At 63.7% G+C, this 216,471-nt stretch carries 246 protein-coding genes and 3 tRNA genes (1 of these 249 only partly in view); 148 read left to right on the top strand and 101 right to left on the bottom strand.

What is annotated here, in order from left to right:
* On the bottom strand, window positions 1-106 hold the start of the coding sequence (locus AAK988_RS02440; RefSeq protein ID WP_369872720.1) for a DUF8462 domain-containing protein. It extends 1,013 nt beyond the left edge of the window; only the first 106 of its 1,119 coding nucleotides appear in the window; its start codon is at window positions 104-106; the stop codon falls past the left edge of the window.
* A gap of 245 nt (window positions 107-351) precedes the next feature.
* On the opposite strand from AAK988_RS02440, the gene hdhA reads away from it, so the two are divergent.
* Together hdhA and AAK988_RS02450 are read left to right on the top strand one after the other, a co-directional pair.
* Window positions 352-1,149 carry a 7alpha-hydroxysteroid dehydrogenase gene (hdhA, locus tag AAK988_RS02445; RefSeq protein ID WP_369872721.1) on the top strand — a complete coding sequence of 266 codons (798 nt, stop codon included), beginning with the start codon at window positions 352-354 and terminating at the stop codon, window positions 1,147-1,149.
* 77 nt (window positions 1,150-1,226) lie between these two features.
* Complete coding sequence (locus AAK988_RS02450; protein WP_151432041.1) at window positions 1,227-1,415, top strand: type II toxin-antitoxin system RelE/ParE family toxin; 189 nt, start codon at window positions 1,227-1,229, stop codon at window positions 1,413-1,415.
* Between the two features lie 319 nt (window positions 1,416-1,734).
* Here AAK988_RS02450 and AAK988_RS02455 read toward each other — a convergent pair whose 3' ends face one another.
* Window positions 1,735-3,504: an FAD-dependent oxidoreductase gene (locus tag AAK988_RS02455; RefSeq protein WP_160346662.1), complete on the bottom strand. Its 1,770-nt coding sequence runs from the start codon at window positions 3,502-3,504 to the stop codon at window positions 1,735-1,737.
* 236 nt (window positions 3,505-3,740) lie between these two features.
* On the opposite strand from AAK988_RS02455, the gene AAK988_RS02460 reads away from it, so the two are divergent.
* The 5 genes from AAK988_RS02460 to AAK988_RS02480 all read left to right on the top strand — a co-directional run bounded on the left by AAK988_RS02460 (window position 3,741) and on the right by AAK988_RS02480 (window position 11,033).
* A complete protein-coding gene (locus AAK988_RS02460; RefSeq protein ID WP_151432045.1) occupies window positions 3,741-5,144 on the top strand; it encodes a response regulator transcription factor in 1,404 nt (467 codons plus the stop codon).
* A gap of 176 nt (window positions 5,145-5,320) precedes the next feature.
* Window positions 5,321-6,841 (top strand): IMP dehydrogenase, encoded by a 1,521-nt coding sequence (locus tag AAK988_RS02465; RefSeq protein WP_369880342.1) that lies wholly within the window; start codon window positions 5,321-5,323, stop codon window positions 6,839-6,841.
* A 197-nt stretch (window positions 6,842-7,038) separates the two neighbouring features.
* Window positions 7,039-9,072, top strand: coding sequence for a hypothetical protein (locus AAK988_RS02470; protein ID WP_369880343.1), 2,034 nt, complete (start codon window positions 7,039-7,041; stop codon window positions 9,070-9,072).
* 3 nt (window positions 9,073-9,075) lie between these two features.
* Window positions 9,076-10,074: a VanW family protein gene (locus AAK988_RS02475; RefSeq protein WP_369880344.1), complete on the top strand. Its 999-nt coding sequence runs from the start codon at window positions 9,076-9,078 to the stop codon at window positions 10,072-10,074.
* 176 nt (window positions 10,075-10,250) lie between these two features.
* The gene (locus tag AAK988_RS02480) at window positions 10,251-11,033 is read left to right on the top strand and encodes a hypothetical protein (RefSeq protein WP_369872726.1); all 783 of its coding nucleotides are present in this window, start codon (window positions 10,251-10,253) and stop codon (window positions 11,031-11,033) included.
* 88 nt (window positions 11,034-11,121) lie between these two features.
* Here AAK988_RS02480 and AAK988_RS02485 read toward each other — a convergent pair whose 3' ends face one another.
* Complete coding sequence (locus AAK988_RS02485; protein WP_369872727.1) at window positions 11,122-12,000, bottom strand: LysR substrate-binding domain-containing protein; 879 nt, start codon at window positions 11,998-12,000, stop codon at window positions 11,122-11,124.
* A gap of 341 nt (window positions 12,001-12,341) precedes the next feature.
* Here AAK988_RS02485 and AAK988_RS02490 point away from each other — a divergent pair, with 341 nt between their 5' ends.
* Complete coding sequence (locus AAK988_RS02490; RefSeq protein ID WP_369872729.1) at window positions 12,342-13,331, top strand: TDT family transporter; 990 nt, start codon at window positions 12,342-12,344, stop codon at window positions 13,329-13,331.
* 123 nt (window positions 13,332-13,454) lie between these two features.
* Here the strand turns inward: AAK988_RS02490 and yihA are convergent, their stop codons facing one another.
* Entirely contained in the window at window positions 13,455-14,039 is a 585-nt protein-coding gene (gene yihA, locus AAK988_RS02495) for a ribosome biogenesis GTP-binding protein YihA/YsxC (protein WP_151431551.1), read from the bottom strand.
* Between the two features lie 447 nt (window positions 14,040-14,486).
* Here yihA and AAK988_RS02500 point away from each other — a divergent pair, with 447 nt between their 5' ends.
* Window positions 14,487-14,717 carry a hypothetical protein gene (locus AAK988_RS02500; protein WP_369872730.1) on the top strand — a complete coding sequence of 77 codons (231 nt, stop codon included), beginning with the start codon at window positions 14,487-14,489 and terminating at the stop codon, window positions 14,715-14,717.
* A gap of 251 nt (window positions 14,718-14,968) precedes the next feature.
* Window positions 14,969-17,542, top strand: coding sequence for a leucine--tRNA ligase (gene leuS / locus AAK988_RS02505; RefSeq protein ID WP_369872731.1), 2,574 nt, complete (start codon window positions 14,969-14,971; stop codon window positions 17,540-17,542).
* Between the two features lie 201 nt (window positions 17,543-17,743).
* Here leuS and AAK988_RS02510 read toward each other — a convergent pair whose 3' ends face one another.
* Both AAK988_RS02510 and AAK988_RS02515 read right to left on the bottom strand, forming a co-directional pair.
* The gene (locus tag AAK988_RS02510; RefSeq protein ID WP_369872732.1) at window positions 17,744-18,577 is read right to left on the bottom strand and encodes a hypothetical protein; all 834 of its coding nucleotides are present in this window, start codon (window positions 18,575-18,577) and stop codon (window positions 17,744-17,746) included.
* A gap of 9 nt (window positions 18,578-18,586) precedes the next feature.
* The gene (locus AAK988_RS02515) at window positions 18,587-19,282 is read right to left on the bottom strand and encodes a SanA/YdcF family protein (RefSeq protein ID WP_369872734.1); all 696 of its coding nucleotides are present in this window, start codon (window positions 19,280-19,282) and stop codon (window positions 18,587-18,589) included.
* A gap of 186 nt (window positions 19,283-19,468) precedes the next feature.
* Here AAK988_RS02515 and AAK988_RS02520 point away from each other — a divergent pair, with 186 nt between their 5' ends.
* A complete protein-coding gene (locus AAK988_RS02520; protein ID WP_369872735.1) occupies window positions 19,469-22,216 on the top strand; it encodes a PAS domain-containing hybrid sensor histidine kinase/response regulator in 2,748 nt (915 codons plus the stop codon).
* Between the two features lie 83 nt (window positions 22,217-22,299).
* Here the strand turns inward: AAK988_RS02520 and AAK988_RS02525 are convergent, their stop codons facing one another.
* The gene (locus tag AAK988_RS02525) at window positions 22,300-22,740 is read right to left on the bottom strand and encodes an IS1096 element passenger TnpR family protein (RefSeq protein WP_135970207.1); all 441 of its coding nucleotides are present in this window, start codon (window positions 22,738-22,740) and stop codon (window positions 22,300-22,302) included.
* Window positions 22,741-22,987: 247 nt separating this feature from the next.
* Here AAK988_RS02525 and AAK988_RS02530 point away from each other — a divergent pair, with 247 nt between their 5' ends.
* The 9 genes from AAK988_RS02530 (at window position 22,988) to AAK988_RS02570 (ending at window position 32,615) form a co-directional block, all read left to right on the top strand.
* On the top strand, window positions 22,988-23,602 hold the full coding sequence (locus tag AAK988_RS02530) for a TetR/AcrR family transcriptional regulator (protein ID WP_369872736.1): 615 nt from the start codon (window positions 22,988-22,990) through the stop codon (window positions 23,600-23,602).
* Between the two features lie 112 nt (window positions 23,603-23,714).
* Window positions 23,715-24,635, top strand: coding sequence for a 3-phosphoglycerate dehydrogenase (locus tag AAK988_RS02535; RefSeq protein ID WP_369880345.1), 921 nt, complete (start codon window positions 23,715-23,717; stop codon window positions 24,633-24,635).
* Window positions 24,636-24,839: 204 nt separating this feature from the next.
* Complete coding sequence (locus AAK988_RS02540) at window positions 24,840-25,112, top strand: type II toxin-antitoxin system Phd/YefM family antitoxin (RefSeq protein ID WP_016309613.1); 273 nt, start codon at window positions 24,840-24,842, stop codon at window positions 25,110-25,112.
* On the top strand, window positions 25,105-25,374 hold the full coding sequence (locus AAK988_RS02545) for a sirohydrochlorin cobaltochelatase (protein WP_369880346.1): 270 nt from the start codon (window positions 25,105-25,107) through the stop codon (window positions 25,372-25,374). The genes AAK988_RS02540 and AAK988_RS02545 overlap by 8 nt, the downstream gene beginning before the upstream one ends.
* 32 nt (window positions 25,375-25,406) lie before the next feature.
* Window positions 25,407-26,861, top strand: a complete 1,455-nt coding sequence (locus AAK988_RS02550; protein ID WP_369880348.1) for a bifunctional phosphopantothenoylcysteine decarboxylase/phosphopantothenate synthase — start codon at window positions 25,407-25,409, stop codon at window positions 26,859-26,861.
* A gap of 97 nt (window positions 26,862-26,958) precedes the next feature.
* A complete protein-coding gene (locus tag AAK988_RS02555) occupies window positions 26,959-27,630 on the top strand; it encodes a response regulator transcription factor (RefSeq protein WP_286143369.1) in 672 nt (223 codons plus the stop codon).
* Window position 27,631: 1 nt separating this feature from the next.
* Window positions 27,632-28,699 carry a sensor histidine kinase gene (locus AAK988_RS02560; protein WP_369880349.1) on the top strand — a complete coding sequence of 356 codons (1,068 nt, stop codon included), beginning with the start codon at window positions 27,632-27,634 and terminating at the stop codon, window positions 28,697-28,699.
* Window positions 28,700-28,860: 161 nt separating this feature from the next.
* Entirely contained in the window at window positions 28,861-29,544 is a 684-nt protein-coding gene (locus AAK988_RS02565) for an ABC transporter ATP-binding protein (protein ID WP_016309608.1), read from the top strand.
* Window positions 29,541-32,615, top strand: a complete 3,075-nt coding sequence (locus AAK988_RS02570) for an ABC transporter permease (protein ID WP_369880350.1) — start codon at window positions 29,541-29,543, stop codon at window positions 32,613-32,615. The genes AAK988_RS02565 and AAK988_RS02570 overlap by 4 nt, the downstream gene beginning before the upstream one ends.
* Window positions 32,616-32,683: 68 nt before the next feature.
* Here the strand turns inward: AAK988_RS02570 and AAK988_RS02575 are convergent, their stop codons facing one another.
* The 5 genes from AAK988_RS02575 to AAK988_RS02595 form a co-directional block, all read right to left on the bottom strand.
* Window positions 32,684-34,042, bottom strand: coding sequence for an MATE family efflux transporter (locus AAK988_RS02575; protein ID WP_369872742.1), 1,359 nt, complete (start codon window positions 34,040-34,042; stop codon window positions 32,684-32,686).
* Window positions 34,043-34,151: 109 nt separating this feature from the next.
* Window positions 34,152-34,628, bottom strand: a complete 477-nt coding sequence (locus tag AAK988_RS02580) for a MarR family winged helix-turn-helix transcriptional regulator (RefSeq protein WP_369872743.1) — start codon at window positions 34,626-34,628, stop codon at window positions 34,152-34,154.
* A gap of 103 nt (window positions 34,629-34,731) precedes the next feature.
* Window positions 34,732-35,436, bottom strand: a complete 705-nt coding sequence (locus AAK988_RS02585) for an ABC-2 transporter permease (RefSeq protein ID WP_135971695.1) — start codon at window positions 35,434-35,436, stop codon at window positions 34,732-34,734.
* Window positions 35,433-36,317, bottom strand: coding sequence for an ABC transporter ATP-binding protein (locus AAK988_RS02590; protein WP_151431521.1), 885 nt, complete (start codon window positions 36,315-36,317; stop codon window positions 35,433-35,435). The genes AAK988_RS02585 and AAK988_RS02590 overlap by 4 nt, the downstream gene beginning before the upstream one ends.
* A gap of 36 nt (window positions 36,318-36,353) precedes the next feature.
* Window positions 36,354-36,728 (bottom strand): GntR family transcriptional regulator, encoded by a 375-nt coding sequence (locus AAK988_RS02595; RefSeq protein WP_136434197.1) that lies wholly within the window; start codon window positions 36,726-36,728, stop codon window positions 36,354-36,356.
* Window positions 36,729-37,123: 395 nt separating this feature from the next.
* Between AAK988_RS02595 and AAK988_RS02600 the strand changes: the two genes are divergently transcribed.
* Both AAK988_RS02600 and AAK988_RS02605 read left to right on the top strand, forming a co-directional pair.
* Window positions 37,124-37,492 (top strand): hypothetical protein, encoded by a 369-nt coding sequence (locus tag AAK988_RS02600; RefSeq protein WP_160325168.1) that lies wholly within the window; start codon window positions 37,124-37,126, stop codon window positions 37,490-37,492.
* A gap of 77 nt (window positions 37,493-37,569) precedes the next feature.
* Window positions 37,570-38,877, top strand: a complete 1,308-nt coding sequence (locus AAK988_RS02605) for a 4Fe-4S binding protein (RefSeq protein ID WP_369872744.1) — start codon at window positions 37,570-37,572, stop codon at window positions 38,875-38,877.
* Window positions 38,878-38,926: 49 nt separating this feature from the next.
* On the opposite strand, the gene AAK988_RS02610 is transcribed toward AAK988_RS02605, so the two are convergent.
* From AAK988_RS02610 to AAK988_RS02640, 7 genes are all read right to left on the bottom strand, one after another.
* Window positions 38,927-40,138 carry an ATP-binding protein gene (locus tag AAK988_RS02610; RefSeq protein ID WP_369872745.1) on the bottom strand — a complete coding sequence of 404 codons (1,212 nt, stop codon included), beginning with the start codon at window positions 40,136-40,138 and terminating at the stop codon, window positions 38,927-38,929.
* Between the two features lie 700 nt (window positions 40,139-40,838).
* Window positions 40,839-42,788 (bottom strand): AAA family ATPase, encoded by a 1,950-nt coding sequence (locus tag AAK988_RS02615; protein WP_369872746.1) that lies wholly within the window; start codon window positions 42,786-42,788, stop codon window positions 40,839-40,841.
* 243 nt (window positions 42,789-43,031) lie between these two features.
* A complete protein-coding gene (locus AAK988_RS02620; protein ID WP_369872747.1) occupies window positions 43,032-44,063 on the bottom strand; it encodes a 4Fe-4S binding protein in 1,032 nt (343 codons plus the stop codon).
* A 12-nt stretch (window positions 44,064-44,075) separates the two neighbouring features.
* On the bottom strand, window positions 44,076-44,732 hold the full coding sequence (locus AAK988_RS02625) for a 4Fe-4S dicluster domain-containing protein (RefSeq protein WP_369872748.1): 657 nt from the start codon (window positions 44,730-44,732) through the stop codon (window positions 44,076-44,078).
* Window positions 44,733-44,849: 117 nt separating this feature from the next.
* Window positions 44,850-45,623, bottom strand: a complete 774-nt coding sequence (locus AAK988_RS02630; RefSeq protein ID WP_369872749.1) for a TorD/DmsD family molecular chaperone — start codon at window positions 45,621-45,623, stop codon at window positions 44,850-44,852.
* Between the two features lie 106 nt (window positions 45,624-45,729).
* Window positions 45,730-46,581 carry a hypothetical protein gene (locus AAK988_RS02635; protein WP_369872750.1) on the bottom strand — a complete coding sequence of 284 codons (852 nt, stop codon included), beginning with the start codon at window positions 46,579-46,581 and terminating at the stop codon, window positions 45,730-45,732.
* 354 nt (window positions 46,582-46,935) lie between these two features.
* Window positions 46,936-47,823, bottom strand: coding sequence for a LysR family transcriptional regulator (locus tag AAK988_RS02640; protein ID WP_369872751.1), 888 nt, complete (start codon window positions 47,821-47,823; stop codon window positions 46,936-46,938).
* Between the two features lie 227 nt (window positions 47,824-48,050).
* Between AAK988_RS02640 and AAK988_RS02645 the strand changes: the two genes are divergently transcribed.
* Complete coding sequence (locus tag AAK988_RS02645) at window positions 48,051-49,187, top strand: DMT family transporter (RefSeq protein ID WP_369872752.1); 1,137 nt, start codon at window positions 48,051-48,053, stop codon at window positions 49,185-49,187.
* A 117-nt stretch (window positions 49,188-49,304) separates the two neighbouring features.
* On the opposite strand, the gene AAK988_RS02650 is transcribed toward AAK988_RS02645, so the two are convergent.
* Window positions 49,305-50,000 (bottom strand): pentapeptide repeat-containing protein, encoded by a 696-nt coding sequence (locus tag AAK988_RS02650; RefSeq protein ID WP_369872753.1) that lies wholly within the window; start codon window positions 49,998-50,000, stop codon window positions 49,305-49,307.
* 629 nt (window positions 50,001-50,629) lie between these two features.
* Window positions 50,630-51,208, bottom strand: coding sequence for a TetR/AcrR family transcriptional regulator (locus AAK988_RS02655; RefSeq protein WP_160307322.1), 579 nt, complete (start codon window positions 51,206-51,208; stop codon window positions 50,630-50,632).
* 243 nt (window positions 51,209-51,451) lie between these two features.
* Between AAK988_RS02655 and AAK988_RS02660 the strand changes: the two genes are divergently transcribed.
* The 3 genes from AAK988_RS02660 (at window position 51,452) to AAK988_RS02670 (ending at window position 55,204) form a co-directional block, all read left to right on the top strand.
* A complete protein-coding gene (locus AAK988_RS02660; protein ID WP_160324605.1) occupies window positions 51,452-52,693 on the top strand; it encodes an agmatine deiminase family protein in 1,242 nt (413 codons plus the stop codon).
* A 53-nt stretch (window positions 52,694-52,746) separates the two neighbouring features.
* Complete coding sequence (locus AAK988_RS02665) at window positions 52,747-53,811, top strand: ornithine carbamoyltransferase (RefSeq protein ID WP_150839235.1); 1,065 nt, start codon at window positions 52,747-52,749, stop codon at window positions 53,809-53,811.
* A gap of 109 nt (window positions 53,812-53,920) precedes the next feature.
* Window positions 53,921-55,204, top strand: a complete 1,284-nt coding sequence (locus AAK988_RS02670; protein WP_160324606.1) for an MFS transporter — start codon at window positions 53,921-53,923, stop codon at window positions 55,202-55,204.
* On the opposite strand, the gene AAK988_RS02675 is transcribed toward AAK988_RS02670, so the two are convergent.
* Both AAK988_RS02675 and AAK988_RS02680 read right to left on the bottom strand, forming a co-directional pair.
* Window positions 55,201-56,136 (bottom strand): DMT family transporter, encoded by a 936-nt coding sequence (locus AAK988_RS02675; RefSeq protein ID WP_369880352.1) that lies wholly within the window; start codon window positions 56,134-56,136, stop codon window positions 55,201-55,203. The genes AAK988_RS02670 and AAK988_RS02675 overlap by 4 nt on opposite strands.
* On the bottom strand, window positions 56,133-56,957 hold the full coding sequence (locus AAK988_RS02680; RefSeq protein ID WP_369872757.1) for an AraC family transcriptional regulator: 825 nt from the start codon (window positions 56,955-56,957) through the stop codon (window positions 56,133-56,135). The genes AAK988_RS02675 and AAK988_RS02680 overlap by 4 nt, the downstream gene beginning before the upstream one ends.
* A gap of 408 nt (window positions 56,958-57,365) precedes the next feature.
* Between AAK988_RS02680 and AAK988_RS02685 the strand changes: the two genes are divergently transcribed.
* Window positions 57,366-57,440, top strand: a tRNA-Val gene (locus AAK988_RS02685).
* Window positions 57,441-57,601: 161 nt separating this feature from the next.
* Here the strand turns inward: AAK988_RS02685 and AAK988_RS02690 are convergent.
* Genes AAK988_RS02690 through AAK988_RS02700 form a run of 3 tightly spaced genes read right to left on the bottom strand, consistent with a single transcriptional unit; the run spans window position 57,602 to window position 59,307 of the window.
* Window positions 57,602-58,462, bottom strand: a complete 861-nt coding sequence (locus AAK988_RS02690) for a CHAP domain-containing protein (protein ID WP_369880353.1) — start codon at window positions 58,460-58,462, stop codon at window positions 57,602-57,604.
* A complete protein-coding gene (locus AAK988_RS02695; RefSeq protein ID WP_369880354.1) occupies window positions 58,449-58,838 on the bottom strand; it encodes a phage holin in 390 nt (129 codons plus the stop codon). Before AAK988_RS02695 ends, AAK988_RS02690 begins: the two co-directional genes overlap by 14 nt.
* Window positions 58,813-59,307, bottom strand: a complete 495-nt coding sequence (locus AAK988_RS02700; RefSeq protein ID WP_369880355.1) for a hypothetical protein — start codon at window positions 59,305-59,307, stop codon at window positions 58,813-58,815. The genes AAK988_RS02695 and AAK988_RS02700 overlap by 26 nt, the downstream gene beginning before the upstream one ends.
* Window positions 59,308-59,423: 116 nt before the next feature.
* On the opposite strand from AAK988_RS02700, the gene AAK988_RS02705 reads away from it, so the two are divergent.
* Complete coding sequence (locus AAK988_RS02705) at window positions 59,424-60,326, top strand: tyrosine-type recombinase/integrase (protein WP_369880356.1); 903 nt, start codon at window positions 59,424-59,426, stop codon at window positions 60,324-60,326.
* A 13-nt stretch (window positions 60,327-60,339) separates the two neighbouring features.
* A complete protein-coding gene (locus tag AAK988_RS02710) occupies window positions 60,340-60,882 on the top strand; it encodes a phage baseplate protein (protein WP_369880357.1) in 543 nt (180 codons plus the stop codon).
* Here the strand turns inward: AAK988_RS02710 and AAK988_RS02715 are convergent.
* The 49 genes from AAK988_RS02715 to AAK988_RS02955 all read right to left on the bottom strand — a co-directional run bounded on the left by AAK988_RS02715 (window position 60,879) and on the right by AAK988_RS02955 (window position 90,961).
* Entirely contained in the window at window positions 60,879-61,913 is a 1,035-nt protein-coding gene (locus AAK988_RS02715; protein WP_369880358.1) for a hypothetical protein, read from the bottom strand. The two genes, AAK988_RS02710 and AAK988_RS02715, sit on opposite strands and share 4 nt — an antisense overlap.
* Entirely contained in the window at window positions 61,913-62,167 is a 255-nt protein-coding gene (locus AAK988_RS02720) for a hypothetical protein (protein WP_369880359.1), read from the bottom strand. Before AAK988_RS02720 ends, AAK988_RS02715 begins: the two co-directional genes overlap by 1 nt.
* 2 nt (window positions 62,168-62,169) lie before the next feature.
* A complete protein-coding gene (locus tag AAK988_RS02725; protein ID WP_369880360.1) occupies window positions 62,170-63,144 on the bottom strand; it encodes a hypothetical protein in 975 nt (324 codons plus the stop codon).
* Window positions 63,138-63,950 carry a hypothetical protein gene (locus AAK988_RS02730; protein WP_369880361.1) on the bottom strand — a complete coding sequence of 271 codons (813 nt, stop codon included), beginning with the start codon at window positions 63,948-63,950 and terminating at the stop codon, window positions 63,138-63,140. The genes AAK988_RS02725 and AAK988_RS02730 overlap by 7 nt, the downstream gene beginning before the upstream one ends.
* The gene (locus AAK988_RS02735) at window positions 63,951-66,890 is read right to left on the bottom strand and encodes a phage tail tape measure protein (RefSeq protein WP_369880362.1); all 2,940 of its coding nucleotides are present in this window, start codon (window positions 66,888-66,890) and stop codon (window positions 63,951-63,953) included.
* Window positions 66,883-67,575: a Gp15 family bacteriophage protein gene (locus AAK988_RS02740; protein WP_369880363.1), complete on the bottom strand. Its 693-nt coding sequence runs from the start codon at window positions 67,573-67,575 to the stop codon at window positions 66,883-66,885. Before AAK988_RS02740 ends, AAK988_RS02735 begins: the two co-directional genes overlap by 8 nt.
* Window positions 67,544-68,011: a hypothetical protein gene (locus AAK988_RS02745; RefSeq protein WP_369880364.1), complete on the bottom strand. Its 468-nt coding sequence runs from the start codon at window positions 68,009-68,011 to the stop codon at window positions 67,544-67,546. The genes AAK988_RS02740 and AAK988_RS02745 overlap by 32 nt, the downstream gene beginning before the upstream one ends.
* Before the next feature lie 94 nt (window positions 68,012-68,105).
* The gene (locus AAK988_RS02750; RefSeq protein ID WP_369880365.1) at window positions 68,106-68,816 is read right to left on the bottom strand and encodes a phage tail tube protein; all 711 of its coding nucleotides are present in this window, start codon (window positions 68,814-68,816) and stop codon (window positions 68,106-68,108) included.
* A 3-nt stretch (window positions 68,817-68,819) separates the two neighbouring features.
* Window positions 68,820-69,215, bottom strand: coding sequence for a minor capsid protein (locus AAK988_RS02755; RefSeq protein ID WP_369880366.1), 396 nt, complete (start codon window positions 69,213-69,215; stop codon window positions 68,820-68,822).
* A complete protein-coding gene (locus AAK988_RS02760; protein ID WP_369880367.1) occupies window positions 69,212-69,541 on the bottom strand; it encodes a minor capsid protein in 330 nt (109 codons plus the stop codon). The genes AAK988_RS02755 and AAK988_RS02760 overlap by 4 nt, the downstream gene beginning before the upstream one ends.
* A complete protein-coding gene (locus AAK988_RS02765) occupies window positions 69,538-69,873 on the bottom strand; it encodes a putative minor capsid protein (RefSeq protein WP_369880368.1) in 336 nt (111 codons plus the stop codon). The genes AAK988_RS02760 and AAK988_RS02765 overlap by 4 nt, the downstream gene beginning before the upstream one ends.
* Entirely contained in the window at window positions 69,870-70,238 is a 369-nt protein-coding gene (locus tag AAK988_RS02770; RefSeq protein ID WP_369880369.1) for a hypothetical protein, read from the bottom strand. The genes AAK988_RS02765 and AAK988_RS02770 overlap by 4 nt, the downstream gene beginning before the upstream one ends.
* 2 nt (window positions 70,239-70,240) lie before the next feature.
* The gene (locus tag AAK988_RS02775; protein ID WP_369880370.1) at window positions 70,241-70,435 is read right to left on the bottom strand and encodes a hypothetical protein; all 195 of its coding nucleotides are present in this window, start codon (window positions 70,433-70,435) and stop codon (window positions 70,241-70,243) included.
* 9 nt (window positions 70,436-70,444) lie between these two features.
* A complete protein-coding gene (locus tag AAK988_RS02780) occupies window positions 70,445-71,341 on the bottom strand; it encodes a hypothetical protein (RefSeq protein WP_369880371.1) in 897 nt (298 codons plus the stop codon).
* Window positions 71,342-71,359: 18 nt separating this feature from the next.
* Entirely contained in the window at window positions 71,360-71,893 is a 534-nt protein-coding gene (locus AAK988_RS02785; RefSeq protein WP_369880372.1) for a hypothetical protein, read from the bottom strand.
* Window positions 71,894-72,094: 201 nt separating this feature from the next.
* Window positions 72,095-72,265, bottom strand: coding sequence for a hypothetical protein (locus AAK988_RS02790; protein ID WP_369880373.1), 171 nt, complete (start codon window positions 72,263-72,265; stop codon window positions 72,095-72,097).
* Between the two features lie 13 nt (window positions 72,266-72,278).
* Window positions 72,279-74,654, bottom strand: a complete 2,376-nt coding sequence (locus AAK988_RS02795) for a phage minor capsid protein (protein ID WP_369880374.1) — start codon at window positions 74,652-74,654, stop codon at window positions 72,279-72,281.
* Complete coding sequence (locus AAK988_RS02800; protein WP_369880375.1) at window positions 74,654-76,051, bottom strand: phage portal protein; 1,398 nt, start codon at window positions 76,049-76,051, stop codon at window positions 74,654-74,656. Before AAK988_RS02800 ends, AAK988_RS02795 begins: the two co-directional genes overlap by 1 nt.
* A gap of 25 nt (window positions 76,052-76,076) precedes the next feature.
* On the bottom strand, window positions 76,077-77,744 hold the full coding sequence (locus AAK988_RS02805; RefSeq protein ID WP_369880376.1) for a phage terminase large subunit: 1,668 nt from the start codon (window positions 77,742-77,744) through the stop codon (window positions 76,077-76,079).
* Complete coding sequence (locus AAK988_RS02810; RefSeq protein WP_369880377.1) at window positions 77,744-77,890, bottom strand: hypothetical protein; 147 nt, start codon at window positions 77,888-77,890, stop codon at window positions 77,744-77,746. Before AAK988_RS02810 ends, AAK988_RS02805 begins: the two co-directional genes overlap by 1 nt.
* 193 nt (window positions 77,891-78,083) lie before the next feature.
* A complete protein-coding gene (locus AAK988_RS02815) occupies window positions 78,084-78,422 on the bottom strand; it encodes a hypothetical protein (RefSeq protein WP_369880378.1) in 339 nt (112 codons plus the stop codon).
* Window positions 78,419-78,607, bottom strand: coding sequence for a hypothetical protein (locus tag AAK988_RS02820; protein ID WP_369880380.1), 189 nt, complete (start codon window positions 78,605-78,607; stop codon window positions 78,419-78,421). Before AAK988_RS02820 ends, AAK988_RS02815 begins: the two co-directional genes overlap by 4 nt.
* Window positions 78,607-79,065 (bottom strand): hypothetical protein, encoded by a 459-nt coding sequence (locus tag AAK988_RS02825; RefSeq protein ID WP_369880381.1) that lies wholly within the window; start codon window positions 79,063-79,065, stop codon window positions 78,607-78,609. The genes AAK988_RS02820 and AAK988_RS02825 overlap by 1 nt, the downstream gene beginning before the upstream one ends.
* Complete coding sequence (locus tag AAK988_RS02830; RefSeq protein ID WP_160324643.1) at window positions 79,055-79,327, bottom strand: hypothetical protein; 273 nt, start codon at window positions 79,325-79,327, stop codon at window positions 79,055-79,057. Before AAK988_RS02830 ends, AAK988_RS02825 begins: the two co-directional genes overlap by 11 nt.
* On the bottom strand, window positions 79,324-79,572 hold the full coding sequence (locus AAK988_RS02835) for a hypothetical protein (RefSeq protein ID WP_160324644.1): 249 nt from the start codon (window positions 79,570-79,572) through the stop codon (window positions 79,324-79,326). The genes AAK988_RS02830 and AAK988_RS02835 overlap by 4 nt, the downstream gene beginning before the upstream one ends.
* Window positions 79,573-79,651: 79 nt before the next feature.
* Complete coding sequence (locus AAK988_RS02840; protein WP_160324645.1) at window positions 79,652-80,440, bottom strand: hypothetical protein; 789 nt, start codon at window positions 80,438-80,440, stop codon at window positions 79,652-79,654.
* Window positions 80,441-80,755 (bottom strand): hypothetical protein, encoded by a 315-nt coding sequence (locus AAK988_RS02845; protein ID WP_236650654.1) that lies wholly within the window; start codon window positions 80,753-80,755, stop codon window positions 80,441-80,443.
* 57 nt (window positions 80,756-80,812) lie between these two features.
* The gene (locus AAK988_RS02850) at window positions 80,813-81,007 is read right to left on the bottom strand and encodes a hypothetical protein (protein WP_369880382.1); all 195 of its coding nucleotides are present in this window, start codon (window positions 81,005-81,007) and stop codon (window positions 80,813-80,815) included.
* A complete protein-coding gene (locus AAK988_RS02855) occupies window positions 81,004-81,183 on the bottom strand; it encodes a hypothetical protein (protein ID WP_369880383.1) in 180 nt (59 codons plus the stop codon). The genes AAK988_RS02850 and AAK988_RS02855 overlap by 4 nt, the downstream gene beginning before the upstream one ends.
* A complete protein-coding gene (locus AAK988_RS02860; protein ID WP_369880384.1) occupies window positions 81,180-81,635 on the bottom strand; it encodes a phage N-6-adenine-methyltransferase in 456 nt (151 codons plus the stop codon). Before AAK988_RS02860 ends, AAK988_RS02855 begins: the two co-directional genes overlap by 4 nt.
* Complete coding sequence (locus tag AAK988_RS02865) at window positions 81,632-81,976, bottom strand: DUF4406 domain-containing protein (RefSeq protein ID WP_369880385.1); 345 nt, start codon at window positions 81,974-81,976, stop codon at window positions 81,632-81,634. The genes AAK988_RS02860 and AAK988_RS02865 overlap by 4 nt, the downstream gene beginning before the upstream one ends.
* 2 nt (window positions 81,977-81,978) lie before the next feature.
* Window positions 81,979-83,124 carry a hypothetical protein gene (locus AAK988_RS02870; RefSeq protein ID WP_369880386.1) on the bottom strand — a complete coding sequence of 382 codons (1,146 nt, stop codon included), beginning with the start codon at window positions 83,122-83,124 and terminating at the stop codon, window positions 81,979-81,981.
* The gene (locus AAK988_RS02875; protein ID WP_369880387.1) at window positions 83,114-83,257 is read right to left on the bottom strand and encodes a hypothetical protein; all 144 of its coding nucleotides are present in this window, start codon (window positions 83,255-83,257) and stop codon (window positions 83,114-83,116) included. The genes AAK988_RS02870 and AAK988_RS02875 overlap by 11 nt, the downstream gene beginning before the upstream one ends.
* Window positions 83,254-83,547, bottom strand: a complete 294-nt coding sequence (locus AAK988_RS02880) for a hypothetical protein (RefSeq protein ID WP_369880388.1) — start codon at window positions 83,545-83,547, stop codon at window positions 83,254-83,256. The genes AAK988_RS02875 and AAK988_RS02880 overlap by 4 nt, the downstream gene beginning before the upstream one ends.
* Window positions 83,548-83,657: 110 nt before the next feature.
* Complete coding sequence (locus tag AAK988_RS02885; RefSeq protein ID WP_369880389.1) at window positions 83,658-84,386, bottom strand: ATP-binding protein; 729 nt, start codon at window positions 84,384-84,386, stop codon at window positions 83,658-83,660.
* Complete coding sequence (locus AAK988_RS02890; protein WP_369880390.1) at window positions 84,370-85,044, bottom strand: conserved phage C-terminal domain-containing protein; 675 nt, start codon at window positions 85,042-85,044, stop codon at window positions 84,370-84,372. The genes AAK988_RS02885 and AAK988_RS02890 overlap by 17 nt, the downstream gene beginning before the upstream one ends.
* A 9-nt stretch (window positions 85,045-85,053) precedes the next feature.
* A complete protein-coding gene (locus tag AAK988_RS02895) occupies window positions 85,054-85,842 on the bottom strand; it encodes a hypothetical protein (RefSeq protein WP_369880391.1) in 789 nt (262 codons plus the stop codon).
* Window positions 85,835-86,338, bottom strand: coding sequence for a hypothetical protein (locus tag AAK988_RS02900; protein ID WP_369880392.1), 504 nt, complete (start codon window positions 86,336-86,338; stop codon window positions 85,835-85,837). The genes AAK988_RS02895 and AAK988_RS02900 overlap by 8 nt, the downstream gene beginning before the upstream one ends.
* Complete coding sequence (locus tag AAK988_RS02905; RefSeq protein WP_369880393.1) at window positions 86,331-87,578, bottom strand: ParB/RepB/Spo0J family partition protein; 1,248 nt, start codon at window positions 87,576-87,578, stop codon at window positions 86,331-86,333. Before AAK988_RS02905 ends, AAK988_RS02900 begins: the two co-directional genes overlap by 8 nt.
* Before the next feature lie 41 nt (window positions 87,579-87,619).
* Entirely contained in the window at window positions 87,620-88,165 is a 546-nt protein-coding gene (locus AAK988_RS02910) for a hypothetical protein (protein ID WP_369880394.1), read from the bottom strand.
* Window positions 88,162-88,530 carry a RusA family crossover junction endodeoxyribonuclease gene (locus AAK988_RS02915; protein WP_369880395.1) on the bottom strand — a complete coding sequence of 123 codons (369 nt, stop codon included), beginning with the start codon at window positions 88,528-88,530 and terminating at the stop codon, window positions 88,162-88,164. Before AAK988_RS02915 ends, AAK988_RS02910 begins: the two co-directional genes overlap by 4 nt.
* Window positions 88,527-88,970, bottom strand: coding sequence for a hypothetical protein (locus tag AAK988_RS02920; protein ID WP_369880396.1), 444 nt, complete (start codon window positions 88,968-88,970; stop codon window positions 88,527-88,529). The genes AAK988_RS02915 and AAK988_RS02920 overlap by 4 nt, the downstream gene beginning before the upstream one ends.
* A complete protein-coding gene (locus AAK988_RS02925; protein WP_369880397.1) occupies window positions 88,957-89,211 on the bottom strand; it encodes a hypothetical protein in 255 nt (84 codons plus the stop codon). The genes AAK988_RS02920 and AAK988_RS02925 overlap by 14 nt, the downstream gene beginning before the upstream one ends.
* Window positions 89,208-89,414, bottom strand: coding sequence for an excisionase family DNA-binding protein (locus AAK988_RS02930; protein WP_160324662.1), 207 nt, complete (start codon window positions 89,412-89,414; stop codon window positions 89,208-89,210). Before AAK988_RS02930 ends, AAK988_RS02925 begins: the two co-directional genes overlap by 4 nt.
* The gene (locus tag AAK988_RS02935; protein WP_369880398.1) at window positions 89,411-89,647 is read right to left on the bottom strand and encodes a hypothetical protein; all 237 of its coding nucleotides are present in this window, start codon (window positions 89,645-89,647) and stop codon (window positions 89,411-89,413) included. The genes AAK988_RS02930 and AAK988_RS02935 overlap by 4 nt, the downstream gene beginning before the upstream one ends.
* Window positions 89,648-89,701: 54 nt before the next feature.
* Window positions 89,702-89,776 (bottom strand) — tRNA-Arg (locus AAK988_RS02940).
* A 7-nt stretch (window positions 89,777-89,783) separates the two neighbouring features.
* Entirely contained in the window at window positions 89,784-90,014 is a 231-nt protein-coding gene (locus AAK988_RS02945) for a hypothetical protein (protein ID WP_369880399.1), read from the bottom strand.
* A 364-nt stretch (window positions 90,015-90,378) separates the two neighbouring features.
* A complete protein-coding gene (locus tag AAK988_RS02950; protein ID WP_369880400.1) occupies window positions 90,379-90,630 on the bottom strand; it encodes a hypothetical protein in 252 nt (83 codons plus the stop codon).
* Window positions 90,631-90,667: 37 nt separating this feature from the next.
* Window positions 90,668-90,961, bottom strand: a complete 294-nt coding sequence (locus tag AAK988_RS02955; RefSeq protein WP_369880401.1) for a helix-turn-helix domain-containing protein — start codon at window positions 90,959-90,961, stop codon at window positions 90,668-90,670.
* A gap of 304 nt (window positions 90,962-91,265) precedes the next feature.
* On the opposite strand from AAK988_RS02955, the gene AAK988_RS02960 reads away from it, so the two are divergent.
* Both AAK988_RS02960 and AAK988_RS02965 read left to right on the top strand, forming a co-directional pair.
* The gene (locus AAK988_RS02960) at window positions 91,266-91,742 is read left to right on the top strand and encodes a LexA family protein (protein ID WP_369880402.1); all 477 of its coding nucleotides are present in this window, start codon (window positions 91,266-91,268) and stop codon (window positions 91,740-91,742) included.
* A complete protein-coding gene (locus AAK988_RS02965; protein ID WP_369880403.1) occupies window positions 91,742-92,653 on the top strand; it encodes a DUF2806 domain-containing protein in 912 nt (303 codons plus the stop codon). Before AAK988_RS02960 ends, AAK988_RS02965 begins: the two co-directional genes overlap by 1 nt.
* Before the next feature lie 138 nt (window positions 92,654-92,791).
* Here AAK988_RS02965 and AAK988_RS02970 read toward each other — a convergent pair whose 3' ends face one another.
* On the bottom strand, window positions 92,792-93,031 hold the full coding sequence (locus tag AAK988_RS02970) for a hypothetical protein (RefSeq protein ID WP_369880404.1): 240 nt from the start codon (window positions 93,029-93,031) through the stop codon (window positions 92,792-92,794).
* A 25-nt stretch (window positions 93,032-93,056) separates the two neighbouring features.
* Between AAK988_RS02970 and AAK988_RS02975 the strand changes: the two genes are divergently transcribed.
* From AAK988_RS02975 to AAK988_RS03005, 7 genes are all read left to right on the top strand, one after another.
* Window positions 93,057-93,398 carry a hypothetical protein gene (locus AAK988_RS02975; RefSeq protein WP_369880405.1) on the top strand — a complete coding sequence of 114 codons (342 nt, stop codon included), beginning with the start codon at window positions 93,057-93,059 and terminating at the stop codon, window positions 93,396-93,398.
* 106 nt (window positions 93,399-93,504) lie between these two features.
* Window positions 93,505-94,605: a site-specific integrase gene (locus AAK988_RS02980; RefSeq protein WP_369880406.1), complete on the top strand. Its 1,101-nt coding sequence runs from the start codon at window positions 93,505-93,507 to the stop codon at window positions 94,603-94,605.
* 346 nt (window positions 94,606-94,951) lie between these two features.
* Window positions 94,952-95,749 (top strand): Flp pilus assembly protein CpaB, encoded by a 798-nt coding sequence (gene cpaB / locus AAK988_RS02985; protein ID WP_369872758.1) that lies wholly within the window; start codon window positions 94,952-94,954, stop codon window positions 95,747-95,749.
* Window positions 95,746-97,128, top strand: a complete 1,383-nt coding sequence (locus AAK988_RS02990) for a CpaE/TadZ family protein (protein WP_369872760.1) — start codon at window positions 95,746-95,748, stop codon at window positions 97,126-97,128. The genes cpaB and AAK988_RS02990 overlap by 4 nt, the downstream gene beginning before the upstream one ends.
* An 11-nt stretch (window positions 97,129-97,139) precedes the next feature.
* On the top strand, window positions 97,140-98,471 hold the full coding sequence (locus AAK988_RS02995; protein ID WP_151430232.1) for a TadA family conjugal transfer-associated ATPase: 1,332 nt from the start codon (window positions 97,140-97,142) through the stop codon (window positions 98,469-98,471).
* On the top strand, window positions 98,435-99,412 hold the full coding sequence (locus tag AAK988_RS03000; RefSeq protein WP_369872761.1) for a type II secretion system F family protein: 978 nt from the start codon (window positions 98,435-98,437) through the stop codon (window positions 99,410-99,412). The genes AAK988_RS02995 and AAK988_RS03000 overlap by 37 nt, the downstream gene beginning before the upstream one ends.
* A 5-nt stretch (window positions 99,413-99,417) precedes the next feature.
* Complete coding sequence (locus tag AAK988_RS03005) at window positions 99,418-100,356, top strand: type II secretion system F family protein (protein ID WP_240806238.1); 939 nt, start codon at window positions 99,418-99,420, stop codon at window positions 100,354-100,356.
* A 231-nt stretch (window positions 100,357-100,587) separates the two neighbouring features.
* On the opposite strand, the gene AAK988_RS03010 is transcribed toward AAK988_RS03005, so the two are convergent.
* From AAK988_RS03010 to AAK988_RS03025, 4 genes are all read right to left on the bottom strand, one after another.
* The gene (locus tag AAK988_RS03010; RefSeq protein ID WP_369872764.1) at window positions 100,588-102,099 is read right to left on the bottom strand and encodes a recombinase family protein; all 1,512 of its coding nucleotides are present in this window, start codon (window positions 102,097-102,099) and stop codon (window positions 100,588-100,590) included.
* Window positions 102,100-102,224: 125 nt separating this feature from the next.
* Window positions 102,225-102,476 (bottom strand): hypothetical protein, encoded by a 252-nt coding sequence (locus AAK988_RS03015; RefSeq protein WP_276927236.1) that lies wholly within the window; start codon window positions 102,474-102,476, stop codon window positions 102,225-102,227.
* A gap of 8 nt (window positions 102,477-102,484) precedes the next feature.
* On the bottom strand, window positions 102,485-102,781 hold the full coding sequence (locus tag AAK988_RS03020) for a hypothetical protein (protein ID WP_276927234.1): 297 nt from the start codon (window positions 102,779-102,781) through the stop codon (window positions 102,485-102,487).
* A gap of 13 nt (window positions 102,782-102,794) precedes the next feature.
* Window positions 102,795-103,460, bottom strand: a complete 666-nt coding sequence (locus tag AAK988_RS03025) for a LexA family protein (RefSeq protein WP_276927232.1) — start codon at window positions 103,458-103,460, stop codon at window positions 102,795-102,797.
* Window positions 103,461-103,588: 128 nt separating this feature from the next.
* On the opposite strand from AAK988_RS03025, the gene AAK988_RS03030 reads away from it, so the two are divergent.
* The 19 genes from AAK988_RS03030 to AAK988_RS03120 all read left to right on the top strand — a co-directional run bounded on the left by AAK988_RS03030 (window position 103,589) and on the right by AAK988_RS03120 (window position 114,123).
* Complete coding sequence (locus tag AAK988_RS03030) at window positions 103,589-103,789, top strand: helix-turn-helix domain-containing protein (protein ID WP_276927230.1); 201 nt, start codon at window positions 103,589-103,591, stop codon at window positions 103,787-103,789.
* Window positions 103,790-103,805: 16 nt separating this feature from the next.
* Window positions 103,806-103,979 carry a hypothetical protein gene (locus AAK988_RS03035; protein ID WP_276927228.1) on the top strand — a complete coding sequence of 58 codons (174 nt, stop codon included), beginning with the start codon at window positions 103,806-103,808 and terminating at the stop codon, window positions 103,977-103,979.
* Window positions 103,980-104,415: 436 nt separating this feature from the next.
* The gene (locus AAK988_RS03040) at window positions 104,416-104,778 is read left to right on the top strand and encodes a hypothetical protein (protein WP_369872765.1); all 363 of its coding nucleotides are present in this window, start codon (window positions 104,416-104,418) and stop codon (window positions 104,776-104,778) included.
* A gap of 2 nt (window positions 104,779-104,780) precedes the next feature.
* Window positions 104,781-105,128, top strand: a complete 348-nt coding sequence (locus AAK988_RS03045) for a hypothetical protein (RefSeq protein ID WP_369872766.1) — start codon at window positions 104,781-104,783, stop codon at window positions 105,126-105,128.
* 298 nt (window positions 105,129-105,426) lie between these two features.
* Complete coding sequence (locus tag AAK988_RS03050) at window positions 105,427-105,687, top strand: hypothetical protein (protein ID WP_369872767.1); 261 nt, start codon at window positions 105,427-105,429, stop codon at window positions 105,685-105,687.
* A complete protein-coding gene (locus AAK988_RS03055; protein ID WP_369880407.1) occupies window positions 105,684-107,006 on the top strand; it encodes a DUF1351 domain-containing protein in 1,323 nt (440 codons plus the stop codon). Before AAK988_RS03050 ends, AAK988_RS03055 begins: the two co-directional genes overlap by 4 nt.
* Complete coding sequence (locus tag AAK988_RS03060) at window positions 106,996-107,565, top strand: ERF family protein (protein WP_369872769.1); 570 nt, start codon at window positions 106,996-106,998, stop codon at window positions 107,563-107,565. The genes AAK988_RS03055 and AAK988_RS03060 overlap by 11 nt, the downstream gene beginning before the upstream one ends.
* Window positions 107,565-108,035, top strand: coding sequence for a NinB/YbcN family protein (locus tag AAK988_RS03065; RefSeq protein ID WP_369872770.1), 471 nt, complete (start codon window positions 107,565-107,567; stop codon window positions 108,033-108,035). The genes AAK988_RS03060 and AAK988_RS03065 overlap by 1 nt, the downstream gene beginning before the upstream one ends.
* Window positions 108,019-108,612 carry a single-stranded DNA-binding protein gene (locus AAK988_RS03070; RefSeq protein WP_369872771.1) on the top strand — a complete coding sequence of 198 codons (594 nt, stop codon included), beginning with the start codon at window positions 108,019-108,021 and terminating at the stop codon, window positions 108,610-108,612. The genes AAK988_RS03065 and AAK988_RS03070 overlap by 17 nt, the downstream gene beginning before the upstream one ends.
* A gap of 11 nt (window positions 108,613-108,623) precedes the next feature.
* Entirely contained in the window at window positions 108,624-109,343 is a 720-nt protein-coding gene (locus AAK988_RS03075; protein WP_369880408.1) for a pentapeptide repeat-containing protein, read from the top strand.
* A 44-nt stretch (window positions 109,344-109,387) separates the two neighbouring features.
* Window positions 109,388-110,056, top strand: a complete 669-nt coding sequence (locus tag AAK988_RS03080) for a conserved phage C-terminal domain-containing protein (protein WP_369872774.1) — start codon at window positions 109,388-109,390, stop codon at window positions 110,054-110,056.
* The gene (locus tag AAK988_RS03085) at window positions 110,037-110,795 is read left to right on the top strand and encodes an ATP-binding protein (protein ID WP_369872775.1); all 759 of its coding nucleotides are present in this window, start codon (window positions 110,037-110,039) and stop codon (window positions 110,793-110,795) included. The genes AAK988_RS03080 and AAK988_RS03085 overlap by 20 nt, the downstream gene beginning before the upstream one ends.
* Window positions 110,792-111,265, top strand: a complete 474-nt coding sequence (locus AAK988_RS03090; protein ID WP_369872776.1) for a hypothetical protein — start codon at window positions 110,792-110,794, stop codon at window positions 111,263-111,265. The genes AAK988_RS03085 and AAK988_RS03090 overlap by 4 nt, the downstream gene beginning before the upstream one ends.
* Before the next feature lie 126 nt (window positions 111,266-111,391).
* A complete protein-coding gene (locus tag AAK988_RS03095) occupies window positions 111,392-111,940 on the top strand; it encodes a PDDEXK family nuclease (protein ID WP_369872777.1) in 549 nt (182 codons plus the stop codon).
* Window positions 111,937-112,404, top strand: a complete 468-nt coding sequence (locus AAK988_RS03100; protein WP_369872778.1) for a hypothetical protein — start codon at window positions 111,937-111,939, stop codon at window positions 112,402-112,404. The genes AAK988_RS03095 and AAK988_RS03100 overlap by 4 nt, the downstream gene beginning before the upstream one ends.
* Window positions 112,401-112,640, top strand: a complete 240-nt coding sequence (locus AAK988_RS03105; RefSeq protein WP_369880409.1) for a hypothetical protein — start codon at window positions 112,401-112,403, stop codon at window positions 112,638-112,640. Before AAK988_RS03100 ends, AAK988_RS03105 begins: the two co-directional genes overlap by 4 nt.
* Complete coding sequence (locus AAK988_RS03110; protein ID WP_369872780.1) at window positions 112,637-113,071, top strand: hypothetical protein; 435 nt, start codon at window positions 112,637-112,639, stop codon at window positions 113,069-113,071. Before AAK988_RS03105 ends, AAK988_RS03110 begins: the two co-directional genes overlap by 4 nt.
* Window positions 113,072-113,230: 159 nt before the next feature.
* Window positions 113,231-113,371: a hypothetical protein gene (locus AAK988_RS03115; RefSeq protein WP_369872782.1), complete on the top strand. Its 141-nt coding sequence runs from the start codon at window positions 113,231-113,233 to the stop codon at window positions 113,369-113,371.
* Window positions 113,362-114,123, top strand: a complete 762-nt coding sequence (locus AAK988_RS03120; RefSeq protein WP_369872783.1) for a hypothetical protein — start codon at window positions 113,362-113,364, stop codon at window positions 114,121-114,123. Before AAK988_RS03115 ends, AAK988_RS03120 begins: the two co-directional genes overlap by 10 nt.
* Before the next feature lie 40 nt (window positions 114,124-114,163).
* Here AAK988_RS03120 and AAK988_RS03125 read toward each other — a convergent pair whose 3' ends face one another.
* The 6 genes from AAK988_RS03125 to AAK988_RS03150 all read right to left on the bottom strand — a co-directional run bounded on the left by AAK988_RS03125 (window position 114,164) and on the right by AAK988_RS03150 (window position 117,170).
* Window positions 114,164-114,442, bottom strand: a complete 279-nt coding sequence (locus AAK988_RS03125; protein ID WP_369872784.1) for a hypothetical protein — start codon at window positions 114,440-114,442, stop codon at window positions 114,164-114,166.
* Complete coding sequence (locus AAK988_RS03130) at window positions 114,439-115,275, bottom strand: hypothetical protein (protein ID WP_369872785.1); 837 nt, start codon at window positions 115,273-115,275, stop codon at window positions 114,439-114,441. Before AAK988_RS03130 ends, AAK988_RS03125 begins: the two co-directional genes overlap by 4 nt.
* A gap of 11 nt (window positions 115,276-115,286) precedes the next feature.
* Window positions 115,287-115,916 carry a beta clamp domain-containing protein gene (locus AAK988_RS03135; RefSeq protein ID WP_369872786.1) on the bottom strand — a complete coding sequence of 210 codons (630 nt, stop codon included), beginning with the start codon at window positions 115,914-115,916 and terminating at the stop codon, window positions 115,287-115,289.
* Between the two features lie 8 nt (window positions 115,917-115,924).
* On the bottom strand, window positions 115,925-116,092 hold the full coding sequence (locus tag AAK988_RS03140; RefSeq protein ID WP_369872787.1) for a hypothetical protein: 168 nt from the start codon (window positions 116,090-116,092) through the stop codon (window positions 115,925-115,927).
* Window positions 116,093-116,167: 75 nt separating this feature from the next.
* On the bottom strand, window positions 116,168-116,845 hold the full coding sequence (locus AAK988_RS03145; RefSeq protein ID WP_369872789.1) for a DUF2786 domain-containing protein: 678 nt from the start codon (window positions 116,843-116,845) through the stop codon (window positions 116,168-116,170).
* 16 nt (window positions 116,846-116,861) lie between these two features.
* The gene (locus AAK988_RS03150) at window positions 116,862-117,170 is read right to left on the bottom strand and encodes a DUF2958 domain-containing protein (RefSeq protein ID WP_369872790.1); all 309 of its coding nucleotides are present in this window, start codon (window positions 117,168-117,170) and stop codon (window positions 116,862-116,864) included.
* A gap of 175 nt (window positions 117,171-117,345) precedes the next feature.
* Between AAK988_RS03150 and AAK988_RS03155 the strand changes: the two genes are divergently transcribed.
* Complete coding sequence (locus tag AAK988_RS03155) at window positions 117,346-117,579, top strand: helix-turn-helix domain-containing protein (RefSeq protein ID WP_369872791.1); 234 nt, start codon at window positions 117,346-117,348, stop codon at window positions 117,577-117,579.
* A 27-nt stretch (window positions 117,580-117,606) separates the two neighbouring features.
* Here AAK988_RS03155 and AAK988_RS03160 read toward each other — a convergent pair whose 3' ends face one another.
* Window positions 117,607-117,831, bottom strand: coding sequence for a hypothetical protein (locus tag AAK988_RS03160; protein ID WP_369872792.1), 225 nt, complete (start codon window positions 117,829-117,831; stop codon window positions 117,607-117,609).
* 61 nt (window positions 117,832-117,892) lie between these two features.
* Window positions 117,893-118,387, bottom strand: coding sequence for a hypothetical protein (locus tag AAK988_RS03165; protein ID WP_369872793.1), 495 nt, complete (start codon window positions 118,385-118,387; stop codon window positions 117,893-117,895).
* 300 nt (window positions 118,388-118,687) lie between these two features.
* Between AAK988_RS03165 and AAK988_RS03170 the strand changes: the two genes are divergently transcribed.
* The 44 genes from AAK988_RS03170 to AAK988_RS03385 all read left to right on the top strand — a co-directional run bounded on the left by AAK988_RS03170 (window position 118,688) and on the right by AAK988_RS03385 (window position 148,376).
* Window positions 118,688-119,404, top strand: a complete 717-nt coding sequence (locus tag AAK988_RS03170; RefSeq protein WP_369872795.1) for an adenine nucleotide alpha hydrolase family protein — start codon at window positions 118,688-118,690, stop codon at window positions 119,402-119,404.
* Window positions 119,394-119,945 (top strand): hypothetical protein, encoded by a 552-nt coding sequence (locus AAK988_RS03175; protein ID WP_369872796.1) that lies wholly within the window; start codon window positions 119,394-119,396, stop codon window positions 119,943-119,945. Before AAK988_RS03170 ends, AAK988_RS03175 begins: the two co-directional genes overlap by 11 nt.
* 498 nt (window positions 119,946-120,443) lie before the next feature.
* Window positions 120,444-120,680, top strand: a complete 237-nt coding sequence (locus AAK988_RS03180; protein WP_369872797.1) for a phage terminase small subunit — start codon at window positions 120,444-120,446, stop codon at window positions 120,678-120,680.
* Between the two features lie 250 nt (window positions 120,681-120,930).
* The gene (locus tag AAK988_RS03185; RefSeq protein WP_369872798.1) at window positions 120,931-121,329 is read left to right on the top strand and encodes a hypothetical protein; all 399 of its coding nucleotides are present in this window, start codon (window positions 120,931-120,933) and stop codon (window positions 121,327-121,329) included.
* Window positions 121,322-122,605 (top strand): hypothetical protein, encoded by a 1,284-nt coding sequence (locus tag AAK988_RS03190; RefSeq protein ID WP_369872799.1) that lies wholly within the window; start codon window positions 121,322-121,324, stop codon window positions 122,603-122,605. The genes AAK988_RS03185 and AAK988_RS03190 overlap by 8 nt, the downstream gene beginning before the upstream one ends.
* Before the next feature lies 1 nt (window position 122,606).
* Window positions 122,607-124,145 carry a phage portal protein gene (locus AAK988_RS03195; protein WP_369872800.1) on the top strand — a complete coding sequence of 513 codons (1,539 nt, stop codon included), beginning with the start codon at window positions 122,607-122,609 and terminating at the stop codon, window positions 124,143-124,145.
* 2 nt (window positions 124,146-124,147) lie between these two features.
* Window positions 124,148-124,639 (top strand): Rho termination factor N-terminal domain-containing protein, encoded by a 492-nt coding sequence (locus tag AAK988_RS03200; RefSeq protein WP_369872801.1) that lies wholly within the window; start codon window positions 124,148-124,150, stop codon window positions 124,637-124,639.
* Entirely contained in the window at window positions 124,632-126,185 is a 1,554-nt protein-coding gene (locus AAK988_RS03205) for a minor capsid protein (RefSeq protein ID WP_369872802.1), read from the top strand. The genes AAK988_RS03200 and AAK988_RS03205 overlap by 8 nt, the downstream gene beginning before the upstream one ends.
* A gap of 29 nt (window positions 126,186-126,214) precedes the next feature.
* Complete coding sequence (locus AAK988_RS03210) at window positions 126,215-126,364, top strand: hypothetical protein (protein ID WP_276926560.1); 150 nt, start codon at window positions 126,215-126,217, stop codon at window positions 126,362-126,364.
* A 62-nt stretch (window positions 126,365-126,426) separates the two neighbouring features.
* Complete coding sequence (locus AAK988_RS03215; RefSeq protein ID WP_369872804.1) at window positions 126,427-126,723, top strand: hypothetical protein; 297 nt, start codon at window positions 126,427-126,429, stop codon at window positions 126,721-126,723.
* A complete protein-coding gene (locus AAK988_RS03220) occupies window positions 126,720-127,100 on the top strand; it encodes an eCIS core domain-containing protein (protein ID WP_369872806.1) in 381 nt (126 codons plus the stop codon). The genes AAK988_RS03215 and AAK988_RS03220 overlap by 4 nt, the downstream gene beginning before the upstream one ends.
* Window positions 127,101-127,314: 214 nt before the next feature.
* Window positions 127,315-127,950, top strand: coding sequence for a DUF4355 domain-containing protein (locus AAK988_RS03225; protein WP_369880410.1), 636 nt, complete (start codon window positions 127,315-127,317; stop codon window positions 127,948-127,950).
* Entirely contained in the window at window positions 127,950-128,276 is a 327-nt protein-coding gene (locus AAK988_RS03230; protein WP_369872809.1) for a hypothetical protein, read from the top strand. The genes AAK988_RS03225 and AAK988_RS03230 overlap by 1 nt, the downstream gene beginning before the upstream one ends.
* A 20-nt stretch (window positions 128,277-128,296) precedes the next feature.
* Window positions 128,297-129,370 (top strand): major capsid protein, encoded by a 1,074-nt coding sequence (locus AAK988_RS03235; protein WP_369872811.1) that lies wholly within the window; start codon window positions 128,297-128,299, stop codon window positions 129,368-129,370.
* Window positions 129,370-129,714, top strand: coding sequence for a hypothetical protein (locus tag AAK988_RS03240; RefSeq protein ID WP_369872812.1), 345 nt, complete (start codon window positions 129,370-129,372; stop codon window positions 129,712-129,714). The genes AAK988_RS03235 and AAK988_RS03240 overlap by 1 nt, the downstream gene beginning before the upstream one ends.
* A 10-nt stretch (window positions 129,715-129,724) precedes the next feature.
* The gene (locus AAK988_RS03245) at window positions 129,725-130,039 is read left to right on the top strand and encodes a hypothetical protein (protein ID WP_369872814.1); all 315 of its coding nucleotides are present in this window, start codon (window positions 129,725-129,727) and stop codon (window positions 130,037-130,039) included.
* Window positions 130,029-130,364, top strand: a complete 336-nt coding sequence (locus AAK988_RS03250; protein ID WP_369872816.1) for an HK97-gp10 family putative phage morphogenesis protein — start codon at window positions 130,029-130,031, stop codon at window positions 130,362-130,364. The genes AAK988_RS03245 and AAK988_RS03250 overlap by 11 nt, the downstream gene beginning before the upstream one ends.
* Window positions 130,364-130,774, top strand: a complete 411-nt coding sequence (locus tag AAK988_RS03255; protein ID WP_369872818.1) for a DUF5072 family protein — start codon at window positions 130,364-130,366, stop codon at window positions 130,772-130,774. The genes AAK988_RS03250 and AAK988_RS03255 overlap by 1 nt, the downstream gene beginning before the upstream one ends.
* A 26-nt stretch (window positions 130,775-130,800) precedes the next feature.
* Entirely contained in the window at window positions 130,801-131,379 is a 579-nt protein-coding gene (locus AAK988_RS03260; protein WP_369872819.1) for a phage major tail protein, TP901-1 family, read from the top strand.
* Between the two features lie 17 nt (window positions 131,380-131,396).
* Entirely contained in the window at window positions 131,397-131,807 is a 411-nt protein-coding gene (locus tag AAK988_RS03265) for a hypothetical protein (RefSeq protein WP_369872820.1), read from the top strand.
* Entirely contained in the window at window positions 131,768-132,220 is a 453-nt protein-coding gene (locus AAK988_RS03270) for a hypothetical protein (RefSeq protein WP_369872821.1), read from the top strand. The genes AAK988_RS03265 and AAK988_RS03270 overlap by 40 nt, the downstream gene beginning before the upstream one ends.
* Window positions 132,213-134,732 (top strand): phage tail protein, encoded by a 2,520-nt coding sequence (locus AAK988_RS03275; protein ID WP_369872822.1) that lies wholly within the window; start codon window positions 132,213-132,215, stop codon window positions 134,730-134,732. The genes AAK988_RS03270 and AAK988_RS03275 overlap by 8 nt, the downstream gene beginning before the upstream one ends.
* On the top strand, window positions 134,725-135,459 hold the full coding sequence (locus AAK988_RS03280) for a hypothetical protein (protein ID WP_369872823.1): 735 nt from the start codon (window positions 134,725-134,727) through the stop codon (window positions 135,457-135,459). Before AAK988_RS03275 ends, AAK988_RS03280 begins: the two co-directional genes overlap by 8 nt.
* Entirely contained in the window at window positions 135,459-136,424 is a 966-nt protein-coding gene (locus AAK988_RS03285; RefSeq protein WP_369872824.1) for a Gp37-like protein, read from the top strand. Before AAK988_RS03280 ends, AAK988_RS03285 begins: the two co-directional genes overlap by 1 nt.
* Entirely contained in the window at window positions 136,425-137,105 is a 681-nt protein-coding gene (locus AAK988_RS03290; protein ID WP_369872825.1) for a hypothetical protein, read from the top strand.
* On the top strand, window positions 137,098-138,081 hold the full coding sequence (locus AAK988_RS03295) for a DUF6273 domain-containing protein (RefSeq protein WP_369880412.1): 984 nt from the start codon (window positions 137,098-137,100) through the stop codon (window positions 138,079-138,081). The genes AAK988_RS03290 and AAK988_RS03295 overlap by 8 nt, the downstream gene beginning before the upstream one ends.
* 81 nt (window positions 138,082-138,162) lie before the next feature.
* Entirely contained in the window at window positions 138,163-138,642 is a 480-nt protein-coding gene (locus tag AAK988_RS03300; protein ID WP_369872828.1) for a hypothetical protein, read from the top strand.
* Window positions 138,629-138,790, top strand: a complete 162-nt coding sequence (locus AAK988_RS11330; RefSeq protein ID WP_369872830.1) for a DUF6273 domain-containing protein — start codon at window positions 138,629-138,631, stop codon at window positions 138,788-138,790. Before AAK988_RS03300 ends, AAK988_RS11330 begins: the two co-directional genes overlap by 14 nt.
* Before the next feature lie 236 nt (window positions 138,791-139,026).
* Window positions 139,027-140,247: an RNA-directed DNA polymerase gene (locus AAK988_RS03310; RefSeq protein ID WP_369872831.1), complete on the top strand. Its 1,221-nt coding sequence runs from the start codon at window positions 139,027-139,029 to the stop codon at window positions 140,245-140,247.
* Window positions 140,248-140,256: 9 nt separating this feature from the next.
* Window positions 140,257-140,562, top strand: coding sequence for a hypothetical protein (locus AAK988_RS03315; protein WP_369872833.1), 306 nt, complete (start codon window positions 140,257-140,259; stop codon window positions 140,560-140,562).
* On the top strand, window positions 140,562-140,726 hold the full coding sequence (locus AAK988_RS03320; RefSeq protein ID WP_369872834.1) for an XkdX family protein: 165 nt from the start codon (window positions 140,562-140,564) through the stop codon (window positions 140,724-140,726). The genes AAK988_RS03315 and AAK988_RS03320 overlap by 1 nt, the downstream gene beginning before the upstream one ends.
* 28 nt (window positions 140,727-140,754) lie before the next feature.
* Window positions 140,755-141,168: a hypothetical protein gene (locus AAK988_RS03325; protein ID WP_369872835.1), complete on the top strand. Its 414-nt coding sequence runs from the start codon at window positions 140,755-140,757 to the stop codon at window positions 141,166-141,168.
* Window positions 141,161-141,367 (top strand): Acb2/Tad1 domain-containing protein, encoded by a 207-nt coding sequence (locus tag AAK988_RS03330; RefSeq protein WP_369872837.1) that lies wholly within the window; start codon window positions 141,161-141,163, stop codon window positions 141,365-141,367. Before AAK988_RS03325 ends, AAK988_RS03330 begins: the two co-directional genes overlap by 8 nt.
* A gap of 10 nt (window positions 141,368-141,377) precedes the next feature.
* Window positions 141,378-141,626, top strand: a complete 249-nt coding sequence (locus AAK988_RS03335; protein WP_369880413.1) for a hypothetical protein — start codon at window positions 141,378-141,380, stop codon at window positions 141,624-141,626.
* Window positions 141,619-142,314, top strand: coding sequence for a C39 family peptidase (locus AAK988_RS03340; protein ID WP_369872839.1), 696 nt, complete (start codon window positions 141,619-141,621; stop codon window positions 142,312-142,314). The genes AAK988_RS03335 and AAK988_RS03340 overlap by 8 nt, the downstream gene beginning before the upstream one ends.
* Window positions 142,314-143,405 (top strand): peptidoglycan-binding domain-containing protein, encoded by a 1,092-nt coding sequence (locus tag AAK988_RS03345; RefSeq protein WP_369880414.1) that lies wholly within the window; start codon window positions 142,314-142,316, stop codon window positions 143,403-143,405. The genes AAK988_RS03340 and AAK988_RS03345 overlap by 1 nt, the downstream gene beginning before the upstream one ends.
* A gap of 83 nt (window positions 143,406-143,488) precedes the next feature.
* Window positions 143,489-143,698 (top strand): hypothetical protein, encoded by a 210-nt coding sequence (locus tag AAK988_RS03350; RefSeq protein ID WP_369872842.1) that lies wholly within the window; start codon window positions 143,489-143,491, stop codon window positions 143,696-143,698.
* Window positions 143,699-143,781: 83 nt separating this feature from the next.
* Window positions 143,782-144,006, top strand: coding sequence for a hypothetical protein (locus AAK988_RS03355; protein WP_262999927.1), 225 nt, complete (start codon window positions 143,782-143,784; stop codon window positions 144,004-144,006).
* The gene (locus AAK988_RS03360) at window positions 143,979-144,578 is read left to right on the top strand and encodes a TadE/TadG family type IV pilus assembly protein (RefSeq protein ID WP_369872843.1); all 600 of its coding nucleotides are present in this window, start codon (window positions 143,979-143,981) and stop codon (window positions 144,576-144,578) included. The genes AAK988_RS03355 and AAK988_RS03360 overlap by 28 nt, the downstream gene beginning before the upstream one ends.
* Window positions 144,568-146,673: a molybdenum cofactor biosynthesis enzyme gene (locus AAK988_RS03365; RefSeq protein ID WP_369872844.1), complete on the top strand. Its 2,106-nt coding sequence runs from the start codon at window positions 144,568-144,570 to the stop codon at window positions 146,671-146,673. The genes AAK988_RS03360 and AAK988_RS03365 overlap by 11 nt, the downstream gene beginning before the upstream one ends.
* Window positions 146,674-146,682: 9 nt before the next feature.
* The gene (locus AAK988_RS03370; RefSeq protein WP_369872845.1) at window positions 146,683-147,120 is read left to right on the top strand and encodes a hypothetical protein; all 438 of its coding nucleotides are present in this window, start codon (window positions 146,683-146,685) and stop codon (window positions 147,118-147,120) included.
* A 13-nt stretch (window positions 147,121-147,133) separates the two neighbouring features.
* Window positions 147,134-147,670 (top strand): hypothetical protein, encoded by a 537-nt coding sequence (locus AAK988_RS03375; RefSeq protein ID WP_369872846.1) that lies wholly within the window; start codon window positions 147,134-147,136, stop codon window positions 147,668-147,670.
* Window positions 147,601-148,032 carry a DUF192 domain-containing protein gene (locus AAK988_RS03380; protein ID WP_369872848.1) on the top strand — a complete coding sequence of 144 codons (432 nt, stop codon included), beginning with the start codon at window positions 147,601-147,603 and terminating at the stop codon, window positions 148,030-148,032. Before AAK988_RS03375 ends, AAK988_RS03380 begins: the two co-directional genes overlap by 70 nt.
* Entirely contained in the window at window positions 148,029-148,376 is a 348-nt protein-coding gene (locus AAK988_RS03385) for a hypothetical protein (protein WP_369872849.1), read from the top strand. The genes AAK988_RS03380 and AAK988_RS03385 overlap by 4 nt, the downstream gene beginning before the upstream one ends.
* Window positions 148,377-148,433: 57 nt before the next feature.
* On the opposite strand, the gene AAK988_RS03390 is transcribed toward AAK988_RS03385, so the two are convergent.
* Both AAK988_RS03390 and thrC read right to left on the bottom strand, forming a co-directional pair.
* On the bottom strand, window positions 148,434-148,778 hold the full coding sequence (locus AAK988_RS03390) for a winged helix-turn-helix domain-containing protein (RefSeq protein ID WP_135970328.1): 345 nt from the start codon (window positions 148,776-148,778) through the stop codon (window positions 148,434-148,436).
* Between the two features lie 22 nt (window positions 148,779-148,800).
* Window positions 148,801-150,375 (bottom strand): threonine synthase, encoded by a 1,575-nt coding sequence (thrC, locus tag AAK988_RS03395; RefSeq protein WP_369872850.1) that lies wholly within the window; start codon window positions 150,373-150,375, stop codon window positions 148,801-148,803.
* A 378-nt stretch (window positions 150,376-150,753) separates the two neighbouring features.
* On the opposite strand from thrC, the gene AAK988_RS03400 reads away from it, so the two are divergent.
* The 7 genes from AAK988_RS03400 (at window position 150,754) to AAK988_RS03430 (ending at window position 157,006) form a co-directional block, all read left to right on the top strand.
* On the top strand, window positions 150,754-151,023 hold the full coding sequence (locus AAK988_RS03400; RefSeq protein WP_369872851.1) for a FeoA family protein: 270 nt from the start codon (window positions 150,754-150,756) through the stop codon (window positions 151,021-151,023).
* 103 nt (window positions 151,024-151,126) lie between these two features.
* The gene (locus tag AAK988_RS03405) at window positions 151,127-151,357 is read left to right on the top strand and encodes a FeoA family protein (protein WP_135970331.1); all 231 of its coding nucleotides are present in this window, start codon (window positions 151,127-151,129) and stop codon (window positions 151,355-151,357) included.
* 148 nt (window positions 151,358-151,505) lie between these two features.
* Window positions 151,506-153,839: a ferrous iron transporter B gene (gene feoB / locus AAK988_RS03410; protein WP_369880416.1), complete on the top strand. Its 2,334-nt coding sequence runs from the start codon at window positions 151,506-151,508 to the stop codon at window positions 153,837-153,839.
* Window positions 153,840-153,927: 88 nt separating this feature from the next.
* On the top strand, window positions 153,928-154,131 hold the full coding sequence (locus AAK988_RS03415) for a hypothetical protein (protein ID WP_369880417.1): 204 nt from the start codon (window positions 153,928-153,930) through the stop codon (window positions 154,129-154,131).
* Between the two features lie 351 nt (window positions 154,132-154,482).
* Window positions 154,483-154,863, top strand: coding sequence for a metal-dependent transcriptional regulator (locus tag AAK988_RS03420; RefSeq protein WP_135970334.1), 381 nt, complete (start codon window positions 154,483-154,485; stop codon window positions 154,861-154,863).
* Window positions 154,864-154,949: 86 nt separating this feature from the next.
* Window positions 154,950-155,981: an FtsB family cell division protein gene (locus AAK988_RS03425; protein WP_369872853.1), complete on the top strand. Its 1,032-nt coding sequence runs from the start codon at window positions 154,950-154,952 to the stop codon at window positions 155,979-155,981.
* Window positions 155,982-156,055: 74 nt separating this feature from the next.
* Window positions 156,056-157,006 carry a Ppx/GppA phosphatase family protein gene (locus AAK988_RS03430; RefSeq protein WP_369880418.1) on the top strand — a complete coding sequence of 317 codons (951 nt, stop codon included), beginning with the start codon at window positions 156,056-156,058 and terminating at the stop codon, window positions 157,004-157,006.
* A 69-nt stretch (window positions 157,007-157,075) separates the two neighbouring features.
* On the opposite strand, the gene AAK988_RS03435 is transcribed toward AAK988_RS03430, so the two are convergent.
* Window positions 157,076-157,158, bottom strand: a tRNA-Leu gene (locus AAK988_RS03435).
* 217 nt (window positions 157,159-157,375) lie between these two features.
* On the opposite strand from AAK988_RS03435, the gene AAK988_RS03440 reads away from it, so the two are divergent.
* The 16 genes from AAK988_RS03440 (at window position 157,376) to AAK988_RS03515 (ending at window position 176,021) form a co-directional block, all read left to right on the top strand.
* Window positions 157,376-159,085, top strand: coding sequence for an ATP-binding protein (locus AAK988_RS03440; RefSeq protein ID WP_289637390.1), 1,710 nt, complete (start codon window positions 157,376-157,378; stop codon window positions 159,083-159,085).
* A 118-nt stretch (window positions 159,086-159,203) separates the two neighbouring features.
* Window positions 159,204-159,917 carry a response regulator transcription factor gene (locus tag AAK988_RS03445; protein ID WP_369880419.1) on the top strand — a complete coding sequence of 238 codons (714 nt, stop codon included), beginning with the start codon at window positions 159,204-159,206 and terminating at the stop codon, window positions 159,915-159,917.
* Between the two features lie 121 nt (window positions 159,918-160,038).
* Window positions 160,039-161,328 carry an ATP-binding protein gene (locus AAK988_RS03450; protein ID WP_369880420.1) on the top strand — a complete coding sequence of 430 codons (1,290 nt, stop codon included), beginning with the start codon at window positions 160,039-160,041 and terminating at the stop codon, window positions 161,326-161,328.
* A gap of 374 nt (window positions 161,329-161,702) precedes the next feature.
* Window positions 161,703-164,186, top strand: a complete 2,484-nt coding sequence (locus AAK988_RS03455) for a molybdopterin-containing oxidoreductase family protein (protein ID WP_369880421.1) — start codon at window positions 161,703-161,705, stop codon at window positions 164,184-164,186.
* A 13-nt stretch (window positions 164,187-164,199) separates the two neighbouring features.
* Complete coding sequence (locus AAK988_RS03460) at window positions 164,200-164,862, top strand: 4Fe-4S dicluster domain-containing protein (RefSeq protein ID WP_242370434.1); 663 nt, start codon at window positions 164,200-164,202, stop codon at window positions 164,860-164,862.
* A 133-nt stretch (window positions 164,863-164,995) separates the two neighbouring features.
* Complete coding sequence (locus AAK988_RS03465) at window positions 164,996-165,730, top strand: molecular chaperone TorD family protein (RefSeq protein WP_369880422.1); 735 nt, start codon at window positions 164,996-164,998, stop codon at window positions 165,728-165,730.
* A 51-nt stretch (window positions 165,731-165,781) separates the two neighbouring features.
* On the top strand, window positions 165,782-166,504 hold the full coding sequence (locus tag AAK988_RS03470) for a ferric reductase-like transmembrane domain-containing protein (protein ID WP_242370297.1): 723 nt from the start codon (window positions 165,782-165,784) through the stop codon (window positions 166,502-166,504).
* A 198-nt stretch (window positions 166,505-166,702) separates the two neighbouring features.
* Complete coding sequence (locus tag AAK988_RS03475) at window positions 166,703-167,758, top strand: polyprenyl synthetase family protein (protein WP_160324833.1); 1,056 nt, start codon at window positions 166,703-166,705, stop codon at window positions 167,756-167,758.
* Window position 167,759: 1 nt separating this feature from the next.
* On the top strand, window positions 167,760-168,662 hold the full coding sequence (locus tag AAK988_RS03480; protein WP_369880423.1) for a peptidoglycan-binding domain-containing protein: 903 nt from the start codon (window positions 167,760-167,762) through the stop codon (window positions 168,660-168,662).
* A gap of 67 nt (window positions 168,663-168,729) precedes the next feature.
* Window positions 168,730-169,002, top strand: a complete 273-nt coding sequence (locus tag AAK988_RS03485) for an FAD-binding protein (RefSeq protein ID WP_369880424.1) — start codon at window positions 168,730-168,732, stop codon at window positions 169,000-169,002.
* A gap of 176 nt (window positions 169,003-169,178) precedes the next feature.
* Window positions 169,179-170,465, top strand: coding sequence for a 3-isopropylmalate dehydratase large subunit (gene leuC, locus AAK988_RS03490; RefSeq protein WP_369880425.1), 1,287 nt, complete (start codon window positions 169,179-169,181; stop codon window positions 170,463-170,465).
* A 14-nt stretch (window positions 170,466-170,479) separates the two neighbouring features.
* A complete protein-coding gene (locus AAK988_RS03495) occupies window positions 170,480-170,974 on the top strand; it encodes a 3-isopropylmalate dehydratase small subunit (protein WP_304854114.1) in 495 nt (164 codons plus the stop codon).
* A gap of 23 nt (window positions 170,975-170,997) precedes the next feature.
* Window positions 170,998-172,107: a 3-isopropylmalate dehydrogenase gene (gene leuB / locus AAK988_RS03500; protein ID WP_369880426.1), complete on the top strand. Its 1,110-nt coding sequence runs from the start codon at window positions 170,998-171,000 to the stop codon at window positions 172,105-172,107.
* A 247-nt stretch (window positions 172,108-172,354) separates the two neighbouring features.
* Window positions 172,355-173,809, top strand: a complete 1,455-nt coding sequence (locus AAK988_RS03505; protein ID WP_369880427.1) for a helix-turn-helix transcriptional regulator — start codon at window positions 172,355-172,357, stop codon at window positions 173,807-173,809.
* 162 nt (window positions 173,810-173,971) lie between these two features.
* Complete coding sequence (locus AAK988_RS03510) at window positions 173,972-175,483, top strand: FAD-dependent oxidoreductase (protein ID WP_369880428.1); 1,512 nt, start codon at window positions 173,972-173,974, stop codon at window positions 175,481-175,483.
* Window positions 175,484-175,640: 157 nt separating this feature from the next.
* Window positions 175,641-176,021, top strand: a complete 381-nt coding sequence (locus AAK988_RS03515; protein ID WP_207668500.1) for a NifB/NifX family molybdenum-iron cluster-binding protein — start codon at window positions 175,641-175,643, stop codon at window positions 176,019-176,021.
* Window positions 176,022-176,290: 269 nt separating this feature from the next.
* Here the strand turns inward: AAK988_RS03515 and AAK988_RS03520 are convergent, their stop codons facing one another.
* Window positions 176,291-177,655 (bottom strand): hypothetical protein, encoded by a 1,365-nt coding sequence (locus tag AAK988_RS03520; protein ID WP_369880429.1) that lies wholly within the window; start codon window positions 177,653-177,655, stop codon window positions 176,291-176,293.
* Between the two features lie 150 nt (window positions 177,656-177,805).
* On the opposite strand from AAK988_RS03520, the gene AAK988_RS03525 reads away from it, so the two are divergent.
* The 4 genes from AAK988_RS03525 to hisS all read left to right on the top strand — a co-directional run bounded on the left by AAK988_RS03525 (window position 177,806) and on the right by hisS (window position 181,382).
* The gene (locus AAK988_RS03525) at window positions 177,806-177,988 is read left to right on the top strand and encodes a hypothetical protein (protein ID WP_369880430.1); all 183 of its coding nucleotides are present in this window, start codon (window positions 177,806-177,808) and stop codon (window positions 177,986-177,988) included.
* Window positions 177,989-178,045: 57 nt separating this feature from the next.
* Window positions 178,046-178,471 (top strand): cytochrome c3 family protein, encoded by a 426-nt coding sequence (locus AAK988_RS03530; RefSeq protein WP_236650698.1) that lies wholly within the window; start codon window positions 178,046-178,048, stop codon window positions 178,469-178,471.
* 79 nt (window positions 178,472-178,550) lie between these two features.
* Window positions 178,551-179,873: an FAD-dependent oxidoreductase gene (locus AAK988_RS03535; protein WP_262999905.1), complete on the top strand. Its 1,323-nt coding sequence runs from the start codon at window positions 178,551-178,553 to the stop codon at window positions 179,871-179,873.
* Between the two features lie 192 nt (window positions 179,874-180,065).
* The gene (gene hisS, locus AAK988_RS03540) at window positions 180,066-181,382 is read left to right on the top strand and encodes a histidine--tRNA ligase (RefSeq protein ID WP_150839253.1); all 1,317 of its coding nucleotides are present in this window, start codon (window positions 180,066-180,068) and stop codon (window positions 181,380-181,382) included.
* Between the two features lie 123 nt (window positions 181,383-181,505).
* Here hisS and AAK988_RS03545 read toward each other — a convergent pair whose 3' ends face one another.
* Window positions 181,506-182,642 carry an RNA polymerase sigma factor gene (locus AAK988_RS03545; protein ID WP_369872868.1) on the bottom strand — a complete coding sequence of 379 codons (1,137 nt, stop codon included), beginning with the start codon at window positions 182,640-182,642 and terminating at the stop codon, window positions 181,506-181,508.
* A gap of 506 nt (window positions 182,643-183,148) precedes the next feature.
* Between AAK988_RS03545 and AAK988_RS03550 the strand changes: the two genes are divergently transcribed.
* From AAK988_RS03550 to rplL, 7 genes are all read left to right on the top strand, one after another.
* The gene (locus tag AAK988_RS03550) at window positions 183,149-185,815 is read left to right on the top strand and encodes a hypothetical protein (RefSeq protein ID WP_369880431.1); all 2,667 of its coding nucleotides are present in this window, start codon (window positions 183,149-183,151) and stop codon (window positions 185,813-185,815) included.
* Window positions 185,799-186,005 carry a hypothetical protein gene (locus AAK988_RS03555; RefSeq protein WP_135970087.1) on the top strand — a complete coding sequence of 69 codons (207 nt, stop codon included), beginning with the start codon at window positions 185,799-185,801 and terminating at the stop codon, window positions 186,003-186,005. The genes AAK988_RS03550 and AAK988_RS03555 overlap by 17 nt, the downstream gene beginning before the upstream one ends.
* Before the next feature lie 202 nt (window positions 186,006-186,207).
* The gene (locus AAK988_RS03560) at window positions 186,208-188,442 is read left to right on the top strand and encodes a Tat pathway signal sequence (protein ID WP_369872870.1); all 2,235 of its coding nucleotides are present in this window, start codon (window positions 186,208-186,210) and stop codon (window positions 188,440-188,442) included.
* Between the two features lie 285 nt (window positions 188,443-188,727).
* Entirely contained in the window at window positions 188,728-190,356 is a 1,629-nt protein-coding gene (locus AAK988_RS03565; RefSeq protein ID WP_369872872.1) for an FAD-binding protein, read from the top strand.
* Window positions 190,357-190,480: 124 nt separating this feature from the next.
* Window positions 190,481-191,908 carry a helix-turn-helix domain-containing protein gene (locus tag AAK988_RS03570; RefSeq protein ID WP_369872873.1) on the top strand — a complete coding sequence of 476 codons (1,428 nt, stop codon included), beginning with the start codon at window positions 190,481-190,483 and terminating at the stop codon, window positions 191,906-191,908.
* A 369-nt stretch (window positions 191,909-192,277) separates the two neighbouring features.
* Window positions 192,278-192,799, top strand: a complete 522-nt coding sequence (rplJ, locus tag AAK988_RS03575) for a 50S ribosomal protein L10 (protein ID WP_028027043.1) — start codon at window positions 192,278-192,280, stop codon at window positions 192,797-192,799.
* Between the two features lie 90 nt (window positions 192,800-192,889).
* Window positions 192,890-193,267, top strand: coding sequence for a 50S ribosomal protein L7/L12 (rplL, locus tag AAK988_RS03580; protein ID WP_135970084.1), 378 nt, complete (start codon window positions 192,890-192,892; stop codon window positions 193,265-193,267).
* A 398-nt stretch (window positions 193,268-193,665) separates the two neighbouring features.
* Here the strand turns inward: rplL and AAK988_RS03585 are convergent, their stop codons facing one another.
* Window positions 193,666-194,580 (bottom strand): patatin-like phospholipase family protein, encoded by a 915-nt coding sequence (locus AAK988_RS03585; RefSeq protein WP_151430284.1) that lies wholly within the window; start codon window positions 194,578-194,580, stop codon window positions 193,666-193,668.
* Window positions 194,581-194,926: 346 nt separating this feature from the next.
* Between AAK988_RS03585 and AAK988_RS03590 the strand changes: the two genes are divergently transcribed.
* The 4 genes from AAK988_RS03590 to AAK988_RS03605 all read left to right on the top strand — a co-directional run bounded on the left by AAK988_RS03590 (window position 194,927) and on the right by AAK988_RS03605 (window position 200,184).
* Complete coding sequence (locus AAK988_RS03590) at window positions 194,927-197,419, top strand: molybdopterin-dependent oxidoreductase (RefSeq protein ID WP_369872874.1); 2,493 nt, start codon at window positions 194,927-194,929, stop codon at window positions 197,417-197,419.
* Between the two features lie 9 nt (window positions 197,420-197,428).
* Window positions 197,429-197,995: a 4Fe-4S dicluster domain-containing protein gene (locus AAK988_RS03595; protein WP_282191758.1), complete on the top strand. Its 567-nt coding sequence runs from the start codon at window positions 197,429-197,431 to the stop codon at window positions 197,993-197,995.
* Window positions 197,996-198,075: 80 nt separating this feature from the next.
* Window positions 198,076-198,768: a Crp/Fnr family transcriptional regulator gene (locus tag AAK988_RS03600; protein ID WP_369872875.1), complete on the top strand. Its 693-nt coding sequence runs from the start codon at window positions 198,076-198,078 to the stop codon at window positions 198,766-198,768.
* A 90-nt stretch (window positions 198,769-198,858) separates the two neighbouring features.
* Window positions 198,859-200,184 carry an MFS transporter gene (locus tag AAK988_RS03605; protein ID WP_369872876.1) on the top strand — a complete coding sequence of 442 codons (1,326 nt, stop codon included), beginning with the start codon at window positions 198,859-198,861 and terminating at the stop codon, window positions 200,182-200,184.
* A 50-nt stretch (window positions 200,185-200,234) separates the two neighbouring features.
* On the opposite strand, the gene AAK988_RS03610 is transcribed toward AAK988_RS03605, so the two are convergent.
* The 5 genes from AAK988_RS03610 to AAK988_RS03630 form a co-directional block, all read right to left on the bottom strand.
* Window positions 200,235-201,722, bottom strand: coding sequence for an RNA/DNA-binding domain-containing protein (locus tag AAK988_RS03610; RefSeq protein ID WP_160324849.1), 1,488 nt, complete (start codon window positions 201,720-201,722; stop codon window positions 200,235-200,237).
* A gap of 259 nt (window positions 201,723-201,981) precedes the next feature.
* A complete protein-coding gene (locus AAK988_RS03615) occupies window positions 201,982-203,232 on the bottom strand; it encodes a baeRF8 domain-containing protein (RefSeq protein WP_369872877.1) in 1,251 nt (416 codons plus the stop codon).
* Between the two features lie 194 nt (window positions 203,233-203,426).
* Window positions 203,427-205,391 (bottom strand): heavy metal translocating P-type ATPase, encoded by a 1,965-nt coding sequence (locus AAK988_RS03620; protein WP_242369774.1) that lies wholly within the window; start codon window positions 205,389-205,391, stop codon window positions 203,427-203,429.
* Window positions 205,392-205,564: 173 nt separating this feature from the next.
* Window positions 205,565-205,792 (bottom strand): cation transporter, encoded by a 228-nt coding sequence (locus AAK988_RS03625; RefSeq protein WP_016309500.1) that lies wholly within the window; start codon window positions 205,790-205,792, stop codon window positions 205,565-205,567.
* Between the two features lie 105 nt (window positions 205,793-205,897).
* A complete protein-coding gene (locus AAK988_RS03630; RefSeq protein ID WP_051127496.1) occupies window positions 205,898-206,239 on the bottom strand; it encodes an ArsR/SmtB family transcription factor in 342 nt (113 codons plus the stop codon).
* Between the two features lie 349 nt (window positions 206,240-206,588).
* Here AAK988_RS03630 and AAK988_RS03635 point away from each other — a divergent pair, with 349 nt between their 5' ends.
* The 5 genes from AAK988_RS03635 (at window position 206,589) to AAK988_RS03655 (ending at window position 211,695) form a co-directional block, all read left to right on the top strand.
* Complete coding sequence (locus AAK988_RS03635) at window positions 206,589-206,966, top strand: sulfurtransferase (RefSeq protein WP_369872878.1); 378 nt, start codon at window positions 206,589-206,591, stop codon at window positions 206,964-206,966.
* Window positions 206,967-206,983: 17 nt separating this feature from the next.
* Window positions 206,984-208,288, top strand: a complete 1,305-nt coding sequence (locus AAK988_RS03640) for a cation:dicarboxylate symporter family transporter (RefSeq protein WP_369872879.1) — start codon at window positions 206,984-206,986, stop codon at window positions 208,286-208,288.
* 97 nt (window positions 208,289-208,385) lie between these two features.
* Complete coding sequence (locus AAK988_RS03645) at window positions 208,386-209,243, top strand: tyrosine-protein phosphatase (protein WP_369872880.1); 858 nt, start codon at window positions 208,386-208,388, stop codon at window positions 209,241-209,243.
* Window positions 209,244-209,332: 89 nt separating this feature from the next.
* On the top strand, window positions 209,333-210,937 hold the full coding sequence (guaA, locus tag AAK988_RS03650; RefSeq protein ID WP_369872881.1) for a glutamine-hydrolyzing GMP synthase: 1,605 nt from the start codon (window positions 209,333-209,335) through the stop codon (window positions 210,935-210,937).
* A gap of 86 nt (window positions 210,938-211,023) precedes the next feature.
* Entirely contained in the window at window positions 211,024-211,695 is a 672-nt protein-coding gene (locus AAK988_RS03655; RefSeq protein WP_369872882.1) for a Fic family protein, read from the top strand.
* 25 nt (window positions 211,696-211,720) lie between these two features.
* On the opposite strand, the gene AAK988_RS03660 is transcribed toward AAK988_RS03655, so the two are convergent.
* Both AAK988_RS03660 and AAK988_RS03665 read right to left on the bottom strand, forming a co-directional pair.
* Window positions 211,721-212,203, bottom strand: a complete 483-nt coding sequence (locus AAK988_RS03660) for a peptide-methionine (S)-S-oxide reductase (protein WP_369872883.1) — start codon at window positions 212,201-212,203, stop codon at window positions 211,721-211,723.
* Window positions 212,204-212,520: 317 nt separating this feature from the next.
* Window positions 212,521-213,483, bottom strand: coding sequence for a DUF5692 family protein (locus AAK988_RS03665; protein WP_369872885.1), 963 nt, complete (start codon window positions 213,481-213,483; stop codon window positions 212,521-212,523).
* 178 nt (window positions 213,484-213,661) lie between these two features.
* Here AAK988_RS03665 and AAK988_RS03670 point away from each other — a divergent pair, with 178 nt between their 5' ends.
* From AAK988_RS03670 to AAK988_RS03680, 3 genes are all read left to right on the top strand, one after another.
* Window positions 213,662-214,336, top strand: a complete 675-nt coding sequence (locus AAK988_RS03670; protein WP_369872886.1) for a TetR/AcrR family transcriptional regulator — start codon at window positions 213,662-213,664, stop codon at window positions 214,334-214,336.
* 1 nt (window position 214,337) lies between these two features.
* Window positions 214,338-215,477, top strand: coding sequence for a competence protein CoiA family protein (locus AAK988_RS03675; protein WP_369872888.1), 1,140 nt, complete (start codon window positions 214,338-214,340; stop codon window positions 215,475-215,477).
* Between the two features lie 257 nt (window positions 215,478-215,734).
* Window positions 215,735-216,247, top strand: a complete 513-nt coding sequence (locus tag AAK988_RS03680) for a hypothetical protein (RefSeq protein WP_369880432.1) — start codon at window positions 215,735-215,737, stop codon at window positions 216,245-216,247.
* Window positions 216,248-216,471 lie beyond the last annotated feature (224 nt).

The raw sequence follows: 216,471 nt of genomic DNA on the forward strand, positions 1-216,471 counted from the left end.
GCCCTGGCTCGCGTTGAAGTCCCTTGAGGAACTGGGCGATAACGTCATCTCGGCCAACAATACGCTCAGGACGGCTACCGAAGCTGGGGTGAAACAGATTTGCCATGAACGACTCTCCCTTTTATCACGTTTTATCATTTTTTATCACGTTTTATCATTAGAGGCAATGGGGAGGTGCAAGTTCGAGAAGTGCCCATCTGTGGCGGCGCCCCTGCTTGGAAGCTGAGGCCCTGTGGCAACGGGCGTGAAACGGGTGGCGAGAGGCAGCCGTCTTTGAAGGGGCGGCTCCATATAATGGGGCAGTTTCCTATTCGCCGGGCAGAGGGTCCGGCTGCGTGAAAGGACTTCCCCATGCGTCTGCAGGATAAGGTGATAGTTGTGACGGCGGCCACGCGCGGAATCGGCGCGGCCATTGTGAGGGCGTGCGCCCAGGAGGGGGCGATCGTCTATATCGGTGCCCGCAACATGGAGCGCGCTCAGGCCGAGGCCGACGAGATGACGGCGGCCGGCCTTGCGGTGAAATGCGTGTACAACGACGCGTCCAAACCCGACAGCTACCAGTCGATGATCGATACCGTAGTGGCCGCCGAGGGGCGCATCGACGGGCTTGTGAACAACTTCGGCGGCACGAACCCCGCCGAGGACAAGGACCTGCTGAGCACCTCCTACGAGCACTTCCTCGCTGGAGTGGACGCGAACGTGGGCAGCGTATTTCTCGGCTGCCAGGTGGCCGCGCGCGAGATGGCGAAGACCGGCGGCGGCTCCATCGTGAACATCAGCTCTATTGCCGGTAGCGTGCCCGACATCAGCCAGCTGGCCTACGGCACGGCGAAGGCGGCCATCAACCACATGACGAAGTCCATGGCGGTGCAGCTGGCCAAGTCGAACATCCGCGTGAACGCCGTGGCGCCGGGCATGACCGCCACCGATGCTGTGGCCGACAACCTCTCCGAGGAGTTCAAGCAGTTCTTCCTGCGCCACATTCCGCTCGGGCGCATGGCCGACCCGGCCCACATCGCCGCGGCCGTGGTGTACTTCCTCGCCGACGAGAGTGCTGCCACCACCGGCCAGCTCATCGAAGTGGCCGGCGGCTTCGGCCTGGCCACGCCCATCTACGCCGACGCCATGGATGCCGCCGTGGCCCGGTAGGGGACAGAATCCTTTGGCGTCATTATCGAATGCATCGTGTCACGTTACATGTCACGTTATCGCAAAGGAGGTGGGAGATGATAAGGGCGTTCGCCGATGCCGACACGAGAGAGCTGTTCGAGACGGGGCGGAGCAAGAGCCTTCTCGCCGATATTGTTCGTAGAGCGCTTCGGAAGCTGGAATATGTGGACAATGCGGCTCTCGTGACCGATCTTCGCCTTCCGCCGGGAAACCGATTGCATACTCTGAAAGGTGCCTTCGCATAGGACGTCTGTTCGGCACCACACTACAGTTCTGGATGAACATGCGGCAGAAAGAGGGCATCTGGGATTCCACGGCGTTGCACGAAGATGAGGTAATGGCCATCGAGTCTATTGAGATAGCCGCTATCGCATGGTGCGGTGGGGACTCACAAGGAACGTTCCCCGGTGTTCTCCGGCGACATAATGTGACGGCTTTTGGGGGAACAAAGGGCTGGCGATGATTGCTGAGGCCTGGTTGGGTTTGTGAAAGAAAACAAAGTATCCGGATGAGGCGCGAGGGCCTCATCCGGATGCAAGGGGAGGACGTTTGGCTTAGCGTAGACTAGGAGAAATCGCCGGCCAGATAGCGGGCGACGTGGCGGCCGAAAGTCAATGTGCGACCGCAGGCGTTAGCGGCAAGGAGCTCAGGATACGTGTTGGCGTACATGGAGCCCGAACAGTCGCCCACGGCGAACAATCCATCAATCGGACGGCTCTGCTCGTCGAGAACGCGCATATGCTCATCAATACGCAGCCCCTGCAAGGTGGCAAGGAGGGATCCGCCGAACCACGCGCCATAGAAAGGCCCGGTTCGCAGCTCGGAGAGGCGATAGGCCTCTTTGCCAAACTCGTCATCGCGCTGATTATCATAAGCGGTGTTGTAGGTGTCGACTTGCGCGAGGAACGTCTCCTTGTCAGCCCCTTCGAAGCCCAGCAAGTCGGCCAGTTCGTCAAGGGTGTCAGCTTTTTTAATTGGGGCAGTGTCAGCATGCATCATTTGTTCGATGGCTTCCAGCCATTCGTCAACCGTCTCGAAGTTCACCATCCACATGCCGCCTGTAGAGCAGCCGATGGTGGCAAAGCGCTTAACATCCTTGGGCGCGTTGGCGTCCCATACCATGCACCAGACTCCGCCTTCGTGACCTGCAGCCGAAAATACAACGTTGTCGTACGGCGTCGACTCGTTGATGAAGCGTCGGCCGCGTCGATCAACTTTCATGAAGGGCTGGGAGCCAATGCCATTTTGCCCGATTTGGCCGGAGAACATTGCAGTATCGGAGTCGTCGGTATAGCCTGCATCTACGCCTGGCTCCACCATCCCGCGATTGAAGATTGCCGGTGCGGGCTCGGAATCAAACTGTGCGCCAACTTGCATGGCGATGCGAATTCCTTCTCCGGTTGTACTGGGCGAGAAGGCATTGCCGGTAATGCATTTTCCAAGAATCGGGTTGAGCTCACGTGTCATTGCGGCATTGGCTGCATAGCCTCCCGTCGCCAATACCACACCGAGAGAAGCGTTTACGCGAACGTATCCTTCAGGCGTCTCGAAGATGGCGCCCGTGACGGGTCCGTCCTCGACGCGGTCGAGCTTAACGAGCTTGTGCTCAAACGTCACTTGATGTCCCGCCTCATTGAGATGTTCCTCAAGCCATACGTTGCGAGACCAGTCCACGGGCAGATCGATGCTCCCTGCTTTTTCAAGAGAAATGCCCGGCTCGATGGATTCATCGGCCACATACACATGAGAAATGGGGGGAATGTAGTAATCGGTGCCGCCATCGCCGTGGTTCTCGTGAAGGCACAAGGTCGCCTTAAGTCCTTTTTTGGCCGCGATGCCGTCGAGCCACTGTTTCATTTCAGCTGACTCGTCGATCCATACTTTAGTGACACGGGGATCGTTTTTGAAGTCTGCGTAACGGCTCATCTCGTTAAGGAGTTTCAGGGGATCGATATCGACCCCAGCTGCCTTTGTGCAATCAGAGTTGACAACGCCAAAGAAGCCACGGGCGGCTTCAACAGCTGCATTCTTCTCGCAAAGGATAAAGTCAAGACCGAGGTCGACGCAAGATGCCGCGCAGGCCATGCCGCCATTGCCTGCGCCAACGATAAGCACATCCGTTTCCAGGGTGTTGACGATGTCGGCGTCGTCGATTTGAGGCGCCTCGCCAACCCAATTAGTGTTCTTTGGTTCTTCCGCGATGCTCGTTTCCGCGAGAGTTGTGCTCGGCTGCGGCGCGCAACCGACCAATGCGGCTCCGGACGCAAAGGCCGTCAGGGCGCCTAAGCCAAGAAAGCTTCGGCGGGAAAGAGCGGTGGCGCTTGTGGTTGTCATGGGATCCTCCTCGGTTTTTATTCGCCTTCGTTCGAGGCTTTTGGGTTTGCCAGCCGTCGTGGCGTGTTTGAGTATCGTTGGTCGAAAGGGGCTTGAAAAGACATATATCCAGGTGAATAACGGGTGATTCTGCTTCTACGAGCCATCACCCGTTTTGTCACCAACTGCTGAAACGCCTGATGTGAATCGCGATTGCAGATGCCTGCTATAATCGAGCGATTCAACGAGAGGGGTAGATGATGAAATCTGAGAGACGGGAATGGCACTGCGGCCTTTTCTTTGCTGGTCTCATCTTGACGATACCAGCGCTTTTCAGCCTTCTTCCGGCCTCTGCGTCCTCTGGTTGGGGAATTTCTCACATTCACGCTGCATTGCTGGGCGGAACAACGGCTCTTTTGACGGCAGCTTTAGCGTCGGCGTACGGGCGAGAAATATGTTTGCAAAAAAGATTTGCCTGGCTCGCTTATGGTCTTCTATCAGGCGGCATGGTTATTCTTGCGTTAGAGCCGATTGGCATCGGGGTTGATCCGTGGGTCTCTATTGCGGCAGGGTTTGTCCTAGGGGCGGGAAAGGCTTGGGCCTTTTTGCTCTGGGCCCGCCTGTTCTCTTGGTTGCCTTTGGCAAGCATGCTCGCTCACTCCTCTGCCGCATGTCTTTTTGCGGGCGTTTTGGCGTGGTTGGTAATGGGTCTGCGTGCAGAATGGGTTATTGCTGTTGCCGTTGCTGTTCCCTTTATTTTGGCAACCGCCTATGCGTATAGCTGTTCCGCTCTCTCGTTCGATTCTTCTCGGAAGGAATATGACGTAAAGTTTCAAAAGGTCGGCCGTTTGCCTTGGAGGCCGATTATCATTATGGCTCTTGTGGGTTTCGTTGCGGCCTTGGGCCCTATTGCGACTTTTGGAATAACCGTGACACTGGAGGAGGTGGCGCTATTGCCAATGGGGGCTCTTACGTTGGGCTTCCTAATTTGGGTAAAAGCGTTCCGCTCAGAATATCTGCTCAAAGCCGCTTTTGCTGTATATGGCGTTGGCTTTCTTTTGCCGCTCGTGCACAGCGAATGGTCTATCTTGGCTGGCTTTATCGTGTCTATGTCCTATTGGGGAATGGCATTATTCGTCTTCTGGTTTCTCTGCAATGATGTTCGAGAAAAGAAGTCGCCGACCGGTTGGACCTTTGGCGTTAGTTTTGCTCTGCTCGATATTATGCAGCTTGTTGGTTATGTATTACCCCAGATGGGGCTGGTGGTGCCGTCTGCGAACGAGGGCGGGGCGCTCGGCGTGTTCACGATTGCCGCGATTGCCTTGGCTGTTGCAGGCGCCGCTTTGTGGGCAACAGAGCACGTCGGGCAAGGTCATTGGTCCCGACAGTTCGTTGGCTCCAATGTTACCGAAGCTTCGCATTCTGCAAGGCCTGGCGAGAGTGAGCTTGCTTTTAGGTGTAGGATGTCTGGACAAGCCCGCGGTCTCACTTTTCGCGAAGAGGAAATACTTGTTCTGTTGCTGGAGCGCAATACGATAAATCAAATAGCGCACCAGCTGTTTCTGAGCGGCAACACCGTGAAGACTCACGTGAAGCATATTTACGGAAAGATGGGCGTTCACAACCGCGACGAATTGCGAACCGCCGTCCTCGGCTCTTAAGGAAACAGCATCACCTTACTAGTTCGTCGTCTGGCTTCCCCAAGACTTTCTCAGCCATCTTCGACCGCTGCCGAAAATATGGTGCACTCTGGGCATGCTCTGGCATGGGCTGCGCTCTCGGCCTATAATGAACCAATTACCGTCCAGGGCATCGAGCGGCAAAGGAGCGCACAACCATGGCCTACTACTTCGAGGAACCGTCCCGTACATTCAACGAGTACCTGCTGGTGCCGGGCCATACGCCCGCCGATTGCGTGCCCGCGGCGGTCAGCCTGAAGACGCCGCTGGTGAAGTACCGCAAGGGCGAGGAGGACTGCCCCCTCGAGCTTTCTGTGCCCATGGTATCGGCCATCATGGCCGCCGTGTCCGACGACAAGATGGCTGTGGCCCTGGCCACCGAGGGCGGCCTGTCGTTCATCTACGGCAACCAGTCCATTGAGGACGAGGCTGCTATGGTGGCCCGCGTGAAGGACTACAAGGCCGGCTTCGTCACCTCTGACGCGAACCTGTCGCCGGATATGACTCTCGAACAGGTGGTGGACCTGAAGGAGGAGCACGGCCACTCCACCATGCCCGTCACCGAGGACGGCTCGGCCCACGGCAAGCTGTTGGGCATCGTCACCGAGCGCGACTACCGCCTCTCCCGCATGGAGCTGACCGAGAAGGTGGCCGATTTCATGACCCCGCGCGAGAAGCTCGTGGTGGCTCCGGCCGACACCTCCCTCAAGGAGGCCAACGACATCATCTGGGAGCACAAGCTGAACTCCCTGCCCATCGTGGATGCCGACGATCACCTGGTGGCGCTCGTGTTCCGCAAGGACTATGACTCCCACAAATCCAACCCCGATGAGTTGCTCGACTCCCACAAGCGCTACATGGTGGGCGCGGGCATCAACTCCCGCGACTATGCCGAGCGCATTCCGGCGCTCGTGGAGGCCGGTGCCGATGTGCTGTGCATCGACAGCTCCGAGGGCTATTCAGATTGGCAGAAGATGACCATCGAATGGGTGCGCGAGCACTACGGCGATGCCGTGAAGATCGGTGCGGGCAACGTGGTGGACGCCGAGGGCTTCCGCTTCCTCGCCGACGCGGGCGCCGACTTCATCAAGATCGGCATCGGCGGCGGCTCCATCTGCATCACCCGCGAGACCAAGGGTATCGGCCGCGGCCAGGCCACGGCTACCATCGAGGTGGCCCGCGCCCGTGACGAGTACTTCCGCGAGACCGGCGTGTACATCCCCATCTGCTCCGACGGCGGCATCGTGTACGATCACCACATCTCGCTTGCCCTGGCCATGGGCGCCGACTTCGTCATGCTCGGCCGCTATTTCGCTCGCTTCGACGAGAGCCCCTCGGCCAAGGTGATGGTGAACGGCACCTACATGAAGGAGTACTGGGGCGAGGGTTCCGCCCGCGCCCGCAACTGGCAGCGCTACGACTTGGGCGGCAAGAAGAAGAACCTCTCCTTCGAGGAGGGCGTCGACTCCTATGTGCCCTACGCCGGCAGCCTGAAGGACAACATGGCCATCACCCTGCTGAAGCTGAAGAGCACCATGTGCAACTGCGGCGCGCTCACCATCCCCGAGTTCCAGGACAAGGCGAAGCTCACCTTGGTGAGTGCCACCTCCATCGTGGAGGGCGGCGCCCACGACGTCCTGCTGAAGGACAAGGCCCCCTACGCGAGCAACACGCGCTAAGGCGGCGGCTCAAAAGACGTGGAAGGGAAGGCGGCTCTGCGGGGCCGCCTTCTTCGTTTCAAGCGGAACGACCGAAAATCCGCTGGTTGTGTCTATAATTCTGAGAAATCAACGTTCTCGTGCCGTCATTCTTGACGGATGCTATACTGCCCCTTTAATGGATAAGACCGCCATTTTGCAAGAGGGAAGGACGTGACGTGGGCAATATGTCGATCGGCATCGCGCTCTTTGTGCTGATCATTATCGTTGGCCTCATCATCGGGCTGCGTCTCAGCTCGACGTCTCTCCAGCGCCGTGCCGTGGCGGTTTCCTTCGTCCTCATGGCCCTGGTAGCCGCCGCGTTCTGGGCCGTGGCCATGGGCGCGTCCCAGGTGTGGACGGCTCCCTTCTTCGCTATCGCCTGCATCGTCGTTCCCGTGGCCGCCTACAGCGCCATCATGAAGGCCTCGAAGTCTTCCCGTCCTGAGCCGAAGCGCCGCGAGGACAGTCGCCCGCGCCAGGCCAAGACCGGCTCGGCCCTGGAGGCCGCCGTCATGCCTGTGGCCCCCAACCATCCGGTAAACGAATTCCGCGACCTCCACAGTGGGCCGGAAACAACCGACGGGGAAGAGCGGCGCGATGAGATCGCCAGCGCAGCGGAGCCGGTCGAGGAGAAGGCTCCGGCGGCTGCTCCGGTTGCCGAAGATGCTGAGGCGGTGTCGGCCGAATCGGCCGGTGCTGCGGAAGAGAGCGGCACGGCCCCCAAGGCCGACGAGCCCCAGGAGCGCGCCGAGCGCGCCGAGGCGTTCATCGATGAGTATCTGATTGAGCAGAATGAGGGTGAGGACGGCATGTTCGAGCCCGAGATGGCCCCCTCCCTCCAGCCTCGCACCGAGGCGCCCCATACGACCTCTACCATGATGATGACGGTGCCCTTCCCTGAGGGAGACGAGCAGTACCTCGTGGTGTCCGACACCACGTCGGTGCCCAATCCCATTCTCGCCTACAAGCGCACCACCTCGTCCCATTTGGTGCCCCTGGGTGCCTCCCGTCGCGGCATTCACGCCAAGCCGTCGGCGGAAGCCGAGGAAGCGTCCGTGCAGGATCGCCAGACCGCCGCGCTGGCCGTCGAGCCGCGTGCTGCCGCTCCGCTGCCTCAGGTGGAGGAGCCGGTGGAGCTGGAAGAGCCCGCCCTCGGCGAGCCCCCCGCCAACGTGGACTTCGCCGCCATCTTCCGCGAGGCCCCCAAGGACGACGGCGGCCCCGTGGCCCCGCAGCTGGAGCTCGATTTCACGCCGCGACCGGAAAGCCCCTTCAAGCCGGCGTTCCGCCCCGTGGCCAAGCACGCCCCCGCGGCATCGGCCCCGGCTGCCCGCACGTCCGCCCCGGTTCCCCCGACCGAGGGGCGCTCTGCCGCCGAGCCCCGCCGCGCTGCCGCAGTTGCCGCCGAGCCCCGCCGTGACGAGGAGGCGGCCGCCCCGTCCCGGCCGATCATGGAGCCCCGGCCCGAGCGTCGCATCGTCGAGTCGGGCATCTGTCCCGCTGTGGAGCCTCGCCGGGTTGAAGAGGCGCCGGCGCAGCGGCCCGTTGACGAGCCGCGCCTCGCCGCATTCCGCTCGGAGCCCGAGCCCCGGCCCGCGGCCGCCTCGGCTGCGACCGGCCAGCGTGCTCCCATCGAGGAGCGTCCTGCGGCCGTTCCCGCGGCGTCCGTCGCAGCCGCCGAGGCTCCGGCGCCCGCACCGACCGCGGTCGCTGTCGAGCCCGTAGCTCCGGCACCCGCCCCGGCCCCGGCTGCCCCCGCGTCCGACCCGGCCACGGCACCGGCCCCGGTTGCCTCCGAGCTCGCGCCAGCCGTGGCGCCCGCCTCCGAGACCGTGCCGGTCGCGGAGGCCGCAGCGACCTCCGCCCTGCGCTCCGAGGCCTCGGCCACCGCTCCGGCCCCGGTTGCCGAGCCCGCGACGGCCCCCGCTGCCGCTTCCACGCGCGACGCGCGCTACAACGAGTTCATCACCAAGGCCCAGGGCCTGCGCGACAAGGGCCTGTTCCCCGTGGCCGCCCGTCTCTACGGCGAGGCCGCCGCAGCTGCGTCATCCACGTCGGAGGCCCGGCGCGCCCGCTTCGAGGAGATGGCCTGCTACGTGAAGGCCGGCCAGGGCGACAGGGCCCGTGCTCTTGCAGCCGAGCTGCGCAACGCCAGTGTGCTCACCCGCATCGAGCGCATCAAGCTCGATGCCGTCGAGAGGATGGGATAGCCCATGGCCCCCACCCCTCGCCCCACGCTCCGCCAAAGTGACGGTCGCCCCTCGGCCGGTCGCGCTGCGGTCGAGCGCCCGGTCGAGCCGCGCGTGCCGGCGGAACGCCCCGCCTTCGGCCGTCGGCCGCGCATGCCCGTCGCCTCGCCCTACGTGGCTCCCTTCGTGGCCGTGTGCGCCGTGGCTCTTTCCGCCTGCATGGCCTTTGGCAATCCGGTGCTGTGGACCGGGGCCGATCAGTTCATCGATCCAGAATCCCTCTCCGACCAGCCCGCTCCGGCCGACCCTGGCACTTCCGGGGAGGAGGCGGAGCAGCCCGAGGACACCGGCCAGGAAGTCATCGGCAGCTATCAGGCCATTTCCCAGAGTGATGACCCCGGTCGCCGCGAGAATATCCGCTTGGCCACCGAGGCCATCGACGGCACGGTCATCGAGCCCGGCGGCACGTTCTCCTTCAACGACGTGGTGGGCAATACCTCGGCTGAGCGCGGCTACCAGGAGGCGGCTGTCATTCGCGACGGCCAAGTGGCCCAGGGCGATGGCGGTGGCGTGTGCCAGGTGTCCACGGCCCTCTATATCGCCGCCGTGAAGGCCGATATGGAAATCGTGGAGCGTCATCCCCACTCGGTGCCTTCGGACTACGCGCCCATCGGACTCGATGCCACCATCGTCTACGGCTCCTTCGACTTGCGTCTGAAGAACAACACCGACGAGCCCATGATCATCCATGCCAAGGCCGTGGGGCAGACGGTGGACGTGTCCATCGAGGGTGCGCCGCTGCCCGAAGGACGCACGGTGGACGCCACGTCCCAGATCGTGAGCCGCTACGAGCGCGACGATGCCGCCGGCACCTCGCGCCAGTACTACGTGTCCGAGGCCTTCCGCGTGTACTACCAGGATGGCGAGCGCACCACGCGCGACCTGCTGTCGAGCGACATTTACCAGGTTGACGAGACGACGCCCGTGACTACCTCCGAGGGAAGCGTCGACCCGAATAAATAGGGCCGCCCCGGCTTTTCGCCCTTCGCGTTCCGGCGCCCTTGATTTTCTCCGGACGGGCCGAACCTCTTCGACTTCTCGCTGTTGCGGACGCGGGTTTCGCCTATAATGAAGCCTACCTGTAAGAAAGAGCGCCACGGCTGCCCCGCGCGGCCTGCTCCCTCGAGAAAGAGCTGAAGATGGAGACTAATGAGTCCATTCTCGTTCGCAACGTTGTGGGCCTGGACGACCGCCGGGTCATCGGCAAGATGCGCGAGCTGCGCGTCAATTGCGACACCCTTGCCGTAAGCCACTACATTGTGGCGAGCGCCACCACCAACGCCCCCCTCGCGCTTCCCTTCGATCGCGCCCTGGCCATCGGCGATACCTTCGTGACGGTGCAGTCCCGCGAGAACTTCCTGGCCGCCTCCGATCCCGAGGCCCAGGCTCTCATCGCCGACGGCTTCAAGCTCGTGGGCGTGGAAGCCTACAGCCGCACCGGTAACAAGCTGGGCACCGTGGCCACCTACGACTTCGATCCGGTCTATGGCACCGTGACGAGCGTGACCCTGGACGACGGCACCGTGTTCGCGGCCGACACCTTCGTCTTCTTCGCCCCCGAGTTCGTCTTCGTCGACAATGGCGCCAAGACGGCTGCCGAGCTGCGTGCCGGCGTTGCCGAGGCCGAGGTCGAGGAGGCGGTGATCGAGGAGGTGGCCGACGAAGAGGTCGCCGAGGATGCGGTCGAGGAAGTCGCTGAGGCCGAGGAGGCCGCCGAGGAGGCTGCCGAGGCCGGCCCCGAGCTGTCCGCTGAGGATGCCCAGCTCGTGGAGTTGCTCGTGGGTGCCACCCTGGTAGACGACGTGGCCAGCGAGGACGGCTCCTTCACCGTGGCAAAGGACACCGTGCTCACCCGCGAGATTGTGGACGATGCCATCGCCCACGACGCACTGCTGCTGCTGACCCTGGCTGCCGATCTGTAGGATCGTCATCGGGGCACGGTAACGCCGCTGAGAGGAAAAGTTCCCGTCAAGGGAATCGCCCGGGCGCACCCTGCGGGGTGCGCCTTTTCTATGCGAGTCCCTCGAACAGGGCGCGCAAGTCGTCCTCGAAGATGCTGTGGGGCAGACGCACGAAGGAGATGTCGTGGGTGATGGACTCGCCGGTCAGGGGCACGATGCGCAGGGTGCCGGCGGCCAGCTCCCGTTGAATGGCCGCCTCGTAGACAAATGAAATGCCCAAGTCGCCGGCCACGAAGATCTTGATGACGTCGAGGCTTTCCACCACGCAGCTATCGGCGAAGGCACCGAGGCTCAAGTTGCGCTTTGCCAGGGCATGGGTGAGCACGGAGCGGCTGCCCGAGCCCTCTTCACGCAGGATGAGGCGCTCGCCGAGCAGGTCGTCCAAGGTGGCGGGCTCACGGGCGAACTGATGATGGGCGGCGCAGATGCACACGAGGTTCTCGGTGCGGAAGGTGTCGCCGGCAAAGGCGCTCTTATCGAAGAGGCCTTCAACGAAGGCGCAGTCGACGGCACCGGCGGCCAGCAGGTCGAGCAGGGCCTTGGTGCCGCCCGAGCGCACCGAGGCGCGAATCTCCGGGTGGGCTGCCAGGTATCGGACGAGGGGCTCGGCCACCATGTATTCTCCGGCCGTGAGGGTCATGCCGATGCGGAGAGGCACGGCGGCGCCGTGGGCCACTTCGGCGATGCGCTCATGGAGCAGGGCGTCGTCATGGGCCATGGTGGCCAGGGCATCGCGCAATACCCGTCCGGCGCGGGTGAGCTCGAGCTTCTTGTGACGGTAGGTGAACAGCTTGGCTCCGTACTCGCGCTCAAGATAACTGATGTGCTGAGACACGGCGGGCTGGGTGAGGGCCAGCTCCTCGGCCGCCCGCGTGTAGTTCAAGGTCTGGCACACAGTGAGGAAGGTTTTGACGCGGAAGTCTTGCATAGGGATCCTTTCGGCAGGTGCCATGGGCGAATGAGCGTTGGCACGAGGGGCGGCTGCGAGCGGGCGCCGGTCCGTGGGGGCAGCTGCGAGCGGGGCGCCGACCCGCAGGGCTGCCAGTGGGGCGCCGACCCGCAACGGGGCGCCCGCCTGATGGAGCATCGGCATCCTGACTATAGCCATAAATTCAACTTATGGAAGCATAAATATATATAAGTTTTCATTTGGTAACCAGGAGTGCATAATGGCTCTACCGAGTTCCTGCGGGCCGTTGCGGTCTTCCCGGCGATCCGTGGTCGAACACTTCTGCATCGATCAATGTGCCCCAATGAAAGGCGATGCCTATGCGCGACATCATCAAGAAAGTACCGATTCCCACGGCGGGCGTGGCCCTTGGCCTGGCCGCTCTGGGTAATCTGCTGCAACCCTACGCCGAGGTTGCCCACATCGTTTGTGGTGCCCTCTCTCTGTTCCTCGTAGCCATGATTGTGGCGAAGGTGGTCCTGTTCCCCTCCATGATTCGCGACGACTTGCAAAACTCCATTTTCGCCAGCGTTTCGGCCACATTCTTCATGACCCTCATGCAGCTGGCCGGCTATCTGGCGCCGGTGGCCATCGTGCCGGCCTTCGGGCTATGGTGCGCGGCCATTGCAGGTCACTTCATCCTGATGGGGTGGTTCACGGCCCATTTTATCCGCCGCTTCAAACTCGCCGAGGTGTTCCCCACTTACTTTATCTGCTATGTGGGTATCATCGTGGCGGCGGTTACCTCGCCCGTCTTCGGCATGGAGGCCTTCGGCCGCGGCATCTTCTGGTTCGGCCTGGCCTGCTTCGCAGTGCTGCTGGCCACGGTGGTGGCCCGCTACCTCAAGCATGAGATTCCCGAGCCCGCCCGCCCGCTGTTCTGTATCTTCGCGGCTCCGATGGGTCTGTCGCTCGTGGGCTACCTGGCCGTCACGCCGAATCCCGACCCGCTGTTCGTGGGCGTGCTCATGGGCCTCGGCCAGGTGATGCTCGTGGGCGTGGCAACCCAGCTGCCGAAGTTCCTCGCCCTGAAGTTCTATCCGAGCTACGCGGCCATGACCTTCCCCTTCGTGATCTCCGCCATGGCCCTCGGCAAGGGCATGCAGGCCCTCTATGCCGCTGGCGTGACCATTCCGGCTCTGCCCATGGTGGAAGCGCTCATCGCCCTTGAGACGGTGTTCGCGGCCGTAATGGTCACCTACGTCTTCGTGCACTACATGAGGTTCTTCTTCGGCACGCCGAAGGGCGCGAAGGCGACGGCTCCGGCCGCGGAGGCCCCCGCGGTGCTGATGCCCGAGATCGTCGAGTAACTAACCAATCCTCTGCCTCGGCCTATGCTGATGGCCCCTCCTCTCTCTCCTGAACGCCCCGGTGCCCTTGCCGGGGCGTTCGCCTTTTCCAGGACGCTTCGCCCGGGGAAGGGGGGGGGTAGGCTAGCGCTCCATGGCGCGGGCGATGAGAGTGCGCAGCTCGTCGATACCGTCACCCTTCTCCGACGAAGTGACCACCATGGGTACGCCCCGGGGCAGGTCGAGGGCCTTCTTGATGGCGGCCCGCTGCTTCTGCTGCTGTTGCTTCGACAGCTTGTCGGCCTTGGTCAGCACAATGGCGAAGGGCAACTCCGCATCCTGCAGAAAGCGCACCATGTTGCGGTCGAGCGCCGAGGGATCGTGACGGATGTCGATGAGCGACACCACCAGGGCGAAGTCGCGGTCCTGGTTGTAGTAGCCCTCAATGAGGTCGCTCCATCGGCCCTTCTCGGATTTCGACACCTTTGCGAAGCCGTAGCCGGGCAGATCCACCAGATCGCGGCCGTCCACGTCGTAGAAGTTGATGGTGGCTGTCTTGCCGGGGGTGGATGACACCTTTGCCAGGCCCTTGCGGTACATAAGCTTGTTGAGCAGCGACGACTTGCCCACATTTGAGCGCCCTGCGAAGGACACCTCGGGGCCGGTGGACGCGGGCAGCTGCGCGGAGGTGCCGTAGGCGGCCTTGAACGATGCGGTATGGAAGTTCATGGGGGCTCCTTCGGGGATGGGACGGTATCGCGTGTTCGGGCGTGGCGGTGCGGTGCCGCACGGCGTGCACGGCGAATGGCCGCTCGCACGGACGGGTAGCACTGCTCTCTCGCGCGGGTGTCAGGCGCTGCTCGCTCGCGCGGGTGCCCAGCGGCGGTCGCCCGCGTACGGACAGTCAGCTTGAAAACGACCGTTTTCGAGGCCTCTTCGCCTCATGACTCGTATTTTGGCTTGAAAACGACGAGTTTGGAACCGAAAAGCGATTGAAATCGGCTGCGATAATACACGAGCAGGGAAAATGCTGCGTCAGTAATACGCTTTACGTTGAGAATCGAGCCTTCGGGTACCAAAACCGTCATTTTCAAGCCATTTCGCGGCCAACAAGGCGGAGAATGGTTCCATTCATGGTAGCCGAAAGACGAACCACGCAAGGATGGGAACAGCGGAATGGCAGAAAAAGGACGCAGCGACAAGTTGGAAGTGGCCCGTATCACGGGCGTGCAGGGGATTCGGGCGGCCATGGCGCGTCTGGCCGACGACGAGGCCGAGGTGCCGCTACCCACCGACGAGGTGGATGCCCCCCGTCCGGTGAAGACCTGCGCCGTCTGCGCTGCCGACAATGACGGCGCCCGCGACGCCTGCTGGAACTGCGGCGCCTCCCTGCAACGTCGGCGGTAGGCGGAAAGGCCTCCGCCCTCTTCTCCGTTCGGGTTTGCGGAAGCCCCGCTTGCATTGCTAGAACGCCGCTCTCCAGGCGGGGAAAGCTCTCCAGACGGGCGCGGGCCTTCCTTTGGGGAAAATCACGGCTATAATGGGGCAATCAATTCGCGGTCGGGGGCGGGCGACGGGCGCGGTCGGTGCGGGGGCACGGGCCGATGCGGGCGTCTGCGGGCCCGGCCGAGCAAGCCGCGAGCATTCGAGGGAGAGCCATGAAAGCCTACAATCCCCATGAGATCGAGCCGCGCCTCCAGCTTGCCTGGGAGGAAGCGGGCCTGTTTTGCGTGCCGGAGAACTCCGACGCGCCGAAGAAGTACGTGCTGGAGATGTTCCCATACCCCTCCGGCGACATGCACATGGGGCACGCGAGCAATTACACCTACGGCGACGTGGCGGCCCGCTACGCGAAGATGCAGGGCTTCGACGTGCTGCACCCCATGGGCTGGGATGCCTTCGGTCTGCCCGCCGAGAACGCGGCGGTGAAGCACCACAGCCACCCGGCTATCTGGACCTACCAGAACATCGAGACCCAGCGCAAGAGCTTCACGCGCATGGGCTTTTCCTACGACTGGGACCGCAAGGTGGTGGCCTGCGATCCCGAGTACTACCGCTGGGGCCAGTGGATCTTCCTGAAGTTCTGGGAGCGCGGATTGGTGGAGCGCCGCAACAGCCCGGTGAACTGGTGCCCGAGCTGTGCGACGGTGCTCGCCAACGAGCAGGTCATCGAGGGGCGCTGCTGGCGGTGCGACTCCGAGGTGGAGAAGCGCGACCTGACCCAGTGGTACTACAAGATCACCGATTACGCCCAGGAGCTGCTGGACGATCTGGACCAGCTTGAGGGCTGGCCCGAGCGCGTGAAGCAGCAGCAGGCCAACTGGATCGGTCGCTCCGAGGGCGCCAATGTGGACTTCATCCTGTGCGATTCGCAAGGGAACGCTCCGGCCGAGCCGACGGAAGACGATATCATCACCGTGTTCACCACTCGCGCCGACACGCTGTTCGGCTGCAGCTTCTTCTTGCTGGCCCCCGAGAGCAAGCTGGTGCCCCAGCTGGTGGCCGGCACGGAATACGAGCAGCCCGTCATGGAGCTCGTGGAGGCCGCCAAGAAGGTGACCGCCGTGCAGCGGGCCCAGGGCGACCACGAGAAGCACGGCGCCTTCACGGGCCGCTATGTGGTGAACCCCATCAACGGCGAAAAGGTGCCCGTGTGGGTGGCCGACTACATCGTGGCCGACTACGGCACCGGCGCCGTGATGGCCGTGCCCTGCGGTGACACGCGCGACTTCGAGTTCGCCCGCAAGTACGACCTGCCCATCGTCCCCATCATCCTGGGCGACGACGACCCGCTGTATCCGTCGTTGAAAGACGAGCAGAACCGCGTGGTGACCGAGGTGGACTGGCCGGAAGCCTACGCTGCCGAGGGCACCCTTGTGCAGTCGGGCCCCTACACCGGCATGACCGGCGGCAAGCACTCCGAGGGCGAGGCCGCCATCGTGGCCGCCCTGGAGGAGGCGGGCCGCGGCAAGCGCACCGTGGAGTTCCGCCTGCGCGATTGGCTCATCTCCCGCCAGCGCTACTGGGGTAACCCCATTCCCGCCATCCACTGCGAGACCTGCGGCGTGGTGCCGGTGCCCGAGGAGGATTTGCCCGTGCGCCTGCCCGAGGATATTGACCTGGCCGCTGGCGAGACGCTCGCCACCCACGCGGGCTTTGCCGAGTGCACCTGCCCGGTGTGCGGGAAGCCTGCCCGGCGCGAGACCGACACCATGGACACCTTCACGTGCTCCAGCTGGTACTACATGCGCTACACCGACCCGCACAACGAGCACGGCCCCTTCGATCCGGCGAAGGCCAACGGCTGGATGCCCGTGGACCAGTACATCGGCGGCATCGAGCATGCCATCCTGCATCTGCTGTACAGCCGCTTCTTCACGAAGGTTCTGCGCGATCTGGGTATGCTCGACTTCGACGAGCCCTTCACGAACCTGCTGTGCCAGGGCATGGTGCTCGATGCCCACGGCGAGGTGATGAGCAAGTCCAAGGGCAACGTGGTCTCTCCCGAGGCCATCATCGCCGAGTACGGCGCCGACGCGGTGCGCACCTACACGCTGTTCCTCGGGCCGCCCGAGAAGGAGAAGCTGTGGAACGACGACGGCCTGCCGGGCATGTACAAGTTCCTGAACCGCCTGTGGCGCCAGGTGCACGACCTGGCGGGCAAGGCCGGCGATGAGACGCTCTTCCAGCAGAAGCCGTCCGACGAGGCGGCCGTGGCCGCGGCGAAGAAGCTTGTGCGCGAGCGCCATCGCGTGGTGCAGAAGGTGAGCGCCGACATCGAGCGCAACAACTTCAACACCGCCATCGCCGCCATCATGGAGCTGTCCAACGCCGCCGGCGAGTACCTGCGCGCCTTCAGCCCCGACACCCGCGCCGCCTGCCCCGACCATCGGGCGCTCGACGCCGATGTGGCCGAGACCCTCGTGAAGCTCATGGCCCCCATCGCGCCGCATATCACCGATGAGCTGTGGCGGGAGGCCCTCGGCCGCGAGGGCTTCCTCTACGGAGAGCCGTGGCCCACGTTCGACCCCGAGCAGGCCCGCGCCGACGAGGTGGAGCTGGCTGTGCAGATCTGCGGCAAGCTGCGTGCCCGCATCATGGTGGCCGCCGACGCCCCCGAGGCCGATGTGCTGGCCGCAGCGCGCGAGGCCGTGGCCGATGCCATCGAGGGCAAGGCGGTGAAGAAGGAAGTGTACGTGCCCGGCCGCCTCGTGAACATCGTGGCTGTTTAGCCCGCTGAGCGCTCTTTCCCGCTGCGAATGCGATGAAAGAAAGAGCGGTGGAGCGCGCACAAGAGCCTCACGCCAGCTTGCTTGTTGCTGGCGTGAGGCTCTTCCTTTGCCTATCGCGCTCTTCGCGGGGCGCTCAAAGGTCTGCGCCAAGGGGCGCCCCTCCCGTAACGGGAAGATGCAACGAGCGTTCGGGCGCGGGCCCTAACGGCCGGGGCGAGGGAGGGGGCGGGAAGGGCCCTGGCGGTAGAAGGCGTGTTGGCCGGCGAGGTTCGCGCCGGCCTGGCGCACGACGATCTTGCGGATGCGCAGGCCGAGGCGGTAGGCCCGGGAGCGGATAGCCTCTCCGTAGGCACCGAGGAGGTGCTCGGTGGCGGCCACGTCGTCCACGTAGAGCCGCAGCCAGTAGCTCTTCTTCCCCTGGGTCTTGCCGTCCCGGCGCGATCTGGTGTCAGTGGACTCGCGCAAGAGCACCTCGTCCAGGGCCGCGCCGCGCACGGACTCAAGGAAGGCCCAGGCCTGCTCGGTGTCCTCGAACACGAGGCACACCGCCTTCTTCACCGTGTCCAGGGCCCGGGACTCGTCCTGGCCGCGCCAGGGGCCGCGGGCGCTCCCCCCGCTTATCGTGGGCTCTTCGCGCCCAGCGGCTATCTCGGGGAAGAGCTTGCGGGCGCGCATATCCCACTTGGCGGGAAGGAAGCGCAACTCGTCCACGGAGAAGCCCTCGTCGCGCAGGGTTTGGAGAAGCACCGATTGCCAGGCATCCACCTCGGTGCGCACCATGGCATCGTCCAGATAGATGCCGAACACCCACCAGTCGCGGTCGCGGTCGGGACCGCGGCGGGGGCGCTCGTCCTTGGCGATGAAGATGCCGTTGGTGTGGGCCAGGATGAGCCGGGCCACTTCCGGACGCATCCGCCATGTGCGCTCCACGGCGGCGCGGTAGCGCTCTTTGTTGCGGGCCCGCTTCATCGCGCGGGCCGCCTCTTCGCCGAGATTGGCGACAAGCATGTCCAGTTCAGTCGAGATGGTCTGCACCGTGTCTCCTTAGGTGAGGTCGCCCGGGGCATCGAGCGAGACGGTCTCGCCGCCTGTGTCCACGGGAAGTCGCAGCAGGGCGGCCAGAAAGTCCTTCGTGCGGGCCAGGGCCTCGCGCATGCTGTAGCGGGCCTGGTCGTTGTAGGCGCCCTTGTCGCAGGCCACGCCCCAGGCCTCCATGCCCAGGCAGTCGGCGGCGAACATGGCGCGATAGAGGTGGTAGGCCTGGGTGGCCACGATGATGCGCTCGGCTCCGAAGACAGAGCGGGCCCGGTACATGGACTCGTAGGTTCCCACCCCTCCGTGGTCCACGTACACATCGTCGCTGGGAACGCCCAGATCGACGCAGAAGGCCTTCATGGCATCGGATTCGTTGTAATGGGAGGAGCGGTTGTCGCCGCTGACGATGATGGCCCGCGCCGCACCGGAACGGTACAGATCCACGGCCACTTCCAAGCGATCGGCCAAGATGTCGCTCGGGGTGCCGTCGGGATGCACGCTGGCCCCCAGCACCACTACGGCATCGGCCGGCCGCCCTTCGAGGAGCTCGGCGGTCTGGGCCACGGTGTGCACGTTGCCGCGGGTGGCGCCCACGGTGATGACGTTCGCCGCCACGACGACTACCGCCAGGGCCAGGGCTGCGAAGGCAAGCGCCCGCAAGCAGCGGGCGGCAAGCGACGGGCGGTGGGCGCGATCGTGGGGCACGGGGCACCTCCTGGGCGGACGACGGTTGGGAAGGCGTTCACTATAGCAAATTTGGGCCGCCTCGGGGGTCATCGCGGAAATGCGCAGATAAAGTCGGCGTTAACTTGGTATACTACCGTGATGGAAACCGTTGCCTTACCGTAACGTTCCCCTCAACTGTTCGGTACCCTGCGAAGGACGCCTGTCATGTACCATTGCTCGGTCAACTTCTGCCTGGTCGGCCTCAGCGAAGAGGCGGCCCACATTGTGGAGAGCACAGCTCCGCTGCCTCCGTTCTCCCATAGCTACCAGCGCACCGCCGTCCCCGATGCCGCCTTGACGGCTCGGGCCGATGCGCTGTTCGTGGACGTGACAAAGCACGATGCCGCCGCATGGGCCGAGGAGCTGTGCGCGGTGAAGAAGCCGGCGGCCACCATGATGGTCATTGCCCGCCACGAGCAGGTGGAGGCGCTGGAGCCCTTCTTCAATCGCATTTCCGACATTTGGATCGCGCCGCTGTCTCCGGCGGAATTCTCCTATCGCTACAACCATTGGCAGCGCGGCTGCAAGCGCTACGCCGATTCCTGGGAGACGGCCCAGTACCTGGAGGCCACGATCAATTCCATTCCCTGTCTTGTCTGGTACAAGTCTGCCGACGGCATTCACCATAAAGTGAACGATGCCTTCTGCGGCACGGTGAACAAGGCCAAAGGCGATGTGCAGGGTCGCGGCCACGCCTATATTTGGGATGTGGAGGCCGATGACCCGGCGTGCATCGAATCGGAGCGCCAGGTTATGGAAACCGAGTCCACCATCGTCTCCGAGGAGGTGGTGCAGACCGGCGACGGAACGCGCCTGCTCACCACCTACAAGTCGCCCCTCTACAATATCGACGGCTCGGTCATGGGCACCGTGGGCGTGGCCATCGATGTCACTCAGGAACGGGCCTACGAGAACGAGATCGTCGACAAGAACCGCACCCTCGAGACCATCTTCACCTCCATGGAATGCGGCGTCATCACCCATTCCCACGATGGCCGTCGCATCATCGGCATCAACCAGGCGGCCTTGAACATCCTCGGCTATGACTCGGAGGAGGAGCTGCGGCGCGAAGGCTTCGACATGGTAGCCCCCTCGGTGCTGCCCGACGATGCCGATCGGCTGCGGGCGAGCATCGCCACGCTGAAGGCCGTGGGCGATTCGGTGAGCACCGAGTACCGTGTGCGCCACGACAACGGCGACATCCTGCACGTACTCGGCAACGTGAAGCTCGTGGAAAGCGACGGGGAGCTGCTCTACCAGCGCTTCCTGCTGGATTACACCGATAAGAAGCTGGAAGAGGTGCAGAAGGACCGCTATCAGCGGGAGCTCATCCACGCCCTGTCCGAGGACTACCTGCTCGTCTGCTCCTTCGATCTGGACAGCGGCGAGGGCATTCCCCTGCGCGTGGCGGCCGAGGAGGAGCGCGGTCTGGACAAGATCTTCTTCGGCTCGCTCGTGTTGGAGGAATGCCTGGGCGCCTACATGGACCAGATCGTCTGCGAGGAGGATCGGGCCATGGTGCGGGCGTCGCTGTCGGCCGCGGCTCTGCGGGAAGAGCTGACCGAAGACAAGCGCATTCATGTGAACTACCGCACCCGACGCGGCGACACAGTGGAGTACTGCCAGGTCACCGCCGTGCGCACGGGCAGCTGGCCCGAGCATCACAATATCGTGCTCGGCTTCCGCAGCGTCGATATGCAGACGCGCGACGAGATGAAGCGCCGGGCACTGCTGGAAGAGGCCCTCGAGCGGGCCAACAAGGCCAGCGCCGCCAAGAGCGCCTTTTTGTCAAATATGTCCCATGACATCCGCACGCCCATGAACGCCATCGTCGGCTTCACCGCCCTGGCCGGCAGCCGCATCGACCAGCCGGAAAAGGTGCGGGAGTACCTTGACAAGATCCAGTCCTCTTCCACCCATCTGCTGAGCCTCATCAACGACATCTTGGACATGAGCCGCATCGAGAGCGGCAAGGTGGCCCTCGACGAACAGCCCTGCAACCTCACGGTGCTGCTGGACGATCTGTACAGCATTATCCAGGCCGAGGCGAGCGCCCGCCAGTTGTACCTCACGGTGAACGCGGAGGGCATCGAGCATCCCAACGTGCGCTGCGACAAGCTGCGCATCAACCAGATCTTGCTGAACCTGCTGGGAAATTCCCTGAAGTTCACCAAGGCCGGCGGCTTCATCAAAGTGCATGTCACCGAAGTGGACGGTGCGCCGGCGGGCTACGGCCGCTACCGCTTCACGGTGTCGGATACGGGCATTGGCATGAGCTCCGAGTTCGTGGAGCACATCTTCGATCCCTTCGAGCGGGAGCGCACGAGCACCATCAGCGGCATCCAGGGCACGGGCCTGGGCATGTCCATCACAAAGAACCTCGTGGACATGATGCACGGTACCATTGCCGTGGAAAGCGAGAAGGATGTCGGCTCCCTGTTCACCATCGAGCTGACGTTGGCTCTGGGGTCGGGTGCGGGCGCGGTGGCGGTCCCGGCTCCGATGACGAGCCTCGGCTCCGATCACCGCATGCGCGGCAGTCGCATTTTGCTCGTGGACGACAACGATCTGAATCGGGAGATCGCCATCACCCTGCTGGAGGACGAGGGCTTCATCGTGGAATACGCCGTGGATGGCCAGCAGGCCGTGGATGCCCTGCGCGAGGCCGGTCCCGACCACTTCCAGCTAGTGCTTATGGATGTGCAGATGCCGGTTATGAACGGGTATGAGGCCACCAAGGTCATCCGCCGTTTCGAGGACGAGCGCCTGGCGGCCATTCCCATTCTGGCCATGACCGCCGATGCCTTCGAAGAAGACCGCCAGCGGGCTTTGCGCTGTGGCATGGACGGCCACCTGACCAAGCCCATTGAGATGGACAAGCTCTTCGCCGCCCTCGATTTGATGCTGGCCTAGGAACGCCGCGTCCGGAGTCGGGCTGGAGCGGCGAAGCGCGGGCGTTCCGGCCGGAGCCGTCCTCTCCGCTCGGCTCCGGCATCCTAGCCGAACTGCTCGAGGGCGACGTCCTTGCGAACGGAGATGCGCAATTCCCAGCAGTTTCCCAGATTGTAGGCGTAGAAGAGGGGCGCCTCGGTGCCGCCGAGCACGTTGCCGAGGGGCACGTCGGCGGCCGAGTACAGCTTGAGGCAGCGGCTGATGAGCGGATCGCGGCTGCGGAAGAGGGCCGGATCCTCGTAGCGGTTGCTCCCGTGGCTGAAAAAGTAGTTGTGGGCGCCGTCCCAGCCGAAGAGGTCGGCTATGAGGGCGTGGAGGTCGGCCAGGGAGTCGTCGGCGCGTACCGTAGCGCAGCGGAACAGGGCCGGATCGGTGTCGGCCAGCTCGATGACGAGATCGAGAGATGCTCCCCCTTCGGTGGCCCGTCCCGTCCCCTGGGCCTTTGTGCGCGGATCCACCGGAAATCTGATGATCTTCGCTGCCATGGCCTGTTCCTTTCAATGGGATCGAGGTTGGCTTTCGCGCATTGTAGCAATTCTTTTCCCAACTTGGCATCCGACGGTTGAAATAGGGAAAAATTCAGGGTCTATCAGGGGATAATCGGCTATTTATGTTGAGTCAACAGGTCAGGGAATTGGGGAATTGATGATCGTTCTCGTTCGCGAATTCCGACCGGGCGCGAAGGGTATAATTTTCGGCAGTACTCATGAGCAAACCCGAGGGAGGAGCGGCGTGGCCCGGCAGAAGGCGAGGACGAGCAAGGCGGATGCGACGCGCCGCCAACTTCTGGACGCGGCCCTTTCCGTTATTGCCGCGCACGGTTACTCGGGGGCCACGGTGGATCGCATTGTGGAGGAGGCCGGTGTCTCCAAGGGCGTCGCCTACTACCATTTCTCCAGCAAGGCCGATATTGCCGAGAGCATTCTCGTGGAGGGCATCGGCGAGCTCATCACCTCCTTCGAGACCATTGCCGCCGAAGCGCCCACGGCCACCGACGCCCTCATTGCCATGGTGGAGCTGTTCGCTTCGGTCATCTTCGAGAACGACGCTTTCGGCCGCTTCTTCGTGGCGGAGCTGTGGCGCCCCGGGCGCGCCTGGTCCGAGGCCATGCGCGGTCACGAGCAGCGCCTGCTGGCCTTGCTGCAGGCCCAGCTCGAGCGCGGCCAGCGCGAGGGTACGGTGCGTCCCGAGATTGATGCCGCCTTCGAGGCCGTGGCCCTGGTGGGCATGGTGCTCACCACCACACTCTATTACATCGGCGAAGGGGACGATCTGGCCGAGGCCCGGAGCCGCTTCGTCGAGCGCATTCGCGATTTCGTGCACCACGCCAATGCCGTTGCGCCATAGCGAGCCGCATTTGCCCCGCAGGGCGGCACCCATCGGGCGCCGGGACGGTTTCGCGGTATGCTAGGGACGGTATTTGAACCTGGGTTCCGCGAAATGCGAGAAGGAGCGCTCCATGTACAAGATCCACTGCCTGAACAACATCTCGCCTGAGGGCCTGGCCCTGCTCACCGACGAGTACGAGCTGACCGATAACGTGGAAGAGGCCGACGCTATCCTGGTGCGCTCCGCCGATATGCACGCCATGGACATTCCCGCAAACCTGAAGGCCGTGGCCCGCGCGGGTGCTGGGGTGAACAACATCCCCCTCGATACGTTCGCCGAGGCTGGCATCGCCGTGTTCAACACGCCGGGAGCCAACGCCAACGCCGTGAAGGAGCTGGTGCTCGCGGGCATGCTGCTGGCGAGCCGCGACATCATCGGCGGTGTGGAGTGGGTGCGCGCCAACGCCGACGACGAGAACGTGGGCAAGTCCGCTGAGAAGGCCAAGAAGCAGTTCGCCGGCGGTGAGATCATGGGCAAGACGCTGGGCGTCATCGGCCTGGGGGCCATCGGCGCCAAGGTGGCCCAGGCCGCCGAGGCGCTGGGCATGAAGGTCATCGGCTACGATCCGGCCATGGACGGCATCACTGTGCACGAGAAGGTTTCCCCCACGGTGGAGTTCGTCGACGACCTGGCCAAGCTGTACCCGGTCTGCGATTTCGTCACCATCCACGTGCCGGCGCTGCCCGCCACGAAGATGATGATCAACGGCGAGGCCCTGGCGCAGATGAAGGACGGCGTGGTGTTCCTGAACTTCTCCCGCGACGTGCTCGTGGACGATGGGGCCATGGCCGCCGCCCTGGAGAGCGGCAAGGTGGCCGCCTACGTGACCGACTTTGCCAACCCGGCCGTGGTGAAGATGGAGCGCGCCATCGTCATCCCGCACCTGGGCGCGTCCACCGCCGAGGCCGAGGACAACTGCGCCAAGATGGCCGTGGAGGAAGTCATGGCCTACCTGGAGCGCGGCGAGAAGATCCACTGCGTGAATATGTAGGAAGCGGCATCCTGTCTTGCGACGGCGGGCGGTGCGGGGAGCTTCCTCTCGCCTGTTGACGGTCTGAGGTTGGGGGCAGTCTTCGGGCTGCCCCTTTTCTTATGGCTTCCTTGCGACTTCAGAACGGTGGCAGAAGAGCAGAGACACTATATTTACGCTTGAATTTACGCTACAATTTCTTCCAGTCTAGTAAAGGAGGCTGCAATGACAGTGTTGACGGCTACGGCAGCAGAGGCTCGAACTAATTTCTCACGCATTGCCTCGGCGGTAAGCGAGACGGGGGAGCGTGTGACGGTGTTTAAGAACTCGAAGCCTTGGGTGGTGATTGCGCCCGCCGATGAGGTGGATGCTGACTATGTTGAGCTGGTGCGGAGCGGCATTCTCGAAGGTCGCGAGCAGATCGCGTCGGGTCTTGGCATCGAAGGCACCGATGCTCTTCGCAAGACGGTTGCCGAACTGCGAGCCCAGCATGACTAAGATGGTTTACTCGCCGCGGTTCGCCCGGGAGCTCTCCCGAGTGACCTCTGCGCGAGTGGATCAGAAAATCTACGACACCTTGGATATCATCGAGGCTGTTCCCTCCATTGGCTCGCGGAATATTCCCCGGATGATCCAAGTAGAGTTTGGGGAAGGTGTCCTTAAGATGGTCGTCGATCCCTTCGATATTTTCTACGAGTATTTCGATGCTCTCGATACGGTGTACGTCTATACCCTTGTTTTTCAGCGACAGGCTCGTTGAAATAGCGGGAAAATCATTTTTTGGAGGTTGGTATGAGCATGGAGCGCCCTTGTGTTTTGGTGGGTGTGACCGGATGTATTGCGGCCTATAAGGCCTGCGAGATCGTGCGCGGGCTGCAGAAAGCGGGCGTGCGGGTGAAGGTGGTCATGACCGAGCACGGCACCCATTTCGTGGATCCGGTAACTTTCCGGGCGCTGACCCACGAGAAAGTGGCCGTGGGGCTGTTCGACGATCCGAGCGACCCCATCCACCACATTTCGCTGGCCCAGGAGTGCGATGTGTTCCTCATCGCGCCCTGCACGGCCAACGTGATGGCGAAGGTGGCCTGCGGCATTGCCGATGATCTGCTGTCCACTACGGCCCTGGCGACGACCGCGACGTTGGCCATCGCGCCGGCGGCCAATGTGCATATGTACGAGGCCGCGGCCACCCAGGCGAACATGGCCACGCTGCGCTCGCGCGGCGTGCGCTTCATCGAGGGGGATGCGGGCTATCTGGCCTGCGGCGATGTGGGACGGGGACGCTTGGCCGACCCGGCCGTCGTCGTGCGCGAGACCCTGGCGTTGCTGGCCGAGCGGGTGGGCGAGGAAGCCCTGCGGGCAGCCTGCGAGCGGTATGGGGAGGTGCCGTTCGCGTCGGTGCTCGAGCAGGTGAACGCGGCCCGCGAGACGGCAGCTCCCGCGGAAGAGGCGGATGTGCCTGCGGGGGTCGAGATCGATCCCGACGACGCGGCCGCCACCGCGCCCTGTGCTGCTGCGGACGCCGCGACTTCCGGTGGTGCGGATGCGCCTCAGCCCGGTGCCGTGGCCGATGGCGCGGCTGCCATGCCCGCCGGCGCCCTGGCCGGGCGCACGGTGCTCGTGACGGCGGGCCCTACGGTGGAGCCCATCGATGCAGTGCGCTACATCTCCAACTACTCTTCGGGCAAGATGGGTTACGCCATAGCCGAGGCCGCGGCAGCCGCCGGAGCGCGCGTGGTGCTCGTGTCGGGGCCGGTGGCCCTCGCCGCGCCGGCGGGTGTGGAGGTAGTGCCCGTGAAGACGGCCCGCGACATGCTGGCCGCCGCCTCCGAGGTGTTCCCCGCCGCCGACGCCGCTATCTTCGCGGCGGCTGTGGCCGACCTGCGTCCGGCGAATCCGGCTGACCGCAAGCTGAAGAAGGGGCGCGACGATGCGGTCCTGGCCAACGTGCCCCTCACGGAGAACCCCGACATTCTGGCCACCTTGGCCGCTGGGAAGCGCCCCGGTCAGTATGTGGTGGGCTTTGCCGCCGAGACCAACGATGTGCTCATGAACGCCCACGCCAAGCTGGTGAAGAAGAACGCCGACATGATCGTGGCCAACCAGGTGGGCGATGGGCTCGCCTTCGGCACCGACGACGATGAGGTGTGGCTGGTCACGGCCGACGACGAGGTGCTTTTGCCCCTTATGAGCAAGCGCGCTGTGGCCGGTCGCCTCGTGGAAGTGGTGGCGGCCCATCTGGCCTAGCCATTACGCTTCCGTAAGCAACCCCAGGTTTTTCGCGAAAGCGTCCCGCAGCCGGGGCGCTTTCGCTATGATGGTGCCCGAACGAGAAAGGGGCATTATGCGCGTGCTTTTGGTGGAAGACGACGGCGCCATCGTGCGCACGCTGTCGGAGCTGCTGGCCGACGAGGGGTTCTCGGTGATTACCGAGGCGACCCAGGACGGGGCCTGCGCTCGCCTGGCCGCCGAGAGCTTCGACATCGCGCTTTTGGACGTGACTCTGGCCCAGGGCAACGGGTTCGCCGTGTGCGCTGCCGCCCGGGAAGTGGCGCCGGACATGCCGGTCATCTTCCTGACTGCCTCCGACGACGAGTACTCCACCGTGGCCGGCCTGGACATGGGGGCCGTCGACTACATCGCCAAGCCCTTCCGCGCCCGGGAGCTGGTCTCGCGCATGCGCGGGGCCCTGCGGCGCACGAGCCCCGCCGACAACGTGCTGACTATGGGCGATGTGCGGCTGAATGTGACCTCGGGCGCCGTGACCCGGGGTGGCACCGAGGTGTTCCTCTCGGCCCTGGAATACCGGCTGCTGCTCTACTTCTTGCAGCACAAGGGTAAGCTCGTTACCCGCGAGATGCTGCGCGACGCCATTTGGGACAGCGCCGGCGAGTACGTGTCGGACAACGCCCTGAACGTGTACATCAAGCGCTTGCGTGAGAAGGTGGAGGCTGACCCGTCCGATCCGCAGATCATCGTGACGGTGCGCGGGCTCGGCTACAAGGTGGGGGCATAGGGTGGGCTCCCTCTCTACGCTGCTGCGCCAGGCGGCGGTGCTGGCGGCCCTCTGCGCGGTGCTGGCGTGGCTGGCCCCGACCGATGCGAAGCTGTGGGTGGTGGCCATGGGGCTGGTGTCTCTCGGGCTTTTCTGTGGCATCTCGCTGTACCGCCATCGCCAGATCATGCGCCTGGCGGCCGAGATCGACGAGGTGCTGCACGGCGGCCGGCGGGTGGACTTCTCCACGTGCCGCGAGGGCGACGTGGCTATTTTGACGAGCGAGCTGGCGAAGATGGTCGCGCGTCTGGGGCGCACGCGTGACCAGTTGTCCCACGAGCGCAACGCCCTGGCCGACGCCCTGGCCGATGTGTCCCATCAGATTCGCACGCCGCTTACGGCCATCGGTCTCATGCTGCCCCTCATCGAGCGCACCGACGACGGGCGGGAGCGTCGTCGCCTCGTGCGCGAGCTGGAGGGGATGCTCGACCAGGTGTCGTGGCTCGTGACCACGCTGCTGAAGATCGCCAAGGTGGATGCGGGCGCCATGCATGTGGAGCGGCGCGAGGTGCTCGCCGGCGAGGTGGCCCGCCGGGCCGTGGGGCCCTTGGCCACGGCCATGGACCTGCGCGACGTGAACCTAGTGCTCGACCTGGATGAGGCTGCCACCTTTGTCGGCGATGCCCCGTGGAGCGCCGAGGCCCTGGAGAACATCGTGAAGAACTGCATGGAGCACACTCCTGCCGGTGGCACCGTGACCGTGACCGTACGGGAGGACGCCCTGGCTACCACCTTGGCGGTGAGCGACACGGGCCCCGGTATCGCGGCGGAGGATCTGCCCCACATCTTCGAGCGCTTCTACCGCGGTCGCGACGAGGGGGCTCGGGGTGCGGAAGATTCAAGGAACGCGAACGGCCTTCAGGGCGGGGAAGGCGCTGATGCGGAAGACGTGCGCCAGCCCGCCGGCTTCGGTATCGGCCTTTCCCTGGCCCAGGCCCTCATCTCGGCTCAGGGCGGCACGCTGCGGCCCGCCAACAATCCCGAGGGCGGCGCCCGCTTCGAAATCGCCTTCCCGAAGCTGGTAGTGTAGGGGCTTCTCGTCTGTGCCCCCTCGTGGTTGGGTGTGTGCGGCCCCTCCGATTCGCCGTGCTTTTCGCTTACACTTCCGTAATGGGCGCGTTATGGGGCGGCAAGGGGGCTTGCTCATACTGTTCCGTAGATTGGGAAATCAGGAGAAGAAAGGCATTCGGTATGGATATTCTCACCGTCAGCCACTTGACGAAGATCTACGGGGAGGGCGAGGCGGCCACGCGGGCCTTGGACGATGTGTCGTTTTCCGTGACCGAAGGCGAGTTCGTGGCCATCGTGGGGTCGTCGGGCTCGGGCAAGTCGACGTTGCTGCACCTCATCGGCGGGGTGGATCGGCCCACGTCGGGCCATGTGCTGCTGAACGGCGCCGATGTGTACGCGCGCAGCGATGAGGAGCTGGCGGTGTTCCGCCGCCGCGAGGTGGGCCTGGTGTACCAGTTCTACAACCTGGTGCCCGTGCTGAACGTGGTGGAGAACATGACGCTGCCCGTGGCTCTGGACGGCCGCACCGTGAACCAGGACCGTCTGGGCGGCCTGCTGGACCGGCTGGGTCTGCGCGGCCGCGAGGGACATCTGCCGCGCCAGCTGTCGGGCGGTCAGCAGCAGCGCGTGGCCATCGGACGAGCCCTCATGAATGCGCCGGCCGTGGTGCTGGCCGATGAGCCCACGGGCAATCTGGACACGGCCAACAGCCGCGAGATCATGCAGCTGTTGCGCGACTCCAACCGCGACTTCGGCCAGACCATGGTGGTGATCACCCATGACGAGGAGATCGCCCTGGCCGCCGATCGCATCATCGCCGTGGAGGACGGCCGCATCGTGCGCGATGAGAGGATCCGCCGATGAACGCCATGACCACCTTCACCATCAAGAGCCTGCGGGCCAACAAGGTGCGCACGCTGGTGACCATTGCCGGTGTGGTACTGGCGGCGGCGCTGCTGACGGCGGTGCTCACCAGCTACACGAGCTTGCAGGCCATGCTCTACGAAGCCGAGACGCGCATAGCTGGCACCTGGATGGCCGAGGTGCAGGGTGACGACTTCGACGGTCTGGCTGCACAGGCGCAGGAGGCCCAGGCTGCAGGGCAGGTCAACGATGTCGCCTACCTGCGCGACGCCGGGTTCGGCGAGCTTACCGAACAGCAGCAGAACTCCTTCGGCCGGTATCTTCGCCTTGCGGATTTCTCGGGCGACATAGAAACGCTGTGCTCCCTGCGGCCGAGCGAGGGGCGCTTGCCCGAGAAGGCCGGCGAGATCATGCTCTTCGATACGTGGCGCACCGCCGGCGACGGCGTGGAGGTGGGCGACACTATCACGGTGCCCGTAGGCGAGCGCGTGGCGGTGCTCGCTCCGGGGCGCACTGGCTCGATGACCCACGGCGAGGTGCCGGCGAGCGGCGGTTTCGTCGGCGGGATGGAGGCTGCCGAGGACGAGATCGCTGAGGGCACCGTGCTTGATTCGTCCATAGGGTATTTGGATGCCGCCCTCGACGGCGGCATCTTCAACGAGGAGCTGCGCGTTACGGGCGAGCGCACCTATACGGTGGTGGGATTCTACGACAATATTCCCTATGTCGCCTCTCACGGCTACGGCATGACGGCCTTCACCTGCGATTCTCCGGACGATGAATTGACGGGGCTGAATCGGGCCTATGTGACCATGGCCGGCGTGGACAGCACGGCCGCGGTGGAACAGCGCATCGAAGAGGCCTTCCCCGACCGCTATGCCGAGTTGCACATGGGGCTTTTGCGCTATATGGGCGTGCGCACCGACGGTGCCATTTGGGACACGTTCTTCAATATCGCGGCGGTGCTGGCCGTGGTCATCATCGTGGCCTGCGTGTCGCTCATCTACAACGCCTTCGCCATTTCCGTGGCCGAGCGCACCGGCCAGTTCGGGCTTTTGGCCTCGGTGGGGGCCTCGCGCCGGCAGCTGCGTCGGGCCGTGGCGCTGGAGGCGCTTATCGTGGCGGCTGTCGGCGTGCCGCTGGGGCTTGTGGTGGGCATCGGCGGCTGTGCGGTGACATTTGCGGCCCTCGGCCCGTCGCTGGCCACGATCTTCGGCGCGGCCGAGGTGGGCTTCAACCTGTCGGTGGCGCCGTGGGCTCTGGCGGTGGCGGCCGGCCTCACGGTAGCCACAGTGCTGTTCAGCGTGTTCGTGCCCGCTTGGCGGGCGAGCCGGGTGAACGTCATCGATGCGCTGCGCGGCAACCAGTCGGCCCGGGCTTCCAAACGCGGGGCGGCGCGAGCGGCGCGGGCGGCCAACCCGGCCAAGCTGTGGCGCGGCCGCGGCATCGCCGGGCGCGTGTTCGGCATGGGCGGCCTTCTGGCGCGCATCAACGAGAAGCGTGGCGCGTCGAAGGGCATGGCCGCTTCGGTATCGCTGGCCCTGGCCATCGTGCTGCTCATGACGGCCGGATCGTTGTCCACGTTTTTGGGGACGCTGACGAAGGTGGCCGGCGGCCCGGTTGATGCGGGCGATGTGGGCGTGGTGGCGATGTTTTCGGACGATACGGCACCGGGCGGGGATGGGGCCGAGGGCGCGGACGCGGCTGGCAATGCGCCCGGAGCCGAGGGCGCGGACGCTGGCGCTGCTGATGCGAACCCGGCTGCCCTGGCCGATGACGGGCCCCTCACCTTGGAGGCCGTGGTCGAGGCCCGTAACGCCCGCTTCGCCGAAGAGGCCGCGGTCTACGGAAAGGCCTGGGAGGTGCTGAAGACGACGCCGGATGCCGAGCCGGTGGGCTGGCGTCTGGATGGGGGCGTGCCCCTTATCGTGCCCGAGGCCATGGTCGGCGATGCCTTCAAGGCCGATGGGGCCCTGCACGGGGGGCAGATGGCCGACGGCTCCTTTGCCGTGATGGGATCGGTGGTGTACTTGGAAGACGCGGCGTTCGACCGCTGCGTTGCCGACGCGGGGCTGAACCCCGCCGACTTCCGCGACCCGACTGAGCCGCGGGCCCTGGGGGTGGGGAAGGCCTATGGGAACAACGGCGCCGTGTACGAGCTGCTCGACGTGCTTACGGCTACGGGCACGGTGCAGGCGCTGACAGCCGGCCTCTACGAGGGCGAGGTCGTGTCCGGGTTCGCCGTGGCCTATGAGGCAGACGGCGCGAACGGCGCGGGCTTCGGCTTTGTGCCCTACGTGTTCGAGCCTAATGGGGCTGACGGCGGGATGACGCGCAACCTCGATCCGGCCGATGTGGAGACGGCCACGACCCCCGTAGAGGTTGTCGCTGTGCTGGGCGAGGCTCCCGAGCTGGTGGGCATGTACGGAGAATCGGTGCAGCTCATTGTGCCCATGTCCCTGGCGGCCACCCACAGCCTCGGTATCATCGACCCCACCTTCCGCGCCTCCTTCGACGCGCCAGAGGGCCGTTCGGGCGAGGTGGGGGACGACTTGGTGAACGCGGCGGGCACCTTCTTCCACGACGAGGCTCCCTTCGAGGTGGCGTTCCTCGCCATGAACGACTATGCGGGTGATGTTGCCAGCAACCAGACGCTGGCCATGGTCGTCAACGTGTTCTGCCTGCTGTTCACGGTGATTCTGGCGCTCATCGCCATGGCCAATGTGTTCAACACGGTGACCAACGGGCTCATCCTGCGCCGCCGCGAGTTCGCCGTCATGCGGTCGGTGGGGCTTTCCAACCGCCAGTTCCGCGCCATGATCGTGGACGAGTGCGTGGCCTGGTGCGCTCGAGGCCTCGTGCCGGGCGTGCTGCTGTCGCTTTTGGTGTCCTGGCTGCTGTGGGTGGCGGTGTCCGGCTCACTGTCGGGCCTTTCCTTCATGGTGCCCTGGGCCTACGTGGCCCTGGCCTTCGCCATGACCGCGGCGGCCGTGGGCATTTCGGTGGCCTACGGCATGCACCGCTGCAAGGCCGACAACGTCGTGGAGGCCCTGCGCATGGACAGCGTGTAGGAGTCCATTGCGGCTATGCGGGCGGCAGCCGCGAGCGTGCCGCCCGGGCCCCGAGCCGGCAGCTGCCTCTATGCTGCTGCCGGCTTCTCTCCTCGCTTGCGGTAGCCGTAGCGGCCGGAAAGGGCGATCATGAGCGTGGCGGCCACCAGGCAGGTGAGCGCGTCTCCTATGGTGACCGACAGCCAGATGCCGTCGATGCCGAACAGCATCGGCAGCACGATGACGGCCGCCACCTGGAAGACCAGGGTGCGCAGAAACGAGATGAGCGCCGAGACCAGGCCGTTGTTGAGCGCCGTGAAGAAGGCCGAGGCGTAGATGGCGAATCCCATGAACAAGAAGCACAGCGCGTACAGGCGATAGGCCTTGGCGGTCAGCTCCAGCAGGGCGGCGTCGTAGCTGACGAAGATGGCCGACAGGGGCGCTGCGAGGGTTTGGCCGAGCAGGAACATCACCACGCTGGCCACGGCGATGAGCCCCAGGCTCTTCCACAGAAGCGAGCGCATCTCGGTGTGGTTCTGCGCTCCGTACTGGAAGCTCATAAGCGGCGACGAGCCGATGGAGTAGCCCATGAACACCGCCGCGAACACCATGGCCGTGTACATGATGACGCCGTAGGCCGCCACGCCGTCCTCGCCGATGAAGCGCAGCAGCTGCCAGTTGTACAGGATGCCCACCATGCTCATGGCGATATTGGTGACCATCTCCGAGGAGCCGTTGGCGCAGGCCTTCCCGATGACGGGCCAGCGCAGGTGCGGGCGCACGAAGTACAGGGGCGTGGAGCGCTTGCGCGCGAAATACACGAGCGGGATGCCACCGCCGATGAGCTCGCCGATGTTGGTGGCCAGCGCCGCGCCCACCAGTCCCCAGCCGAACAGGCCCACGAACAGGAAGTCGAGCACGATGTTCGTCACCCCGGCCGCCACGATGACGTAGAAGCCGTACTTGGGCTTGCCCGCTGTGACGAAGAAGCTCTGGAAGGCGTACTGCAGGATGAAAAACGGCATGGAGATCATCATCATGCGCCCGTAGAGCGTGGCGTCTTTGGCCATTTGCCCGGTGGCGCCGAGCACGGCCGCGGTGGGCTCCATGAAGAACCAGCCGCCCACGGCCAGCACGCTGCCCAGCACGAAGGCGAAGATGATGAGCAGCGAGAAGTGGCGCCGGGCGCGGGCATTATCGCCTTCGCCCAGGGTCTTGGCCACGAGCGCGCTGCCGCCGGTGCCGATCATCATGCCGAAGGAGGCGAGCATCATCACGGGCGGCAGGATGAGGTTCACGGCAGCCAGGGCCGTCTTGCCCGCGTAGTTCGACACGAAGAAGCCGTCCACGATGGTGTAGCACGAGGTGAAGATCATCATGGCGATGGTGGGCAGCGTGAACCGGATGAGGGCGCTGGTGGAGAAATGCTTGGACATATCCACGGACATGGGAAAACCTTTCAGAGTAGTGCGATGGTGCGGGGGGGGGGTGCCAGGGCCGGCGGGCGGGGCGCGGATCGGGCGCTCGGCGGGCCCCGAGCGAACGGGCGGGCGCCGGCTAGCGGAAGGAGAGGGCCGACAGCCTTGTGTCGAGCGCGTCTATGTAGCGCTCCATGGCCCCCGTGAGCCAGCGCTGCTCCTCGTCGCTGAAGATGGCCACGGCGTCGCGCTCGGCGGCGAGCACGGCGCGGATGGGCTCCGCGTATTCGCTGCGGCCGCGCTCGGTGAGGAAAGCGCGCATCGTGCGGGGGCTGTCACCGCGCAGGGCGATGAGCCCCTTGGCCTGCAGGCGCTTCACCGACGAGTGCACGGTCTGCTTCGAGGAGAACCCGCGCTCGCACAGCTGCTTCTGGGTGAGGCCGTCTTCCTCCATGAGGGCGTATAGGATGTCGAAGGCGCAGTCGGGCAGCCCCATGCGCCAGGCGGTCTGGCGGTACAGCTCGTCGGCGCGGTGGTAAAAGTCGTCGATGGCGCGGATGGTCTCCGCGGTGCGCTCCGGAGTGGGGGCGGCGCTGGTCTTCGGTGCGGCGGTCATAGGTTCCCTCGAAAAGAAATGGTCTGATTTCGGACTAACGAGTTCGCTAGTATAGTCCGAAATCAGACCAAGACAAGAGATTCACAAGGTTTTCAGAAGGAGCTTAGAACTCCCGTCCCTCATAGAGCTTGGCAGACAGAAACGCGCTCGCGACGTAGATGGCAGCGACGACGAGCAGCATGGCCACGGCGAGGAACAGGTAGTTGTTGCCGGTGTCGAGCCACTGCACAAGGCCCGCAAGCGCGCTGTCGATGGCCGCGCCGTCGCCAATGAAGCCGATGGCGGCGGACATGACCAGCACGACCACGAGCGGCACGATGCGCGCGCCGCGGGTCATGCCGAAGCGCGTGATGAGGGGCAGCGCCACCGATGAGCCCACGGCGATGACGACCACGGTTCCCGCAGTCGCCCCGATGATCAAGGCCGGCGGATTCGCCTCGGCCGTCAGTCCCGCCGGCGCCGTGCCCGCGGGCAGCGCGGTTGCCACCCCTATGATGACGGCGGCGAGCAGCAGGCCGAAGAGGGCGGCGGCGACCGTGAGCAGCGCGAGGCTCGCATAGCGGCCGAACACCACCTGGCGCCGCGTGATGGGCATGGTGAGCCGGAAGCGCTCCCACCCGTTCTGCTCGTCGGTGGCGGCCAGCGAGAACAGGAACATGAAGGGCAGCATGGCGGTGATGGCGGCTATGGCCCCCACCACCGTGTCGGCGACGACGCCCATGAATACCGCGATGATGAGGCAGATGCCGACAAGTTGCAGCAGGGCGCTGCGCATGGTGGAAAAGTCGGCTACGATCATGGTTTTCATCGGGATTCCCCCTTCAGCATCAGCGTCATGTAGTCTTCGATGGTGGCCTTGTCCACGACCAAGTCGGGCAACGCGCGGGCGGCGGCGAAACGGTCGGGCACGAGCACGTCCACGCCGTAGTCGTGGCGCATCACGCGCAGGGCGCCCGGGGCGAACAGGTCGGATGCGAGGAGCGCCTCTACCTCGGCGGCGCGGCAGCGGGCCACGCCGGCCTCGTCGGTGATGACGTCCTTGGGCTTCGTGAACACCATGCGGCCGCCGTCGATGCAGGCCACGGTGTCGGCGATCTTCTCCAAGTCGGAGGTGATGTGGGTGGACATGAGGATGCCGCGCTCGCCGGTGGCCATGAAGTCGCGCAGGATGTCGAGCACCTCGTCGCGGGCCATGGGGTCGAGCCCCGCCGTGGCCTCGTCCAGCACGAGCAGCTCGGGGTGGTGCGCCAGGGCGAAGGCCAGCGTCAGCTTCATGCCCATGCCGCGCGACAACTCGCTCACCTTCTTCTTGGGGGCTAACCCGAAGGTATTCAGGAGCCGGTCGAAGAGAGCGGCGTCCCACGTGGCGTAGGCCGCGCGTCCGACGAGGCCCGCATCGCGTACGCGGTAGGTGCTCGGGAAGGCGCAGGTGTCCAGCACCACGCCGATGCGGCTCTTCAGCTCGTCGAGGGCCGCCGAGCCGGGCGTGACGGCCTGACCGAACAGGCGCACGGTGCCCTCGTCGGCGCCGATGATGCCGAGGGTCGCCTTCAGGGTGGTGGTCTTGCCGGCGCCGTTGGAGCCGATGAATCCCACGACGCAGCCCGGCTCCACGGCCAGGTTCACGCCGGCAAGCGCGAAGCCGTCGTAGCGCTTCCCCAGGTTCTCTATGTCGATGAGGTTGGTCATGATGTCTCCTCGTGCGGGGCCGCTGCGCCCCGCGGGTCAGTCTTCTTCCAGCAGCAGGTCCAGCATGGCGTGCAAATCGGCGGGGCCGATGCCGGCTGCGGTCGCCTCGGCCACGGCCCGGGCGAGGTGGGCCTCCACTTGCCGGAGGCGCTCCTCGCGCAAAAGCTCCAGGTTACCGCCGGCAACGAAGGAGCCCTTGCCCTGCACCGTGTCGATAAAGCCCGCCTCCTCCAGTTCCGCGTAGGCCCGCTTGGTGGTGATGACGCTGATGCGCAAATCGTTGGCCAGGGCGCGGATGGAGGGCAGCGGGTCGCCTTCGGCCAGTTCACCGGCCATGATGGCCCCCTTGATCTGGCGTGCGATCTGCTCGTAGATGGGCTCGCTGCTTCCGTTCGCTATGATGATGTCCAAAGGTCCTCTTTCGCGAGGCGCTCGCTTGCGCGGCATCGTCCTGCCGTGATGCGGCTTCCGCGACTCGTTTCTGTGGGATGCCGCGGCTTGGTCGATGCGAGCGAGCTTGCACCTCTCGGTCTGCCCTCCCCGCTGTCGGCGTCCCTTCACCGGCGAGGGCGTGAATAGTGTATATACCCTACAAGCACAGTATATACACACCTATACACACCCGTCAAGGGGTTTCTGGCAGTCTCGTCGTAAAAGACCAAGCGCTACGCCCCGCGTGGCGACTTGCATCGTGCGAGCCGGCCGCCGTCGTGCTGTGAGGGGTCGCCTTTTTCGTTGACAGGGGCGGTAAACTTCGCCATACTGGGCAATGGGTTTGGGGACGATGATTTGTGGAAGGAACCATCATGGCCGCAACGATTCGACCCTCTTTGATTCTGAATATGGATGTGGACGAGCGTCGGTACTCTGACGATCTGGTGGCGGAGATCAAGCGCTCTTATTCCTATGTGGCGCCCAGCGTGGTGGCGCCTGTTGCCGCGAGCGACGGCGAGCCTATCGAACATACCATCCGCCTCGTGGTGCGCATGCATCACCCCTATTGGGACGCGAATGACGAGGCCTCCCAGGGGCAGTGGGCCGCCGGCGCTGAGGCTGGCGTTGCGCCGCTTATGTTCGCGCCGGAGTTCACCGTCGAGCGTGGGTGCTGGGGCATCGAGTACGCCGACGGCACCGAGCACCTCTTCGACAGCGCTGCCGAGGCCTTCCTCGCATAAGTTCTTACGAATGCTGGCGCCGAACGAGGGCGCGGGCATCGTCCTGTTCTGTCATCAACCGACCCGAGGGGGATACCGTGGACAACATTCTGGGACTGTTCGAGAAGCTGGAGAGCCAGAGCCTGCGCGTGCGGCCGAACCGCTGCGTGGTGGTGCGCAACCGCAACGCCACGTGCCGCCGCTGCGCTGCGGCTTGCCCGACCGGCGCCATTGCCGTGGAGGGTAACGATCTTATGATCGCGCCCGAGCAGTGCGTGGGCTGCGGCACCTGCGCCACGGTGTGCCCTACGGCGGCCCTGGAGGCCCGGAAGCCCGATGACAAGGAACTGTTGAAGGCCGCGGTGGCCGCCATGCAGGCCAACGACGGCGTGGCGGTTATCATTGACGAGGCCATGCGGGCCGCCGCCGAGGGCCGCTGCGATCCAGGGAAGGTGGCCGTGGTGAAGCACCTGGGGCGGGTGGACGAGAGCCTCATCGCGGTGCTCGCAGCGGGCGGGGCCTCCTCGATCGTGCTGGTGGCGGGCCCCGCAGCCGCCGAGAAGGCCGCGACCGGCACCGTCGGCGACAGCGTCGCCGACGGGACCGAGGGCGAGGCGCGGGCGTCCCAGGCCGCCGAGGCCGACGCTGCCGAGGCCAGCGTGGAGACCGGCGTGGAGGCCGTGGCCGACGAAACGGCCCAGCGCGTGCGCGATACGGCCGCCCTGCTGCTGGAAACCTGGGGGAGCGACGCTGCGGTGAAGCTGACGGGCAAACTGCCCCGCTCGGTGCGCCTGGCCGAGCCCGCTGAGTTCGACACGGGCCGCCGCGGCTTCTTCTCCGCCATGCGCGACGAGGCCCGGGCCGCCGCCACCATCACGGCCGAGCACGTGGTGCGCGAGAAGCTGGGCATGGAAGAGCCCGAGGAGCCCGTGTTCGTGAAGGTGAGCGACGACGGCACCCTGCCCCATTTCCTTCCCGAGCGCCGTGGCCGCCTACTTCTGGCCCTCAGCAATATGGGGGAACCGGCCGACGTGATGATCGACACGCCCCTGTTCGGCCACGTCATCATCGATGGCGAGCGGTGCACGTCCTGTCAGATGTGCGCCACGTTCTGCCCCACCGAGGCCATCCACAAGTTCGGCGACGCTGCCACGGCCGCCGAGACCGGCAAGCCCTTCGGCATCGACCATTACACGGGCCGCTGCGTGCAATGCCACTGCTGCGAGGACATCTGCCCCACGGGCGCGCTGACGCTTTCGACCGATGTGTTCGCCACCGACGTCACCCGCCGCGGTCGCTCCGAGCGCATCGAGATGCGCCCCCGCAAGTACCAGGTCAGCAGCCCGAAGTCCATCGTGAACGCCATGAGCGACCTGCTCGGCGTCCCCAACGTCTACGAGCGGTAAGGAGGAGGCGGAGGCGACCCTTCGCGCTCACTGGTAGGTGCGGGCGGCCCTATATGTCGAACACCGATATGGCCTGGACGTCGGGAGTGATGAGGTAAGGCTTTGGCGTTTGGCAGATGACGGACCCGAAGCCCACCTCGTAGTCGCCCATGCCCTCGAGAGCGGTGAAATTCTTCAGCGCGTCTTTCGTGGGGTTCGATGCCATTTTTATCTCCACGGGATGTAGCACATGGCCCTCCTCGATAACGAGGTCGATCTCGCGTTTCCTCGCGTCCCGATAGAAGTGCACTTGCCGTGTATCGGCGCCGCAATTATCGAATGACTTCAGCACTTCGGTCACTACGAAGGTCTCATACATATGACCGGCCATAGCGCCTCTCCGCAGCGTCTCGGGGCTATTCCAGGCCGAGAGGTAGCAGGCGAGGCCGGTGTCCGTGAAAAAGAGCTTAGGGGTTTTTGCCAGCCGCTTGGTCGTGTTCGCCCAGAAAGGCCGGAGCAGATGAATGACACCGGAGGCCTCCAGCGCCGAGATCCACCCCTGCACGGTTGCCACGTCTACGTTCACCGTGTTCGCAATGTCGCTCATGTTGAGCAGCTGTCCCGTTCGAGCGGCACAAGCGATCATGAAGTCATGGAAGGTCCGCTCGTTCCTCACCTGGACCAGCTCGCGCACATCGCGCTCGATATAGGTACGTACGTAGGAACGGTAATAGGCTTGCCAGTCGATACGATCGTCAAGGAGCTCTGGCATTGAGCCACGATGGATATGAGCCCACAGGTCGAAAGGAGCGGGAGCCTTTTGCCTTGCGGGGGAAATTTTTTCAGGAACGTAGGGCGAGCGCTTGAGGGTGCCCGTCACCTCACGGAGGGACAGCGAGCGCATTTCCAGGATGCCGACGCGGCCTGCCAGAGACTCGCTCACCCCGTGCATCAGACGGTAAGTTTGCGAGCCGGTGAGCACGATGGCCCCCTTCTGGGGCGATGCGTCAACGAGGTTTTTTATGCGCATGAACAGATCGGGCGCATGCTGTATCTCGTCGATGAGAATCGGAGGCTCGTTTTCCATGAAGAACAGGGCCGAGTCGTCCTGAATACGGCCAAGGAGGTCGAGGTCATCCAAGGTGACATAGGCATAGCGATCGCTCAGCATATGGCGCAACATGGTGGTTTTTCCCACCTGTCGAGGGCCCGTAACGAGGACGACCTTGAATTGGTTGAGGTAGGAGAGCACGGTGTCTTGCATCTCGCGGGCTACGTACATGGATCACCTTTCTGTATTTGCCGGCGTCCCTCATCGTAGCATGTGAAAATTTTGAATACAATTCTAAATTTTCACATGCCATCTTCCCCAGAGCCTAGCAGGGCCTGGTTCGCATCCCCAGACCCCCTTGCAAGCAGCGAACTATGCGCGAGAGGTGGGGGAGGGCATCTACGTGGTTCCCCTTCGCGCATTGGGGCAATAATGCGGAGTGAGGAGGGGCTCTTGCGGCCGATAGGGCCGATGGCCTGCTCGACATCGAGCAGTCGATGTCATTGATGCCGGCGAATCCTATAACGTCATCTGCGGTATCGGCCAGGCGGACGACTTCATGAGCCAGCCGAGCTCTCTCAACGCTGCCGTCATTGGCGCCCCCTGCATGCAAAAAGCCCCCGGTGGGAGAGGCTCGCGTTCCCCATATCCCTTGCAACGCGAATCTCTCCCAGCGGGGGCTTTCTTGGTGGCTCCGGGCGGGGCGGCCCTGCCCGGTGGTCCCGGCGGCTGGGCGGCCCTGTTCGGAGCCGGCGAAACGTGGGGCCGTCTTGCCCGGTACGGGCGTCCCACGGCGGGTGGTGCGGGTGCCGGCCTCCCGGCGGGCGAATGAGTGCCGGGAGGCCAACGTGAAGCAGGCGTCGACGGCCGCCCCAAAAGCCGCGGTTGGGGTGGTGCGGCTCGGAGGGGGGAGGCGGGGCGACCGTTTCGCCTAAGCGGAAATGGTGTCGTCAGGGGCGATCTCCTTCAGGTAGATGCTCGGTGCGGTGGTGGCGATGCGCTCGCCGCGGCGCAGGCGCACGCGGCCGATCTCGAGCTTCAGGTGCTCGGCGGTCACGAGGTCCAGGGCGGTGAACCAGCTCGCCGCCAGGCGCTCGCCGGCTTTGCCCGCGGCGGCGTACAGGCGGCGAATGTCAGCGGCGCGGGCCGTTTTCTGCTTCTCTGCGGGCATGACCGTGGCGTCGAAATAGTCCCGCGTGGGGAAGAACCCGTTCACGAAGCCGGCCAGCACGAGCAGGGAAGGCTCCTGGCCGATCACGGAGGTCGGGCCGCCCACGCGCACCGCGGCCCCCTCGTCCTCGAAGACGGGGGCTGTCATGCGGCGGCGGCCCCGCTCGCTGAGGGCGCGGGCGCTCTGGTCGGCGGTCTCAACGTCGGCCGCGGCCGCCTCGGCCGACGACGGGGCCGTAAGGGCGCGGGCCAGGGCCGTGGCCCGCGCTGCGGCGTCCTCGTCCAGGTCGAGGCCGGCGGCCAGGGCCGCGATGAGCGAGTCGCCCTCAAGGCCGGCCGCGGAGGCGAGCAGGGCGCGCCCCTCGCCATAGGCGGCAGCAATGCGGCCGAGGCCGCCCGTCAGCGCTCCATCGGCCGCCTCGGCCAGGGCGTCCAGCGCCTCCACAAGGCCCATGCCCTGGGCTGTGGCGGCCGTGCGCAGGTCGGCGAAGGCGGCGCTGTTGGCCAGGTAGTCGCCGAAGCCGCACCAGCAGCGCCAGGCCAGGGCGTCGCGCGGGTCGGCGACCAGGGCCAGGGCCGTGAGCAGTCGGGCTGCGGCGCAGCGATCCAGGTCGCGGTAGTCGCCCACGGCCACGCGGCCCTCCACGGGCGAGCTTGCGGCAATGCCGCGCTCCCGCAGGGCGCCGACGATCTGCCGGCTCCAGGCCGGGTGGAAGGCGAGCACGTGCACGGCCCCGGGCGCGGTGCCCGCAGCCAGGGCCGCTTCCACGGCATCGGCCACGGCCGCCATTTCGGCTGCGGGGCTCTCCGTCGCCAGGGCCGTGAAGGAAGCCCGGGCCGCCGCCTCGTCAACGGCGGGAACCTCCTCGTCGGGAAGGGCCTCGGCCCGCAGGCGGCCAGCGGCGACCGCGGCGGCGGCACAGCGGTGGCTCTCCGTGAGCGTGATGCGCTCGCAAGCCCCATTGGCCTGGGTGAACTCGCCGATGCCCTCGGCGTAGGGATAGCTGTCGAACACCTCGGTGCAGGCGGCGGCATCGGCGGCCACGGCCACGGTGTCGCGGGCCAGCAGGTTCGCCAGGTGCTGGGAGGCGCGGGAGAGCATCTGGTAGTCGTCCACGACCACGTGGCGGCGGCCGGCGGCGGCCAGAGTCGCCTCGTCGGCCAGCAGGAAACGCACGGCCATGGCCGCGGCTTCCGGCTCCAGCACGGCCCCCGTGGTGTCCAGCACAGCCTTCAGCAGGGCGTGCACGTCGGCCTCCTCGCCGGGGATGAGCCAGTCGCCGTTGCCGTCGGCGTCTTCCACCAGCTCGGTCCAGCTGCGGTAGAAGAACTTCAGCATCTCCTTGAGGCGACGGTTCTTCAGGCCGCTCACCTTCATGTCCTCCATGATGAAGCCCATCTCCAGCGGCGTGGCGATGCGCCCGGTCCGTCCGCTGAAGGCCCGGCCGGCCTCGCAGGACAGCAGGTCGGTGGCGACGAAGCGCGGGCAGGTGACCGTGATGCCCCGGGCGGCCGTGCCGCAGGTTTCGCCCAGGCACCGCTCTAGGGTGCGGGCCGCATCGGGGGTGGCGGCCAGCACCAGCACGTCGTGGGGCGCGGCACCCGCCTCCAGCAGGGTGGCGATGTGCTCGATGAGCCACGTGGTCTTTCCGCAGCCCGTCGCTCCCTCGACCAGTATGGCGCGGGGGGTGGGGGCAAGTTCGATGGCCATGGTTTCCTCTCTCTCGCACGCGCGGATCTCCGCGCATCTCGTGTCTTTCCCGGGGAAGAAGCACGGGGTGCTTGCTCCCTGGGAAAGACCGCTCGCGAACGGTCTTTCCCGAAAGGGGAGGGCGGCCGGCCGGGCCTGCGGAAGCAGGGCGATCCGTCGAGGAGCCGGCTCGTCCTGCTCCGGGCGCGAAGCCGGCTGCCAGGAGGGGGCGTCTCTCCAGGCGCAGGTCGGCCGCCGAGGGGGCTAGGAGGCGGCCACGGTGTCCTCGTCTTCCACGACGACGGTCACCGGTGCCGTGGCCTTCTTCGGCAAAAACGGCATGGTGATGGCCCGGGTGGGGCAGGCTTCCACGCAGGCGCGGCACTTGGTGCACTCCGAGAAGCTCATGCCCGCTTCGGGATGGCGCACGTTGATGCCCTGGGGGCACACGGCGGCGCACACCTCGCAGGAGGCGCCCTGGGCGCTCTCGCGGCACTTCGCGTCATCGACGGTGGGCACGAAGGTGCGGTTGGCCTTGCCCAAGAGGCTCATGAACGCGCTGATGGGGCAGAACGTGCTGCACCACTTGCGGAAGAACACCACTTCGGCCGCAAGGAGCGCCGGCACGAGGATGACGCCCCAGGCCACGTCGCCGAAGGCGAACAGGCGCATGACCAGCACGATGGTGGCGAAGGTGAGCCCGATGGGGCAGATGAGGCAGAACACGGGGAAGCCGAACACGGCCGCCGATACCAGCGAGCCGCCGAGGATAACGTGGCGGGAATCGAGCCTCGCCCGCTTCTCGGCGCAGGAGGAGCAGCCGCCAGCGCAGCCCTTAAGCGCACGCTCCTCCTCGGCGGTGAGCGGTGCGGCCTCGTGGACGGCCTCGACGGCTCCCTCGGCGGACCCGTTGGTGCTCTTCACGGCCACCGTGGCCTTCACCAGCGGATTCTCGTTGGCGGGCAGCACGCCGGTGCCGGTCATGTCGGTGTTCGAGGTCTTCTTCGAGAAGACGCCGCGGATCTTCGACACCACGGGCACGGGGCAGATCCAGCCGCAGAAGGCGCGGGCCAACAGCAGGATGAGGGCGATGGCGATGACCACGGATACGACCGCCCGGGGAATCATGGTCTTGGTGGCGATCATGGTCATGAGCGCGCCCAAGGGGCACAACAGCGAGATGTCCTGCCAGCCGATGGCCGACAGGGTGCCCACGCCCACATGGGTGGCGAAGCCCACGGCGATGACGCCGATGACGGCGAGGGGAATGATGGTGCGGAGTCGCTTGGTATTCACGCGCGGGCCTCCTTAAGCCTCGAGGGGACGGACGACGATGGCGCGCTCGGTGGCGCCGGCGGAGATGGAGCCGTTCTGCAGCGAGACGCACACGCTCTCGCAGGCGCCGCAGCCGTTGCACGCATCGTCCAGCACGTAGGGGCGGTTGTTCTCGTCCAGGGCCATGGCCTCGTACTCGCAGGCGTCATAGCAGAAGCGGCAGCCGATGAGGCGGTAAGCCAGGCACAGGTCCTGGTTCAGCTCGGCCAGGCCCAAAACGCCGGTCTCGGGGGTGGATCCGGTCTTCAGCGCCTCGGTGGGGCACGATGCCACGCACAGCGGGGTGCCGCCGTTCTCCTCGGTGCACCAGTCGCACCAGTTCGCGCTGAAGTCCATGACGGGAGTGCGCATGTTCAGGATGCCGTCTTCCAGATGGGCCGGGGCGATGACGCCGCGGGGGCACACCTCGTAGCACTTCTCGCAGCGGATGCAGGCCGACACGAGGGCGTCCTCGTCCTGGCCTCCGGGCGGGCGCACGAGCGGGGCGCTGCCGGCGTAGCGCACGGCCCCCAGCCCCAGAAGCGCCGCGGTGCCCCCGAGTCCCACGCACAGGGCGCGGCGCGTGATGACGGGCCGCTGCTCCTTCTTCGGCTGGGCCGCGTCGGGAACCTTCTCCTCCAGTTCAGCCATGGTTTCCTCTTCCTCTCTCATTCGCCCTTGGGGTTGCAGTACTCGGTCGGTGTCGACCGATGGGATGGCGGTGCGCGGCCACCGGGTGCCTCGGCGGCCTCCCATGCGCCGGCGCGCCTACTCGGCTTCCTCCGCGCCGGCGGCGTCGGTGGCAGCCTCGGTCTCGGCAGTTTCCGCCGCCTCGTTCTCGTCGCCGAAGATCTCATCGAAGAATTCCTGCTCCACCTGGATGAAGCCGTCGGTGAGACTCGCGAGGCCCCGGTACAGGCCGCACTGGGCGAAGCGGCGCAAATCGGCGGTCATGAGCGGCACCCAGCTGGCCAGGTGATCCTCCAAAAAGTTGCGCTGGGTGGCCAGCAGGCGCTCCGCCTCGTCCTCGTTGCCGGCCTCGGCCGCCGCCACGATGCGGTCGCCGAGCACGGCCATGAACTCCAGCTCCAGGGCCAGGTGATCCTCGGATTCCTTCCAGGTGGGCAGCTTGTCGAGGCCCTCGCTGCGGTACACGGCGAGCACCTCGTCGCGGGCCTCCTGCATCATGAGGCGCTTGGGGGAGGTGTAAACCGACTCGAAGGGATAGGCGGCGGAGTAGGCGTCGATGCCGTGGCCGATGAAGGCGCGCACGTAGTCGACGGCCAGATCGGTAATGGCGTGGGCGTCGGCCCCGGACAGGTAGGCGGCGATGGTGCGGTAGCCGGCGTCCACGGCGGTGTTGCCCGTGGCGGCCGGGAAGCGCATAGCCTTCAGCTCGGCCAGGAACTCCTCGTCCACTTCCACCCGGTACAGGCGGGCCAGCAGGCGGTAGACGGCACAGCGCTGGGTCGTGAGCTCGGCCAGGGCTGCCAGGTCGGCGGCCTCCTCGGCGGCAAGGTCGGTGGTGACGGTATCGGTCATGGGAATCTCCTCTGTGTCGGGGAAGGCGAGGAAACCTCGTCCATTCCAGTGGTTCCAGGGGGTGCGGGGCCGCGATGGCGCCCGTCCGGTCCCGCAGTCCGGGCGGCTACTGGCCGTCAGCTGCGGGCGCGTCGCCGGCGGCTTTGGCCTCGGCGGCCTGGGCCGCCACGAGATCGGCCACCAGGCGCTGGCCCTCCTGGCCGACCGTGGTGATGCGCCAGCTCTTGTCGCGCCATTCCACGGCATCGCAGCGCTCCAGCTTGTCGACGAAGTGGGGAGCGTACAGGCGCGGGCTCTTCAGCAACTCGTCGTTGTCCACGGCATCGTTGATGGTCGGGATGGTGGCGCCGCCCTCCTGGGCGGTCAGGTTCAGGATGCGCTCGTAGATGGTGGCGTAGCGCGCATCCTCGTTCAGCAAGTCGGTCAGACGGGCCAGGGGCGCATCGGCCTCGGCATGGGCCATCCCCTCGGCGGTGGCCACCCAATGCGCGGCCGGGGCCTCGGCGGCCTCGTAGTAGGACACGCCGTCCACTTCCACGAGCACCGGCTCTGGATCGCCCTCGGGGTAGGGCTCGCCGTCGGCGGTCACGCGCGTAAGGCCGCCGGCCCGTTCGAGCAGATTGGCCAGGCTCGCGGGAGTGTACACGGAGAAGTTGTCGGCCTGTAGGCGATTCACCTCGGCGTCCAGGGCATCGGCGGTCTGGGGGGTGGCACAGAAGGTCAGCATGCCCATGAGCGTCTTGCGGCGCGGGGCCATGGACTGGAACAGGTCGTCGATGCGCTCGGCGGCCGGGCGCGTGTCCACTTTGGGGGCCGGCTCGTCGGTGTGGGGCGTGCCCAGGTAGCCTTCGGTTACCGCCTCGGCATCCTCTTCGACCTCATCGTCGAAAGCGCCCAAGGGGTCGAAGCCCACAGAATCGTCCAGTGCCAGATCGAGAAACGAGGAATGGTCTTTCATATCATCCGCCCTTTGAACAAATGCTTGCATTCCGCTCTCGCGCGCAGCGAGAGATGAACCTCGCCCCCGAGGTTCCACTTTTGCAAACATTGTCCGTCTGAGAATTCAGGCGGTATCCCCACGCCGCATCATAGGCTAGCGCCCCCGAATCCGTCAAGGGGCAATTCTGACCGTGCCTATCATCTTTGGGCGGGGTTTGGTGGGAGCTTGGTGGGAGCTTGGTGGGAGCTTGGTGGGAGCCGCCATCTCTGCATGGAGCGACAAGCCCGGGCTCGCGGGACAAAAGGCGACGGGGCCGGGGTGCCGGTCATGCTGACCTTTCTTTTGCCGGCCTTGCGGAAGGCGGCACCCCGCCTAGGCTCCGTAACGCTCGGCCACCCAGCGCTCCGTCACTTCCGCGAAGGCCCGGGTGGCCGCTGAGGCGGTGTCCCAGGAGCGCACGGCCAAGTAGATCTCCCGGTCGCAAGGGCGCTCGGGCGGCAGCACCGCCAAGGGGAACAGGGGTCTTGCGAGGATGAGGCTCGGCAGCACGGAGAAGCCTAGGCCGGCGCTGACCATGGACATGACGGCGTAGTCCGAATCCACGGTGAACCGCACGTTGGGAGTCACGCCGTTGGCTTCGAAGAGCGCTTCCATCTCCGAGGGCCGCGCGTTGCCCTGGAGCTGGACGTAAGGCTCGCTTTCCAGGGCCTCAGTGGGGAAGGTGTCGGCCCCGGCCAGGGGATGGTCGGGCGGCAGCACCACGAGCAGGGGGTCGGTGTGCAGGGGCACCGCATCCAGGGAGCGTCGCTCGGGGGCCACGGAGAAGGCGCAGTCGGCCCGACCCTCCCAGGTGGCCTCCACCAGCTCTTCCTCGTCGTCGATGCACAGCAGCTTCAGGTCGATCTTGGGGTACTGGGCGAGGAAGGCCTTGGCGATCTGCGGGAACCACTCGATGGCGGCGCTCGTGAAGGCCCCCACGCGCACGAGGCCCCCCTCCCGGTGGCTCAGCTCACGCACGCGGGTGGCCAAGGCGTGCTCGTCGGCGTTGATCGCTTGCACAAGACCGAGCACTTCGCGGCCCTCGGTGGTGAGGTGCACGCCGCCGTACTCGCGCAGGAACAGCGTGAGTCCCAGCTCCTGTTCCAGGGCGTTCACCAAATAGCTGATTCCGGCCTGGGTATAGCCTAATTCCGCAGCGGCTCCCTTGAAGCTGCCGCAGCGGGCGGCGGCCAGGAACGCATCGTAGCGCTGATTGGCCATAGGAATCCTCCCTTTCGTTGTGCGCTTGCATAAGTATAAGACTTTCTTGAAATGTTTTACAAGAATTCTCGTTTTACTTTTACTGCACGGGCGCGTACCATGGCAGCCGTTCCTCAATCAGACGAAACGAGGCTCCCGTCAGGGAGCTTGGCAATGTGCGCCCGCAAAGGGCCGCCCGTGCTGCGTCGCGGGTGCAATAGGGAAACAGAAAGCGAGGGGAGGATACTATGGGTCGTTGGAAAGAGGCGCGGTGGCCCTATCTGGCCTTCGTGCTCATCGAGGTCGTCATCTTCGGATCGGGCAGCGCGGTGACGAAGTTCGCCTACGAGTCCATCTCGCCGCTGTGGTGCTTGGCTGTGCGCTTCGGTCTGGCCACGCTCGTGTTCGCCCTGTTCTTCGGTCGGCGCATGTACCGCCGTCTGCGCACGGCGCGGGTGCGGGCATGGCTGCCGGCGGCCTTAGGGATGGCCATCTCCTACCTGTGCTGCAACGTGGCCCTCGATCTGACGACGGCCACCAACGTGGGCTTCCTCGTGGCGCTGCCCGTGGTGTTCGCCCCGTTGCTCTCGGCCGTTGTGGGGCGTACCCGCTATCCGCGGGCTCTCATTCCCTTCCAGGGGGCCGTGGCCGCGGGCCTCTACCTGCTGTGCAGCCAGGGCGGCAGCCTCTCGGTCGGCGCGGGCGAGCTGATGGCCCTTGGTTCCTCAGTGGCGCTCGCGGTGGCCCTGGTGTTCGGCAAGGAGGCCCTGGCTGAGCTGGATGCCGTCACAGTGGCCGGAACCCAGATCGCCGTGGCGTTTCTGCTCTGCCTCGGCTGCGCCATCGTCCTCGAGCCGCCGGTGAACCTGGCGGCGGTTCAGCCCGTGGCCTGGGGCATCATCCTGTTCCTGGCGCTGTTGTCCACCTGCCTCACGTTCTTCCTCCAGAGCGTGGCCCTCGACCGCCTCTCCTCTACCACGGTATCGCTGCTGCTCACGGGCGAGCCGGTGTTCACGGCCCTGTTCGCCTACTGGTGGCTGGGCGAGACGCTCTCGGTCACGGGCTTTGTCGGCGCGGTGCTCATCGTGGCCACGGTTATCGCCGCTACCTATGTGGACGGTCGCGCGGATGCCCCTGTCGCCCCCGCCGCCCCGGCGACTGCCGCTGCGCAGCGCACACCCTCGGCGGTTGCGGTCAGTGGCGGCACGATTGCCCCCGGCGCGCTCGCGCCGGTATCCGTGCCGGCGGTCGCTGCGGTCCCTGGTCCGGCCGCACCACGGGTGGCCTTCGGCTTCCGTGCCGGTTCCCACTACGGGCGCCGCCTCGGTCTGGGATCGTGGGTGCTGGCCCGGACGGGACGCGGCGAGGATTCCCTGGCCGCCTAGGGCCGGAAACGGCGACCATTGATATTCCCGGGCTTCCCGCGCCCCGGCAGGTGCGGCCCTGGCCGTCTGCATTTCAAGGGCCCCCGGCGCGAGATCGGACGCGCTCGGGGCCCTTCCCTATTCAGAAACGATGACCCCAAGGCGCCGGGCGAGGGCAGCGGCCTGGTACACGTTCATCTTCGTGCCGTAGATCTCGGCCATGGTGTCCGATAGCGACACCCCTTCCAGCTGGCAGGTGGTGAAGTCCAGACCGAGCAGCGCTGTGCGGAAGAAGCTCGTGCCGACGAAGCGGTCGTCGTCGAGCAGGACGTAGTGCAGCTCCATCTCGGTCATGTCGGCGCCGGAGAAGTCGCAGCGCGTAGCCTCCACGCCCCACCAGCGGCAGCGATTCTGGGCGCTGTAGGCCAGCGTGCAGTCGGTGAAGGACACCTGCTCTAGGTTCGCCTCCATGAACGATGCGCCGGTCAGCTTGCAGTTCTTGAAGGTGCAGCGGGTGAAGCCGACGTTGTCGAAGGAGGTGTTGGCGAAATCGCAGTCCTCGAACGCCGTATCGGTGAACAAGGCCCCGGTGAAGTCGCAGTCGGCCAGGTGGCAACTGGCGAATCGGGCACCGGCTGCCTCCAGCTCGCAGAACGCTTCGCCGGTTAAGTCGAGGTCGCGCGCGTCGATGGCCTCCAGGGAGGTGTCCGGGCCGCTCAGCAGCTCGTCGGCCTCCAGGGCGTGCAGCTCTTCGGGAATGGTCGGCAGCACGAGGGTCCGTTGGGCCGCCGCGCGATCGAAGGCGGTCTGCACGGTATCGGAAAGCGTGGCCATGGGCATCCTTTCGTCGGGGAGGTGCCGCCATTGTACTACGGGTTGCGGAGCCGGTCGGGAGCCTTCGATGGGAGATCGTGCAGTCGCGCTCGAAGCCCCTTTGTATCTGAAGAGCGGAATCTTGTGCAGTAAACGCCGCGAGATAGACATCGTCAAGCTGGGAAGCGCCGAAGAAAAAGGCTCCTGCTGAAGGCTTCTGAGTCTTCCCAGGTCAGAATTGCCCGGTAAGGCAACCTGGCAGAGAGCTTCAGTCAAGATATCTACCTCGCGGCGTTTGCTGCACAGAAAACCGTTCTTCGGAAACAAAAATGACCAGTGCGGGAATGGCTGGAATAAGATGACTTGAAAGGTCGTCTGCGGATTCCCTGCCGATGCGGCGGTGGAGGAGGCACCGAGCGATCCGGTGACGGAAGGCTAAGTCTCGGTTATACAGGTTTGTTCGGAAAGCGGGTCCTTCGGGACCCGTTTTTTCTCGTGGGACCGGTTCGAGAGCGCAAGACCCGCGATGGTGAGCCCAAGACCCCCGACGATGGGCGCAGTGAGCGGCTCGCCCAGCACGATGACGGAGGCGGTGCCCGTCAGCGCCGGTACGAGACGGGCCGGGTAGGCAGGCTCATGCGTTGCGCAGCTCAAGGGAGCAAAAGGGCGTTGACAAGCCAATTCCAGATAGCGGTTTCGTCGAGGTGATCTTTGTTGGCGACGGTTTGGGACATGCCGGCCATGATGACGTACAGGAACTGCGAGGCGGTTTCGACGTCGAGGTCGGCCGGAAGAGCACCAAGTTTGACACCGTGAGCGAGGACATTTTGGTACGATCGAGAGGTCTTCTGAGCTACCGATGCTCGATGGGCGGCCAGGGCTGGGATACGTGTGGATTGCAGGTCAATCTCGGCCATGACGCGGTGGCGCTCTACATCATCGTGAAAACTAGCGATGGAGCGTTGCCCCAAGGCGATGAGCTGTGCACGGTAGGAAACTGCATCGGTGGTTGCGCACAGGCCGTCGTCGCTTTCAGTGGGAATGTGCATGGCATCGTGAACAGCCAGCAGAATATCTTCCTTCGATTGGAAGTAGTAGTAGATCGAGGGCTTCGTGATGCCGACGGCGTCGCATAATTTCGAGAGAGAGGCCTTGTCGTAGCCATATTCGGCGATGAGATGATACATCGCATCGATGATTTTTTGCCGCGTTGCGTTGTCTGCTGCCATAGCGAGTCCTTCTGGGCTGATCTGCGTCTTTGGCCGGGAAAGTGCCGATTCGCCCCGGCTGCCTCTCTACGATTCCGAAAATTATGAAAAAAAGTATAGCAAAACAACAAGTGAGTTGATATAGTTTACCTACCGATCGGTAGGTAAACAAAAGGGTTTGTCAGTAGGGGCGCTACCGGGAATCGACCGAAGAGGGCGATTTCAAAGGGCGCCGAAACGCGGAAGCGTACGAAAGGACGCCTTATGTATGAGAAGTACCGTTATCCTGGTGAATTCGAAGAACGATCGGACGTGTTCGTGACATGGATGCCTCCCTCTATCGGATCGAATGAGCACGATTGCCGCGTGCCCTGCATCGAGATCATCAAAAATCTCATCGATCACGTGCGCGTACACGTAAATTGCGGGCAAGAGGGCGCCCTTGAGGAGGCGCGTCATCGTTTGAGTGAGGCGGGGATCGATCTTGGCAAGATCGTCTTCACTCAATTCGAGGATACGAACTTCTACGTACGCGACAACGGACCTAATGTCATGATCGACGACGAGGGGAACCGGCTGTTGGTGAATCCCAACTGGAGTTACTACGGCGTATATGATCCTGCCGAGCCGTCCATGCAGCTTGCGCGTCAGGCGGGGTTGCACGAGGGCATCTCATTGGGCATCTACGATGTGGTTAACTCCGATCTCGTGTCCGAGGGCGGCGATCGTGAGTTTAACGGCCGGGGCGTGCTTATCGCCATCGAAGACACCGAGGTGCGCAAGCGCAACCCGGGTCTTACCACCGAAGAGGTGGAGGCGGAGCTCAAGCGCATCTACAACCTTGACAAGGTTATCTGGCTGCCCCAACCTTTGGTGGAAGATGACGACTATCGTCTGGGCCCCCTCGACCACAAGGAAGACGGTACACCGGTATTTGGTATGAGCTTCGCCGCCCATGCGGATGAGATGTGCCGGTTCGTTACTGAGAATAAGGTTCTCCTGGCCGAGGTGACTGACGAGGAAGCGGCCGTGAGCGAGGCCGATCGCGAGTCGAAGCGCCGCCTGGATGTCGCCTTCGATATTCTGAGTCGAGCGACCGATGCCAGCGGCAAGCCGTTCGAGATCGTGCGCATGCCCACATCGGTTCCCATTGAGCTTGTCATGGCGCCGGGGGACGAAGACTACGATCTGTACAAGGGCTTCATTGACGAGATGGGCGGCTGCTTTGCCGACGGCACACCCTGGCCGGAGGGCCCGGTGCACTTCTACGCTGCCACCAGCTACTGCAATTTTCTCATTTGCAACGGAGTCGTGATTGGCCAACGCTACTACCGTGAGGGTATGGATCCCGTTGTGAAAGAGAAAGACGAGCGGGCCCGGCTCGTGCTTCAGGAGTGCTTCCCTGATAGGAAAGTGGTCATGGTCGACAGCTTCGCCCTGAATCTCATGGGCGGCGGTGTCCACTGCTGGACGAAGGACGTGGCCGCACCGACGACAGTTGCCTAGCGGCGCGATGCCCGCTCTGCATAGCTATGGAACTTAAGAGAAGGAGACGAGTAATGAGCAACCCCCTGACCGGCCGCGACATCATCAACATCCGCGATCTCACCCAGAAGGAATGGCGCTACTTGATCGACTTGGCTGCCGAGTTGAAGGCCCAGAAGATCGCCGGCGCTGACCAGCATTGGTTTGGCGGCAAGAATGTGCTCGCTAATTTTGAATGGGGCAGCACGCGCACTCGCTGTGCTTTCGAGACAAGCTGCAATGATCTTGGCATGGGCTTTACCTACCTGTCCAACTCCCACGTGAACGACACCGAGACCATCAAGGATTCCATTCGCGTGTTCAGCGAGATGTACGATCTCATTACCTGGCGCGCCCAAAAGGACGAGGCCTATTTGCGTGAGATCGCCGAATACGCGACCGTTCCCGTAATCAGTGCGGTTTCTCTTGGCGATCACCCTACCCAGATGCTGGCAGACGCGCTTACCATGGAAGAGCAGTGGGGTGGCGCACGATCCTGTAAGGGCAAGAAAATGGCGTTCGTGGGCAACGGCGCCGGGGCTCCGCTGTGGTACGGTCGATTGGCGGCCATGATGGATATGGACTTTGCCGTCATCCAGCCCGATAACATTCGTCACCAGATGTGCAAGACGATGCAGGACGACGTGCGCGAATGCTTCGAGCGTTGGGCACCTGAGCGTGAGTTCGTGGTGACGAGCGATTTGGGCAAGCTGCAGGGTCTGGACGTCATCGTGACCGAGGAATGGCGCTATCTGAATCCAGAGTGCGGCGAGGAGGTACTCGATCCCTCGAAGTACGAGTCCTACATGGGCGACGCCAAGGATCTGCTGCCCTATCGTGTCTCCATGGAGACCATGGAACGCACCGGCAACCCCGACGTCTTCGTCATGCACGAGCTGCCCTCGACCCACAATGCCGATCACGCCACGGGGCAGCGTCTGTTGGCCGAGGCGCCCGATGAGTGGTCCCGCGACATTATTCGCACGGGCTTTGAGATCACCGACGAGTGCTTCGAGGCCAATGCCTCGGTCATTTTCCGCGAGGCAGGTAACCGCCAGCACACCATCAAGGCGATGATGTGCGCCGTGCTGGGTCGCTAAGGAATTTAGGGGAGGGTCGCCTGTGCCAGGGTGTCGGCGATGGTCTGGCACAGGCATTTATAACCGCTAGGGGGAGTCATCCCCGCAGAAGCAAAGGAAGCGTTCTGGTATGGATAAAGTAACTCTGAAGCCTTGTGGCGCTTACGCCTGGGTGCTAGTATTGGCTCTCGGCCTTATGTCCGCAGGCACGACGGGCTCGTATTCAGTTGTCGCCGGGGGCTTTATGACTCCGGTCTGTGAGGATCTGGGTATCGATTACACGGCGTTTTCGTACTACTTCACGGGCACGTTGCTGGGCCTGGCTCTCACGTTGCCCTTTGCCGGCAAAGTGATGGACAAGGTGGTCGGCAATATGCGCCTGGTGGCCATCGCCGCCGTGCTGCTGGCGGCGGGCGCCCTGATGGCGGTGTATACGGAAGCGTGGCAGTTCTGGATCTCGGCGTTCGTCATTGGCGCGGGTATGGCATTTACAACCGGTGTAGCCATGTCCGCGGTCATCGACCAATGGTTCGTGAAGAAGGCGGGTCTGGCCATCGGCCTGGCCTGGGCTGTGAACTCTGTGTATATGCTTGTGATGAGCCCAGTGATGATCAGCATCATCGAGGAGGTGGGTTGGCGCACGGGTTATCTGATCTTGGCAGCGGTCTCGGCCGTGCTCGTGCTGCCTTGCATGCTCTTCGTTATCCGCTATCGCCCGGCTGACCGGGGTATGTTGCCCTACGGCTTCGACGGCGCGGTGACAGCGCAGGTTGCGTCGGCTCCGACGGAGGCGGGCGTTTCGTTCAAGGAGGCCGTCAAGTCGCCAGCGTTCATTGCCTGCGTGCTGTTCCTGTGTCTCGTGCAGCTGACCGTGTGCATGAACCAGCTGTTCCCCACATTCGCGACGGAGGTGGGCTTCGACCCCATTATCGGCGGCTACATGGTGTCGGCGGCTTCGTTTGCCGATATCTTCTTGAATGTGTTCGTGGGGTCTACTTGCGACAAGTTCGGGTCTATGAGGGCCCTGCTTGCATGGATCGGCGTGAGTATCCTGTCTTTCGTCATGCTCATCTTCTCCGTGGGCAATCCAACGCTGGCCATTGCCGCTGCGGGTGTTAACGATGTGATGTACGTGGTGGCCGGTGCGGGTCTTACCTGCCTGGTCATGGAAATCTTCGGCTCAAGGGATTTCGGCCGCATCTTTGCGTGGATCTGCGCCATCGGCTACATCGTCGGCGCCTTCGGCATGCCGGTGATGACGGGGGTTTACGGCCTGACTGGCAGTTTCCAAGCTGTGTTCGGGTTCTGCATCGTGCTGAACGTGGCTATTGCTGCTCTGCTCGTGTTCGCCCGCAAGAGCGGGGCGAAGCTGGTCTGGGAGGATGCGCCCAGCGATTCGGTGACAGAGGCCTAGGGTTCAGGCGCACAGGTTTGTTTTGTAAGCGGGTCCTTCGGGACCCGCTTCTTCGTATGGGGTCGGTTCGAGAGCGCAAGGCCCGCGATGGTGAGCCCAAGACCCCCGACGATGGGCGCAGTGAGCGGCTCGCCCAGCACGATGACGGAGGCGGTGCCCGTCAGCGCCGGCACGAGATAGATGTAGGTGCTCGTGACGACGGCTCCCAAATGCTTTACGGCGAAGTTCCAGGTGACGAAGCAGGAGGCCGAGGCGCCGAGACCGAGGAACAGCAGGTTTCCCGTTACGACGGGCTCGGCCAGGGCGGCTAGGGACGCGGGTCCGGCGACGAGGAGCGCGGGCACCATGAACAGCAGGCCCCAGCCGAAGATGCGCTTGGTGGCGGCCAGGGTCTCGTAGCCGGCCTCGGCGATGCTCCCCACGATGGTGGAATAGATCGCCCACACGACTGCCGCGGCAAAGGAGAGCCCGCAGCCGATGAAGTTGGCCTCGACGCTGTCGGCGAGGGTCGCCTCGCCGCTGGCGGTGCCGACGAGCACGATGCCGGCCATGGCCAGGGCGAACCCGAGAGCGAAGGGCGCCGGGGTGGCGGGGCGCGAGCCCCGGGCGAGCATGATGAGGGCGCAGAACAGGGGAGCTGTGGCCGCGATGGCGCCCACGGCGGTGGCGCTCGTGAAGGTGAGGGCGATGTTCTCGAGCAGGAAGTAGCAGGTCACACCCGCCAGGCCCGCAGCGGCGAACAGGCGCTCGTGGCGGCGGTCGGCCAGGGGCAGACGGCGGGGGCGCAGGCAGCACAGGGCGAGAAAGCCCAGGGTGAAGCGGATGATGAGAATCCACAGCGGCGTGAGGCCGGCGGCGATCAGCACCTTGGTGGCGACGAAGGTGGTGCTCCACACGAGAATGGTGAACAGGGCGAGCAGATGGGCTTTCATAGGTGCGCCTTCTGTCGGCTTGCGATGGGGCCGCTCTTCCCGGTGACTGCACGCTGATAGAAGCCGGGGGTGACGCCGAGGCGCTCCTTGAAGGCGCGCGTGAGGTGCGCCTGATCGGAAAAGCCGGCCTGGAAGGCCGCGTCGGCGCAGCTGGCTCCGCGGGCAAGCAGCTCCCGGGCTCGTTCCACGCGCAGCGAGGCCAGGTAGCGCATGGGCGTGAGGCCGAAAGCGGCGGTGAAGGTTCGCAGGGCGCGGTACTTGTCCAGCCCTGCGGCCTCCGCCAGGGCATCCAGGCGCACGGTCTGGCCCACATGGTCGTGCAGATAGGCGGCCATGGCATGCGCGGCCTCGTCGCGGGGCTTGAGATCCGCAGGGGTAGAGAGGTGGTCGATGAGCAGGTAGAGCGCCTCTTCCACGGCCCCCTCGTCAAGAGGGGTCGCGTCCATGAGCGCGGCGATGTCTTCCATGCAGGCTCGGGCCTCGGCATGTTCTACGAGAGGACCCTCGAAGGGCGGGCAGTCGGGAAAACCCAGGAGCGCTACGCTGTCGTAGACGAGCGGCACGGGGCCCTTCTGGATGCAGCCATGGGCGTCTCCAGCGTTCAGCGCGAGCAGCTGGCCTGCCTCCAGGCGGTAGGCGCGCCGGTTGCACTCCATGAGGCGGCAGCCCTCGCGCACCAGGCCGATGACCGGGTAATCGTGGGCATGGGCCGCGAAGGGTCGGTCGAGGCCGGCAAAGCGGCGAAATTCCAGCGCGCCGCCGAGGGCGCGCCGTACCGATTCCCGTGCGTGTCTGACATCTCGCTCCATGATGGATGCCATGGTAATCCTTCTGCACGGGTGCTTCTTGCATGAAATTGCACTGGTCGAAAGGGGTCGGGGACGGCGGGCGGGGAGACGGCGGGCGCGGCGGTCCCAAAGTTCGGCCGCGCATGCCGATACGAAACCAGGATGGGGCCGCTCTGCTCGGTGGGGTACAATGGAGTTTATCGCGAAAGGAGTGTGGGCACCATGAAGCAGATATGGGACGGTCTCATCGTGGAGCATCCGATTGCCAGTGTGATAGGGGCGCTACTGGTCGTGGTGCTGACCTGCGGATCCGCTGGCTGAAAAGCGCGCGGGAGGGCTCGGGGCGCCCGGCGCCCGTGAGGTTATCGTCGGTATGTTTGCCCTGTCGGCGAACTTGTGGCACAATATTCATTCGCGCGAGTGTCTCGCGCAGCACCAAAGGGTCGCGTGGCGCAGCGGGAGCGCAGGTGCCTTACAAGCACAAGGTCGGGGGTTCAAATCCCTCCGCGACCACCATGCTCATAACAAGAAAACCCCAGTTCATATGGGGTTTTTCTTTTCGATAATCCTCTATTTCTAGCTATATTTTTGGCAGACTTTGGCAGACGAATGCCCAGTGAAGCGCGCCTGCCGGAAAAGTCAAATTATTTCTATGGCAGATTTTGGCAGGCGCAAAATCATGCCTTCTTGGCGTAGGTGCTCCCCTGGTACTCGATGGCGAACCACCCGTCGGAGGTCTTGCCCCACAGATTGCCGCCCTCGGCCTGCGTCTGCGTGACCGTGACGGTCTTCCCCTTCGAGTAGGCCTTGCGCACGGCGTAACGCTTGCCCGCGCCCTCGCGCACGTTCACTCCCGATGGCGTGGTGATCGTGTAGGACGCCCTGGCCTCTGCGGGCTTCTGGGCGCCGAAGGACTCGCCGCGCAGGTAGGCGTTGACCGCCAGGCGCACGGCCTCGTAGTCGTAGCCCCGCGCCTCCAGGTTCCGCCGGCGGTCGGGGTCGTTGCCGTAGTCGCCGTTGACGACCTTCTCCACGAGCGCCCGGTCGATCACCGTGGCGCCTCCCGTCGCCTGGGCTCCGTCGTAGGCGGGGCGGATGCCGCCGCAGATCGTGGAGTAGGCGCGGGCGCGCTCCAGCACCTTGCCGCCGCCCGTGTTGCCCTCGATGGTGCGCACGGTCTTGGATGCGGTGTCGTTGGAGGCGACGATGCCGATGTGGTCGTCGGTGCCGTCGTCCTCCCAATCGAACAGCACGAGGTCGCCCGGCTGGAGCTGCGCCGCCGAGAGCGTCTGGCTGTGGTGGATGCTCGGGCAGTAGGCGCCGGGCATGCCGGCGCACGGGACGCCCGCCCGGGCGAGCACCCACGAGGCGAACATGGCGCAGTAGGCCACGCCGTTGGCGCCGTAGTCGTAGCCGCCGGGGCCGTCCACCTGCGCCTCGTACCAGCGGCCGTACTTGGTGCCGCGCTCGGGGTCGTCGTAGCGGTCGTAGCCGACCTCGGCCCGCGCGATGCGCAGCACGTCGCTAGCGGTCGCCATCGCGGGCCTCCCCGACGAACTCCTCCGTGCTGAACTTCACGGACTTGGCCGCCGCCGCGGCGCATTGCTCCTCGTACTCCTTAAGGCCGTAGGCGCTCGCGTTGGGGGCTGGCCTCTCGTAGGCCAGGGCGCGGGCGCTGTCCCCGTAGCCCTCGGTGGTGGTGTCCACGGGCAGCCCCACGAGCACGAGCACCGCGAAGATGGTGCCGACGAGGGACAGCAGGGCATCCATGACGGGACCGTCGTAGAGGCGCCCCGCCTGGATACTGCCGAGCACCGCGAACAGCCCCCACAGCTGGTCGAGCAGCAGCAGGACGGCGGGGATGACCGCCGCCCAGAACCACTTCTGCCTAATGCGAACCTTCCAGTTGATCATGACTGCTTCTCCTTTCGATGAGGTACTGGTCTATCTCGTTCACCGCGTCTATCACGTCGGTATCCTCGTTCAGGCCCAGCTGGGCCTTGAGCATGGTCTTCACGCTCTTGATGAGCACCGTGCCCTCCTCGCGGTGCTCGGCGATCTGGGCGTCGTGCAGCAGGGCCTTCAGCTTCAGCTCCGCCATGTCGCCCTCCAGCCGCTCGATGGCCCGCTTGTCGTTCGCGAACTGGCGGTCGTACCGTTCGTGCTCGGAGTGGGCCTCCTCGAACATGGCCATGATCTCCTCCCGCAGCGTGCCGTCGCCGGCCAGCGCGGCGTCTACGAGCTTCTTCTGCCGGCTGTCCACGAACCGCTCCTTGAGGGATGCCCCGGCCGTTACCAGCTTCTCGAAGCCGATGACCACGCCGAAGAACGCGGCCACCACCAGGCAGGCCTGGTAAGGGTCTATTTGGGCAATGTCGGGCAAGCGGCCTCCTCTCGTCTCGCCCATAATCTCGGATGTGTCGCACGGAGTCCCAGAGCGCCGCCCTGGGGGTTCGGCGCGAACTCGTCTGGGATTTCCGAAGGGAGAGGAGCGATCTTATGAAGCTGGGCGACTACTACGAGGGCCACTACCGGGGCTACTACGCCTATCTGGCGCCGGGGACGGCGCGGGGCTACGACGGGGACTGGCGCAACCACATAGCCGGCGAGTTCGCCGAGTGGGAGATGGAGGACATACGCGTGCGCCACATAAACGCGTGGCTCGCATCCGACCACTTCGCCGGCATCCCGGGGGCGGCCAGGAGCGCCTACAAGACGCTGCGGCAGGTGCTCCGCTCGGCCATGGGCGACGAGCTGTACAGCGACGAGGTGGTGGACCCCACCACGCGGGGCGTCAGGCTGCCGCCGATGGACACGGGCTACGAGGCCCCGTACCTGCGCCCGGCCGAGGTGCGCGCGCTGGCGCTGGGCCTCGTCGGGTGGGAGTACGAGGCCGCAGCGGCCTGCGGGCTGTGGCTGGGCCTCCGGCGGTCGGAGCAGTGCGGGCTCCAGTGGGGCGACATCGACCTGCGCACTGGCATCGTCCACGTCAGGCGCGGCCTCCAGGTGATCGGCGGAGAGGTCGTCGAGACCAAGGTGAAGACCCACCGCTCGCGGCGCCCGCACATGCTGCCCCGCTCGGGCCGCGGGCGCCTGGCCGAGATCAAGCGCGAGGCGAGGCCCCGCCCCGGGGCCTGGCTGCTGGGGGACGACCCGAACCCCGACCGCTACGCCCGCAGGCTCAGGGCCTGGTGCAAGCGCCGCGGCCTGCCCTACGTGGCCCCGAAGTACTTCAGGCACACGTTCCGTACGCTCCACGCCATGGCGGGCACCGACGAGACCGAGGTGCAGAAGATGCTCGGCCACGAGAGCCTGGCCATGGGCTACCGCTACATGTCCCTGGACGAGGACGTGCTGCGCGAGGACCAGGGGCGCCTGGAGCGGCTGGTGCTGCGGGCGTGACCTCCGGGCTTACATGTCCCAGTGCCCCCACAGGGTGGGCCAGCTGTACCTCAGCTTCGACGCGACGAGCCCCGAGACGATATGGCCGGGAACGAAGTGGACTCGGATAACGGGCAGGTTTCTCCGTGCCGCGGCCGACACGGCCACGGGCGGCTCGGACAGCGTGGCCCTCACGGAGTCCCACCTGCCGCGCCACTCCCACACCGGCCCCAGCCACTCGCACCCGGCCGGCACGCTCGCGGCGTCCGGGGGAGGCTCGCACCGCCACGACCTGCTGTCGGGCATCGACACCTACATCTCCCTCTACAGGGTCGGCGTGAGCGCGTCGTCGTCGGGGAATTGGTTCGGGGCCTTCGACGGCCTGAGCACGACCGAGATGCGCCCCAACGGGTCCTTCCGGACGATCAAGACGACCACGGCCCCCGCCCACACGCACGGCGTGACGGGCTCAACCGGGGCAGCCGGCACGGGCTCCACCGGCACGACCGGCGGCGGCAAGCCGTTCGACAACCGCCCGGCCTACCAGGACGTGCACGCGTGGCGGCGCACCGCCTAGACCCCGATGACCCAGCGCAGGACGTATATGGCGTTGTCGAACCTGCGCCCCGAGGGCGCCGTGCCGGACTTGCCGTTGACGGCCGTCCCCCTGATCTCGCCGTCGAAGATGTAGAGGTACTTCGCCATGCCGTAGCGGTCGCCGGAGTCCTGGTCGAACTCCCAGCCGCAGCCGTTCGCCTTGGCGACCGCCTGCTTGGGCACGAAGTGGGCCGAGAAGTAGTAGTTGCCGGCGGCGCTGCCCGAGTAGGCGGAGAACACCAGGACGATGCCGGTGCGCTGCTCGCTGACCCTGCGGGCCAGCTTCAGCGTCTGGCCCTCCGTCATGTACCAGTCCGGCGACGCGAGCACTCCGCCGCCGTTGACCTTGTAGGCCAGGGCCTCGGCCAGCTTGGCCTCCGTCACGGCCTTCCCGGCCAGCTTCACCGAGGTCACGGCCCCGTCCGCGAGCTTGGCCCCGGCGATGCCCCTGTCGCTTATGCCCTTGGCCGTGAGCATCTGGGACATGTAATCCCCGAGCCGCTTGGCGAGGTCGGCCAGATCGATGGCGTTGCCCTCGATGGTGTGGCTCTCCTCGGTCAGCATGACGGGCGCCTGGGGGTTGATGCCGTTGACGCGAACAGAGCAGATGGGCATCTCGCACACGGTGTCGCCGTCGTTGAGGTCGCCCTCGACGTGGCCCGGGGTGACGGGCGTGCCGGTGGTCTCCTCGCCCTTGTACACCTTGAGCGCGATGGTCTCCTGCGGGGCGGTCTCGATGCGGCACACGAGCAGGTCGGTGCGGTTGTAGCCAGGCACGCCGTTGTCGATGTTGACCTCCTCGTAGTCGCCCTCGACCTCCCACTGGCGCCCGCAGACGGACGCCACGCCGAAGAGCACGCGCAGGGTGTTGGAGTCGGTCATGGTGCAGGCCATCTTGTTGCCGAGCGGCAGCACGTAGCAGCCGCCGCCCAGCGTGCCGGCGTTCCAGTGGGCCGCGTTCGCGGAGGTGACGTGTGCCCTCCCCTGGGCCGATGTGACGAAGTGCGGCATCAGCGCCTCCCCTCGTTCGCGAAGTCGGTCATGTCGCGGTCGTGGGTCTCCATGATGGAGCGGTGCTTGGCCGCGCAGTCGGGGCACAGCGTCATGCGCATGGCCACGCCGTGCGTGTCGGTGTAGGACACGTCGGTCCACTCGGCGTACCGCTTGTCCTCCGGCCTCATGTACTCAACGGGCATGGCCCCGCCCGGGTGCACCGCCTCGGCCCGGTCGCACGCCAGGCGCACGTACCCATCTTCCCTGGCCATTGTCAAACCTCCATCGCTGTCTTCGTCTGGTAGGTGATCGCCCGGCTGGTCACAGTGGCTATCTTCTGGGCCACGTAGGTGACCACGCTCTGGCCGTGCTCCACCGATGTGCCGCCCACTATATCGTCGATGTCGTACCGGCCGTCGTCGGCTCCGGACAGGCCGCACGTGCTCATCTCCGCCTGCATCTCCCTCAGGCGCTTGGCGCCGTCCTCCTCCAGCTCTGCCTCCCCGGCGCTGGAGGACTCGAAGGCCTCCTCGCGGTGGGCCTCCCCGAATATGGTCTGGCGCTTGGACACGTTGCCCTGCTCGTCGGCGTAGAGGTCCACCACCACACGGTCCAGTCCCTCGCCCTCGCCGAGGCAGTGCAGGTGGTTCACGGGGCGCGTTCTCCGCAGCACGAAGTCCACGCGCTCGCCGTCGAGGCCGTCCGAGGTGTAGTCCCCGCGGGGCACCGCCGACAGCACGGCCCTTCGCAGCCCCGCGTCGTAGCGGATGCGCAGCTTGGCGCCCGCGGACCGCAGCATGGCGCGGATGCCGGTGTAGGCGTCCATCTCGGCCGAGGCGCGTGAGAACTTCCAGCCTGCCACCGACAGGCCCGAGGGCCGGCTCTCGGCGGCCATGCGGGACGACAGCCCCAGGCGCTCCACGAGCGCCCCGAGCACGGCGTTCAGGTCGCCGGAGACGGTGTGGTGGAGCTGCCCCGGGTCGGGGACGATCAGCTGCGTGGCCAGGAGGCCGTGCCACGTGCGGCCGGAGAGCGTGACGTAGTCCTTGGAGGTGTCGATCTCCACCCCGTCCACGATGCCGCCGTACTCGGAGCCATCGATCATGAGGTAGCAGTCCTGGGCGATGCCCGGGGAAGACCCGACCTTCAGGGCGAAGGTGTTGTCGGTGCCGATGGTGAAGTCCCCGGCCACCTTGCCCACGTAGCCCTGTTCCCGGCCGTACCTGTCGGCCCATATGACGTCTACCACGGGCTGCACCTCTCCTCGTACATGACCACCTCGACGTTGTAGGATCCCGACCAGCTTGCCACGGAGCGTCCCACGGGGATCTCGGCGAACGGCCGCGCCCCGTCCTCGGTCACGCGGCGGTCGAACAGGCTGCGCTCTGTGCCGTCGGAGTGGCGCACCACGATCTCGCGGTCGCCGTAGCCCCGGATGGCGAGCAGCTGGCCGCGCTCGATGGAGCCGAGCACCTGGTAGCGGTTGCCCGCTATGATGACGTAGGGGTCGGCGCAGGGCCCGGGGATGTAGATGTCGCACTTGGCCGGCAGGCGGAAGGGGTTCTCCAGCACGACCGAGGCCCCCGAGCTGTAGAGGTAGTCGTGGGGGTAGTCGTGCGGGTAGTCCAGGCCGCCCACCACGAGGTCGTCGCGGGACTCCAGCGTGACCGAGGCTGCCCGCACCCACACGGGATCGTCGCTCACGACGCCCAACTCGGCCGTGTACATTCCGTCGAGCTGGTGCCAGTCCGAGGAGGATATGCCGGGTATCCAGCACGACATGGAGCACCCGTTGGCCCACAGCCTCCCCGGCCGGCCCGTGCGCACGTCGTAGGCGGTCACGTCGGCCAGGCGCTTGCGCTCCTCCTCCGGCCCCTCCAGCTCCACGCGCAGGTGCATCTCCCGGATGTCCTCCTCGAACCCCGTGATGCGGCCGCCGATGGAGCGGTGCGCCCTCGACGTGTCGAATATATCGGTCTCGCCGTAGTGCCAGCAGCCGTCCCCGAAGGCGATCTCCTCGCCGATGCTGTTGACGTACCTGATGACGTCGATCACCTAGTAGCCCTCCGAATCCCTCACGGCGCGGGCGAACTCGCGCCTGTTGTACTCCAGCACCATCGGCGAGGCGTAGATGGCCTCCAGCAGCCGCCTTATGGCCCGCAGCTCCGCGAGCACCGCCGACTGGTCGCCCATGCCGCCGGCCTCCGCGATGGCCTCTCCGACGTTTCTCATCGTCCTGGGGTTGCTCAGCGGCAGCACCGTCTCGCGGCCGGCCTCGCCCACGCCGATGACGGCAGGGGAGTTGAACTCGCCGCCCTTGGCGTACCAGTCGATCCCCAGGGAGGGTATCTTGCCCTCCAGGAGGTCGCCGATCTGCCACCCGCTCGGCCTGACCGAGAAGTGGGGCAGCTTGATGTGCGGCAGGTTGATCTTGAAGCCCGTGAAGAAGCCCTTGATGGCCTCGATGATGCCCTTGATCGTGTTCTTGGCCGTCTCGATGGGGTTGGTGATGGCGCTCTTCACGTTGTTGAAGATGCCGGAGACCGTCGACACGAACCCGTTGAACACCCCCGTCGCCGTCGACACGATGGCGTTGGCCGCCCCCGTCACCGCGCTCTTGATGTTGCCCCAGACGGTGGTGACCACCCCGTACACCTTCGACCAGATGGACGACCACGTGTTGAAGAGGCCGGTGATGATCGAGGACACCGTGGAGGCGAGGCCGTTCAGGACGTTGGCCCCGAGCTGGAGGATTCCGTTGACGATGGAGCCGAACACCTCGCCGATGCCGTGCCACACGCCCTCCCAGTCGCCGGCGATGGCGGCGGTCACCGCGTCGATGATCCCCTGGATCACGCCCATCCACATCTGCACGACCCCGCCGACAGTCTCCCACACCGCGGTGAGAACCGCCGATACGACGCCCCAGACGGCCTCCCAGACCACCTGTATCTCGCCGAGCGCGCCGGATATCGCGGCCACGACGACCTCCAGCGTGGGCACGATGGAGGCCATTACGAACTCTGCGACCGCCGCGAGGGCCGGCACTACGTTCTCGATGACGAACGCCGCCACGGCCTGGAGAACGGGCAGGATGTTCTCCGCGAACCAGCGGTAGCCCTCCATGACGGCCGGCACCACGCTGTTCAGCACGAAGTCGGCGAGCTGCTGGAGGGCGGGCACGACGGAGCCGGTCACGAAGTCGGCCAGCTGGAAGAGCACGGGCACCACGTTGTCGGCGACCCACTGCGCCATCTGCTGCACGGCCGGCACCACGTTCTCCAGGACGTACCCGGCGAGCTGCTGGAGGGCGGGCACGACGTTCTCGACCGCCCACGCCGCGAACTCGGAGAGCGCGGGAATCGCCTCCGCCTGGAGGAACACGCCGAACTCGGCTACTGCGGGCACGACCACGCCGGCCAGGAAGCCTGCGAACGCCTCTATAGCCGGCACGACCATGCCGTCCAGGATGCCGGAGGCTCCCTCGGCGGCGGCCGGGAAGACATCCCCGAGCGCGCCGGCGGCCTGCTCCACCACGGGGCCGAACGCGTCCTGCAGGGTCATCGCCAGGGCGTCCACGGCCTCGCGGAACGGCTGCACGTTGTCGTAGGCCCACTTGGCACCCGCCGCCAGCGCGGTGAGCGCCCCGACTACCAGCAGTATGGGGCCGCCCGTGAAGCCCGCGAGCAGCTTTGGCACGGCGGAGAGCGCCGATGCGACCTTCCCGAAGTTCATGGCCGCCACGGCCGCCGCGACCCCTCCCAGGGCCACGGCCACGTAGTCCATGTGCTCCACGAGGAAGGTGAGGCCCGGGACCACGGTGCCCGTGACGAACTGCACGGCGTCGCGCAGCGGCTCCTGCACGCCGTCGTATATCTTCAGCGCCAGCTCCTCGAAGGCCGAGCCCATGCCCGCCAGGTCACCCTGGAGGTTGTCGGTCATGGCCGCGGCGGCGTCCTCGGCCGCCCCGGCGCACCCGTACAGGTCGTCGCGGAAGGAGGACAGCTCGCCCGACCCGGCGTTGAGCATGAGGTTCAGGCCCTTGATGCTGTCGGCCGTGAAGGTGCTCTGCAGGGCGGCGGCCTTCTCGGCGTCGCCCATGCCGTCGGTGGCGGCCTCCACGTCGGCCAGGATGTCGGCGAAGTCGCGGTAGTTGCCCTGGGCGTCCATGACCGCGACGGACTGGCCGCCGATGGCGATGGCGCCGTCCTCCATGCGGGAGGTCATGTCGCGCATCACGGCGTTCAGCGCGGTGCCGGCCTCGCTTCCCTTGAGGCCCTGGTTGGCCATCATGGCGATGGCCGCCGAGGTGGTCTCCACGTCCATGCCGGCGGCGTTGCAGTTCGCCGCGCAGTTCTTGAAGGCCTGCCCCAGGCCGTCCACCGTGGTGTTGGCGTTCGCCTGGGCGTAGGCGAGCACGTCCACCATGCGCCCGGTGTCCTCGGCGGTCATGTTGAACGCGCTGAGGTAGTCGGTCACGAGGTCTGAGGCGGCGGCCAGGTCCAGCTCGCCCGCCTGGGCCAGCGACAGCACCGGCCCCACGCCCGCGAGCATCGCCTGGGTGTCCCAGCCCGCCAGCGCCATGTAGCCCAGGGCGTCGGCGGCCTGGGAGGCGGAGAAGGTGGTGGTGCTGCCCAGCTCTCGGGCCTTGGCCTCAAGGGCCGCCAGATCGTCGCCGGTGGCGCCCGAGAGCGCCGACACCTTGGACATGGAGGACTCGAAGGCCGAGCCGATCTCCACGACCGCCGACGCGGCGTCCCTGATGCCGCCCACGGCGGCGGTCACGGCGGTGGAGGCGAGGTTGGCGAGCGTCGCCTTGAGGACGGTGTAGCCCTCGTTCGACTCGCGCGCGGCCCTGCCTCCGGCCTCGGTGCCCTTCCAGTCCAGGCCGGCGTCTGCCTTCTTCAGGCCCTCGACGGACTTGGTGATCTTCTCGACACCCTGGACGGCGCCCTTGTCGTCCAGGGTGACCTTGAGCGCGATCTGGTTAGCCATTGCGCGCCGCCTTCCTCTTGGCGGCGGCGAGCGCGGCGGCGAACTGGTCGGCGGCGGCGTCGTTCTGCGCCCGCACGGGGTCGGCCGCCGCCGTCTTGAGGGCGAAGTGGCGCTTGCGGGCCTCCAGGGCCTCGCGCTCCTCCCTGTTCCACTTGGTGGGCTTCGGGGGCTTCGCCAGGCGCGCCGAGACGGCCTCCGCGAAGGGGGAGGACTCGGCGGTCTCCATGAGCGAGCCGAGCAGCCCGCACAGGTCGCAGAAGGACAGGCTGCGGCTCGCCCCGGCCCAGTCGAGCCCGTAGGCCGACATGAGGGACGCGCGGATGCGCCCGGCGTCCTGGGCCCAGTCGAAGGCGGCCGCCCCCGCGTCATGGGCGCGGCCGCCGGTTATGTCGATGCCGTAGGCCTCCCACGCGATGTGGGCCGCCATGGCCTGGGGGTCGTCCCCGGCCGCGTCGCGGGCGGCCCACGGGTCGGCGAACATCATGTGGGGGAGCCAGAGGGCCTTCTGCTCGGGCTCGACGGACTCGTCGACGAACAGCTCGATGACGCGCAGCGCCCGCATGGCGCTGTCGCGCACCCAGACGGCCGCGCCGCCCCACTCGTAGGCGGTGACGGTCTCGGCCTCCCCGGAAACCTCGTCTACGTGCTCGCGGCTAGGCGGCTGGGTCAGGCTCGGTCTGCGCATGGCTCTCCTCCGGGAGGTAGTGCGCAGCCTTCTCGTCAACCTGCTCGTTGCGGGACCTCACGATGTCGAGCACCATGCGGAACACCTGGGCCGTCACCGGGGTGCAGTCGGCGTCCGACATGTCGCGCCCGTTGCCGCATGCCCGCAGCAGCCCGTCGTAGGAATCCCCGCCGATGGCCTCGGTCAGCACCTCGCGCAGGATCGCGCCGGTGCGGGCGTTCGACTCGGCGATGGCCTCGGGGTTGCGGGACTCCGCGCCCTTCTTGCGGAGCGCCTCGATGGCGGCCATCTTGTTCTGGGCGTCGATGCACCGGCGGGCGAGCCTGGCCAGGTTGGTGGGCGTCACGTCCACCTCCGCGGCGACGCGCTCGGTCCCGCGCCCCGTGTCGATGTCGATGTCCAGGGGCTCGTAGAGCGACTTCAGCTTGAGTTCCATGGGTTTCTCCCGTTCCTTTCGCGCAGTAAAAGGAAAGGCCGGGGAGGCTGCGCTTCCTCCCCGGCCTCGCGGCTCATGTTCCCGTGGGTGTCGCCTATGCGCCGCCGGTAACCGTCACGCGCACCGTGGCGTTGACGGTGGGCTTGGCGGCGCACTTCACGGTGACCTCCGTCTCGCCGGCCGCCAGGCCGTGCACGTTGCCCTCGGCGTCCACGCGGCACACCTCGCGGCCGGATTCGGCCACGGCGTACAGGCAGAAGCCCGATGCGCCGGAGGGGGCCACCTCGGGGGCGATCTTCGCCACGGCGCCGACTCCGACCTCCACGTCCTCCACCGTCACGCTCTCGGGCAGCTCGGCGCCGGCGGCTTGCGCCACCAGCACGGGATCGCCCTCGCACTTGATGGAGCAGCCGAAGGGCACGTTGTCGGGCGTGTTGCCGTCCGCGCCCGCTCCCTTGATCTCGACGATGGTGCAGGGCCACTCCACGGCCTCGCCGTCGGGGCCGACCTGGCGGACGCGGGTCTTGCGCTCGGCGCCCTTCAGGTAGGTCAGGCCCACGATATAGTCCTGCGCCTTGTCGCCGATGAGGCGGTCGCCTGCCACCGTCCAGCCGCTGGTGACGGCGGTGACGTTGGTGGAGGTGGCCCCGCCCTTGTCCCAGTAGGCCTTGTCCACGGTTGTGTCGGCGCGGTCGTTGGTGAACGACTCCACGCCCGGGCCGAGGAAGGCCCAGTCCTCGGCCCCCGTCGGGTTCGTGTCGATCAGGTACACGAACTGGTAGTTCAATGCGAATCCCAGATCCATTGGTTACCTCTCTTCGTACTCGATTGTCGCGTCGAACGCCCACACCCAGCGCCCCTGCTCGTCCCATCTGAGCTGGCGGGGGGTCTCTGCGGAGTTCGACACGAGGCGGTAGGAGCCGTCGGCCGACTCCAGCGCCCCGCTTCTGTTCAGCGCGCGGGACGCGTCGTCCGCGTCCCGGATGGCGTCCTCCTCCTCCATGCGCTTGACGATGACCGTCAGGCGCAGCGAGGTGGTGCCGCTGCCGTCCCAGTACCGCTTGCCCGGCACGGGCATGCCGCACGTCAGCACGGTGGCCTCGGGGCGGCGGTAGGAGTCGGCCGCGGAGAGGGACACGGGCTTGCCCAGCGCCCCCTCCAGCACGCCCTTGGCCACCTCCACGGCGTCGATTCTCGCGCTCATCGCATCTTCCCTTCGTAGATCGCCGCCACATAGTCCGTCCACTGCGGCAGCCTGTCGCGCGCCCACGCCTCGTCCCAGTGGTCGGTGGTGCCGGCCTCGGTGTGGGCATGGGGCAGGTAGTACTGGGCGGCGGCGTAGGGGGTGGCCCACACGAGCAGGCCGGCCCGGAACTGGCTCGCCAGCTGCCCGGAGGCCCGCAGGGCGCCCTCGTCCATGGGCACGTACGAGCGCATCTCGAACTCGGCGCGCATCGTCGCCTCCTCCAGGACGTCGCCGCGCAGCTTCTCCACGGCCTGGAGGCCCGAGAGATCGACGGCCACGCTCATCCCAGCGCCACCTCCCAGTGGTGCACGCGCCCCATGCCGTCCGGGCAGGGGGCGCAGGACGTGGCCGCCACGGGCGGGGAGCCGTCCACGCTCACGAGCGAGCCGGCCGTCACGGCGAAGGCCCCCTCGGTGCTCACGGCGTCCACGAACAGCGTGCCCTTGGGGCCGTCCCGCAGCTGGTACTCCGTCGCCCGCACATCGTCGGACGCCTCGAAGCGCACGAAGCGCATGGCGCGCTCCTCCCCGTAGCGGCCGCCGAAGCCGCCGTCGTCCAGCGGCTCGCGCACGGTGCACGAGGAGGGGAGCATGCGGCGGGGGATGGGCGGCGTCACAGCGGGACCCCCGCGTAGAGGAGCCCGGTGCCCGCCAGCTCTCTCCTGGCGGCGGCGCGGGCGTCGGAGAGCCACTGGGAGCCGCCGGGCGCGGAGCAGCCGCCGGATGCGGAGAACTTGCCGAGCGTCACGGAGGCCATGCCCTCGCCCACGCCGTGGGAGAACCCGTAGGCGGCGTCCACCGCGACGACGGCCAGCACGGCCCGCTTCCAGGCGGCGATCTCGAAGGGCAGCTCCACGCGGTTGAGCCCCACGAGGTCGGCAACCGTGCCCTCGGCCGCCGGGAGGGCGGCATCGAAGTCGCCCTCCGCGATCTCGCCGTATACACCGCGGTAGTCCTCCAGGGTGACGTTCGGGTGGCTCACGGCTACTCCCCGCCGCCCTGCTCGCTCGGGGCGGGCGCGGCCTTGGGGGCCGCCTTCGGCGCGGGCCTCTTGCCCTTGGGGGCGGCTGCTTTCTGCTCGCCTGGTTCCGTCCCCGTCGGCTCGCTCGGGGCGGGCGCGGCCTTGGGGGCCGCCTTGCGGACGGTCTTGCCGCCCACGGTCATGCCTACAGTGCGCATGCCTCCTCCTTACTCGGCGTGGGTGCCGTAGATGAGATTCTTCTTGTTCTCGTAGACCCACATGTCGTGGAACAGCCGGTACTGCCACTTGTGGGCATCGTCGTCCTGGTTGACGTCGGGCGCGAAGTAGCGCAGCTTCGCCAGGCGCGAGATGGCGGCCACAGCCGACGGGTGCACGACCTGGAAGTTGATGGCCTTGCCGTTCTCGGCCGGCTTGAAGCCACCGGCCTCCTCGCCCTCGGTCACGCCGTCGAGCAGGTCGATGGCGGTTTGGAAGCGCACGGAGGGCACGGTGCGGATGCGCATGTCGTCGATGGTCTCGAAGTTGCCGCTCGGGGACTCCCCCTGCCCGATGCGCCAGGGCTGGGCCTTGCGCAGCAGGGTCTTGTACGCGCTCGTGCAGTACAGGATGCAGCCGGACAGCTGCGCGCCGTTGTCCTGCATGCACTCCTCCGCCTGCAGCAGGTCGTCCATGGCGGCCGCGGGATCGGCGTAGGTCGCGGCGCCCATGTTGCCGGCGTTCTCGGCCATGCGCGCGAAGCGGATGGCGTCGATCTCGGGGATGACGTGCTGGCGCTGGAACTCCGCCATGAGGTTTGCGGTCATGAGCCCCAGGCGCTCGGCGTCGTCCATCTCGTCCACCACGAACTCGCGGTCGCGCTCGAACTCCAGCTGGTAGGGCATCCACTTCAGCTCGGCGCCGCCGCGCACGAAGCCCCTGCCGCGCACGTGGTCGGCCAGGCCGTCCATGGCGATGGTGGCGATGTTGATGACGCCCGCGCCGGTCATCTCCCCCAGGAGGTCCTGGTTCATGTTGAGGTCGGCGGTGCAGGCGCCGGCCGTGATCTGCTGGTCGAGGCGGGTGGTGTACTTCTCGACCATGTTCCCCAGATTGTTCTGTGCCATCTAGGAGGTCCTTTCTCGTCAGACTCCGAAGATCTTGTCCAGCTTCTCGTCCATGGCCTTGGACGCGCCCGCGGGGGGCTTCCCCGTGGAGCCGCTGGGCTTCGGCTTCTCTTCTCCGAACAGGTAGGGGCACTCGGCCTTGAGCTTTTCGACATCGCCGTCGAAGTCGTCCAGGCGTGCCTTGGCGGCCTTCACGTCCACGCACCCGGCGATTTCCAGAGCGTGGGAGGTGTCCTTGTCGGCCATCTCGGCCTTGAGGTCGGCGATGGACTTCTCCAGCTTCTCGCGGCCCTCCTTGGTCTCGGCCGCCTCCGCCAGCTCGGCCTCCAGCTCCGCGATTCTCTTGTCGCGCTCCTCCACGTCGCGCTTGTACTTGTCGCGGTTCACGCCGGGCTGGCCGTGCTTGTCGGTCACGTCCCCGTCGTGGTCGTCGCCAGACTCCTCCTCGCCGCCCTTGTCGCCGCCGGCATCGGCGCCCTTGTCTTCGGCTCCGCCGTCGGCGCCCTTCGCCTCCTCGGGGTCGGCCTTCTTGCCCAAGTCCTCTCCTGCCATTACCTGCTCCTTTCGTTCCCAGGTTTGTTTGCGCGCTTCTCTGCGCCAGTGGGTGGGTTTTTCGCGCTGTCCCAAGCAGAGAGCAGTATCGGCGAGGTGTCGCCGGGAGGGTTCCCGGGCACGAAAAAGCCCCGCCGCAGCGGGGCTTGGCAACGGGGCCGGACGTACCGTCGCCCTGTATCTTTCTGTTCGGTTAGGCCGTTAGAACACCAGCATCGGGTTGTTCAGCTCGGGAGGGAGCGGGTCGTTCTCCCGGATGCGCCTCTGCGCATCCTCCACGAACTCCTCATCCGACATGAGCGCCGGGGGGTAGGGGCGCCCGAATGCCCGCTCGTACTTTTCCACCCACTCTTTGACTGTTTCCCTGTCCATGGCCCGCGCGCTCCTATGTGCCGAGGTGACCTTTTCCTATTGCTTCGATTATATCATAGAACACGTCCACCGATTCGGGGAGGTACCGCTTTAGGGCCTCAAGGCTTCCGGGGTTGCACGTGTGTGCGCTGAACATCTCGGCGAATGCCTCGTGCGAGAGCGAGATGCCCTCGGGGTCCCAGTAGTTCGGATAGCTGTCGATATGCCCCCATCCTGCCCGCACGTCTCCGTCGCTCGCCCCCTCGAATATGTCCGAGATATCGCACCGCTGCGCGTCGGTGAGGGCCATGAGCTCCTTCTCCATCGCCTCGCAGGCCATGCTCCGCCCCGGCGCTCTGGCATACAGCCCGAGGTACTGATCGACCGTGGTCTGCTGCCCCCGGAGAGTCTCCGTGTCGTAACGGGTGAGGCCCATCTCCCTGAACCATTCGGGGTTTCCGAAGTTGGCGACCATATCCCGCAGCTCCGCGTAACGCTCGTCGGGAATGAAGCCGTCCCTGTGGAGCGAGTCGATGTCGTAGGCCCTGGCTGCCTTCCTGTATCGCGCCGTCAGCTCGGCCTCTTTCGCGCTGATCCGAGCTTCGACCTCTCGGCGGATAGTCTGCCCGAAGACGCCGCCCCTATAGGCGGTCGAGGCGTATGCTTCTTCGAACTTCATGCCCCGGAGGGCCTTCGTCATCCAGTCGTCATCGCCTGTTGAGATGTAGTCGATGTGGTGCCCGAACTCGTGGAACCATGTGGTCATCGGCGGCCGCTTCCTGTCTCCGAGCGTCCTGTTGGCGTGAAGTCTCACGCCGACCTCCTCTGGACTGAAGTGTGCGCTCCCCGGAAACTTCTCGTCCAAGAGCCTCAGCCGTCCCTCATATCTCAGATAGGCCTGCGCGACGGGCCCGCGCGCTCGCTCTACGATCCCGGCTATTTTGTCGGTGCACTTTCTGTCGAGCTTGGTATAAACCGGGGCGCTGCGGTCGATTGTCGTTCTGGCCGCGTGTTGGCCCGCATTGGCCTTCGTCGTGCCGTCAAGCTTGGCCTTGAGGCCCGCTATGGCCCCGCGCAGCATCGCCTGCTGCTCGCCGGGGGTGAGGCTCGCGAAATCTGCCACGGTGCCCCCGCGCTTCCGCATCTCGTCGCCGACGGCGGCGGTGACGGCCCTCCGGTCGAGGCCGCGCATGGCCCGTTTAGCGCCGGGGGAGTCCATGAGCTGCGGGAGCGTCCTCTTGGCGCTCTTGGGGGCCTTCCCCTTCGGCATGTCCCCCGCCCACTCGCGGTCGGGCTTGCGGTGCAGCACGGGCTTGCCCGTCCTGCTCTTGGCGTTCGCAGCATCGATGTACGCCCTCATCTTCTCCTGGCGCCTTTGCAGCTGCTGCTTCGCCTTCAGGTACTCGGCCAGGTTCGCGGACGACTTGTCGCGCTCGTAGAGAAGCTGCGCCCCGCGCAGCTCTCGCTTGGCCTCGCGTATCCTGCGCTCGCGGTACCGCTGCCCCTGCTCCAGCTCGTACACCTCCGCGCCGGGGATGCCGCTGGGGTGCTGCGGGTCCGGCTCGTACATTCTGGGCGCTCCGTGGCGGTAGGGCCCGTAGCTGTGACGGCAGTTGACGCCGCCCAGGATGTCGCCCAGATCACCGCTCATGCAGTGCAGGTAGAAGTCGGGGTACCTCACGCCGTCGATGACCTGCTCGCCCTTGAGGCTGTAGCACTGGCCCTGCCACTCCGCGTGGCTCTCACGGGCATCGCTGTGGCTGGACACCTCCACCAGGTCGATGCCCAGCCGCTCCATCCTGGCCATGGACATGCGCTGGGCGTCCTGGGCGATCTGGGTGCGCACGTGGCGGCGCACGGCCACGTCCGCCTTGTTGCGCACGGTCACGCGCCCCGTGGAGGCGTCTTGGTACGCGATGGTGTCGATGCCGTCGCGCTCCAGCTTGCGCACGGCGCGGTGCAGGGCGGACTCCCTGTCCGCATCGCCCGAGTTGACGCGGGTGACGGCCTCGATGGAGGCATTGAGGAACGCCTGCTTGGCCCCCTCGGCCATCTGGATGTTGTCGCGGGCCAGAACCTCTGCCATGCCCCTGACGGTGGCGTCGATCTGCGCAGGCCACATGGGCGAGCCGCCCGCCCTGGCCACGTCGTCCTCGTCGGACGCCTCAAGGCACTCCTCCACGACCTCCAGCACAGCGGCGTCGATGATCGGGCGGAACCCCTCAACCATGCGGCGCAGCTCCCCGGCCTGGGACTGGGCCAGCAGCGCGGCCTCGGTCACGGTGCGGGGCGACTTGCCCCACCCCTCGGCCATGGTGCGCGCCAGGTGGTCGAGCATCCGCGCCTCGATCTCGCGGTAGACGGCGGCGACGCGCTCGCCGGCCTCCTCTATCTGCTCGGGGGACAGCACTAGAAGCCCGGGTCCAGCACGGCCTCGGGGAGAAGGGCCCGGGCCTCTTCCTCGCTCTTGCCGTAGAACTCCACGAGGTACATCCACTTGGGAACCACGCCCGCCGCGATCTCGGCGAGCATGGTCTCCTTCTCGGTCTGCGTGTCGGTGATCACGCTGTCGTCGAACATGACCGACACGGGCCCGAAGTTCTCCTCGATGTCGGCCCCCAGGTGGATGCGGTGGTTGTCCAGCAGCGCGGATACCACGTCCTGGATGCCCCCGCGCAGGGCGTTCTCGTGCTTGCGCACCGTGCGCATCAGCTGGGAGCTGTCGGCCATGACCTCCTTGGCGGTCTTCATGCCGCCCGGCTTGTCGAGGGTGAAGTAGTTCTGCCCGAAGCCGCAGGCATCGCCCATCTCGGCCAGCGCGGCGTTCAGGGCCGCCAGCAGGGGGTCGGTGCGGATGTCCGGGGAGAACACCTCGATGTAGTTCCTGGCCTCCTTGCCCTCCACCTTGCGGTAGAACATGTCCTCCGCGACCCCCGTCGGCACCACCTCGCCGTCTTCCTGGCCCGTGGCGATCATCTCGTCGTCCACGAACAGGCGCACGCCGGTGAGGGCCACTTCCTGGATGAAGGCGTCCCATGCGATGTCCACGGCCTTCAGCTCGTCCACGGCGTCGGCGAAGAGCGAGGGGCCGAACGGGGACAGGTCGTCGTGGACGTTCTCGTTGCCCGTGGTGAAGATTCCGAAGGGCTTGAGGCGGCTCCCCGTGTCGAAGTCGGCGATGATACCGCAGGCGCCTGGGTCGAGCGCCCTCCCGTGGCGCAGCAGCCAGGTGCGCACGTGGTAGGTTCCCGTAGCATCGTCGAGCGTCATGAGCTGCACCTGCTCCGCGTCCCTGCCCGCGTCGGCCACCCTCGTGACGAAGGCGCACTCGTAGACGCCCTGGGAGTCGAAGGTCAGGGGCAGCACCATGCGCGCGTCGTAGCGCGGCAGCGTTATGCGGACGACCCTGCCGTCCCGCACGTCGAACGAGAGCGCCCACGCGGCGGTGCCGAGCGCCGCGCACCCCTCCACGACGCGCTGCCCGGTGGGCCAGAAGTTCGAGCGCGCCAGGTAGCCCTGGAGCCACGCGTTCGCCCCGGCGGCGTCCACCGAGACCTTGGTGTCGTCGGTGAGGATGAGGGAGGCCAGCTCGCGGCACACGCGGCGGGCGGGCTTGAGCGAGTTGCGGCGGCGCTTGCGCTTGAGGCCCTTGGCGTTGACGTAGGGCACGTCGAAGAACGGGTCGGAGCCCGTGTAGAGCGCGCGCCACTCGGCGATCTTCGCGTCCATGGTGCGGCGCGGCTCGTAGCCCTGCTCCCGGATGAGTCTCACGGCCTCGCTCGATATGGTGAACTCGTTCTCGGCCACGGGGCCTCCTCTCTGTCTGCCGCCGCTATTCTCGGCCCTCTGTCGCCGGGCGGTTGCCCCTGCGGGAGCGGGCCTCGCGCATTACGGCGTAGCGCACGGAGTCGATGCCGTGGTCGTCTCCGTCGGGTATGGAGTTCAGCAGCTCGCGCGCCGCGCTGCGCTCGTACTGCTTGCCCCTGACCTCTGCGGCCAGCCTGGGGCAGCGCGCCGGGTCGATGACCCACTCGACGGTCTGGAGGAAGCGGTAGGAGCGGTCGCGCATGCCCCCCTTCTGGGCGGCGCGGGCGCTCACGCCGTGCTCGCGCTGCGCCGATATGGTTCCGGGCTCGGCGTCGTCGGAGCGCACCGGCAGGTCGTGGAACGCGGGCTCCTCCCCCTCCCAGTCGGCCCATGTGAGGGCATCGCGGATGCGCTCGGCCTGCTCCCACGGCTGGAGCTTGTTGCCGGAGTCCTCGTACCAGGTGATGAGCCTGCGCTGCGCCGGCTGCCACTCGGAGATCGTGAAGAACCACGGGTCGGGGTACCAGCCGAAGTCCTGGCCGCAGCGCAGGTTGTCGAAGACCGCCGTCTCCTCGTCGGTCACCTCGCGGAACACCGCGTTGCCGAACACCTCGTCCCCGAGGCCCACGGCGTCCCCCAGGTACTCGTGGGCGTGCGCCCTCGGGTTCGTGCGCTTAAGTTCCTCGGCGTCGGCGATGAACTGCGGGCCGAGCCATTCCGGCGGGGCCTCCAGGTAGGTGCTCTTCCAGTAGCGGGCGTAGTCCGGCAGCCCGGATTCCACGTGCTCGTTGATCCAGCATGTCTTCGAGAGAGGAGGGTTGAAGGTGTAGATGCGCAGGGCGCTTCCGCCGCCGCGCGACACGGACTGGCCGACGCTGCGCAGCTCGGCCAGCCCCCGGAACATGTCGGCCTCCTCGAACCAGGCGATGCCGATGTGGCCGAAGGGCACCTTGATTGACTTGATCTTCTTGGGGTTGTCGCATCCGCGGAACAGGACGAGCTGCCCCGTGGACCTCTTGACGATGCGCAGCGTGGACTCGGGCAGCTCGTACTCGTCCTCCAGGCCCAGGGCGTTGATGGCCCACACGACCTGAGCGTAGGCCCCGTCGCGCAGGTTCGCCTTCTGCTTCATGAACACGGCCGCGTGCTCCATGGGGTGCTGCTCTATCCAGTTGACCACTTCCAGCGAGGCATGGGACGACTTGAGCGAGCCGCGCCCGCCGCCCTCCCATACCTCGGTCACGCGTCCCGAGGCTATGGCGCGGTGCGGCTCAAGGAAGCTGGGTCCGATGAGGAGGCCGAAGTCCGCTGCGAAGGCGGGGCGCTCCTCGTCGGCCCGCTCCTCGGGAAGCCACCGCATGAGCTTGTCGGCCCCGCTGATGGCCACGCCCGCGGCGTCCTTGAAGGAGTCGGGATCGCTCGCGCCTTTTGCCAGGTCGGCGGCATCGCGGCACACGTCGGCGAGGATGCCCAGCACCTCGGCTCGGTCGATGACGGCCTCTTTGGCGGCATCCTGTCTAAGCTCGGCGAGCCTATCCAAAATCTCACCATTGCGCTCCAGCTCGTAGGCCTTGGTGTCAACGGTGGAATCCTTCCACTTCGCGGCCGACGGGTACGCCTCGCGGTACGCCTGGCGCTGCGACAGCCCGCGCGTGCGGGCCAGGCAGTACGCCTCCTGCTTGGGGGTCAGCACTAGAACCGCTCGCGGTGCGGCGTGACGCTCTTGCACCACGGGCACCACATGGTCTTGATGTGGTCGCGCTTGCGCTTGCGGCCGCTCTGGCGGCGCACGGGGAACCTGCCGCGGCACTTGCAGCACTCCATCTGGCTCAGGGGCACGGGGCACCTCCTCTCTCTCGCGCATATGGTGGGGGAGGTGTCGCCGGAGAGCAGAGGGGCCGCCCCGCAGGACGGCCCGTCAGATAGGAGGGTGCGCGGGGAGGGGAGCGCCGACCGCGGCCCCGCGCACCGCTATGGTCGGCTATGTGTCGCCTCGGCGCGGTCGGTGCCTGCGCCGTAGTGCTCGATCAGGTCAGTCATCCACGCTCACCCCCAACGCTTCGAGTTTAGCTGCGAAATAATCAGCATTCTCTTCGCTCACCTGCGTCCAGTCATACGCGTGGATCGCCAGGCATCGATGCATCTCCCGCGCCAACTGTTCCAGCAGCTGGCAGCGTTGCTCAAGAGTCGGCTCCGTGCGCGGCGTCCACAACGAGCAGCAGTCGGCGAACGTCGTGCCGTCATCGTCTGGCTCATCGTTTTCGTCGAGCATTACGTGGCCGAACCGATTGCACCTAGGTGCCATGTACAGCTCTTCGCATGTGCCGCACGTCCTGTGCTGCTTGCTCTGCCGCGTGCTGCAATCGCTCATGATTCCCTCCTCTCCATGCTGTTCATCGGACAGAACCCCATCGTCTCCGTTCCCGATGCGGCCAGCACGGCAACGGCGCAGTAAAAGCCGCTGCCGTCGTGCTCCATCAGCCATGCACATTCGGGGTCGCACTCGTCATCGGTTCTGATCTCCGCCGGCACGTTCAGCTTCCACGGACACTTCATCACGCGCCCCTCTCCATGAGGGCGGTGAGGCGTCTATGCACGTCCCACAGCTCGCCCTCGGTCTCGGGTTCCAGGCCGTCGTGGTCTTCGAGGATGCTCTGGAAGCGTTCCATGGCCTTCTCCAAGCTGTCGGGCTCGGGCCGTTCCACGCGCTGCGAGAACGTCCCAACGACGCGGTTGCCGTCATCCATGTGCATGATCCAGTTCCCCCGGCCGCGGTCGCTCACCTCCACGTTGGTGAAGGAGACGGTGCCGTAGCGCGTCTCGCTGCCCTCGCGCACTGGCTCCCCGTCGGGGAATCGGGGAACGGGGACGTACTGGCGCTCGATCTCGTCGGCCAAGGCAAGGGCCTCGTAATCGCGAAGGGAGGCGATCATCTTGTTTCCGCACTCGAAGTCGCCTATGATGTCCTTGGTGGCGTGCTCGCGCAGCCGCTCGTGCAGCAGCTTATCGCTCATCGTAGTACCCTCTCTTCCGGTTCTTCTCGATGACGAGCGATCGGAGCATCTCCAACGTCTCGTCGCTGTGGCCCTTCATGCGCAGGTAGTTCTCGGCGCTGTGGATGACGTCCATGGCCTCGAAGTCGTCCTCGTAGCAGGTGCTGCCCTGCGCGGACGCCTCCGCGAGTTCCTGCGCCTCATCGCAGACTTTCTCCGCCTGCTGGTCGCTCGACCACTCTCCCAACCTCGCCATCGCTGGGAACCTGTAGAACTCGCTCATCTCTCTACCTCATTCACGATATTCCGACCGTCTGAAAGCTCGTATATCTCGATATGCAGCTCCGGGGCCTTCTCGTGCCACAGCTCCCAGTAGAGCTGGCACACGACCACGCCGCAGGCCGCCAGCGTAAACTGCTCGAAAACCGGCTCGCCGTCGATGCATCCGCCGACGAAGATCAGCGCCCAGAGCACGGAGAACACGGCCCACACGCCGAACATGACCTTACGCAGCTCGTTATTCCTCATAGACACCTCCTAACCTCGCTCCACGAGAGCGCGCACACGACCGCCAGGGGCGCCAGCACCGCCGCCAGGGCGGCGCGGGCTAGCATGCCTCCTCCTCGCCGAACATGAAGTCGGCTATCTTGGAGATCTCCCTTGCGGCGTCGCGGAGGCCCCTCTCGGTCCAGTCGGGGTCGTGGATGGCCTCCACCCTCTCCAGCTTCTCGGCGCGCATCCTGACAACCTCGGGGCCTTGCCTCCAACCGCCGTCGCAGAAGTAGAAGGCCCGCCACTCGGCTATCTCTCTCCGCGCCTCTTTCAGCTCCCGCTCGAGGCTCGCGATGCGCCAGCCGTTGCGGTCGGGGCCGTCCTTCAGGCCCTTCTCGTAGCCCCGTTGCTCGGCCTCGCGCACCAGGCGGTTGCTCGGAGAGCAGGCGTACAGGTGGCGCACCAGGCTGGCGAAGAACCTGCGGCTCACGTCGCCCCTGCTGCCCTCGATGGAGACGGGCCTGCGCCGGCACTTCAGCGCCAGGTCACCGTCCTGTTTCCGATAGGCCTCGTACAGCCCCCAGGTCTTGGGGATCATCTCGCCCATGCCGTTGATGACCTCCCTGGGGGCTGCCAGAGAGTAGAAGTCCAGGTCGCCGAAGAACACGTCGTGCTTGTGGGGATTCTCGAGCTCGTGCTTGAGATCGGACTTGCTGACCTTGATCTCTATGCCCTCGATCAGGAAGCCGTCGGACTCCCAGCACGAGCACACCACCATGTCCAGGCGGCGGCCCGCCCACCCCGTTCTGTCCGCCACCTCCTCGGCGATCGCGTAGCGGGCGCCGTCGCCGAACCGCTTGCGCAGCAGATCGCGCATCTCCGATGTCTTGATTCCCTCGGCCATCTACCCCACCACCTTCGCGTCGCAGCCGGGGCAGCGGTCTGGCAGCGGGTCGTCCAAGCTATGCACCTCGGTGTAGAAGCACTCGTCGCACTCGACGCCATCCACAGCCTCTTCGTCGTAGAGGAGGACATGGTTCATACGGCACGTGCGCTCGGCGCGGGTGTTCCACTTCTCAACGGCCTTCTCTTCTCCGGCGGCGAACCCTCCGGACGCGCCGCAGCCGCCATTGTGAACGTCGCACACCACGCACGAGAAAAGCTCGCACGAGCATTCGTCGAAGTTTGCACATGACTCAAGCTCAACGCAGTTCGACATCCCTGGTGCCGTCGCGCTCCCGCAATGCGGGCACGGCTTCAGCTCATCATTCATCAGTTACCACCTCCTCTCGTCAAGCCACTCGCCTGCCTCGCACCGAAGGCGGCCGACGTAGTACGCGCCGCCGCGCCTCGGGAACTGGGGGCCGACCCGCTCGGGCATGGCCCCCACCGTGCAGCCGCCGCGCTCGGCGGCATGGACGCAGTTGCGGCGGCAGAAGTTGCGGCGCGACTGCGCCATCGCCTCGATCATCGCCCATCCTCCTCAACGCGCCGGCTCGGAGAGAACGGGCATACGTCGTAGACGCAGCTCGCGCACGGGTCGCACTCGGCGCACGGCCAGCAGAGCCGGCACGGCTTGACCTCCTTGTCGTAGTGGCAGTAGGCCATATCGGTTCCGCTGCCGCACTGGTTTCCTTTCCCGCTCATCGCTCCTCCTTTCGCTCTCCCAAAACCGCCACCATGGACGGAAACGGAGCGTTCCAGTCGCTGCCGCCGAATCTGAGCCGGCCCCTCACGAACCGAAGCTCGGCTTTCCCGTACAGGTGGTCGTGGAACCACCTCGTGTCCGTTCTCGCCGGGACGAGCAACACGACGGTGGTACCGGGCTTGCGGGCCTCCGCAGCCGCCTTGGCGACCCATCGGCCGATCTGTCGGCCGTAGGGAGGGTTGCACCAGACGGTTCGCCCTCCCCAGTCGCTGGACAGCCCGTCGGCCTCCTCGTCGAAGAACTCGCGGCACTTGGCGTTCTCCGCGCTGGCGGCCGCATCGAGATCGAAGCCGAACTCATCGTTGAGAGCGTCGAAGAAGTCCTGCGGCGTCTCCCAGTCGTGGCGCTCCGACGAGTAGGCCACGCCCCCGCTTCCGCACATCCCGCTCATCGCTCCTCCTCTATCCACTCGTCCACGGTCTTGCACGGGATGCCGCACGCCTCGGCCACGGCCTTCTCTAGGCGCGCGCCCTCGGACTGCTCCCAGCCTTCGAGGAGGGCCACGCCGTCGTACCGTTTGGCCATCCCTCCGCGCGGGTACGAGTAGCCCCTGGTTGTGATCAAGTTGATCGATTCGGTCATCGCGTCCTCGTGCGCGGTGCCGGCTTTGATGGTGTCGTGGGGGATGTCCACGATGTACTCGCGCCGCAGCCTGTCGCGCGCCGCCTGGAACGCCGCATGGTTGTCGTTCTCGATGCCCGTTACGGGGCCGATGATGTAGAGCCTGGCCATGGCTACTCGCCTCCTTTGCGGGCGTCAAGCTCGCGCTGGCGACGCAGCAGGTCGAGTAGCTGGGCCTGCTGGCAGTTGCGGGCATCGAACCGACCCCGGGGTGTTTTGCCGTCGGTTTCCGCGGGGCAGCATTCGCAGCTCGCGTCTCTGCATCCCCAGTACTCGAGGGTGGACTTCTGAGCATCCTCGTCGATGCGCTCCTGGGAGTCGGGCGGGGTGTGCGTGAGCCATGAGGCGGGGCACCAGGCGCCCTCCTCCATCAGATCGACGCGGTTCGGGTAAAAGCGGCTGGGCAGCGCCTTAACCGTCAGGCGGTCGTTCGCGCCGATGCCGCACAGGGCGTATGGGCCGGCCTCTGCCATGGTGTCCGAATCTCCCGCGTGTCTCGCCCCCTCGTCGGTCATCCACACTGTTTCGCCCTCGCGCATGGGCAGGCCGTCGGCGGCGAGGACGGGCGGGGTGTGGGTGTGGTCGATCGCCGCCCTCCACTCGTTGTCGTCGCCCCACAGCACCAAGGTTTCGCTCATATCGTCCCCGGGGCACATGGGCGCGATGCGGGCGATCTCGAAGCCCTTGCCGGTGTCCACCCGGTACACCGTCTCGCCGACCTTCGCCGGCAGACCGTCGGCAAGCAGCACCTCGGGGGAGGGGCGCTTGACGTGCTCGCCGCACACGGAAGCGCCGTCGTTCTTTCCCGCCCATCTGTAGTACACGTAACTGCCATCTTCCGTGAATCTAAACGACGTTACCCGGCTCGTCTGCCATGAGTTGTGCGTCTTCACCTCGTCGCCGAACTGCACCGGCTCGCCGTCATCGTAGCGCGGGCGAGGGATGAAGCAGCGTTCAATCCATCGATCGAATCGCTCGCCTTCGTGGCGGCTGGTGTAGCCGTGCATTTCGATACACGACTCGACGAGTTCCGCAAGGTGATTACTGCGGGCAGCCTCGATCTCGGCGTCGATCTTGTCGGCGAGTGCCAGGATGTTGCGCCTATCCCTGTCGAAGCCGGTCTCTTCGTAAGCCATGCCGCTGAGAGCCGACACCAGTTTATGGACGGCAATGTGGTTCCCGTGCTCGTCATCCTCTCCGTTCGCGGCCCACCGCAGCAGCTCGCCGGCGGTCATGTCCTTGGGGTCTTTACCAGTCATTCTCGTATCCTTCCTCCCGCAGCATGTCGATGCGGGGGTCGTCGTATTCGTCGTCCCATTCGGGGTCTTCGTCCGGCTCGTTCCACGGGGCGCGGGGGTCTCCCGCCCATGTGTTGTCGGGGTAGTTGCTCACAGGCGCCTCCATCCGTCCATGCCCAGGGCCGTCAGGTAGTCGCGCGGCTCGTCCAGCAGCAGGTACTCCCAGTGGCCGCCCTCCCAGGGGCAGGGGAGGCCGCCCAGCGGCTCCTCCAGGCCGCGCACCTCGGCCCAGCGGAAGTGCAGCCGGTTGTGGTGCGCCAGGCCGTGGCAGTAAGGCCTCCCGTCGGCATCGAGCAGGTTGCTGCCGAAGCCGCACAGCGTGATCGTGGGCTTGGGCACCTCCCTGCCGTTGGCGTCGAACAGCCTGCCCGCGCCCCGCCTCACGACGTGGTGTTGCTCGAGCGGGGAGGTGCGCCCGCAGACGGGGCAGCGGGGGAGCCTGACGCTCGGCCTCCCCATCATCGGCCGGTACATCTCCGGCAGCGTGTCCTTGGTCAGCACGACTTCCTCCAATCCTCGCCGCCCATCTCGACGGCCTCGGTCATCTCCTTGAGGCGCGACGCTATGGCCACGCCGGCCCCGCCCTGGCTCACCCGCGCCGCCACGTTGCCGCGCGGGAAGTTGCTCGTGACGAGCACTGGGCGCGGGTGAGCTAGCGTCTGGGAGTTGTACCTGTCGTTGAACAGGTCGAACAGCTTCTCGGCCGCCCTGGGGGTCGCGGCCCCCTCCTTGCCCAGGTCGTCCACCACCAGCAGGTCGCACGCTGCCAGCGATTCCAGCAGCCCTCGCTGGTCCTGCCCGAACTCGCGCAGCTCGTCCAGCAGCTTCGTGGCCACCGCGAAGCGCACGCCCATGCCGTTGCGCAGGCAGATGAGCGCCGCGGCGCACGCCAGGGTGGTCTTGCCCGTCCCGTTGGGGCCGTGCAGGTACAGCCCGTCGCCGGCGGCGATGCGCTCGGCGAGCCTCGGCGCCCAGGGGTGGGACGCCCCGCGGTAGCGCGGCGGGATGCCGCTCGCCTCCAGCCTCCGCTCCCAGGACGCGGCTCGGGCGGCGTTGTCGGCCCGCTCGCGCTCGGCCTCCCACTCGGCCCTGGCCGCTGCGGCGCCGTCGCAGCCGCACGGCTCCCATCCGGCGAACACCTCCCGGCCGCAGAGCCTCGCCGCGAGGGGCGCGAGGGGCCGCCCGCAGTGGGGGCAGGGCATCGGCTCAGTCGTACTCGGCATAGCGCCCCACCTCCTCCCGGTGGGCTAGGAGCTGGCCCATGTACTGCTCGAAGTGGTCGGGCGAGAACAGCGTGTTCGGGGTGAGGTTCCGCGAGAACCTGGTGCCCTTGGCGGCGTCCTCGGCCCGCCACTCGTCCCGCTTGAACTCGATCATGCCCCGCACCTGGGCGGCATCGAAGCGTCCGGAGCACCGCTCGAGCTCGCGGCGGCACCTCGCCGGCATCGTCGTGTACGCCTGGCCCGTGGCCTCGGCCAGGGCGGCGAGGCAGAGGGATGGGAAGTCCCCCGCCGGCGCCGCGTCGAAATCGGCGGGGGGACTATAGGGGGGTATCCCTATATCTTCCTTTACTTCTTCCTTTGCTGGCGTTTGGCTGTCCCTTTGGCTAGCGTCTGGCTCTGCTTCGGCTGGCGTTTGGCTAGCGTCTGGCTCGGGAGCAGATTCACCACCTCCCCTGGGGTTTCTCGCATTCTCCCGCTGCTTACGGGAGTTCTCCAGCGAGTAGCGGATTCCCTCGAAGCCGACCTCGGCCGCCTCGGTCTTGAACTCCGGCTCGACGCCCTTGTAGTAGAACTCCACGACGGCGCAGTAGAACTCCTGCCGCGCCCTCTTCGAGCGCATCTTGTCGCCCGTCCTGAAGTACCCGTCCAGAAAGTTCACGGCCGCCTCCTAGAACGGGATGTCGTCTTCGGCGAGGGGCAGCTCCTCCGCGATCTCGTACTCGGGTGCGGCAGCCCCCAGGGCGTCCACGATGGCCACGGCGGAGGCGACGTCTGCCGCGTCGTACTCCTCGGGTGGCTTGGAGATGGTCTCCCGCACCTTGGCCATGGCGTCCTTCACGGGGATGCCGCGCTCGTCGCGGGCGCGGATGAGGGCGAGCTTGTACTCGTCGATGGGGCGGGGCCGCGGCGGCGCGGCTGGTGCCTGCGGCTTGGGCTGCTGGGCCTGGAAGGCCTGGGGCATGTCCTCGATGTCCTGCGTGAAGATGTCCGAGGCCGCCGTGGTCGACTTCACCGCGTCAACGTTCGCGCGCTTCTTGGCGATCTTGAGCACCGTGTTCCAGGTGTCCGCGATGTCGGGGTTCTCCTCTTTCACCTTGCTCCCGTTGACCCACTTGCTGCGGTAGCGGTACTTGCTCTCCATGGTCGAGCAGGTGCCCACGCCCTCGCCCATGACCTCGCCGGTGTCCCGGCTCGTGAGGGTGCACTTCACCTCGTACTCGCGGTGGCCGCCGGCCATGTCGTACCGCTTCACCTCGTAGGTCGGCACCAGGTGGAACATGAAGGAGATCTTCTCGGCCCCCGGCTGCAGCAGCGTCGGCTTCTTCCCGCATCCGGGGACGGTGCCGTAGTGCTCCCCGGGCTTCAGCACCTCCTTCATGAGGTACTGGATCTGGTTGACCTGCTGGCGCACTTCAAGGGCGCCCTGCTGCTCGGCCCTGACGATCTCGCTACTCACCGTCTCCCCCTTCCAGCAGCGCGGCGATGCCGCCGGTGCCGAGCTTTGCCGTGAGCGCCGGCAGCACCTTCTCGGGCGCGCAGCCGCGCACCGAGGCCCCCTTGGCGCGGGAGGGCGTCCACTCCAGCCAGTCGATCAGCTCGGCGCTCTGGGCCTCCACCACGGCGTCTCCCACGCGGCTGAACCGCTTCTGCCAGTCCTTCACGAGGACGGAGGGCACCTTCGACCAGTCCACCAGCCCCATCTCGATGGCGGCCTCCAGGGCCTCGCGCTCGTGCCCCGGCTTGACGGCGGGCGCGGCCTTGGTGAAGCTCATGCCCACCTCGCCGACCTTCTCCCCGCCGACCATGATGGCGCGGCGGTCGGTGCCGTCCTCGGCGAAGCGGTCCATGAGGCCGTCCTGGGCCTCCGCCTTGGCCTCGTCCAGCCGGGGCTTGACGGCCTTGGCCATGGCGTTGAGGAGCGCCAGGCGCTCGTCTGCGGTGAGGCTACTCATCTCCGTCCTCCTTCCCCAGCGCGTCGGCGCACATCCGGTACAGGCGCTGCTCGGCCTCGGGCGGCTCGTAGCCCTTGAGCTCCAGCGCATCGGTCAGCTTGACGAACATCTGGCACGCCTCCGGGTCGAGGTTGTGTAGGTCTCCCACCCACGGCGCGCACTCGGTGAGGGCGCAGTAGGCCGCCACCGTCACCTCGGGGCCGGTGGGGATGTCGGCTCCGTAGGCCTCGGCGAAGTCGATCACGTCGTCGGCGTAGACGGCAAGCTCGCTCCCCTTAGGCAACAGCCCCACGAGGTACCCCGGCTCGATCCCGGCGAGGTTCCCCGCCAGCCACTCCCCGCGGCTCTCGCGCGTCTCCCGCAACTGCGCGCGGGCCGCGTCGAGCTCGGCCTTGGCGCGCTCGACGGCCGGATCGGCCTCCGGTTCGGGGGCGTAGACGTAGCCGTAGGTATCCCACTGCATGTAGGCGACGCTGCCCTCCGGCCACTCGCGGCGCTTGACCTCATCCGCCGTGCTGACAGAGGAGACGTATCGCAGGCCCGACATGTCTGTGTCCGAGTCCGCCACAGGGATCCCGGCCCACGCCAGGGCCTCCAGGAGGGCGGCCTTCCTCTCCTCGGCATCGCGCTTGGCGCGCATCTGGGAGAGCGCCCCGCGCCACGTGGACGCGCTGGCCGCGGTCAGGGCCCCCACCAGCTCGGCGTCGCCGGCCTCCTCGGCCTCGCCCACGGCCTCGTACCACTCCAGCGGCATCTGGTCCACGGCCTCGCCGGCGTGCGGGGCTCCCCTGCGGATGCGCCCGACGCGGGCCTTCTCGAGGCCGGTGACCTCGCTCACGTACTGGTCGTCGCCGAACAGCAGCAGCTGGCGGGTGAACTCGGCCAGCTCGCCGTCCTCGTAGGTCTTCTTGACGTTGGTGCGCACCGCCGTCTCCAGCAGCTTCTTCTCGATGGCCTCCTCCACGGTGTCGTCCAGCACCACGGCGCGGAAGAACTTCAGGCCCAGGTGGCGCATGGCCTCAACGCGTGAGTTGCCGGCGGCGATGTAGTAGATGCCGCCGTCCTGCACGAGGACGGGCATCTCGTCGGGCTGGAGGGTGGACTTGTCGAAGGACTCGGCCAGGCGGGCCACGTAGTCGCGGTTGGCCTTCAGGGCGTAGTCCCGCCGGGCGAAGTCGTTGCCGTGCTCGTCCTTGAGCGGGAACACGTCCTCGATGGGCACCTTCTCGTTGATGTGCATTCTCTCTCCTATCTGATCTGGTTAAACTGGAAACTACGAACTCATTTCAGCTTTTTGGCGATGCGCTCCTTGCGCTTCTGCGCCGCCTTGACCTGGCGGCGCAGGTTGCGGGCCAGCCAGTCCTCGATGGCGATCTCGCGGGCCTCCTCGGCCCTGGCCCGCTCGTAGGCCGTGAGGCCCGAGAGCGGCGGGGGAGAGGGCATGGGGTCCCACGCGCTCTCCGTCTCGGCCTCGGTCTCGCCGTAGACGGCCCTATCCCCGGGCGGCAGCTGGGCGAGCAGGTCGGATATGCGGTGGTGCACCTTCGCCAGCTGGCGCCGGCGGCGGCACGGCTCGCAGATGCCCTCCGACCCCATGCGGCTGCGCAGCGCCCCGCAGGCGGGGCACGTGGACAGCCGGCTGCGGAAGCACCGCAGGGTGATGTCCTCGCCGGACTTCCTCATGAGGTACACCTGGCTCTCGACGGCCCGCGCGCCGCGCTTGAGGACGCGGGACAGCTCGCGGCGGGGCAGCCTCCCGGCGTTCTCCCGCAGGTACCGCAGGTCGGCCACCGTCCACTCGCGCTGCTTCGCTCCCTTCCTCGTCATGCCCCGTCGTCCACCTCCACGATGATCCTGGGATTCCTCCCGTCGTACAGAAAGCGATCCTCGAAGCCGGCGACGTACTGCGGGGTGTCGTTTCCGATCACGCCCGCGGCCACCAGGCCGTCCAGGACGAACTTCTTGGCGAACGCCACGTTGTCGATGTCGCGGCGCCTGTTGCGCTCGACCCATGTGAAGCGCACGGTGACGGGGCGGGTGAAGCGCGGCATCCGCGCGGTCCTGGCGGCCCACGCGGCGGCGTCCGTGCACTCCCGCTTCATGGCGTTGGCGGCGTACAGGCTGCCGCGCTCTGCCCTGATGTAGTCGTTGAGGGACGGCATGCGGCCCTCGATGGTCATGGACGCCCTCATGCCGCCCGCCCCCTCTGCCTCGCCGCGGCCTCCCACGTGGGGGCGCGGAAGAACGTGTTGGCGGCCACGTCGCGGTGCCACATGGCCTCGAAGTCGATGCCCTCGTCCAGTTCCGGGGTGAGGCGCGGGAAGATCACGTCGGCGAGCGCGGGGCGGAACATCAGCAGGTAGCGCGAGAGCACCGACCACAGGTTGTTGTCCATGCGGAACTCCCGGCACAGGCTCATCTCCATGCCCTGCTGCGAGGCCAGCACGAACAGGTCCCCCCGGCGGATGCGGGGCCAGCCCGACCGCGCGGCCTCCTCGCAGAGGCCCACCAGCCGCAGCCACTTGCGCGGGTAGTCCCCGGCGATCCAGGCCAGGGCGTGCTCCACGCGCCGCTCGGGCGCCATGGGCGCGCCGTCGTAGAGGGCCGTCTCGATCCCGTCAGCGTTGCGCATGGGCCGCCCCCGATGCTCCCAGGCCCACGCTGTAGGCCGTGTCCCACAGGGCGATGGAGTAGCCCCACACCGCAAGGACCAGCGCCAGGCACGCGAGGAACGGCGCGGCCGCGCGGGCCAGGGCCTTGATGCGAAGTCCCGCGATGCGGTACACTTCCGGCGTCGCGTAAGGGCGACGATGCACCTTCCGGCGCGGCTGACGTTGGTAGCGGCGCCGCGCCGGCATCTCGATCTTCCTCATACGCACTCCCTCCTCTCCAGGTAGGCCGGCAGCGCCGCCACGCGCACCAGCCGCTTCCTCCCGCACTGCATCTGCGGCAGCGGGTCGCGCTGGTCGTGCGCCCACTCCCGCATCTTGTCCCGCGACACCCCGGCGATCTCGGCCGCCCTGTCGATGGTGGCGTACAGGGGCAGCTCGGCCGGCACGGGCCACTCGGCGATCATGGCTCCCTCCACTCGACGCGGGCCCCGCCCCCGTACACGCGGACGTAGAACCCGTGGTCGGTCAGCGCGTCTATGACGCGGCTGCCGCAGCTCGTGACCGTCACGGTCTGGCGCTCGGCCCCGACGTGCCCCACGAGCACGTCGCATGGGCGCGGCCGCTCGCCCTCGGGCGGCTCCTCCCGCTGGGCCTCGGCCATGACCTCCATGGCCTCGGTGACTTTCTCAGGTGACATCTCTTCTCCTATCTGATCTGGTGAAACTGGAAACTACGAACTCGTTTGGGAAATTGGCGCCCCCGCCGGGACTCGAACCCGGACGCCCGGCTTAGGAGGCCGGCGCTCTGTCCGTTGAGCTACGGGGGCGGCTGGCCTACAGCGACAGCTGCCTGTAGATGTCGGCCATCATGGCCGGCAGCGAGTCCATGGCCACGCAGGCGCGGCGATGGCCGCAGGCCACGTACTCGCGGTCGCCCTCGCGCACATACTCCATGGGCGTCTCGCGCAGGTAGTCGTAGCGTTCGGCCCCGCATTCGACCAGGGCGTCGTTCAGGCGGCGCACGAACAGCGCCTTGTCCTCCACGGGGAATCCGGTCTCGGGCATATCTCGGTCACCTCCTTTCTAGCTGAAGAGAGCCGATGGCCGCTGGTGTCTGAGAGCCGAGCATCTTGGAGACGGCGCGTCCTTGCGCTATCCTCTTGGCGTTCCCATTGCGGAGCCAAAGTGAACACTTTCGACGGAAAGGAGGCCTTGCTTTGGCGGATGTTTTGAGGACGCGGTCCCTGCGCAGGTGGTGCGCCGCACGGGTGGCTCCGTAAGAGGCACGGCTGTCTGCCGGCGCGCAACCGCCGGCACTGCGCTAGCAGGGCAAGAGGCCAGGGCGGGCGGCTTCGGCGCGTTGCGGCGCTGCGGCCGCCCGTTTCGGTGCCCGTCTCCAAGATGCTCGGTTCTCAAGGTGCCGGGGCCGCTAGGCGATGGTCTTGCGCTCGTCGCGCCTCGTCGCTCCCCGCTGCTCGTCGGTCGCCTTGGCCGCCGGCTGCTCGGTGCTGAACAGCTCTTCGATCTGGAGCAGCAGCGCGTGTGCCAGGACAAGGCCGATGTTGTTCGGCTCCCTCCTTCGCGCCTCGCGCACGAATTCGCCGAGGTCGTCCAAGTCGGCGAGGTTGAAGCGTCTACCGTCGGGATGATCGAGCGAGATCAGGATCGGTTCTTCTTCCATGGGCCTTCTTTCTGGTAGAGACTTGCCGGCGCTTCTGCTACGCCGCCTCCGGCGCGTTCCTGGGGCCGGATGCGTGCTCGTGCACCATGTCCGCGTAGGCGGCCAGCTGCTCCTCGTAGGTCGGCTTGTCGCCGTCGGATTGCAATAGGTACTCCATCTTGACTGTCGGCAGGAACTTTTCGTGGATAGCCTTCGCCTCGTCAATGGTCATGGACACCTTCTCGCTTAACTTCAACCCGAAGTTGTTCTCGCTCATACCCAGGTAGGCAGCCACCTCACGCTGCGTGAAGCCGAATCGCTTCAACTCTGCCCTCATGTTTGACAGGCTCATTTCTCACCTCCTTACCAAAATTAGTAAGCATCCTATACCAGCTTTGGTAATCTTGCAATAGAATATTGACTACTTTTTTTCAAATCTAGTAATATCGACCACGAAGATTGAGAATAGGAGGTGAATGATGGCCGTTCTTGAAGAGGAACTCCGAGAATTGATAAGAACAAACTTTGGGAGCGTTCCGAAGTTTGCGGAAGCGATCGAAGAGCCGTCAACGTCCATCTATGGCGCATTAAGCCGTGGTATGAAAAACACTCGCACGGAACTAACCGATAAGATTTACCGAGGGCTTGGTGTAGATATGAACTCGGTAAGCCTGTCTGGGTTTAAGGGGTTGAAGCTTTTAAGTCCAACTAGCTGCGACTTTGTTGACGTGCCCCTCTACGGCTCCATCGCCGCCGGCACTCCCATCGAGATGATCGAGGTGGATGGCACCCATCCCGTCCCCTCAAAGGTGTGCGACAGGTACCCCAACGCCTTTCTGCTGAAGGTCGAGGGGGACTCTATGAACCGCGTGCTGCCCGACGGGTGCTACGCGCTCGTCGACCCCTGCGAGACGGTGGAGGACAACGGCAAGCCCTACGCGGTGTGCGTGAACGGCTACGACGCCACAATAAAGCGGGTGCGAAAGCTCAACAACGGCTTCGAGCTGGTGCCGGACTCCACCGACCCCACCTACACCCCGAAGACGTACAACTACAACGAGCCGGGCACTGAGACCGTCACCGTTATAGGCGAGGTCGTGTACTACGTGCTGCCGTTCGATTGGGGGTTCTGATGGACGGCAACTTCAGCCCCTCGGCCTCGGGAGAGGCCAACATCTTCAAGAACGAGAAACACTACCACTCGGCGGAGGGCGGAGAGACCCCGAAAGGGATCATAAGGCGCATTAGGGAGGCCATCGACCCTTCCGGCGCGGCGTCGGTCTACGTGGATGCGGCGCAGACGGTCTCGCGGGGACTGGTAGGCATCGCCGAGGATCTGAAGAAGGCAGGGACTCCTGCGGCCTACGCGCCGGCGCAGGCCTACGAGATATACAGAGGGGCGCAGAAGCTCACAAATGTTGGGAAGGCCTTCGACTACGCGGAGGCCGAGCTTGGGAACAAAACGTCCCTCACGGAGCCCGGAAGCGGCTTCGTGAACAACTTCGTTTCCTCTGTCGAGAACGTGAGCGACGAGGAAATCCTGGCTCTTTTCGGGAAGATACTCGCCGGCGAGCTGGAGCGTCCCGGCTCGATCTCGAAGAAAACGATGAGCATCCTTGATGACATGTCTAGGAGGGAGGCTGCGGCCTTCCAGAAGCTGTGCGAGCGCGCTATCGAGGCGCGGGTCTCGGACGACGAGACGAGGCTGGTGTCGTTCGTGTGGTCGAACGAGATGGATGACATCGCCATCCCGCGCGAGGAGGAAGAGGCCCTGGACACCTTGGGGCTGACGAGGATGCACTTCGGCGGCTACGTCTACGGCGAGCTTCCGTTCCAGCAGGACGGTACTTTGGAGTTCTCCATGGGCGGCAGGCGCTACCTCGTGTGTAAAGGGGAGGGGTCGCTGCACATCAGCTATCCCGAGTTCACGGTGTACGGGCGTGAGCTGGCGATGGTCTGTGGCATCGGCTGCGATCCCGAGTTTCAGAGGGCCCTGCTAGACTGGTTCGAGTACTGGGGCGCAACTGTCGAGGAAATGGAGTAGCCGGGCGTGATCGTGTGGTACCAGCCGGCGAGGGAGATGGAGTAGGGAGGTCAGACGAGAGCGATGAGCCTGGGGGCGACAAGCGCGAGCATGGCGGCTCCCGCCGCGAAGAGCGTGACGGCCGACAGCAGCAGAAGCTTATCCATCGCGCTTTTCCTCCGACAGCACGAGAAAAGCCCTGCCGTCGAACACCGCCTCGGCATCGGATGACGGCAGGTAGGTGACCACCGGCACGACCCCCGCCAGCTCGCCGCGCTCGCACAGGTCGTTCATGTCGGGGTCGCACGGCAGGCGCCAGTCGATGCCCAGGGCCACTGCCTGGTCGTAGATGTGGCCCACCACGCGGTGGCGGGGAGTTGTGTTTCCTGCGCTCGTCATGGGTGCATAGTAGAAGGGATGTCGCATGGAGTTCGAGCCGTTGGACGAGGATCTTGAGGAGTACCTTCGCTCCATCTTGGACGGGGCGGACGCGAGCGGCGCTGCCATGGTCGATGTCTTCGACGTTCCCGAGTACTGGGAGTTGAAGCGCCAGGGCTATTTCGCGGACGCCAGCGAGTATATGGACTGCTCCGCATCGGTGCGCCTGTCCTACGGGGCGCTCAGGTACTTCGAGCGCAAGGAGAAATGGGAGGCCTCCCGCATCGCCGCGGCGGCGGGGGATGCCGGCAAGTCGCTCGGCGAGAAGATCGTGGACAAGGCGGTTGACGCCGCCGTGACGTTCGCGGCGCGATCGGCCGGGATGTAGCGGCAACGAAATATGTAGACAAGGCGAGCCCCGCTGAATCTTGGCGGATGGCGCGGGGCTCGGAAAAGTACCGACCGAATTAACGGAAGGCGGGTGCAATTGTACCATGTCCGTGAGGAAGCTGGACAGCGGCCTCTGGGTGGCCGACGTCACCATGGGCCGGCGCCTCGACGGCTCGCGCGACAGGCGCACCAGGCAGTGCCGCACCAAGGCCGAGGCCGAGCGGGCGGAGCGCGCGTGGCTCGTGGAGAAGGAGCGGGCCCGCGGCAAGTCTTACGGCCGCATAACCCTGGCGGAGTTCGTCGAGGACTTCTTCTGGCCGCAGAAGACGCGCCTGAAGGGATCCACGGTGAAGGGCTACAAGCGCGACCTCGGCCTCCGCATACTGCCGGCGCTCGGCGGCATGGCCATGGAGGACATAGGGCGGCTGCAGATACAGCGCATGCTCATGTCGTGCCCCACGAGGAAGACCGCCACAAACGCCCGGGAGACGCTGTCCTCGGTCATGTCCCTGGCCGTGGAGATGGGCGTCATCCCCGTCAACCCCGCCGGGTTCCGCTACGAGTACCCCGCCGCCTCCCATCGCGACCCCGAGGCCCTGGGCGCGTGGCTCACCAGCTTCGAGAAGATAGGCCGCGTGGTGGACTGGGTGCGCCGGGACTGGGCGGGCACGCCCGAGGAGCGCATGGTGGTGCTCGGGCTGTTGTTCGGGCTGCGCAAGGGCGAGGTGCTGGGCCTGGACGCCGCCGATATCGACGTCGCCGGCCGCAGGATAGGCATCCGCCGTGCGTACACCGAGGGCGAACACGGGCCGGAGCTGGGGCCGCCGAAGACCCCCAAGGCGGTGCGCGACGTGCCCATGATGCGCAGGGCGCGGGAGATCGTGGAGGAGTGGGAGCTTCCCGACGGCCCCGTGGTGCGGGGCCTGGACGGAGGGCGCATGAACCCGTCCACCGCCCGGGGGAGGCTCCAGAAGGTGTTCAACGAGGGCGCGAGGTTCGACGACGGGACGCCTGTGCCGCGCATGACGCAGTTCTCCATGCGCCACAGCTTCGGCACGAGCTGCATCACCGCCGGCATCGAGGTGTCCAAGCTGTCGCGGTGGATGGGGCACGTGGACGTGACTACGACGCTCAACCGCTACGTGAAGCACCGGATAGCCGACCTCTACGAGGACGCCGACATCATCGATGCGGCGCTCGGCTAGGCCGTGGAGGGCTTGTGAAGTTGGCAGACATGGCAGACTGAAACGGAGTTTCCCCAGTTGGGAAGCTAGTTGAAGGTGGGTTCAAATCCCTCCGCGACCACCAGAGGAATCAGGAGAGCCCCAGCCATGGGGCTCTTTTCATGTCCGAGCGCCTTCCGAGCGGTTCAGCCGCGACGCTGGGACGGTTTGCGGACGGTCGCCCGCGACGCTGGAGCGCTTTGGGGGCGGTTTCGGGCGATGCGGGGTCGGTGCGCGGCGGGTATCAAGTGCGAATTTGCCACGTCATTTCTACGGTTTTGGGAATGCATAATGCTGGTGTTTCCAAATGGCGGGAGATGACATGAGAATGAGCAAGACAACTATAGCGGGCATTGCATGCGGCGTCGTCTGCGCGCTGTGCGTGGGCCTGTACTTGGCAAGCGTTCGAGGCGAGGTCGACGAGGCCCGGGCTGCGGCCCTCGAGCGCTACGGTGGCGACCAGATAGAAGTGTGCGTCGCGAAGCGGGATTTGGCCGCCGGCGAGGTGGTGGACGGAAACGCCATCGTCACGAAGCTGTGGGTGGCCGATCTTCTGCCCGACGGCGCCGTGACCGATGCCGCTCAGATCGTGGGGAAGCGTCTGGGGTCGAGCATCGTGAAGGGCGAGGTCATCACCGTGCGCCGTACCGAGGCTGCGGCTGCCTCCCTGAGCGTTCCCACGGGGAAGGCCGCCATCAGCGTGCCTGCCCGGGCGGTGCAGGCCGTTGGTGGCTCGGTGGAGGCGGGCATGACCGTCGACGTGTACGCGACGGGGCCGGTGTCCACGACGAAGCTTGTGGCTGGCGCTCTCGTGCTGGCCACAAGCGCGGCAGCCGAGGGCTCTGCGGCTGCTGCCGAGTGGGTCACCCTGGCTGTCGATCCCGAGCGGGTCCAGGAGATCGTGGCCGCGGCCCAGAATCTCGAACTGTACTTCGCCTTGCCGGCCATCGGCGACGGTACCGAGGCGACGGCCGCCGATGGCGAGGCCGCGGATCTCGGGGTGCCGGCGGGGCAGGCCGCCCCCGCTGCCTCAGAGAACGGGGCAAGCGCCGTCGCTGATGATGCGGCGACGGCGGCCTCCTCGGATGGCTCGTCGGCTGGGATCGACGGGGAGGTGGCCCGATGAGCGCGCCGCTTTGCATCCTGTGCGCCTGCGGCACCGACCTTGCCGAGCCTCAGCGCCTGGGTCTGGCGGCGGGAACGCCCCTGGAGGCGCCGTGGCTCAAGACGTACCGTAGCGCTGCGGAGGCGCGCGCCGCTCTCGGCCGCGAGGATGCCGTGGCGGAGGTCTGGGTCGCATCGAGCGAGGAGGTGCAGGCAGTCAATCTCGCCGCGGCCCTTAAGGGCGATCATCCGCAGTACGCGGTGTTCCTCGTGGGCGACCAATCCGGTTCGACCCGCTCTCGGGCCAACGCCGCAGGGCTCGACGGCGTGCTGGGTCCCGGCGAGTTTGCGGCTCGCTTTGAGGCCGCTGCCCGGAAGGGCGTCGCACCCGACGGTTCGCAGATGGTTGGGCGGTGTGCGGAGAGCTGTCACGAGGCCGCCGTTTCGGCCGCTGGGGGAGACGGCGCGCGTCCGGACGGGGGATTCGACGCCTCTGGGGCCACCTCGCGCGGCGGCTCTCCCTCCGGGGGCGCTCCAGGGCGCCCGACGGGCTTCCTTCTCACCGTGGTGAGCGGCAGCGGTGGGGCCGGCAAGAGCACGGTGGCGGTGCTGGCGGCCCATCTGGCTGCGCGGCGCGGCCTGCGCACGGCGCTGCTCGACGGCGATCTCCAGTTCGGCGATCTGCACGAGCTGGCCGGCCCGTGCCCGGCGTTGTCCATCGAGGAGGCTGCGGCCGACCCTGCGGCACTGGCCGCTCTGGCCGACGAGGCCCTTGTGCTCGTCTCGGCCCCGCGCAACCTAGAGCGGGCCGAGGCGGTCGGTGACCTTTTCGAGACGGTGGTAGCGCAGCTGGCGGCCCGCTTCGATCTGGTGGTTGTCAACACGGGCGGCAGCTGGAGCGATCTCCATGCCCATCTGCTCGAGCAGAGCGCGGCCTCGGTGTTCCTCGTGGACCAACGGGCGTCCTCGGTGCGGGCCTGCCGCCATGCTCTCGATCTGTGCCTGCGCTGCGGCATCGCCACAGGGTCGTTCCTGCTGGCCGTGAACCGCTGCGGCCGCCACGCACCCTTCACGTCCATCGACGTGTCAAGTGCTCTGCACGGTGCCCACGTGGCCGAGCTGGCCGACGGCGGTCCCGAGGTGGAGGAGCTGCTCGGCGCGGGTCTCGCCTCAACTTTGGCCGCCTCGGGCAACGGACTGTGCGCGAGTGTCGAGGCTATGCTCGACGAGCTGCTTCCCACGGCGGCCCGCGGTGTTCCGGCCGCGGCCCAGGAGAGCGTCATGGCCCGTTTCGGTCTGGCCAGGTCCCGGGTCCGCGAGCCGCGGCGCTCGCGGAGGGGCCGTGCTTCCCGCCGGCGCGACGCGGCCGCTCCGGCGGCCTCCGAAGCCGTGAAGCGATAGGCGGTGATCCCATGGCATTTCTTGAAAGGGTCCAATCTATCGAGGAGGCCCAGCGCCGAGAGGACGATGGCCGTGCAGCACGGAGCATGGAGGCTCTGCGGGCCGCCGTCGGTGAGATCGTGCCCCTGGATCGGGTGGCGGTCATCGTGGGGGAGAGTCCCGAGCGGGCCCGCAACGAGATACGGGCGGCCTGCCGCCGGCTCGCCACGCGGGAGCCCTGGCGCGACCTCGATGCCGCGGTGTTCCGGGGGCTTGTGGACGGCCTCATCGACACGGTGTTCGGGCTTGGGCCCCTCGACGCTCTCATCCGGGACGAGTCGGTGACCGAGATCATGGTCAACGGGTCCCGCAGCGTGTTCGTCGAGCGCGACGGCCGCCTGATCCCCTCTGAGGTGTCCTTCGAGAGCGACGAGCAGGTGCGGGCTCTCATCGATCGCATCCTCGGTCCGCTTGGCCGGCGCATCGACGAATCGTCGCCACTGGTCAGCGCCCGGCTACCCCAAGGCCATCGGGTCCATGCCGTCGTGCCGCCCTTGTCCATCGACGGCCCCTGCCTCACGATCCGCTCCTTCACGCGTCGGGCCATGACGTTGGGCGACTTGCGCGCTCGTGGCTCTTTCGACGGCTCCGTGGAGCGCTTCCTCGTCTGGGCGGTGCTCGCACGGAAGTCCCTGGCGGTGGCCGGCGGCACGGGGAGCGGCAAGACGACGCTGCTGAATGCCCTGTCCCACCATATTTCCCACGAGGAGCGCGTCATCACCATCGAGGACGCCGCGGAGCTGAAGTTCGATGGCCATCCCCATGTGGTGAGGCTTGAGGCGCGGCCGCCCAATGCAGAGGGCACGGGCGAGGTCACCATCCGTGAATTGGTGGTCAACGCCCTGCGCATGCGTCCCGATCGCATCATCGTGGGGGAATGCCGCTCCGAGGAGGCCATCGACATGCTTCAGGCCATGAACACGGGGCACGAGGGTTCGCTCACCACGCTTCATGCGAACTCGCCCCGCGAGGCGGTGGATCGCCTTGTGACCATGGTGCGCTTCGGGGTCGATCTGCCCCTCGACGCTATCGAGGCCCAGATCGGCAACGCCTTCGATCTCGTGGTGCAGACGGCCCGGCGTCCCGGCGGCGAGCGATGCGTATCGGAGATCGCCTCCATGGCCTTCGACTTCGAGCGGCGCCGGTGCATGCTGACGCCGCTCTACCGGCGGGAGGCGGGCCAGTCTGAGGGCCGCTGGCTTGGTTGGCCGCCCTGGATCGAGGAGCTTGTCTGGACGGGCATTGCCGATAAGAAGGAGGTGAAGGCATGGATCCGCTCACTGGATATACGGTTGTCGGCGTAGCAGCCTCGGGTGCGGCGGGATTTCTGCTCGGGCGCGACTGGCTCGGGCGCAGGGATCGGCGCCTGCGGGCCCGGGCGCTGCTCGCTGCCGACGGCGCGGGGTCTGCTTCGTGGCTGGAATGGCGGCTTCGCCACGGCGTCTTGCCGTTCAGGCCCGTGGCCCGAGGGCTCTTGCGCCATGGAGCGCCGGCCCGGTGGGCCGACGGCGCGGTGATCCTCTGCCGAGCCCACGGTATCGACGCTGCGCCAGAGGCGGTGGCATCGTGCGCCTTGGCCTTTGCCACGGGATCTGTGGTCCTGGGGTGGGTTCTGACCGGTTCCCCGGTTTTCGGGGCGGCCGTGGCCGGAGGCGCCGCCGTCGTTGCGGGCGGTGTCGCCCGGGCCGATGCCGAACGGCGCCAGAATGCCCTGCGCGACGAGGTGCCCGATGCCCTCCGATCGCTCGGAGTGTGCTTCCGGGCCGGGCTCTCGCTCATGCAGACCCTGCGGCAGACAGGCACCGAGATGAAGGGCCCGCTGGGGGCACTGTTCCTCTCCTCGGCGCGCATTTTGGAGACCGGCGGCGTGGCAAGCGAGGCCCTTGCGGTCTTCCGTCGTCGCAGCGACGTGTCCGAGCTGGCCTTCGTGGCCGTCGCCCTCGATGTGCAGCACACTTGTGGTGGCAGCCTCGCCCCGGTGCTCGACGCCGCTCGGGAATCGGTGGAAGGGGAAATCGAGCTGGCGCGCTCACTGCGGGTCCAGACGGCCCAGGCGAAGCTTTCGGCTCGCATCGTCACGGCGATGCCCTTCGTGCTCGCCGCGCTGTTCTCCCTCATGAGCCCGGGCTTTTTGGGGCCGTTCGTGGAAAGCGTCCCCGGCATGGCCCTACTGGCCATGGCCCTGGCCATGCAGGCGGCCGGGGTGCTCATGGTTCAACGGATGCTCGATGTTGACGGGAGGTGAGGTTCGTGGATTGGGTCAACGGAGTCTACGGGGCCGGTGCGCTGCTCTCGGCCGGAGCGGCCGGTTGGTGCCTGTGGCGGTGCGGGTGCGTCTGGCAGCGCCGAGCCCGCCATCGGGCCGCTGTCCGTCCGGACGGCAGCCAATCTCTGCGTCGCGAGGGGCGGAGGAAGGCCGAGTCCGTGGACGAGCGCATCGTCGCCTATGCGGCCTATCTGTCGCAGCGCATGGACAGCCCGCTTGCTGTGCCCTGGACGCCGGCGTTCCTGCGCGATCGCCCCAGCACCCAGAGCGCCGCGACTGCCGGCATGGCGGGACGGTTGACCGATGGGGGCTGCTGGGAGGCCCGGGTGCGGCTGGCCGTCGGGGGTCTGCTGGCAGGATTGCTGGCTGGCGGAGCGATCTCGGTCGAGCTGGGCTGCTGCCTGGCAGCCACCGGAGCGCTGACGGGGTGGCAGGCGCTGCCCTGGGCCCTGCGCCACCGCGCTCGGTGCCGGGCGGAGGCCATGGAGCGCGATCTCTCCGAGATGCTCGATGTGGTGGCTCTCGGCATGCGCAGCGGCATGTCCTTCGATCGCAGCCTCGAGCTGTACACGGGGCATTTCAGCACGATGCTCGCCGACGCGCTTGCCGATGCCCACCGCCAGTGGTCCTGCGGCCTGGCATCGCGCGACGAGGCCCTGCGCGCCGTCGCCGCCTCCTATGACTCGCCGCTCTTCGAGCGGGTGGTGGAGAACGTCGTCCGCTCCCTGCGGTTCGGCGCCACGTTGGCTGACAACTTGGAGGACGCGGCGCGGGAGGCCCGCAGCGGGTACAAGGCCCGCAAGCAGGAGCAGGTGGCGAAGGCCCCGGTGAAGATGATGGTGCCCACGGGCGTACTCATCTTGCCGGCCATGCTCATACTCGTGCTCGGCCCCGTGCTGCTGGAACTGGCGGGAGGCTTCTGATGGGCCCCCGCGACAACAAACGACATGATGGTAAACGACATACCGAGAGAAGGGACATGACCGATGAAGCTTTGGAAGACCGCGACGTGTCGCATAAGGCGTCTCAAGAAAACGGTGGACGAGGAAACGCGGGCCCTGTGCGCGAGCCTGCACGGAAAGCTGGCGAGCACTCGGGGCCAGGGCACCACGGAGTACGCCATCCTCGTCGGCGTACAGATGAGTGGATGATAGCTAATTCAAACCACGAAGATGCACGGTCAGCTTTATCTGGCGGTTCTTTCTTGCCTGGTCGATTTCCTCATACTCAATTTTCTCAACGAAACGCTTTAGGGCGTTGTTCTTCAACTCCGCATCGACGCTCTCATCCCTCAACAGCATCAGGGCTTCGCGGGTCGTGAATGCTATCTCGTCTGGGTCAACCATCTTGGCGGTCAGCTCATCGTGCTTCTCCCGTAACTGCTTCACAAGAACGTCCGACGCCTCTCTTCGGTCTTTGAACTCATAGACCGTTATCGCATCGGCGTTGAACAGCTCTATGAGCTTGTCCAGCTTCCGCGACTCGTCGGCCAGGGTTCGCTCGATGGCCTCAATCTCGGATGGGTCGGTTCCGCACTGGACGCTGCCAGTCTCCAGCTCCGTGGCAACCTCCTCCAGGGCATCGCATAGGCAGTTCATCACGTAGTCAAGGCGAATGCTCTTGCACTGGCATTCGGTGTAATAGGCATGGTGCAAGCGGTCATAGGGCTTCCGCTGCTTGTTCCTGACCGTCTGCCTGATGAGTGCACGCCCGCACTTACCGCACACAATGAGTCCAGCGAGCGGGTTCTTGATGCCCAAATTGCGCTTCACGGGAACGCCCTCGAAAGCTCGTTTGTTTGCAAGCTCCCAGGCTTCTTCGGTCACAAGCGGCTCGTGTTTGCCCTTGACTAGGACGTACTTGCCCTCTTCGCTAACGGTGGTCTTCTTGACGAACTTCAATCCGTCGCGTGACACCACGCGCTGCCTTCGATAGCCGTACCTGACCATGCCTTTGTACACAGGGTTGGAGAGTATGGTGCTTATGCGCGATGATACCCACAAGCACCCAAATCGCGTCGGTATGCCAGAATCATTCAGATGCCTTGCGATTGCGCCCTTGTTGAGGCCGTCGCAAGCCAGCTTGAATATCAAGTGAACGATTGGTGTCTCCTTGGCGTTGGGGGTCAGGGCAGATTTGTAGGGCACCTTGTCGTAGCCGTAAGGCGGCTTTGAGCCCTGGTAGTTCCCGTCCTTCGCGGAGCGTATGTTGCCGCCGTGCAGGCGTTCGCGGATATGCTCGAACTCGATGTTGGAGACGAACATCTGGAGCTTTAGCTGCTGGGCGTCGTCGGGGTTGTTTGGGTCGTAGTCCCTGTTGGGAGTTACTACCAACGTGTTGGTATATTTGAGCGATGACAGGATGAGGCCGTATTCCATCGGGTCGCCTCGTCCAAGGCGGTCTACTGCGTGAACGATGACGCCCAGGCAGTAGGGGTCGGCGATGTGGTCAAGCACCTTCTTGAACTCGGTGCGCTCCTCTATGCTCTCGCCGCAAACAAGCTCGCGGTATATCTTTGCGATTGGGTAGTGCTTGCGCTGGGCAAGCTCTGTCAGGGTCTTCTCGTGTATCGCAAGCGTCTCGAATTGGCCGTACTTCTCCTTCTCGGCATCTGCACGGGACTTGCGTAGATACATGATGTAGTAGCCCTCTTGGCGGCGTGCCATGATAAAATGCTCCTAACAACTGGAAGCGAAAGGCGAGTGCTCGCATTCGCGTTCCTATGGTGGAATAGCTTTCGGTTTGTCTGCGAAGCCTCGCGCAGGGTTGCCGCCCTTATGCGCGGGGCTTTTTACTTCAATAGGTCGTCAACGGCGTTGCCAAGCTGCACCTCCTCGCTGTGCCTCTCCCAAGTTCCATCACCCATCATGTCCTTAGACAGGACGGCGAGGCCCACGTTCGCAAGCTCCGCGTAGACCTGCTCCAGGGGAGTCTCATGCGTGATGCCCGTGGCGGGGTCTGTCATCAGCAGGCTCTTGACGGTCTCGATGGCGTCAACGTGTTTGTCGGAAAGCTCTATCTCGAATCGGAGCGTTTTGGGCATGATGGCTCCTACTTGTAGGTCACGAGAACGTGATAGCCGATAGCCTTGCTGCTGACGCCTTGTCCAGGGTCGCACTCGAACTTTACGTCAAGCACTTGCAGACCAGCGGCCTGCATGGCAGAAAGGATTTCGTTTGCCTGGGTGTTGAACTTGGCGTCGCCACCCATTGCCATGGTATTCCCTGCGCTCCCGAAGCACACGAACATGGCCACGTGAATGTAGCCGTCCTGTTCTGGAATCTGCTTCAAGATGTCCTTGGCTGTGTCCTGCGCCACGTTGGCGCGAACCGACTTCATAAAACCCATGGTTTTCCTTTCCCTAGAACCTGTAGTTAAACGGCGCGAAAGTCCATATCACCTTGCCAAGTACCGACACGTCCCTGCCCTCGTCCTTGCTGTAGTCGAACGTGATTGGCTGAATCGTGGGGTCATAGGAGTTGGGCAACAGGCGTATGCCATCTTCTAACACCTCGATGGCTTTTACTGTTGCAGTCTCGTTGTCGATGCTCACGGCATATGGGTCGTGGTCATTGGTCGGCTCGGTTTCGTTAAAGTCAACGACGACGAAGAAGCCATCATAGATGCCTCCGGCGTTGAAGGAGTTGCCTTTTATTTGGAGGACTCCCAAGCGGTGCCCTGGATGCTCGTTGACTATCTTCGACGGCACCAAGTAAGTGTCTTCGGTATCAATCATTTCAATGGGCGTTCCCGCTGCAATGAGACCATAGAAGGGTATTTCTATCCAATTCTCCCTACGTGAGTCAATGTGAGAATCATGGTCGGGATTGAGGAAATCTGACAAGCGCAGATTGTAGACAGAGGCAATCTTAGCAATTCGTTCTATATCTGGGGCGTTACTGCCTTTCATCCAGTTATATACAGCCTGCTTCGTTGCTCCAATTTTATCTGCAAAAGCCTTGGGGCTTCCTTCATGTTCGACCAGAGCGATTATCTTTTGCTGCACGTTTTTCCGAACTTCTGCCATGTCTACCTCCTTTCTCTTTCCAGTGTAGCTAAAAATGCTTAAAAAGTAAAGAAATCCTGATTGACAGTACAGAAATAATGTACTATTGTGGGTAAAGTAAACCTATACCGAAGGGAGGTGCAGTAAAGATGGTTTACCAAAGGATTCGGGAATATCTCGAAGAAAACGGCATCACGCAGGCGTTTATCGCAAAGAAGACTGGCATGACCAAGCAGGCGTTGTCCGATTCTCTTCGCGGTGAACGCAATCTCACCGCAGAGGAATACTTCTCGATTTGTCACGCACTGAACGTTGATGTCAACACATTCGACCTGGCAAAGGCTGGATAAAGAAAGGAGGTGCCACGTGGCAGAGAAGAAGCATCGTCTGGTGTTGACGAGCGATGAGCTGGCAGCAGTCAAGGACGCTCTTTTGAAGTTCGTTCTTGATGGTTGCGAGAAGCCCTACCTCTACTCCAACAGCCAGATGGAGACGGTGCCGACCGCAGCCGATGTTCTGCTCACCCATTTCGGGGGATGACATGAATGCGGCACCACCTGATTCGGTCGTCTTCGAGAAAGGCACACGCGAAGTCAGGTGCAAGAACGGAATCGTCACCGTGATTGCCCCCAGGGACATCACATTGGGCGAGATACACAACGGACTAGAAAGGATGGTAAGGAATGCAGCAGAGAAACGCACCGCCGCTCAATGCGCAGGGTAGGCAGATTGTCATGCCCCCGCAAAAGGCAACGCGCCCCCAGTTGGTTGGTCGCCGCAGGGACGCGCATAAGCCTGTGAGACGTAGGAAGCCCGCTCACGCCAAAGATTATACCAGCGCGAAGGACTGCGCAAAAGTGGCCGCAGTCGTCTTCGCAGGTTTTCTCCTCATGTACGCAGTCACCTGGATTTACGGTCATTTTCGTTGGGGATGGTCGCTGTGAAGCCGATTCCCTCCCCGCATACTAGGACGAGCTTGACCAAGACGGGAGAGCGCATCAACAACGGGCGCAGGCTCATCGAGCGCACCGCCCGATGGATGGAAGGCAACAAGTCGGCCTTCTTCGCAATCTACCGCTACGTGAAGACCATGCAATCGGAAGAGAACTCTGGCCGCGTCCGCGACAGGGTTGCCGCATGGTGCGTCGATAACCTCATCAAGGTCGGCGACGACGATTTCAGGTTCAGCAACGACTTCTGGGCTGGCATCAGCCGATACCTCGTTATTTATGACGACTCGCTGCTGGAGGCCCCAATCATCTTCCGCGATTCAGACATCGACTGCTACGGGCTGCTGCCTGTCAGCTATCTCCCGACGACACACCGAAAGGACGTTTAACCATGTTCAACACAATCAAGCCGCAGGACGCGACGGAGGGCTGCAAGAAGATGCTCACCACCGAGGGCGTCAGCCTCGTCGCAGATGCGCTTGGCGAGGTGAAAGACCCCATCGACTTCGCTTTCATGCAAGGGCTCCTCGCTGGCCTCAACTTCCCGACCATCCCCAATAGCGCGGACGTGTACGGCTCCGACATCCCCGACTACGCCTGCAACGCGCTCGTCAACGTCAGGAAGGAGATTATGCGCCAGGCCATCGCCGACGGCCACGTGAACGTGACCATCATCGATCTCGGCCGCAAGGACGACGCCGATGACGAGCCCGATGCTGCGGAGGGGGATGCCGAATGAAGGAATGGAGGCACGCGGGCCTCGACTGCGGGTTGATCAACGGCAGGCACGGCAGCACGAAGGGCTACGTGGCCGTGCGCCAGGGTCACCCGCTCCACGGGAAGACGGAGGAGCAGATCGCAGTCGAATGTGGCCCCAAGCTCCCCCGTGCCAAGTATGCGGGAGACCTGCACGAGGATGGCAGATGGTGGCTCGGGTTCACCATCGCCCCCGCGAGGGTCAGCCCTCCCGAAGACGAATGCCGCCAGGAAATCGACTTCATTGCCGACCGAATGGCGTTGATCGGGAGTGACCAACGATGAGCATTCAATCAAATCTCATGCTGCTCTCGATGTCCGCGAAGTTCAAGGTCACCAGCGCGAGCGAGAACACCTACCAGGTTGCGTTTCGGAACGACCATGACGATTACACCCTGCAAGCCGTATACGAGGACGGCAAGTGGAGCTACTTCATGAGAGGCATCTACAACAGCGGCATCGACTACGCAGAAATCGACATCGACAAGCTGAACGAACTCATTGCGTTCGCCAAATCGCTGGAAGGCGGTGACAACAAGTGAGTCTGAATACCATGAAAATCAACGAGCTGCGCGAATACGCCAAGGGGCGCGGAATCGACATCAAGGGCCTCCGCTCCAAGGACGACATCAAGGCGGCTATCGAAGCTGCCGAGGCTGTTGCAGACGAGCATGAGGACGAGTCCGTTGTTGTCGAGGCAGAAATCATCGAGGACGAGCCTGTTAAGGCCGGGGAGCTTGCCGTGAGTTTTAGCCCTGGCGTCCTCTCCGCGAACTTCTCCGCGCTCGAAGCCTACGTTGACGGCATCATAGAGACCTACAAGGACTGGGAGCCCTCTGCCGACAGCCAGGAGGACGTGAAGCAATGCGCTACGCATCGCAAGTACCTCAACGGACTCGCCAAGCAGATTGACGAGCGGCGCAAGGCCGTGAAGAACGAGTACCTGCGGCCCCTCAACTCATTCGAGGCAGACTGCAACCGCATCCGAGACAAGGTGAAGGATGTGTCCACGCGCCTCAACGATGTGGAGAAGGAAGCTGACGAGGCCCGCAAGACGCAGAAGGAAGATGAGCTGCGCGAGCATTACGAGAGCTATGCGGGTCTTCTGGCGGAGGTCGTTCCCTACGACAAGATTGCCGACCCCAAGTGGCTCAACAAGACGCCGACCCTGGAGAAGGCGAAAATCGAGCTTGAAGAGAAGGTGGACAAGGTAGCCGCCGACTGGGAGACGTTGAAGCGTCTCAACCTGGAGTTCTTCGAGCAGGCCGAAATCCAGTTCTTCAACACGCTCGACCTCGGACAGGCAACTGCCTACGCCGACAAGCTGGCAGAGGACGCCCGCAAGATTGAGGCCATGAAGGCAGAAATGGGCCAGTATGCCGAGCCTGCCGATGACGAGGTTCCCATCGATGCCTACGACGATGCGCCTGTGAATCCCGTTGAAGATGGCGGTTATGAGCCGTTCGACCCCATGACGATGGAGCAGGAGCATAGGCCGATGCAGCCGATTCCAGCGCAGCAAGAGCCCATGCAGCCCATCGCCGCCCCTCAACCTATGCCTGTGGTCGATTCTGGCAGCGTGTCGCAACAGATAGCGGCAATCATGGCTACTTATCCCGAATCGAAGCAGCAGAACGTCCTGGAGGCCCTACGCGCCTCGCAGCAGCCGATAAACCAGGCCGTCAAACCCTACGTGATGATTATTGACGGCGCGACAGTCGAGCAATGCAAGGCAATCGGCAAGCTCTGCGGCCTCGTAGGTGTGACTGGAACCTTCAAGCAAGGCGTCCTCCAGGAAGTGGCGCAGCGCGTCGCCCAGGAGGAAGCGGCCCAGAGGCAGGTGTTCCAGTATGGAGCCTAACGACAGCATCCTGCAAAAGCTCCTGGACATCCAGAGCAAGTTGAAGGTGGAGAAGGGCACCTATAACAAGTTCGGCAAGTTCTACTACCGCTCGAAAGAGGACATCCTGGAAGCTGCGAAGCCGATGTGCCACGAGCGCGGCTTGACGCTTATCTGCGATGACGAGGTGCGCTGCCTGGACAACGGATGGGTGTACGTGACCACCACTGTGACCCTCACGGATGTTCTCACTGGGGAGTGCGTGACCGCAAAGGCGTCGGCACGCGAGCCAGACTCCAAGCCGAAGATGGACAGCTCGCAGGTATCTGGAAGCGCGGCCTCCTATGCGGGAAAGCGTGCGCTCGGCAACCTCTTCGCCCTCGACGATACCAAGGACGCCGACGGCTACGAGGAAAACCCCAACACCAAGAAGAACCGCCAGCAGGGAAGCCCTCCAGCATCGGGACAGCCCTTCGTAGGTGCTTGCACGGCCTGTGGAATCCAGTACCAGTTCCAAAGCCCAGAGCAGGCGGCTAACTGCGTCTGCCAGTGCGGGAACCGAGTGTTCGAGGCCGTCTGATGAGAGGGACGCTTTACGAGTGCATAGCTTACCTGACCGAATGCGACCCACAGAAGCAGTACGAGGTCAAGGAGGTCAAGAAGAGGCGCAGCCTGACGCAGAACGCCTACTACTGGGCAATGCTCAACAAGCTGGCGCGAAAGCTGCACATGGGCGACACCGAGGTGCATCTGAATATGCTCCGCGAATACGGAGTGTGTGAGGTGATGAGCCTAAGCATGAGCGTCCCAGCAGGCGACTACTTCAAGTATTTCGACGATTTGGGAGTTGACTTCATAGACGGCGAGGAACGGCGCACGTTGAAGGTCTACAAAGGCTCCTCCCGCATGGACTCATCAGAGTTCAGCCGCCTCATAGAGGGGATGCGCGAGGAGTGCGAAGCGCAGGGAATCGACGTTGCAACACCCGAAGAGATAGCACGTATGAGCTTTATCGAGCCAGAAAGGAACGACTATGGCTGCGGATATTAACCGAGTGACAATCAGCGGGAACATGACCCGCGACCCCGAAGTGCGGTCAACCGCTTCGGGTATGACCGTTTTGAGCTTTGGTGTCGCCGTGAACGGCAGCGTCAAGAACAACCAGACGGGGGAGTGGGAAGACCGCGCAAACTTCGTTGACTGCACCATGTTCGGCAAGCGTGCAGAGAGCGTCAGCCAGTACCTATCGAAGGGCACGAAGGTTTTCATCGACGGCTCTCTTCGGTTCTCCCAGTGGGAGGACAAGAACGGAAACAAGCGCAGCAAGCTGGAGGTCATCGTTGATGACATCGTGTTCACGGGCAACCGAAACAACGACCAGCAGGGCGGCTATCAGCAACCGCAGCAGTATAGCGGCCAGTATCAGCAGCCCCAGCCCTACCAGGAGCCGCAGCAGTACGCTCCTCCCCAGCAGTATGCGCCTCCGCAGCAGGCGCAACCCTATCAGCAGCAGGGCGGCTACCAACAGCCAATGCAGTACGCCCCGCAGCCTTCCCAGCCCGTTCAGCAGCAGATGCCAGTCGTTGACGCAAGCACGAGCGTATACGACGAAGACATCCCGTTCTAAGGAGGTTCCGAATGAGCGAACCCATGGATAAGCAGCAAATCGAGACCATACTAGACCTTCACCGCAAGTGGCTCTACGACGAGCCAGGTGGCGAACGTGCCAATCTGCGGGGTGCCAATCTGTGGGGTGCCAATCTGGAGGGTGCCAATCTGCGGGATGCCAATCTGCGGGGTGCCAATCTGCGGGGTGCCAATCTGTGGGGTGCCAATCTGGAGGGTGCCAATCTGGAGGGTGCCAATCTGCGGGGTGCCAATCTGTGGGTTGCCAATCTGGAGGGTGCCAATCTGCGGGATGCCAATCTGTGGGGTGCCAATCTGTGGGGTGCCAATCTGTGGGGTGCCAATCTGGAGGGTGCCCTTAACGCAAGTCTGGTCTTCGCCCAGACTTGCGTGTGTCCTCAAAAGGGAGCGTTTATCGGCTTCAAGAAGGCCTATTACGGTGATTGCGGTGAGCCCTGCATCGTCGAGCTGGAGATTCCTGCCGATGCCAAGCGCAGCAACGCGTCTGGGCGCAAGTGCCGCGCCTCTAAGGCTCGCGTGGTCGAAATCACCGACCTTGAAGGGAGTCCAATTGATGGCGCACAGCGCGTTTTCTCTGGACACGACAATAGCTTTACATACAGCAACGGCGTGACCGTTGAGCCCACGGAGCCGTTCGATGAAGACCGTTGGGATGAGTGCGCTCCTGGCATCCACTTCTTCATTACGCGTGAAGAGGCGGTGGCTTGGTAATGTTCACTCCATTTACATGGTTCACGCAGTTCACGGAGATATACGTGACCATTGAGGATTTGGAGCAGCGTGCCGCGTTCGCTTTGGCCGTCATCGACTATGGCGCACGCGGCATCGAGCCTGACCTTCCATATCCTCTAAGTACGTTCTTCGCCAGCATCAGGGGCGACATCGACAACTCTGTGAAATCGCGTACCCAGAACACAGGTGGGAGACCTAGGAAACAGCAAGTTTCCCAGACTACGATATTCGACGAAACGAATGGTTCCGACACTACGGAAACAGGTGGTTTCGACGAATCTGAACAGGGGGTTTCTAATCCTAATGCGCGAGACGGAAACCCCGCCCTATATAGTCCTAATCTTAGTCCTAGTCTTAGTCCTAAACCTAAACCTAGTCCTAAAGGTAATGGGGCGGGCAAGCCGCCATACGATGCCATTATCGCCTACCTGAACGAGAAAGCTGGCACGGGATTCAAGGCCTCTGCCAAGGCGACGCAATCACTAATCAACGGCAGATGGCGCGAGGGCTACACGCTCGAAGACTTCAGGGCCGTCATCGACGCGAGGGTATCCGCCTGGAAGAACAACCCCGAAATGAGCGAGTACCTTCGGCCCAGCACCCTCTTCTCCGCCTCTAAATTCGAGGGCTATCTGGAGGCCGCGAAGAAGAAGGGAAAGGCGGTGAGCAACTATGCCAAGTACGACGGATAACGCCCATGTCTGCGAATTCTGCGGCAGGCCCCTTGAGTTCAAAGAGCTTCCAAAGCCCTTTGTGGCTAAAGGAAGGGACGATGGCAGAAAAGGCAAGCCGTTCGGCTTCTACCTTGATTGCCAGTGCGCGGATTCGGTGAGGCACCGCCAGGAGATCGAGAGAGCCGAGGAGGCGAGTCGCAGGGAGGAGGAGCGAGAGGATTTCTACAGGCGTCTGGAGCGAGCTGGCGTGAAGAAGCGTTACGAGAAGGCCGCCCACGAGCTTGAGCCAGAGAACACGCAGAAGGTTCTCGAAGGGAAGTCCCTCTACATATGCGGAGAGTTCGGAACGGGCAAAACGCACCTTGCGAGCGCGATAGCCCGAAAGCTGATCTGGAGGCGCAAGCGCGTGAGGATGCTCACTGGCATCGACATCACCATGATGCTCCAGGCAACCTACGGCTCGTCGGAGAGCGAGGCGGATGTTCTCGCAAGGCTCGCTAATGTGCCCATCCTGATTATCGACGACATGGGAAAGGAGCCGCCGAGCGATTGGGTTCTGTCGCGCCTCTTCGCGGTCATCAACGCCCGCTACGACAAAATGCTTCCTACCATCATCACGACCAACTACGAGAAGAGCGCGTTGGTCGAGCGCATGGGCAAGCACGGAGACCACGACACGGCCGAGGCAATGGTCTCGCGCATCTGCGAAATGTGCGAGCTTATCAAGCTGACTGGCGAGGACAGGAGGCTGTCATGAGCTTCACGCCCCCCGCCTCCCAACTGCGCGGCCTCTCCCTCGATGTCGCTGATCTTTACGGAAAGCCTCATATCGGTGCGCACTACGAGGGCAAATCGATCAAGTCTCACAAGAGGGACGGCGATTCCGCGTGCCTCGTCTGCGGAAAGGTCGTCCAGAGCGTTCATCACGTCCCCCCGCTGTCGAAGGGCCATGAATTCACGTTGAGGACTCCCAACGGCGTCTTCGAGCTAAGGCCGTCGCTGTTCGCCCTATGCGGAAGCGGGACGACTGGATGCCACAACGACTTCCACGGCGGAGCCAGGTTCGTCCCCGAATGGGTATGGCACACCGACGCCGATGCGGAGGCTTGGTGGAGAGGCGAAATACTCCGGAGATTCAAGCCGCACAGCCCGATGCTCTACGCTTTCGGGTTCTGGCGCATCCATGACAGGAAGACGGGAAAGCACATCGAGGTGAACAGGATATGAGGAAGAGAGAATTAACGGCAGAATTAACGGCTCGCCTCGAAGCCGCAAATCAGACCATCGAATTGCTGCGAGCGAAGCTGTGCGGCGACGATCACGAATACGTGAAGGTCGGGGAGAGCGTCTTGAATGCTGGCAACCATGTTGAAATCGAAACCGTCTTTGTTTGCACGCGGTGCGGGAAACGGAAAGTTGGGAGGTGGTAGAAAGATGAACCCTGGGAAACGCTTCGAGCAGAAGTTCATGGATTCTTTCGAACCCCATGCCTACGTGCTGCGCATCCCAGACAACGTGTATATGTGCGGAAACCGCTTGATGGGAAACGAGAGCGAGGCTGATTTTCTGGTGGTGACGGGCACCGACGCGTATCTGATCGAGTGCAAAGCGACGTGCGGGGAATCGTTACAGTTTCGCAGCGTCAAGGAACATCAGGAGGTATCGCTCGTTGAGTTCGACGACATAGGCGAGCGGTCGCATGGATTCTTGGCCGTGGAGTTCTACGACAAGGAGGGCTATCACAAGCCCCACCGTATGTTCCTGTTGCCTATCGGCGAGTGGATGCGCTATAAGGCCGATTCTGGCCGAAAGTCCATGCCCATCAAGGCGTTCGAGGAAATGGGCGTCGAGCTTGCCTACAAGAAAGGGGCCTATGCGTTCGAAGGGAGGTGGTTCAGATGAGGATGAAGATGACACGCGAGCAGAAGGTTGCGCATCGCTTCCTCTCATCGTTCGACATGGTTGACAGCCGCCTCTCCTCAAGCCTCATCGCGCTGGAGCGGGCCGAATCGGCGCGAAGTTCAATCACTGGCTCCATCGAGGGCATGGGCCTAAGCGGTAGCCAGGGCGACAAGATGTGCAATGCGCTTGTGCGCATTGAAGAGTCCGTTGACGACATCAGGAGCCTGTCCGACGTCTATGCAGCCCAGTTCAAAGAAATAGAGGACTTCATCAGCGATGTTCAGCGCATCGATCAGCAGGCTGGCAAAGTGCTTCGACATATCTACATAGACCGCATTTCCGTGAAGGAGGTCGCCGACGAGGACGATATGCAATGCACTAAGAAGACCGTCTACGAGCATTTGAAGCGGGGCCTTGAGATAGCTTTCGCGCTTCTTGCAAAGGAGGTCGAGCCATGTCTATGAGCGACTACGAGATTCGATGCGACCCTGCTGCCGAATGGGACTGGCACTGCGAACGCCAGGAGCAGGCCTACAAGGCTTTTATTGCCGACAAGACCTGTGAGGACTGCGGAAACTGCGATGTTCCAGATGACAGGTTCAAGAACCCTGAGCTGATCGGCTATTGCCGAGTTTGGGGAGAGTTCGTGAGTCTGGACGACACTCCCAAGGAGATAGATTGTGAGAGGTTCTACGAATGAAGATAAACGTTACCAACTTGATCGACGAGTGCCCTCCCTGCAAGGACGCTGCGGTTACCATCGAGCATGACATCAAGACGAACGACCATGGCGAAGAGAAATACGTGAACTTGGTCATGGACTGCGAGCATTCGGGAGTCTGCGCCAAGAAGGGCTGCAACGCCTATAGCGCCATCGCATCCAAGGTTGCCGTATCGCCTATTGAGATCATGGGCCTTGAGGACGCCTTGAGAGGTGCCGTCGAAATGGCGCATATCTCGCGCCCAGGCGAGGAAGAGGAGACCCTTCGGGCCCTCTCCTGTCTGATTCCCGCAGGAATCGGCGTTCATGATGCACAACTCATCGCGCGGAAGCTTGCCTGCTACGGAAATGTTGATACCTGGCTTGACGCCAGAGACGAGAAAAAGGAGTTCGAACATGGCGAAGAATAAGCGCAAGAAGAGCCAAATTTGCAGCAACGGCAACATGATGGTCTATTGCCACTACGATAAGGAGTTGAAGCAGGTTCGAGATTGCTACCCCTGTGCCGAGTGCGACCCTTGCGCGTCGTGCCGAAAGGACGTTTGCCCATTCGCGAAGGAGGTGCGGTAATGCAGAAGGCGAGGAGCTTCTTCACCGCGCTCATTGCAGTGATTCTCTACATCGCAGTGGTCGCTGTCATTGTCCTGCTCTCCGCCGCCCTGTGCAGCTTCCTCCTGAACGTGATCGCGAGGTGCTGGACATGGGCGTAGAGAAATGCGATGCGGCCATCATGCGCACCCTTCTCCGCGACAAGTTCAGCGACACGAGGAGGTATGCGCTTGCCGAGGAGGTTGGCGACAGGACGGGGTATCAGCATCGTCGGCTTGATATGGTCGTCGTTGACGTTTTTCGCTCGAATGGCTACAGCCTTGAGGGCATCGAGATAAAGGTGAGCAAAGCGGATTTGAGGCGAGAGCTTCAGGACTCGTCCAAGCACAACACCTTCTTCGATGATCTTGACTACTACAGCCTCGCGGCTCCGAGCGACATCATAGACAAAGACCTTATCCCGAAGCACTGGGGCATATATGCTGCCAAGTTCAAAGATGGGGAATGGACGCTTAGGACGGTCAGGAAGCCTTGCAGCCTGCATGACATCGGAAGCCCTGGAATAAGCCGCCCGTTCTTCGCCTGCTTGGCGCGTGCGCTGTCCTGCCAGTCCCCGACGGAAAAGATGCTCCACAGCGAACGACAGAAGGGCATACAGGAGGGAATCGAGAAGCAGAAGAGACACGCCGATTATCTGCTCCGCGAGGCAGAGAGCAACTTCGAGGAGCTGAAAGCGTATCGGAAGCTTTTAGAAGGGTGCAACTTGTGGGGTGCTGATTCCATCGAAAGGGGAATCGAGCGATTCAAGGCGTTCGACGAGGCCAGACTTAATTGGCTTCCATCGAGTCTCGATGATCTGATAAAAACTGCCACGAGGGTGAGGGACAGCTTGCCAGAGGCGTTGAGAAAGTGAAGAAAGACCCCGCGCAAAGCGGGGTCTTTTCCTTGCAGGTCTATAGGGCCTTTCCGAGGCTCCTGAACAACTGTATGAAATCGTCGTCTCTCATAACCTCATCCGAGAGGAACACTCGGAAGAAGGCATCTTTTCCGTCCTCGTGCGATGCGCAGATGGTCTTCACCGGCTTCCCCATCAGGTAGGCAAGGACGAATGAAGGGCTGTCGAAATCGTACGTTTCCTTGCGGTACAGGGTTTCGCCGTTCGGGGCTACGATTTCTAGTCCTCCATAGAAGTATACCCCCGAGGCTTGCAGGTCTTTGAGCGTTGCCATCATGCAGCCTCCTGGCTCTTGATCATCCATCGCAGGGCAGAGAGGGCATTCGGTGTGAGCTGGCGTTGCCAAGTGCCGTTCTTCGGTGACCATCGGAACCCGTTCCTCTTCAAGACGGCTCTGATGTCATCGTCTGGCTTGCCGTCGAACATGAGCTGTAGCCGCATCAGCTCGACGTTCTCAATCACCATCACGGACTCGCCCATGAACTCTACCTGGCGTTTGGTCGTCTCCCTGCTCTTCTGGGCCTCAAGCTGATCGATTCGCTTCTTGACGGAGCGGATGTTCTGGTTGTTGTTGGAGAGGGAATATGGCGCGAACGGTGCCCGACGCCCCTCCTTGCGAGCCTTGGCGTTCTCCGCCTTCATGGCCTCCTGCCTCTTGGTCAATGTATCAAGCTTGGCGCGTAGCTTCTCGATGGCGTTGTCGTCGTCGCTCTTGATGGTCTCTGCCGAGGTGCCGATCTTGCGTATGCGCTCTTTGAGCGTTTCGATCTTCTCGATCTCCTTGTAGTGGCTGTCCCACGCCTGGTTCTGCTTTCTCTTCTTGGCCACGGGGAAGTTTCCGCCACCAGAAATGAGGATGCTCGGGCACATGGAGTCGATGCGATACTTCTTGTTGTACCACTCGGCCAGTTTCCTTGCGTAGCGGTCGGCCAGCTTATAGGCCTCCTCTGCCCTCTCTGGATTTCGCTTCGCCGCTTCATCTGCGATGCTCCATGCCTCATCGACCTCGCCCTGGTAGTCCGATGCGTCGCTGCGGAACGCGCCCATGTGGTTCATGTTCCAGGCCGTTCGGGCCCGCTCTTCGCTCAGTGGATAGTACGTCTTTTCCATAGAGGGGCCTCCTAGCAGTAAGTCGGGATGGAGTCGTTTTCGCGGATGGGCATGACGACCATCCGCGCCAGTGTTTGCAGGTGCTTGATGTCGCACCAGAATAGGGCTGGCTTCGTGGGGCTTTGCAGGCATATGCGCATGGTATACGCTTGCTTCCCCGCTATGGTGCTGACCAGTTTGCAGGCCTTTTTCAGATACTTGGGGTTCACGGCGACGGCCTCGGTGGTCGTTGGCTCGTGCTCGTCGGGGATGAGCTTTTGCCATTCCGGGAAGCTTCCCTCAACGTCGCGCAACTTTATGATCGCCCTGTGGTATTCCTTGCTCTGCTCAAGGTATTCCGTGGATTCTGCATGGTTGCGCTTGCCAGCGTAAGCCATCATGGTCTCCGTGTCGATGATCAGATAATCGTCCGATTCCTTCAGCTGGTCTGCGAGCGCGCTGGCATCGACGGTAAGCGATGCCTCGCCGTTTCCCTGTCTTTTGCCCTCGATGACGGCAAGCCCATAGGCGTCGGTCGCAACGAGGCGGTACGCGCCTGGGATGAGTTCGATCTTGATGGCTGTGATGATGCGCCTGGGGGAATTCTTGCTAGCCCAGGGGGCGATGGCTCTTACAGCCTTGGGGTTGATAGTTGCTCTCATGGCTCCTCCTAGCAAACGTTCAGCTCGACGATGGAGCTGTCTTCGGGGCTGTTGTGGCTCGACATGATGATGTGCTTATCCAACGCCTCATCGACGGTGACATCGCCCTTGCCGAGTTCCTTCACCTTCGCTATGGTCACGTCGGGGTTGCTGTTGATGTATTCGCGTACTGTCATGGTTCATTCCTCATAAATATGGGGGCTATCGTCAGATAACCCCCCGTTTCGTCATTGATGTAACCTCTGGTTTTGCTAGGCCAGTTGGTAGGCTGGCTTGCCTCCCTCGACCCTGCGCGACCTTACGGCGTCGCGCCCTGCCGCTCTTCCCGCCTCTCGGCTGTGCTCGCTGCCAAAGATCGCCCGCTGGCGACGAGGCTGTTTCAGGCTCATGTTGTTGTAGTAGTCATCGACATCCTTGGGACAGACGAGCATAAGGGCTTGGCATTGTTTTGCCAACTCGTCCTCGACGCCCTGCGTGAAGCCCCGAACGAAGTTCTCGTAGGCGTCCTTGTCTGTGTAGTAACGGTTCTCGTGCTCCTTACCGAGTTTGTTGCCGACGGCGTAAAGGTGCTCGAATACCATCAACGCCGCCTTGGCGTCGCATTCGTAGCCGATGAATGTGATAAAGGTCTTGCGCCTGCTGCTCGTTTCTGTGAAGCGTTGCCGCTGGATTGCTTTGCATCGGAAGTTCTCGGCTACCGTCGCGGCTAGGAAGCCCCGCCATGCCCGCGAATAGCTCTTCTCGGTCGTGGCCTCTATGACCTCCTGCTTGCATTCCTCGCCAAGCTCCCAATCCTCAACGTCGTTCTCGGCGATGAGCTTCTGGGCCTTGAGGGCGAAGGCCACTGCCTCCGCCTCCGTCGCCCCGTTCTCCACCGAATGGGAGAGCAGCTTCTTGATGCGCTCGATGATTTGCTCGCGGTTGCTCATTTCTGGTCTCCTATCTCTATGCAACTTTGGACAGTTCGCAAGGCTCGAAATAGATGTCACGCTCGATGATCTGGATACCTGCCCGTCTGTTCATCTGCTCGAACTCTTCGAGGCTGAAATAGCCAAGCTCGGAGCAGCAACCTTTGACAAGGCCGAAGGCCTGTTTGGTCTCGGGGTCGTATTCGGTCATATACCATTCCCACCCCGTAAGGCCTCCTATAAGGCTGAAATATCGGGCCTGTGCCATTGCCTGCTTTCCCTGGCCGTCCGTTTCGTAGAGTTTCGGAGTCTTCCGCTCTAGCTCTTTGGTCACTAGCTTTTGCATCGTGAAACCCTCCTATATAGGCTCTGTGCTGTTCCTCTTCTGTTTTCAAAGTTCGATCTGTACCGCTTTTCGGTACATGTATACATTAACATAATATGTAAATGTATAAGTGTACATAGGTAAATCTTCACATTTACTACATATGTTTACATTTACATTGAGGTACAATGAGGGTATGGACGTTTTAGACGCGATACAGAAGATGCTCAACGAATCGGGCGAAAGTCAGAATGCTCTTGCAGAGCATCTTGGGCGCACGCGCCAATCCATCAGCAATATGTTCAGGACGAAATCCGATGTTCGTGTTGACACGCTTGCCAGAATGGCCGAATTCATGGGTTATAAGCTAATCCTGAAATCCAAGGATGACATGATAGAGATAGTTCCCAGAAATGACGACGGGAAGTAAAATAGCCCCCGTTTCCGAGGGCTATTTCTAGTGCGTCAATTCTTCTCTCAATGCTTCGCTGGCTTCTCTGATCGACTTCGATGTCATGTTCAAAGCTTTACCGCTAGCCTGCGCTAGGTTGGTTCCGTCGTCCATGAGGCTATGGAGAAGCATATACATGACGAACGTCAGGTGGGCATGGTCAAGATTGTCGAAGTACTGCCACGCTTTAAGTTTCGTCGAATCTTCCTGCGCGTTAAGAAACTCGTCCATCTCTCGCTCCTTGTTCTAAGGGGCTGCACCAAAATTACTTTTGATACAGCCCCATTTCTGATTACGCTGCTTTCGGCATTTCTGACAAGTCCCAACCTGCCTTGCGGGAGTCAACGAATTCGCCTGTCTCCTCGTTGAGGAAGAAGTAGCGATACTCGCCGAAATAGCATTTCACTTTCAAGGTGCTTGCCTGCTTGTTCGCCTCCACAAGATCATCTTTGAGCTTCTTGACGGCAGACACCAGGGTGATGAAATCGAGGCTCATGGCCTCTCCCGTGTCCACTTGGTAAAGCCAGCAGTCGCAAGCCTGCAACACCTCCGCATCGCTGAAGGCCCTCGGGATGGCCGTCACCTCCTCGTGGTTCATGTAGAGGGCCCATTTTCCCGTCTCGCTGTTCCTGTCGTATCGCTTGGTGGCCATGAACTCGTTGACCACTCGCAGGGCATCGGCCATATCCTTTGACTCCCGCTTGCTCTTGGAAATGAGGCCGTACTTCCGCATTCCCTCAACAATCGCAAGAACCGTGTAATCAGATGTGACAAAGCTAGTAGACATGATGTGTCCTTTCCTTGGCTTTCGCTTTCCGTATGGTGTTGTCAAAGTTCGATCTGTACCGCTTTTCGGTACATGTATACATTAACATAGTATGTAAATGTATAAGTGTACATAGGTAAATCTTCACATTTACTACATATATGCAACTTTTTCGGGAAGGTAACAAAATGTAAAAAGAAATCTGCTATAGTGTAAGAAAGCAATTCAGGCCCGAAGAGGGCTTTTATTTTGCCGAATAGGTAAATATATATATTTACAATCTCCCATGAACCTGCTACCATCTTCCTAGGAGGTTTGCCGATGCCGACAGTCATAAAAGGACAGCCAACAAGCCAAGAGGTTTTGCAGACCCTTGCCGACTTACACGAGCCCGTGGCCCTAGGCTTCTCGTGCGGCAAGGACTCGATAGCCACATGGATAGCCATGCGCGAGTACGGCATAGAGGTCGTTCCCGTGTACTTCTGGCTAGTCCCGGACTTGCAGTTCATCGACGACGAGCTTGCGTACTTCGAGGAGGTCTTCGAGACGCGCATCCACCGTTACCCCAACCCGTCGTTCTACCGCCTCATAAACTCATGCGTAGACCAGCCTCCAGAGCGGTTGCGTGTCATCGAGGCGGCGCACCTCCCCACGCCAGACTACCCCCAGACATGGGATTTGATAACCGATGAGCTTGGCCTTCCTCGCGAGACCTGGAAGGCGGACGGCGTTAGAGCGGCCGACTCCCTCAACCGCCGCAGCTCATTTGTCCAGCACGGCGTCATGAAGCCGCACAGCCGCAAGGTGAGCCCCATAGCCGACTGGCTCAAGCAGGAGGTCATGGACGCCATAGACGGAGCGGGCATCAAGCTCCCGATAGACTATGAGATATTCGGACGCTCCTTCGACGGCATAGACTGCCGATTCACCGAGCCCATGCGCAAGCACCTCCCCGATGACTACGAGAGGTTGCGCCAGTGGTTCCCGCTCATGGAGACCGACCTTATACGGAAGGGGGCAGACCCCGATGGCTTTTAGCTTCGAGAAGAAAAAGAAGAAGGGCGCGGGCTCCAGCCTCGACGACAAGGAAATGGCGAAGCGCATCAAGCAGGAGGAGGCGCGTTACAAGGACGCCGTTGACTCCGAGATATGGTCGTGCCTCTGCTTCAAGACTGAGGAAGACCGAGACGCCTTCCTCGCTAAGACGGGCCTCCCTCGCCGCCGCTTCATTACGGGCGACGAGCTAAGGGAGGCGACAAGGGGCTTCGTTCCAGACGTCAGGAAGCGGGGATTCGCCAGGCATCCGAAGTCCATGGCCAAGACACCCGACCCCCTGGCTGGCGTCGATTACTCCCAGAGCCTGGAGCAGACCTGCATTGACGAGGCCATGGCACTCAAAGCCGCCATGATGTCAGTCAAGCGTCCAGACCCCTGCAACGAGGCCACGGACAGCGACATATGGATATGCGTGGTGTACCCGAACAGGGCCGAGTCCGAGAAGTACCTTGACGACATGAACCTGCGCAAGCACGGGGACAAGTACATCGACGCGAGCGCATGGCTGAAGGAGCTTGCATGATGTTCTGCAAAGAATGCTTCGAGATGTGTCCGCATTACGAGGAGGAGCGATGCTAAGGGCGATGGCGCAGTCGAGGCGCAACTTCTGCCGCCGTAACTGCAAGCTGTGGGATGGCCGCTGCACGGTCGGTGCGGCACCAAGGTGGAAGAGTAAGACCCCGCGAAATGGCGGCGCGTACTTCGTCGGATGGCTCGAATGCGAGCGTGGCGAGAAGCTGGGTGAAAGGCGGTGGTGATGAGAGGACACTTGCGTTTCATGCGTGCCGCCGAATAGCCTGAGCCACATACCAATTCACAGAAAGCGTCCTTTCGGGGGCGTTTTCGTATATAAGGACAAATGTTCGATAGGAAGGAGGACGCCATGCGTGAGCGTATCGCAGGCGCGGCCCGTCGGGTCGCAGGTGCCGTTCGCGGTGCCGCTGGGCGAGTCCGCGCTGCTTTCGGCGCGGGCCGTCGATCTGGCTCCTAGCCAGAGGTGAGACGACAGAAGGGAGGAGCGATGGCCAAGAAAGAGAAGCCAGACCTTCCATCGGAGTTCGACTTCTGCCCCGCCACCAGACGGTGGTTCGAGACCTGGCGTTCCTCCCGAGTCACAGACCACTGGGACGACCGCCAATGGCAGTACATGTTCGATACGGCGATTGTCCACTCGCTCGTATGGGGCAGCTTCGACTTCCACTGGCTGGGCGAGCTTCGTACGAGGGAGACCCAGATGGGTCTCGTATACGACGACTAGGGCTGCGGCAACGCAGCTCTTTCTATAGGAGGGCGCATGGTCACGCGCGAAGAAATGGTGCAGATCGCACTCAGGCACTCCCATAGAAGCGTGGGCCGAGCCTTCTGCAAGGCCCTGGGGGTGCTTCATCTGATCAGGAGACCGAGAGAAGCGGTCGCCTGCGAGAGGGAACGCCTGGACGGCCTTATGGAGTGCTTCATGAACAAGGTGAACCCCAATGACATCCGATTCCGAAGGGAGGTGTGAGAGCGTGGCGAACGAGAAGAACTTGAAGACGCCAACCGCGAAAGAAGCACGAGAGCGGGGCAAAAAGGGCGGGCAGGCGTCGGCCAAGAAGCGCAAGGAGCGCAAGCAGATGCAGGAGATCGCGAAAATCGTCCTGGATATGCCCGTGGAGCCTGGAGAGGTCACGGATTTGGAGGGCATCACATTCGAGGACTACCCCGATGTGAACCTGACCATCGGCGAGCTTTCCGTGCTCGCTATTGCGAAGAAGGCCAAGAAGGGCGATGTAGCCGCCCTCACCTTCCTGCGCGACACCGCTGGGGAGAAGCCAGCCGAGAAGGTTGAGGTCAGCGGGGACGTGGCAGCGGCCACAGAGGACATCAAGGAGATGATTGCGGCCGCAAAGAAGAAGGGCAATGGCTGATGAGCGTCAAGACCTCATCGACTTCATCTACGACTGCCCCAAGGACATAGCGGTATCGATCGGATACGACAAGCTGACCGAACTCCACAACGAATGGATTAAGGATATGGTCTTCGGAGAGGGAGACCGAACGCTGCAAGCGCATCGAGGCTCGTTCAAGACCACGTGCCTGTCAATCGCCTTCGCGTTCATCCTGGTGCTGTTCCCATGGGAGCGCATCATCTTCCTGCGAAAGACCGACACGGATGTTGCGGAGGTTCTTTCGGCAACGGTGTCAGTCCTCAACTCCGCGTACTTCCAGTCGATTGTGCAGCAGCTCTACGGGGTGGAGCTTGTGATGGAGAGGTCTACGCAAAGCGAGGTCTCCACCAACCTTCGCCAGGGCGTGTCTGGGGCGAGCCAGCTCCTGGGCCTTGGCTGCGGCGGCTCCCTGACGGGCAAGCACGCCGACCGCATCTTCACCGACGACATCATCAACGTCAAAGACCGCGTTTCCGCTGCCGAGCGGAACCGAATCAAGCTCATCTACCAGGAGTTGCAGAACATCCGAAACAGAGGCGGGCGCATCTTCAACACTGGCACTCCCTGGCACAAGGACGATGCGTTCCAACTGATGCCCAACATCGTGCGGTACGACTGCTACAGCACGGGGCTCATCACGCGAGATGAGCTTGCGGCCATCGAGGCATCCATGAGCGTTTCGCTCTTCGCCGCCAACTACAAGTTGAAGCACATCGCCGACGAGGAGGCAATGTTCAAGGAGCCCCGCTACTTCAACGACCCGAAGCTTCTCCATGACGGCATCGGACACATCGACGCCGCCTATGGAGGCGCGGACGGCACGGCATTCACCGCCCTGGCCTTCCGTGACGGCACCTGGTACGCCTTCGTGAGGCTATGGCCTGGGAGGCACGTTGACGACTGCCTGGACGAAATCCTGAAGCTCTGCAAGGAGCTTCGCATCGGAACCATCTACAGCGAGAAGAACGCCGACAAGGGCTATCTGCGCAAGGCCATCATCAAGAGGGGCCACCCTGCGAGGGGCTACACCGAGGACACAAACAAGTACATGAAGGTTACCACGGAGCTTCGCCCGCGATGGGCGGACATTCGATTCCTGGACTCCGACGCCTACCCGCTCGATGCGGATGCCGTCAACGAAATTCTTGACTACAACGAGAACGCCGCGCACGACGACATGGCCGACTCCCTGGCCTCAGCGCTGCGGCAGTACAGCAACCAACCGAGCATCAAGGGATTCAGAGAGGGGGTTTAGCATGAGCCACGAGTTCCATTCCTTCTACTACGATCAGATGGGCGATGAGCCCGTCACGGACGATTTCGTGGTGCCCGTGGGCACTGAGCTGACCGAGAAGCTGTTGCAGGAGCTTATCGACGAGCATAAGGACAAGCACCTTCCGCGACTCCAATACCTTGCCGCTGCATACAAGACGCACTATGAGATTTTCGGTCGCGACAAGAAGCCGGACTACAAGCCCGACAACCGCCTTGCGGCAGACATGGCCTACGACATCACAGAGACATTCGAGGGCTACTTCATCGGCATCCCCGTTGACATCAAGATCGACGGCGAAAGCGGCGATGCCCAGAAGGCCGAGTACTTGAAGACCTACTACCGCCGAAACCACCAGGAGGACACGGACGCGGAGCTGTCCAAGATGGCGTCCAAGTTCGGATACTCCTATGAAATGTTCTACCAGGACGACGAGGGCAAGCCCCGCAGCGTCGCGGTGTCGCCCCTGACATCGTTCATGGTCTACGACGATTCGGTGTTGAAGCGTCCGCTCTTCTTCGTGCGCTACAGCTACGACGAGGAGGGGCGCATAGTGGGGAGCTATTCGGACTCTCAGTACGTCATCAAGTTCGATGACAAGAGCGGAGCAATGGAGTTCGTTGACATCGACGAGCATTACTTCCATGCGGTGCCCGCCGTCTGCTTCATGCAGAACATCGAGAAGCGCGGCCTGTATGAGGGCGTGCTCAACCTCATCGAGGCATACAACCGAGTGCTTTCGGAGAAGGCCAACGACGTGGAGTATTTCAGCGATGCCTACATGGTCATCGAGGGAATGGAGCTGCCAGACGACTTCAAGAAGGATTTGAAGGAATACAAGCTCATCAACCTCTACAACAACAACGGCGAGGTTCCCACCAAGGCGTACTTCATGCCGAAGCCCGACGCCGACGGCGAGCAGGAGAACCTTATCAACCGTCTGGAAATGCTCATCTTCAAGATGGCCATGGTGCCCGACATCACGGACGAGTCGTTCAGCACGGCGTCTGGCACGGCCCTGAAGATGCGGCTGATGCCTATGAGCAATCTGGCCCGCAACAAGGAGCGCAAGTTCGTCTACGGCATCCAGGAGCGTTTGAAGCTGCTCGCCAACTACCCAGACAAGCCCTTCACTGGCGACGACTGGGAGCGCGTTGAGATCGTCATGCACCGCAATATGCCAGAAGACCTCGCGTCAGAGGCGGACGTTGCCAGTCGCCTCTCGGGCATCGTGTCCGAGGAGACGCAGCTTTCAGTGCTTTCCTGCGTCGATGACGCCAAGAGCGAGATCGAGCGCAAGAACGCGGAAAAGGAGGCCCGCGTCCAGGTGGTGACCGACGGTCTGCCGACCAACCGTACGGAGAAGAAGCGCGAGCCGACTATGTACGAGATCACCTCAATCCTCAGCCAGAGGAAGAGGGGGCAGCTGACCCGAAACAACGCCATCGAAATGATGAAGCGCATCGGCGTCGATGAAGATGACGCCATCAGGTACCTGAACGACAAGGATGAAGGAGAATAACTATGTTCGCCACCTACAACGCAACTGCGCCAGGGAAGACGCTAAACATCCGAGAGGCACCTGGCGGTGCCGTCATCGACAAGCTTGCCGACGGTAAGACCGTTCCCGTTGATGTCATCGAGCGCGGCTGGTGCAAGCTGGATGACGGCTATGCAGATGCCCGCTTCCTGACCATCACCGCCGAGCCGCCCGCTGACGAGTCCGAAGCCGACGACGACAACGCCACGGCTGAAACGGGGGGTTCAGAGAATACCAAAACGGGGGGTTCCGACGAGAACGCCGACAACGACACGGCGAACGACGGAAACACCGATGTCGAAGACGGTAACGACGACAACCAGACTGCCGAGCCGCCCGCTGACGAGTCCGACGAGCTTTACAAGATGACAAACCCGCAGCTATATGACCTTGCGAAGAACAGCGGCATCAATGTCAAGGCTGGCATGAACAAGAATGCACTCGTTGCCGCCATCCTGGCAGGGGCAAATGACTAGGGACGCCGACTACTGGGCGGCGCGTCGCGCTGAGCTTCTTGGGCAGATGGAGAGCGACGAGGCCGCGTTGCAGGCCAAGCTGTCCAAGCTCTACGAGAACCAGGTTGTCCAACTGGAGCGCGAGATAGCGGCCTATTACCAGGAGTACGGCGAGAAGAACGTAATCGAGTACCGAAAGCTCATGGTGAGCCTGTCCGATAAGGACAAAGCGATGCTCATCGAGCGCATGGACGAGTTCGCTGAGAAATATCCGCAGTATGCCCACCTGATGCCCGTGCGCGAGAGCATCTACAAGCTCAACGAGCTGGAGGGCATCCAGACCTCGATCAGATTGCAGCAGTTGGAGATAGGGGCGATAGAGCAGAGCGAGCTTGACGCCCATTTCAGGAAGCAGGCGCAGAGGGCGGCGAATCTTGCCGCCGAGGAGCTTGGCTTCGGCTCAAACTTCTACGGAATCGACGCCACCGTGGTGACCGATACTGTGGGAGCGGCCTGGGCCAAGGGGAAAGCGTTCAGCCAGACCATCTGGGACAACCGCGAGAAGCTTGCGGCGTACCTCAATGACGACTTCGCGCAGCTCGTAGCTCGCGGCGTCTCATACGACAAGGTTGCCAAGTCCATGGGGGAGAGGTTCGCTTCTGTCGCGAGCAACGACATCAGGCGGCTCATCTACACCGAGGGCACGTTCCTGTTCAACGAGGCGCAGGCGCAGGTGCACCAGACCGATTTCGATTACTACGCGCTATCCTGCGCCGACTCCCGCGCCTGCCAGATATGCAAGGACTTGCAAGCCGAGCAGCATTTGAATCCCGCGAGGTTCGAAGACCGCGCACCTGGCATCAACTTCCCGCCCATGCACCCATGGTGCCGATGCTCCTACACGGTAGAGGTCGGAGACTGGGAGGCGTGGATTGACCGTTATGTTGAACAGCGCGGCGGCGACAGGGCATCTATCCGAGACCCCTACAGGAAGGCCAAGGACGATGCGGGCGTGGTCAACCTTAAACTGCACCTGGAGCGCGACAAGAGCGTGTTCGAGGATGCTCTCGCCACCGCTAAGAGGAACAACAAGAACGGCGGCTCGGTCGATTGGCACGCGGCCTCCGAAATGGCCGATTGGGACACCTACCTGTCGGACGACATGATGGTGGGCGTCGCAGTCAAGGAGGACGCGGACATCACCTGCGTTTTCAAGAACGACAAGAGCAAGTACAGGGGGGCCGTAACCGACCTGATTCTGATGGCTCGTGAACGCGGCGGTGTGAAGATGGACTGCTACGGAAAGTTCCTCGTGAACAGCTACGAGAAATGCGGCTACGAGGTCGTTGCCCGTGTCCCCTTCAATGCCGAGTACGTTGACGACCCTCTGCTTCTGCTGGAGCAGCCAGACGTGTACTTTTTGAAGAAGACAAGCGATTCTATCGATGAAGTCATCCGCAAGATCGCCTCCAAGACGTACCACCAGTCCACGCAGGCCGAGCTGGATTCCCTTCCCACATTCGATTACGATGAGGCCTGGAAATATAGGGACAACCTGCTAAAATAGGGGGTGCAATGGAAACAGCAAGGGACATAATGGACAGGCTCAAGAAGAGCTACGCCGACTACCCCGAAGCGTTGGAGCTTATCGACAACAGCTACGAGGAGATAGTCACGATGCCCGACCAGGAGAGGGCGCAGCGGCTCGCCATGAACGCTGAAAGCACCCTGGCCGCTTACTACTAGGCATCGCAACAACGCATCTGCGAAGGCATCCTGCAGGATGCCTTTTCTTTTTGGAGGAGCTAATGAGAAACATCGTCTACATCGGACGCGCTGGCTGCACGTCCTGTACGCGCCTGCGGATGGAGTCAATAGAGCCGTTGAAGGAACTATATCCAGAGAACGTCGAGGTTCACAGCGGATACGACGGAAAGATCGCCGAGATCAACGCCCGCCAGACCATCGACAAGATACCCCTTATCGTCGTCGAGAAGGACGGTGTTGAGGAGTTCCGCTATCACGGGTGGATGAGCCTCAACGACTTGGAGGACATCATCTTGTGCAAGAGGGAAACGCTCACGCTTGAGGAGGTGTTCAAATGAAGTTCATCGACGTCTACGAGCGGTTGCCGAGTCTTTACGTCCGCCTTGTCCACAGCAAGAAGAAGCTTCGCAGGGCACTTCGCCATCTAGGCATGAACGACGAGGCCACCGACGCCGATGCCACGACCTTCTATAAGGAAGGCGATGCGACGTTCATTGTCTACATGAACAAGAATGCCCTGCATCATGACGCCACAGAGGACATAGGCCTTCTTGCCCATGAGGCAACCCATGTGGCGCAGGGCTACTTCCGCGCAATAGGCGAGGAGTTTCCCAGCGATGAGTTCTACGCCTACACCGTTCAGGCCGTAACTCAAGAACTATGCCTGTCTCATTTCGAGTGGAAGAAGAGGCGGATTGCGAAAAATCTTAGCTGACGGCTAAGAGGCGTTTGGAACCAAGTCACCTGCGGGTGGCTTTTTTCATGCCCTGGTTCAGGGCCGTCCGAGCGTTGATGACGTTAAAAGCCACGGTCGAGCAGGCATGGAGCTCGTAAAAAGCACATGGTTCGGGCAGGCGTGGAACCCGTAAAAAGCTACGGACGTGCAGGCATGAGCCACGGTTAAACCTTATGGAAAGGAAGGAAGCCCGATGGACGAAGAGCAGAAGAAGCAGCAGGAGGCCGCAGAGGCGGCAGAGGCCGCGAAGAAGGCGGCAGAAGACGCGGCGAAGAAGGACAACAGCGATGGTGACGCTGGCTCCAACGACGGAAATGACAAGGGCGGAGCCAAGGATGGTAAGACCGACGCCGAGGTTGACGCCATTGTGGAAAAGCGTCTTGCCCGCGAGCGGGCAAAGATGGAGCGTGAGATTCGCCAGCAAATCGCGAACGAGGCCGAAACCAAGCAGACCGAGGCCGAGAAGCTGAAGAGCATGACCGCACTTCAAAGAGCCGAATATGAGGCGGATAAGCTCAAAAAGGAGCTTAAGGAGAAACAAAGCCAGATCGATCTGTCCGAGCAGACCGCAATCGCTCGCAATGAGCTTGCGTCTGCTGGCATCGTCCTCGGCGACAAGCTGCTAGCTATGTTCGTGAGCCCTGAAGCGGAGAAGACCAGCACGGCCATCGACGAGCTGAAGGAACTCTGGCCGAAGGCGGTCAACGACGCGGTTCAAAAGGAGCTGAAGCGCGACATTCCCGATGCCGCCAAGGCCCCTGGCCAGAAATCGTTCGGTGCGTCCTTCGCGGAGCAGTACACCAAGTCAAAGAACGGAGGGAAGGAATAATGCCTTTCAACAAAGTAGCCGAATACGGCGAGAGCGAGAACATCCTTGATTCTGCGGTCGGCCTGGTCGTGAAGACCCGACAGGCCACGCAGGCTATGGCAACCACCGGCGACGATGGCCGCAAGGTCATCAAGGCTGGAAGCCTCTACACCAATCCCGAAGACGCCAGCGACATCGGCGTTGTCTTCACGGACTACGACATGACCGACTACCCCGCTTACCCCATCGCGGTCGTCGTCGAGGGCCGTCTGAAGAAGGACAAGCTGGCGAGCGCGGCGCAGGCCAAGGCCACCGAGCTTGGCGCAATCGGCGTCCGTCTCGTTTAATCAAAAGGAGGAACATCACAATGCCTACGCTTTCCAATCTCATCGACAACAAGCAGCTCCTGGAATTCTCCCAGCATTTCGGCGTGCAGCGCAGCTACATGGGTAGCCGCCTCTTCCCCGACCAGAAGACGCAGTACATCGAGCAGGAGTACACTCGCGTCTGCGAGAACGGCAACCTGCCGATGATCGCCAAGGTTCATGCTCTCGATACCGAGGCGTATATCGGTAGCCGCGTGCCGTTCGAAAAGGTGAGCATCGAGGAGCTTCTTATCAAGGAGAAGATCAACCTCTCTGAGAGCGTCGCCCGTCTCACCCGTGGCATGGGCATGGAGAACGACGCCCTGCGCCGCTACATCTTCGATGATGTGGCCCGTATGTCGGAGCGTGTTGTCACCCGCGCAGAGCTTGCCAAGATGGATGCAATCTCCAAGGGCAAGTACATCATCACGGAGAATGGTCTGAATCTTTCCGTTGACTACGACGTTCCTGCGGAGAACTACGTGTCCTCCGACTGGAGCGACCCCGCCGCCGACATCCTTGGCGACATCCGCAAGTGGCGTCTCATCGCCATCGCAAAGGGCATGGCCCCTACTATTGCCATCACGTCCGAGGCTGTTCTTACGAACATCATGGGCAACGCTGGCATCCAGAAGGCCATCAAGGGCACCAGCGGTGTCGGCATCCTGCCCACGCTCGATGAAATCAACGCCCTTTTCGGCTCCCAGTTCGGTGGCCTGCGCATCACGACCAACGACGAGAAGTACGGCACCATGGAGACCGTTGACGGCAAGGTTAAGGTCAATCAGAACCGCTTCTTCCCCGAGGATAAGTTCGTGATGACTGCTGCGGGCACCGACGGAACCCTTGGCATCGGTCTGTGGGGCGTCACCCCCGAAGAGCTGGAGCAGGGCGGCGCGTTCGACACCAAGCGCGAGCAGCAGTTCGTCACCTGCACCACCTGGGACACGCCTGACCCCGTCGCCACCTGGACGAAGGCTTCTGGCCTGTTCGTTCCCGTTCTCCCGAACGTCTACGGTCACATCATCGCCACTGTCGGCGGCGATGTCGATGCAGCCAACACTACCGAGGGCTAATGAAGCCTTCGGCTCTCGTCGGGCGCGTCAAGCTGCGCTACCTCGAAGATGAGGATGTGCCCAGCGATGACGTAATCGGCGAAATGCTGCAAACGGTCATCGACCGAATCACCATCCGCATGGAGACCACGGCGGAGCTGCCAGATACGGCTGGCTCCATCGTGGTCGATGCGGCCATGAAGGCTCTAAGGCTGCGAGGCTTCGAGGGCAGCACGTCGGAATCGGCGTCGGATGGAGGTTCCATGTCCAACTCGTTCATCGACGACATCTTGAAGGAGTATTCCGAAGAGCTTGCGTCCTTGAAGCGAACCATGAACCGCAGCGGCATTAAGTTCTTCAAGTGAGGTGAGGACAATGCGTTGGTACAGGGCACTCACCTACAAGCGCGTACAGGTTGGAATCGACGAGACGCGCAATCCCGTGTTCGAGCTGCAAGATACTGGCGAATCAATCCTTGTCAGAACTGCGCTTTACGCACCTACCCACGACGCTACCGACGGCAACCAGTTCGACATGGTTCAACGGACGTTTCTGACCAAATCCAGGCCAGAGCTTCTTCAAGATGTCGTCGCCATCAAGGTTCGGGGCGTCCTCTACGAGGTCGAGAACATGACCCAGGAGGCAACGCCTACAGCCGTGAGGGTTAAGAGGTGCAAAGATGGCCTTTGAGATTATCGACGTTGACGGTCTGGCTAAGGAGCTAGACCGTCTTTCGCATCTGCGCTTTGAAGCGGTCGTCCTAAAGAACATGACGCAAATCTACAACAGGGGGAAGAGCGGCGGCACTCCAGTCGATACTGGCGAGCTTCGCATTTCCCTGACCCAGACGGGGGACATCGTTGGGTACACGAAGGACTATGCGCCCCATGTTGAGTACGGGCACCGCACCAGGGGCGGTGGCTATGTCCAGGGTCAGCACTTCTTGAAGAAGAACGTGGACACGCAGCGTCCAATCTTCGAGGAAGACCTACGAAGAGAGCTAAGGAGGTTTTGATGTACAGGAGACTAAGCATCGCGCAATTCCTCGGCTCGCTTATCGGCTTCATCGAGGAGCGTACTGGCGTCAAGTGCTACGACGACCCAGATAACAAGCCGTCGCCGCTCTACAGCGTCCAGTTAGTGCGCACGCAGCCACAGAACACCAAGACGATGTACATAGACACCTACGAGGTGTGGGTGCATTGCATATCCGAGGCGGTACAGCCCCACTCGAACGCCCCAGTTCTGAATCTTGTTCAGACGTTGGAGGAAGCACTGTCAACCGATTTGCCGCTCCCCGAGCCGTTCAAGCTCTACAGGCAGGAGTACGAAGGTCTCCAGACCTTGAAGAGGGATGAATCTGGAGAAGGCCACGCGGTTCTCGCGTATCGCTTCTTCATTTGCTACGGCTACCGCTGCAAATAACCACTGAAACAGAATAGGAGGGCAAAATGCCTAACGAGAACGAGGGGGGTACCCCCGCTACGACTCCTGCTGCCAACGACCAGCTCTATGGCTGTGATTTCGACATCGAAACGGCCAAGGCTCTCAATGGCAAGTCCATCGTTGCGATGGTGACCAATCAGACTGGCACCAAGATGGTCGCAATCGCGGGCCAGCAGGGTCTTTCCTACAACATGAGTTCCGAGACCACGGAAGCCGCAACCAAGGACGGCTCTAACGGAGGTTGGGCGTTGAAGTTCCATGGCTCCAAATCCTGGGACGCATCCATTGACGGCCTTTACAGCCCCGACGACGAGGCAACCAAGATTGTCGCCAAGGCTCTCGCCAACGACGAATACCTGTGCTTGAAGATTTGCGAGCGCACGGTTTCGGAGGATGGCAAGACCATCACCTACAAGCCCCTTCGCATGGGCATCGCAATCGTCACCTCTGACAACTTCGAGGCACCCAATGACGACAACGCAACCTACTCGATGGACTTCGAGGGCAGCGGCAAGCCGTGGCTCTACGAGACGGCCACCGAGGATGAAATCAAGGCAGCGACGTTCAGCGTTCCCGCCGAGTAGACCAGATAGGAGACACCATGCCTTTTTTCAAGGAAACCGAGGAGCTTGACGAGAGCGTTGAGGTCTTCGATGCCGTTGAGGAGTTCGATGAGGAGGCCGAGGCCCCCACTGGAGACTTCACGATTAACGGCAAGAGCTACATCATCGGCTTCACCAAGAACCGCCTCGAAATGTACGAGCGTTCCAACAAGCCTATTATGGCCTCGTTCATCCAGAACGGCGGTGCCTTCTCCATTTCGGAGTTGAAGAGCCTGCTCGCCTATGGCCTCCGTCTCGAAGACGGGCCTTTCGTGAACCCACGAAAGGGCGTCGATATGGCATCTGACCTCATCGAAAAGAACGGCTACCTTGCCGTCTACGAGCGCGTGACAGAAGCCCTGGAGCGCGATTGCGGTTTTTTATTCAAGGGGGCAAACAGCGAAGCCTAGAGCGTTATGCAGCCCTCCAGTCGCTAACTGACTACGACTACTACAACACGGTAGAGAAGCTGCCAGAAGAAAAGCAGAAGGCGAGGTTCTTTCAGAACGAAATGGACTTCGCCTTTTTTGCTGCCCAGCTTGGGTGGTCTCGTAGCGATTGGGAACAGACGACCGCTGTGGAACGGATGTTTATTCGCAAGGAACTGGAGAAGAAGACGGTCGAGCAATCGAACCTGCTCGTGAACGTCGTGCAGGTGGCCGTGTCAAACGTGCACAACAAGCGCAAGAGAAAGCTGTGGGTGAGGAAGCGCAAGAAGGCCGCTCTCCCCATCTCCAGGAAGGAGATCGGCGCAATTCAGGAACAGCTCAAGAAACAGGCCCCGTGGACGCCTTGGCAGCGAAAGGAGGTGACCAATGGCTGATTACACCCTTAGCGCTAAGGGCACTTACGATGGCTCCAACTTCGATTCTGGAGTAGAGGGCTCGAAGGCGAAGATGGAGTCCTTCATGGAAAAGGCCAAATCCATCGGAAGCAAGGTCGAGAGCTTCGCCAAAGGTGCCGTTGGCGTCATCGGCGGCATCGGCGGCGCTATCGGCTCGATTGCCGCGCAAGGCGGTATGTCCCGAGCATTGAACCTAGAGCAAGCAAAAACGATGTTCAAAGGCCTCAAGCTCGAATGGGATGACTACTACAAGTCGATTGACAACGCCGTAACTGGGACGGCCTTTTCCCTCGATTCGGCAGCTCTGGTTGCGGCGAACCTCGCGGCATCGGGCATTGCGGCTGGCGCTGATATGGACAGGGCCTTGAGGGGAGTCGTCGGCACAGCTGCCACATTCGGAGGCGAGCTTGGAGACATTGGCAGTATTTTCCAGAAGGTCGCCGCACAAGGCAAGGTTTCGGGCGAGACCTTGCAGCAGTTTGCAGATCGCGGAGTGAACGTTACCTCGGTTCTTGCCCAGTCGTTGAACAAGACGCAAGAGGAAATCAAGGATATGGTCAAGAAGGGCCAAATCGACTTCGATACGTTCAGCACCGCCATGGAGGCCGCTTTCGGCGACTCAGCCCAAGCGGCGAACGAGACCTTCACGGGCTCCATGAGCAACATGAAGAGCGCGCTGAACCGCATCGGAGCTAAGTTCGCCGAGCCTATCAGGGCGAACGCCATCCCGGTGTTCAACTCCCTGCGAAAGGCGTTGAACGCGGCATCTGGTCGCCTCGACCCGCTGGTCGATAAGTTCACCGAGCTTGCAGACCGACTATCTGGAAGCCTCGCGCCGAAGATAGACGCCTTCACGGCGGCTCTTGAGAGGGGCGATTCGATCATGTCTGCCCTGGAGGAGACCTTCGGCGGCTTCGGCTCCAAGGTAGCTGTGGTGATCGGAGCCATCGCTGGCGTTGGAGCTGCCGCTGGGGCGTTGAGTTCCGTCGCGGCGGTCGTCCCTGGCCTAGGCACGCTCGCTGGCATTCTGTCTGGCGGAGCGGCTTCGGCAAAACTGTTCAGCGGCGCGCTGGGCGTGTTGAAGACGGCCATCGGCGTCATCTCTAGCCCAGCTTTGGCGGTAATCGCCGTAGTCGCTGCCCTGGCGGCTGCGTTCGCCCATCTTATGGCGACGAACGACGAGTTCAGAAACGGAATCATGGCGCAGGTGTCGGCCATCGGCGGGTCTCTCGTGCCTATTCTCCAATCCCTGCTCTCGCAGCTCATGGCGACGGCCAGTTACCTCGTCGCGCTGCTGCTTCCAGTGCTAGAATCAATCGTCCAGGCGGTTCTGCCTCCCCTGTTGAGCATCATCCAATCGCTGCTCCCCGTCATAGATGCGGTCGCATCTGCGATTTTGGGAGTGGTGACAGCAATCGCGCCCCTGGTGGTCGCTATCGCCGAAACACTCATCCCGATTGTCGGCCAGGTGCTTGAGTTCGTCGCTTCCGTTGTGGCGCAGGTCGTTCCTCTGGCCGTCAACGCCGTAAACGCTATTTCCGACACGATTCAAAGCTACGTCCCCCAAATCAGGGAGATCATCGAGATAGCGCTGACGGCCATCCAGCAGATTTTCAATGCTGTCTGGCCCTCGATTCAGACGCTGGTAACCACTGTGGTCTCGGTCATCGCCGACTTCGTGAAGACGTATTGGCCGCAGATTCAGGCGGTGATCGCCTCTGCCATGGACGCGATCATGGCCATCGTGAACGCCGTGTGGCCGTTCATCCAATCGGTCATCACGAACGTCATGAGCATCATCCAGAACGTCATTTCGGTCGTCACGGCTGCAATCAGCGGAGACTGGGAGGGCGTATGGACTGGGGTTTCCAACCTGCTTCAAAGCATCTGGGACGGCATGGGCAACATCGTATCGGCTGGCATCGACATGATCAGCAATTTCATTTCCACCGTGCCAGATAAGATTCTCAGCTTCTTCTCGAACGCTGGCAATCTGCTGTGGGACGCTGGCAGTCAGATTATCGGAGGATTGCTCGACGGTCTTAAGGCCGCTTGTGGCGGTGTATGGGACTTCGTTTCTGGCATCGGCGAGAAGATCGCCTCACTCAAGGGCCCCAAGGAATACGACATGAAACTTCTCATTCCGAACGGCGGCTGGATTATGGACTCCCTTACGGTCGGTCTCCAGTTGGGGGAGCAGGACGTTATCAAGACGATTTCTGGTGTTGCTGGGAACATTAAGAAGGCCATCGGCCAGGAGACGGCTGAAATCGACGTTGCTGCTGGCGTAAACCCCTGGGACGTGAATGTGACCTACAGAATTGCCGACAACGACAAGAACCACTGGTCTACAGCATTGCTGCTGGAAGACTTGATCGATGAGGTAGAGGACTTGAAAGGCTCGCTCGGTGACATCATTGCCGACAACGCGCCCGTCGTCGTTGAGACGGAGAGACAGGCAGCTAGGAGATACAGGAGGGCATATGCGTGATACCAAGATGCGCTATGTGAATCATCGTGGCGATGCATTCGAGTTTGGGGAGAACGCCGGGGCCTATCTGTGCGATTTCGAAGAGCTGCTTTGCTACGAGCACCCAATCAAGCCAAAAGATGCCAACCTGACCGTTGCATTCGATGGAACCGTCCCCGAAAGCCGGGGGCGGTTCTTTCAGATCGTGGAGGCGGATTCGCTGGCCGGGAAGGATGGAGAGCTTTGGCTTGGCGACTACTTCATCAAGGGCAGGGTGATTGGGGGAGACACTACGCTTCACTACGGCGCAGGCGAAATGACCAAGGTTGTCAAGTTCTCGATGCAGAAGCCTATCTGGACGCGCAGCGTCACCAAGCTGTACAAGAGCACGCAGACGAAGGCACTCATCATAAACGAGGGGTTCTTCGAGTCGCCCGTGATGATTGAGGCGTTCGGCTCAGCCGATGGGTTCTCTGTGTCAATCGGGGAAAACAACTATGATGTAGCGCAAAGTATTCCAGATGGCTCCAGGCTCGTGGTAGACGGTCTTGCCAAGACCGTCGAGCTTGTAGGTTCCGACGGCAGCGTTCAAAACGCTCTGTCGAAGCGAGAGGGCAAGCAGATCAAGGACTCTGGGCACTACGTGTTCCAGAAGATTCCCCCTGGCGTAAGCGAGCTTACGTGGCGACACAGCCAGAGAATCCGCATCACCATCTTCGAGCAGGTATCAGAGCCGAGGTGGGAGTGATGGGTGATTTTGTTCTGGCGGACACCGCGTTCAAAGACCTCTCAATCCTCGATGATTTCGATCTAGACCTGGCCTACGGCAAGGACGAAAACGACTTCACGTTGACGGTGCCCCTCGGCCGCAAGATTCCCTACGGAACCTACGTCTTCTACGACGAGAGCGATTGGGGCGGCACCATCGACACCATGGAAAGGGTGGGCGGCAAGACCGCGCAGCTCCGCTACGGAGGCAGAACATGGCAGGGAATCCTCGATAAGACGCTCCTGTGCCCCGACAGCGGCAATGACTACCTCTCCTACTCTGGAGACCTCAACGACATCATAGCCTCCGTAATCGACCGCCAGGGCAAAGGGGCGGTGTTCGTCGCGTCTTCCGAGAAATCGGGGGTCGTCGCCTCTGGGAACTTCGACCGCCACGTAAGCGCGTTCGCAGGGCTGTCAAAACTCTGCCGAGCCCATGGCCGCAAGCTCTCGTTCAGGAAGATGAGCGGCGGCAAGGTCGAGGTCTCCGCGCAGGAGGCCGTTACCCATGAGCTTGATTCCGACCACTACGAGTTCGACATCAAGGAGAGCGGTCGTTTCGTCAACCACCTCATCTGCCTTGGAAGCGGCGACTTGAAAGACCGCATCGTGGTTCACCTCTACGCGGACGCCGAAAGGAAAATCTCTCAGGCGCAGACCTTCGTCGGCGTCGATGAGATTGCCGAGTCCTACGACTACAGCAACGCAGGACGAGAAGAGCTGATCGCCAAGGGCACGGAGAAGCTACAGGAATATCTTGACAGCGACACCTGCGAGCTGACGGTTGGCGAGGCAATGGGGTACGACATAGGGGATTCCGTTCATGCCGTGAACGTCGATGAGGGCATCGAGATCACGGCGACCATCGAGAAGGTGATTGTCTCCGCCGACGAGGAGGGCGAGGACGTTTCCTATGAGATAGGCAACATTCGGATGGGAGGATAGATGAACTTCAACTTGGCGGTCGTTGACCGCACAACCGCCTTCGTGGGCGACAACAGGGCCGTTGAGCATTGCGTTCGCGGCGACACGATAGAGGTCGAGTTCGATACCGAGTGGAACGACGTTGAGAACAGGGTGGCCGTCTTCGTCAACCGTGCCGACGGCACGAGGAAAACCGTTGTCATGCGCGATGACCCCATCGTGATTCCCTGGGAGGTGCTACGAACCGACGGGGAAATGTACGTGACCTTCATCGGGTATATCGGAGACCTGACCGAGAACGGCATCAGGCTAGTCACGAAGCTCATGGACAAGCCGTTCACGGTGCAGCGCGCCGAGATCATCGACGTGCTTGTTCCAGAGGCCACGGAAGACGTTCTGCACCTGGTTCTCGGTGCGGTTCCGCTTATTAACGATGCGCGGGACAAGGCACTGTCCGCAGCCGCCCGAGCCGAGTCTGCGGCAGACCTTATCGGCTCATCCGCAGTCACGAGGACGGAGTTCAGCAATGCCATTGACGAGATTGCCGCCGTCCTCGCGAACTACATGGGCCGCATCTGGTACCTGAACAAGATCCTCTACGTCCCGTCCGAGCTGACGGAGATCGACATTGACACATTGAGAGTGAGCGGGGTCTACGACCCAGACACCATGACGCTTTGGATTGGAGAAACCAATGGCTGAACTTGTTAAAATCGGCATTCTTGGAGAAACGGATGCCTTTGAGGTTGAGGACACGTCGGCACGCTCTACGGCAACCGCCGCTAACAGCAAGGCTGAGGAGGCGTTGGCGAAGTTCCCCGTTTCGATCTTTAACGGCGGTACTGGCGGTAACACGCTGGAAATCGCCCGCGAAAACCTGGAAGTCTCTTATGACCTCCAGGTGATGCTGGGCATCTACGAGGGGCGAGACCTGATGGAGGTCTTTGCCGACGAGATTTCCGACTACACCGACGAGGCCGAGTGGTTCAACGCTCGCGTCATCGCTGGGAACTTCACGGGCATCCGTCCGTTTGACTACTTCGACATCCACCTTACGGACGGCAAGGTGTTCCGATACCGAGTCGGGGCAATCGACCCGTATCTGCACACGACTGACCAAGAGGTAGTCAAGCATCACATCATCATGGTTCCCGACCAGGTTTGGCCCGACAGCGTTCAGTGGAACACCACGAACACCAACCAGGGCACATCGACGACCAAATGCCCGTACCTGGCGTCGAACCTCCACCGATGGGAAGTCAACACGTTCTACCCGTTGATGCCGCAGAAGTGGAAGAACGTCATGGCAGAGCATCGACTTTTGCTTGAGGAGCGTTACAGCACCGCTGGGGCGCAGACCAACAGCGCGAGTTGGTCTTGGCAGAGCGTAGGAAAAGTCTTCTCTCTGTCGGAAATCGAGGTGTACGGATTCCTGGGATGGTCTAAAATCAATAACGCATACGCCGCAGGTATGGATTGCCATTTTCCCATCTTCAAGACCACGGCTAACCGCATCCGCAGGAACCACAGCGATGCTCGCTACAGCTGGTGGCTGCGCTCCGTGGGCGCGGGGTCTTCCTCGTGGGTGTGCACTGTCAGCGGCAGCGGCTATTGCGGCTACACTGACGCCTCGCACGCGGGTGTTCGCGCTCTGCCCTGCTTCCGAGTGGGCGTGTAAACGCCCACTCATACGCTACACTTTGGAAACGCTGCCGCTTACTGCGGCAGCGTAGGTCGCAAGAAAGGAAAGCTGGTCTGGATGAGCGGGGTCTACGAGAGGTACAGGAGCCTATCGGACAAGGAGTTCTTCAAGAACGCCATAAGCATAAGGGTCGAGATAACGAGGCTGATGGCCTCTGACAAGGTGGTGCCCAAGGCCTACAGGCTGATGAGCGCGGTACCCACGGTGGCGACGGCCAGAGAGTTGGTGAACAACATCGAGACGGCTAACGCCTTCTACCCCAACACCGCCCACGGGGTGTTGCAGAGAAAGCACTACCTCACTTTGGCGATTGCGAACTGTTACCACCTCGTACAGGACTTGCAGACGTTGAAGGACATCGGCCTGCCCATCAATCTCAACCGTTTCGAGAACATTGCAGAGATGCTCGAAAAGGAGATAGCACTGCTTCGGGCCACAAAGAATGGTGCAAGGCTCACCAAGGATACCGTCGGGGAGCGAATCTCGCAGCTAGAGCTGGAACTTGCCGAACTGAAGCGTCTAAATGAGCTATCCTGAACGGCGCAGGTTGCGGTTTGTATCTCGCTACAACTGGTGGCTGCGCTCCGTGGGCGCGGGGTCTTCCTCGTGGGTGTGCAATGTCAACAACAACGGCAATTGCAACTACAATGACGCCTCGCACGCGGGTGTTCGCGCTCTGCCCTGATTCCACTCAAGGCCAGACCTAGTAAGCCAAATGCTGAACGCCGAGCCATTTGGAAGGAAGCCGCGACCTTCGGCGGGATGCCGTAAATAAGCACCCTGCGGACGACTGCGGACGCTTCTTGCATGGCATGGCCCAGAGTGTCGGGCCGTGTTTCATGCAGTCGTACCAAGCGGCTAGGTGGACACTCGTTGAAAGCCGTGCAGGGTGCCTTCCTTTCATGGTTGAGAGGGGGGATGATGAACTCTGAAGAGCGCAGAGCCGCAAGGCGCAAGCGGCGCGAAGAGAAGCGTGCTAGGAAGAAGCGCGAGCGATGCAAAAACAGCACGCTCGATACCGTTGCAGACCTCAACGCCCTCTACAAGGCGCAGCGCGAGGCAGCGAGGGGCGTTGCATGGAAGTCAAGCACGCAGCGCTATCAAATCCACTGGCTCATCAACATCATCAAGGCCAAGAGAGACCTCCTTGAGGGAAACGAAGTATGCAAGGGATTCCACGAGTTCGACATCTTTGAGAGAGGCAAGAGACGCCATATCTCTTCGGTGCATTTCTCCGAAAGGGTAATCCAAAAATCGTTCACACAGAACGCCCTGATGCCCTCGGTGAGGCCCACGCTCATCTACGACAATGCGGCAAACATCAAGGACAAGGGAACCGCGTTCGCCGTTAAGAGGACTAAGAAGCTGCTTGCAGACCACTACAGGAAGCACGGAAGCGATGGCTACGTGCTTCAAGCCGATTTCAGCGACTTCTTTGCCTCGATACCGCACGAGCCAGTCAACAAGCTCATAGACACCATATCCGAAGACGGGCGGTTGACTGCCCTGGGGCGTCATTTCATCGAAATGCAGGGAGACGTTGGATTGGGGCTGGGAAGCGAGCCGAACCAGATATGCGCCATAGCCTTCCCCTCCCCGCTAGACCATCTGATATGCGAATGCTGCGGCGTTGAGGGCTACATTCGCTATATGGACGACTTCATCTGCGTTCATACCGACAAACAGGCGTTGCAGTGCATTCTGGCCGTTGTGCGTGACAAGTGCGCCGCGCTCGGCCTGACCCTCAACGAGAAGAAGACGCATATCACGAAGTTCACCAAGGGATTCACGTTCTTGAAAAAGAGATTCACTTATTCCGAGACTGGGAAGGTGGTGGTGCGGCCATGCCGAGAGTCGATTACACGCGAGCGGCGCAAGTTGAAGAAGCAGGCCGCGCTGGTCGCCCAGGGCAAGATGACGTTCGCCCAATGGGTTCAATCATACCAATCGTGGCGCGGCTCCATCATGGGCCTGGACTCCCGCAAGACGCTCGCGGCAATGGACGAGCTCTTCGCTCGTTTATCCGCTTGGGCGGAAATGCAGGGAGACCCCCCCCCAGGCATGATTTTCCAGACGTTGTTTTCACAAACCCCTCGTTTCGAGGGGTTTTTTATTGCCCAAAACACGGGGTTTCTACGTTAGGAGGAACTAATGGAAGAGCAGGACTACCTGTTGCAGACGCGCATCAACGAAATGAGCAACCTCATCGAGCAGATTGGCGATGTCGATGCCAAGTACGACGCTGGCATCCTCACTGACGAGCAGCGCATCGAGCAGAAGGCTCGAAAGCGCACATTCATCAAGGTTCTCGCCGCCGCCCAGGACGGTGAGTACATCGACGATGCGGCCATGGGAGCAATTCTCGACGAAATGCGCGAGCAGGCCGCAGCTCCCACTCTGGAGGAAATCAACGCGGCGAACATCGACTACCTGATGATGGTTGGAGGTGAGTGGTAATGGCTGCGAGCAAGAAGCACTCCCCGCGCTTCGAGACCGTCAAGGGCTATTTCGACCGTGGCACATGGTCTAAGGCGTTCGTGGCGCGCGCGGTCGGCCTTGGACACATCACGGCAGATGAGTACAAGGAAATCTGCGGCGAGGCTTACCTGTCTAAGGAGTAGCAACGACCCCACGAGAGAAAGGACATCAATGGAGGGTTTCATCAGCGTGGTCGTTGGCATCTTGCCTACCTTGGCATCTGCCGCTGTCATCGGCGTATCTGGCTTTGCCTACAAGAAGCTCAAAGGATGGCACGGCGAACATACCGACCTCGTTGACCACTTGAAAGAGGCCGACAGCCTCAAAGCACAGGTGAAGGAGTTGAAAGACGCACAGGAGCCGCAGAACGCCGCCCTGCGCGAGCTGCTTGGCAAGGAGCTTGACAAGGAACACGCACGCCTCGTCGCACAAGGGTACGCAAGCCCAGCGGAGAAGGCGGCGTTCGAGCGTCTTTACAAGGCATATCACGGCCTTGGCGGCAACGGAACCCGCACGGCCCTGTATGAGAACGTGCTTCAAATGAACTCATATCCGACGCTCCCGAAAGGAGAGAGCAATGCCTAATCCGAAGATTGAGAACGCATTTACCTACCACCAGCCCAAGGAGGGCCAGCCAGAGAAGTACGAGGCCCTGCGCTCGAAGGCGAAGGAGCTTGCCTGCCTCATCGACGAGCTGTGCCCAGACAGCCGCGAGAAGTCCCTGGCGATGACGAAGCTGGAAGAGGCCTCTATGTGGGCCAACGCTTCCGTTGCGCGAAACTAAGGAGGCCATCATGGCAGACCACAAGAAGAACCCCATCCGCAGCACATCGGAGAAGTTCGTTGCGTGGTGCGCCGACAAGTCTGACGCGGCACGTGTTGAGCGCACCGTTGTGCAGGCCGTCGTCATCGGCGTATCGGACTTCATCGCAACCATCAACGGGCTACCGCCTTGGGCCAGTGCCCTCGTCACGCTCGTGGGTATGCCCGTTCTCACCATCTTCATGGCCGAGATTGGCAAGACGGGTGAGGATAATGGCTAGGCGAACCCTCGTAGGTGCGCTCATTGTTTCGCTCGTGATTGCGGCTGCTCTTGCGGCCGCTTTCTTTTTCCTCGTCGATTCCACGCAGGGCAAGGCGTCTCCATCAGAGTGCGATTACCTGAACATGGAGGTGAGCGACGAGCCGCACGCCTTCATCTTCAACTACCAGAAGGATATGCAGTACCCAGAGCTTCCAACGGGCTGCGAGGCAACGGCTGTCTCAACGCTCCTTCGGATGCACGGTTACAACGTCTCCAAGACCGACGTAGCCGATGCCATGCCGAAGAGCGATTGGGATTTCGTCGATTGCTTCTGGGGCGACCCATACAAGGAGACGGGCGGCGCGTGTATGTCGCCCTGTGCTGCCGCCACGGCGAATCTGTTTATAGACGACGGCGCGGAGGCCGTAGCAGTCAGGTCAACGCTTGGAGAGCTTGACCTGGAGGGGGCATTGCCAGCTTGCGTTTGGGTGACCATCAATTTGGAGGAGCCCAGGGCCACGAGAACCCTGAAAGGCTACACCTGTTATACGCCTTCCCATTGCGTGGTCGTCAGGAAAATCGAGAACGGCACGGTCTATTGCTACGACCCGCTTTCTGGCGTGGTCGATTACCCGTTGCAGCTATTCAAGAAGAGATACGAGCAGCTTGGTTCCCAGGCTGTGTACATAGAGAAAGGAGTACGCTGATGGCATACTTCGCACAGGCCTCGATTGATGAGCGGGGCAAGATTGCTGGAGGTGAGGCGGGCAACCAAACTGGTGCCGAGCTGAACACCAGGAACACATACGCAAGCTCGTCTGTCCCGTGGCTCTTTTCGGTGATTCCGCTCAACGAGGCGGTTCGCTCCGAAATGAACCGACAGGCGAAGGCGGGAGTTGCGAATCCCTACATCGGCTACGACCAGTACCAGCGCAACACGATTCTGATCCAGGCCAGGAAGGTCGGCTGGGACTTGTCAAAGATCACGGTTGCCTGCGAGTGCGATTGCTCATCGCTCCTCGCCACGGTGATGATCTGCGCCGTCTACAAGGTGATGGGTCAGGCCGCTGGCGATATGGTGTACAACGCCCTCTATGCAGGGGGCAACCTGCCCGCCACGGGCAACTTCAAGAGCAAGCTCGCCCCCCTCGGGGCATACTTCACCATGGGCTCCGCCTCTTACGTGGCTGGTTACGGCCTCATCAGGGACGGCCATGCGGTATGCGTCGTCGATTCACTGGTGACCGCTGGCAAGCTGGAGTCTGGGGCAACTGCCTCGGCGACCTCCAGCCTCGCATCGAGCAAGTATCCGTGCAAGGGATGGCGGGGCGATGAGGTCAAGCGTTTGCAGGCCGCTCTCATCGAGAAGGGGTACTCCTGCGGAACCTCTGGAGTGGACGGCAGCTTTGGCCCCGATACGGACGCGGCTGTGCGCAAGTTCCAGGCCGACCGTGGTCTTGAGATCGATGGAATCGTAGGCCCGATGACGCAGACCGCGCTCTACAGCGGATCTAAGCCTGCTGCAAACACCGCGCCCTATGCTGTTGGCGAGTATGTGACGGTCGTTGACGGTCTGATCGTGAGGACTGGCGCGGGCAAGGGCTACTCGCAGAAAAAGAAGAGCCAGCTTACGGCAGACGGGCAGAGGCACAGCGATTCGCTAGGCCAGCTCTTCAGCGGCACCAATGTAACCGTCTCCAAGGTCTTGAAGGACTCCGGGGGCAACACGTGGGGGCTAATTCCATCCGGGTGGATTTGCCTGGAGTGGAACGGGAAGCCGTATGTTAAGAAGCGGTAGCATTCGATGGGGTAGCCTATTGGCTACCCCGTTTTTTTATACAAGTCGCTAGGGGAGCGACGCTTCCGAAAGGAGAATATAGCATGAAGATGGATGCGAAGACCAAGGACGCGATCATCAGGGGCGCAAAGGCACTCGATGCGGCATCTTTTGCGATGTCGTTCATGGCGCAGCAGGAATCTGGGCCTCTGGCGGAAATGTTCGCGATATGGCTGATGGAGGAGGCCGATAGGCTCGCCGATCTGGTCAAATGCGGCGAACGAGACGATGACGCTCCTGATTCCCTTCGGTAAATACGCTATCACTTACTCACCTGTGTGCTGGTGGTCATCGCCATCCTCGCCATCACGCTGTTCCGTCCCAAGTTGCAGGAGCTGTGGGATGCCATCGCCAGCGGCATCAATGGTCTCTGATCGGGGAGACGGGCCAGGGCACCGTGGAGTACGCCGTGGTGACTGCTGGCGTGGTCTGCGTGATCGTCGCCCTGGGCGCTCTCTGGCGCATCCTGTCCGCGGGCATCGTCGTCGATCACGCGCTCATGGCCGCCTCCCATCATCTGGAAGGGGCCCTCGGGTGGGCCTTCGACATCTTCAGCTATTAGGGCGCGTCCTGGCGCGGGCGGCGCCCATCGTGCGACTCGGCTCTGCCGCGCCGCGTCGCGGCCGCGCGGGTCGCTGCGGCTGTCGGGAGGATGGCCAGGCTACCGTGGAGGCCGCTTTCGCCTTGCCGGTGCTGTTTCTGCTCGTGCTTTTGCTCGTACAGCCGGGCATCGTGCTCTACGACCGCATGGTCATGGCCTCGGCTGCCGCCGAGGGGTGCCGGCTGCTCGCCGCCGGGGCCGGAGACGAGGGGGCGGCCGTGGCCCTCGTCAAGCGGCACCTCGGCTCTGTTCCCGAGCAGGAAAACTTCCATGTGCACCGCTCCGGCTGCACCTGGGAGGTGATCTGCGAGGGAGGGGGCGCGGCGGATCGGTCGCGGGTGACGGTGCGCACCGAGGTGCGCCCGCTTCCCCTGTTGGATATGGGGGCGGCTCTGCTCGGGCTGGTCAACGAGCGCGGGAATCTGGTGGTGGAAGTGACGGCCGAGGCGCCCACGCGGGCGCCGTGGGCCCAGCGGTCCCTGGGCGGTGTGAGCCCGGAGGAGAAGGCAGGTGCATGGTGCGATGAAGATTGACCGATTGATGCGGGACGAGGAGGGCTTCACCACGGCCGGCATGGCCGTGGCCCTACTCGTGTCGCTGACCCTGCTGTTCTCGGCTGCCCAGGTGTACCGCGTGAACACGCGGGCAGCCGAGATCCAGGACGTGGCCGATGCCGCGGCCCTGGCTGCCGAGAACCAGGTGGCGGAGTTCATGGTGGCGGTGCGCGTCGTCGATGGGGCGGTGCTCTCCATGACACTGCTGGGCGCTGCCTCCTACGGCCTGGGCACCGTGGCGCTGTGCATGCCGCCCACGGCCGAGCTGGGGGCCCAGCTCATCTCGGCGGGCCAGAAGGCGCTCAATGCCCGGGATGTCCTCGCCGAGCGGGCGGCGTCCGCCCTCGACGGCCTGCAGCGCGCCCTGCCCTTCATGGCCGCCGCCAGTGCGGCGTCGGTGGGCCGTGCCAACGGAGAGGGTCAGGACAGTGCCTACTATGCCGTGGCGCTGCTCCTCCCCTCCGAGGGGGCGCCCATCACCGTGGGGGAGAACGGGGCCGAGGGGGCCCTGGAGCAGGAGGTGCAGGAGGGCCAGGACGGGCTGGCCGAGGCGGCGGCTCGGGCTGAGGAGGCGGCGCGGGCCGCAGAGGAGGCCAAGGAGCGCGGCTTCCGACGGGATTGCGGCGATGCGCCGGACTATTGTATGTACGAGCGGGCCCAGCACCTCGCCGGGCTGGAGGGAGCCGCGAACCCCCATTACACGTCGGTCGATGCCTGGTCGTTCTCCGTAGCCCTCGAACGGGCTCGGGCCTATTATGCCGCGCGCCTGCGCACCGAGGCACCCGAGGGTCCCTCGGTGGATGAGAAGGCCCGGTCCGCGCTGCGGCGCATGTTCTACCGCTATGCGGCCACGGTCGTGCGCCAGGCCTGCGATGGGGCCGGAGAGGGCGAGGAGGTTGTATTCCCGCGCCTGCCCCGCAATACCGAGCAGGTGCGCGAGACGACGCTGTACACCGATCCGTCCTACCCGGTGACTACCGACGGCGAGCTGCCCGTCATGCACGCATGGGAGGGCTGCCCCGAATCCGGTCTCGTGGACTACTACGGGTCGCTGCGGACTCTCGAAGAGGGCACCTTCGCCGAATGTCCCGCCTGTCGCTTCACGGCATCGTCTCTGGGGGCGGTGGCTGCGGCCTCCACGGCCATCGAGAACGGCTTCGAGTACCACTACGATGCCGTGGCCCGGGCCGCCGAAGATTACGAGCGGGCCCGGCGCGAGGCTGAGCCGCTGGCTGAGGCTGTGCGCGAGAAGGCCCAAAGTATCTTCGATCAGGTTCTCGAGACCGTGCGCGGGGCTGCGTCTATGCGCATCGAAGCACGTCCTCCCGGGGCATCGGGGTGCCTCGCTTTGGTGGTGTCCCCGGGCGAGGAGGGTTCGACCCGGTGGGGAGGCTCCTTCGTTGCGGGGAACGGTCTGGGGCCACGGGCGGCCGTGGCGGCGGCAACGCTCATCGAGGACGGTGATGAGGGGGCCTCGGTGGTGGGAGATCTGCTCGACGGCCTCGGCGGCGACGGATCTGCTGCGATCGGCGCGGGGCGCATCGTGCTCGACTGCTGGTCCTCGCTGCTCGGGGCCTATGGCACTGGGCAGGCAGCTCTCATAGAGGGGGTGGAGCGGGCCTTGGACGGGCTACCGCTGGTGGGATCGTCGGGTCTCGGATCGTGGGCGGCCGGGGCGCTGGGCGATGGCCTGGCGGCCGTGGGCCTCCAGCCGGCCGACATAGCGCCGCTCAAGCCGGTCCTGGTCGATTCAGGCGCGGTGGCTTCTGCTGATAGCGGTCCGCTTTCCGTGCGCTATCTGGCCGTGCGCGAGGAGATGCTTGGAAGCGCCCCCTCGTCCGGCAACGTGTTCGGTTCTCTGGCGGATCGGATCGAGCGGGAGGCGTTCGACCGCCTCGACGGGCTTGAAATCGAGATAGCCTGCATCGAGCTGCCTGTCGTCGGCCTCTCGCTGCCTCTGACCGTGGCTCTGCCGCCGGTCGTGACCGAGGGTGCTCAAGGCCTTGTCGAGCGGGCTATGGACGTGGTGCGCTCGGCGGCGGCCACCCTTGGCCTCGACGGATCATGGGAGTAGGGGGACGCCATGGGTGGGACGCGTCTGAGAGAGGAGAAAGGGCAGGCGACGGTGGAACTGGCCGTCATGCTGCCGGTGGCCATCATCGTCGCGATAGTAGTTGTGAACGCGCTCACGTTCTTCGGGACCTGTGCCTCCTTCGATCGGGTGGCGCGGCAGACAGTATGTGCGTGGGCCGCCGCGCCCGCGGCCGGGGAGGACGCAGGCGACGTGGCGGCCCGGCTGGCCGACGAGTTGGAGGAACGCTTCGCTGAGTCCCATACGGCCGTTTCGGTGAGGGCCGAGGCCGCCTCGGCGGGATTGGTGCGCTTCACGGCCCGCATCGAGTACTTTCCGACGCTCTTCGGCCTCGGCTTGCGCAGCGAGGTGTTCGGCGTAGCGCTCCCGCCTCTGGTTCATGAGGTTGATTTGGCGGTCGATGCCTACAAGCCGGGCATCTTATTCTAAGGAAGGTGATGGCATGACAACGCAAGTCAGGCGGCTGCTGCGAGCCACGGGGTTTCTCGGTGCCGTGTTTCTGATCTTGGCGGTCGCCGCAGTCGCATCGGCGCCGACGGCTTCCGGCGGGACCTCCCTGCTCTCCGGCCGTGCCTTCGCCGACGGGGTGATCGCCCGTGCGGTCGACGAGGCGACTGCGGACGCGACGGCCTCTCGCGAGGATGTGGGTCCGCTCGGGCCGATGGACGACGTCCTGGGTCGTCAGGCCGCCGACGCACCCCCATGGTTCGAGCAGGAAGTACTCCCTCTGGCCGAGGCCTGCGATCTGCGGGCTCTGGACGACTGGTCTGTGGTGGGCTTCACCATGGCGGGGGAGGTGGCGACGGTTCGGCAGTGGGTCGTCGCCTCGTTGGAGGAGCGCGGTTGGGCGCTCGTGGAGACCGGCGAGGGCGCGACTCTCGCCGGTATCAAGGAAGGAGGGACGTGTCCATGGCTCTTGCTCAGTTGCACGCCCGTAGGCGACGAGGTGTGCATCGTCGTCCAGATTCCGGTTCCGTAGGCGATGGGGCACCTGCGCCCTTCGGCGGCACATGGGTCGTAGCCGCCAGCCCGCTCATGCGCTTGCGCGGCTTGGCGGGGCGGCCCCCCGATCGGACGGTGATGGTGCTGCCTCGCTGTCGCGATGTGCACACGCTTACCATGCGCCACCCACTCGACATTGCCTTCGTCGACCGCGCTGGCCGGGTGATCGAAGTGCACCGGCTCGTACTGCCCGGCACTCGCCTGCGCAGCGATCGGGCCTTCGGGGCCATCGAGCGCTTCGCCCGGCCCGGCCCCTGGTTTATGCGCGGCGATAGCGTTGAAATTCCCGGTTGCAAGAAAGGCGGCCCTCGACGGGTTGCGGAACGGAGGCGGCGATGAAGATCTGCCCCACCTGTAAGAGCAAGTTGTTCGATGATATGGATACCTGCTTCGGGTGTATGTACCGTTTCGGCACTGATCCCGAGCGGGAGCGGGAGGCCGAGGCCCTCTCGTGGCCGCCCTCCCTAGAGGACGTCAACGAGGGAGCGGTGTTCGAGGAGGCGGTGCCCTGGCCCGCAGGCCCCGGGCCTGCGCCCTGCCCCGCCGCGCCGCCGGCTTCCCCGCTAGGATATGCGGCCCGGGGCGAGCGCATCATGGGGGTGTCCGGCCTCGTGCTCCGCGTGCTCGCCGGCGACGGCGCCCCCGGCGCACCGCTGCTCACCATAACGATCGAGCCGGCCTGAGGGGCCGGCTCGCGCAGGTCGTTTGCGGGGGAGACCGCGTTCTCTTGAGAGGGCCCCCTAGCGTGTCATCTCGTCGAAGAGCTGTTCCGCTTCGCGGGCCAGGCGCTCCTGGATGACGAGGTAGGCGTCCAGGAGGCGGTCGCCGTCCTCGGTCAAGGTGGACCCGTGGGCGCCGTCGCGCACGAGGAGCTGGATGCCCAGCGTGCCCTCGGTGTCCTTGATGACGCGCCATGCCTTGCTGTAGGCCATGCGCATAGCCTTGGCGGCGGCGTTAAGGGAGCCGTGCTCCCTCACGCCGAGGCAGAGCTTCGCGATGCCCGGGCCGAACGCCGATTTCTCCTCCGCATCCGGGTTGGACACGGTGAGGCGCACGACGGGGGTGAGCGATTGCAGCTGGCCCATGACTATCTCCCGTTCTGGATGGCTATCGCCGGCAGAAAGCCTCGGCCGCGGCCTCGATAGCTTCCACGTCGTTGTCGATCACGTCGGTAAATCGTACCTCCATGGTATCAAGGTTGGCAAGCCCCGCCGGGATATCGCACCGGCCCGTTTCCTCGGCGATGCGCTCGTTGAGCTGGCAGCCCGTCAGCGACGCCACCTCGGCGGGCAGTGCCTCGCCCGGAGCCATGGCATGGAGGGCCCGGTACACGTTGTCGCCGAACTTCGCCCAATGGGCGGTCGAGGCGATGAGCACGGGGTTCTCGCCGCGCAAGTTCTGGGCGGCGGCATAGGCCACGGCCGTATGGGGATCCAGCAGGTAGCCGTGCTCGTCGAGCACTTCCTTGATAGTGGCGAGGCAGTGGGCGTTGTCGATGGAGTCGGCGCTGAAGTTCTCGCGGACGCGGGCAAAGGTGTCGCCGTCCACGCGGAAGCAGTGCTTCTCGTTCAAGTCGGCCATCCACCGGCCGATGGCCTCTCCGTCGCGGCCCGTGAGCTCGAACAGCTGCCGCTCGAGGTTAGAGGACACGAGGATGTCCATGGAGGGGGAGGCGGTAAGGATGAACGCGCGGTCGGAGATATCGTAGGTGCCCGTGTTGATGAAGTCGGTCAGCACACGGTTGTCGTTGCTCGCGCAGAGCAGCATGCCGATGGGCGTGCCGATCTGCTTGGCGTACCATGCCGCGAGGATATTGCCGAAGTTGCCCGTGGGCACGCAGACGTCGATCTCATCGCCGGCCTCGATCTTGCCGGAGGCCACCAGCTCGGCGTAGCTGGAGATGTAGTACACCACCTGGGGCAACAGGCGCCCCCAGTTGATGGAGTTGGCGCTGGACAGGGCGACGGCGTCTTCGGTGAGCAGTTGTTTGGCGAAGGCATCGTCGGAGAAGGTGCGCTTCACGCCGGTCTGACAGTCGTCGAAATTGCCGCGCACGGCCCATACGCGCACATTGTCGCCAGTGGTGGTGACCATCTGCTTGCGCTGGATATCGCTCACGCCGCCATCGGGGAACAGCACGCCGATAGTGGTGCCGTCGACGCCCTTGAAGCCCTCGAGGGCCGCCTTGCCCGTGTCGCCGGAGGTGGCCACGAGGATCATGAAGTCGTGGTCGAGCTTGCCCGCCTCGCGCAGGGCGCTCGCGCTGGCCGAGAAGAAGTGCGGTAGGCACTGCAGCGCCATGTCCTTGAAGGCGCTCGTGGGACCGTGCCACAGCTCCAGAATGTGCGTGTTGTCGTCCAAGGAGGTGATGGGGCAAATGGCCGCATCGTCGAAGTTCTCGCCATAGGCGCGAACCATCAGCTCATCGATGGTCTCATCGGGCAGATCGATGTTGAAGGCCTTGTATATGGCTGCCGCCCGCTCGGCGTAGGGCAGCTCGGCCAGGGCCGCGATTTCGGCCACCGATAGCGAGGGCAGCTCCTGGGGCACGTACAGGCCGCCGCCATCCGCCAGGCCGTTCACCACGGCCTCGGTGAAGGGAACCGGCCCCCCGGCCGCTCCCCGCGTGTCCACGTACAGGTTCTGGCCGAACGAGGCGGCCCGGTCGATGCATTGCGCCATGACTCATCCTTCTCTGAAAGACGTTAGTGGGGTCAAGAATACCATGGGGCGGACCGCGATAGGGCAGCCGTGAGGTGAACGATGGGCAAATAGAGAGGAAAGTGGATATGACTCTCGGCGGCAGTGCGGTTTGTCGCGGCTTTACTCCCGGGGCGTCTGTCCCACTGGTCGGTGCGCGCTGTCGGGGGTTCTCCGCCCAGGCTTCCTTGCTGCCCTCCCGTCGACAGCTCGGGTCGGCGGCGCGCGAAGGGCGTTCGCGCGACCGTTCGCGAAAAAGTATGAAAAAGTTAACTTTATAGGGTTTACGAAAGTTAACTTTAGATTACAATACGTTGCTGCATGCAACTAACATTGATGGGAGACGCTATGAGCCAAGCAATGGTCGCGGAAAGCGCTTGCTGCAAGACCGGGAGCACCGGAGCAGCGTGCCAGCCGATGCCGCTTGCCTTTTTGCGCAGCGGCGATATGGCGAACGTCGTCCGCGTGCGCGGAAAGGGCGAGGTACATCACCATCTCGAGAACCTGGGGTTCGTCGAGGGTGCGGCCGTATCCGTCGTTTCCGAGCAGGCGGGGAACTTTATCGTGCAGATCAAGGGGGCAAGCGTCGCCCTCGATCGCAGCGTGGCATCGAAGATCATCGTCGCTTGAGGCAGCGTGGCTGGCGAGGCGCTTGCGGTCGAGACCTGCCCCGGCCCTTGGCTGCTGCATCTTCTGTCGCGCCCGTTTCAGAGGAACACAGAAAGGAAGGACTATGGCAGAGCATAAGACCCTGCGCGATGTAGCCGTGGGCCAGTCGGCCACCGTGCGTCGCCTGGTGGGCGAAGGCGCCGTGAAGCGCCGCATCATGGACATGGGCATCACAAAGGGCACCGAGGTGTTTGTGCGCAAGGTGGCTCCCTTGGGCGACCCCATCGAGGTGACCGTGCGCGGCTTCGAGCTGTCGCTGCGCAAAGACGAGGCGGAAAACGTGCTCGTCGCCTAAGGGAGATCGCACCCCTTCCTCTCGCGCCTCGGGCGCATTTTTTCTCCCCAGTAGTTAACTAGAACTAACTTTATTGTCCCGCGGGTGCCCGGGAGAGCGCCGCGGAAAGGACGCGGGACGACGTCATTAGGAGAAGGAAAGGCTGACCATGGTAATCAACATCGCCCTTGCTGGGAACCCCAACTGCGGCAAGACGACCATGTTCAACGATCTGACCGGCGCGAACCAGTATGTGGGAAACTGGCCCGGTGTGACTGTTGAGAAGAAGGAGGGCCCCTGGCGGCATGACAAGTCGGTGACCATTACCGATCTGCCGGGCGTGTACTCGCTCTCGCCCTACACCCCCGAGGAAATCGTCACCCGCGACTACCTCATGAGCGGCAAGCCCGATGTGGTGGTGAACCTGGTGGACGCCACCAACCTCGAGCGCAATCTCTACCTCACCACCCAAATCATCGACCTGGGCATTCCGGTGGTCATCGCTCTGAACATGATGGATCTCGTGGAAAAGAACGGCGATGTCATCGATGTGGCCGGCCTCTCTGCGCGCCTGGGCTGTCCCGTCGTGGAGACGTCTGCCCTCAAGGGTCGCGGCACCGCCGAGGTCATCGAGGCCGCCCGCGCGGCCGCCTCGGCCGGCACCGCCCCTGCGACCACCCTGCGCTTTTCCGCCGACGCGGAGGAGGGCCTGGCGCACATCGCCGCCGTCGCCGGGGACCGCATCGCCGGCCGCCACGGCCGCTGGTACGCCATCAAGCTCTTCGAGGGCGAGCAACTCACCGTGGACAAGCTGAGCTTGCCGGCCGCCGAGCTCGCCCAGATCGCCGCCATCCGCGACGCGGTGGAAGATGCCGAGGACGACGACGCCGAGTCCATCATCACCAACGAGCGCTACGACGGCATCACCGCCGTCTGCGACGCCTGCGTGAAGAAGTCGCCGAAGACCATGACCACCACTCAGAAGATCGACCGCGTAGTCACCAATCGCATTCTCGGCATTCCGATCTTCGTCGTCATCATGTTCCTCGTGTACTACATCTCGGTGTCCACCGTGGGCACGCTCGTGACCGATTGGGCCAACGACGGCCTGTTCGGCGATGGCTGGCTCTACACCAATACCGAGGCCTACGATGCCGCCGTCGAAGAGTTCGAGGGCGTCCTGGAAACTGCCGAGGGTGCCGCCGCCTTCGAGGCCGGCGAGCTGGAAGAGCCCGATCCGGCCGACTACGGCCTCTACCATGTGGGCGTGCCCGTGGTGGTGGGCGGCTGGCTCGAGGCGGCCGGTGCTGCACCGTGGGTGCAATCGCTCGTGCTCGACGGCATCATTGCCGGCGTTGGTGCCGTCATTGGCTTCGTTCCGCAGCTGATCGTGCTGTTCATCCTGCTCGGCTTCCTGGAGGGCTGCGGGTATATGGCCCGTGTCGCCTTCGTCATGGACCGCATCTTCCGTCGCTTCGGTCTGTCCGGCAAGTCCTTCATTCCCATGCTCATCGCCTCGGGCTGCGGCGTGCCCGCGGTCATGGCCACCAAGACCATCGAGAACGAGAAGGACCGCCGCATGACCATCATGACCACCACCATGATCCCCTGCGGCGCGAAGCTGCCCATCATCGCGCTCGTGTTCGGCGCGCTCGCCGGCGGCGACTACGAGGCCACCTGGTGGGTCGCCCCGGTGTTCTACTTCCTGGGCCTGGCCGCCATCATCCTGTCCTGCATCATCTTGAAGAAGTTCCGCGCCTTTGCCGGCGAGGTGGCCCCCTTCATCATGGAGCTGCCCCAGTACCACCTGCCCACGGTGAAGAACGTGCTTCTGTCCATGTGGGAGCGCGTGCGCAGCTACGTGGTGAAGGCCGGTACCATCATCTTCCTGTCCTCTATGGTCATCTGGTTCCTGCTGAACTTCGGCTTCTACGAGGGCTCCTTCGGCCTGCTCGACTCCGAGATGGACGGCTATATCCAGTACAGCCTCATGGCCGGCCTCGGCAACTTGCTCGCCTGGGTCTTCGTTCCGCTCGGCTTCGGCAACTGGGAGTCTGCCGTCACCTCCATCACGGGGCTGGTGGCCAAGGAGAACGTCGTGGCCACGGTGGGCGTCATCACGAGCCTCGGCGAGGCCGGCGAGACCGATCCGTCCCTGTGGGCCTCCTTTGCCGCCATGCTCGGCGGCGGCAGCGCGGCCATCATGGCCTTCTGCGCCTTCAACCTGTTGTGCGCCCCCTGCTTCGCCGCCATCGGCACTATCCGTCGCCAGATGATGTCCGCGAAGTGGACCTGGGCCGCCATCGGCTACATGACCGCCTTCGCCTGGTGCGTGGGCCTCATGCTCTATCAGTTTGTCGGCTTGGCCGCCGGCGAAGTCGCCTTCAACCCCTTCACAGTCCTGGCCGTCGCGGTGGCCGCGGGCACGCTCTTCCTGCTGCTGCGCCCGGCTGCCAAGGCGAAGGGCGCAGGTCAGCTGAAGACGGCCGTCGACAACGCCTAATGACCCGCCGGGAGTCCCGCGCCATCCCGCCTCGGGGAAAGGGTCGTGGTCCCCTCCGTCCGAAACGTACGATTGCAAAGGAAACGTCATGCAAGAGATCAGCCTGAACTTCCCCACCGTCATCATCCTCGTTGTCATTGCGGCGCTGGCTGTGCTCGCCATCCGGCGCATGACGCACCGGGGGCTGTGCGACTGCGGCGATCACTGCGAGGGCGGCTGCTCCGGTTGTGAGGGCTGTGCGGCGGCGGAGTCCATGGCTGCGGCCATGGGGGAGGCGGCGAAGGACAAATAGCCTCTGCGTGCCGCCCCTCGCTACGTCAGGCGCTGGCGGAGGGGGGAGCGGGTCGCCCCCAGCGTCGCCGTCATGAAGGCAACGCCGCGGAAGGGCCGGCACGGGAAGATCGCGCTTCCGCTGCCCGGCGATGCGACGGGCAGCGGGATCGCTCGGTTTTGCGCTGCGGCAACGCCGCAGGTCGCGGCATCGTGCGCGAGCGCAGAAGCACGGGCGGCCGCGCCCGTCAAGCAACCGCTGGCAAACCGTTGGCGAAAACAATGTGAACGAGGCTCGGAACTCTGTGTCCGAGCCTCGTTTTTTGCCGGGGCCGTGATACCATGGCATGACGTATCTGATAAGGAGAGCGCTGTGGTAAAGACATCCATGTCCCACGAGGACTACCTCGAGGCCATCGTCATGCTGGGAGGCACGACGGATGTCCCCGTGCGCTCGGTGGACGTGGCCAACAAGCTGGGTGTATCCAAAGCCTCGGTGAACAAGGCCATCTCCGCCCTGAAGGAGCAGCAGCTCGTCATCCAGCCCCACTACGGCGATATCACCCTGACTGAGGAGGGCTACGCCTACGGCAGCTCGGTCCTCGGCCGGCACCGCATGCTCTTCGACTTCCTCACCCAGGCCGTGGGCATCCCGCCGGATGTGGCCGAGGACGAGGCCTGTCAGATGGAGCATGCCATCAGCGATGAGTCCTTCAAGAAATGGGAGGCCTTCGTCAAGGGCCTCGATTTGTAGACGGGCCCCATCGCCCGACCCACCCGCTTTCGACTGACTACCCGCCCCAGAAACGAACCCCGGCAGCGAAAGGAAGTCCCATCCCCGTGCCCCGCCAGGCCAACATCGTCTCCTTCGACGCAGCGCGCCGCGCCGCCGCGCGTCCTGCCGGCCGCACGGCGGCAGCTGTGCTCGACGGGGCCGGGGAAGTGCGCGTGCGCTCGGCTGGCCGCCGCCCTGCGGGCTCGCTGGCAGGGGCAGAGCGTCCCGTCGGTCGCGCCGCCGACACGGCCACGGCCTTCCCGGGCGCCCGCTCGACGTCTTCCGCAGCCCCGCTGCGCACCGCTGGGGCCGGCAGGCCCCACAACCCCACACCGAGCTGGTACGACGGCGGCGCCTCGGCGCGGCCCCGTCCCGATGACGGCTTTCTTTCCGGGGCCGCTGGCCGGGCCGAGGACGAGGCCGGCGAGGAATACGAGGCACGGCTGCTGGCCGCCCTCGAGGAGCGCGAGCGCGGCCCCTTGGGTCGTTTGGCCGCCAAGCGCCGGGAGCGTGCCAAGGAGCGGGCCGGCAAGGCGTACTTCCGCCAGTACGAGGCCGGGAAGGCCTCCGATGCCGCCCAGGGCGGTCCCCGTGCAGCGGTGTACAAGGGGGAGATGGGCTCGTCCCACAAACGTTCCTCCCGCATGCAGCAGCAGGCGACCTCGGGCTCGGCTCGGCGCGGCCGCGCTGCCATGGCCGCGGCCGAGAAGCCGTCGCTGTTCGCGCGGCCGCCCCTCATGGGGTTGGCGGCCACGGTCCTCTGCATCGCCTTCGCGGCGGCCTTTCTCTACGGTCCGGCCCAGCAGCTTTACGTGGACATGCGCGAGAGGGACCGCCTGGCAGCCGAGTACGAGGCCGTGGTGGAGCGCAACGAGGCCCTCGGTGCCCAGGTGGACGCCCTCCAGACCGATGCGGGCATCGAGGACGCCGCCCGCACGCAGCTCGGCTGGGTGCGGGAGGGCGAGCACGCGGTGTCGGTGGCCGGGCTCGCCGAGCGCGAGAAGCCGGAATTCCGCGGCAACATCCTCTCCGAGGACATCGAGCTGCCCGAGACGTGGTACTCGGGGGTGCTTGATCCGCTGTTCGGGGTGTCCTGAGGCTTTCGCGCGGCGGGCGCGGGAGCGGTTGCGCTCTGCCGGCGGTTTTGGCGATCTCTTGAAAGGAAGCTAGCATGGCCTATCGCAACGGGCGGTTCGCCGCCTTGGACATTGGCACGGTGACCTGCCGTCTGCTCGTGGCCGACGTGGATGCGGGCCGCATTCGCGAGGTGGCCAAGGAGTACGTCATCACCGATTTGGGCGTGGGAGTGGATGCGACGGGACGTCTGTCGCAGGAGGCCATCGAGCGCGTGCTCTCAACGGTTGACCGCTATCGGGAGGTGCTCGCGCGCAACGACGGGCCCGCGCATCCCGTAGAGAGGCTCATCGCTATGGCCACCTCAGCATCGCGCGATGCTGAGAACGGCGCCGATTTCGTGCGCCAGCTCGCCGAGCACGGCGTGTCGCTGGCCGTTATTCCCGGCGAGCGCGAGGCACAGCTCACCTTCGTCGGCGCATCGAGCGATTTTCCCGGTGAGAACCTGCTCGTGGTGGACATCGGCGGCGGCTCCACGGAGATCGTGGCCGGCCGTTTCGGAGAGGGGCCCGTGGCGGCCCGCTCCTTCGATATCGGCTGCCGCCGCGTGACGGAGCGCTTCTTCCGCGACGATCCGCCGACGGCCGCGCAAATCGGGCAGGCGCGGTCCTGGATGCGGGAAGCCATGGCGCCGTACTTCGCCGATCTGGCCGATCGGGGCTTTGTCGTCGATCGCGTGGTGGCCGTGGCCGGAACCGCCACGAGCGTGGTGGCCATCCGCGAGGCTATGGAGGTCTACGACTCGTCCCGAGTGCACCGGGCGCGGGTGACGGCGGCCGAGCTTCAGGCCATCGAGCGACGCCTGGCCGCCGAGACGCTGGCGGAGCGCGCGTGCACCGTGGGGCTCGACCCCAAGCGCGCCGGCGTCATCGTGGCGGGGCTCGTCATTCTGGAGGAAGTGCTCGCCCTTGCCGGGGCCGAGGCCTACACGGCCAGCGAGTCGGATATCCTGCACGGGATGATTCTGGAGGCGGCGCGCGAAGAATAGGGCGCCTGCGGGCCAAAACCCGAGGCGGGCCTCCGCTGCGCCAGTTCGCCCGGGAGGCGGCGCGGTATATGGTAGGGGCGGTGGGACTCGAACCCACAATCCGAAGAGGCGGATTTTAAGTCCGCTGCGTATGCCAATTCCGCCACGCCCCCACGGCACGACTCTCGGTGTCCGCCCATGATACCACGACCCGCCCGGGACGCTGCCGGAAGAGCGGCGAGACGCGAGCGGGACTCGGATGCGACCCGGGGAATTAATCTCCGGTTAATCGAAAGCTTAGGCAAAAATTAGCGCCCATCGCGTCCGAAGGGGGTTACTATGGGGCATGCAGGGGCGATGCCCGCAGCGGTGCGTCGAGGGGAGGCGGATGTGAAGGCGCGAAACGTCAGCTTACGCGTGATATGCGTGCTGGTGCTGACGGCGGTGTTCGTTGCGGCAACGGCGGCCTTCACCTTCTTCGACATCCGCACCCAGACGGAGCACATGGAAGACTCGCTGGCCGAGGAGGCCCGCACCTTCGCCCGCGAGATGGATGCCGTCTGGCAGTTTATGGACAATTCCCAGTACACCATCAACAACACCAGCGACGGCGTGTTCGAGTTCAAGGGCCTGCACTGCGCCATCGTGGGGAAGAGCGTGGGGGCCATCTTCTCGGCGGGCAACGACTACTCCATCAGGTACACGAACTTCGAGCCGCGTCGCGCCCAGGACAAGCCCGACTCCTTCGAGGCCGAGGCCCTCACGTTGTTCGGCGAGGGCTCTGCTATCGAGCACTACCGCATCGTCGAGGACGATGACGACGCCGACCGCGCCCAGACCTCCGCCGACAGCGGGGCTGCCCAGTTCCGCTACGTGCAGGCCCTGCGCGTGAACGAGAGCTGCCTGGAATGTCACGGGGAGCCGGCCGGCGAGATCGACATCACGGGCTTTCCCAAGGAGGGTTGGACGCTCGACTCCGTCGGCGGCGCCATCAGCGTGGTCATTCCGCTCGAGCAGCAGTACCAGGCCCTGCGCGACAACGTGATACGCGACGTGGCGTTCTTCCTGCTTTTGGCCACGTTCATCGGCATCGTGGTCTTCGGGCTCATGACCGCGTTCGTGCTGCGCCCCCTCGAGGCCATGAAGAGGGCTTTCGGCGCCGTGGGAGAAGGCCGGTTGGAGCACTCCATGGACGATGCGGGCACCGCCCGCGAGATCGCGAGCCTCATCGAGCGCTTCAACGCCATGGCCAAGGAGCTGCGCGTGACGTACGCGGGCCTGGAGGACCAGGTTGCGGAGCGCACGCGCGATCTGCGGCGCGCCAACGAGGAGCTCGCGGCGCAGCGCGACAGCCTGGAGGCCCTCAGCGAGAAGCTGGCGAAGGAGTCGCAGGTCAAAAGCGACTTGCTCTCCATGGTGAATCACGAGCTGCGCACCCCGCTCACGTCTATCATCACGCTATCGCAGATCGCCCTGGAATCGAACGGGGGCGACGTGGAGGAGCGGAGCAGCTGGGAGGAGGTGCGCAAATCCAGCTCGGTGCTGCTCGGCATGATCAACAACATGCTCGACATCGCGCGGTCCGATGCCGGCGCGATGGCGGTGAGCAGGGAGCTCATGGATTTGGGCGACATCGTGGCGTCGGCCCAGGGGACTATCGGGCCTTTGGCGGTCGGCGCGCGCGTGGGCCTGAAGACGGCGGTGGCCCCCGACGTGCCGCTCGTGAACGGCGATTACGAGAAGATGCTGCGCATCCTGGAGAACTTGGGCACCAACGCCGTGAAGTTCACCTCGCCGGGCGGCACGGTTTCCATCGAGGTGACGCGCGAGGCCGCAAGCGGAGACGTGCTAGTGCGCGTGCTCGACGACGGCATCGGCATCGCCGAGGAGGACCGGGAGCGCATCTTCGACCGCTTTTTCCAGGTGGACAGCTCTGCAACGCGCGTCTACAACGGCAGCGGACTGGGGCTTGCCCTGGTGCGGGAGTACGCGGTGGCCCAGGGCTATGCGGTGTCGGTGGAAAGCGAGCTGGGGCGCGGAAGCGCGTTCACCGTGCGCATTCCGGCCAGCGAGGCGGTGGAGCTGGGGGACGAGGAGTAGCGGGGGCGCCGGAGCTCCGGCGTCCGGAGGCTCGGCCGGCGCAGCGGCGCCGACGGGGGCGGCGATACGAGGGCAAGGCGAGGGCAATGCGCGGACAAGGCGAGGACAAGGAGGCGGCATGTACAAGGTGATGCTCATCGACGACGAGGAGAGCCTGCATGTATCTATCGAGAAGCTGCTGACGCACGCGGGCTACGAGTACTGCGGCGCGCGCGATGCCGAAAGCGGCATGGAGATGCTCGTGGCCGAGCGGCCCGATCTGGTGCTGCTCGATGTGATGCTGCCGGGCATGAACGGCTTCGACCTCTGCGCGCGCATCCGCGGCGAGGGGCGCCGCATTCCCATTATCTTCCTGTCGGCGAAGACCGATATCGTGGACAAGTCCATCGGCTTTCGCGCCGGCGGGGACGACTACGTGACCAAGCCCTTCGATGCCACCGAGCTGCTGCTGCGCATCGAGGCCCATATTCGCCGACACCACGACACCATGGAGTTCGCGCGGTGCACCAACCGCGACGGCTCGGTGACCATTGGGGATTTGGAAGTGCGCTTCGACGAGTACCAGGTGCTCGTGAAGGGCAAGCCCGCGAACTTGACCACCAAGGAGTTCGAGATCGTGGCGTTTCTGGCCACCCACCCCGGCAAGGTGTTCACCCGCGGCCAGATTCAGGAGTACATCTGGGGCGAGGGCGAGGCCGATGTGCGCAGCAACTCCATCACCGTGTTCGTGCGCAAGATCCGCGAGAAGATAGAAGCGAACCCGAGCGAGCCCAGGTACCTGCTCACCGTCCAGCGCGTGGGCTACAAGATGGCCGACGGGTTGGACACTTAATATCCCATACATATGTACTCATATTTTTACCAAATAACCGATATTAATTCGTCCAAATAGGCGGTATTGTTATTGCCAAATAACCGATATTGTTCTAATATGCCTGATAAAGGGAGGGCTTATGAAGAACTATTATCCTCGTGTCATGGATTCAATTCTCGACTTCAGTCTTCGTGCTTCGGGAGCCGTTCTCATACGAGGGCCGAAATGGTGCGGCAAGTCCACCACTGCCGAGCAGCGAGCGGAAAGCGCCGTCTATATGCAAGATCGCGAAACGAGCGCGCAAAATGTCGAACTGGCCAAGAACGCCCCCTCGCTTTTGCTGGCCGGGCCGACTCCTCGCCTTATTGACGAATGGCAGGTCGTTCCCCTTCTGTGGGATCAAGTTCGCTACGAGGTCGACAGGCGCGATGAAAACGGGCAGTTCATACTCACGGGTTCAGCAACGCCTCTAGCCGATCCCGAAGGAGACGAGTCAAGCCCCTGCGAGCACAGCGGTATCGGTCGCATCAATCCCCTCACCATGCGGACAATGTCTCTTTTCGAGTCCCAGGAGAGCACCGGTGCGGTATCGGTTGCCTCTCTGTTTGCGGGCGAGGAGATAGAGCCGGCTCGATGCGACTTGACCTTGCAAGACTACGCTTATTTGGTCTGCCGGGGCGGATGGCCGCGGGCACTTGGACTTGACCGTGAAGCGGCGCTCGAGCAAGCCTATGTGTTCTACAATGGTCTCGTCTATGACGACATCAATCGCGTCTTTAAGCGTGCGAAGAACCCCGAGCGCATCAAGCGCTTCATGCGTTCTTATGCGCGAGCTGTGGCTACCGAAACCTCGATTGCGGAAATCCGAAAGGATATGGTGGTCAACGACGATGCAGCCCTAAGCGACGAGGCCATAGCGCTTTACATCGCGGCAATGGAGAAGCTTTTCGTGATAGAGAATCTTCCAGCTTGGAATCCCAATCTGCGCTCAAAGACCGCCGTAAGATCATCGGAAACGAAGCATTTTGTCGATCCCTCCATCGCTACCGCCGCTTTGGGGCTTGGGCCTGCAGACCTTATCAACGACCTCGCGACCTTTGGCCTTCTGTTCGAATCGCTCTGCGTGCGCGATTTGCGCGTATATGCCGGCGAGCTAAAAGGCCAGATCTACCACTACCGAGACAAGAAAGGCCGGGAGGCGGATGCGGTTATCCACTTGCGCAACGGCTGCTGGGCCCCTGTGGAAGTAAAACTTGCAAACCAAGACAGCATCGAGGAGGCGGCGGCAAACCTTATTAAGTTCGCAGCCGACATTGACACCAGCAAGATGAAGCCGCCGAGCTTTCTCATGATCGTAACGGCGACTCCCTATGCCTACCGCCGCGAAGACGGCGTCTATGTTGTGCCGTTGGGATGCATTCGACCATAGGGTGTCTCGTAATCACGCCGACCAGTGGCTGGGGAAGCGCAAAGACGGGCAAATGCGCGGGCGCACGTAGAATTGGCCTCGGTTCTCAACCCCTCGGCCTGCCGTTGTTCAACTCCCGCAATGAGCTATCGCCAAATCCGAAAACGTCTTTGGCCAAGACCGAAGTTTCAATCGTCCTTTTGATCTTAATATCCCGTTAATATCGAATTAACTCAAAGCTTATCCGCAGCGTATCGCTATTAATCGGGGGCTTGCCTAAAGTGGGATCATCGAAAAGCCCAATGAGGAGAGGCTTTTCTTGCTCGGGCGGTTCGGCGCCGCAACCCTCCCCGACGCCGTCGCGCGAGCCCGCGAGGGAGTGAGAGGAGTACAACATGAGCGAATCGAAGACGGTTGCACGTTTCTCGCGCAGAAGCTTTATCAAGGGAGCTGCTGCCCTGACGGCCACCGGCGCCTTGGCCGGATGCACGCCTGTGGCCGACAACTTGTCCGAAACGGGTGGTGACGCCGCGCCCGCAGTGGCGCCCGACGAGATCTTCTCGGGCGTGTGCCGCGGCAACTGCGGCGGTGGATGCTTCCTGAACGTTCATGTGCGCGACGGCCAGGTGGTGCGCACGAGCGCCCGCGATATGCCCGACACCCAGTACAATCGCATTTGCACTAAGGGCCTCACCCACGTGGGCCGCATCTACGGCGCTAACCGCGTGCTGTATCCTATGAAGCGCACCGGTGAGCGCGGCTCCAACGATTTCGAGCGCATCAGCTGGGACGAGGCGCTGGCCACCATCGCCGAGAAATGGCAGGGATATATCGATGAGTTCGGACCGACGGCCATCATGTTCTTCCTCGGGTCGGGCAACTACGCCGCCCTCAGCGGCTCTTGCAACGGTGTCGGGGCCTACCAGCGGTTCGTGAACGCCCTGGGTTGCTCCTACTGCAGCTTGGACGTGGATGCCGGCGTGGGCTATGGCAGCGCCCGCGCGACGGGCGGTATCGATCTCGGCCACGAGCTCACCGATCGTATCAATGCAAAGGTTCAGGTCATCTGGGGCAACAATCCCACCATTTCCCTCATGCACACCATGCACTGGTTCATGGAGGCCCAGGAGAACGGCACCAAGCTCATCGTCATCGATCCAGTGTACAACGCCACGGCCTCGAAGGCCGATTGGTGGATTCCCGTGAAGGGCGGTACCGATGGAGCTTTGGCGCTCGGCATGCTCAACGAGATGTTCGAGAAAGGTTGGATCACCGACGAGTTGCTGCGGGCCAACACCAATGCCGATCTGCTCATCAAGGAGGACGGCACGTTCTTGCGCATGAGCGATCTGGGCGTGGAGCCCACCGAGGGCGACCCTGATCCGGTGACCGGCGAGCCTGCCATGGTGAACCCGCTTGCCGTGTGGGACGAGGCCGCAGGCAAGGCCGTGCCCTTCGGGGAGGCGACCACCACGGCGCTAACAGGTGTTGCCGAGGTGGGAGGCATCAAGGTGCAGACGGTCTACGACAACGCCATGGCCTGCATCGCCCAGTACCCCGTGGAGAAGGCTGCGCAGATTACCGGCCTTTCCGAGGGCGATATCCGTGAGCTGGCCCGCGTTTACCACGAGGACGGCCCGGTGACCACCGAGGTCATGATGGGTATGAACCATTATCGCAATGCCCACTACAGCTCATGGCCGGTCTACCTGGTCACCCTGCTGACCGAGAACTACGGCAAGCCCGGTGCCACAATCGGCCAGACCGAGGAATACCTGCCTCAGCTCCTGTTCTCGAACCCGGCGGCCTATACGCCGGTGGACGGGGCGGGCAACCCGGCTCCAGGTCAAGCGAACCTCATCCATACGGTAAATTTGGGCGATGTGCTGGATTCGGGCACGTATCTGGGCGAGCCGCTGGTGCTCAAGAGCCTGTACGTGCACTGCTCCAATCCTGTGGTCACCATGTGCGATCACGATTACACTCAGAACTGGTTCGACAAGTTCGAGTTCGTCGTCGTGGCCGACATGTGCATGACCGAGACCTGCAAGCATGCTGATATCGTGCTGCCGAGCGCCCACTGGTTCGAGCAGCTCGACCTTGGTTTCCTGTTCTCAAGCCATCCGTATCTGCTGCTGCAGGAAAAAGCCGTCGAGCCGGTGGGAGAGGCAAAATCCGACTTTGAGATTTTCGGGCTCATCCTGGACAAGCTGGGCAAGGGGGAGTTCTGGGGCATCACCGAGGAGGACTACCTTGCGACCCTGCTCGATACCGATTACTGGAAGGGCGTCGGCTGCACGCTCGACGCACTTAAGGAGAAGAAGGCCACGCGCATCTATCCCGAGGGCACCAAGTATCCTGCCTCCACGGTGATGGGTACCGAGACTGGCCGCGTCCAACTGTACCAGGAAACTGTGGTGCCGGCCTACGTATCGGGTAAGGAAATCGACGAGTCCATTGAGCACGGTCTGCATTGGGAGACTCCGACCTTTGCCGGCGAGGACCGCAACTATCGCAAGCAGTATCCCTTCCACCTGCTGTCCGAGCACATGCGCACCCATACCCACACGCAATGGTGGGACTGCGACTATGTGCGCGAATGGGAATCGGAGCCTATTGTGCGCCTGAACCCGGAAGATGCCGTTGAGTTGGGCATCGCCGAGGGTGACACGGTGAAACTATACAACGATCAGGGCTTCGTGGTCATGAAGGCGGCTATCAACGGCGGCCTGCCGCGCGGCATGGTCAGCTCGGCCCGTAGTTGGCAAAAAGACGACTTCATCGACGGTCACTACGCGAGTCTGCCGTCGCGAGAGTACAACCAGGTATGTGCCAACCAGGCCTTTAACGACGTGGCTGTGGCCATTGAGAAGATGTAGGGAGTGATTAACCATGACACGTTACGGAATGGCCATCGACCTGAATCGCTGCTATGGTTGCCAGACCTGCGCGGCCGCTTGCAAGATCGCCAATAACCTGCCCGTCGGCATGCACTTCAATGTGGTGTACACCAAGACCGACGACGATTTCACCACCATGGGCCAGGCCACGGCCACGGGCAGCCTGGCTGCCGATTGCGCGGGGGGCACCTACGATAAGCCGACGCTGTGGTTCCTTCCCATGCAGTGCCAGCATTGCGAACATCCCGCCTGCTTGGCGGTGTGCCCCACTGGCGCCACGCAGCAGCGCGAGGACGGCATCGTGTGGGTCGATGACGAGCTGTGCATCGGTTGCGAGGCATGTGCCAAGGCCTGTCCCTACGAGGGCGTGCGGACACTTATCGGCGATTCTCCCGAATTCTATCTCGACATGGCCGTAGGCGAGGCCGATGCCCCGGCCCACAAGGCCGGCACCATGGAGAAGTGCACCTTCTGCCACAATCTCATCGATCGGGGCGAGGTGCCCGCCTGTATGCAGCTATGCCCGGGTCGCGCCCGCTACTGGGGTGATTTGGATGATCCGGAATCAGAGGTGTCCCTGGCCATCGAGGGGCGCGACTGCGCGTTCTTCAACGAGGCGGCCGGCACCGAGCCGCGGGTCTACTATCTGAGGTAATCGATGGGGGGCTCCCTTTCGGGAGCCCCCTCGCCCGGGGCTCTGCTTCACCGTCTTGTGCGGAGGTTTGGCGTTTTGCCTTCTGATTGGGGCATGGCCGCGGAGCCATAATAAGAGGGAGGGGAAGTGGATCATGGATCCTGATTTGATGAGGGTCGTGGGTTTTGCCGATGGCTGTGAGCTCATGGCGGCCGCTTTTGCTTTTCCCGCCCCTGCGTTGGCTGCAGCCCTTTGCGATGGCAGCTTCCTTCAGGACGCCCAGGATTGTCTGGCCGATGTGGGAGCCGTCGCGAAGTCGGCTGATGCTCTCAAAACCCTCTATGACGCAGAGCCCGATCAGGTCTTCGACGATTTGCGAGCGGCCCACACGACGCTTTACCTGCTCCCGGGCGGAGAGGCAGCCCTGTGGCCCTACGAGGCGGCGTTCCGCCACGATTGCGACGGTCGCCTGGGATTGCCGGCGCTCTTCCGCTCCCCGTGCCAGCTCGATGTGGAGCGGCATATGCGGGAGGCGGGGGTGATGCCCGTCGATGCTCGCCGCGAACCCTCCGACAGCGTATGGAGCGAGTTCTCGTTCCTGTCGTATCTGTACGGAAGCCTGGCTGCGGCGCTGCACGAGGGCCGCGGGGGCGATGCTGCTCGGTGGCGGGTGCGCATCACGGCCTTTTGGTCCGAGCACGGCTCGCAATGGCTCCCCGCGTTCATGAGGCAAACGCAGGCGGAGGCGCCCGCCCTGCCCCAGGCCTCCCCGTACGCTGCCTTCGCCGCCGCAGGTCTGGCGCTGGTCGAGGCTATTGGAGCTGATGTGACGGCCTGCAGTGAGAGGGGTTGCGCCAGCGGCGGCGAGGATGGCTGCGGCATCGGCTGAGGTCGGCGGCTTGAAGAGATGCCCTTCGGGGTGGTGAGAGAGGTGGTTGAAATGGATTTTCTCCTGGTTCTCGCAGTGGCCTGCGCGGCTTCAGTGGCATTGCGTCATCCGCTGCATAAGTGGCCGGTGGCGTTCTACGGGTTGGCCGTGGTGGCCGATGTCACCTACATCGTCGGTATCGAGGGGTTGCTTCCCCGTGCCGTGATGGGGCCGCTCACGCTGCTTATGGGCAAATGCATGCTGTCGCTGGCGCTGTTTGTGGTGGTCATGTATGTTGGCGTGTTTGTGAAGGGTTCGCGTGCTCACCAGTGGCTGAAGCCGGTGCGCAGCGAGTTATCCATTATCGCTTGCATTTTGGCCTGCGGGCACATGGCGGTGTATCTGGCGTCTTACGCGCCGCGTCTTGGGTCGGCCATGGGCTCCAACGTGGTGGGTGCTCTGGTGGTGGCGGTGGCGCTGCTGGTGCTTCTGCTGGTCTTAGGCACGACGTCGCTCGGCTTCGTGAAGCGCCACATGCGCACCGAGAGCTGGAAGCGCTTGCAGCGCTGGGCCTACGTGTTCTTCGGGCTGGTGTACGTACACCTCATGCTCATGCTGGCACCGGCGGCGAGCCGCGGGGGCGAGGCGGCGGTGGCGAGCGTGGCTGCGTACACGATGGTTTTCGGTGCCTACGCCGTGCTGCGCGTGCGGCGGGCAACCTTGGATCGCGGTACCGGGCACGGCGCGGCCCCGATGGCCCGAGAACTCGACGACGCTCCCGCAACCTGTGCGTAGCGTCCCTGCGCCTCGTCGGGAGGTCGACAGGGCGCGAGTGGGGCGCGAGCGGGATTTGGGCGGGACGTGAGCGCGGTGCTGGGGAGCCGCCGTAGAATCTTACATTCTTGTCGATGGGCTGATCGGCGCGGCGGCGGTGGGTTGGCCGTGGTATTATGATTCGATGCTGAAACGACCGCCCTCTGGCAAGAAAGCGCTATGAAGAATATCTCAGACATCCTCGCCGGCGTCGATGAGACGCCCACCAGTTTCGAAGCCTATCTCAGGAGTTATGCCGATCCGGTCGGGGAGCTCGTCAACAGCTACATTCCCCATGGCACCCACGGGGATATGGACCGCTACCTCTACGGGCCGCTGTACCAGTACAGCGAGAACGCTGGCAAGCGCCACCGCCCGCTCATCTGCTATGCGGCTTGCCTGGCCGTGGGGGGCGATCCCGATCGCGCCACCACGTCGGCGGCGGCCATCGAGCACTTCCATTCCGCGGCCCTTATCCACGACGACATCGCCGATGAGGCCGAGCTGCGCCGCGGCGAGCCCTGCCTGCACCTCACCGAGGGGCTGGGGCTTGCCATCAACATGGGCGACTTGGCGCTTTCCATGGTGAACGGGCCGGTGGTGAACGATCCGCTGCTCGACGATGCCACCAAGGTGCGCGTCATCAGCGAGCTCATCGCCATGACCTGCCGTACCGTGGAGGGCCAGGCCCTCGATTTGGGTTGGGCCCGCGATGGCCGTTACGACATCACGCCCGAGGACTACCTCACCATGGCCGTCCACAAGACGGCCCACTACTCCGGCGCGGTTCCGCTCGCCGTGGGCGCTATCGTGGGCGGCGCCACCGAGGATCAGGTGGGGGCCCTGCGCAGCTACGGGCTCGATACCGGCCTCGCCTTCCAGATCCAGGACGACCTTCTGAACCTGGTGGGCACCGACGAGGCCAAGAAGAAGGACTTCCGCAGCGACATCACCGAGGGCAAGCGCACGCTCGTGGTGGTGCACGCCCTGCAGAACGCCGCGCCTGCGGCCCGCGAGCGCCTGATTGAGATCCTCTCCGCGAAGGAGCGCGATCCCGAGGTGCTGGCCGAGGCCGTGGCCATCATGGAGGAGGCCGGGTCCGTGGAATATGCCCGCACCTATGCCGAGGAACTCAGCCAGAACGCGAAGGCACGGCTGGTGGCGGCCATCGAGCCGTCGCCCTACCGCGATCTGCTCGTGTCCATGGCCGACTGGTTCGTGAACAGGTTGAAGTAACATGGAGCCTATCAAGCGCAACGATACCGGCGCCGCCGTCGAGGACGTGCAGCAGCGCCTCGCCCGCATCGGGCACCTTTCCGAAGATGCCGTCTCGGGCACCTTCGACGATGCCACGACCCAGGCCCTGGCTGCATTCTGCGCCACGGTTTCGCTGCCGGTGGCCGAGGAGGTGACGGAGAAGGTGTGGTCGGCTTTGGTGGACGCCTCGTTCAACCTGGGCGACCGCACGCTGTACTTGCGCATGCCCTACTTCCACGGCCATGATGTCTACGAGTTGCAGCATGCTCTGGGGGCGCTCGGATTCTTCTACGGGGCCGACGACGCCATCTTCGGCGCCCATACCGAGGATGCCCTGCGTCGCTTCCAGCTGAACATGGGGCTGCCCTCCGACGGCATCGCCGGGGCCTACACCTACGGGGCCCTGCGCAACCTCGCCCACTCGTGGGTGGGGAAGGAGGCCACTCACAGCCCGGCGCGCCACCTCGGCTTTGCTCGGGCGGCCGACGTGCTGGAGCGCAACGCCGTGTGTTTGTTCGGCACCGACGATTTCTCGCGGTCGGTGGCTTCGCGCATGTCGAATTTGGCCGTGGCCACGAACCCCGCTTCGAAGATCATCAGCGCCGACAGCCTGTCGGTGCCCCCCGATGCCTCCATGATGCTCGTGCACGTGCTGCTCTCGGCCGATGATGCGGAGGCGGGCGTGCCGCTCGTGTCCTACGAGGACGAGGATAGCCTGGCGCTGCGTCTGACTTCAGCCGCTGATGTGGCTCGCGATGCCCCGTGGCCCCGTGTCTCGGTGCTGCTGCCGGGAAAGGTGTGGCTGGAAGCGGGTCCCGAGCGCTCTGCCCAGCACTACGCCATCACCCTGCTGGACGCCCTCTGCTCGGCCCTTCAGGAATAGGACGGGGCACCGCCGCCCCTCTTGCCCGCTGACACTCGAGCGCCGCCCTTCGGGGCGGCGCTTTTGCATGCCCTTCCGCCTGTCCGAGTTGCGCACGCCCCTGTTCTACGCCTCGGTGAAGTCCTGCGGCTTTACCCTGTGCACCACTGACGGCGTGGTGGTAAACGACGACTTGCAGCCCCTGCGCGAGGACGGCACGGTGATCAAGGGCGTCTATGCCGTGAGCAACGACGGCGGGTGCTTCTACAACGGCACCTACCCGAACCTGGCCGCGGGCCTGAACGCGGGCAAGTGCGTCACCTTCGGCCGTATGGTCGGCAAGATGCTCGCCGAGAAGTAAGCCAGACAACTCCCATTTTTCGCGAAGTCGCCGGCGCCCGTTCCTCTCTGCGGGCGCCGGCGACTCCTTTACGTGGAAATTCTCGCAGATGGCCGCAGGGAAACCGATTGGAAATTGACGCGGTGCTACAATTATGCGGTTTTCAGTAAGGTTTGCGTTGCGTAAAGGAGCTTCCCTTGACTCGTCCCATGACCATGGCGGAGAAGATTCTCGCCGCCCATGCGGGGCTCGACGAGGTGGTGCCCGGCCAGTTGATCGAATGCGATCTCGACCTGGTGCTCGCCAACGACGTCACGGCCCCCATCGCCATCAAGACCGTGCGCGAGATTACCGATCGCGTCTTCGACGCCGATCGCGTGATCCTCGTGCCCGATCACTACGTGCCCAATAAGGACATCAAGAGCGCCGAGCAGGCCAAGATTGTGCGCGATTTCGTGCGCGAGCAGGGCATCTCCCACTACTACGAGGTGGGCTGCATGGGCGTGGAACACGCGCTTCTGCCCGAGCAGGGCGTCGTGGGCGCGGGCGACCTCATCATCGGCGCCGACAGCCACACCTGCACCTACGGTGCCTTGGGCGCCTTCTCCACGGGCGTGGGCTCCACCGACGCCGGCGTGGGCATGGCCTGCGGCAAGGCCTGGTTCAAGGTGCCCGAGACCATTAAATTCGTCATTAACGGCAAGCTTGCTCCGGGTGTGACCGGCAAGGACGTCATCCTGCACATCATCGGCACGATCGGCGTGGACGGCGCCCTGTACAAGGCCATGGAGTTCACCGGCAGCGCCATTGCGACCATGCCCATGGACGAGCGCCTCTCCATTTCGAACATGGCCATCGAGGCCGGCGGCAAGGCGGGCCTCATCCCCGTGGACGACGTGACCCGCGCCTACATGGACGGTCGCGTCGAGCGCCCCTACACCGCCTACTACTCCGACGAGGACGCCGAGTTCGCCCAGGTCATCGAGATTGACGCCGCCGACATCGTGCCGACGGTGGCCTTCCCGCACCTGCCGAGCAACACGCGCCCGGTGGCCGAGGCCCGCGACGTGAAGATCGACCAGGCCGTCATCGGCAGTTGCACCAACGGCCGCTTGGACGACATGCGCCAGGCCGCCGCGGTACTCAAGGGACGCACGGTGCACCCGGACGTGCGCTGCATCGTCATCCCGGCTACCCAGCAGGTATACCAGCAGTGCATCGCCGAGGGGCTCATGGACATCTTCATCAACGCCCACTGTGCGGTGTCCACCCCCACCTGCGGGCCGTGCCTGGGCGGCTACATGGGCATCCTGGCCGCCGGCGAGCGCGCCATCGCCACCACCAACCGCAACTTCGTTGGCCGCATGGGCGACCCCACGAGCGAGGTGTACCTCTCCTCGCCGGCCGTGGCCGCCGCCAGCGCCGTGCTCGGCCACATCGGCCTTCCGGAAGACTTGGAGCCGGTCGCCTGCGCGGCCGAATAGGGAAGGGAAGCCTCATGCAATTCAAGGGAACCGTGCACCGCTACGGCCGCGACATCGACACCGACGTCATCATCCCGGCCCGCTACCTGAACACCTCCGACCCGGCGGAGCTGGCCAAGCACTGCCTGGAGGATCTGGACACGGAATTCGTGAACAACGTGCAACCGGGCGACATCATTGTGGCCGACGAGAACTTCGGCTGCGGAAGCTCGCGGGAGCACGCGCCTATCGCTATCAAGGCGGCCGGGGTGGACGTGGTCATCGCCAAGAGCTTCGCCCGCATCTTCTACCGCAACGCCATCAACACGGGGCTGGCCATCATGGAATGCCCCGAGGCGGTGGAGGCCATCCGCAACGGCGACGTGGTGAGCGTGGATGCCGACAGCGGCGTCATCGTCGACGAAACCACGGGCGCGACCTTCACGGCCCAGCCCTTCCCGCCGTTCCTCATGGAGATCATCAACGCCGGCGGTCTGGTGCCGCGCTGGCAGAAGAAGCTCGGGAACTAAGGCGCGAGAGGAAGAGGGAAGCTATGACGACTACCTACAAGATCTGCCTGCTGCCCGGTGACGGTATCGGGCCGGAGATTATCGCCGAGGGCGTGAAGGTGCTGAACGCCGTGGGCGCGAAGTACGATACGGCCTTCGAGTACGCCGATGCCCTTATCGGCGGCGCGGCCATCGATGCGACCGGCGAGCCTCTGCCGCAGGCCACGCTGGAGGCGGCCCGTGCGTCGGATGCGGTGCTGCTGGCCGCGGTGGGCGGTCCGAAGTGGGACACCACCGACCCGAATGCCCCGCGCCCGGAGCAGGGGCTGCTCGGCATCCGCAAGGAGCTGGGGCTGTACACCAACCTGCGGCCGGTGCAGATCTTCAACGCCCTGGCCGACGCGTCCACCCTGCGCCCTGAAATCGTGGACGGCGTGGACATGATGATCGTGCGCGAGCTGACGGGTGGTCTGTACTTCGGCCGTCGCGAGCGCTTCTATGACGAACCGGCCGCCGGAGTGGACGGTGCCCCGGGTCAGCGGGCCTACGACACGCTTGAGTACTCCGAGTACGAGATCGAGCGCATCGCCCGCCAGGCCTTCGAGATCGCCCGCAAGCGTCGGGGCAAGGTGACCAGCGTCGATAAGGCCAACGTGCTGGAGACGAGCCGTCTGTGGCGCGAGATCGTGCATCGCGTGCATGACGAGGCCTACGCCGATGTCGAGTTGGAAGATCTGCTGGTGGACAACACCGCCATGCAGCTTATCAACCGCCCGGCTGACTTCGATGTGGTGGTGACCGAGAATATGTTCGGCGACATCCTCTCCGACGAGGCGGCCCAGATCACGGGCTCGCTCGGCATGCTGGCCAGCGCGAGTCTGGGTGATGGCGTGGCGCTCTACGAGCCGAGCCACGGCAGCGCCCCCGACATCGCCGGCCGCGGCATCGCCAACCCGCTCGCGCAGATCCTGTCGGTGGAGATGATGCTGCGCTACAGCTTCGACATGGCCGATGCGGCCGACGACATCCGCCGCGCCGTGACTGAGGTGCTCGACGAGGGCTGGCGTACCGGCGACATCAAGGACGCCGAGACGCCCGTCGACCACGTGGTCGGCACCGAGCGCATGGGCGACCTGGTGGTGGCGCACCTGTAGGGGCCGTTGGCGGTTTGGCGCGGCGTACCTGGTGGCCGAGCGTTTGCAAGAGCTCGGCGGGCGCACAGGCTCAACGGCTTTAGGCGGAGGCCGCTCGCTTCGGGCGCCCTCCGTCTTCCAGAATGCGCGTGATCGCGCAGGGCGGGTAGTTTGTCGGGAGGACCCATCCGCACTTGCACTGAGGGCGGCGTCGCGCTATGGTGATCAAACTTGCCAGGGCGACCAAAGGGAGGGAGACGCCGCGGCTATGGGAAAGCGACTCGGCGACTTGCGCCAGCTGTTCACACCGGCCCTGTTGGGGGCGCTGGCGATATACGCCTCGTATCGCTTGCTCGCCTATGCCAGCTACGTGACCAACTTCGGCTTGGAGCCCAGTCCTTTGGGCTATGTGTCGAATCCTCCGTTCATGGTGGGCGCGGCAGTGGGCAACCTCATCTCATGCGCACTGGTGTTCGTGCTCTACGCTGGAGGTCGTCTGCACAGTTACGGCCTGGGATTTCGCAGTCCGCTGGTGCTGGTCGCGGCTATTTATCTGATCGTCGCCTTCGTGCCCCACGAGATCGTGCGGGAGACGGTGGCCATGTCGTTTCTCGGGGTGCTGTGGGGTCTGATGGTCACTGTTGTGGGGTTTGTGGCCCTGGAGCTGCTGGTCGGCACGGCATCGCCCATCGTGCTCATTGTGCAGCTGGCTCTCTCGGCGCTTCTCTTTACGATGGGGTCGTTTGTTCTCGGTCTTTTGCCTCCGACCATCGCCGCCGCCCTGTGCGCCGCGTTGGCCCTTGCGCTTATCCCCGCGATGCAGTGGGGCCGAGCGGCGGTGCGGGTGTCCTCTGTCCCGAGAGTTGTCGGCGGTCTGCCTACGCTGCGTGCCACGCTGCGCGAGTGCTCGACGCCTATCTTGGCCGTGGCGGTGTTCGAGCTGGTGACGGGCTTGGTGAACATGTATGCCTTCACGAGTCACTCGTCTTTCACCATTGCCACCCAGGCGCCTTTGGAAGGCTCGCTCATCTGCGCCGTGCTGCTGACGGTGTTCGTCGTGTTTGCCACGCGCATTCCCCACAGCCGTTTCATGTATCTTGCGGTGTTTCCCGGGGTGATCGCCGTATTTTTGGCATTGCCCTACTTCGGCGACACCTGGGGCCGCTCGCTGAGCACCATCATCTACACGGCTTACACGTTCACGGCGATGCTGTCCACCTTCTGCATGGTACGGGCTTGCCGCCGTGCGGGGGATTGCCTCTACGGGGTGGCGGCAATACTGTCGGCCAGCATGCGCCTGTGCCTGATGGTCGGTCTGGCGCTGGGCTGGTGGTTCGGAAGCCTGACCGAAGGCGGCACGTTTGTGCATCTGTCTATCGTCTGTTCGGTGTGCGTGTACGTGCTGGGGGCGGTGGTGCTTTTGTGGGGCTATCGCAATTCCCGTCAGAAGCCCGTGGTGGAAGTTGTGGAAGTGGTGGTGGAGAAGGAGCCGGAGACTTTCGAGCAGTTTCACGCCGGTCGGGTGGAAGAGCTCGTCGAGCGCTACGATCTGTCGCCCCGCGAGCGCGACGTGCTTGTCGGCCTGGCCCAGGGAAACACCGCGGCGAGCATTGCCGAGGGACTGCACATATCTACATCCACGGCCCAAGGCTATATCAAGAGCCTGTACGTTAAACTTGGCGTGAACAGAAAACAGCAGGTCATCGACTTGTTTCAAAAATAACCAATTTTTAGGGGAGCGGGAATTCCCCTTCTTTTCTAGACTTCGCGCTGCACAGATCGTTTCGTGCGGCCGCACCGTCGGCGCGGCGCCCGCTTGCTCAAGGGGAGGGGCGGGTCGGGCACGGCGATCGCGAGCGAATCCTTAGAAAGGGAGGGATTTCGTATGACGATTTCACGTCGTGACTTTCTGAAGATCGGCGGTGCCTCGTGCATCGTCGCCGGAGCCGGCGCGGCCCTGGCGGGCTGCAGCCCCGCGGGCGGCGAGGCTGAGGCCCCGCTTGCCGAGACCGGCGAGGCGGCCCTGGTGGGCTACGCCCCGGTGAACTTCACCGATGAGGTCGATATCCTCATCATCGGATCGGGCTACGCCGGTCTGGCGGCCGCCATGGCCCCGGCGCTGGCGGGCAAGAAGATCATTATTGCCGAGAAGCAGGCCCAGATCGGCGGCGACTCCGCCACCTCCTGCTGCTTCATGTTCGCCGCAGGCACCGAGCTTCAGCAGGCTGCCGGCAATCCCCTGACGGTGGACGAGTACTGGGAGACCATTAAGGAGAAGCAGACCGCTGGCTGGGAGCAGTACGATTGGTTCGGCGAGTGGGTGAAGGGCAAGACCTACGCCAACACCCATTTCGTCGACTCCGCCATCAACGACTTCGGGGCGAAGTTCCAGGAGCCCTGCACCGAGGCCGAGCTGCCGCGCCTGTTCGGCTCGGTCATCCTGCCCGGTGATGGCATCGGCTCGGGCGGCCCCAACATCCTGCAGCCCATTGCCGCGAAGCTGGGGGAGCTCGGCGTGGAGACCCGCTGCGGCCTGCGTGCCACAGCCCTCATCAAGGATCCCGAGGGTGCCGTCATCGGCTGCCGCTTCGAGGACGCCACCTCCGGTAAGGTGACCGACATCAAGGCCGCTGCCACGGTGCTGGCCACGGGCGGCTTCGCCGACAACGGCGAGATGGTCATGGAGTACCTGCCCGAGTGGGCCAACTACGGCCAGATGGTGCACGGCTGCATCGGCGAGGGCCACAAGCTGGCCGAGGCCGCCGGCGCACAGATGGTGGGCATGGACTCCTCATTCACGTACTGCAACCTGATGGGCGACATTCCCAACTGCACCACCTGGGGCTACTGGACGCCCATCGTGCTGGTGCTGCCCAACGGCAAGCGCTTCATCGAGGAGGCCCAGTCCCACGACGCGGCCCAGGCCGCCGTGGACGCGGGCTATCGCCAGTGGTGGTCCATCTTCGACCAGCGCGCCTTCGAGGCCCGCGCCATCGCGCACTCAGTCGAGGGCAACATCAAGAGCCACGAGGACGTGTACGTGAAGGCCGACACGCTGGAGGGTCTGGCCGCGGGCATGGACGTGCCCGCTGACAACCTGAAGGCCACCTTCGCCCGCTACGACGAGCTCGTGGCCGGCGGCGAGGACACCGACTTCGGCAAGAAGGCGTGGCTCGAATCGCTGCAGCCGCCCTACCATGCGCTGAAGCTGAACGTGAGCCGCTACAAGACCTCCGGCGGTGTTATGGTGGGCCCGAACAATCAGGTGCTCGACATGAATGACGAGGAGATCCCCGGTCTGTACGCCGCCGGCGCCGTGGCGCTCCAGTCCTTCGCAAGCGTGTCCGCCTGCATGTCCACCGGCTACTACACCGGCGAGACCCTGGCCGCCCTGTAAGGAGCCTCCCCCTCCGCGGGCGCCCCGGTGCCCGGGTGAAGCGGCCGTCCCGTTCGCGGGACGGCCGCTTTTTGCGCGAGTTCCCCGTTGCGCATTATTCTGAGTTGCGGTTAAATGGGGCGGTACCCCGAGAGAGATCGAGCGAAAGGAACTGCGTATGACGACGATGAAACTGGCCGTACCCACCATGGGCGAGGCGGGGCTTGCGGCCGAGCGTGCGGGGCATTTCGGCCACTGCGATCGCTTTACCATCGTGACTATCGAGGACGGTAAAGTGCTGTCCGAGACCGGCGTGGTGGAGAACCCGCCCCACGAGTCGGGCGGCTGCCTGCGTCCGGTGGGCCTCTTGGCGGGCGAGGGCGTGGACGCCATCGTGGCCGCGGGTATGGGCGGCCGTCCGCTTGCGGGCTTTAACCAGGCGGGCATCACCGTGTACTTCGACAACGTGCACCCGGTCGTGGGCGATGCCGCGGCTGCCGTGGCTGCCGGCGAGGCCCCCATCATGGATCCCTCCCAGGCCTGCCAGCACCACCACTAGAATCTGCCTGACGCAGATCAACCACCCAGGCGCAGCCGTTTGCGGTTGCGCTTTTTTTGCGCTCGGCAAGGGTCTGTCGCTGGTTTCTCTCACAAACGCATATCGCCGTATTGTGGCCGTTCGCATGTAGCCTCGGTGACGCCATCGCGGACGCTCTTTTGCAATTTTAGGCGATTTTAGGCGAGTTTTGCAAGACAGAAAATGCATGGATAACCAGGCATTTCGTGCGGCAAATTCCTCCTGGTGCCGCGAAAGGGCTCGCTGTTGTCTTACGCGTCTCTGCGGAAAAGGGCAAGCGTTTTGGGCCCCGTTCGGTAGGTGAGGGCTTCGTTGGCGCTTTCGGGGCGATCGCACACGGCATAGCCCTGCTGGGTCAGGCCGATAAGATCGGTGCGTGCGCTTGAATACGATACGTCATGCTTCTGGGCGAACTGCTCGATGGTGGTGGCGTGAAAAGGATCTTCCGCCATCTGGCTCACCAACAGCTTCTGCCGGGCGTTGAGGAAGGGCGCTCCCGCGATGCGCTCTCGTACCGAGGCGAGATTTGCCTCGGTACGCGCGACCTTTATCCTGATCTGGCGCAGTTCGTTCGCGAACACGAGGAGGTTGTAGTGCGTGAATTCGGTGGCGTCGAAGCCCTCCCCACAGTCGTGCGGGGAAAGGGCGGCGTCATAGCTCGGGAGATTGAGGTCATAGGAGCCTTGCTGCCATGCCGTTATGGCCGTTAGGGTGCAGGCGTGCGCCAGCAGCCCGAGGTTGTGCTTTTCCAGAAATGTCTTGCGCAGCAGAAGTGATGTGGCGGCATTGCCCGTGGCGTATGGGGTGAGGGCGATGAGGAAATAGCGCGCCTGGAGCTCTGCCACGATGGGGTGCAAGGCGGTATCGTTCAAGATGTCACAGATGGTGTGCTTGACGGTCTCAGGCGTGTAGTAGTCAAGGTTGAGATACCGGCTGCGGTGCTGCTCGATGTGGGCTAAGACGGGCTGGCTCGCACCGAGACCGACCGAAGGCGGAGCGGCGGAGATGAGCCCGTTGAGTGAATCAAGGTAGACCGGGGTTATGGGGTCTGGAGCCGCTACGATGGGCTCAAGGAATTGCTCGATCAGCGAAAACATCGCGACTCTCTCGGGGGTCTGGGGAGGTATGCGGGCCAGGTAGGCACTCAGGCCCTCACTGGCGTCCACATGGTATCCGTCGATGGTCAGTGCGGCTCCAATGTCGTCGATCATGATCGCGGCCTTGCGCGAGAGGGGGAGAGCTGCAAAAGTCTGGTACTCGACGGTCTGGGAATTGCCCTGGGTTTTCAAAAGCGCGAGGGCCCGCTCCATGTCATGCGTGGGGGCTATCCATGCCGATTCTCCGTCGGAGGTGTGCACGTAAGGACGGAAGGGCAGCGCGAAGCCGGCATGCCGGCGAAGGGCTGTTACCAGCTTCCAGACATATTGCTTCGATGCGCCCTGCGGCAGAGGAAAGCCGTCGAGGTCGCTCCAGCTCAGATACGATTGATTTGCCGCCTCCCATATTCTGCGGAACTCGTCCGTGAGAACGACGGGCGGCGATCCCTCCCCGTTCGTGTTCCCTCCCTTCGCTGAATGAGGCAAGAACCCCGACGTGCATGGAGCCTTCTTGCCCATATTCATTGTAGGAATTGGCGTCGTGCGAAGGCCCGACTCGGCTCCGTTCTCAAAAATTGAGAGCGCGTTGACGTGGTGATTGTCTCTTCGATATAACAGCCTCACACGCCGGAGGGGCGTGTGAGGGCGAGGACAGGAAAGGAGGAAAATGTGAGAGCAGAGGAAGGAAAACAGCCCTTGGCGGCGCTCGGCGCGTTCATCGGCGGCCGTCTCGGTATGGCCGCGGCTGTCATGACCGCGGTGGTGCTTGCCGCATGCCTCATGTTCGTAGGATGCGCCCCGCAGCAGCGGTCGACGACATCCGACGACCAGGGGCTCGCTGACACGGCTTAGCAGGCCGAGCCAGAGCTGGCGGCGGCGTTCGCGTGGACGCCTGACAGCGATTGCGGCATGTGCCACGAGAAGGAGATCGCCAGCCAGCAGGATGCGGCGTGCACGGCATCGAAGCATCCGGATGTCGCGTGCGCGACGTGCCATGCCGACCAGGCGGGTCTTGAGGCCGCTCATGAAGCGGCGCAGCCCGATGGCAAGGGTGCGACGGCGCTGGTGAAGACGGCGGTGGACGACGCGGTGTGCGCTTCGTGCCACAATGCTGCCGATCTGGCAGCCAAGACGACCGAGTCTGCGGTGCTGACCGATAGCGAGGGCACGGTGGTGAACCCGCACGATCTGCCCGAAAACGAGGATCATGCCGCCACGGAATGCACGAGCTGTCACAAGATGCACTCGAGCACGGGAGTCGAGAAAACGGCGACCCGCTATTGCAAGTCGTGCCACCACACCGACGTGTACCAGTGCTACACCTGTCATTCGTAGCGTAATCACGCGGATCTGGCCGGCGGACGAGGTTTCGCGGGTCGAAAACAACAACTGAGAAAAAGAAGGAGTGGGACCAATGGAGAAGAAGCTAACGCGTCGTAATTTCCTTGCTGGAGCCGGCTTCATGGGCGCTGCCATGGGCTTGGGGCTGGCGGGGTGCACCTCGGGCTCTCCGGCTGAGCCGGCTGCCGATGACTCCCTGTCTGCGACAGGCGAGGGCTCCGAGGCGGGTATTGAGTGGGCTCGCGAGGCTGATGTCGTCGTTCTCGGCTACGGCGCCGCGGGCGCTGCGACTGCCATCGAGGCGGCCGACAACGGGGCCTCGGTGCTCATCGTGGAGAAGGAATCGCTGCCGGGCGGTTCTATGGCCCGCTGCGGCGGCGCTATCATGGGCGCAGGCACGCGTGTGCAGAAGGAGCTCGGCTACGAGGATACGCCCGACGACATGTACCAATGGATTATGACCTGCACCGATGGCGCATGCCCCGACTACATCGCCCGCGCCTACGCCGATCGCTGCGGCGCAAATGTCGACTGGTTGGAGGATCTCAGCAAGGCTCATACGGATCAGCAGCTGTTCGAGTACGCTCGCGCTGTCGGCGGCGAGGGCGCCACGAGCGGCTCCTCGGGTGGTGCCGGCTGCCTCGATGCGACGGGCTGCGAGTACGAGAAGTTCGGCTTTTCGAAGGAGACCGCCGCGCCGCGCACGCACTGGGCCACGGCCATGCCCGACAATACCGCCAACTCGGGCCCCGAGCTCTTCTTGCCCCTCTATGAGGCCATTAACGCCCGCGCCGAGCAGATCGAGTCGGTGTTCGACACGAAGTTTGTGAGGTTCATCCTCGACGAGGCCGGTGCGGTCATTGGCGTAGAGGTCGAGGGTCAGAACGGCCCTGAGAACATCAAGGCGAACAAGGGCGTCATGTTGGCCACGGGCGGCTTCTGTGCGAGCGAGGAGATGCAGCAGAAGTTCGTGCCCGAGGCCGTGGGCAAGAAGTGCTACATGTCCGACGCCTGCCAGGGCGAGGGCATCCTAGCGGCCATGGCCATCGGCGCCGACCTGGCCCAGATGTCCTACTACTATCCCATCGCCAAGGCCCAGCAGTACCATTACAACGTGCAGTACAACGATGTGTTCTATCACTGGGATATGGACGACGAGGGCTACATGGAAGTACCCGAGGACAATATGGCCGAGACCCACGGCGGCGTGGTCATCAACGACAAGGCCCAGGTCCTGAACGTGTGGGGCGAGGTCATTCCCGGCCTGTACGCTTCGGGCAACGACGTGGGGACGAACATCTTCGGCAAGCCGGGCAATTACCCCGGATGCGGCTGCTACGTGTCCTTCGCGGTGTGCTTCGGCCGTATCGCCGGCGCCGAGATGGCCCAGGCCTAAGCGCTTCGCAACGAGCGATACTTCCTGCGCCCCTCCGGTTGCGGCCTCCCTCCCTCCCGTGGCCGCTTCTTGAGGTCGGCGAAATCGGCGGGACGTGCGCCAGTTTTGGTGCACGTCCCCTTTCTGCGTTACAATACCCGAAGTTTACGCTCGCGGGCGCACCGGTTGCCCGCCCATCACGAAGGAAGTGCCATGGCCATTAACGCACCTGAAGGGACGCGCGATCTTCTGCCCGATGAGGCGCTGTTCTGGAACCAGTTCAAGCAGACGGCGGCCGAGGTGTTCGGCACCTATGGTTATCTGCCCATCGACACGCCCATCATGGAGCAGACCGAGCTCTTCGTCCGCGGCATCGGTGAGGCCACCGACGTGGTGTCCAAGGAGATGTTCACGGCCATTTCCGGCGAGAATCTGCGCCGCTGGGTGGAAGAGGGGAAGGCCCCGAAGGCGAAAAGCCGCCTGTCGCTGCGCCCCGAGGGCACGGCCGGCGTGGTGCGCGCCGTGGTGCAGCACGATCTGGTGCCCCAAGGGGCGGCGCCCGCGAAGCTCATGTACGCGGGCCCGATGTTTCGTGCCGAGCGCCCGCAGAAGGGTCGCCAGCGCCAGTTCAACCAGGTGGGTGTGGAGTGCCTGGGTGCCGAGGAGCCCACCATCGACGCCGAGGCCATCATCATGCTCATGCGCTTCTACGAGAAGGTGGGCATTCCGCGCGAGTCCATGCGCCTGCTGCTGAACTCCATGGGTTGCGAGCAGTGCCGCCCGGCCTACCGCGAGAAGGTGCGCGCCTACATGGATGCGCATGCCGGCGAGCTGTGCGAGACCTGTCTCACCCGCGCCGAGGTGAACCCGCTGCGGGCCTTCGACTGCAAGAACCCCCAGTGTTCGGCCGTGATGGCGAACGCGCCGAAGATCACCGATCACCTCTGCGATGACTGTCGCGAGCACTACGGGGCCGTGAAGGCCCTGCTCGACGGCGCGGGCGTGGTCTACGAGGAGGACTACAAGCTCGTGCGCGGACTCGATTATTACACGCGCACGGTGTTCGAGGTGCAGGTGGACAACGGCATGGGTTCCCAGAACGCCATCGGCGGCGGCGGGCGCTACGACAAGCTGGCCGAAGAGGTGGGCGGGCGAGCCACCCCGGGCCTCGGCTTCGCCCTTGGCTTCGAGCGCTGCGTGCTGGCCCTGGAGGCGGCCGGCGTGGCGTTCCCGAAGGCCCAGCGCTGCGACTTGTTCGTGGCCTGCGTAGACGACACCGTGCGAGCGCGGGCCTTCGCGCTTGTGCAGGAGTGCCGCGACGCCGGCTTCGTCACCGAGATGGACCACCAGAAGCGCTCCTTGAAGAGCCAGTTCAAGCTGGCCGACAAGCTGGGGGCGGCCCGCGTGGCCGTGCTCGGCCCCGACGAGCTGGACGCGGGCGAGGTGACCCTGCGCGACATGGCCACCCACACCGAGGCCAAGGTGCGCCTGGAGGAGGTCGTCGGCGAGATGGGCCGCGCGATCCTGTAGCACGAGCGCGCTACGCGGTTTGGCACGGCAACACGTTAAGGTCGTGCCCCGTTTTGCTGCCCGATACGGTTTGGGACGGGAGCGCGTCGAGGGCGCGCCTCGCTTTGCTTTGGAGCCGTTGCGCTAGGCAGCCGGAGCGTAAGGCCCGGGGTCGCTGGGCGGGAAATCGATGACGACCTCGCCGGCGGCGACGTTACCCTCGCAGTCAGTGGCGATTACCGCATAGGTGCCGCCCGGCACGGTGAAGCGAAGCTCCCAGATGGAATCCTCGCCATTCACGCGGGTAGTCTCTGTCGAGCGGTAGACAGTGCCGTCCTCTGCCGTCAACGTTACACTGGCGATACCTGATTCATCTCTCAAAGACACCACCGATACGCCGTGCTCGAGGCGTAGCTCCTCCAAGGCGGGAGGCGTCGTATCGCCGACGGCCTCGGCAAGCGGGGTGCTGGAATTGCCGATGATCTCCGGAGTCATCGAGCTTGCGTTCGGCATCAGGTGCCCCGCTGCCACGAGTCCGATGCAGCCGATAGCCGCCACGCATGCTGCTACCGAGACGATGCGCACGCCCCAGTCGATGGGTCGCGTTGGCCGATGGATCGCTCGCGGGCAAGCGCCCTCGGCTAGAGGGTCCTCCACCGCTTGCCGCAAGAGGAGGGACAGCGCCGACCCGAACGGGAGGACTCCCAGCTTGTCCCGCAACTTGCCGAGGGCCCGTTTGATGGTGCGCTTTACCGTGCTCTCGGACACGCCCAGATTCTCGGCGATAGCGGCAAGGCCCATGTCCTGGTAGAACCGCATGAGGATAGCCTCGCGTTCGCGATCGTCCAACTCGCTCCGCAAGGCCGCGGCCAGGCGAGCGCCCTCGTCGCGCCCGCTCGCAATATCGGCGGGATCGGCTTCGCTTGCGGCGGCAAGGCCGGCAGGGCCTTGTGCTTCCAGGCCTTGCAATTCATCGTGCGTCGAAGATGCTTCTCGCGGGTGACGGCCGCGTTCGAGGTAGCGCAGGCACGCGTTGCGTGTCACTGTGTTCAGGTAGCCAACGAAAGCCCGGGGCCGGATGTCGCCTTTATGCTCCCAGGCGATGAGGAACACTTCCTGGAGCACATCGGGCGCAGCCGCGTCGCCGACTTTGCCGACGATGGTGAAGTACTGAGCTTGGGCTGTGCGTAGATAGAGCTCCTCGAAGGCCCTCCGATCGCCGCCTTGCGCCTGCACGACGAGCGCGGCCAACTCCTCGTATGCCCGGTGCTCTCGTGCCAATATGCGACCTCTCGAATGAAGGGAAGGGACTTGCGAGAGTTCTGTCTGCGGATAACCCTCGCGGCTGCGTAGTGTAGCAGATCGGCGAAGATCCTGGAGTTTGCAAGCTTGTGAAGGAAATGTGAATCTGGCAAGATAACAATGAGAAAGGTGACCCGCTTCCCCTGATAGGCGGCTGTTTGTTATTGATGAATTGTCGGCAGGCCCCCGCAACGGCCTGTTAGAGATCGGCCGTTGCGTCAATCTACGAGGAGAATGTTATGGAAAGAAGGGAAGGACGGGCCGCGTTTAGGCTGCTGCGTCCCCGACGGGCCGCTGAGTCCCATGTGCGCCGCATTCAGACGTGCGCCACTTCCTTGCGCGGGATGACGCTGCGCACTGCTCTGACAGTATTGCTCGCCGTGGGTCTGATGCCGTTGTGGGGAGAGGCGCCCGGTATTGAACTTGCGCAAGCGGGAGAGCCAGGAGAAGCTCAGTCGACCGGAGCACGTGCCAACGAGGGCTTCGTGGGCACAACGGATTACAACACCCTGTTCGAGGCTACGAATCTCAATGGCGAGCCGGCTCTCATAGAGGGTTCGACGTTGCGGGCAGGGTCGACCCTCCAGCCCGAGCACTACGATTTCGTGCCGGGAGACCTCTATCCCTACTATATTGTGAGCGACAGCGCGTTTCTCTCGAGGGGGCCTGTTTCCCTGACGGCGAGCTGGACGGTGCGCACTCATGCCGCAGCGAGCCCCATTGTGGAAGCCGAGAAGGAGAAGTATGCGTTCTTCACGTACTTCAGCGTCGGCTTTCTTGATAGGCCCGAGGTGGCGAAAGCTGGAGGTCTTGGGATTTGCACCTATGGGCAAGAGTGGACCACCTCCATGGCGTCGCCGCGGACGATCACCTACGCGACCCGTGCTATTGACGGGGTTAATCAGACGCGTTTCAACGAGAAGGAGCTGCCCGAGTATACGCGGCCCTCGTTAGTCTATGCCTACGATGCGGCTGCCGATACCTTCACGGTGGAGCTGGACGGCGAGCAGACCATGCGCGTTGCGAACGTGCGAAGAGACTACCTGGGAGGAGCTTCAGAGTGCTGGCTGGGTCTTTCGGGCGGCATCGGGTGGCGCAACGATCTGGTGGAGACCCTGGATCCCAGTAATCCGGAAAAATACCCTGCTACTCAGACGCGCACCGTCGGGCTCACATTCGATTCCATGGCATTGCCGAAGTTGGACCCTGAGATCAGCGGAATCTCTCTGTATCGCTACAACGATGCAACGAAGAAGTACGACATTCCGGTGGAAAAGCACGATGTGCTGGGGGCAGGCGAGGTGGTGCAGGTGCGCTGCACCGTGCGCAATAAAAGTGCAGCGGCCTCTGCGGACGGTTTCGACGAGCAGTATTCCATGCACCTGAAGCTGGCTCATACCGCTGACAATCCTACCCAGGGTATCGCGCCCTTTGCGGAGGCCGGTTTTCCCATGGAGGTGGTGGACAAGAACGGTACAGTTACCTCGTCGGTTGAGGGGCCGGGGCCGGAGACGCTTTCCGGTAAGGTCGGTGTGCCCATCACGCTTTCGGGGAACGATCCCGTGTCGGTGACCTACTTTGCCCGCATTAACCAGGCCGATGGTCACGCCGTGAAGGTAAGCCACGAGCTGATCGAAGATACCTTCCAAGGTAGCCAGTTCGCCACGGCAGAGCTTATCGCCGATCAGGAACTAAAGCCGGCGCCTCCCTCGATGGATCCCGACGACCCGGATTCGGGGGCTGGCACGGCCTTTCACTATACGCGTCTGCCCATCGCCAACGAGAACGGGTGGAACCGGTCGCCGGTGGCGGTCACGTTCTATGCCGGCGATTTCGACGAGCTTCTCGTGACCGCTTCGGACGGAGGGGCTCTTGGGACTTTGGCCGATCGCGAGGCATGGCGGCAGACGGCCGATACCGACGGCGTGACCGTGTCGCTTCAAGCGCGCAGCACTGCGGGCGCGCTGTCGAAGAAGGGGACGGAGGCCATCAGGATAGACACCCATGCCCCCGCACTTCGCTGGGATGCCAGTGCGGGAACGTTGACGGCCGACGACAGCGTCCCGCCGAGTTCGGGTAAGGCGGTGGCAGGCGTGTGGAAGGTGTACCGCGTGAAGGCCGACGGGCGAGCGCTCGATACCGACGACGTGACGAAGTCGCCGGTTGTCGGTGCGTCCGCACGTAGCCTTTCGGCGGGTTCCGTTGGAGGCGATCGGGTTGCCATGTCCCGTGCCGAAGGGCAAGCTGCCTGGGATTTTGACCTAACAGACGGCGTCGGCGCGACAGTGCAGACAGTTGCCTCTCCTGCCCCCGGGTTCTATGTGGCCGAGGACGCAGCCGGCAATGTGAGCTCCGTGGTGGAGGTGCGCGAGGCAGATGAGCCGACAACTCCGGGACCAGATGGCCCTGAAGGGCCGGGCGACCAGGATCCGACAGGCCCGGGCGGCCAAAACCCCACGAATCCGCCCGGTTCCGAAACGCCCGGTCCTCCGACGGTGATCATCAAGCCTGACCCGGGAAAGCCCGGCGACACGTCCAAGCCGCTGCCCCCCACCAAGGTGGAAGAGGATCCGGCGGGGAAGCTCTCCCACGCCGTCATCGAGGACGACCTCACAGTCGGTACCGCAAAGGCGTTCCCGTCGGCTGCTGATTTCACGACGCTCTTCTCGGAGCGTTACGACGTTTCCTCGACCCTGTCCGACGGCGCACTGACCTACGGGCCGATTCGCATCTTCAACGCTGACGGTCAGGAGGTGGATGCGGTTGACCGCACGAAGCCCGGTGATTGGGTTATCGAGCAGCGCATTGTCGACTCGGCTGGCAATTCCACCACGATTCGGCTGTTCTATCATGTGCGCGAAGGCGTTATCGACGGATGGCTGGGAAGCGGCAATGCCTCCGATGGCCTCGGCGGAACCGGAGGATCGTCTGGCGGCGACGGCTCTGCGGGGGCCGGGGCGGCTGCGGGTGAGGGGAGGGGCCGCTTCGCCTCCGCGTTGCACGCGCTGCCCCAGACAGGTGGCATCTTCGGGTCCTGCCCGCTGCATGTCCTGTTCGCGTTGATCATGGTGCTGGCCTCGGCGTACGGCATGATGCGCCTGCGCCAGGAGTCCCTCGATTGCAAGGAGCGTTACCGTGAAGCTGTCCGATAAGATGCTCTTCTTCCTGCTCGCGCTAGCCGCCATCGCCTTGCCCACTCTCGGCATGTGCGCGTTCGATCTGCTGTGGGCCGTGGCCGCATTGGGAGTTGTCTCGTTCTGGGCGGTGCTCGTGCACCGTCGCTGCAACGGCCGCTATGATCGCGAGTTCCCCGGGCGCTCCTCGAGCGGAGGCAGGGAGTAGGGCGTCCCGCACTTCTTGGATGCTTTCAACCTTGCGGTTTTCTTTCGGGTATTTGACGGCCTCCGCCTCGGCGGGGGCCGTTCGGGTATAGTGTCACGAAACCTTTGGGCGGGGCAGGGAAAGACCCCGCGTGCGACGGGTTTGCCCGCGGTGCGGCGAGGAGCCGCATTCGGCGGGAGCCCATCAGGAGAGGATGAGATTAGTGGCACAATCTGGTTTGGATTCCCTGCTGGAGGCTCTGCGCCAGTCGGGCATGAACACCGATAACGTGGGCGGCGGCACTTCGGCCGGCCCGCAGACGCCCGGCTCGGGCTCGGCCTCTGGCTCCGGCGGCTCCGGCTCCGGCTCGGCCGGCGGCTCTGGAGCCTCGGGCTCGCGCGGCGGCGTGGGCGGTTTCGGGGGCTTCCCGTTCGGGGGCTTCGGCGGATTCGGCGGCGCAGGCAACGGCGGCGGACGCGGCCGGGGCGGCTCGGGTGCGGGCGGCAACGGCGGCCCCACGGTTGATTTCGAGTTTCTGGCCAACGACTTCCACCTGCCGTCCAAGAAGTGGCTCGCGGTGCTGATTCTGGTGGCCCTGCTCGTTATCGCGGGCGCCTACTGGTGGTTCCACCCGTCCATCAACATTCACTCTACCGACTTCTGGGGCTTTGTCTTCATTGTCATCCTGCTGCCGCTGTTCCTCATCTTCTGGGTGCGCAGCAAGCAGTACAAGACCGGCACCAAGGAAGTGACGAAGAACGAGGGCAAGGCCAAGACCTTCCGCATCCTGTCGTTTGTGCCGGTGGCGGTGGTGGTGCTCGTGGCCATCGGCGCTGTCATGTCCATGTCCATCTTCCCCGGCAATGCCGAGAAGTATTCCAACGTGCTGAAGACCGACACGCTGGAGTTCGCCCAGGACATCAAGGAAGTGAACTACAGCGAGATTCCCGTCATCGACCGCGACTCGGCCATTCTGCTGGGTAACCGCGAGATGGGCTCCATCCCCGAGTACGTGAGCCAGTTCGAGGTGTCGAACCTGTACTCCCAGATCAACTACCAGGGCACGCCGGTGCGCGTGAGCCCCTTGGGTTACGCCGACCTGTTCAAGTGGTTCACCAACCGCGACGGCGGCATTCCGGCCTACGCTCTGGTGAACATGACCACCCAGGACGCCGAGATCGTGCGCTTGGGCGACAATCCCATCTACTACTCCCAGAGCGAGCCTTTGGCCCGCAACATCGACCGCCATGTGCAGCTGAAGTACCCCTTCTACATGTTCGGTGAGAAGTCCTTCGAGATCGACGAGGACGGGCATCCCTGGTGGATCTGCCCCGTGCGCGACTTCACCATCGGGCTCTTCGGCGGCGAGACCATCAGCCGCGTGGTGCTATGCGACGCCACCACGGGCGAGACTCAGGACCTGTCGGTGGAGGAGTGCCCCGAGTGGGTCGACCGCGTGTTCCCGGCCGAACTGCTCATCCAGCAGTACAACTGGTGGGGCTCCTACAACAACGGGTGGCTGAACTCGTTCCTCGGCCAGGAGGGCGTGGTGCGCACCACGCCGGGCACCGACGGCACGCTCGGCTACAACTACATCGCCAAGGACGACGATGTGTGGGTGTACACCGGCGTCACCTCGGCCACGGCCGACAACTCCATCATCGGCTTCGTGCTGGTGAACCAGCGTACCCAGGAGTCCCACTTCTATTCGGTGGCCGGCGCCACCGAGGACTCGGCCATGGAATCGGCCGAGGGCCAGGTGCAGAACTTGCGCTACACATCCACGTTCCCGCTGCTCATCAATGTGGGCAACCAGCCCACGTACTTCATGGCCCTGAAGGACGGCGCGGGCCTCGTGAAGAAGTTCGCCATGATCGACATCCAGCGCTATCAGAACGTGGCCGTGGGCGATACGGTGGCCGACACCCAGAAGGCCTACGAGGCCCTGCTGGCCACCAACGGCGTGGTGTCCGAGAGCGACGGCGGCACGGCCACCGACGTGAAGACCGTGAAGGGCACGATTCGCTCGCTCAACCAAGCGGTCATCGAGGGCAACACTCACTTCTATGTGACCCTGGAGGACGAGGACGGCAACATCTTCGACTTCGCGCTGCCGGGCCTGCTGGATATCGTGGGCTATAAGGTGGGCGACACCATCAACTTCACCTACGTTGAATCGGCGGGCAGTAACGTGAGCCCCGCCTACGAGATCTTGGGCGGCGACGGCAAGGCCCCGGCGACGGAGGATGCCGCAGGTTCGGATGGCAGCGCGGCTGGCGACGCGGGCGCCGAGGGCGCCCCGGCTGACGCAAATGCGGATGGCTCGGCAGCTGCGCCGACTCCTGCCGGCGACGAGAATGCCTCTGGCGAGCCCGAGGACGACGTTGTGGAACAGAACGGTGCGGCCCAAACCCCCGAGGAGGTAGCTGCCGGCGACGACACGAAGCAGGCGGCATAGCTCCAGCAGCTTTCAAACTAAGGTTTAAAACGGACGGGACCAATCCCGTCCGTTTTTTGTTTCCCCAGATCAATGCTAAGGTTTATAGAGGGGGTTACAGCTTTAAACTTCTTTTTTCCGCTTGGTCGATGTGCGATTTCGACGCGGCGTTCATAGTGCGTGGTGCAGCGAGGGAGCTGCGGCGGATGGGGCGAGGGAGCCCCTCCGAACCTGAGGCAGCAGCCGCTGCGCCGCGATCCGGGAAGGCCGGGGGCGGAACCCAGAGAGAGGGAAAGGGAGTTCATCATGACCAAGTCCACTATGTCTCGTCGCGACCTGTTCAAGTTCGGTGGCGTAGCCGCCATGGGTGTGGCCGCTGCCGGAGCGCTCGCCGGTTGCGGGCAGCCCAAGCTCGCCGGCACGGGCGACGCCGCAGGTGCGGCCGGGGACGGTTCCACCTACATGGGGCCGAGCTTCCTGAACAAGCCGGCCGAGATCACCGATTTCGCCGAGGAGCACACCTACGACGTCGTCGTGGTCGGCGCGGGCGAGTCGGGCCTGGCCGCCATTCACGCCGCCCTTGAGGCCGGCGCCACCGTGGGCGTGCTGCAGAGCCTGTCCATCGTGCAGACCGCCGGCAACATGGGCGCCTCCATCGATCTGACCAAGACGAGCGAGGCCGGCATCAAGGCAGCGCTTTCCTTCATCAACTACAAGAGCGACTACCGCGCCAATATGGGCCAGGTGGAAACCTGGGCCCGCAACTCCCAGGAGGCGCTGGCCTGGTGGGCCGAGGCGGCGGCCAAGGGCGGCAGCGAGTCCAAGCCCTACGACTACGTGGTGAACTGCAACGGCCACGATGTGTACTTCCATGCCAACACCTACTTCCATGACGAGGGCCATCAGAAGGGCGCGCTCGTGATCGGCGAGCAGGTGCAGGAGGAAGGTGCCGAGATCTTCTTCGAGACTCCTTGCGTGCAGCTCTATATGGAGGACGGCCGGGTGGCCGGCGCCATCGGCGAGACCAAGGACGGCGGCCACGTGCTGCTGCGCGCCTCCAAGGGCGTCATCATGGCCGCGGGCGACTACGTGGGCGACTCCGAGATGCTCGAGTTCTACACTCCCGACGCCAAGGGCCTGCACCAGGCCGTGGACTTCCGCAACGGCACGGGCCTCAAGGCCGCCATGTGGGTAGGCGCCCAGATGTGCCCCGCCTCCCACACCAAGATGGTGCACGGCGAGGGCCCGAAGGTGCGCTTCGAGATGCCGTACTTGTTCCTCGACCGCCACGGCAAGCGCTTCATGGACGAGGGCTGCTGCCGCATGGGCTACCTGAACGAGTTCACCAACAAGTACCTGGCCGAGGTCGACTTCGCCGAGTCCACCGCTGTGAAGTTCTTCTCCATCGTGCCGACCAACTGGCAGGAGCACTACGACGCCTGGGAGTCGTTCTCCGACATCTCCATCCACAACGCCTACCGCAACGTCGATCCCGAGGCCTGGATCAAGGGCGAGACCCTGGAAGAGCTGGCGGCCAACATGATCGCGTTCGCCGACGAGGAGGGCTGGGCCCACGACTACACCGTGGAGGCCATCGTGGAGTCCATCAGCCACTACAACGAGCTGGTGGCTGCTGGCGAGGGCGACGCCGACTTCGGCAAGCGCGACGAGTACATGGTGCCCATCGAGGCCCCCTGCTACGCCGTGCCGCGCGGCGCCAACAACATCGACGCCTTGGTGGACGGCCTGTGGTGCGACGACAACTTCCAGTGCCTCGACGCCGACATGCAGCCGATCGAGGGCCTGTTCGCCGTGGGCAACGCCTCTGGCCCCTTCTTCGGCAACAGCAATTACCCGATGGACATCGAGGGCCTGTCGGTGGGCCGCGCCATCACCACCGGCTTCGCCACGGGCCGCTACGTGGCGGGTCTGTAAGTCATCCCCCGTTCTGCCGCCCCTGTTCCCTCCCCACGGTGCGGCGGAACTCTCCCTCAAAGCCGGCGATCTTCGGGTCGCCGGCTTTGCCGTGTATAATCACCTTGCATAAGGAGGGACGCCCATGACCGAGAAAGCGGAATCGAAGGAAGACCGCCGCGCGCTTCTGCGGGGCGGCCGTCGCTATGTCGTGGCCTACGGGTGCGCCCGGGCCTGGGCCACGCTCACCTTCACCGGGGCGGGCGCCGGTGCCGGAATGCTGGACGCGGTACCGTGGTCGTTCGACCCGCACCTCACCTTCGATGCGGCCTACATCGCCGTGAGCATCCTCATGGTGCTGCTGTTTCGCCGCTTCATTCCCCTCAACGAGAACCGCCTGGTGAAAGTCGTGGCCGCTGCGGGCATGATCGTCGCGTCGGTGCTGTGCACGCTGGCAGTCTGGGTGCCCGATGCATCCTTTGGGCTCGTGGTGGCCGGATCTCTGGCGGCCGGTGTGGGTTACGGGCTCTTCCTGCTTCTGGCGGCTGAGGTGCTGGCCACCTTCAGCCTTCTGCGCATCTTCCTTTTCCTGGCGGGCGCCATGCTGCTCGGCACCGTCGTCACTTTCTTCTGCCAGGGTATGGGCCTGTGGCAGGCCCAGTGCGCGCTTGTGCTGCTGCCGGTGCTCGCGGTGCTGTACCTGCGCGATGCCTACGCTCACGTGCCCGAGGCCGAGCGCCCCAAACGCGGCGTGCCGAAGTTCTCCTACCCGTGGAAGCTGTTCGTGCTCTACGGCCTGTACGCCTTCGCCTACGGCATGCGCGCCGACCAGCTGGTGGCGGGTGCGGGGCGCCATTCGTCCCTTTCCACGGCCATCATCATGGCGGTGCTGTTCGCGACGGCCTACTTCGCCTCGCGCCGCTTCAACGTCGGGCTTCTGTACCGCTCGCCGCTCGTGCTCATGGTGTGCGGCTTCCTGCTCATTCCCGCCGAGAGCCTGTTCGGCTCGGCGGTATCAAGCTACCTCATCGCCATCAGCTACTCGCTCATGTCGTTTCTCGTGATGTTTCTGCTCTACGATATCTCGAAGCGGCTCGGCGTGGCCATTGTGGCGTTCATGGCTGTCAAGAACGCCGAGCAGCTGTTCCAGGTGGCCGGCGGCGAGGTGCCGGGGCTTCTGGCCTTAGCGGGCCTTCCCGTGCCCACGCAGGATCTGGTTACGACCGTGGTGGTGAGCGTGCTCATCTTGGGCGCCACGGTGCTGCTGTTCTCCGAGAAGGAGCTGGCGAGCAAGTGGGGCGTGTCCATCCTGGAGGAGGGCGGTCTCGTGCAGCGCACCGAGGAAGAGGAGCGGGTGGGCGAGCGCGTGGAGGAGCTTGCACGCACCTACCGGCTGAGCCCCCGCGAGGAGGAAGTGCTCGCGCTTCTGGCCGACGGGAAGACCGGCCGTGTCATCCAGCAGGAGCTGTTCATCGCCGAGGGTACCTTCAAGGCCCACACGCGCCACATCTACGAGAAGATGGGCATCAACTCCCGCAAAGAGCTTTTCGACCTTTTGGGCGTGGGGAAGTAGGGGCACGCTGGGCCGTCCGGGGCATATTTTCTGCAAAGTGGGGAAAATACCCTTGACGCGGGGGATAAGCGCCCTATACTGAACAGGCTGCCCAAAGTGGGCGGCAAGAGAACAGATATGTTCCGCTACTTAAGACAGCAGGTACTGAGCCTGTCCGCCCCGGCGAGAACGTTTCGGAAGAAACGGCACTGGCAGGCGCGGGAGCTCGGTTTAATCGCGCAAGCGGCCCGCCGAGGTGGTCGACATTCGCATCCGTGAATTCGTGCGGCCTCCGTCTTATGGGCGGGGGCCGCTTTTGCTTCTCAGGCTTGCGGCCCACCCACCAGGTGCGGAACCCGGAAAGCTTTGAGAAGGAGGTGTACGTACAACATGCCCAACGCTCAGAACAAGGAGATGCTCGCCAGCATCAAGGAGGATCTCGACGGCGTTTCCGCCATGTGGGTCGTGGACTACCGCGGCCTCACGGTGAAGGAGATGCAGCAGCTGCGTCGCGACATTCGCGAGACTGGCTCGGTGCTGAAGGTCTACAAGAACACGCTGGTTCACCTGGCGCTGTCCGAGGCCGAGCTGCCGACCCTCGACGATATGCTCGCCGGCCCCAGCGCGTTCGTGTTCTCCGGCAACGACGTGGCCGCTTCCGCGAAGGCCCTGAAGACCTTCGCCAAGGCCAACCAGAACCTTGAGATCAAGGGCGGCCTGATGGAAGGCGCTGCCGTGTCGGCCGCGGAGGTGGAGGCTATCGCTTCTCTGCCCTCTCGCGAGCAGCTCATGGCTCAGATCGCCGGTGCCATCTCTGGCGTCGCTCGTGGTCTGGCCACCACCATCAACGGTGTGCCCCGTGGCCTGGCCCAGGTCGTCAAGGCCGTGGCCGAGCAGAAGGAAGCTGCCTAACAGCTCGGGCGGCCTGAGATGGGCCGCGTAGCAACGAAGAAAACTTGGCCGGCACGAAGAGGCGCCGGCCCCCTTTGAAAGGAAACTAACATGGCTGTTACTCGTGAAGAGATCATTGAGGCTCTGAAGGAGATGTCCCTGCTCGAGGCTTCCGAGCTCGTGAAGGACATCGAGGAGACCTTCGGCGTGTCCGCCGCCGCTCCGGTGGCCGTGGCCGCCGCCGCTCCGGCTGAGGGTGGCGCTGCCGCCGAGGAGAAGTCCGACTTCGACGTCGTGCTCGAGGGCTTCGGCGACAACAAGATCGCCGTCATCAAGGTTGTCCGCGAGATCACCGGCCTGGGCCTGAAGGAGGCCAAGGAGGTCGTCGAGGGCGCTCCGAAGCCGGTGGCCGAGGGCGTTGCCAAGGACAAGGCCGAGGAGATCAAGGGCAAGCTGGAAGAGGCCGGCGCCGCTGTGACCCTGAAGTAAATTCGCTTTCGCGAATACTTCAACCGCCTTTACGGCTATACGGAACCCCGCTTACGAGCGGGGTTCTTTTTTTGGCGAGAGAAGCTGTTTCGGATGCACTGCGTTGCTGCGATTTTCGCTGTTCTGAGAAGAAAATTGCGGTTTTCGTAATCGAAAATGCCTTACCGTTAGAAACGACGTTAGCCCACCTGGGAAAACGTGGATGTAGAATGCGAAATTACGCTGTCGGACTACGAAAACCGTGATTTTCTTCTCCATTTGGGGGGTAGGTGAAGCAGCGCGAGAGGCGGTGCGCGAGAAATAGCACGAGAGGGCCTTGGGAAAGTCTGGGCCTTGGAGGATTTGGGAATCTGGAGGGAAACGGAAGCGTGGGGGACCGGGGCCTTGGGGAGTTGGAGCTAGCCGAGCCACGCTTCCAGGGACTCTATGTCGCGGCGGGCCTGGGCCTGACCGGCTTCGTAGGAGCGCACGAGGGCGTCGTAGTCGGTGGTCTTGTTGGCGACCTCCATGGCATCGGGGTAGAAGACCCAGGCGGCGCCCGTCTTCTCCAGGTGCTCTATCTCGTCGCAGAGCTCGTTGTAGGGCTGCCACCGGGCGATGGTGCGCTCGGCCACCACGGGGTGCTTGCGGAAGGCGGCACGGAAGAGGCGCTGCTCAAGGGAGCCCATGGGCTTCTTGCGGTAGCCGCGGGGCTGGGTGCGGATGATGCAGAAGCGCTCGAAGCCGTCGGCGCGGGCGGCGTTCAACAGGATGCCCCAGCTCGCTCCCATGCCCCCGTCCACGTAGGTGCGACTCCCGATGGTCGTGGGCGGCATGAAGATGGGCATGGTGGACGACGCGCGCACCATGAGCCCCACGTCGCGGGCCTCTCTCATGTCGGCCTTCGTGAAGGCCACGGTCTCGCCGGTGTCCCAGTCCAAAGCCTCGATGTGCACGTCGGCGGGGTTGGCGTGGAAGGTGTCCCAGTCGAAGCGCATGGGGTCGTCGGCGGGCGCGGTCTCGATAAGCTCCTCGTACAGGTAGGGGCCGTTGAAGTAGCCGTGGCCGGCCAGGAAGCTCTTCCAGCCGCCGAAGCGCGGGTACTGCACCAGCTCCACGAAGCTGGCCCGGGCGCGCACGGCGTCGCGCACCAGGTAGTTCACCGTGTGGCTCGACCCGGCCGAGATGCCGTAGACGCGCCCGAAGTTGATGTTGCGCGCGAGCAGCTCCACCACCACCGGCGCCGTGTAGCTGTTGCGCATGCCGCCGCCCTCAAAGATGAGCGCCACGTCGGGCTGGTTGATGGTAAGGCTGGCTTGGTCGGCAATCGGCATGTCGCTGCTCCGTTTCGCGGGTTTTGCTCGAGTGTGTCAGCTCCTAGTTTCCCACCTGCGTGGCGGAAATTCCCTGAGAGCTCGACAAAAGGCCCGCAGGCGATGGGGTCAAGCGCAGCCCGTGCACCGTGGCACGAGATGTGCGCCACCCAATTCTGTGTGGAAACAGCCGCACGGTTTTCCGTACCATGCTCTCATCGCGCGAAACGGAGAAGAGACGAGCGCGGTATTCGAAAGGGATGGAGCCGCTCGGGCGTTCCGTTCTCGACCGCGACGAGCGGGAGGGGGACGGGGTGTCGGGGTGCCGTTCCGGGTATACCGCGCGACAACACGAGAAGGGGGAGTTATGGGCGATAACGAGAAGTGCGCCATCGAGAACCTCTCTGAGGACACGCGTCCGATCGAATTCGTGAAAGACGGGAAGATGCACCGCCGCACCTTCATCAAGGGCGTCGGCTGGATTACCGTGGCAAGCGCCTTGGGGCTCGGTGCCGCGGGATGCGCTCCGGCCGAGAAGGCGGCCGACAACCTGGCCGAGACGGGCGCGGGCACCGATGAGGCCGCCGAAAAGCTGGCCGCCACCGAGTACTCCTACGCGTGCTGCAGCTACAACTGCACCTCGCGCTGCCTGCTGAAGGGCCACGTGCGCGACGGCAAACTCGTGGCCGTGGAGCCGGGCGAGATGCCGGGCCGTCCCGATTACGCCAACGCCTGCACGCGCTCCATGTCGTTCATCGAGCGCGTGCAGAACGAGGACCTGCGCGTCATGTACCCCATGAAGCGCACGGGCGAGCGCGGCAGCGGCGAATTCGAGCGCATCAACTGGGATCAGGCCATGGACGAGATCGCGGTGCGTCTGGAGGAGTCGAAGGAGAAATACGGCCCCACCGCCTGCTCGTTCTACTCGTTCACGGGCAACCAGAGCAAGCTGGCCATGCAGTCGGCCACGCGCTTCGCCGGATGCTACGGTGCCACCACCTGGGACATCGAGGGCATCATGGGCGATCACGGCGCTTCCATGGGCATGAAGATGGTCTACGGCGTCATCCGCGGCGCCCACGACACGCGCGACTACGAGCAGAACTCGAACATGGTGGTCATCTGGGGCCGCAACTTGGCCGACACTCACACGAGCGAGCTGCGCTACATTGTGCGCGCCCGCGAGCGCGGTGCGAAGATCGTCTACATTGATCCGCGCTTCTCCTCTACCGCCACCATCGCCGACCAGTGGATTCCCATCCGCCCCGGCGGCGACTCGGCGCTCGCGCTCGGCATGATCAACTGGATCATCGCCAACGACCGCCACGATAAGGAGTTCCTCGCCAAGCACAGCTGCGGCAGTTTGCTCGTGCGCGACGACGACGGGAAGTACCTGCGCGGCGAGGGCGATGCCTACATGGTGTGGGATCCCGCGTCCGGCAAGGCCGTGCCCGCCGACACCGAGGGCGTGGAAGCACCCATCGAGGGTTCCTTCGACGCTGACGGCGTGGCCGTGAAGCCGGCCTTCGTGCATCTGAAGGAGCGGGCGGCCGAGTATCCCTTGGAGCGCGCCAGCGAGTTGTCGGGCGTGCCGGTGGACGTCATCGAGACCTTCGCCCGCGAGTACAGCGAGGCGAAGCCCGCGGGTATCCGCATGGGTCAGGGCATGCAGCGCACCTACAACTCCTACCAGTCGTTCCGCACGGTGGCCGTGCTGGCGGCGGTGGCGGGCTACGTGGGCGTGCGCGGCGGCGGCGCGTCCCACGCCGGCGGCACGAAGGCCAACAAGCCCGTGCCCGGCGAGACGGCGCCCGAGTTCCTCTACGACGAGTGGGCCGATACCGGCGAGAATGCGGCGAACATGGTGAAGAGCTCGCTCATTTACCAGTGCGCCGTGGAGCATGACCCCGTGCGCTGCGACTTCATCTGGTTCAACGTGTCGAACTTCCTGAACCAGAGCCCGGACGCCCACCGCATCATCGACGAGGTGTTCCCGAACATCTCCACCATCGTGGTGGCCGACCCCTGGTGGACCTGGACGGCGAAGTACGCCGACTACGTGCTGCCCGCCACGAGCCTGTGGGAGTACTGGGACCTGTACGACCGCGCTCCCTGGGTGTTCCTCGTGAAGCCGGCCATCGAGCCGCTCGGCGAGAGCAAGTCGGACTGCGAGATGATGACTATGCTGGCCGAGCGCGTGGGCCTGGGGCATTTGTGGAGCAAGACACCTGAGGAGTGGGTGCGCTCCTGGCCGAATCCCGAAAGCTCCGCCTTCGAGGGCTTCGACTTCGACGAGGCGCTGAAGGAAGGCATGTGGGGCATGCCGACGGGCATCTACGACGAGCCGCTCATCGTCTTCGAGGACCAGCAGTACCAGACCCCCACGGGCCGCTTCGAGTTCTACACCGAGGACATGGTGGAATTCGACGAGCAGGTGCCCCTGCACACGCCGGCCATCGAATACTCCAACCCGGAGCTGGCGGCGAAGTACCCGCTCATGCACCTCACCTACCACGATCGCATGAACGTGCACACCCAGCACTGCGACTGCCCGGCGCTCCATGCGGTGCAGATGGAGCAGACGCTGCAGATCAATCCCGTGGACGCCGAGGCCCGCGGTATCAAGCACGGCGATGTGGTGCGGCTGTTCAACGACCGCGGCGAGGCGAAGATGACGGCGTTCGTGACCGAGGGCATCATGCCCGGCGTGACGGCGGCCCAGGCCGGCTGGACGCCCGAGCACGTGCTCGGCGGCAGCCACCAGTACCTCAGCCACCTGACGCTGAGCCCCGCCGAGGAGCACTACTCGCAGACCAACAGCGCGTTCAACGACATCATGATCGAAGTTGAGAAGGCTTAAGGGGGAATCATGGCTGAGAAGCAATACGGAATGCTCGTGCGCACGGAGCGCTGCGTGGGCTGCCAGACCTGCGTGGTGGGGTGCCACCTGCTGCACGAGTGCCCGACCGACGTGTACCTGGGCTATCTGGAGACAGTGGGTCAGAGCGAGAACTACCTGGTGACGGGCACCTATCCGAACGTATCGGTGACCTTCCGCCCGCATCTGTGCAACCACTGCGCCTCCCCGGCTTGCGTGGCGAACTGTCCTACGGGCGCCATGGCCAAGCGCGAGGAGGACGGTATCGTGGAGAGCGATCCGTCCGTGTGCATCGGCTGCGGCACCTGCGCGAAGTCGTGCCCCTATGAGGCCCCGGTGGTGGCCGATGCCCTGGGCATCGCCATGAAGTGCGACTTCTGCCGACCCCGCGTGGAGCGCGGCGAGGAGCCGCTGTGCGTGTGCAGCTGCCCGGCCGAGGCCCGCATCTTCGGCGAGATCAGCGATCCGGAAAGCGAGGTGTCGAAGCTGATGGCCGAGCTGTCCGCCGAGCCGCTTCTGCCCGAGGAGGGCACCGAGCCGTCGGTGCGCTACTGCTAGAATACGAACGATCCATTCGCGGCGAGCGCCTTTCCGCCTCCCTCCCTCGGGGAGGCGCTCGCATTGGAGGAGGGGCGACCATGGATTCCAAGCTGATGCAATTCATCGATGCCGAGCGCTATCCGACGGTGTTCACTACCGAGGAGCTCGTGGGGCGGGTCGATCTGCCCTTTGAGCGGCGTCGGTATCGGAAGGGGGAGATCATCTTCGGCGCCGAGGAGCGCCATCCCTTCACCTACCACGTGGCCGCGGGCATCGTGCGGCTCTACTTGTCGTCGGCCGAGGGTGCCGTGAAGACGCTGTTCTGCCATGCGGCGGGCACGCAGTTCGCGTTTCAGGGGTTCAAGCGCGACCGTATGACCCGTTCGACGGCCGAGGCGGTGACCGACTGCGAGCTGCTCGCCATCGACTACGCCGACCTCATCGATTTCTGCGATGAGCATACCGAGTTCTACATGGCCTACATCGAGTACCTGTTCTCCATCATGAACTCGCAGACCGGGGAGATCGCGAGTTTGTCGTTCAAGACCGGCGTGCAGCGGGTGGCGCAGCTGCTCTACGCGCTGGCGAGCGACGGCGAGACGACGGTGCCCTACTCCATCGACGAGCTGGCGGCCATCATCGGCACCCATCGCAACACGGTGAGCAACGCGCTGTCGCACCTGCGCAAGCTGGGTCTGGTGGAGAAGAGCGCGCGGCCGGTGCGGGTGCGCGATGCCGAGGGACTGCGCGTCTTCGCCGAAGAGGGACGCACGGGTTTATCCTGGAAATAGGATAGGGGTGCACCCAAGGCTGGGCGGAATGGCCGGAGGCGGTTTGGTAGGATGCCTGAGATACGATGGCATCCGGCGAGGAGGGGAGCCATGGAGAAGGGAAGTGGCCGGGAGACGCTGGTGTTGCTGTTCGCGGCGGGGTTCTGCGCCTATGGATGCAACCACGCGTGCATGATCTACGTGCCCCTGTACGTGGTTGCCCTGGGCGGCGACTTGCTTCAGGCGGGGCTGCAGGCCACAGTGTTTCTGGCCCTGGCCGTGGCGTTGCGCTTCGCCATCGGGCCGTGGGCCGACCGGAAGGGCGCGAAGGGGCCTATGCTGCTCGGCCTGGCGGCCTACGTGGCCGGCGCGCCCCTGTTGGGACTCTGCCATGACTTCGCGGCGGTTCTGGTAGTGCGCTGCCTGCAGGCCGTGGGGATGGCGGCGTTCTTTCCCTGCGCCATGGCGGCGGTGAGCGCGGCGAGCGCGCGGGCGCGGTCGGGGTTGGCGTTGGGGCTGTACCGATTCGTGTCGTCGGTGGCGCTCATGGTGGCCGCGCCTCTCATGTTCTCGCTGGTGGGTGCCGTCGGCTACGGCGTCGCCTTCGCCGGATGCGGGGCTTTGGCCGCCGTCGGGCTTCTCTGCGCGGTGCTCGTGCCCGCCCGCTGCTGCCGGCCGGCGGGAAGCGAGGGGGAGGCGAAAGGGGCGCGAGCGGGATGGCGGAGCGCATCGGGGGAGGATGCCGCGACGCCGGCGGACGAGGCGCGGACGGCGACGGCGGCAGCTTCGTCGGGAACGCAACGGGACGCTGCCGGGGCATTGCCGGGAGCGCGTCGGGAAGACCTCGCGACGTCGGCGACCGCCCGGATGCCGGGAGACGGGCGCGCGGCGGTGGTCGTCGCGCTCGCCGTCACGCTTTTGTCTGCGCTCGGCTACGGCCTCGTCACCAACTTCGCCACTTCCTTCGCCGAGGCGGCGGCACCCGAGGCCAACGCGGGAATGCTCATGGCGCTCGTCGGGGCGGGCGGTCTTATCGCCAACCCGCTCGCGGGGTGGCTGGTGGATCGCAGGGCGGCTTCGGGGGTGGTGGCCGCCTTCGCTGCCGTCATGGGCGCGGGCATCGCCCTCGTGGCGGTGCTTCCGATGATTCCGGCTCTGCTCGCCGGAGCGGGGCTGCTCGTGGGCATCGGGTATTTCGGCACGGTCACGAGTGCGGTGGCGCTTCTGGCCAAGCGGGCGCCCGAGGGCCGCCGGGCCTCGCTTATCTCCCAGCAGCAGAACGCCGTGGGCGTGGGCATCGGCGTCTCGGGCCTGCTCTTCGGAGCCCTCATTGTGGCCGCGGGCGCGCCCGTCCTGTTCGCCCTCGCCGGGCTCCTCCTCATCGTCGCCCCGCTCGCACTCGCAATCCTCGTCACGAGACGGCCCGCCGCGATGTGAGCGCGAAGCCTTTCGCTGGTAAGAGGTCTCCCGCAGGGTGGTGTGGCGGTCTATCTGCCGGAGTCTTTTCGAGCGGAGCGAAGCAGTACGGCGGAGCCGATGGCGGCTGGGATGCGCTCGATGCGCCCTTGGACCACGAGGGCGTTTACGGTGTCGCTCAGCTTCTTGGAAATGGAGCGGTAGCCGAGTGCATGGGCAAGTTGGGTCAGGGTAAGATCCTCGTTTTCCAGTGCATCGAGCAGCGCGTCCGTGTAAGCGGCGGCCTTCGCATCGCCTCCGGTCGCTTTTGGCAGGAAATTCGGGTGCACGGGGATGGTTACCGACAGGTACCCGCGCGTCTCGTCGGTGTCGAAGTCGAGCTCTCCCGACCCGTTTTCCTCTAAGGCTCGATAGGCTGTGGGAAAACCGGTGTTGCGCCCCTCGATGAGCCGAAGCTCTTTGAGGAAGTCGCCGATGCGTCGGTTGCGATAGCTGCGCGCCCTAAATCGCCTCTCCTCGATATCTTCCCGCGTGATGCTGCGGTCGAACCCAGGGAAGCTGGTGATCTCGATGGCCTCAGGGGTAATGCGCACCGTGATGGGTTCGTTCACCTGGTAGGAGCGGTGGTAGACCGCATTAGCGAGAATCTCCTCTATGGCAGCATAGGGGTAGTTGAACGTGCGTGTGGCCTCGGCTTTGTCGGGGAGCTTTTCCACACGTGTTTCAATGACGCTGTTTTTGATGTACGCCAGCGCGTCGCGCAGCTGCCGCTGGATGGGTCCTGTAAATGTCATTTCGGTCATGCCCTGGCCCGTGGGATCGGGCAGGGATACCACCTCGATGCGCGCGTAGCGGAAAAAGCGCTCGGGATGCTCGGTGAACATGAGGATGCCCACGTTGAGGGGATGCAGATCCTCGGGCGGTCCCGCAACAAGCTGCATGTCTCGGGCGATGGCCAGTGCCTCGCGTCCTTCCGACTGCTCGTAAAGATTGCTGCCGACGCGAGAGAGGTGATCGCGCATGAGGCCCAAGTCAAGCTCGTCTACCGATGCGAGCAGGTTCGGCCGATCGTCGAAGGGAATGTCGGTGGAAACATAGAACAGTTCCTTCTCCTCGTTGGGCGATGCGATGACCGTGCTGCTCAGACGACGGATATAGTACAGCTTGGCGGAGCCGGCGGAGAACACGTCCTTCGATGCCTTGTAGGGACGTCCGTGGCCGCCGGGAACCCAGATGACGACAATATGCGCTCCCTGGAAGAAAACGGGCTCCGCCACGGGGTAGTACAGAGGCTCGATGCAATGGCACAGGCCAATGAGACGCTTTAGAATGCCGTCAATTTCGTTTTGGGGGATGCCCTTCGGGGGCAGCACGGGCATGCCGTCCTGCTCCTCGACGCCCAGGACAAGATAGCCGCCGCCGATGTTGTCGATGTCGTTGGCGAAGGCGCATATGGTGTGAATGACGGGATTGGGGTTGAAGCCCGCTTTCAGCTCGATGCGCGTTGACTCGACAATACGATTGTTGAGCAGGTCGTCAATGTTGACAGGTATGGCCATGACATCCTCCTTGAAGGTCTACCTGGCATTATGCATCGACTCGACAGGCTCGACAAGTGATTTGTCGAGGACTCGACAAAATTTCATCGAGGACTCGACAAAAGGTTGTCGAGCCTGTCGAGTCCCATCGGGGCAGGTGCCGAGCCCCGGCTGTTTCCGAGCACAAAAGGAGCCACCCGAAGGCGGCTCCTGGAAAGGCCGATGCGATGTCGTGGCGCGTCGCGGGCTTTGCCGTGCGGCAGAGTTACGGCGCCAGCGCCTACTCCGCGTAGCGGAACAGGGCGGCCACCGGCGAGGCGGTGGGCATCTGGTCCTGCTCCACGATGTAGATGTGGGCGTCCTGAGCCAGGGCCGCTTGGGCGAAGGCGTCGGTGATGTCGGGCGCGGCCGGGTCGATGTAGCCGTCGTCGACCGGGTTCGGGTTGCCGTCGAAGGTCACGGTGCCGGTGTTGATGTCGAAGCCGCCGGGCAGGATCTTGCCCTTCACCATGAACAGGGCTGCCACGCGGCGCTCGGCGAGCGCCATGCCGATGGCGTCGAAGTCGTCGGAGGCCTTCCCGTGGGCCGCATCGGCGCCGAACTGCTCAGCGGCCTGCTTGAGGTTCGCATCGCGGATGCCGTCCATCACGGTGAGGGCCTCATCCAGCAGCGCCTTGCCGTCAAGGCCGGCCGGATCCTTCTTGATGCCCTCGGGCAGCAGGTGGCGCAGGGTGCAGATCTTGCGGAAGGCGTGCTCGTACTCCTCGTCGCAGCACAGGATGATGGGCGTGGCATCGTCGCGCACCAGATAGTCGTTCACGGCCTTGTTCACGTAGCGGAACCATTGGGCGGCGTCTTCTTTTTTTATGTCGTTGCGGGACTGGTGGTCGTGGTACTGGCCCATGTGGCCTTCCAAGGTGATGTAGTCCAGTGCGCCCAGCTCGTCCTTCTTCATGTCGGCGGCCGTGTCGTCACTGTTGGCGAAGAGCTCGCTGAAGAAGTCGTGCACCTCGCGCGGCAGCTGCTGGCGCTGAACATGGGTGCGGTCGCCCTTCACCCAGCTGAAGCGGTCGTTGCCCAGCTCCAGGATGTAGTACTCGGTGCCGTACTGGAAGTTGCGCAGCAGCGGCTTCACGAAGTAGGTGTCGCCGGCGGCCACCATGGGCTCGGGGGCGAAGAACAGGTTGTACACGTACACGTCGTCGTTGCCCATGAGGAATCCCAGACCCTCGCCGGCGTGCAGCCACAGTGGCATGTCGGGATGGGCGAGCAGGTAGTCGGCCTTCTCCAGGATGCCCTTATAAGCGTCCTTGCCGTAGCTTTCGGCCAGGGTACGCTCGGCGTCTTTCATGAGATCCTTGAACATGTCGCGATCCCAGATGTCGCGGCGCTCCTCGCGCTCGCTGTGGTGAACGGGAATATACAGCGACACGACCGGCGCGGTCACGTTGGCGAGGATGGCGGGGTCGAAGCTCTCCATCACGTGAATGCTGTCATCGGTCTTGCGCAGGGTCTCCTTCTCGTCTTTCATGACGAACCTCCATAATAATCGGGAACTGCTGGGTCGCGCAGCCTTGGGGGCCAGCGTCCCGGAGCGATCCTGCGGGATCGCACGGAGCGGATGGGAAGGCGTCGCGCAGTGAAAAGCATAGCCCCCGACCGGAGAAATCGGGGGCTATGGGCGGGTCTGTGAACTTCTGGTTGCCGAAATGCTGATTTGGATGCTTACCGCTTCTCGTAGCGGCTCACGTTCATGGCGCGCATGGCGTTCAGGATGGCGATGACGGCCACGCCCACGTCGGCGAACACGGCCATCCACATGTTGGCGATGCCGAAGGCGGCCAAGATGAGCACGGCGAACTTGATGCCGAGGGCGAAGATGATGTTCTGCCACACGATGCGCATGGTGCGCCGGGCCACGTCGATGGCCTTCGTGATGTCGTCGGGGTTGTCGTTCATGAGCACGATGTCGGCGGCCTCGATGGCGGCATCCGACCCCATGGCGCCCATGGCGATGCCGATGTCGGCGCGGGTGAGCACCGGCGCGTCGTTGATGCCGTCGCCCACGAAGGCGAGCTTGCCCTTGCCGCGGGTATCGCGCTCGGTGGCGGCCAGCAGCTTCTCCACTTCTGCCACCTTGTCCTGGGGCAGCAGCTCGGCGTGCACCTCGTCGATGCCGAGGCGGGCGGCGACCGAGGCGGCCACATCGGTGCGGTCGCCGGTGAGCATGACGGTCTTCTTCACGCCGGCCGCGTGCAAGTCGGCGATGGCCCGGGCGGCCGTGGGCTTGATGGTGTCGGCGATGACGATGGTGCCGAGGAAGGCCCCGTCGGCGGCAACGTACAGCACGGTGCCCGCAGCATCGGTCGCCTGGAAGGGCACGCCATGGGCGGTCATGAGCTTGCCGTTGCCCACGAGCACGCCGCGACCGTCCACGACGGCCTCTACACCCTGGCCGCTCACCTCGCGCACGTCGCGGACGCGCTCGGCCAGCGGAGCGGCGTTGGCAGCGGGTCGTTCCCCATTCGCCATGGCGTCGCCGTAGGCTCGCACCGATTGGGCGATGGGGTGGGTGGAGAAAGCCTCGGCCGCGGCGGCGGTGGCCACGAGCTCGGCCTCGGTCACGCCGGGGGCGCACGCCAGCTCGGTCACGGCGAAGGTGCCGTCGGTAAGCGTGCCGGTCTTGTCGAACACGACGGTTTCCGTGGAGCCCAGGGCCTCCAGGTAGTTCGACCCCTTCACCAGAATGCCGAGGCGCGAGGCGCCCCCGATGCCGCCGAAGAACGACAGGGGCACCGAGATCACCAGCGCGCAGGGGCACGACACCACGAGGAAAGTGAGGCCGCGCAGCACCCAGTCGGCCCAATCGCCGCCGAGCAGCAGCGGGGGCACGATGGCGAGCACGGCCGCCACGCCCACGACGATGGGGGTGTACACGCGGGCGAAGCGCGTGATGAAGTTCTCGGTGCGGGCCTTCTTCTCGGCGGCGTTCTCCACCAGTTCCAGGATGCGGCTCACGGTGGAGTCCTCGAAGGGCTTCGTGGCACGTACCGTGAGCTTGCCCGTGAGGTTCACGCAGCCGGAGATAACCTCGTCGCCCGGCCGCGCCGTGCGGGGCACCGATTCGCCGGTGAGCGCTGCGGTGTCGATCTGGCTGTCACCGGTGAGGATGATGCCGTCCAGCGGGATGCGCTCGCCGGGCATGACGATGAACTCGTCGTCGGGGGCCAGCTCGAAGGGATCCACCTGCTTCAGTTTCCCCTCTTCCATGACGTTGGCGAACTCCGGCGCGATGTCCATCATATCGGCGATGGATTTCCGCGATTTGTCCACGGCGTAGCTTTGGAACAGCTCGCCTACCTGGAAGAACAGCATGACGGCGGCGCCCTCGGCCATGTGCGGCTCGGTGTGGGGGAACAGCACCAGCGCGAAGGCGCCGAAGGTGGCCACGGTCATGAGGAAGTCCTCGTCGAGGGCGTGGCCGCGGAAGAGATTGCGGAATGCGCTGGCGATGACGTCGTAGCCGGCGATGAGGTAGGGGATGAGGAAGAGCGCGAACTCGGCGTACACGTCGCCGGGGCTGCCGAAGGCGGCATGCAGCGCGCCGGTTTCCTCCAGCGCGATGATGGCGAAGAAGATGACGAGGGCGACGATGATGCGGGTGAGGAGGCGTTTTTGCTTGGGGCTCATGGTGGGGTCCTGTTTCTTGCCGTTCGCGCGAGGCTTCGGGGTAATACTCGATGCTCAGACAGTCCTCGCTCGGCGGAAGTGTCCACCGGACACTTCCGTTCGCTGCGGAACTGCGCGTCGAGCATCACCCCGAACCCTCGCGCTGCTCTTACAAATCGGAAAAATGCTCGGTTCTACCGTTTGATGAGGCAGTCTTTCTCGTAGCTGGTGCATACCTGCTGGGCGGCGTCGACGATGGCGGCGAAGGCCTCGGCATCGTCGGTGTCGGCGTCGATGACGAGCTTGCTCGTCATGAAGGAGATGGACGCCTTGTTCACGCCGGGCAGCTGGTTGATGCCCGTTTCCATCTTCGCGGCGCAGTTGGCGCAGTCGAGGTTCTCCAGCTTGAATGATTTCCGCATGGTAGTTCCTTTCTCGGCGGGGCCCCTTCGGGGGCGCAGTGGTGGCTTGCGGGTGGTCGGATGGCCGGCCTCGCTAGGGTGCGAGTTTGGGGCGCGCGGTGCGGGTTACTCGCAGACGTGGGTCATGCCCTGGGCGAGCATGGTGAACACGTGGTCGTCGGACAGCGAGTAGATGACGTTCTTGCCGTCGCGGGCGGCTTTCACGAGGCGGGCCTGCTTCAAGGTGCGCAGCTGGTGGCTCACCGCGCTTTGGGTGCAGCCGACGGCCTCGGTGATGTCGGTGACGCTTAGGGGGCCGCCCATGAGCGCGAACAGGATCTTGATGCGCGTGGTGTCCGAGAACGCCTTGAACAGGTCGGCCACATCGAAGAGCAGCTCCTCGTCGGGCATTTCCGTAAACAAGGTGGCCGTGGATTCGCGGTTGCAACCGCAGGGGCAGTCGATCATCTGGGCGCAGGCGGTTTCCACGACCTGCTGTGCCTCTTGTTCCAGTGATGCGGGCTTAGCCATGGCGGCTCCTTCTGAACGTAACAACATATGAACAACTATTCATAAGTATAGGCAATGTCACAGCGCTGTCAAGGGGGAGTGGGGGAGATTCTACTTTTCCGCTCAGCGGCAAGCAAAGCGTAACGACGCCGTTGTCGTTTCCACAGCCCCCAGCGCTACCATGGGGGCGAGGCGCTGTTCGGCACGGCGGCTCGGGATGGCGGCGCCGGTGTCGCGCTGTTGTCCTGCCCCGTTCCCGTTCTTGTTCCCGATGCGCCCTGAGCAACGATTCTCGGAAGGTGATGTCATGAGAGCTTATCAGGTTGTCGATGCCGATTACGTGGAGTGCGAGAGAGGGTCCATGCCCTTGGTGGACGTGCGGCCGCCGTTGCTCTACGATGCGGGCCACATTCCCACAGCGCTGAACGTGCGCCTCGATGTGGCGGCGGCCAGCGACGACCCGGCCGAAACCTTGGCCGAGCTGTTCCGCGGCGAGGGCATCTTCCCCGAAGACGCCGTCATCGTGTACTGCCAGTCGGGCATCCACGCGAAGATTGCCTGCGACTATCTGGCGAGCGTGGGCTATACCGAGCTGCGGCTGTACGCCGGCAGCATGAACGATTGGGTGGGCGATCCGGCCCGGCCCGTGGAGGTCTCCGAAGCGGTGCTCGCGCGGGCCTCATAGGGAAAGGGGAGAGAGCGATGGAGACGACGAAGCGTGGCGGCGCGGCCATTCTCAAGCAGGCGGTCACGAGCCTGCCCTTCATATTGCTGGTGGCGGTGGCGGCGGGCCTCGGGATCGGTTCGGTGGCGTCTGCCGAGGTCATCGCCGTGGTGGCTACCATTGGCGACGTGCTGCGGCAGGTCATCGTGTTCTGCGTGCCGCTCATCATCGTCGGCTTCATCGCCCCCTCCATTGCCAAGCTGGGCGAGAACGTGTCGCGCATTCTGGGCGTGGCGCTTCTTGCGGCCTACCTGTCTACCCTGGGAGCCGCGCTGCTTTCCATGGTCGCGGGCTTCGGGATCATTCCGCACCTTACCCTGGCCGGGGGTGCGGAGGCCCTGCGCGAGGTGCCCAGCTTGGAGTTTCCCCTTGACATTCCCGCCATCATGCCCGTGACGAGCGCCCTGGCCCTGGCGCTCATGCTGGGTCTGGCGGCGGTGTGGGCGAAGGCGTCGCGGTTCACGGCGCTCTTGGTGGAGTTCCAGCGCATGGTGCTGACCATTGTGGTGAAGATCGTCATTCCCATTCTGCCGTTCTTCATCGTGTGCACCTTCGCCGGTCTGGCCTGGGAAGGGACGCTCACGAGCCAGCTGCCGGTGTTCCTGGTGGTTATTGCCATTGTGCTCGTGGGGCACTTCGTGTGGCTCGGGGTGCTCTACGGCGTAGCCGGGGCCTACTCGCGCACGAATCCCTGGGAGGTGCTGCGCCATTACGGATCGGCCTACCTGACGGCCGTGGGCACCATGTCGTCGGCGGCCACCCTGGGCGTGGCGCTGGAATGCGCCGGCCAGGCGAAGACCCTGCGGCGCGACATGGTGAGCTTCGGCATTCCGCTGTTCGCCAACATCCATCTGTGCGGATCGGTGCTCACCGAGGTGTTCTTCTGCATGGTGGTGTCTCAAATTCTGTACGGAGCGCTGCCGGGCCTGCCGACGATGCTTCTGTTCTGCGTGCTTTTGGGCGTGTTCGCCATCGGGGCGCCGGGGGTGCCGGGCGGCACGGTGATGGCCTCGCTCGGCCTGGTCACGGGCCTTTTGGGCTTCGATGGGGCCGGCACGGCGCTGGTGCTCACGGTGTTCGCGCTGCAGGACAGCTTCGGCACCGCCTGCAACGTGACCGGCGACGGGGCCCTCACGCTGATCCTCACGGGCTATGCGAACCGCCATGAGGTGGCCGATGCCATGGCCTCTGCCGACGAGGCGTTTTTCGACGGGGAAGTGGCCGAAGCCGCCGGTGCCGGTCGCGGCAAGCCGGCCGGCGAGGGGGCGGTAAGCCGCTCCTGATTTCCCAACAGGCCCTTGACAGGTTCGGCTCTCGAGCGCGCTCGAGTTCCGTTCCCGCTACCATAGGGGAAACGATTTCGCGAGAGAGGGAGCACCCATGGCCCAGACGCAGATGCCGGCAAAGATAGAGCTTCCTGGGGCAATTCCCGGGTTTTCCGAGTTCGGCCACATCCCCTTCGAGGGGCTGCGCAACACCCGCGACCTGGGCGGTTTGCCCGCAGCCGACGGGCGCCGGGTGAGGCCGGCGCTGCTTTTGCGGTCGGGCGCCCTGCACAAGGCGACTGAGAGCGATCTGGCGCGCCTTCTGGTCGATTACCACCTGGAAGGTGTGGTGGACTTTCGCACCGAGATGGAGCGCGACAAGGAGCCCGACCCGCGCGAGCGTATGGAAGGCGTGGTGTTCTACGACTTTCCGGCGCTTTCGGGGGAGACTATCGGCATCACCCATGGGGCGAGCCTCGCGCAGGACGTGAAGGCGCTCGAGGCGGTGAGCGCCCAGCCCCACGAGGCGGTGCGGAAGATGTACCCGCAGATTCTTCTGGGCGAGGCGGGCCGTGCGGCCTACCGCGGGCTTTTGGACGTGCTGTTGGAATCCGACGGCGGGGCGGTGCTGTGGCACTGCACCGAGGGCAAGGACCGGGCGGGCTTGGGCGCCGTCGTTGTCGAGCGGGCGCTCGGTGTGTCCGAGGCCGATGTGCGGGCCGACTACCTGGCCACGAACTTATTCGCGCGCAATCGGGCCGAGGGTGTTTTAGACGCTCTGGCCGCGAAACTGCCGGCTTTGTGCGGGGTCGACGCCGATGTGGACGCGTTCTTCTACGCCTACGTCGACTACTACGATGCCGCCATGGCTGCTGTGACCGATGCGTTCGGCACCTTCGACGCCTATTTGACCGAGGCTCTCGGCTTCGGCCCCGAGAAGCGGGCTGCCCTGCGGGAGAAGTATTTGGCGTAATTCAACGAGATTTCCCACGCTGGAAACGCGGGGGCGGCTGGCGAGGTGTAAAATCGCCCTCGAACATTCCGCAACCCCAAGGAGGCACCGTGGCCGAGTCCGCAACCCCGGAGCAGATTGTCATCGTCGTCGATTTCGGCGCCCAGTACGGGCAGCTCATCGCCCGCCGCGTGCGCGATCTGCACGTGTATTCCGAGATCGTGCCGTGCGACATCACGGCCGACGAGGTGCGCGCCATGGCGCCGGCGGCTATCATCCTGTCGGGCGGTCCGGCCAGCGTGTACGCGGAAGACGCCCCCTCCATCGACCCGGAGATCCTCAGCCTGGGCATTCCGGTGCTCGGCTTCTGCTACGGCCAGCAGGCCATGGCCGTGGCGCTCGGCGGGGAAGTGGCGCATACCGAGAAGGGCGAGTACGGCCCGGCGGTCATCACGCGCGCCGGCGAGTCGGCGCTGTTCGACGGCACTCCCGGCGAGCAGACCGTGTGGATGAGCCATCGCGATGCCGTGAGCCGCGTGCCCGAGGGCTTTGCCATCACGTCGCGCACCGAGGTGTGCCCGGTGGCGTCCATGGAGTACTCCGAGCGCAAGCTGTTCGCCACGCAGTTCCATCCCGAGGTGCGCCATACCGAGTTCGGTCAGACCATGCTGCGCAACTTCTTGTTCGGCGTATGCGAGCTTGAGCCCGATTGGACTATGGACTCCATCATCGACGACTCCATCGAGGCCATCCGCGCCGAAGTGGGGGACGACCGCGTCATTCTGGGCCTTTCGGGCGGCGTGGACTCATCGGTGGTGGCGGCGTTGTGCGCCCGCGCCATCGGCAAGCAGCTGACCTGCGTGTTCGTGAACCACGGCTTTCTGCGCAAGGGCGAGCCCGAGGAAGTGGAAGAGGTGTTCACGAAGCAGTTCGACGTGGACTTCATCCACGTGCACGCCGAGGAGCGCTATCTTGAGCTTCTGGCCGGCGTGACCGACCCGGAGGAGAAGCGCCGCATCATCGGCACGCAGTTCTGGAAGGAGTTCTTCGCCGTGGCGGAGGACTTGGCCCAGGACGGCCGTCCGGTGAAGTATCTGGCCCAGGGCACCATCTACCCCGACATCATCGAGAGCGGCGCGCGCAAGACCGGCGGGAAGGCGAGCACCATCAAGTCGCATCACAATTTGATTCCGTTCCCCGAGGGCGTGCATTTCGATTTGATTGAGCCTTTGGATCACTTCTTCAAGGACGAGGTGCGCGCGCTGGGCACCGCGCTCGGGCTGCCCGACTACATCGTGCACCGCCAGCCCTTCCCGGGGCCGGGTTTGGCCATCCGCATCATCGGCGACGTGGACGCCGAGAAGCTGAACATCCTGAAGAACGCCGACGCCATCGTCCGCGAGGAGCTGGACGCCTACAACGAGCGCCTGTTCGCCGAGACGGGCGAGCGCAACAGCGAGCACAGCGTCTGGCAGTACTTCGCCGTACTGCCCGACATCAAGTCCGTTGGCGTCATGGGCGACGAGCGCACCTACGCCCGTCCGGTGATCCTGCGCGCTGTGGAAAGCTCGGATGCCATGACCGCCGACTGGGCGCGTTTGCCCTACGACGTCCTAGCCCGCATCTCCGGCCGCATCGTAGCGGAGGTCCCCGGCGTGAACCGAGTGGTGTATGATATCACCAGCAAACCGCCCGCAACGATCGAGTGGGAGTAGAGGTCTCCCTCTTTTACTCGATGCTTGATCGCATTAATGGGCGCTCTCTATAACGAGGGCGCCCGCTTCATTATGAGGAGCGCCCCGTGGATGCCCTGCAATTCATGCGCGATCACCAGGCCTATTTCGAAGACTACGTGACGCGCGGCACATACCACTCGAACGCCATCGAGGGCAGCACGCTGTCCTTCGCCGAGACCTATGCCATCCTCTGGAACGACAATACTCTGAAGGTGACAGCTACGGCTCGCGAGCTGTACGAGGCGATCAACCATAAGTACGCCCTGGCCACAGCCTCGAAAAACATGGACAACCCTCTTTCGGAGCGGCTTATCAAGGCCATAGCGCGGGATATCAATCGCAACATAAGCGGCATCGACGACTATCGTCACGGCCAGGTGATCATCCGCGGGGCGGAGCACTTGCCATCGGCCGCCAACCAGGTGAACCAGCTCATGATGCAGCTCGTGTACGAGTACAACCACGACGAGGAAGGAGATCCCTTCCTGCGCGAGGCCCGTTTCCATATCCGCTTCGAGAGGATTCATCCCTTCGAGGACGGTAATGGCCGGACAGGTCGCATCCTCGTGAATCGCGGTCTCATGCGCGCTGGCCTCGCCCCGGCAGTGATTCCCGTGGAAGAGCGTGCCGCCTACATGGACTTGCTGGCACGCAGCGATTACGACGGCCTGGCCGCCATGCTGCGCCGCCTGTCGGAGGCGGAGACTGAGCGTATGGAGAGGTTCGCCGAGCTATAGCAGCGTTTGGCGCAAGTGGAGAAAACTATTCCATCTTCGGAAGGTACTTCGTCATAAGTTCCCTGGGGATGTGGCAGTAGTCGTTGGGGAACTTGTCCAGGTGATCCTGGTGCTCCTCGGCACTCGGGATATAGCGGGTAAGCGGCTGCACCTCGACGCGGATCCGGTCGCGGTCGGGCCTCGCCCGGATGTAGGCCACCGCCTCGCGCAGGTGGGCGGGGTCCTCGCTGTAGACGCCGGTGCGGTACTTCTCGCCGACGTCGGCGCCCTGCCGGTTCACACTGTAGGGGTCGATGATCTCGAAGAAGTAGCCCATCAGCTCGGCCACGGTCACGCGGTCCTCGTCGAACGTCGTCTTGACGCACTCGGCGTACCCGTCGTAGGGCCCCTCGAGGCTATCGCTGGCCCCGTTCGCTCGCCCCGCTTCGGTAGTGATGACTCCGGGTAGCGTTTTGACGAACGCCTGCACGCCCCAAAGACACCCACCGGCAAAGTAAATCGTCTGCATGCGTCGTCCTCCTGAAATACACGTGCGAGCCAGCTGCGCTAACGACAAGAATGTGTCGCTAGCGCAGCTGTTCACTTTCTAACGACCAATTATCGCGATAAAGTGTCGCTAGACTGTCGGCGAAGCTTGCGACGACGGTAAATCGCCCTGCCTTTTTGCCGACCGATAGCCGTTTTCCAGGGGCGATCTACGTGGTGCCCGGAAAACATCTTCAAGAGAGAATTGCAAAGGGCACGACCTGGTGCCATGCGAGATGACGTGGGTCGTGCCCTCGGGAAACGCGACGGCTTTGGCGGTCTTAACATCCGCGCCTGCAGCTACTCGTTCTCCTCCACGATGCGCTGGTAGGTCTTCGTGCCGGCGTAGATCTGGTCCTTCAGCGGGTTCAGTTTCAGCTTGCGAATGCGGTAGAGCTGGTAGGCCGCCAGCGCCACGTTCGACGCCAGCGCGATCAGGCTTACCACGAAGAACGCCGTGGGGTTGTGCGTGGTCGGGATGGGGGCGAGCACGTCGGCGAACTGGGGCACCGTCATCACGAACATGATCCAGAGCGCCAGCGTCTGCGCCCGGTGCTGCAGCCATGCGCCGCGCTTGATGAAGAACGTCGGGATGGTGCAGGCCAGAAGCAACGCCAGGCCGCAATAGGCGGAGTGGTCCGAGATGCAGTTGTAGGTGTAGGCGAAGTTCCAAAGGTCGTAGGCGATGATCCAGGCCCAGATCATGTCCGGCCAAATCATGTCCTTCGACGGGTCCTTCGAAATGAAGATGCCGAACCAGCCGCAGATCGTGATGATGTTCAGGATGCCGGCGATGCCGTTCATGATGTTCCACGGGCCCGATATCGTCCACAGGTTCTCGACGACGCCGCCCTCCCACAGCGCGAAGCCGAACACCTGGAAGTCGCGGATGACTGCCTCGGCGATGTTGATCGCCAGGATGAGCGGCGGGAAGCACAGCGCCCAGCGCTTCTCGTACAGGTAGTGGGTCTTGCCGTCCTTGCCGCGCCATTTCACGAAGCGCAGGGCGATGAACCCGAGGCACCCCGCCAGCGCGGAGTAGGTCTTCACCCAGTTGAACCAAGTTCCCGTGCCGTACTCGTTGCCGGGCGCGGCGGTTTCGGGCCATACGAACAGGGTGAGCGCAATCGGCACGACCGCGAACAGGACGAGCCCGCACCACAGTTTGACGCGCCCCAGCTCGTTGAAGGCCATCAGGGCGAAGAGAACGAAGAGCCAAATGACCCAGTAAATCGGATCGGCTGCCTGATAGAGGATGCCCATGAGGTCTCCTTTCGTCGACATGTGCCCGCGCGTTTCAGAAGCGGGAATGCGGCTTGCGATGTGCCCGCGTACGGGCTGATTCGCTTGAAGTCTAGCAAATGCCGGTATCGCAATATTTCACAAAAGGCTATGATTTGTGCAGGACATTTCGCGGAGGAGAGACGGGGCGTTCCAGGGGATGACGACGATGCGCGACTACGGGAAAATGACGCCGCTGCAGGCGGCCGGCTGCGTTCGGGAGAGGCGCCGCGACCTGAAGGAATCGCGGCGCCTGACCGATACGCCGGGCGCGATTGTGGCCACGGCGCGCAAGCTCTTCGAGCTGAGAGGGGTGCGGGCGACCTCCATCGCGGCCATCGCGAAGGAGGCGAACGTCACCCGCGAGCTTATCTACTACCACTTCGCGAACCGCAACGGGCTGATCGAGGCCGTTCTCGACGACTACGTGGAAGACTTGGTCGAAAGCGTGATCGTGTGGAACGAGGCGAGAATCTTCGGCGACACGCCGGGGTCGCTGAAAAAGTGCATCCGGACGTTTCGGTACTCGCTCTACGACGGGGCGGGGCGCCCGCGCCCGATGATAGGCGTGCTGGAGGAGCTGGGCGTGCGGGACGCCTTCGACGTGCGCGCCACGCGCGAGACGGCGGATTGCCTGGCGAACCACATCGCGAAGGAGTACGCGGCCTACCATCGGGTCGAGATCGAGCTGGTGCACGAGATGTTCTGCGTCGTGATATTCGGCCTGGTGGGCCTTGTGAAGATGAACCCACGAATAGAAGACGACGTCCTCATGAAGGTGATAGAGCAAACCCTGCGCCTCGACATGGCGCCGATTGGGAAGGGGGAGGGATAAGATGAGCGATGTCTGGGGTGAGAGCCTGCCGATTCTCTACGGTAGAAGTGTGACGACTGGCGAGCTCGTCCATGTGGACGATGCTCCGAACGGGAAGGCGTGCGGGTGCGTGTGCCCTGATCCGGGGTGCGGCCAGCCACTCATCGCTCGCAACAACGGCAAGAAGAAGATCCACCATTTCGCCCATATCGGCGGCACGTGCGCATGGTCGGCTGAATACCTGCTGGCCGAATTGGCCCTGGAGGTCATAAGAGAACGTGGGCGCGTCTGGTTTCCGGAGCTGGCCTACGAGGCGCCAGGAACGCATCTTCCTGAAAAGGTTTCCGAGGGTATGGAACTACCGGTGTGCTGTGCGGAGAAAATTGAGGTGGAAGGCAGAAAAGCCCCAGCCATTGCCTTAGAGATCCGAACATCCCGCGGCAATGCCCGATACGTGTTCGTTCCCGAGCTGGTGCACGTTCTCGACGGCGAGCAAATCGCGAGTCTTAGAAAAGAGTGCCGGGGAATCGTCAGGATTGGCCTTCGCAGCTTGATGCGTTCGATGAAGACCTTGGAAGGAAAACACTACGACCGCGAAGAGCTTGCGGTCAGGATCCAAGGCAAAGAGGTCATGGAGGAGCTGTTGTCTGGGAGGCGCCAGCGGCATCTGGAATGGGCGTGGAATGCCAAGGCGAAGGAGCTTGGCGATCGGGCGTGGGCGCTCTATGCGCAGCGCAAGAAAGAAGAAAGACGAAAAGCAGATGCAGAGAAGGAACGAAAAGCCGTCATCGATCAGGCGAGGCGAGAGAAGGTGCGCCTGGCGGCCGCCAAGAGGGCCGAAAAAGAACGGGCGCAGCTGGCTCAGGCGACAAAGGCAGCAGCAGAGAGGGAGGCAGCGCGCGAGGCTTGGGAAGAAGCGCATCCCGTGCAGGGGAGGTCGATAAGAGATGAAGCGCGTCGCCAGAAGGCCCTCAGCGACATGGACCGTGCTCGTGAGATAATGGCACCCATTGTGGATGACGCGCGGAAACCTGCAAAGGGCTTGGGCGGCAAACGATGGTACCGCTGTGAGAAATGCGGCAAGGTAGACCCAGCCGACGAGTTCGCCGTCGGCGATGTGGACGGCGTCTGGAATCGCGGGATATGCCGCGAATGCGCTTGATGGACGAGTCGGCTTTCTCATTGTGGCGATAAGGGAGCTTTGTGCGTGACGGCTGCTGCGTAGTCATCTAGGGATAAGCTAAATGCTTAGGTGTCTCTATCGGTAGGTGGCAAATCGCATCGCGTTGAAGTGCCGCCATCATGTTTAGATATAGAATGGAACATGGAGAGAGATGACCTGAGGGGGGCTTCTCGTCCTCTCAATTATGCAAACACTTCTGTCTCCCCTTATGATCACGAAAGAAAGGGGCTGTGCCTATGGTTGAGGCTGAGTGGGATAGCGAGTACTTCTCGCTGGATGCTCGAAGAAATCGAGAACTATTTGCACGATATGGATATGCCATGCATAACGCTCAATGCTTAGAAAAACAGTTAGCTATTATGCTTGCTCTTGCGGATCCGGAGTTCTTTGCTAAATGCCCCCAAGTGCGCAACTCGCTCTTCGATGCAGCTCTCTCCGAAACTTTTGGTGCAATTTGGAAGAAGCTCAGTGCAGTTGTTCCGTTCGGAAAGGACGTGGCCGACCGGATTTATGAAGCAAAAACTGCGCGAAACTACCTTGCGCGCAACTATTTTTGGCAACATGCTGCTGATTTATTGGATGCGCGCAAACAGGAGTTGCTCATTGAGGAACTAACTGCGATAGCGAATCGATTCAAAAAGTTAGATGACGAGTTGGTGCGCATAACTGAAGCGTATGCGTATCGCATGGGAGTGACTGAAGAGCAGATCTCTCATGAATTGGAGCTTTTGAAGAGCCAGGACGGTTAAATGGCCTGAACCGAGTCTCTCTTTTGCTAAGGTAAACGCTGCTGATGCGCCCCAGGCCGCTCTTGATGTCTATAGTGGTCACGGCTATTGATTTCGGTTACGGTCGTCTGGCTCTCGTTGTTCTCATTAGCAAATCGCCAAATTCGACTGAGTAGTAACCTCTCGCGGTACCATCGATCACCTGGCTTGGTACCGGCGATCAGCAAAAGGCGGTACCGCGAGTA

Source organism: Adlercreutzia muris, assembly GCF_041223505.1.
In the GTDB taxonomy this organism is placed as follows: Bacteria; Actinomycetota; Coriobacteriia; order Coriobacteriales; family Eggerthellaceae; genus Adlercreutzia; species Adlercreutzia muris.

Excerpts from the sequence above, each read along its gene's own strand:
- hdhA (WP_369872721.1), top strand. The coding sequence starts at position 352 with ATGCGTCTGCAGGATAAGGTGATAGTTGTGACGGCGGCCACGCGCGGA.
- AAK988_RS02450 (WP_151432041.1), top strand. The coding sequence starts at position 1,227 with ATGATAAGGGCGTTCGCCGATGCCGACACGAGAGAGCTGTTCGAGACG.
- AAK988_RS02455 (WP_160346662.1), bottom strand. The coding sequence starts at position 3,504 with ATGACAACCACAAGCGCCACCGCTCTTTCCCGCCGAAGCTTTCTTGGC.
- AAK988_RS02460 (WP_151432045.1), top strand. The coding sequence starts at position 3,741 with ATGATGAAATCTGAGAGACGGGAATGGCACTGCGGCCTTTTCTTTGCT.
- AAK988_RS02465 (WP_369880342.1), top strand. The coding sequence starts at position 5,321 with ATGGCCTACTACTTCGAGGAACCGTCCCGTACATTCAACGAGTACCTG.
- AAK988_RS02475 (WP_369880344.1), top strand. The coding sequence starts at position 9,076 with ATGGCCCCCACCCCTCGCCCCACGCTCCGCCAAAGTGACGGTCGCCCC.
- AAK988_RS02480 (WP_369872726.1), top strand. The coding sequence starts at position 10,251 with ATGGAGACTAATGAGTCCATTCTCGTTCGCAACGTTGTGGGCCTGGAC.
- AAK988_RS02485 (WP_369872727.1), bottom strand. The coding sequence starts at position 12,000 with ATGCAAGACTTCCGCGTCAAAACCTTCCTCACTGTGTGCCAGACCTTG.
- AAK988_RS02490 (WP_369872729.1), top strand. The coding sequence starts at position 12,342 with ATGCGCGACATCATCAAGAAAGTACCGATTCCCACGGCGGGCGTGGCC.
- yihA (WP_151431551.1), bottom strand. The coding sequence starts at position 14,039 with ATGAACTTCCATACCGCATCGTTCAAGGCCGCCTACGGCACCTCCGCG.
- AAK988_RS02500 (WP_369872730.1), top strand. The coding sequence starts at position 14,487 with ATGGCAGAAAAAGGACGCAGCGACAAGTTGGAAGTGGCCCGTATCACG.
- leuS (WP_369872731.1), top strand. The coding sequence starts at position 14,969 with ATGAAAGCCTACAATCCCCATGAGATCGAGCCGCGCCTCCAGCTTGCC.
- AAK988_RS02520 (WP_369872735.1), top strand. The coding sequence starts at position 19,469 with ATGTACCATTGCTCGGTCAACTTCTGCCTGGTCGGCCTCAGCGAAGAG.
- AAK988_RS02525 (WP_135970207.1), bottom strand. The coding sequence starts at position 22,740 with ATGGCAGCGAAGATCATCAGATTTCCGGTGGATCCGCGCACAAAGGCC.
- AAK988_RS02535 (WP_369880345.1), top strand. The coding sequence starts at position 23,715 with ATGTACAAGATCCACTGCCTGAACAACATCTCGCCTGAGGGCCTGGCC.
- AAK988_RS02540 (WP_016309613.1), top strand. The coding sequence starts at position 24,840 with ATGACAGTGTTGACGGCTACGGCAGCAGAGGCTCGAACTAATTTCTCA.
- AAK988_RS02545 (WP_369880346.1), top strand. The coding sequence starts at position 25,105 with ATGACTAAGATGGTTTACTCGCCGCGGTTCGCCCGGGAGCTCTCCCGA.
- AAK988_RS02550 (WP_369880348.1), top strand. The coding sequence starts at position 25,407 with ATGAGCATGGAGCGCCCTTGTGTTTTGGTGGGTGTGACCGGATGTATT.
- AAK988_RS02555 (WP_286143369.1), top strand. The coding sequence starts at position 26,959 with ATGCGCGTGCTTTTGGTGGAAGACGACGGCGCCATCGTGCGCACGCTG.
- AAK988_RS02565 (WP_016309608.1), top strand. The coding sequence starts at position 28,861 with ATGGATATTCTCACCGTCAGCCACTTGACGAAGATCTACGGGGAGGGC.
- AAK988_RS02570 (WP_369880350.1), top strand. The coding sequence starts at position 29,541 with ATGAACGCCATGACCACCTTCACCATCAAGAGCCTGCGGGCCAACAAG.
- AAK988_RS02575 (WP_369872742.1), bottom strand. The coding sequence starts at position 34,042 with ATGTCCGTGGATATGTCCAAGCATTTCTCCACCAGCGCCCTCATCCGG.
- AAK988_RS02580 (WP_369872743.1), bottom strand. The coding sequence starts at position 34,628 with ATGACCGCCGCACCGAAGACCAGCGCCGCCCCCACTCCGGAGCGCACC.
- AAK988_RS02585 (WP_135971695.1), bottom strand. The coding sequence starts at position 35,436 with ATGAAAACCATGATCGTAGCCGACTTTTCCACCATGCGCAGCGCCCTG.
- AAK988_RS02590 (WP_151431521.1), bottom strand. The coding sequence starts at position 36,317 with ATGACCAACCTCATCGACATAGAGAACCTGGGGAAGCGCTACGACGGC.
- AAK988_RS02600 (WP_160325168.1), top strand. The coding sequence starts at position 37,124 with ATGGCCGCAACGATTCGACCCTCTTTGATTCTGAATATGGATGTGGAC.
- AAK988_RS02610 (WP_369872745.1), bottom strand. The coding sequence starts at position 40,138 with ATGTACGTAGCCCGCGAGATGCAAGACACCGTGCTCTCCTACCTCAAC.
- AAK988_RS02615 (WP_369872746.1), bottom strand. The coding sequence starts at position 42,788 with ATGGCCATCGAACTTGCCCCCACCCCCCGCGCCATACTGGTCGAGGGA.
- AAK988_RS02625 (WP_369872748.1), bottom strand. The coding sequence starts at position 44,732 with ATGGCTGAACTGGAGGAGAAGGTTCCCGACGCGGCCCAGCCGAAGAAG.
- AAK988_RS02630 (WP_369872749.1), bottom strand. The coding sequence starts at position 45,623 with ATGACCGATACCGTCACCACCGACCTTGCCGCCGAGGAGGCCGCCGAC.
- AAK988_RS02635 (WP_369872750.1), bottom strand. The coding sequence starts at position 46,581 with ATGAAAGACCATTCCTCGTTTCTCGATCTGGCACTGGACGATTCTGTG.
- AAK988_RS02640 (WP_369872751.1), bottom strand. The coding sequence starts at position 47,823 with ATGGCCAATCAGCGCTACGATGCGTTCCTGGCCGCCGCCCGCTGCGGC.
- AAK988_RS02645 (WP_369872752.1), top strand. The coding sequence starts at position 48,051 with ATGGGTCGTTGGAAAGAGGCGCGGTGGCCCTATCTGGCCTTCGTGCTC.
- AAK988_RS02650 (WP_369872753.1), bottom strand. The coding sequence starts at position 50,000 with ATGGCCACGCTTTCCGATACCGTGCAGACCGCCTTCGATCGCGCGGCG.
- AAK988_RS02655 (WP_160307322.1), bottom strand. The coding sequence starts at position 51,208 with ATGGCAGCAGACAACGCAACGCGGCAAAAAATCATCGATGCGATGTAT.
- AAK988_RS02660 (WP_160324605.1), top strand. The coding sequence starts at position 51,452 with ATGTATGAGAAGTACCGTTATCCTGGTGAATTCGAAGAACGATCGGAC.
- AAK988_RS02665 (WP_150839235.1), top strand. The coding sequence starts at position 52,747 with ATGAGCAACCCCCTGACCGGCCGCGACATCATCAACATCCGCGATCTC.
- AAK988_RS02670 (WP_160324606.1), top strand. The coding sequence starts at position 53,921 with ATGGATAAAGTAACTCTGAAGCCTTGTGGCGCTTACGCCTGGGTGCTA.
- AAK988_RS02675 (WP_369880352.1), bottom strand. The coding sequence starts at position 56,136 with ATGAAAGCCCATCTGCTCGCCCTGTTCACCATTCTCGTGTGGAGCACC.
- AAK988_RS02680 (WP_369872757.1), bottom strand. The coding sequence starts at position 56,957 with ATGGCATCCATCATGGAGCGAGATGTCAGACACGCACGGGAATCGGTA.
- AAK988_RS02690 (WP_369880353.1), bottom strand. The coding sequence starts at position 58,462 with ATGGCGACCGCTAGCGACGTGCTGCGCATCGCGCGGGCCGAGGTCGGC.
- AAK988_RS02695 (WP_369880354.1), bottom strand. The coding sequence starts at position 58,838 with ATGATCAACTGGAAGGTTCGCATTAGGCAGAAGTGGTTCTGGGCGGCG.
- AAK988_RS02705 (WP_369880356.1), top strand. The coding sequence starts at position 59,424 with ATGAAGCTGGGCGACTACTACGAGGGCCACTACCGGGGCTACTACGCC.
- AAK988_RS02710 (WP_369880357.1), top strand. The coding sequence starts at position 60,340 with ATGTCCCAGTGCCCCCACAGGGTGGGCCAGCTGTACCTCAGCTTCGAC.
- AAK988_RS02715 (WP_369880358.1), bottom strand. The coding sequence starts at position 61,913 with ATGCCGCACTTCGTCACATCGGCCCAGGGGAGGGCACACGTCACCTCC.
- AAK988_RS02720 (WP_369880359.1), bottom strand. The coding sequence starts at position 62,167 with ATGGCCAGGGAAGATGGGTACGTGCGCCTGGCGTGCGACCGGGCCGAG.
- AAK988_RS02735 (WP_369880362.1), bottom strand. The coding sequence starts at position 66,890 with ATGGCTAACCAGATCGCGCTCAAGGTCACCCTGGACGACAAGGGCGCC.
- AAK988_RS02740 (WP_369880363.1), bottom strand. The coding sequence starts at position 67,575 with ATGCGCAGACCGAGCCTGACCCAGCCGCCTAGCCGCGAGCACGTAGAC.
- AAK988_RS02745 (WP_369880364.1), bottom strand. The coding sequence starts at position 68,011 with ATGGAACTCAAGCTGAAGTCGCTCTACGAGCCCCTGGACATCGACATC.
- AAK988_RS02750 (WP_369880365.1), bottom strand. The coding sequence starts at position 68,816 with ATGGATCTGGGATTCGCATTGAACTACCAGTTCGTGTACCTGATCGAC.
- AAK988_RS02755 (WP_369880366.1), bottom strand. The coding sequence starts at position 69,215 with ATGAGCGCGAGAATCGACGCCGTGGAGGTGGCCAAGGGCGTGCTGGAG.
- AAK988_RS02760 (WP_369880367.1), bottom strand. The coding sequence starts at position 69,541 with ATGAGCGTGGCCGTCGATCTCTCGGGCCTCCAGGCCGTGGAGAAGCTG.
- AAK988_RS02775 (WP_369880370.1), bottom strand. The coding sequence starts at position 70,435 with ATGCGCACTGTAGGCATGACCGTGGGCGGCAAGACCGTCCGCAAGGCG.
- AAK988_RS02780 (WP_369880371.1), bottom strand. The coding sequence starts at position 71,341 with ATGGCACAGAACAATCTGGGGAACATGGTCGAGAAGTACACCACCCGC.
- AAK988_RS02785 (WP_369880372.1), bottom strand. The coding sequence starts at position 71,893 with ATGGCAGGAGAGGACTTGGGCAAGAAGGCCGACCCCGAGGAGGCGAAG.
- AAK988_RS02790 (WP_369880373.1), bottom strand. The coding sequence starts at position 72,265 with ATGGACAGGGAAACAGTCAAAGAGTGGGTGGAAAAGTACGAGCGGGCA.
- AAK988_RS02815 (WP_369880378.1), bottom strand. The coding sequence starts at position 78,422 with ATGAGCGATTGCAGCACGCGGCAGAGCAAGCAGCACAGGACGTGCGGC.
- AAK988_RS02820 (WP_369880380.1), bottom strand. The coding sequence starts at position 78,607 with ATGAAGTGTCCGTGGAAGCTGAACGTGCCGGCGGAGATCAGAACCGAT.
- AAK988_RS02825 (WP_369880381.1), bottom strand. The coding sequence starts at position 79,065 with ATGAGCGATAAGCTGCTGCACGAGCGGCTGCGCGAGCACGCCACCAAG.
- AAK988_RS02830 (WP_160324643.1), bottom strand. The coding sequence starts at position 79,327 with ATGAGCGAGTTCTACAGGTTCCCAGCGATGGCGAGGTTGGGAGAGTGG.
- AAK988_RS02835 (WP_160324644.1), bottom strand. The coding sequence starts at position 79,572 with ATGAGGAATAACGAGCTGCGTAAGGTCATGTTCGGCGTGTGGGCCGTG.
- AAK988_RS02840 (WP_160324645.1), bottom strand. The coding sequence starts at position 80,440 with ATGGCCGAGGGAATCAAGACATCGGAGATGCGCGATCTGCTGCGCAAG.
- AAK988_RS02845 (WP_236650654.1), bottom strand. The coding sequence starts at position 80,755 with ATGTCGAACTGCGTTGAGCTTGAGTCATGTGCAAACTTCGACGAATGC.
- AAK988_RS02850 (WP_369880382.1), bottom strand. The coding sequence starts at position 81,007 with ATGATCGAGGCGATGGCGCAGTCGCGCCGCAACTTCTGCCGCCGCAAC.
- AAK988_RS02855 (WP_369880383.1), bottom strand. The coding sequence starts at position 81,183 with ATGAGCGGGAAAGGAAACCAGTGCGGCAGCGGAACCGATATGGCCTAC.
- AAK988_RS02860 (WP_369880384.1), bottom strand. The coding sequence starts at position 81,635 with ATGAGCGGGATGTGCGGAAGCGGGGGCGTGGCCTACTCGTCGGAGCGC.
- AAK988_RS02865 (WP_369880385.1), bottom strand. The coding sequence starts at position 81,976 with ATGGCCAGGCTCTACATCATCGGCCCCGTAACGGGCATCGAGAACGAC.
- AAK988_RS02870 (WP_369880386.1), bottom strand. The coding sequence starts at position 83,124 with ATGACTGGTAAAGACCCCAAGGACATGACCGCCGGCGAGCTGCTGCGG.
- AAK988_RS02885 (WP_369880389.1), bottom strand. The coding sequence starts at position 84,386 with ATGCCGAGTACGACTGAGCCGATGCCCTGCCCCCACTGCGGGCGGCCC.
- AAK988_RS02900 (WP_369880392.1), bottom strand. The coding sequence starts at position 86,338 with ATGAGTAGCCTCACCGCAGACGAGCGCCTGGCGCTCCTCAACGCCATG.
- AAK988_RS02905 (WP_369880393.1), bottom strand. The coding sequence starts at position 87,578 with ATGCACATCAACGAGAAGGTGCCCATCGAGGACGTGTTCCCGCTCAAG.
- AAK988_RS02910 (WP_369880394.1), bottom strand. The coding sequence starts at position 88,165 with ATGACGAGGAAGGGAGCGAAGCAGCGCGAGTGGACGGTGGCCGACCTG.
- AAK988_RS02915 (WP_369880395.1), bottom strand. The coding sequence starts at position 88,530 with ATGAGGGCGTCCATGACCATCGAGGGCCGCATGCCGTCCCTCAACGAC.
- AAK988_RS02920 (WP_369880396.1), bottom strand. The coding sequence starts at position 88,970 with ATGCGCAACGCTGACGGGATCGAGACGGCCCTCTACGACGGCGCGCCC.
- AAK988_RS02925 (WP_369880397.1), bottom strand. The coding sequence starts at position 89,211 with ATGAGGAAGATCGAGATGCCGGCGCGGCGCCGCTACCAACGTCAGCCG.
- AAK988_RS02930 (WP_160324662.1), bottom strand. The coding sequence starts at position 89,414 with ATGATCGCCGAGTGGCCCGTGCCGGCCGAGCTGCCCCTGTACGCCACC.
- AAK988_RS02935 (WP_369880398.1), bottom strand. The coding sequence starts at position 89,647 with ATGTCACCTGAGAAAGTCACCGAGGCCATGGAGGTCATGGCCGAGGCC.
- AAK988_RS02945 (WP_369880399.1), bottom strand. The coding sequence starts at position 90,014 with ATGCCCGAGACCGGATTCCCCGTGGAGGACAAGGCGCTGTTCGTGCGC.
- AAK988_RS02950 (WP_369880400.1), bottom strand. The coding sequence starts at position 90,630 with ATGGAAGAAGAACCGATCCTGATCTCGCTCGATCATCCCGACGGTAGA.
- AAK988_RS02955 (WP_369880401.1), bottom strand. The coding sequence starts at position 90,961 with ATGAGCCTGTCAAACATGAGGGCAGAGTTGAAGCGATTCGGCTTCACG.
- AAK988_RS02960 (WP_369880402.1), top strand. The coding sequence starts at position 91,266 with ATGAACTCGGTAAGCCTGTCTGGGTTTAAGGGGTTGAAGCTTTTAAGT.
- AAK988_RS02965 (WP_369880403.1), top strand. The coding sequence starts at position 91,742 with ATGGACGGCAACTTCAGCCCCTCGGCCTCGGGAGAGGCCAACATCTTC.
- AAK988_RS02970 (WP_369880404.1), bottom strand. The coding sequence starts at position 93,031 with ATGACGAGCGCAGGAAACACAACTCCCCGCCACCGCGTGGTGGGCCAC.
- AAK988_RS02975 (WP_369880405.1), top strand. The coding sequence starts at position 93,057 with ATGGAGTTCGAGCCGTTGGACGAGGATCTTGAGGAGTACCTTCGCTCC.
- AAK988_RS02980 (WP_369880406.1), top strand. The coding sequence starts at position 93,505 with ATGTCCGTGAGGAAGCTGGACAGCGGCCTCTGGGTGGCCGACGTCACC.
- cpaB (WP_369872758.1), top strand. The coding sequence starts at position 94,952 with ATGAGCAAGACAACTATAGCGGGCATTGCATGCGGCGTCGTCTGCGCG.
- AAK988_RS02990 (WP_369872760.1), top strand. The coding sequence starts at position 95,746 with ATGAGCGCGCCGCTTTGCATCCTGTGCGCCTGCGGCACCGACCTTGCC.
- AAK988_RS02995 (WP_151430232.1), top strand. The coding sequence starts at position 97,140 with ATGGCATTTCTTGAAAGGGTCCAATCTATCGAGGAGGCCCAGCGCCGA.
- AAK988_RS03000 (WP_369872761.1), top strand. The coding sequence starts at position 98,435 with ATGGATCCGCTCACTGGATATACGGTTGTCGGCGTAGCAGCCTCGGGT.
- AAK988_RS03010 (WP_369872764.1), bottom strand. The coding sequence starts at position 102,099 with ATGGCACGCCGCCAAGAGGGCTACTACATCATGTATCTACGCAAGTCC.
- AAK988_RS03015 (WP_276927236.1), bottom strand. The coding sequence starts at position 102,476 with ATGCCCAAAACGCTCCGATTCGAGATAGAGCTTTCCGACAAACACGTT.
- AAK988_RS03020 (WP_276927234.1), bottom strand. The coding sequence starts at position 102,781 with ATGGGTTTTATGAAGTCGGTTCGCGCCAACGTGGCGCAGGACACAGCC.
- AAK988_RS03025 (WP_276927232.1), bottom strand. The coding sequence starts at position 103,460 with ATGGCAGAAGTTCGGAAAAACGTGCAGCAAAAGATAATCGCTCTGGTC.
- AAK988_RS03030 (WP_276927230.1), top strand. The coding sequence starts at position 103,589 with ATGGTTTACCAAAGGATTCGGGAATATCTCGAAGAAAACGGCATCACG.
- AAK988_RS03045 (WP_369872766.1), top strand. The coding sequence starts at position 104,781 with ATGTTCAACACAATCAAGCCGCAGGACGCGACGGAGGGCTGCAAGAAG.
- AAK988_RS03050 (WP_369872767.1), top strand. The coding sequence starts at position 105,427 with ATGAGCATTCAATCAAATCTCATGCTGCTCTCGATGTCCGCGAAGTTC.
- AAK988_RS03060 (WP_369872769.1), top strand. The coding sequence starts at position 106,996 with ATGGAGCCTAACGACAGCATCCTGCAAAAGCTCCTGGACATCCAGAGC.
- AAK988_RS03065 (WP_369872770.1), top strand. The coding sequence starts at position 107,565 with ATGAGAGGGACGCTTTACGAGTGCATAGCTTACCTGACCGAATGCGAC.
- AAK988_RS03070 (WP_369872771.1), top strand. The coding sequence starts at position 108,019 with ATGGCTGCGGATATTAACCGAGTGACAATCAGCGGGAACATGACCCGC.
- AAK988_RS03075 (WP_369880408.1), top strand. The coding sequence starts at position 108,624 with ATGAGCGAACCCATGGATAAGCAGCAAATCGAGACCATACTAGACCTT.
- AAK988_RS03085 (WP_369872775.1), top strand. The coding sequence starts at position 110,037 with ATGCCAAGTACGACGGATAACGCCCATGTCTGCGAATTCTGCGGCAGG.
- AAK988_RS03090 (WP_369872776.1), top strand. The coding sequence starts at position 110,792 with ATGAGCTTCACGCCCCCCGCCTCCCAACTGCGCGGCCTCTCCCTCGAT.
- AAK988_RS03095 (WP_369872777.1), top strand. The coding sequence starts at position 111,392 with ATGCTGGCAACCATGTTGAAATCGAAACCGTCTTTGTTTGCACGCGGT.
- AAK988_RS03100 (WP_369872778.1), top strand. The coding sequence starts at position 111,937 with ATGAGGATGAAGATGACACGCGAGCAGAAGGTTGCGCATCGCTTCCTC.
- AAK988_RS03105 (WP_369880409.1), top strand. The coding sequence starts at position 112,401 with ATGAGCGACTACGAGATTCGATGCGACCCTGCTGCCGAATGGGACTGG.
- AAK988_RS03110 (WP_369872780.1), top strand. The coding sequence starts at position 112,637 with ATGAAGATAAACGTTACCAACTTGATCGACGAGTGCCCTCCCTGCAAG.
- AAK988_RS03115 (WP_369872782.1), top strand. The coding sequence starts at position 113,231 with ATGCAGAAGGCGAGGAGCTTCTTCACCGCGCTCATTGCAGTGATTCTC.
- AAK988_RS03120 (WP_369872783.1), top strand. The coding sequence starts at position 113,362 with ATGGGCGTAGAGAAATGCGATGCGGCCATCATGCGCACCCTTCTCCGC.
- AAK988_RS03125 (WP_369872784.1), bottom strand. The coding sequence starts at position 114,442 with ATGATGGCAACGCTCAAAGACCTGCAAGCCTCGGGGGTATACTTCTAT.
- AAK988_RS03130 (WP_369872785.1), bottom strand. The coding sequence starts at position 115,275 with ATGGAAAAGACGTACTATCCACTGAGCGAAGAGCGGGCCCGAACGGCC.
- AAK988_RS03135 (WP_369872786.1), bottom strand. The coding sequence starts at position 115,916 with ATGAGAGCAACTATCAACCCCAAGGCTGTAAGAGCCATCGCCCCCTGG.
- AAK988_RS03140 (WP_369872787.1), bottom strand. The coding sequence starts at position 116,092 with ATGACAGTACGCGAATACATCAACAGCAACCCCGACGTGACCATAGCG.
- AAK988_RS03145 (WP_369872789.1), bottom strand. The coding sequence starts at position 116,845 with ATGAGCAACCGCGAGCAAATCATCGAGCGCATCAAGAAGCTGCTCTCC.
- AAK988_RS03150 (WP_369872790.1), bottom strand. The coding sequence starts at position 117,170 with ATGCAAAAGCTAGTGACCAAAGAGCTAGAGCGGAAGACTCCGAAACTC.
- AAK988_RS03155 (WP_369872791.1), top strand. The coding sequence starts at position 117,346 with ATGGACGTTTTAGACGCGATACAGAAGATGCTCAACGAATCGGGCGAA.
- AAK988_RS03160 (WP_369872792.1), bottom strand. The coding sequence starts at position 117,831 with ATGGACGAGTTTCTTAACGCGCAGGAAGATTCGACGAAACTTAAAGCG.
- AAK988_RS03165 (WP_369872793.1), bottom strand. The coding sequence starts at position 118,387 with ATGTCTACTAGCTTTGTCACATCTGATTACACGGTTCTTGCGATTGTT.
- AAK988_RS03170 (WP_369872795.1), top strand. The coding sequence starts at position 118,688 with ATGCCGACAGTCATAAAAGGACAGCCAACAAGCCAAGAGGTTTTGCAG.
- AAK988_RS03175 (WP_369872796.1), top strand. The coding sequence starts at position 119,394 with ATGGCTTTTAGCTTCGAGAAGAAAAAGAAGAAGGGCGCGGGCTCCAGC.
- AAK988_RS03180 (WP_369872797.1), top strand. The coding sequence starts at position 120,444 with ATGGCCAAGAAAGAGAAGCCAGACCTTCCATCGGAGTTCGACTTCTGC.
- AAK988_RS03190 (WP_369872799.1), top strand. The coding sequence starts at position 121,322 with ATGGCTGATGAGCGTCAAGACCTCATCGACTTCATCTACGACTGCCCC.
- AAK988_RS03195 (WP_369872800.1), top strand. The coding sequence starts at position 122,607 with ATGAGCCACGAGTTCCATTCCTTCTACTACGATCAGATGGGCGATGAG.
- AAK988_RS03200 (WP_369872801.1), top strand. The coding sequence starts at position 124,148 with ATGTTCGCCACCTACAACGCAACTGCGCCAGGGAAGACGCTAAACATC.
- AAK988_RS03205 (WP_369872802.1), top strand. The coding sequence starts at position 124,632 with ATGACTAGGGACGCCGACTACTGGGCGGCGCGTCGCGCTGAGCTTCTT.
- AAK988_RS03210 (WP_276926560.1), top strand. The coding sequence starts at position 126,215 with ATGGACAGGCTCAAGAAGAGCTACGCCGACTACCCCGAAGCGTTGGAG.
- AAK988_RS03215 (WP_369872804.1), top strand. The coding sequence starts at position 126,427 with ATGAGAAACATCGTCTACATCGGACGCGCTGGCTGCACGTCCTGTACG.
- AAK988_RS03220 (WP_369872806.1), top strand. The coding sequence starts at position 126,720 with ATGAAGTTCATCGACGTCTACGAGCGGTTGCCGAGTCTTTACGTCCGC.
- AAK988_RS03225 (WP_369880410.1), top strand. The coding sequence starts at position 127,315 with ATGGACGAAGAGCAGAAGAAGCAGCAGGAGGCCGCAGAGGCGGCAGAG.
- AAK988_RS03230 (WP_369872809.1), top strand. The coding sequence starts at position 127,950 with ATGCCTTTCAACAAAGTAGCCGAATACGGCGAGAGCGAGAACATCCTT.
- AAK988_RS03235 (WP_369872811.1), top strand. The coding sequence starts at position 128,297 with ATGCCTACGCTTTCCAATCTCATCGACAACAAGCAGCTCCTGGAATTC.
- AAK988_RS03240 (WP_369872812.1), top strand. The coding sequence starts at position 129,370 with ATGAAGCCTTCGGCTCTCGTCGGGCGCGTCAAGCTGCGCTACCTCGAA.
- AAK988_RS03245 (WP_369872814.1), top strand. The coding sequence starts at position 129,725 with ATGCGTTGGTACAGGGCACTCACCTACAAGCGCGTACAGGTTGGAATC.
- AAK988_RS03250 (WP_369872816.1), top strand. The coding sequence starts at position 130,029 with ATGGCCTTTGAGATTATCGACGTTGACGGTCTGGCTAAGGAGCTAGAC.
- AAK988_RS03255 (WP_369872818.1), top strand. The coding sequence starts at position 130,364 with ATGTACAGGAGACTAAGCATCGCGCAATTCCTCGGCTCGCTTATCGGC.
- AAK988_RS03260 (WP_369872819.1), top strand. The coding sequence starts at position 130,801 with ATGCCTAACGAGAACGAGGGGGGTACCCCCGCTACGACTCCTGCTGCC.
- AAK988_RS03265 (WP_369872820.1), top strand. The coding sequence starts at position 131,397 with ATGCCTTTTTTCAAGGAAACCGAGGAGCTTGACGAGAGCGTTGAGGTC.
- AAK988_RS03275 (WP_369872822.1), top strand. The coding sequence starts at position 132,213 with ATGGCTGATTACACCCTTAGCGCTAAGGGCACTTACGATGGCTCCAAC.
- AAK988_RS03280 (WP_369872823.1), top strand. The coding sequence starts at position 134,725 with ATGCGTGATACCAAGATGCGCTATGTGAATCATCGTGGCGATGCATTC.
- AAK988_RS03285 (WP_369872824.1), top strand. The coding sequence starts at position 135,459 with ATGGGTGATTTTGTTCTGGCGGACACCGCGTTCAAAGACCTCTCAATC.
- AAK988_RS03290 (WP_369872825.1), top strand. The coding sequence starts at position 136,425 with ATGAACTTCAACTTGGCGGTCGTTGACCGCACAACCGCCTTCGTGGGC.
- AAK988_RS03295 (WP_369880412.1), top strand. The coding sequence starts at position 137,098 with ATGGCTGAACTTGTTAAAATCGGCATTCTTGGAGAAACGGATGCCTTT.
- AAK988_RS03300 (WP_369872828.1), top strand. The coding sequence starts at position 138,163 with ATGAGCGGGGTCTACGAGAGGTACAGGAGCCTATCGGACAAGGAGTTC.
- AAK988_RS11330 (WP_369872830.1), top strand. The coding sequence starts at position 138,629 with ATGAGCTATCCTGAACGGCGCAGGTTGCGGTTTGTATCTCGCTACAAC.
- AAK988_RS03310 (WP_369872831.1), top strand. The coding sequence starts at position 139,027 with ATGAACTCTGAAGAGCGCAGAGCCGCAAGGCGCAAGCGGCGCGAAGAG.
- AAK988_RS03315 (WP_369872833.1), top strand. The coding sequence starts at position 140,257 with ATGGAAGAGCAGGACTACCTGTTGCAGACGCGCATCAACGAAATGAGC.
- AAK988_RS03320 (WP_369872834.1), top strand. The coding sequence starts at position 140,562 with ATGGCTGCGAGCAAGAAGCACTCCCCGCGCTTCGAGACCGTCAAGGGC.
- AAK988_RS03325 (WP_369872835.1), top strand. The coding sequence starts at position 140,755 with ATGGAGGGTTTCATCAGCGTGGTCGTTGGCATCTTGCCTACCTTGGCA.
- AAK988_RS03330 (WP_369872837.1), top strand. The coding sequence starts at position 141,161 with ATGCCTAATCCGAAGATTGAGAACGCATTTACCTACCACCAGCCCAAG.
- AAK988_RS03335 (WP_369880413.1), top strand. The coding sequence starts at position 141,378 with ATGGCAGACCACAAGAAGAACCCCATCCGCAGCACATCGGAGAAGTTC.
- AAK988_RS03340 (WP_369872839.1), top strand. The coding sequence starts at position 141,619 with ATGGCTAGGCGAACCCTCGTAGGTGCGCTCATTGTTTCGCTCGTGATT.
- AAK988_RS03345 (WP_369880414.1), top strand. The coding sequence starts at position 142,314 with ATGGCATACTTCGCACAGGCCTCGATTGATGAGCGGGGCAAGATTGCT.
- AAK988_RS03350 (WP_369872842.1), top strand. The coding sequence starts at position 143,489 with ATGAAGATGGATGCGAAGACCAAGGACGCGATCATCAGGGGCGCAAAG.
- AAK988_RS03365 (WP_369872844.1), top strand. The coding sequence starts at position 144,568 with ATGAAGATTGACCGATTGATGCGGGACGAGGAGGGCTTCACCACGGCC.
- AAK988_RS03370 (WP_369872845.1), top strand. The coding sequence starts at position 146,683 with ATGGGTGGGACGCGTCTGAGAGAGGAGAAAGGGCAGGCGACGGTGGAA.
- AAK988_RS03375 (WP_369872846.1), top strand. The coding sequence starts at position 147,134 with ATGACAACGCAAGTCAGGCGGCTGCTGCGAGCCACGGGGTTTCTCGGT.
- AAK988_RS03380 (WP_369872848.1), top strand. The coding sequence starts at position 147,601 with ATGGCTCTTGCTCAGTTGCACGCCCGTAGGCGACGAGGTGTGCATCGT.
- AAK988_RS03385 (WP_369872849.1), top strand. The coding sequence starts at position 148,029 with ATGAAGATCTGCCCCACCTGTAAGAGCAAGTTGTTCGATGATATGGAT.
- AAK988_RS03390 (WP_135970328.1), bottom strand. The coding sequence starts at position 148,778 with ATGGGCCAGCTGCAATCGCTCACCCCCGTCGTGCGCCTCACCGTGTCC.
- thrC (WP_369872850.1), bottom strand. The coding sequence starts at position 150,375 with ATGGCGCAATGCATCGACCGGGCCGCCTCGTTCGGCCAGAACCTGTAC.
- AAK988_RS03400 (WP_369872851.1), top strand. The coding sequence starts at position 150,754 with ATGGTCGCGGAAAGCGCTTGCTGCAAGACCGGGAGCACCGGAGCAGCG.
- AAK988_RS03405 (WP_135970331.1), top strand. The coding sequence starts at position 151,127 with ATGGCAGAGCATAAGACCCTGCGCGATGTAGCCGTGGGCCAGTCGGCC.
- feoB (WP_369880416.1), top strand. The coding sequence starts at position 151,506 with ATGGTAATCAACATCGCCCTTGCTGGGAACCCCAACTGCGGCAAGACG.
- AAK988_RS03415 (WP_369880417.1), top strand. The coding sequence starts at position 153,928 with ATGCAAGAGATCAGCCTGAACTTCCCCACCGTCATCATCCTCGTTGTC.
- AAK988_RS03430 (WP_369880418.1), top strand. The coding sequence starts at position 156,056 with ATGGCCTATCGCAACGGGCGGTTCGCCGCCTTGGACATTGGCACGGTG.
- AAK988_RS03445 (WP_369880419.1), top strand. The coding sequence starts at position 159,204 with ATGTACAAGGTGATGCTCATCGACGACGAGGAGAGCCTGCATGTATCT.
- AAK988_RS03450 (WP_369880420.1), top strand. The coding sequence starts at position 160,039 with ATGAAGAACTATTATCCTCGTGTCATGGATTCAATTCTCGACTTCAGT.
- AAK988_RS03455 (WP_369880421.1), top strand. The coding sequence starts at position 161,703 with ATGAGCGAATCGAAGACGGTTGCACGTTTCTCGCGCAGAAGCTTTATC.
- AAK988_RS03460 (WP_242370434.1), top strand. The coding sequence starts at position 164,200 with ATGACACGTTACGGAATGGCCATCGACCTGAATCGCTGCTATGGTTGC.
- AAK988_RS03465 (WP_369880422.1), top strand. The coding sequence starts at position 164,996 with ATGGATCCTGATTTGATGAGGGTCGTGGGTTTTGCCGATGGCTGTGAG.
- AAK988_RS03470 (WP_242370297.1), top strand. The coding sequence starts at position 165,782 with ATGGATTTTCTCCTGGTTCTCGCAGTGGCCTGCGCGGCTTCAGTGGCA.
- AAK988_RS03475 (WP_160324833.1), top strand. The coding sequence starts at position 166,703 with ATGAAGAATATCTCAGACATCCTCGCCGGCGTCGATGAGACGCCCACC.
- AAK988_RS03480 (WP_369880423.1), top strand. The coding sequence starts at position 167,760 with ATGGAGCCTATCAAGCGCAACGATACCGGCGCCGCCGTCGAGGACGTG.
- AAK988_RS03485 (WP_369880424.1), top strand. The coding sequence starts at position 168,730 with ATGCCCTTCCGCCTGTCCGAGTTGCGCACGCCCCTGTTCTACGCCTCG.
- AAK988_RS03495 (WP_304854114.1), top strand. The coding sequence starts at position 170,480 with ATGCAATTCAAGGGAACCGTGCACCGCTACGGCCGCGACATCGACACC.
- leuB (WP_369880426.1), top strand. The coding sequence starts at position 170,998 with ATGACGACTACCTACAAGATCTGCCTGCTGCCCGGTGACGGTATCGGG.
- AAK988_RS03505 (WP_369880427.1), top strand. The coding sequence starts at position 172,355 with ATGGGAAAGCGACTCGGCGACTTGCGCCAGCTGTTCACACCGGCCCTG.
- AAK988_RS03510 (WP_369880428.1), top strand. The coding sequence starts at position 173,972 with ATGACGATTTCACGTCGTGACTTTCTGAAGATCGGCGGTGCCTCGTGC.
- AAK988_RS03515 (WP_207668500.1), top strand. The coding sequence starts at position 175,641 with ATGACGACGATGAAACTGGCCGTACCCACCATGGGCGAGGCGGGGCTT.
- AAK988_RS03520 (WP_369880429.1), bottom strand. The coding sequence starts at position 177,655 with ATGGGCAAGAAGGCTCCATGCACGTCGGGGTTCTTGCCTCATTCAGCG.
- AAK988_RS03530 (WP_236650698.1), top strand. The coding sequence starts at position 178,046 with ATGTGCCACGAGAAGGAGATCGCCAGCCAGCAGGATGCGGCGTGCACG.
- AAK988_RS03535 (WP_262999905.1), top strand. The coding sequence starts at position 178,551 with ATGGAGAAGAAGCTAACGCGTCGTAATTTCCTTGCTGGAGCCGGCTTC.
- hisS (WP_150839253.1), top strand. The coding sequence starts at position 180,066 with ATGGCCATTAACGCACCTGAAGGGACGCGCGATCTTCTGCCCGATGAG.
- AAK988_RS03565 (WP_369872872.1), top strand. The coding sequence starts at position 188,728 with ATGACCAAGTCCACTATGTCTCGTCGCGACCTGTTCAAGTTCGGTGGC.
- AAK988_RS03570 (WP_369872873.1), top strand. The coding sequence starts at position 190,481 with ATGACCGAGAAAGCGGAATCGAAGGAAGACCGCCGCGCGCTTCTGCGG.
- rplJ (WP_028027043.1), top strand. The coding sequence starts at position 192,278 with ATGCCCAACGCTCAGAACAAGGAGATGCTCGCCAGCATCAAGGAGGAT.
- rplL (WP_135970084.1), top strand. The coding sequence starts at position 192,890 with ATGGCTGTTACTCGTGAAGAGATCATTGAGGCTCTGAAGGAGATGTCC.
- AAK988_RS03585 (WP_151430284.1), bottom strand. The coding sequence starts at position 194,580 with ATGCCGATTGCCGACCAAGCCAGCCTTACCATCAACCAGCCCGACGTG.
- AAK988_RS03590 (WP_369872874.1), top strand. The coding sequence starts at position 194,927 with ATGGGCGATAACGAGAAGTGCGCCATCGAGAACCTCTCTGAGGACACG.
- AAK988_RS03595 (WP_282191758.1), top strand. The coding sequence starts at position 197,429 with ATGGCTGAGAAGCAATACGGAATGCTCGTGCGCACGGAGCGCTGCGTG.
- AAK988_RS03600 (WP_369872875.1), top strand. The coding sequence starts at position 198,076 with ATGGATTCCAAGCTGATGCAATTCATCGATGCCGAGCGCTATCCGACG.
- AAK988_RS03605 (WP_369872876.1), top strand. The coding sequence starts at position 198,859 with ATGGAGAAGGGAAGTGGCCGGGAGACGCTGGTGTTGCTGTTCGCGGCG.
- AAK988_RS03610 (WP_160324849.1), bottom strand. The coding sequence starts at position 201,722 with ATGGCCATACCTGTCAACATTGACGACCTGCTCAACAATCGTATTGTC.
- AAK988_RS03615 (WP_369872877.1), bottom strand. The coding sequence starts at position 203,232 with ATGAAAGACGAGAAGGAGACCCTGCGCAAGACCGATGACAGCATTCAC.
- AAK988_RS03620 (WP_242369774.1), bottom strand. The coding sequence starts at position 205,391 with ATGAGCCCCAAGCAAAAACGCCTCCTCACCCGCATCATCGTCGCCCTC.
- AAK988_RS03625 (WP_016309500.1), bottom strand. The coding sequence starts at position 205,792 with ATGCGGAAATCATTCAAGCTGGAGAACCTCGACTGCGCCAACTGCGCC.
- AAK988_RS03630 (WP_051127496.1), bottom strand. The coding sequence starts at position 206,239 with ATGATCGACTGCCCCTGCGGTTGCAACCGCGAATCCACGGCCACCTTG.
- AAK988_RS03635 (WP_369872878.1), top strand. The coding sequence starts at position 206,589 with ATGAGAGCTTATCAGGTTGTCGATGCCGATTACGTGGAGTGCGAGAGA.
- AAK988_RS03640 (WP_369872879.1), top strand. The coding sequence starts at position 206,984 with ATGGAGACGACGAAGCGTGGCGGCGCGGCCATTCTCAAGCAGGCGGTC.
- AAK988_RS03645 (WP_369872880.1), top strand. The coding sequence starts at position 208,386 with ATGGCCCAGACGCAGATGCCGGCAAAGATAGAGCTTCCTGGGGCAATT.
- AAK988_RS03660 (WP_369872883.1), bottom strand. The coding sequence starts at position 212,203 with ATGCAGACGATTTACTTTGCCGGTGGGTGTCTTTGGGGCGTGCAGGCG.
- AAK988_RS03665 (WP_369872885.1), bottom strand. The coding sequence starts at position 213,483 with ATGGGCATCCTCTATCAGGCAGCCGATCCGATTTACTGGGTCATTTGG.
- AAK988_RS03670 (WP_369872886.1), top strand. The coding sequence starts at position 213,662 with ATGACGACGATGCGCGACTACGGGAAAATGACGCCGCTGCAGGCGGCC.
- AAK988_RS03675 (WP_369872888.1), top strand. The coding sequence starts at position 214,338 with ATGAGCGATGTCTGGGGTGAGAGCCTGCCGATTCTCTACGGTAGAAGT.
- AAK988_RS03680 (WP_369880432.1), top strand. The coding sequence starts at position 215,735 with ATGGTTGAGGCTGAGTGGGATAGCGAGTACTTCTCGCTGGATGCTCGA.